This window comes from Salinirubellus salinus, from assembly GCF_025231485.1.
GTDB classification, from domain to species: domain Archaea; phylum Halobacteriota; class Halobacteria; order Halobacteriales; family Haloarculaceae; genus Salinirubellus; species Salinirubellus salinus.
Map to the genome: position 1 here is coordinate 2,365,888 of NZ_CP104003.1, position 226,689 is coordinate 2,592,576.

A 226,689-nucleotide genomic window follows, 5' to 3' on the forward strand; every position below is an offset into this window, starting at 1 on the left:
CGGGTACTCGACCGGGAAGGCGGTGAGGACGAACGGCGTCCACGCGCCGAGCTTGATGCAGCCGAAGAACGCGAGCGCGTGGAGCCACGGCACCCGGTCGGCGTACCCGAGCTTCCACGACGCGAGCGAGAGCGCGATGAACAGCGTCGCCAGCGGGGAGTCGGGGACGACGGGCCACGCGGCGACGGGCGTGATGGAGAACTGGAACGAGTAGAACCAGAAGCCGAAGGCGGTACCCGCGAGGTTGACGGCGACGACGAGCCACACCAGCCGGAGCCCGAGGTCCTCCAGCCAGCCGGGGAGGGGCGCGACGTACCACGGCAACCCCTCGCGCTCGGGGAGGGCGTCGGCGGGGAACCGCCGGTCGTAGAGCCGACGGAGGCGGTCCGTGGTTGACATAGGTGTCCGTGTGACTGGGAGTGTAATGCGGCTTGGGGTTCCGGCGTGGGAGGGACACGACCGAGGGTCGACGTGCGGCCGTCGAACCCCCCGCCGAAGACGGCAATCCGTGCGAACCAGTCCCCCGCAAAGACACGCGTTAAGTGGGTCCAATCCTACGATAGACGTATGAGCGACGAAGCGGCGACCGACCTCGAGGAACTCCGTCGTGGCACCGAACTCGTCAAGCGTGGGTTCGCCAAGATGCAGAAGGGCGGCGTCATCATGGACGTCGTGACGCGAGAGCAGGCCCGCGTCGCGGAGGACGCCGGCGCGGTGGCGGTCATGAGTCTCGAAGCGGTCCCGGCCGACATCCGCAAGCGCGGCGGCGTGGCCCGGATGGCCGACCCCGCGGCGCTCGAGGAGATCATCGACGAGGTCTCCATCCCGGTGATGGGGAAGGCCCGCATCGGCCACACCGTCGAGGCCCAGATCCTCGAGGCGACGGGCGCCGACATGGTCGACGAGAGCGAGGTGCTCACGCCTGCGGACAACGAGTACCACATCGACAAGCGCGACTTCACGGCGCCGTTCGTCTGCGGGGCGCGGAACCTGCAGGAGGCGCTGCGGCGCATCGAGGAGGGTGCCGCCATGATCCGCACGAAGGGCGAGGCCGGCACGGGCGACGTGAACCAGGCCGTCACCCACCAGCGCGCCATCAAGGGCGCCATCCGTCAGCTGACGGGGATGAACCACGAGGAGCGCGAGAAGTGGGCGCGCGAGCACGAGGCACCCGCGCACCTCGTCCACGAGACTGCCGAGATGGGCCGGCTCCCGGTCGTCAACTTCGCGGCTGGCGGTATCGCCACCCCCGCCGACGCCGCGCTGATGATGTACCACGGCTGTGATGGCATCTTCGTCGGGAGCGGCATCTTCGGCGCCGAGGACCCGCAGGCGATGGGCGAGGCCATCGTCGAGGCCGTCAACCACTGGGACGACCCCGAGACCCTCAAGGAGATCGCCAAGGGCATCGGCAAGGGCATGAAGGGCCAGTCCAACACCGGGATGGCCGAGGAGGACAAACTGCAGGGTCGCGGCGTCTGACCGACCGCGCCCCCGACCACACGACCGAACGTTCAGTATTGCTGACCCGTCACCGAGCCGTCGAGCGCGCCGGCAGCGAGACCCCGGCTCCGCGCGAATAAACTCCTTCTCGCTGACGCGCCGTGTCGCACGACTTAACCGGTTGTGGCCACGGGTAGCACGATAGACAGTGATGGAAGTCGTCAGAAGCGCTCTCCGGGGGGTGTTCTCGCCGTTTCGGTCGCGGCCCAGCGGGACGGTGGTGGGGCGAGTCGCGGGCCCGAACCCGGACCCCGTGGTGCTGGTCCACGGCTTCCTGGACTACTACGGGACCCCGTGGTGGGCGACGATGGAGGAGTTGCTGGTGGAGGCGGGGTGGCCCGAGGAGCGGGTCCACAGCGTGACCATCAGCAAGCTCCCCGGGACGACCATCGGCTCCCCGATGTCGTACGCGGCGAAGGTACAGGAGACGCTGGAGTCGGCCCACGACGCCCACGGCCAGCCCGTCGACGTCATCGGCCACTCGATGGGCGGGCTGAAGGCCCGCTGGTGTGTCGAGCAGGGCGACGGCGAGGAGTACGTCGACGACCTCGTCACGCTCGGGACGCCGCACCAGGGCACCTACGCGGCCTACTGGGCGCTCCTGACACCCGGTGGGCGCGACATGATCCCCGGAAGCTCGTTCGTCCGGACGCTGAACGAGGGGGGACTCGCACCGTCGGTCCGGTACACGTCGGTGTGGTCGAGCGCCGACTCGCTCGTCCTGCCCCAGTCGAACGCGAAGATTCCAGCCGAGATCGTGGACGAGGACACGGAGAACATCTACTGCGGGGCGAAGGCACACATCTCGATGGTCCACGACGCCGAGGTGCTGGGGATGTACGCCCACCGGCTGGACTGATCCTTGGACGGCCGGCCCGACCCGGTCAGGGCCAGAACCGCTGGAGCGAGCCGACGGTCGTCGGCGAGGCGAACGGGGTGGCGTCGTGGAGCGTCGGCCGGACGTTCGCCTTCCCGTCGAGGAACCGTTCGAGGTCGGCCCGGTCGGTGTGGTCGTAGTTCGTGATGGTCCACGGCGGCCACACCGACAGGTGCTCGAACCGCGTCCCGTTCCACCGGGCGTAGACGTCGGCGGCGCCGTCCTGGGCGACCAGCGCCACCACACCGTCCGTCGCTCGCATCGTCTCGAGGAGGTCGGTCAGGTCCGCCTCGCCACCCCCGACGTGCGCCTGGAACACGTTCCTGACGGCCCGGTGGTCCGAGTGTTCGAGCAGCGTCTCCCGGAGGTCCTCGTCGCTACTGCCGGTGCTCATCGACCGTGTGTACTGTTCACACAGTCTTAAACGGACGGGGTCGTCGAGGACCGCCGGAGAGCGACGCGACGGCCGTGCCCGACGGCGCGGGCGGCCACCGACTTCATGCCCTCCGGGGGCGACACGTCGCTATGGACAGACGACTGCTGGCGGTCGTCCTCGCGACGCTCGCGGTGCTGGCCGGGTGTACCACCGCCCTCCCGGAAGCCACGCCGGGCGAGCCGGACGGCGGTGACGGGGGCGGAGCCACCGTCGCCCCCGGTGCCGACCTCACCCCCACGGGCGGTGGGAGCGTCACGGTGACCGTCACCCGCGTGGTCGACGGCGACACGATGAAGGTCACCTTCGAGAACGGCACGGAGGACACGGTCCGCCTGCTCGGCGTCGACACCCCGGAGGTCCACTCCGAGAACTCGCCCGACGAGTTCGAGGGCGTCCCCGAGACCGACGAGGGGAGCGAGTGTCTCCGGCGCTACGGCGAGCGTGCCTCCTCGTTCGCCAAGGAGACGCTGGAAGGCGAGACGGTGACCCTCCAGTTCGACCCGGACTCCGACCGGCGGGGCTACTACGGCCGGCTGCTCGGCTACCTCGTCGTCGACGGCCAGAACTTCAACTACCGCCTCGTCGCCGAGGGCCACGCCCGCGTCTACGACTCCTCGTTCTCGCTGCGGGACGGGTTCGACGACGCCGAGGCGAGCGCCCGGGCCGCCGGGACGGGCCTCTGGTCGTGTGCCGAGGGCGGCACCGGTCCCACCGCCACGGCCAGCGCGACACCCGACGGCGGGAGCGTCGACGGCCGACTGGCCGTCGTGGCCATCAACGCCGACGCCGAGGGGAACGACAACGAGAACCTGAACGACGAGTACGTCACGCTCGAGAACCGCGGGACAGAGTCGCTCGACCTCTCGGGGTGGACGGTGACCGACGAGGCGGGCAAGACCTACACGTTCGGGGACGTCACGCTCGGCGCGGGCGAACGGGTCACGCTCCACTCCGGGAGCGGCGAGGACACCGCCACGGACGTCTACTGGGGCCAGTCGAGCGCCGTCTGGAACAACGGCGGCGACACGGTGACGGTCCGGGACGCCGACGGCGAGGTGGTCGCCGAGCGGTCGTACTGACCCCGACGCTCCGCCGGACACCCGGCTCGTCGCACACGCCTGCGCGTACGCGCAGGAACGTGAAGGGGAGAGTTTTTGACGGAAGGTTTCGTAACCCGTTTTATATGTTCAAGGCCATCGTGAGCGCCGACACGCTCGGGGCTGCCCTCGACTCCGTGAGCGTGCTGGTCGACGAGTGCAAGATCAACCTCAACGACGACGGCCTCGCCATCCGGGCCGTCGACCCGGCCAACGTCGGGATGGTCGACCTCACGCTCGACGAGTCCGCCTTCGAGTCCTACGAGACGGACGGGGGCGTCATCGGCGTCAACCTCGCCCGCCTCGAGGAGTTCGTCGGGATGGCCGACGCCGGCCAGCTCGTCCAGCTCGAGCTCGACGAGGAGACCCGCAAGCTCCACATCCAGATCGAGGGGCTGGAGGGTACCCTCGCGCTCATCGACCCCGAGTCCATCCGCAAGGAGCCGGACATCCCGGACCTCGACCTCCCGGCGACCATCGTCGTCGAGGGCAAGGACATCGACCGCGCGGTCAAGGCCGCCGACATGGTCTCCGACCACATCGCGCTCGGCGTCGACGAGACCGAGGAGACGTTCTACGTCGAGGCCGAGGGTGACACCGACGACGTCCACCTGACGCTCGGCCGTGACGAACTCATCGACCTCGTGGCCGGCGAGGCACGCTCGCTGTTCTCGCTCGACTACCTGAAGGACATGAACAAGGCCATCCCGAAGGACGCCGAGGTCGAGATCGAACTCGGGCAGGAGTTCCCGGTGAAGATGCACTTCGACATCGCCGAGGCGCAGGGGCAGGTCACGTACATGCTCGCGCCGCGCATCCAGAGCGACTGAGACGGTCGTTCACCGGACCGCTCACGAACCGCACACACCACCCCGGCCTTCTTCGACCGCCGATACCCGACAGCCCTGCTCAGGTCTCGGCCGGCACCCGCGCGCCGAGGAACTCGTCGAGCAGTTCCACGAGGCGCTCGGGCTGGTCCTCCGGGACCAGCGCGTAGGCGTCCGGGACCCGCTCGAGTCGGGCGTCGGGGAACGCGGCGACCAGTCGCTCGGCGTCCGCGAGCGGGAATATCGGGTCGTCGGTCCCCCAGACGACGAGGACGGGCCGGTCGAAGTCGGGGAACGACGCGGCCGCCTCGTTGGTGTACCGCGGGTCGACGCCGAGCAGCGCCGTCCGGAGGTCGCGTCGCACCCCCGGGTCACGGGTGAGCGCGTCGACGTAGTCCGCGAGGACGCGGTCCTCGACGGGGTGTTTCGTCAGCAGGCGGAAGGCGAGTCGCCGAACCGTCGCCGACCGGAGTGACCGGGCGAACAGGCCGACGACGCCCGGCACCCGTGCGCCGAGCGTGAACGGCTTGGCCGCCAGCGGCGGGAAGTTGTCGTAGGCGTCGCAGTTCACCAGCACCAGTCGGGCGACCCGTTCGGGGTGCCGGGTGAGGAACACCTGACAGAGCGCGCCGCCGGTGTCGTTGCCGACGAGCGTCACCCGGTCGACGTCGAGGGCGTCGAGGAACGCCGCGAGCAGGTCCGCCAGCCCCGAGGGTGTGAGGTCGGCGTGCGCGTCCATCGCCAGTCGGTGGCCGCCGAGCGGGAGCGTCGGGACGAGACAGCGGTGCGTCGCCGAGAGCGGGCCGGCCACGTTCCGCCACAGGTCGCCGTTCACGAACGCGCCGTGGACGAACAGGAGCGGGTCGCCCTCGCCGACGTCGTGGTACTCGAGCGTGCCCTGCGGGAGGTCGACCGTCCGTCGTTCCTCGTCCAGTCCCGTCTGTCGTGGCGACCGTGTCATGCGTTCGAGGAGGCGTCGTACGGGCCTCAAGGCTCCGACCGGGAAATTCCGGGGCGCCCGGAATCCACCCGAGACGGTCGGATTGATGTGCCGCCGACGGGAGGGGGAGGTATGGACGGGGCGGACCTCACGGAGTTGCTCCGGCTGCGACACGACGTCCTCCGGGCGCTCGTCGACCAGCCACGGCCGCGACACGAACTCGTGGACGCGCTCCCCGACTCGAAGTCGACGGTCTACAAGGGCCTCACACAGCTCGAGGAGGCCGGACTCGTCGATCGGACCGACGGGAGGTTCGCCCCGACGCTGTTCGGCGTGGTGGCGCTCGCGCGCTACGAGGCGCTGGTGGAGACGGCGGCCTACGGCGACCTGCTCGCCGACCTGCCGGGCGACGCGGTCGACCCGGCGGCGCTCGTGGGCGCGAGCGTCGTCCGGCCCGACGACTCCGACGCCGAGCGACACCTCGAGGCCGTCTGGGACCTGCTCGCGGGAGCCGACCGGGTCAGCGGTGTCGCACCGGTCGTCTCGCCGGGCTACGTCGACCGGTTCCGGGCGATACTGGACGCCGGGCTGGACGCCGACCTCGTGTTGCCGACGGCCGTCGTCGAGACGCTCCGTCGGGACCACGCGGCGGCGCTGGCGGCCGTCACCGAGCGCGCGACCCTCTACGAGACGGCCGACCCGGTCCCGTTCGGCGTCCTCGTCACCGACGGCTCGCCGGGACAGATGGCCATCGAACTCCGCGACGGACCGCTCATCACCGGACTCGTGACGAACGAGACGCCGGCCGCGGCGGCGTGGGCGCGGGCGACGGTCGACCGGTACCGCGAGGGCGCCACCCGGGTCACCCCCGACGGGTCGTGACCTCGCTCACGCCACCAGCACGCTCTCGCCGGCCCGCACCTTCTCTCCGCGCTCGACCACGACGTCCGCGAGCGACACCTCGGGTGGGAACAGCACGTCCGCCCGCGACCCGAACGAGATGTGGGCGAACCGCTGGCCGCGTTCCAGTTCCGCGCCACCGTCCACCCACGGATGGATGCGTCGTGCCACCGCGCCGGCGATCAGGGTCACCTCGAACGCGCCGCAGTCGAAGCGGACCCGCTCGTTCCGGTCGGACTCCTTCGTGAACGCCGGGAGGTGCTTTCCGGGTTCGTGGGTGACGGACTCGACCGTCGCGGGCGCGGGCATCCGGTTGACGTGGACGTCGGTGACGTTCATGAAGACGGCCACGCGCACCCGCGTCTCGCCGGCGTGTTCCTCCTCACGGACCACGCTCACGCGACCGTCGGCGGGCGAGAGGTAGCCGTCCGTCGCCGTGGGCGTGCGCGAGGGGTCGCGGTTGAACCAGACGGCGACGCCGAACGCGACGGGCACGAGGAGGACGGCGGGCGGGAATAGGGGCGCGAGGAGGACCGGGACGAGCCCACAGACGAGTGCCAGTCGCAGGGTGCCGGGGGCGACTCGGAACCCGCTCATCCGTGGCGGTCGATGACCGCCTTCGCGGCCCGGGCCTTCTCCTTCCAGCCGTAGCCCTGTTCGTAGACGTGTTTCTTCGCGTCGACCAGTTCCTCGGGCGAGGCCTCCTCGAACCCGCCGCGGGCCCACGTCCCGGACTCGTACATCCACTCGACGACCTGTTCGCGCGTCTCCTGCCACGAGAGGCCGACCATCTCGTAGAACGCGACCAGCGCGAACACGCTGTTGTCGTGGGCACCCGGCACGCTGCCACGCTCGTAGATGGTCCTGAGCGGTTCGCTCGTCGGGCGCGAGACCTTCTCCTTGTACTCCTCGACGGTCAGCAGGTGGAGGAGTCCCTCGCGTTCCTCGACGCGGCGGTCGCCCTTCAGACGCCGGAGGACGGCCTGGTGGAGCGGCGACCAGTCCTCGAGGTCGTCGCTCAGGGCCGACTCACGGTACGGGCGGGTGGAGAGCGCACTCAGCACGTCCACGTACGCGCCCTCTACCTCGGGGCGGCGACGGCCGTCGTGCTCACAGGCGGCGTCGTGGACGTTGCTGGTGGTCCGACAGTCCGGACAGGGGTACGCGAACCGCGGCACGACTGGTCGGTTCAGGGGGCGCGAGTAAGAGACTGTCGGGTGCCCGGCGGCGGGAGACGTCGCCGAGGACCGCCAGCGAGACTGTCCCGTTAACCCCATCATAAGTGCCCGTGCCGTGGCTCTCCGCGCCGGATTCGGGAATCAACGACGGGGGGTCGTAGGATAATCCGACACTAACGAAGATGCTCGGGGGTCACGGTTTATCGCATGAAACTCGGAGTCATCGGGTACGGGAACGCTGGCGGCAAGATCGCCGACCGACTACTCCAGTTCGAGGAGCAGACCCACCGCAACCTGACCCGCGCGGTCATCGCCATCAACTCGGCGAAGGTCGACCTCGAGCGACTCGAGCACATCCCGCGGGAGAACCGGTTCCTCGTCGGACAGACCGACGAGCGGGTGAAGGGACACGGCGTCGGGGGCGACCCGGACCTCGGTGCGGAGATTACCCGGCAGGACCAGTACGAGATCGACCGGGCGCTGGACCGGGTGCCTGTCTACGACATCGGCGGATTCCTCATCATCGCGGGGCTCGGCGGCGGGACGGGGAGCGGCGGGGCCCCCGAGCTGGCCGAACACATCAGGGAGACCTACGAGGAGCCGGTGTACGGGCTCGGCATCCTGCCGGCCGAGGAGGAGGGTGGCCGCGCCGCGCTCAACGCCGCCCGGTCGCTGCAGGCGTTCACACAGGCGACCGACAACCTCGTGCTGTTCGACAACCACGCGTGGCGGGGAAGCGAGGACTCCGTCGTCGGCGGGTTCGACCGGACGAACACGGAGATCGTCAAGCGGGTGGTGACGCTGCTCTCGGCCGGCGAGATCGACGGCTCGCGCATCTCCGAGAACGCGATGGACTCGGGCGACATCCGCCGGACGATGGCGACGGGCGGGGTCAGCACCATCGCCTACGCCGAGACGGCCCTCGGCACCGAAGAGCGCGACGCGGGGTTGCTCGGCCGGTTCCGCGAGCAGAACTCGCGCGCGACGGCCAACGGGGCCGACGCCGGCACGCGCGTCAGCGGACTCATCCGGCAGGCGGTACAGTCGCGTCTCACCTGTCCGGCGGCCGTCGACTCCGCCGAGCGGTCGCTCATCGTCGTCTCCGGACCGCCGGAGGCGTTCTCCCGGAAGGGGCTGGAGAAGGGCCGCCAGTGGCTCGAGCGGGAGACCGACAGCGCAGAGGTGCTGGCCGGCGACGACCCGCGCGACGGTGCACGCACCCTCTCGGCGGTGGTGTTGCTCTCGAACGTGACCGACGTACCGCGTGTCAAGCAGCTCCAGCAACAGGCCATCATGGCCCAGCGCTCCATCAAGGAGCGCGAGACGACCCGCGCGGACGAGATCCAGGCGCTCATCACGGACGACGGGAACGAGCTCGAGCCGCTCTGAGCGCGGGCGGGGACCGGTCGCCGGCGATCGCCGGCCGAACCTTGAAATCCGGAGGCGGCACCACCCTTCGACACGTCTATGCAGGGGCCGCCACGAGGGACGTGCGTGACCGAGGAGTCCGGAGCGGCGGCCGAAGCCGACACCGAGCGCCCGCCGTGGCGCGACGTGTTCGGCCACGCCGAACCCTACGAGGAACAGGCCGAGGGTATCGCCACGGCCGTCGAGACGGCGAGCGAGAACGGCTTCCTCGCGCTCGAGGGCGCCTGCGGGACGGGCAAGACGATGCTCGCGCTCACCGCTGGCATCCACCTCGTCCGCGACCCGGACTCCCAGTACGAACGCGTCCTCGTCCTCACGAGCGTCAAACAGCAGTTGCGCCAGTTCGAACAGGACCTTCGACTGGTCAACGAGAACCTCCCCGAGGACTGGCGGCCGGTCTCGGGGCTCACGCTCGTCGGGAAGGCCGACGTCTGCCCGTACAACCGCGAGGGCGCGGGCGGTATCGACGGCGAGAACGTCTACGACCGGTGTGAGAGCCTGCGCGAGCGGACCCGTGGGCTGACCGAGGACACCAGCGCCGGGAGCCTCGCCCAGCACGGCCGCTCACAGCAGGTCGGACTCGCCGACTCGGGGGCCGAGGACGGCGGGGCCTCCTACCTCGAGTCGGCGGGCGGGATGTCGCCGTACGCCCCCGAGATGCCCGAGTACGGCACCGACACGGGCAGCGTGGAGTTCTGCCCGTTCTACGCGCAGTACCTGGACGACCTGCCGGAGGAAGGCAATCCGGTCGAGGCCGTCCCGTTCGACCACACCGAGGCCGGCCTCATCACGACCGAGGACCTCGTCCGTCACTCGGTCGAACACGGGACCTGTCCGCACTCGGTGATGGGGGCGCTCCTCCCGAGCGTGGAGGTCGTCGTCGGGAACTACTACCACGCGTTCGATCCCACGACCACCGAGTCGTTCACCGGCCCCTTGCTGGACGACTCGACGTTCCTCGTCTGCGACGAGGCGCACATGCTCGAGCCCCGCGTGCGCGAACTCGTCAGCGACGGGGTGAGCGACACGGCGCTGCGCGACGCCGAGGCCGAGATCGCGCAGGTCGTCCAGCCGCTCACGATGAGCGCCGAGGGCCGGGCGACCGGACCGGTCGAGACCATCCGCGGCGAACTGCAGGACTCCGGGGTCACGGTCGAGGACTGCCAGCGGGTGCGGACGTTCCTCCGCGACCTGCGCGAGTACCTCGACGACCGGGTGACCGACCACCTCGACCGGGAGCACCGCGGCTGGCAGGACTCGATGGCCGACCTGCCGGACGTGGAGCTACCGCTGCGCGACCCCGAGGAACCGGCCGTGGACGACCTGACCGAGTGGGCGAGCGAGACGGGCTACACCGACTCGGACTGGGCGCTCGCGGCGTCGGTGGGCGCCGTCGTCGGGCACGTCCTGAACACCGTCGACGAGGCCAGCGAGGAGGACGACGGAGAGAAGCGCCGGACGGCCCCCGCCGTGGGGCGGGCGCTGGCGGCGTGGGCCGAGGCCGACCACACCGACCACTTCCGCGAGATTCGACTGGAGCGGACGTGGAACGACGTGGCCCCGCGAGACTCGTGGCGCCGAGCCTACAACGGCCGGTTCGAACTCCACTGCTGCGTCCCCGGCGACCGCATCGGCGAGCGCCTCGCCGAGTTCGGCGGCGGCGTGTTGATGTCAGCGACGCTGGCGCCGCTCGACGTGTTCCGCTCGGTCTCCGGGCTCGACCACCTCGCCGACGCCGGTCGGCCCGTCACCGAGCGGGTGTACGAGATGAACTTCCCGCCGGAGAACCGCGCCTCGTTCGCGGTGAAGGCGCCGAAGTTCACCTACGCCAACCGGGGCGCGCCGGACGAGGAGACGCCCACGCGGGTGGCCCACGCCCGCGCCATCCGGCAGGTCGCCTCGGTCGAGGGGAACGTCCTCGTCGGGATGCCCTCCTACGCCGAGGCCGAGTGGGCGGCCGGCGTCCTCCGCGGGCACGTCGACAAGGAGGTACTGCTCGACGAGTCCTCCTCGGACGCCGCGACGGGCGCGATGCGCGACGAGTTCTTCGAGGGACCGGGGAAGGTGCTCGTCACGTCGCTCCGCGGGACGCTCACCGAAGGGGTCGACTACCGGGGCGACCGCCTCACGGCGGCCGTCGTCTCCGGCGTCCCCATCGTCAACACCGCCTCGCCGCGGACGAAGGCGGTACGGACCGCCTACGACCGCCGGTTCGGGGAGGGCTTCCGCGACGCGTTGCTCGTGCCGGCAGTCCGAAAGGCGCGACAGGCCATCGGCCGCGTCATCCGCGGACCGGACGAGCGCGGCGTCCGGGTCCTGCTGGACGAGCGCTACGCCAGTGACGACTGGGACTCGGTGCGTGACCTGCTCGGGCCGGACCGCGAGGAGTTCCAGCCCGTGGGGCCGGACATGCTCGACTTCGCGCTGGAGCGGTTCGACGGCTAGCGAACGTCCAGCGACGGGTCGCAGGCCACGTCGAACCCGACCGAGCTATCCTCGTCGTTCCGCCAGAGCGAGAGCGTGACGTTTCGCGCCCGCCGCGGGACGGCGAACGGGACGACGCCGCTCGCCGACTCGCCGGGGTCGAGCGTCAGTTCCTCGGCGCCGAACGCCGCCTCGAGTCCCGTCAGCGTCCACCCGGTGTACCAAGCCGACTGGCCCGCCCGGACCAGCACCGCCAGCCCCTCCGTGGGGCGGAAGCTGACGCTCGAGGAGGCCCCACCGGGGAGCGAGTAGACCAGCCGATAGATGGCGTAGGCCTCGCCCTCGCCCGGGGTGTAGGTGAGAAACCCCGAGCCAATTCCGGGCTGGAGGCGGGCGTGCCACCGGAGCGAGAGCCGCGGGCTGACACTCCCGGTACCGGCCGGGTCGACGCGGAGCGGAATCGGTTCGACGTCACCCTTCGTCTCCCGGCTCACACACCCCTGTGGCGTGGGGGTAGGACTCGGCGTCGGCGTCTCCGAGGGAGTCGGCGATTCGGTCGGCGTCGGTGAGTCCGTCGGGGTGGGTGAGTCCGTCGGCGTCGGTGTCGCCGCCGGTGTCGCCGTCGGCGTCGACTCGTCGTCGAAGAGCGAGGAACACCCGGCCAGGCCCGCCGCTCCGGCGAGGCCCGCCGCGCGCAGGAACGACCGTCTGTCGGGCATCGTCGATTTGTCGATACAGCGGCAGATAAATCCGCGGACCTATCCGATATTCGAACAGTCACGAGCGGGGGGACACGGGGGCAGACGCACTGCTGTGTGACCAGCGTCAGACGCTCGTCAGACTGCCGATTCCACACGTGATGGCGGTCTATCCCCCCGCCGTAGTGTGGTTCTCTCGACCGGCGCTTACCCCCGTGTTTCGTGTGGAACGGGCGCACGCCACGCGACCCACGTCGGCGGGTCGCGCCGGAGACAGGTTTTTGTCACGTGGGCTAGAATCGAAACCGTGTCGAGACGCGCACGGCAGCGACAGTACGTCCTGGCGGCGGCGCTGGTCGCCGTAGCCGCCGTGGCCGCCTTCGTCCTCGCGGAGGTGGTGGGGACGGTGTTCTTCGCCGTCACCGTCGCGTACGTGCTGGTGCCGGTGCGTCACCGACTGGTCGACCAGGGGGTCCCCCGGCAGTGGGCGGCGGCGGCCGTCGCGAGCGGCGCGTTCGGCCTCGTCCTCGCCGTCATCGCCCCGCTTGGCTGGGTCCTCTACCGACGGCGGCGTGAGCTCATCGACCTCATCGGCTCCATCCCCCAGTCCATCGTCGTCCCGCTGGGGGAGTTCACGTACACGCTCGATACGAGCGTCGTCCTCCAGTTCCTCCAGTCGTCGATCCGGGGCGTGGCCGTCGGCGTCGCCGCCGCCGCTCCCGTCATCGCGCTCGAGCTGTTCCTCTTCGCCATCCTGCTGTACGCCCTGTTGCTCCGGCCGGGCGCGGCCGGCAGAGCGGTCCTCGGGGTGGTCCCGAGTGCGTACCACGACGTGCCGGTGGCGCTGAACCGCCGGGTCCGCGAGACGCTCTACGGCATCTACGTCCTGCAGGCGGCCACCGCCGCCGGGACGTTCGTCATCGCGTTCGCGGTGTTCGCGGCGCTCGGGTACAGCGCCTCGTTCACCCTCGCGGTGGTCGCCGGCTTCCTCCAGTTCGTCCCCGTCGTCGGGCCGGGGCTCCTCGTCGGGGTGCTTGCGGTCGTCGACCTCGTCGGCGGGATGCCGACTCGCGCGGTGCTCGTGGCCGTGCTGGGTGCCGTGTTCGTCAGTCTCGCGCCGGACGCCATCATCCGTCCCCGACTCGCCTCGCGGGCCGCCCACCTCCCCACGAGCCTCTACTTCATCGGGTTCACCGGCGGCCTCCTGACCGTCGGGGCCATCGGCTTCATCGCCGGGCCCCTCGTCGTCGCGTTGCTCGTCGAGGTGGTCGAACTGCTCTCGGACGCCGGGCCGGAGCAACGGACGCTGGAGGAGACGGGGCTACGCCGTGGGACGCCCACGGACGACGAGGGCGGCGAGGACGACGAGGCAGGGCCGAACGAGGAGCGCCACGAGGACGCCGGGGCCTGACCGCGGTCAGACTGTCTCCAGTTCGCCGCCCTCGGCCTCCCACTCGGTGAGTGACCCCTCGTAGAACGCGAGGTCGGTGAACCCGAGGTGTCGCAGGACGACGTAGGTGTGGCTGATACGACGGGCGGTGTTGCAGTAGAGCACGACCCGTCGCTCCGGGTCGATATCGCGCTCGCGGAGGATCGCGCGTATCTCCTCGACGGGCCGCAGGCCACGTGAGTCCTGGTCGACCAGTTCGAGCCAGTCCAGTCGTACCGCGCCGGGGATGTGGCCCTCCTCGTACTCCCACTGCTCGCGCGTGTCGACGACGACGGTGTCCGGGTCCGAGAGCGCCGCCTCGACGGTGTCCATCTCCACGAGCGGCCCGCCAGGGTCGTACGCGGCGTGGTACTCGCTCGGGTCGACCGTCGGTGCCTCGCGGCTCACCTCTCCCTCGCGTTGCCACGCGCTGAAGTCGCCGTCCAGCAGGTGGAGTCGCTCGCGGGGGTGACCGTAGAGTTCCGCCGTGACGAGGAACCGCGCGGCGAACACCCCGTGGGTGTCGTCGTAGGCGACGAGGTGGTCGTCGTTCTCGATGCCCGCGGCCGAGAGGAGGTCCCCGAACACCTCGGCACCGGGGAGCATCCCCGCCTCGCCCCCGTCGGCCGACCGGAACGAGTCGAACGGGACGTTCACCGCGCCCGGCAGGTGCCCGATGCCGTCGTACTCCCACGCCTCGCGGACGTCGACCAGCCGGACGTCGGCGTCGCCGAGTCGCTCGGTCACCCACGCCGGGGCGACCACGATGTCGCTCATACACGCACTCGGAGGGCAGGGGTCACAAGCCCCTCGGCGGCGGCGGTTCCGGTCCCGACTCGGAGATACCAGCATACGTTGCCGATACGTGTGCGAGGCGGTTCCAGTGTCCCGCGCCGCCCCGACACGGACGCCCGCGCCGAGCGCCCGTCGGTGGACGCCCCCGGCGTGCCGTTACCGGCAACATTTACTGCATCTGCGCACAGGTGGCCGATACGTCCGGCAGGCGAGTAGATAACCGAGTGTGGCCTATACTAGCGGTCGCACCATGACCGACTACGCCAACGACGTCCTCGTCTCCGCCGACTGGGTCGAGGACCACCTCGAGGAGTTCCAGCGCGACGACCCCGCCCACCGACTGGTGGAGGTGGACGTCGACACCGAGGCCTACGAGGAGTCCCACGCGCCCGGAGCCGTCGGGTTCAACTGGGAGACCCAGTTGCAGGACCAGACGACCCGCGACGTCCTCACGAAGGAGGAGTTCGAGGACCTCATGGGGAGCCACGGCATCACCGAGGACTCCACCGTCGTCCTCTACGGTGACAACGCCAACTGGTTCGCCGCCTACACCTACTGGCAGTTCAAGTACTGGGGCCACGACGACGTGCGCCTGATGGACGGCGGCCGCGACTACTGGCTGGAGAACGACTACCCGACGACGGACGAGGTACCCGAGTTCTCCGCGCAGACCTACACCGCGAGCGGCCCCCGCGAGTCCATCCGCGCGTACCGCGACGACGTCGAGAACGCCATCGAGCGTGGCATCCCACTCGTCGACGTCCGCTCGCCCGAGGAGTTCTCCGGTGAGATCCTCGCCCCGCCGGGACTGCAGGAGACCGCCCAGCGCGGCGGTCACATCCCCGGCGCGAAGAACATCTCGTGGGCGGCCGTGACGAAGGACGACGGGACGTTCAAGTCCTTCGACGAGCTGCGAGACCTCTACGCCGAACACGGCATCACGGGCGAGGGGACCACCGTCGCCTACTGCCGTATCGGTGAGCGCTCCTCCGTCGCCTGGTTCGCACTCCACGAACTGCTGGGGTACGAGGACGCCATCAACTACGACGGCTCGTGGACCGAGTGGGGCAACCTCGTCGGCGCCCCCATCGAGAAGGGCAACTAGGTCGTCCACCCACCCGACCACTCTCCTCCCCGACCCAGCCAGCGACGCCTAGTGCCCGACCTCCTCCTCCGGCGGCTCCAGCATCCCCAGACTGAGCGCCAGCCACCCCACGCTCGCCACCATCATCGCGCTCCCGACCCCGAGGACGAGGTTCACGCCACCCTGCAACACGCCCAGCAGCATCACCACCATCCCGACGACGAGGAGTACCACCACGCCCGTGTACGCTGCAGTCTCGCTGACCATGGCTCGCCCTCGACGCCCACCCACCTAAGCGTGTCCCACAGTGACACACCACGTCCGGAGTCCCGCCACCTACAAGCCGCCAGCCGTGGAACTCCGGGGTATGAACGCAGACGAGTTCGTCGACGAGGTTCGCGAGGCGAACCGCACCGCCCTGTCCCGGCTCGGCTCCTCGAAGAGCCTGTACGCCGACACCATGGGCGAGATGGACACCGACACCGTCCTCACGGCCGCCGCCGACGCCGAGTTCCACGCCGCCGAGACGTACGCCGCGTGGGCCGACGACGAGGACGACACCGAGGTCGCGGAGGCGTTCGCGGCCACCGCCGACGAGGAGCAGGACCACTACGAGACGGTCGTCTCGAAACTCGGCGCGCACGACCCGAGCGACGAGCTCCCGGCCATCCAGACCTACCTCCGGCACCGCGAGGGGACCGTCGCCCGCCTCGGCGCGTTCGTCGGGCGCACGCTCGCCGCGGAGAAGTCGAAGGAGCAACTCACGGGCTTCTTCGTCGGCCAGGCCGACCCGCAGACCGCGGGGACGTTCCGCGAGATGGGTGGTGACCTCGACACGCAACTGGCGCGAGCGACCTCGCTACTGGCCGACCGCTGTGATACCGAGGACGAGTGGGACGTGGCGCTGGCCGCCGCGAGCGAGGCGATCCAGGCGGCCTACGAGGAGTACACGGAGCGACTGGAGGGGATGGGGGTGAACCCCAAGCCCGTCTGCTGAACCTTTTTCTCGTCGGGTGCGCCTTCGGCGCACCGCTCCTCGAAAAACGTTCACGAAAAAGGCGCGCCTCGCTGCGCTCGGCGCGGGTGGGTGTGCTTGTGGTTCAGCCCCGCTACCGCACCACCTCCGCTCCCCACCGCACCGCCTCAGCACCGCGACTGCACAGTAGGCCTTTTCGGGTTCCACGGCGTTCTGACTCCCATGAGCGACTTCGACAAGGAAGCGGAGCGGGAGAAACTGCGCGAGAAGTTCGCCAAGGACGAGCAGAAACGCGAGCGCACCTCGCGGATGAGCGAACTCCTCCTCAAGGGCGCGACGATGACGAACAAACACCACGACTGCGGGTCGCCCATCTTCCGCTGGGAGGGCGAGGAGTTCTGCCCCACCTGTCAGGGCACCCCCGACGGTGAAGGGGTCGCCCAGGTCGAGGGAGAGCAGGACGCAGCGGCGGCCGAGGCCGCCGACGTCGAGGTGGAGACGCCCGCCGAGCGCCCGAGCGAGGAGGCGCCGTCCCCGGAGACTGCCAACGGGACACCGGAGACGGCCGACCGGACGCCAGCGCGAGCGCCCGACACGGCACCCGAGACGGCCGCGGACGCACAGGCACCGACACCGGAGCCGACTCGCACGCCCACGCCCACGGGTGCGGCGAGCACGGCCGGGCAGGGCGGTGAGCTCGACGAGGCACGCGCGTCGCTCACCCGGACGCTCACGTCGCTGGCGCAGCAGGCGGAGGCGACGAGCGACCTCTCGAAACGGCGGGATCTGCTGGCGGCCGTCGAAGACGCGGCCGAGGCGCTCGAAGCGACCAAGCGCGCCGACCGCTGACCGGTCGGGTCAGCCGTCGTAGTCGCTCCCGACCACGTCCCGTATCCGACCGGCCGTCACCTTCCCGACCCCCTCGACGTCGAGCAACGCGTCCTCGTCGGCGGTCATCACCGCCTCCACGCTCCCGAAGTGTTCGAGCAGCGCGCGGGCCGTCACGGGCCCGACCTCGGCGATCGAGCCGACGACGTACTCCTGCTGTTCCGTGCGGGTCCGTTTCCCCTTCTCGCCGTGGACGCTCACCTGCCGGTCGTCGTCCTCCTGTTCGCGCCGGGCGATGGTGTAGAGCAGTTCGGCGGTGTCCTGCTCGTCGCTCGTGCGGAGGACGCTCGCACCGAAGTCCACCGCGAGCGAGGAGAGCGCCCCGCGGATGGCGTTCGGGTGGACGTTCCGCCGGCCGTAGAGGTCCTCGCCCTCCAGAACCACGACCGGCCGGGCGTAGTGGCGGGCCGCGTCGCCCACCTGCTCGAACATCGAGCGGTCACCCCCCGTCAGCGTGTCGAGGAAGTCCTCGACGGACTTTCGCTCGACGGCGACCCGGTCCGAGAGGACGTAGTCGCCGACCGCGAGCGTCTCCAGTCGCGTGCGGACCCCCTCCTTGCGCGAGAGGTCACGCGCGATGCTGGAGTCGAGTTCGCGCTGGTCGACGACGATCTCGACGCCGTCGAACGCCTCGTCCTCGCCAGCGGTGGCGACGACCGCGTCATCGGTCGCGTCGTCGTCGTCGGTCGCGTCGTCGCCGGTACCCGGTTCGGTCTCGGCCTCGCTCGCGTCCGGTTCGTCGGCCCCGTCCCCCTCGTCGACCTCGTCGCCGCCGCCCGCGAACGCGGAGATCCCGGCCTGTCCGTCGTCCCCGCTCGAACTGCCCGACCCGCCGGTAGCGGCCGTCGACGCGGTCGATTCGGTCGCCGCTGGCTCCGGGTCGGGGTCGCCTGTCGTGTCCGTCTTCGAGACGTCGGCCTCGGCCGCCGTGAACGTCGCCAGCGCCGCCTGCGTCTCGGTGAGTTCCGACTCGATGTCCCCCTCCATCGACTTGAGCTTCCGCAACTCCTGGGCCATCCGCTTCTCCTCGTTGCGCGACATCCAGTAGTACGCCTCGTCGCGCGTGTCGTTCGCGATGAGGACGACGACCTTCCCCTCGGTCTGCCGGCCGGTCCGGCCCTTCCGCTGGATGGAGCGGATGCCCTTCGGGACGGGTTCGTAGAACAGCACGAGGTCCACCTCCGGGACGTCGAGGCCCTCCTCGGCGACGCTGGTGGAGACGAGCACCTCGAACTCGCCGTTCCGGAACTCGTCGAGCGTCGCCTTCTGCTGGGTCTGGGTCATCCCGTCTGATCCCTCCCGGTCACCCTGACCGACGAACTTCCGGACGTCGAACGACTCGCTCAGGAACTCGACGAGCGTCTCGGCGGTGTCGCGCGACTCGGTGAACGCGATGACGCGGTCCCCACCCTCGATGCCGAGCGTCTCGGCCAGCAGGATGCGGGTCTTGCGGAACTTCGGGTGGATGTCGTCGTACCGCTCGGCGCGCGAGCGGGCCTGCTTCACGCCGAGTTCGCTCACGAACCGCTGGGAGGCCTTCGAGGCACCGGAGGACCGCGCGGCGTTCTCCTGTCGCTCGAAGTACCGGCGGAGGCTCTCGACCGACTGGGTCTCGGCGTAGGTGACGGCGGTCCGTATCTTCCGGAGTTCGGCGAGGATGCTCATCGCCTTGTAGCCCGCCGAGTCGTCGTCGTTCATCAGCTGGCGGGCCTTGGCCTGGAGTTTCCGGAGGTCGCCCTCCGAGAGCGACGGGTCCGTCTTCCGCGTGAGTCCCAGCTCCCGCAGCGTCTCCAGACGCTCGGCCATCACGTCGGTCAGCCGGTCGCGGATGTCGAGTATCTCCTCGGGCAGGTCGAGGTGCTCCCACTCGACGGTCGTCTCGTAGGTGTGCTGGGCCACGTCGGCGTCGTCCTCGGTCATCACCGCCACGTCGCGCAGGCCGAGGTTCTGACACACCTGCAGGATCTCCTCCTTGTCGCCGCCGGGCGAGGCGCTCATCCCCGTCACCAGCGGCGTCTCGGCGTCGGCGTGGTACCGCTCGGCGATGTAGTTGTACGCGTAGTCGCCGGTCGCGCGGTGACACTCGTCGAACGTGCAGTGGGTCACCTCGGCCAGCGAGACGCGGTTGCCGATGAGGTCGTTCTCGACGACCTGCGGGGTGGCGACGACGACCCGAGCCTCCTCCCAGACCGCGGCCCGGTCGTCCGGCCTGACCTCGCCCGTGAACACCACGATCTCGTCGTCGGGCACCTCGAGCGCCTCGCGGTAGAACGCGGCGTGCTGTTCGACCAGCGGTTTCGTCGGCGCCAGCAGGAGCGACTTCCCGCCGTACTCCGCGAGGCGGTGGGCCGTGACGAGCAGCGAGACGGCCGTCTTCCCGAGGCCCGTGGGCAGACAGACCAGCGTGTGGTCGGCCATCGCCGTCTCCGCGAGTTCCACCTGGTAGCGACGGTTCTCCAGCAGGCCCGGCACGACGAGTGGCCGGTCGAGGAACTGGTCGCTGTCGGTGGCCGCCATCTTGGCCCGAACTATCGCCCCACCGCTCAATAACCTTCGTACAGCGAGGTGAAAGTGGAGTGCGTGGCCGAGCAGCGAGGGACCGCAGGTCCCTCGTGCGAGCGGGCGCGAAGCGCCCGTGAGCGAATCGAGGCCACGGTGTGGCGAGCGGGAGCGAACGATCCACGAGTGGGGAACGGCGCGACCCGCGGGTTCAGGTCCGGTCCGGGTCCGTGGGGAGCGTCCCGAACTCCGCGGGCACCCACCGCTGGTCCTCGATGGGCGGGCGCTCGTAGTCGCCCCGTTCGGGCCGGGACGGCAACTCGATCGGCTCCGGGGTGCGGTCCTCGTAGTCGAACTGCGAGAGCAGGTGACTGATGCAGTTGAGCCGCGCGTGGCGCTTCACGTCCGCGTCGACGACGTACCACGGCGCGAACTCGGTGTCAGTCGCCTCGAACATCCGGTCTTTCGCCCGCGAGTAGGCCTCCCACTGGGTACGGGCCTCGAGGTCCATCGGGCTCAGTTTCCACCGCCGCCTCGGATCCTCGTTGCGCCGCTCGAACCGGCGTTCCTGCTCGGCGTCGCTGATGGAGAACCAGTACTTCAGGAGCACCATCCCGCTGTCCACGAGCAGTCGCTCGAACGTGGGACACGAGTCGAGGAACCGCTCGTACTCCTCGTCCGTACAGAATCCCATCACCCGCTCGACGCCGGCGCGATTGTACCACGAGCGGTCGAACAGCGCCATCTCACCCGCGGTGGGGAGGTGTTCGACGTACCGCTGGAAGTACCACTGGCCCTGCTCGCGCTCCGTGGGCTTGTCCAGTGCCACCACCCGGACGATGCGAGGGTTCAGCCGCTTCGTGATGCGCTTGATGACCCCGCCCTTCCCGGCGGCATCGCGGCCCTCGAACACCACGCAGACGGGGATGCCCTCGTCACGCAGCCAGTGCTGGAGTTTCACCAGCTCCGTCCGCAGGCGCTTCAGCTCCTTCTTGTACGGCTTCTTCTTCAGCACCCCGTCCTCGTCGTACCGGTCGTCGTCGGCGAGCGGGTGGCGTGTCTCGTCGGCCCCGTCCTCGGTCATACCACGGAAGAGGCGCGAGGGAGGATAAGCGGTCGGGCGGCGGACGCCGGGTGCTCAGTCGTGGATCCGGACGGTCGCACCGGCGTCGATGGCCACGTCCGCCACGTCGGCGAGCGTCCGCAGCGTCTCGTACCCACCCGCCAGCCGTCGCTCGGCGGGCGTGAACCACTGCTGGGCGTCGGCCGCCCACCGCTCCAGCAGGGGGTCGACGGCGCGCTCCGCCCGGAGCACCTCGGCGTGCGCTCGGCAGTCGGTCCGGAGCGCCCGGAGCGTCGACTGGTCGAGCCGTGCCTCGACACGCGCCGGGGGGTCACGCTCCGGTAGCCGGAGCACCTCGCGCAGCGAGTCGACCCGCCGATCCACCGTCGCCAGTTCGGCCGCCAGTCCGTCCAGTCGCCCCGCGGTCACCGTGGTCCGCCGGGGGGCGCGCCGCTCGCCACGGACGGCCCGGACCGTCTCGTAGTCGTCCGGCGCGAACGCGACCACGCGGTGCACGGCCGGTCGTCGGCCGGCGTCGACTTGGGCGTGGCGGCGCGAGGCGGTCCCCGGACGGCCCCACGGGGTGGGACTTATCCCGACTACCGTCCTTTGCTCGCGCATGACCGTCTACGAGACCGACGTCCCCGGCGTCGGCAAGAAGTTCGAACTCGACGTCGAGGACGACGCCCGGGCCGTCGTCCTCCTCCACCACGACGGCCGGGTCGAGGTGTTCCGCCGCTCGAACCCGGACGCCGACTCGGAGAAGGTGTTCGACCTGACGCGGGGCGAGGCCAACCGCCTCGGCTCCATCCTCGAGGGGGCCTACTTCGAGGCCGTCTCCACCGACGAACTCCAGGTCCCGCTCGGCGACGCGTTCATCGAGTGGGTCGACATCGACGAGGACTCGCAGGTCGCCGGCCAGACGCTCGTCGAGTCCGACCTCCGGAACGTCACCGGCGTCTCCGTCATCGCCGTCCAGCGCGGCGAGGAGACCATCCCCAACCCGGACCCCGAGTTCCAGGTGGAGGCCGGTGACATCCTCGTCACGCTCGGTAACCGCGAGCAGCAAGCCGACTTCGCCGCCCGCTGCCGGTAGATGGCGGCCGCCGGACTCCTGCTCGACGCCGGGGTCGTCCTCGCCGCCGTCGCCGTCGGCGGCGCCATCGCGACCCGTCTCGACCAGTCGGTCATCCCCGCCTACATCGTCGGCGGGGTCCTGCTCGGCCCGAACGGGCCCGTGCCGAGTCTCCGCCTCGTCGGCTCCGCGGAGTTCATCGACCTGCTGCAGGGGCTCGGCGTCATCCTCCTGCTGTTCTTCATCGGCCTGCACTTCTCGCCCTCGACGCTCGTCGAGCGCCGCGAAGCCGTCTTCCGCGCCGGCGGACTGGACCTGCTGAACGGCCTCGTCGGCCTCGCGTTCGGCTTCCTGCTCGGGTTCACCGCACTCGAGTCGCTGCTGCTCGCCGGCGTCGTCTACATATCCTCCTCCGCGATAATCACCAAGTCGCTCATCGAACTCGGCTGGATCGCCGACCCCGAGGCCGAGTCCATCCTCGGCCTGCTCGTCTTCGAGGACATCGTCATCGCCGTCTACCTCGCCATCGTCGCCGCGCTCGCGCTGGGCGGGACCGGCGGCGTCGGCGGGGGCGGCGCGCTCACCGCCGTCGGCGTCAGCCTCGTCGTCGTCGCCCTCCTCGCCCTCCTCGCGTTCCGCGGGACTCCCGTGGTCGAGCGCGTGCTCGACACCCGCTCCGACGAACAGTTCCTCGTGCGCATCCTCGCGGTCGCGACGCTCGTCGGCGGCGGCGCGCTCTACCTCGGCGTGAGCGAGGCCGTCGCCGCGTTCTTCCTCGGGGCCGCCGTCGGCGGCACCACTCACGCCGACCGTGTCGAGCGCGTCATCACCTCCGAGCGTGACCTCTACGCCGCCGTCTTCTTCTTCGCCATCGGCCTTGCGACCGACCTCTCGACGCTCCTCCCCCTGCTCGTCCCGGTGCTCGCGCTCGCGGTGGTCTCGGGCGCCGGCAAACTCGTCACGGGCTACCTCGGCGGCCGGGCCTACGGTCTGAGCGAGCGGCGCTCGGCCCGCGTCGCGGTGGCGATGGTCGCCCGCGGGGAGTTCTCGCTCGTCATCGCCGCCATCGCCGTGCAGGCGAACCTCGACCCGCGGCTCTCGGCGCTCGCGGTCGGCTACGTCCTCGTGATGAGCGTGGCCGGGACGGTGCTGATGAGCCAGTCGGCGCGGGTGGAGGACCTCGCCGAGCGGTTCCTCGCTGGTCGGACGCTCGCGGAGGGACCAGCCGGCCCGGAGACCTCCTGAGGGCCCGACACCTGCGTCACTCGCTCGCTTCCCCCACGCTCGCCGTGAACCCCACCGCCCGCAGTCGCTCGGCCAGCGGCAGGCCGATACCCGACGCGGGCGTCAGCACCCCACCGGAGAGCGGCGAGTCGACCTCGTCTCGCAGGAGACACATCGCGGACTCGCCGAGCATCCGGGCGGTGCCGCCGTAGCCGGGGTCGCGGTCGGTGCCGAACTCGGCCTCGACGGTGAACGGCCCGTCCGTGGCCGTCCCCCGTCCGAGCACGCGGACGGTGAAGTGCCCGTTCTCGATCTGTCGCTCCGAGGGACCCTCGCCGGGCGCGGGGAACACGAACCGGCGCAGCGTCGAGCGGACCGGGGCGACGGACATCGCGGCCGAGAACAGCCCGAGACCACCGGCGACGGCCGACGAGGTGGCCGCACCGACCAGCGAGCGGCCGGTCGGGACGACCTCCGAACACTGGAACTCGCGGCCGTAGGGGTAGCCCAGCAGCGCGTTGCTGCGCCGGACCACGCGCTCGTTCACCGGCGCCATCGGGGAGGGAGCCGTCCACTCCCCGGTCAGGCGGTCCTTCCGCGCGAGGCGTTGCTGGCCGCGGTCGACGCCGTCGCGCTCGCCGGGCGGCGCCAGCGAGTACGGGTTCCGGAGCGTCTCGCGAGCCACCGGGTCCTTCGAGGCGGCCTCGAACAGTTCGGCGAAGCTCGCCAGCGTGCCGCCGCTGACCCCGCCGCTCGCGCTCTCGAGGTAGATACGGACCTGCTCGCACGGCGCCCCGAACGTCTCCGTCGCGTAGGACTGGACGAGCAGGGTGCCGATGTCCGCGGGCACGGAGTCGAACCCACAGCTGTGGACGATGCGCGTCTCGGCGTCGACCGCCGCGTCGTGGTAGCGGTCGACCGTCTCCCGGACCCAGTTCACCTCGCCGGTCAGGTCGCAGTAGTCAGTCCCGGTCTCGATGCACGCCTCGACCAGCGGCGTCCCGTAGGTCGTGTACGGCCCGACGGTGGTGGCGACGACGTGCGTGTCGCGGGCGATGGCGCGCAGGCTCTCGGGGTCGGTGGCGTCGCCGAGCACCGTGGGGACCGCGTCCCACGCGGTGCCCGCGCAGAGGTCGGCCTCGACGGCGGCGAGACGGTCGGCGTCGCGGCCGCCGATGGCCAGCGAGAGCTCGTCCGGCGGGTACTGTTCGGCGAGGTACTCGGCGAGGAGACGGCCGGCGACGCCGGTCGCCCCCCACACCACGATGTCGTACGGACGGTCGCTGTCGGACACGGGTACGGCCGGTGGTACGCGACCCGGCGGCTAAAGCCTCTTGATGGGGCTGGCGCCGGGCGGGAGTGAGCGGCGGCGAGTCGTGCCAGCGCGTCACACCACCGCCAGCACGACTGTCATCGCCGTGGCCGCCGCCGGCGGGATGGTGAGGTTGTCGTCCACCACGTAGCCCGCCACGACCGGCTTCACGCCGTCGGCGAGCGTCGCCGCCGCCCCGCCGGCCGCCGCGGCGAGCCACGAGGGGACGAACGGCACCGCCAGCAGCGTACAGGTCCCGAACATCACCAGCAGGACGTACGTCCGTTTCACCGACTGGAGTTCGTCCGACCCGAGCAGGCCGCTCACCGGGTCGCCGATGGCCAGCATCAGCATCGAGGCGGCGGCGACCCCCTCCGTGACGCCGAGCCCGGCCGAGACGGCGAGGGCGACGAGCGTCATGCTCACCGTGTAGAGCGCGTAGCCGGCGAGGTTCTCCTGCTCGTACTCGCGGGTCAGGCGGTCGTAGACCCACGACTCCAGTCCCCCGAGCAGGCGACCGGCCTCAAGCGCCATCGCCACCACGAGGCCGAACACCCAGAGCCCCTGCACCGCTCGCCAGTCGTAGATACCCACGGCCCACCCCAGCGGGACGAGCGCGCCGAGCGAGTGGACGAGTCGGCGCTGGACCTCCGGGGGGACCGAGACCATCGGGTTACTCGCCGAGCGTCTTCGTCCCCGCGCGGAGCGCGGTCAGTTCGGCCGGGAGGTCGGCCACGTCGACGCGAGCCTGCTCGGTCGAGTCGCGTTCACGGACGGTGACGGTGTCGTCCTCCAGCGTCTCGTAGTCGACGGTGACGCAGTAGGGCGTGCCCACCTCGTCCTGTCGGCGGTAGCGCCGGCCGATGTTGCCCGACTCGTCGTACTGGACCGAGAAGCCGGCGTCGCGGAGGGTCTCGGCGATCTCCTCGGCCGTCTCGTCCATGCCGTCCTTGCCCATCAGCGGGAACACGCCGACGGTCGTGGGCGCGACCTCCGCGGGCAGGTCGAGGTAGGCGCGCTCCTCGCCGTCCACCTCGTCGGTCGAGTAGGCGTGCGTCAGCACCGTGTAGACGATGCGGCCGATACCGAACGACGGCTCGACGACGTGCGGCGTGACGTGCTCGCCCGACTCCGTGACCGTCTCGACCGAGAAGTTCGCCACCTCGCTGGCGACCTCGTAGGACTCGCCGTCGACCTCGACCGTGACCGAGTCGCCGTCGAAGGCGTCGGGGTCGGTCGCCGCGAGGTCGTGCAGGGCGTCGGCGATGTCTGCGGCGGCACCGCCGTACTCGGGGCCGAGCGTCGCCATGTCCAGGTCGACCGTGGCGCGCTCGACGGTCCGGGGCTCGTCGTACTGCTTGAACACGGTGAAGTCGTCGTCCGCGTACTCGCCGTGTTTCGAGAGGTCGTAGTCCGACCGGTAGGCGAACCCCGTTATCTCGACCCAGTTGCCGCCGACCTCCGCCTCGGCGTCCCAGCAGTCCGCGGCGTAGTGCGCCAGCTCGCCGCCGAGGTGCTGGCGGAAGCGGAACCGGTCCATGTCAACGCCGACGCGCTCGTACCAGCCCTGCGAGACGCCGAGGTAGTAGGCCACCCACGGGTCAACGGTGCCCGAGTCGACGGCCTCCTGCACGGTCATCTCGACGTACTCCTCGTCCTCGGCCTCCTGCTCGGCCGCCGGGTAGAGCGTCAACTCCACGTCCGCGACCTTCGAGATGTCCGGCTCGTCCGCCTCCGGGTCGACGAAGTGCTCCAGCTCCGCTTGCGTGAACTCGCGCACCCGGACCAGCGCCCGCCGCGGGGCGATCTCGTTGCGCCACGCCGTGCCGATCTGGCCCACCGCGAACGGGAGCTGGCCGCGGGCGTACTCCTTCAGCCGCGGGAACTCGACGAAGATGCCCTGTGCCGTCTCGGGCCGGAGGTAGCCCTGCTTGCCCGTGCCGGGGCCGATGGTCGTCTCGAACATGAGGTTGAAGTCCTCGACCGGCACCCCGGCGAGCGACTCGCCACAGGAGGGGCAGACGAGGTCGTACTCCTCGAACAGCGCCTCGACGTCCGCGATGGGCATCGCCTCGGCGTCGGCGACGTCCGTGCTATCCTCGACGATGTGGTCGGCCCGATGGGACGTCTCACACTCGGGACACACGATGATCATGTCGTCGAAGCCGTCGAGGTGGCCCGACGCCTCGAAGACGGCCTCGGGCATCACGTCGGGGGCGGCGATCTCGGTGTGGCCCTCTCGCGTGAGGAACCGGTCGCGCCACGCGTCCTCGATGGCCCGCTTCAGCGCCGCGCCCTGCGGCCCGTAGGTGTAGAAGCCGGCGACGCCGCCGTACGCCTCCACCGCGGGGAAGAAGAACCCGCGACGCTTGGCGAGTTCGGCGACCGTCTCCAGTTCGTTCTCACGCATCGACGAGCGCCTCCAGCAGGTCCATGTCGACGACGACGCCGACGAGGTCGCCCGCCTCGAGGACGGGGATCTGCTCGATGCCGTGTGAGATCATGAGCTGAGCCGCCTCGCGGGCGGTCCGCTTGGCCGAGACGGTGACGAGGTCCTCGGTCATGAACTCGCGGACGGGTTCGCTCGGTATCTCGACGTTCCGCGTCGGCGTGTAGCGCGACCCGACAGCCTTGATGCCCTCCCACATCCACTCGTCGTCCTGGTCGGCGAAGGAGTCGCCCGTCTCCGCCTCACCCTCGACGACGCGGGCCACGTCGATGATGTCCACCTCGGTGAGCATCCCGCACGGTTCGCCCTCCTCGTCGAGGACGACGCCGTAGGGGACCTGTGCGTAGGAGAGTTCGCGGCCAGCGACGGGGAGCGGCGTCTCGACGTACACGGAGTTGACGGCGGCCGTCCGCACCTCGCCGACCACCGTGTCCCCGTCGGTCAGGCCGTCGGCGATGGCCCGGACCACGTCGGTGATGGTGACGATGCCCACGAGTCGGCTGTCGACCACCGGGACGCGGCGAGCGCCCGTCTCGCGCATCAGCGCGGCCAGTTCCGAGATATCGTCGTCCGCCTCGACGCTCGGGACGGCCTCGACGAGCATCGCGAGCTGGTCCTCGTCGGGCTGGTCGATGAGCGACTCGCGCGAGACCAGCCCACGGAACTCCTCGCCGTCGTCGGTCTGTTTGACCACCGGGACGGAGGAGAACGACCGCTCCTGGAGGTATGCGAGCACGTCCTCGCGGGTACCGGGGAGCTCGACAGTCACGAGCGACTCCCGGGGAGTCATAGCGTCTGCGACGTTCATAGACAGGGTGGCGCGCCGGCGCTACTAAGAGGTTTCACATCCGCGCGGCGCCCTCACACGCGTCGACGCCGCTCGACGGTCACTCCTCGGTCGACTCGTCGTCGAAGTCCTCCGGGAGCCGCTGGTCCTCGACTTCCTCGGGGTCGACGTCGTCCAGTCGGGCGTTCTGCATCGGTGGGTTCTCCCCGGCCATCTGCGCGACGGTCCATCGGTCGAACTCCTCGACCCCCTCGACGGCGGCCTTCTCCATCTCCTCGGAGACCTGCTGCAGGCGCTGCTCCCCGTCCGGGAAGAACGGCTCCCACTGCTCGTGGCGGAAGCTCCCGAGGTGGGTCTTGTCGAGCAACTGGACGTGCGTGTACATCTCCCCCTGCTTCATCGCGGTGGCGATGAGCGGGTTCGCGTGCATCAGCTCGTAGTTGCCGGCCAGCAGGATGGCCCGGTCCGTCTCCCGGTCGTAGAAGACGGTCACCTGGAAGACGGTCCCGGCCACCTCGTTGCGGAACACCTCGTACTCGTCGAACCCACCGGGGCGGAACGCGCTCGTGAAGTCCTCCTCGTAGTTGTTCGGGATGACGTAGGTGAGCCCGAAGCGGCCCTCCGGTTCCACGCGGGGGCTCTCGGGGGCGGTGTGGCCGGCGCCGACGTAGGTGGCGTCCCAGCCGTCCGCTTCCAGCTCCTCGGCCATCGCCTTCATCTCCTCGATGGTCGCCTCCCAGGCGTCCTTGTACGCCTGTGCGTTCTGACTCATCCGCTCGGCGTAGTCGAGTTCGTCTTCGGTGTGCGTGGGCATTCTTGGCGGCCGTAGCGGCCCCACACGGAAAGCCCTTTTCAGGTTCTCCGGGGCTCAGGCCCCGACGACCACGCCGAACACCGTCTCCATCACGAACGAGATGGCGAGCATCAGGGCACCCGCAAGCAACACCCGGACGCCGGTCGGGAACCGCTCGCTGGGCGCCAGCGCGAAACCGCCGAGCAGCCGGTCGACGAGCGCCTGGAACGGCGTCGACTCCGCCGACCGACTCACGTACGGTTCGTCGCGCCACGCTGGCGTCGGCCGCGAGAGCACGCCGCCGATTCCGAGCGCGAGGAAGCCGACGACGAACAGGAGGTACTTCACGCCCAGCCAGCGCCCGCCCAGCGCGAAACTGATGGCGGCGCTGACGGCGACGACGACTGTCGTCAGGACGAGCGCGCGGGCCAGCGCGTCGAGCAGTCGGCGGGCGAACGAGGCGCTGTCGGCGCCCCCGCCGTCGACGCCCTGACCGACGCTCATCTCAGTCGTCGGCGCTCGCGGCGCCGGCACTCGACCCGCCCTCGGTCCGACCCAGCACGCGGTCGAACACGGGCTCTGGTTCCTCGTACTCCGCCAGGTGACGGTGACAGAAGCTCGTCCGTCCCGACTCGCTGACGGGGTTGTGCGCGGGCTTCTCGCCGTCACACACGCTGGAGAACTCGGCGGCGAGTACCTCCAGCGCACGCTCCTCGTCGCCGTCCATCGCCGCCTCGACGGCCTCGGTGACCGTCGGCCGGACCGACTCGGGGAGGGTCTCCAGCATCTCGAGACCGCTCCGGTCGTCCGGCGTCCCGTCCGTCGTCGGCGTGGCCGGGTTCCCCTCGCCGAAGATCTCGACGAGGATGTCCTCGTAGCCGGCGAACCGCGTCTCCAGACCGAGCAGTTCGCGCGTCGTCTCGGTCAGGGTCTTGTCCGCGCGCTGGCGCTCGCGGAGGATGCCGCGCAGCACCTCGATACCCTCCCAGACGTCGTCGTCGAGCGTCTCGTACTCGTCGGGGCGTATCTTCACCGGACAGCGCGTGGCGAACGGGCAGCCCTCGGGCGGGAACCGCGGCGACGGGGGCGTCCCGCGCAGGGTCACCCGCTCGCGGTCCGCCGTCGGGTCCGTCGACGGGATGGCCGACAGCAGCGAGTACGTGTACGGGTTCTTCGGCTGCTCGAACAACTCCTCGGTGTCGCCGATCTCCATGATGTGTCCGAGGTACATCACCGCGACCCGGTCACAGATGTGCCGAACGACCGAGAGGTCGTGGGCGATGAACAGGTACGTCAGCCCGAACTCGTCCTGCAGGTCCTCGAGCAGGTTGAGGATCTTCGCCTGCACGGAGACGTCGAGCGCCGAGACCGGTTCGTCGAGGACGACGAACTCCGGTTCCAGCGCGAGCGCCCGCGCGATACCGATGCGCTGGCGCTGGCCCCCGCTGAACTGGTGGGGGTACCGGAAGTAGTGCTCCTCCTGCAGGCCGACCGTGCGCAGGAGGTTCCGGACGTGTTCACGCCGGATGCGGCTCTTGGACTTCACGACGTCCACGTCGACGGTCAACTCGGTCCCGTCGTCGTCCACGGTGACACGGACGTCGTCGGGCGAGAGGGGGACGTTCTCCCGGACCTGCACGTCGGTGCCCGTCGAGTCGACGGTGACGGTCAGGTCCACGTCACGGCCCTCCGCACCCTCGGGCGCCTCGACGCCGTCGCCCGTCACGGTCGCGGGCTTGTTCGCCTCGACCGTCACCGCGAGGTTGGGCCAGTCGTGGACGTCGAGCGGCTCCCGGACGATCTCGCCGACCGTCATCCGGTCGTTGAGCGAGGACTCCGGGTCCTGGAACACGATCTGTGCGTTCCGCCGCCAGTTCTTGAGGTCCGTGCCGGCGAGCTTCGTGATGTCCTCGCCGTCGAACAGCACCTCGCCGTCCGTGGCGTTCTCGAGCTGGACGAGCGTCCGTCCGAGCGTGGTCTTCCCACAGCCGGACTCGCCGACGAGCCCCAGCGTCTCGCCACGCTTGATCTCGAAGTCGACGCCGTCGACGGCCTTGACCGGGGTGCCGGCCACGGCGCTGGCGCCGTCCTCCTCGGTGTCGAGCCGCGCGGGGTTGAGCGTCGGCGTCGCCCCCTGTCCCCAGAGGTCGAACACCATCACCGCCACGTAGAACGTGGCGAGCGCGCCCGGCACGATCGCCAACAGCAGCGAGAAGAAGTTCCCCAGCACCGGGACGAGCAACAGCGGGACGAGGATGGGCGTCAACACGAGGTTCACGAGGTACGCGAGGATGGCGCCGAGCACGCCGCCGAAGATGGCGACGAGCACCGCGGCACCCCACTTGCGGGCGTACTCGCCCTCGGTGACCGTGCTCGTGACGGTGCCCAGCGCGAAGCCGGCAGCGACCCGGCCGGTGTAGGCGGCGTTGGCGATGGCCGCCGGGGCGAGGTAGCCGAGCAGGAGCGTCAGCACCGCCCCGCCGGCGGTCAGCGCCGTGGCGGTCGACCCGCCGACCACGTCGGCGACGCCGAGCGCGCTCGCCGCCCCGACACCGAGCACCGCGAACGGTACCGCGAGGTAGGCGGCGGCGACGACCAGTCCCTTCGCGCCGTCGGCGAACAGCCGCCGCACGTCCTTCAGCGGCGGCAGCGGATCGCCGACGACGGTGGCCCGCGTCACGCGGGTGTAGTAGCCGAAGGCGGCGATGCCGGGCACCAGCAACAGCAGGCCCAGCCCCGCCCCGGCAGCCGTCGGGAGGTCCACGGCCCCCACGGCCAGCAGGACGCCGAAGACCGGCGCGAGCTGGAGCAGCGTCCCCGGCAGGCTCACGTCGGCCGGGATCTCGGGGAGACCGATGTCGCCACCACCGTAGTAGGTCCGCAACTGGTTCACGTCGACGAGGGCGGAGCCGGCAGCGCCGGGCGTGGCGCCGGCCGCCATCCCCCCGTCGGACGCGAGTTCCGACGAAGCCTCGCTGCGGTCGGTCCCGTCAGTCATCGGAACTCACCTCCTCTGCCGCGAGGTCGCGGTGGTACGCCACCGCCTCCTCCTCGCTCCGGTCCTCGGGGTAGAGGAGGCACGAGGCGGTGTGGTCGGCCTCGCGGTCGGAGACGTCCACCGACTGCGGGTGGATGGCCTCGCAGGCCTCGAACGCCTCCGGACAGCGCGGCGCGAACCGACAGTACGTCGGGGGTTCGTTCGGCGTCGGCACGTCGCCCTCGATGGTGGCGAGGCGGTCGGCACCGACGTTCTCGCCCGGGATCGAGGCGAGCAACCCCTGCGTGTACGGGTGTTTCGGGTTGGCGAACAGGTCCTCGACGGGCGCGCTCTCGACGACCTCGCCCGCGTACATCACGTTGACGCGGTCGGCGATCTCGGCGATGACGCCCATGTCGTGGGTGATGAACATGATAGAGAGGTCTCGCTCCTCCTGCAACTCGTCGAGCAACTCGAGGATCTGGGCCTGTATGGTGACGTCCAGTGCCGTCGTCGGCTCGTCGCAGATGAGCAGTTCCGGCTGACAGGCCAGCGCCATCGCGATGACCGCACGCTGGCGCATCCCACCGGAGAACTGGTGGGGGTACTCGTCGATACGACGCCGCGCGTCCGGAATCTGCACGGCTTCGAGGAGGCGGATGGCCTCGTCCGTCGCGGGCTTACCACGGAGGTTCTGGTGGAGGCGCAGCGCCTCCTTGATCTGGTTCCCGACCGTGTAGACCGGGTTCAGCGACGTGAGCGGGTCCTGGAAGATCATCGCGATACCCGAGCCCCGGAATCCACGGAGCGCCGGCTCCGGCGCGCGGGTGGTGTCCACGTAGCCCACGTCGCCGTCGCGGACGACGAAGTCCGTCTCGTCGGTCACACCGAGACGGTCGGTGAGCCGTCGCTTCACGAGGTCACGCACGTCCAGCCCGTCGAGCAGGTCCGTCGCGTCCACGTCGCGGGCGGCCAACCCACGGTGGTCCGGGTCCCCGGTGATGCGGGCTGGCGAGACCCCCCGCGAGAGGAGTTCGCCGACCAGCGAGCCGAGATCCTCCTGCTCGCGGAGTTTCGCCACGTCGACGACACGACGCGGGTAGTCGTCGGCGAGACGTTCGACCGTCGTCGGGTCGGAGAAGCGGACGCTACCGCCGACGACCCGACCGGGGGTGTCGACCAGCCCCATGATGGAGCGTGCGGTGACCGACTTGCCCGAGCCGGACTCGCCGACGATACCGACCGTCTCGCCGTCGCCGATCTCGAAACTGATGCCGTCCACGGCCCGGATGGTCTCCCGGTCCGTGAAGAACGACGTCTGCAGGTTGTCGACCGCGAGGACGGGTTCCTCGCCACCGGCCGACCCGGGGCGCTGGGTCTGCTGACTCATCACCCACCACCCCCTGCGGCCGCAGCCTCCGCAGCGCCACCTTCGCCACCTTCGGACTGCGGGTCGATGGCGTCGCGGATGCCGTCACCCATCGCGTTGAACGCCGTGACGACGAACACGATGAGCAGGCCCGGGATCAGCGCGATGTGCCCGGAGTTGGTCGTGACGTACGAGCGGCCGCCGGCGACGGCCCGCCCCCACTCGGGGGTGGGTGGCGTGATGCCGATGCCGAGGAACGACAGCGCCGCCGTCGTGATGATGACGCCGCCGATGGTCAGCGAGCCGTAGATGAGCAGGTAGCCGAGGATGTACGGCAGCATGTGCTTGCGCATCGTCTGGGTCGAGCGCTGCCCGTACGAGCGGGCGGCGTCCACCCACTCCTGCTCGGACACCTGGAAGGCGGGCCCACGCACGGCGCGCCAGAGCCCCGGGAAGTAGACGAACCCGAGGATGACCGCGATGAGGAAACCGCCGTCGTATATGGTGGTCAACCAGTGGTCGGCGAAGACCACGGACAGCAGTATCAGCAACAGGATGGCCGGGATGGTCTGGATGGTGTCGGAGACCATCACCACCGAGAGGTCGATGAGTCCCTTGTAGTACGCCGTCAGCAGGCCGAACAGCGCGGCGAGGAAGCTACTGATGGCGATGGCGATGAGGCCGACGAACAGCGATATCCGGGCCCCGTAGGCCATGAACGTGAACAGGTCCTGGCCGGGCGTCTGCATCGTCCCGAACGGGTGGTACCGGCCGAACTGGTCGTAACTGAACGGCTTGGTGTACTGGTCGGGACCGGTGGAGGCCGCGGCGAGGTTCGCGTTCGCCGGCAGCACCTCCTCTACCTGCCCCGTCTCCTCGTCGAAGTACTTGATGGAGTTGTCGGGGTTGTACGCGCCGGTGACGTTCTGCTCGAACGTCGTCGGCGAGACGGCCGGCGCGAAGATAGCCAGCGTCAGGAACAGGATGACGATGACCATCCCGAACTGACCCCAGCGGTGCGAGCGCAGGCGCCGGACCACGTCGTCACGCGGCGTCCAGTCGGCATAGCGGTAGTGCTCGACGAACGTCCGGTAGCCGTACCAGAGCCAGTAGAGGAAGACGAACACGTAGGCGACGATGAGCCCGGTTCGGAGCGCCCACGCCGCCGCGGGCGAGAGGCCCGTCTCGAAGCCGAGGTTCGTCGGGAAGGTGCCGTCCCACGGCGCCGAGGCGCCGGGACCGGTCTGCCAGCCCTGGTTCGGGATGGTCTCGCGAGAGAGCAGGTTCGGGAGCGAGCGGGCGAACTCGATTATCGGGTCGAGCGCCGTCTCGGCCGCGAACTGGCCGACGATGCCGCCGCCGGCCGCCGCCGCGCCGCCGCTGCCCGCCGCCTCGGCCGCGCTGCTCTGTCCGAGGAACGTCAGGACACCGCGGACGACGGCCCCGACGATGGACTCGGTGGTCACGCTGAGGAACGTCAGCAGCGACCCGAACTGGACCGCGAGCAACAGCGCGAACACGACGCCCCACAGCAACGCCGGGCGAGGGTTGCGCCGGATACGCGCGGCGAGCGGTGCGTTCTCCGTGTCGGAGTCTGGTGTAGTGGTACTCATTCGTATCCGATCCGGGGGTCGATGACCGTGTACAGGAAGTCCTGCAGGATGTTGATGCTCAAGGTGATCAGGATGAAGATGAAGATGAGCGACCCGGCGACCGGGAGGTCACCCTGCAGCACCGAGGTCAGGAACAGCTCACCCATGCCGTTGATGCCGAACACCCGTTCGACGATGACCGAGCCACCGAGGAGGAGGAACGCCTCCGCGGTGATGATGGGGACGAGCGGGATGAGCGCGTTCCGGAAGACGTGCTTCCAGACGATGCTACGGGGGCCCAGTCCCTTCGCGCGGGCCGTCTCGACGTAGTTCGAGTTGATGGTCTCGAGGACGGCCGTCCGGCCGATACGCATCTCGTTACCCATCGACGCCGACCCGAGGACCAGCGCGGCGGGCAGTATCTGCTTGATGGCCGCACCGAGTTCCGCCGGGTCACCGAGGTTCTCGAGCGGCGGCGCCGTCGTCACCTTGGTCTCGAATATCCAGGTCGACCAGTCGAACGCGAACCCGAGGTACTCCTGTGTCAGCGTCTCCGAGTTCACCAGCAGCGCGACGATGATGATGCCGAGCCAGAAGTTCGGCATCGCCCGCCAGACGATACCGCCGAACGAGGCGGTGTAGTCCGAGAGCGTGTTCGGGTGCAGCCCCGCGTAGAAGCCGAGCGGGATGCCGATGAAGATGGCCACCAGCACCGACCAGAAGCCGAGCCAGATGGTCACGGGCGCACGGGTGGCGATGAGTTCGGCAACCGGCGTCCCGCGCGAGATGTTGTACGACTGGCCCAGTTCGAACCGGAACAGGCCGGTCATGAAGTCGATGTACTGCTGCCAGAGCGGGACCCGGCAGGCCTGAAACGCGGCCTCCGGCTGTCCCGGTTCGACACAGTTCGCTTCGATGATGCCGATACTCTCCGCGACGGCGATGCGGAACGACGGGTCCGGGTTGAGGCCGACGACGGCCGACACCGGGTCGATCGGTCCGGCACGGATGATGAGGAACGTGAGCGAGGTCGAGAACAGCAACACCGGGATGGCCAGTATCACCCGACGGGCGAAGTACCGCCAGCGGCTCACGGCTGCTCACCTCCGTCTGTGCGCGAAATCATACTGAGGGGTACTCGTTTGGTTCCGTTTTCCGGCAATTATCTCTTTCGCTATCCGAAGGGCCGATTCGGCCCCGTAGCGGTCGCTAGCCACCGGTCCGCGAAAGAACAGGTCTGTGTGTGGACCCTTACTCGCTGTCGGTCTCCAGCCCCTGATCGACGCCCCAGTTGGTGTACGTGAGCACACCGGTCTGGCCGGTGACCGTGTTCGGGGGGTAGATCAGCTGGAGGAAGTTGTCCGCCGCGGGCCAGTCGGCGATCCACCCGAGGGTGTACGCCTGCAGGTTGCCCTGGCGACCACGGTCGAGGAGCGTCCCGAACTGGGCCTCCTCGATCTGCATGTCGATGTACGCCTCGCTGAGCGACCCCTGCAGGATCTGGGCGATCTCGCTCCAGACCGTGCTCTGGTAGTGGGTGAACGTCATCTCGAAGCGGTTGTCGTCGGAGAAGCCGGCCTCCTCCATGACCTGCACGGCAGAGGCGATGTCCTGCTCACCGGGCGAGTAGGGGTAGGCGTCCTGGACGTGCTGGTCGTACGCGTTGCCACCGCCCGGGTAGACGAGCGGCGGGGTCAGGTGGTACGCGGGCGACTGGCGGTTCTTGAACACCTGCGACGCGAGCTGCTCCTGGTTCGTCACGTAGGCGACGGCCTGCCGGACCGGCTTGGGCACCTCCTGCGTGTTGAACCCGAAGTAGAACGTGCTGACCTCCGGCACCTTGAGGTACTGGGCGGTCATGTCGTTGTCGAGCGGGCCGTACTCGCCGACGGTGCGGCCGGACTCGTCCTTCGAGGCGTTCTGGACGTTGTCCTGGGAGTACTTCGCGGTGGGGATGCCGAAGATGTCGGCGTTCTGATTCATCGCGTACTGGAACGCCGCCTCGTCGTCCTCGATGACCTGCCAGTGGACGGCCTCGAGCTTGGCCGGCTCACCGTAGTAGTCGTCGTTGCGGACGATGTCGACGGACGTGCCCTTCTCCCAGTTGTCGAAGACGAACGGGCCGGCACCGACCGGGTTGGTCTCGAGGAACTCCCGGTAGGAGTCGGTGAGGTTGCCCTCGTCGTCCTGCTCGTCGCTCGGCGAGTCGCCGGCGATGCCCTTCGGGTAGACCGCGAAGGACGAGTACGCCAGCATCTGGAGCGTCGCGTGGAACGCCTGGTTCAGCTGGATGCGGAACGTCTGCTCGTCGTCGGCGAAGACGGCGAGGCCCTCCTCTGCGTAGTCGCCGTCGCCGCCCTCCTGGACGACGCCGAGCGAGTCGAGGATGAAGTACGAACGGACCGAGTTCGGGGAGTACGCGAGGCGCTCGAACGCGTAGACGAAGTCCTCGGCGGTGACCGGGTCGCCGTTGTGGAACGTCGCGTCCTGGAGCGTGAACGTGTACTCGGTGAAGTCGTCGTTCGTCTCGTACTCCGCGGCCAGCAGCGGCTCGGTCGTCGTCTCGCCGTTCGGGTAGTTGAACAGCGCGTCGAAGACGTTCTGGACGACGGTCCCGGAGGCGGTGTCACCGGACTTGACCGGGTCGTAGCCACCGGAGCCGTTCGTGCCCGTCAGAATCTGCTCGAGGGTGCGACCGTTCGGGTTGTCGCCCTTGTCGAAGTCGACCTTCTTCTGGCGCGAGGTCCCCATCGCACCGAACTTCGGCGCATCGACGTAGTCGTACGCGAAGCGCTCGGTGGCGCCGTGGAACGCGTTGACGAGGACGACGTCCTCCCAGTTCGCCTCCTCGATGGCGACGTAGGCTTCGTTGCGGGCCTGTGCGGCCTCGTCGGTCGGGCCGAGGTTCGACTGGACCGTCTCGTAGGCCGCCTTGGCGTCCTGCCACGCCGAGGACTCGGCCATCGGCGCTTCGGTCGGCGTGCCGTCGCCGTCGCCACCGCCTTCCGTCGGGGTGCTGTCGGTGCCGGAACAGCCAGCGAGGCCGACTGCACCCGCCGTACCGCCCGTCGCCACGAGGAAGCGGCGGCGGGACATGTTGTTATCGTTAGTCATTCCAAAGGAGTCGTTTTTATTGCTCGTGGTTAAATTTACCGTTACCGCTCCACCACGAGGGGAGCGTACTGTTTCCCGGCCGAACGTAGTGGGAATGTGCCATACGCTGCCGTCCCGTTACAACTTTCGACACAAGTACCTGCCGTACGGTGAAATCCGATTTTTACTGTCAGTCGCTGGCACGCGACCACGTGCGCGCGAGCAGCCCGCTATCGGGCGATTCCGCCGCCCCCTCACCGGGGTGCGAGAGTGTGATACGGTGTCAATCCACCATACTTATATACTCCGTGGCAACTACTCGCATATATGTCGACTGAACCGGCCACTACCGGCGGGGATATGTACGACTGCGAGGTGATGGCCTCCGAGGACGGCGAGGAGTTCGTCATCGCGGAGATATGTCGGGACGACGCGTGGCTCTCGGCACGGAGCGAGGGCGCGCTCCCGCTCGACGAGTGGCGGTAGCCGACCCCGTGACCGGTCGGTCCGGTCAGTCCGACTGGGCGGGCCGGCGGTTCCCGCCGAACTTCTCCAGCAACCGTTCGTAGAACGCCCCGTCACCGTCGGGGTCGGTCGCCAGTTTCTCCACGATGAGCTCCGGCGTCGACCGGGCGAGGTGGTCCTTCCGGGGCGAACGGTTCACCACGAGTTCTCCCGCCTCCAGTCCGACCGCCTCGATGCCGTCGACGGTCACGTCGATACTGCAGGCGTCGCGGATCTCGCCCGCGAGGTGCGAGACGAACACCGCCGTCGAGTCCGACTCCGCGAGCGACTCCAGGATACCTGCGATGATGACCGCGCTCGCGCCCGGTTCGGTTATCGACTCCAGCTCGTCGACGAGGACGAGTCGCCGGGCGTCGCCGGTCGCCAGCCCACCGAACTCCCGGAGCGTCGACTCGAACGCGCCCGCGTCGAGTGTTCCCTGTGACTTGGCCTGGTAGTGGACCGACTCGAACCGCTCCGTGCGGGCGGCCTCGGCCGGGACGGGCAGGCCCATGTGCGCGAGGACGACGACGAGCGCGACGAGGTCGAGGGTGGAGGTCTTGCCTCCCGAGTTCACGCCCGACAGGAGCGCCACCCCGCCAACGCCGTAGTCGACCGGGTCCACGTCCGCGAACGCCACGTCCAGCAACGGCGAGCGACCGCCCTCGATCTCGAACCCCTCGTCGCCGAACTCGGGCATCGTGCACTCGAAGTCGCGGGCGAACCGCGAGACGGCCAGTTCCACGTCGAGTTCGAGCGCCGCGTCCACGAGGTCCGCCGCGGGGTCCCGCAGGTCGGCCAGCGACTCGGCGAGTTCCCGTTTCAGGCGCGCGGCCCGCCGGTCACGCTCGGCGGTGAGCTGCTCGCGCAGCCGGGAGACCACCCGGTCGTCCGCCTCGACGGGGAACGTCGGCTCGTCGCCGAACGCCTGTCGCACCAGCGACTCGTGGTCGGGCACGCCCAGCGCGTCGACGAGGTGCTCGCGGGCCGCCTCGACGGCCGCGGCGAACTCGTCGCTCAGTTCCCGGCGGAGCAGGGAGTCGACGCCCGCGCCCTGCTCCACCAGCGAGAGCAGGTCCGCCCCTTCGATAGTCACGTCGCGCTCCTCGATGGCCTCGCGGAGGCGGTCGTTCGCGACGCTCTCGGCCACCGACACCGCGGCGTCGAGGTCGTCGACCGCCCGTTCGAGTGCGTCCAGCTCGTCGTCGCCGGCGACGGTCCCGTCGCCCTCCAGCCCCGCCAGCGCCGCCTCCAGCGCGTCGAGGTCACAGTCGGTGTCGAGGTCGGCCGCCCGCGCGACGGCCGCGGCCGCTCGCAGTCGGTCGCGGTTGCGCGCGAAGAAGTCCAGTGCTCGCTCGGGCACCACCGAGAGCGGGTCCGCCAGCGCCTCGGGTTCGACGCGCACGTCGCCCTCCACCTCCACGCCGAGGAACCGCTCATCCAGCGCGACGACGGTCGAGTACCCCCGTGCCAGCTCGGCGAGGCCGCGGGCGTCCTCCACGAGTTCGACGGAGAGTTCGGGGACGGCGTTCCGGGCACGGGAGTACGTCTCGGCGTCACCCGTCGCGAGACAGCGGTCGCGGACCCGCACGTCGCGGGCGGGTTCGAGCGGTTCGACCCCCTCGAGCGCCTCCAGCACGGCGGGGTCGGGGTCGCGCTCGGCCGCGGCCTCGGCGAACGTCCGGACCTCCTCGATGCGCGACTCGCTGGCCGAGGGATAGAGCGTCTCGAGGCGTCTCGCGGCGTAGTCGGTGACCGCACGCTCCTGCAGCAGCGAGAGGGCCGACCGGTAGATCTCCCGGGAGCGGTCGGTCCCGAGGAAGGTGCCATCGTCGCCGTGGCGGGCCCGGATTGCAGCCCGAGCGATACGGGCCGCCCGGCCCTCGCTGATGCCCGGTGCGCGGGCGATGGTCGCCACGTCGCCGGCGTCGAGGGCCGCTTCCGGGTCGTCCAGCTCGCGGAGGCGGTCGGCGGTCTTCGACCCGACGCCGGGGATGGCCTCGAGGTCCATTTGTCCGGGATAGCGCCGGCGGAGTGGTTAACTCCACCGCCTCCGGGTGTGTGCGGCTTCGGATAGTTCTGGTGCGCCTGCCGTGGGCGGCGACGAGCGGGAAGGGGGTGCCTCGTGGCGACGAGCGGGAGCGCGAATCGCGGTACAACGTAAACCGCACCGCCCAGCACAGCCCTCGTACCTCCCCAACCGGCTCGCTTCGCTCGCCCCTCGCGCGGAGCCATTCGCGGGCGCTCCCTTCGGTCGCGCACCGCTCACCGCACGCGCCGGGATGTTCGCTCAGGCGAGCGAAGCACCCGGCCTGCGCGGCGTGAGCGAACGTACTGTGAGCGCCGCCGCGCACAGGGGAAGGGCTGGGCACGCCGTGTCCGAGCGAAGCGAGGACCGGCCGCTTCGCGGAGCGGTCGCTGTGCGGCGCGGTTCACCATGTACCGTGCTAGTCCACATGCCCGTCTCCACAAAACCCACCACACGCCCGTCTCCACAAAAATTCACTACCCACTCGACCCGAAGCACACCCGCCTTCCGGTCGGCTTTTCACCACCCACCACGACCCACACGCAATGACCGACGCCACGCTGGACGAGAAGATTGCGGCCGTCCGCGAGGACCTCGCCGGCTTCGACGGCGTCCTCGTCGCGTTCTCCGGCGGCGTGGACTCCGCCGTGGTCGCGGCGCTCGCCCACGACGCGCTCGGGGACGACGCCGTCGCCTGCACGGCCCGCAGCGAGACGCTCCCCGCAGCGGAACTCGAGGACGCCACCCGCGTCGCCGAGGAGATCGGCATCCGCCACGAGACGACCACGTTCTCCGAACTCGACGACCCGAACTTCGTCCTCAACGACGGCGACCGGTGCTACCACTGCCGGACGATGCGGCTCGGGAAGATGTTCGAGACGGCCCGCGAACTGGGCATCTCGACGGTCTGTGACGGCACGAACGCGTCCGACCCCGGCGAGGGCCACCGGCCCGGCCTCCGCGCCGTCGCGGAGATGGACGCCTACTCCCCCCTGCTCGAACACGACGTCACCAAGCCCGAGGTCCGCGCGATCGCCGAGCGCTACGACCTCTCCGTGGCCGACAAGCCCTCGATGGCCTGTCTCTCCTCGCGCATCCCGACCGGCCTCGAGGTGACCGAGGAACGCCTCTCGCGCGTGGAGCGGGCCGAGACCCTCCTCCGCGAGTGGGGGTTCGAGCAGTTCCGCGTGCGCGACCACGACGGTCTCGCCCGCATCGAGGTCGGCACCGAGGAACTGGAACGCGCGCTGGACCCGGCGTTCGCCGAGGCCGCGGAACACCACCTGAGCGATATCGGCTTCGAGCACGTCACGCTCGACCTGGGCGGCTACGAGACGGGGAGCGTCTCGCCGGCCGGCGAGGACGAGGAGGTGGAAGCGGACGTCGAGGCCATCCTCGACGCCGACTACCCGAGCGTCGACGACTGAGCGCGGCGGGCTGCCGGCCTCAGAGGTTCGCCGGCCGCAGCAGGTCGTCGCCCCCGTCGCCGTCCAGTTCGACCGGAAGCCGGGGGGCGCCGTCGCGCAGTTGCGGTCGAATCCAGCCGTGCGTGTTCACGACGCCCGCCTCGACCGGCCGGCCGTCGGTGTCGACCACCGCGATACCGTCGCTCCGGAGTCGCGAGACGGTGACCCGTGAGCCGTACTCGCGGATGTCGCCGTAGGCGATGAACCGGCCGTCCTCGCCGGCGGCGGTCAGGCCGACGGCGCCGAGCGCCCCGATGACGCCGTCGCCGGTGCCGCCGTACTCGTCGAGGAACACGCCGGCGTCCTCGGCCACCGCGTGGGCCTCGTGCTTCTCGACCACGTCCGTCTGAGCGCGGTGGCCGAACGCCGTCACCGTCGCGGGCACGTCGGCCTCGGGCGCGACGCAGAGACCGGGGTCGGCCACGTCGGCCATCACGTCCGCGAGGTAGGCGCCCGCGTCCGCGACGACGGCCTCGCGGGGGTCGTCACGGTCGTCGTCGACCTCGAACACGAGGCAGGCGGCGCTGTTGTGGGTCGTGTAGGGGACCCGGTCGTCGACGAGGAACTGCTGGCGGACGCTCCCGACCCACGAGAGGTCGTGGGCGGCCGCCAGTTCCGCGCCGAGGTCGCGGCTGACCCACCCGGTGCCGTGGTCGCTGTCGACCGAGTCCGTGTCGTCGATTCCGACGAGGAGTCGCATCGGCGACCCTGCGGGGCGAACGACTTTAGTCGTTGTGAGCCTCGCGATATATCCATGGAGAGACAACGCTCGCGACGGCGGGTGCTGCAGGGACTCGGTGCACTCGGGGTCGGGGGGCTGACCGGCCTCGCGGGCTGCACCTCGGGGACGGGCGACGACGGGACCCCGACGGGGACACCCCCAGACGGTGACGGGGTGTCGACGGCGACGACCACGGACTCGCCGACGGGGACGCCGGCCCCGCGGACGGTGACCGACGCTGTGGGCCGTAGCGTGACGGTGCCCGCCGAGGTGGAGCGAGTGGTGGCCCTCGGCTCCGGCGGGTTGCGCTTCGTCGTCTACGCCGGCGGTGTCGACCGGGTGGTCGGCGCCGAGCAGCTGGAGACGACGAACGCCGACCGGCCGTTCCGCCCCTACACGCTGGCGAACCGGCAGTTGACCGACCTCCCGACGGTCGGGACCCGCAAGAGCCCGGACCTCGAACGGGTCCTCCAGCGCGACCCGGACGTGGTCGTCTACGGCTACGCGAGCGAGAGCGACGCCGACACGGTGCAGGAACAGCTCGGCGTCCCCGTCGTCGTCACCCGACCGGGCGGGCTGACGCCGGACCTGCGCGACGGCTTCTTCGGCACGCTCGACCTCCTCGGGACGGTCCTCGGCACCACCGAGCGGACCGAGTCGCTGAAGGGCTACGTCGAGGAGACGCTCGCGGACCTCGAATCGCGCGCGTCCGGCGTCGACCCGAAGCCACAGGGCTACGTCGGCTACCTCGGCCGCGGCAAACACGGCCTCACCTTCACCCAACCCAGCTACGTCCCGTTCGCGTTCGGCGGTGTCGCCAACGTCGCCGAGGGAGCCTCCGGGACCGACGACGGCGGCGGCGGTGGCGGTGGCGGTGGTGGCGGTGGTGGCGGAGGAGGCAGTGGTGGCGGTGGTGGCGGAGGAGGCGGTGGTGGCGGCGGCGGTGGCGGCGGGGGACGCAAGGGCGCCACCCGCATCACCATCGACCCCGAGACGCTCATCCAGTGGGACCCCGAGGTGCTGTTCGTCGACCTCGGGACCGAGACCTACGAGGCGCTCGACGCCCCCGAGTACCAGGACGTCACGGCCATCGCGAACGACGAGGTGTACGCCGTCCTCCCGACGCGGGACTACGGGACGAACTTCGGCACCGTCGTCGCCGACGCCTACGCCGTCGGCGCGGCCGCCAACCCCGACGCCTACGAGGTGGACCCGGTGGCGAAGGCGAACGAGGTGTACGAGACGTTCGTCGGCGAGGGCGTCTACGAGGGTGTGGCCGACGCCTACGGCGAGGGCTTCGGCCCGATGAGGTAACCGGGCAGTGTCCGACGCCGACACACCCGGCACGACGGCCGGGGGGTCGCTCGCGGAGAGCGGCGACACCGAGGGGGCCACGGCCCGGAACCCCGTCACCGCCTACGAGGAGCGCGTCCACCGGAAGCTCCTCGTCGTCGGAGGCCTCCTCGCCGTCCTCCTGAGCCTGTCGGCGTACGCACTCCTGACCGGTCCCATCGAGGTGCCGCTCCGGTCGCTCCCCGGCATCCTGCTCGGCGGGCAGGGTGGCACCCCCGCGCGAGTGGTCTGGAACATTCGCCTACCGCGCATCGCGGCGGCCGTCGGCGCCGGGTTCGGCCTCGCCGTCGCCGGGACCGTCCTCCAGAGCCTCCTGCGGAACCCGCTGGCCTCACCCTACACGCTGGGCATTTCGCAGGCCGCGGCGTTCGGCGCGGCCGTCGCCATCGTCGTCTTCGGTGCCGGCTCCTCGACGACGAGTTCCGCGCTCGACTGGGTGCCGTACCTCGTCACGGCGACGGCGTTCGCCGCGGCGATGTGCTCGACGGCGGCCATCCTCCTCGTCGCGCGGTTCCGCCCGGCCACCCCCGAGACGCTCGTGCTGACCGGCATCGCGCTCGGGGCGTTCTTCGCCGCCGGCACCTCCGCGCTGGAGTACTTCGCCACGAACGTCCAGCTCGCGGCGCTGGTGGCGTGGAAGTTCGGCACCGTCTCCGGCGCGACGTGGGACGCCAACCTCGTCCTCTGGGTGACGGCGGCCGTCGCCGGCCTCTACTTCGTCCGGCGCGCGTGGGCCTACGAGGTGCTGGACGCGGGCGACGACACGGCCCGGTCGCTCGGTGTCGACGTGACCCGCGTCCGCATCACGGGGATGATCGTCGCCTCGTTCCTGACGAGCGTCGTCGTCTCGCTGTTCGGTGTCATCGGGTTCGTCGGCCTCGTCGTCCCGCACATCGTCCGACGCATCGTCGGCGGTGACGAGCGGTTCCTCGTCGTTGCCGCCAGCGTCGCCGGGGGCGCCCTGCTCGTCGCCTCGGACCTCGTCGCTCGCACCGTCATCGCACCGGTCGTCCTCCCCGTGGGTATCGTCACCGCCTTCGTCGGCGTGCCGCTGTTCCTCTACCTCATCGTCAACGGGAGGGAGTACTGGTGATCGAACTCGACGCGGTCACGGCGGGCTACGACGACCCGGTCGTCTCCGACGTCTCGTTCGACGTGGAGCGGGGCGAACTGGTCGCGCTGCTCGGCCCGAACGGCGTCGGGAAGTCCACGCTGTTGCGGACCGTCCTCGGCCTCCGTGACCCGCTCTCGGGGACGGTCACGCTCGACGGCGAGGACGTGGCGACGCTGGAGCGGACCGACGTGGCCCGACGGCTGGGCTACGTCCCACAGTCCGAATCGGGAGGGCTCCCCTCGACGGTGTTCGAGACGGTGCTCACGGGGCGGAAACCGCACACCTCGTGGCGGCCCACCGCGGAGGACCGCGAGGTGGTCGGCGAGGTGCTGACGGAGGTCGGTATCGACGACCTCGCGATGCGACCCCTGACGGACCTCTCGGGGGGGCAGCGCCAGCAGGTCAGACTGGCACGGGCACTCGCCCAGCAGCCGGCGGCGCTCGTCCTCGACGAACCGACGAGCAGTCTGGACCTGCGCCACCAGTTCGACGTGCTGGACCACGTCGCCCGCCTCGCCGACGAGGGGCTCGCGGTGCTGTTCGCGCTCCACGACCTCGAACTGGCGACGCGATACGCCGACCGCCTCGTCTTCCTCGCGGACGGGGAGGTGGCGGCCGTCGGCGGTCCCGAGGTGGTCACCTCGGATCTGGTCGCCGAGGTGTACGACATCCGCGCCCGCGTCGTCGACGTGGAGGGCCACCGGGTCGTCCTGCCGGACCCCTGACCCCGAGCCTGCCACCGGGTCGCCGTCGCCCGCCGGCTACTCCTCCGCGGCCCGCCCGTCCGCGTTCCCGAACGCCCCGTCGATAGCGTCGCCCTCGTCCCACTCGGTGACGTTCTCGCGGACCACGCGGGTCGTCCCGTCGTGGTGAAACTCGTTGACCCCGCAGTTCGACTGGGAGTGCTCGAGGAGCGCCGTCTCGACGTCGAGGGTCTTCACGTGTCCCAGCAGGAGATAGATGGGCCCACCGTGCGTGACGACCAGCACCGTCCCGTCGCCGCCGTCGAGGACCTCGCGCCACCCGTCGACCACCCGGTCGCGCATCTGGAGTATCGACTCGCCGCCCTCCGGTACCTCGCTCGCGGCACGGACCGCCGCCTCGCCCAGCGCGAACTCCGGGAACCGCTCGTGGATGTCGCCGTAGGAGAGTCCCTGGTAGACGCCGAGGTCACGCTCGCGCCACGCGCTGTCGAACTCGACGGGAGCGTCGACGTGCTCGCCGACGTGCTCGGCGGTCTGGCGGGTCCGTAGGAGGTCAGAGGCGACCACGCGGTCGAACGCGTACTCGCGGGCGAGGTAGCGGCCCACACGGTCGGCCTGCTGGCGACCCGTCTCGTTCAGCGGCACCGGGGCGTGCCCCTGCATCCGCCCGTTCAGGTTCCAGTCCGTCTCCCCGTGTCGGACCACGACGACTCGCATTCGCTCGGCGCTAGGGTGGGCCGACGTATCACCGTTCCCCTCGCATCCGGTCCTCGGTGCTCGGGTCCGGGTCTTCGGTGTCGCCCCCGTCCGCGGCCACCCCGTCCGGGCGGAGGTTCGTCCGCACCACCTCGGTCCCGTCCCCGTCCACCCGGAGTTCCGCCACCGAGCCGTTCGAGGCCCACCCCTCGCCGAGCGTCGAGAGGAAGTCCCGGTCCTCGACGTGCGCCAGCAGGGCGAAGATGGGCCCGCCGTGGCTCACGACGAGCGTCGTCCCCTCGTCGTGGCGGCCGGTCAGCGCGTCCCACCCGGCCAGCACCCGCTCGCGCATCTCGAGGAACGACTCGCCGCCGGGCGGGGTGGCGCGGGCGCCGTGGATACCCGAGTGGAGCAGCGAGTACTCCGGGTGGCCGCCGTAGGCCTCCTCGACGGTGAGTCCCTGTAACTGCCCCATCGAGCGCTCGCGCCACGCCCGGTCGAACGTCGGGTCGTGGTCCCAGCCGGCCGCGTGGAGCGCGTGGACCGTCGTCTCCCTCGTCCGCCGGAGGTCCGAGGCGAACACGCGGTCCACGTCGTACTCGGCGGCGAGCAGTCGCCCGGCGGCCGCCGCCTGCTCGACCCCACGGTCGGTCAGCGGCGTCGGCGCCCACCCCTGAACGCGGTTCTCGGTGTTCCACGTCGACTCGCCGTGGCGCAACAGCAACACGGTGTGCACGGCTGGACTACGGGCGATGGCGACAAAGCGTCAGCGTTCGCGGGGGGCGGTGGCGAACCGGCGGCGGTCGTGGTGCCGTCCAGTGTCAGCGAGCGTGGGCGGCCGTGGTGCCGCCGACCGTCACCGCCCGAACAGCGCCTCGCGCCCCCGTTTGGTCCACTTGTCGAGGAACAGCGTCCCCTCGAACAGGGCGATCATCGTCGCCGCGACGAGGATGGGCGCCATCCCGGTCGGGTCGGGCGCGAACAGGAACGCGATGCCGACGAACGCCCCCCAGAAGTAGAGGCGCCGGTCCGCCATCCACCGCCGGGAGACGATGCCCATCATCAGCGCCAGCGCCACGAACAGGGGGATCTGGAAGATGAGCGCGAACCAGCCGAGCATCAGGACCATCAGGTCGAACGTCTCGGTCAGGCCGAACGCGATCTCCGCGGCGTTCTCCGTGTAACCGAGGAAGTACGTGAACAGGAACGGGAGGACGAGGAAGTACGCGAACAGCACGCCGACGGTGGCGAGCACGAGGCTCGTCGGGACGCTCGCGAGGTAGTAGCGGCGCTCCTTCGGGTAGAGCCCGGGGCGCATGAACAGGTACGTCTCGTAGACGAAGACGGGGAGGCCGACGACGAAGCCGGCGAGCGTCGCCACCTTCAGCCGGGCGAGGATGAGCGCCAGCGGAGCGTACACCCGCGGTTGGGGCACGTCGCCGACCACCGGCCCGGAGTTGAGGATTGAGTACCAGAGGAAGTTGATGATCTCCGCGCCGAACGGGAAGACGATGCCGCTGACGATGGCCATCACGACGAGGACGACGCCCAGTCGGCGGACCATCTCCTCGATGTGGTCGGCCAGCGGCATCTCCTGGTCGCTGGCCGGGCCGTCGTGGACGAACTCCTCGTCCGCACCGGGCGTCTCGAACTCCGACCCGGCAGTGCCCGTGCCGTCGGCGTAGCCGCCGTCGGACTTGGCCTCGCCCGGCGACTCCGGCTCCGAGTGCGAGTCCGGCTGCTCCGCCTCCGGGTCGACCGGACTCTCGTACTCGGGGGGCTCGAGTTCGACGTCGTCGAACTCCTCGTCGGCGTCGGCCGGGTCGTCGGCGTCGGACTCGTCGGGCAGGTCGTCCGTCGCGTCGGCGTCCGCTCCCTCGTCGCTCCGGTGGTCGCCGACGGCGTGCGGCCAGCCCTGTCCACCCGTCGGGTCCCACGCCGCCTCCAGTTCCTCGATGTCCTCCTCGGAGAGGTTCTGGCCGAACCCCTCCTCGTAGTCGTCTTCCTCGGGGTCGTAGCCGGCCGTGTCGGGCGCCGAGTCGGTCGCCGACGCCTCGTCGGCTCCGTCGGACGCCGCCGCCGGCGCGTCTTCCCCGTCGGTGCCGTCGGTGGCACCGTCGCTCCCGTCGGACGTGTCCGGGGCTGGCGGCTCGTCCGACGACTCCTCAGCCATTGGGTACGATTGGGTTCCTATCGCTTGTAAGCCTTTTCTGTCGGTTCCCGCGCGAGCGTGTGACGTGAAAGATTGATAGTCGGGAGTTCGCTACAGAGGGGTGTGTCTAGTGCGCTCGACGAGGACGTGGTGCGGACGGTAGACAACGGCCGTGAGACGCTCGGTGCGATGATCGGTGCCGCGCAGAGCCACCTCCGCAAGGTGTTCATCGTCTTCGTCGTCGGCCTGATCGGGACCATCTACGCCCTGCAGGAGTTCATCTGGGCGCAGATGAAGGCCGACCTGAACGCCAACCCCGACATCCAGATCGTCGCGGTCACGCCGTTCGACGTCATCCTGCTCCAGGTCAAGATCGGCCTGGTCGTCGGGGCACTCCTCTCGCTCCCCCTGCTCGTCTACTACGCTCGCCAGCCCCTCCGCGAACGGGGGCTCTGGGTCCCCGACCGGCTCGACGTCTCCGTCGGGGGCTACGTCGCCCTCGCGCTCGTGAGTCTCGGCCTCCTCGTCGGCGGCATCGCCTACGCCTACTTCCTGTTCTTCCCGCTGATGCTCGACTTCCTCGCCTCGAACGCCACGAGTGCCGGCTTCGAGCCGACCTACAGCATCGTGATGTGGGCGCAGTTCATCTTCCTGCTCTCGGTCTCGTTCGGCCTCGCCGCCCAGTTGCCGCTCGTCATGTCCGGACTCTCGTACACGGACGTCGTCCCCTACGAGACGTTCCGCGACAAGTGGCGCTACGCCGTCATCGGCATCTTCGCCTTCGGCGCGCTGTTCTCCCCGCCGGACCCGTTCACGCAGATCATGTGGGCCGTCCCGCTGCTGTTCCTCTACGGCCTCTCGCTGGGGCTGGCCCGCATCGTCACCACCGCCCGCGTCTCCAGCGAGGCCATCGGCGTGCGGACGCTGGCACGCCGACGCTGGAACCTCCTCGTCGGCGCGTTCGTGGTCGTCGCCGGTGGCACCTACCTGCTCGGACAGGCGCTCTACGCCGGCCGCTTCGACGCCACGCTCCAGCAGTTGCCCGCCCCCATCCGTCCCGGCCTGTTCGCCCGTGACCTCCTGTTCGGCCTCCCGGTCGACGGCGTCCTCGCCGTCGTGGGCGTCCTCCTCGGCCTGCTCACCGCCGGTGCCGTCGTCGTCGTCCTCCTGTTCACCGAACTCGAGGAACTCCCGTCGCCCGAGGAACGACGCCGCGGGCGGGCCCGCGCGGCCCCCGCCAGCACCGGGACGCCCGCCGCACTCGACGTGGGGGCACTCGACGTCCACGGCGTCCGGGCCGCGCCCATCGAACCGTTCGTCGAGATGACCGAGGACGAGGCGCTGGCGCTCGCCCGCGAGGCGATGGACGACGACGACCCGGACAAGGCCGAGGCCCTCCTCGACCGGTTCGACGAGGCACAGGCGATGGTCGAGGCCAACCCGGAGGCCAACGGTGCGACGGCGGCGGCCGCCAATCGCGTCGGCGAGGACGGCGAACTCGAGGACTCGGAGGCCGCCAAACCGGCGACCCCGAACCCCACAGCCGAGGACCCGGCCGACGTCGAGATCGTCGGGCTGACCGCCAGCGGCGTCCGGAACGCCCCCGACGAGGTGTTCGCCGAGATGACCGAGGACGAGGCCGTCGACCACGCCCAGCAGGCGATGGAAGCGGGCAACGCCGAGAAGGCCGAGGCCATCTTCGAGCGGTTCGACGCCGTGCAAGAGCGCATCCGCGCCGAGGGTCCGACCGGGACGTGGGGCGAGTCCGCCGAGGGGTACGGCGCGGTCCTCCGCCTCGGCGCCTCGCGGGTCGACTGGCGCGGCCGGTTCGGCGCCGTCTGGAACCTGCTGGCCGTGCTGGCCGTCCTCGTCGGCGGCGGGGTCTACCTCGGCGTCTCGCAGGGCGCGGTGACGCTCCCGCCCGCGCTGGCCGATATCGCCGGCCCGACGGTGCTCGGGGCGGCGCTCGGCGTCCTCGCGGGGGTGCTCGTCGCCGGCCTCGTCGCCGGCGGCCTCGCGGCGCTCTGGGCCTACCGCGCCGCGACCGACGCCACCGCTGTCGACTTCGCCGTACTCACCGTCGAGGAGGTCCGTGACGCCCCGTTCGCCGCGTTCTTCGGGACGCTGGAGGGCGACGTGGACCGCGAGGCCGAGGCGCTGATCCGACGCGGGGAGTCGGAGAAGGCCCAGGCCCTGTTCGACCGGTACGAGGAGGTCGAGTCCGAGCGCGAGAACACCGAGACCCGTCGGCGCGCCTCCCGTGGCGCCAACGATGGCGGCGTCTTCTCCCGCACCGGCGCCGGGATGGCGAGCGCGTTCACCGACGACGACGTGGACGACGACGACATCGGCGGCTACTACTACGACCTCGCGTTCATCTTCGACTCCATCACGTCGAAGACGTTCTGGCTGGTCGGCTGGTTCATGGCCGTCCTCGCCCTGACGTTCGTCACGCTCTACCAGGGCGGTATCGGCGTGCTGAAGAACCAGTTCTACGCGCGCCTGCCCGCGAGCGTCCAGCCCGACAGCGTCCAGCTGGTCACGCTCCACCCGGTCGAGGCGCTCATCTTCGAGATCAAGGTCTCGACCATCATCGCCGCCGTCGCCACCCTGCCGCTCCTGCTCTACTACGTCTGGCCGGCGCTGAAGGAACGCGGGTTCGCCAGCGGCGACCGGAACGTGCTGGTGACGTGGGCGGGGACGCTGTTCGGCGGCCTCCTCGTCGGGAGCGTCGTCGGGTTCCTGTTCGTCGCCCCGACCATCATCTCGTGGCTCGCGGCCGACGTGGTCCAGAACGAGATGCTCATCCGCTACCGTATCAACAACTTCGGCTGGCTGGTGTTCTTCACCACCGTCGGGGTCGGGTTGATGCTGGACATCCCGCTGTCGATGTGGCTGTTCCACCGCGGCGGGCTGGTCCCCTACCGCTCGATGAAGGCACGCTGGCGCGAGGTGACCATCGCCGTCCTCGCGGTGGCGGCGCTCGCCTCCCCGAAGGGCATCTTCACGATGTTCCTGCTCGGCGTGCCCATCATGGCGTGCTACGGGCTCGGGCTGGCGATACTCCGGCTCTACGTCGCCGTCAGCGGCGACGAGGGACGCCCGCCGCTCCTCAGCGGGCAGGAGGCGGACTGAGCGACGACCGAGCGAGGAGGTACCACGGCCCACCCCGCTCGGCGCGCGTGCGAGTCGGGGCAGTGATAAGTAATCGCCACGGAACCCTCCGGTATGCCCAAGATAAGCGTCGAGATACCGCAGGAGTTGCTCGACGACCTCGACGACCACGTCGGAGACGACGGGAAGTTCGTCAACCGGAGTGACGCCATCCGGGCGTCCATCCGGAAGACGCTGGACCTGCTCGACGAGATCGACGAGCGCCACGGTCGACTGGCCGAGGAGGACGACGACGCGTGAGCGCCCAGCAGGACATCCCGTTCGGGGCGACGGTGCTCACGGCGGTGTTCGTCACCGCGCTCGTCACCGCCCAGCTCACGGCGGCGAAGGTGCTCGCGTTCCCCTCACCCGTCTCGCTCCCGTTCTCCGGGGCGACGCTCGTGCTCCCCGGCGCGGCGCTGGCGTACGCGCTCACGTTCTTCGCCTCGGACTGCTACGCCGAACTCTACGGCCGGTGGGCCGCGACCCGCCTCGTCAACACGGCGTTCGTGATGAACTTCGTCGTGCTCGGGCTGGTGTTCACGACCATCGCGGCGCCCGCCGCCCGGTCGAGCATCGACCCCGCCGCGTTCGAGCAGGTGCTCGGCGCCTCTACGAACATCGTCGCCGGCTCGCTCGTCGCCTACCTCGTCAGTCAGAACTGGGACGTGTTCGTCTTCCACGCGCTCCGGGACGCCACGGACGGGGAGTACCTCTGGCTCCGCAACGTCGGGTCGACGGCCACGAGCCAGTTGCTAGACACGGTCATCTTCGTCGGCATCGCGTTCTACCTCCTGCCGAACGTCGCGGGCATCGGCCCGCAGCTCCCGACGAGCGTGGTGCTGGGGCTGATGGTCGGCCAGTACGTTCTGAAACTCGGCATCGCCGTCCTCGACACCCCGTTCGTCTACCTCGTCGTTCGAGCGGTCCGGGGGAGCGAAGCCGGCCACGAGAGCCCGATTCTGGGGTAGTCTCTTCAGACGACCAATCCAGACAAGCTGAGGAAGGTCACAATAGCAATCAGGATGAGAATCCACGAGACAGCCACGAGCTTCCGAATTCGGTTATTCCGTCTCCCAGTGTCTTCCAGCTTGGTGGCATACATATCTACTACTTCTTCGTCCGAGAACTGGCCGTCACGGATGTCGCGAACGTCTTGACCATCGCTCCCGAGCCACCAACTGATAGAAAGATATCCGTAGACACCAACACCTAGTCCGGCAGTCAGTAGCACCAGCGACGCCACCATAGCGTTACCCCCTCCCGCGTAGGCCGGGAGACGGCTTGCACCCACAAGGAGGGTTCCGAGCAGCAGCGTCGTTTTGATAGCGTCCACACAGTCGTTAGAGAGGCTCTCCGAGTGCGAAACCATCAGACTGAGAGTCCGCCTCCCCTCCTCCAGAGAGCGTTCCACGCGGTGGTCGCGTTTGCTCATTGAATCCTCATTTAGAAGGAATAGTAATGGGCCTGACGGGTACAGTGAGTTGGTCGTACTCAGTCCACCCGCTCCGCGAACCCGAACCGCGGTTTCACGTCCACCACCGTCACCTGCACCTCCTCACCCGTCTCCGTGCCGGGGACGAACAACGTGAACCCCTCCACCTTCGCGATGCCGTCGCCCTCGCTGCCCACGTCCTCGATGGTGACCGCCAGTTCGTCGCCGGTCCGGACCGGCGCCGTGAGGTGGTTCTTCGCCACGAGGAACAGCTCCGAGGAGGAGTCTCGTGAGGCCTCGGGGTGGATCGCCCGGACGTACTCGAACTCCGCCTCCATGTCCGTCCGAAGTCGGCCCGTGTCGGGACCCTCGAACACCTTCACCGCGAGGTCACCGCCACCCTCGAGGACCTCCAGCGCCGTCTCGAACGCCTGCCGGGCGAGGTACACGGAGCGAGCGTGGTCGACGCTGTACTCGCCGGTCATGTTCGGCGCCATGTCCGAGAGCACCACGTCGGCCTTCCCGACCCGCTCGACGACCTCGGCGCGCGTGTCCTCGTCGGTCATGTCGCCGCGGATGGTCTCCACGCCGTCGATGTCGTCGATGCGCTGGAGGTCCACGCCGAGGACGCTTCCGGAGTCGCCGACGAGCTCCGTCGCCACCTGGAGCCACCCGCCGGGGGCGGCCCCGAGGTCGACGACGGTGTCACCGGGCTGGACGATGCCGGTCTCCTCGTGGAGTTGTTTGAGCTTGTAGGCGGCGCGAGAGCGGTAGCCCTCCTGTTTCGCGCGGTTGTAGTAATCGTCCTTGCGAGTCATTCGTTGGGAGCAGTTGTCTGTGTGGCCTGATACGCCCTTCGGGACGGGCGGGGCCGTGCCGCGCCTCGGCACGGAGATAGATTTAACAGACGGCGTCCGGTCGGTCTGCATACATGTCGACCAGTACCATCCGTGGGACCGTCAGCGGGCTGGGGTATCGGGCGAATCCGGCGTTCGCCGCCGGGGCGGTGGGCGTCGCCGTCGTCGCGGTGGTGTACGCGCTCACGACGGCGACCGTCCAGCACCACACCTACGTCCACGTGATGACGGGCGTGCTCTGGACGGGCACCGACCTGTTCATGGGCGCGGTGCTCGGGCCGGTCATCGGTGGCCTCGACGAGGAGCAGAGCGCGGCCGTCTTCCAGCGACTCACGCCGAAGACGGCGTTCCTGCTCCCGTCGCTGGCGTTCGTCACCATCGCCACGGGAATCACGCTCGCCCAGCGACTGGGGCTGTTCCCGAACTCGGAGGCGTGGCTCGCGCTGTTCACCGCCGTCAACCTGATTCCCGTGTTCCTGCTGCTGGGCTGGCGGCTGGATGCGTGGCGCGACCGGCGCTGGCAGGCCGCCTTCGCCGTCGTCACCGTCGGGTCGCTCGCGTGGGTCGGGCTGACCGTCGGGGACCTCCAGCCGACGAACGAACTCGTCTTGCTCGCACTCGGTCTCGTCACCGTCCTGTCGGTGCAGGGCTTCGGCTTCCTGCTCCCCGGTGAACTCCGGATGTTCCGGCAGATGGTCTCCGAGGACCCGGACACGAGCGTCATCAACGCTATCGGTCACCAGAACGCCAAACTCGGCGGCGTGCAGGGGCTGTTCCAGCTCGCGCTGATACTCGTGATGGTCTACCTCCGGTACGGCGGCGTCTGAACGTCCTGGCGGGCGCGACGGGCTCAGGTCGTGGCCCGACGGGAGCGCGAGAGTCGGCGGCTGTGCGGGCCAACACGGTTAACCGCGCTGGCGGCGAGGGGTCGCCAGTGCGACCACCAGCCGTATGACCCAGACAGCGTCGATGGGCGTGTTGCTCGACCACGCTCAGGACATCGTCGTCCTCCTGGACGAGACGGGGACCTTCACGTACGCGAACGCGGCCGTCGACCGGAACCTCGGCTGGGACCCGGAGACGCTCGTCGGCGAGAGTGCCTTCGACTACGTCCACCGCGAGGACTTCGACGACGTGGCCGAGACGTTCCGGCGGACCATCGAGAGCGACTCGTTCGCCGAGCGGACGGTCGAACACCGGTTCCGGGCCGCCGACGGCTCCTGGGTCTGGCTCGAGAGCCGGATGTCGAACCTGACCGACGAGCAACTGGAGGGGTACGTGGTGAGTTCGCGCGACATCACGGACCGGGTGGTGGCCCAGCGCGAACGCCGGGAGACCGCGGCTCGCCTCCGAGAGATCGCGGCCACGACCGGCGACGTCCTCTGGATGTTCGACGGCGACTGGTCCGAACTCCTGTTCGTCAACCCCGCCTACGAGGCGATATACGGGGGGTGCATCGACGAGCTGGAGCGCGACCCGCAGTCGTTCCTCGACACCGTCCACCCCGACGACGTGTCTGCGGTCGAGCTGGCGATGAGACGACTCTCCACGGGCGAGGCCGTCGACGTGGAGTACCGGGTGGACCCGGAGACGGACTACGGGACGTGGGTCTGGGTGCAGGCGCAGCCCCTCGTCGTGGACGACGAGGTCGTCCACATCACCGGGTTCGCCCGCGACGTGACCGACCGCCGGCGTCGTGAGCGACAACTGCGCGTGATGGACAACCTCCTCCGACACAACCTCCGCAACGACCTGAACGTCATCCAGGCCCACGCCGACCTCGTCGGGAACGGGGAGGCCGACGTGACCGAGTCGGTGGCCGTCATCCGCCGGACCGCCGACGCCCTGCTGGCGAGCGCGGAGAAGCAGCGTGACCTCATCGCCTACCTCACCGGTGACGTGACCCCGGGGCGGGTCGACGTGGCGGAGATGGCAGCACGGGCCGCCAGCACCGTCCGCCAGCGGTTCCCGGCGGCGGCGATATCGGTGGCGACGCCGGACGCCGCCCCCGCCGTCGCGCTGGGCGAGGTGGAGTTCGCCCTGACCGAACTGCTCGAGAACGCGGTCCAGCACGCCGACGACTCGCCCGAGGTGACCGTCGAGGTCTCGGTGGACGCCGACGCACTCACCGTCACCGTCGCCGACCGCGCCAGCCCAATCCCCGAGTTCGAGTCGAGCGTCCTCGCGGGCGACCACGAGATGTCCGACATCTACCACAGCACTGGACTGGGGCTGTGGCTCGTCTACTGGGTGGTCGACCTCTCGGGCGGTCGTGTCGCGGTGGAGGAGCGGGCGAGCGGTGGGAATCGGGTCGTCGTCCACCTGCCGGCCGCCGGGGACTGAGAGAAGAGGGCAGGCGAGGCGCCGAGGCGCCGGGCGTTCAGCTCAGCTGCTCGAACTCGCCGAGCAGGTCGTCGTAGGCGTCGATGGCGGCCTCGACGGGGGCCGAGGAGGCCATGTCCACGCCGGCCCCACGCAGGAGTTCGAGCGGGTACGCACGGGACCCGGACCGGAGGAACTCGAGGTACGCCTCGGCGGCGGACTCGCCCTCGGCCTCGATGTTCTGGACGATGGCGTTCGCCGCCGAGATGCCGGTGGCGTACTGGTAGACGTAGAACGAGTAGTAGAAGTGTGGGATGCGCATCCACTCGCGGGCGATGCGCTCGTCCACGTCGGCCGGCGCGTAGAACTCCGCCTTCAGATCGCCGTACACCTCGTCACAGACGTCCGGGGTGATGGCCTCGCCGGCCTCGCTCAGTTCGTGGACCTGCTGTTCGAAGTCCGCGAACATCGTCTGTCGGAACAGCGTCGAACGGAACCGCTCGAGGTACTCGTCGAGGACGTGCCGGCGAAGGGTCTCGTCCTCGACCGTCTCGAGCAGGTGGTTCGTCAGGAGCGCCTCGTTGACCGTGGAGGCCACCTCGGCGGTGAAGATCTCGTAGCCGGAGTAGACGTAGGGCTGGTGCTCGCTGGTCAGCTCCGAGTGCATCGAGTGGCCGAGTTCGTGGGCCAGCGTGTAGAGCGAGGTCACGTCGTCCTGGTAGTTCATCAGGATGAACGGCTGTGAGTCGTAGGTCCCGGAGGAGTAGGCGCCCGAGCGCTTGTTCTCCGTCTCGTAGACGTCGACCCAGCGCGACTCCAGCCCCTCGGCCATCCGGGACTGGTAGGCCTCGCCGAGCGGTTCGACGGCCTCGACGACCCACGCTTTGGCCTGCTCGTACTCGATGTCGGGGGCCTTCGAGTCCGTGAGCGGGGCGTAGAGGTCCCACATCTTCAGTTCGTCCACGCCGAGGCGGTCACGCTTCAGGTCGGCGTGGCGGTGGAGCACCGAGAGGTGCTCGTGGACCGCCTCGACGAGGTTGTCGTACACCTCCGTCGGGACGTTCGGGCCGTCGAGACTCGCCTCGCGGGCGGTGTCGTAGTTCCGCGCGCGAGCCATCTTCACGTCCTTGCGCACGGAGTTCTTGAACGCGGTACCGATGGCGTTCCGGTAGTCGGCCCACTCGTCGTAGAACGCCTCGTAGGCCCGCTGGCGGTAGTCCCGGTCCCCGTGTTTCTGGATGACGGTGAAGTTCGAGAGCGTGATGCGCTTCTCCTCGCCCGCCGGCGTCTCGATGGCGGGGAACGTCATGTCCGCGTTCGTCAGCATGTTGTAGACGTCACCGCCGGCACCGGTCACCTCCGAGAGGTCGGCGAGGAGTTCCTCCACCTCGGGCGAGCGGGTGTGCGGTTTCATCCGCAGCACGTCGTCGAAGTAGTGCTCGTACCGCTCCAGTTCGGGTTCCTCGTCGACGAACGCGTGGAGGGCAGAGCGGGTCGACTGCTGGAGTTCGGGCTCGACGAACGAGGCCGCGGAGGAGGCCTGCGAGCCGAGCGACTGGGCGCGGGCCGAGAGCGCCTGGTACTGCTGGTTCGCGGTGTCCTCGTCGCTGCGCATCCGGGCGTAGGCCGAGACGTTCGACACCTCGCGCATGAGCTCCTCGCGGAGTTCGAGCAGTTCCAGCAGGGTGTCGGCCGACTCGGTGACACGGCCCTCGTAGGCGCGCAGGTCGTCCAGTCGGTCCTCGACGCGCTCGTAGGCGTCCTCCCACGCCTCGTCGTCCGCGTACATCGACTCGAGGTCCCACTTGTACTCCTCGTCCAGTTCGCTCCGGTCGGGAACCGTACTCATGCACCCGGATTCGGGGTCACGGCGTGTAAACACATCGGGAGGACCCCGGACCCAGCCGCGCTACCCGACCGCTCTTTGTCCACGCGCCCCTCGGCCCGCCATGGACGACACCGCCGAGCGACTCCTCGGGTTGGCATTCACCGACGCCTACCCGGCGTCGTTCCTCGCGGCCCTGACAGACGTGGAGAACCGGATGGGCGGGCACCCCGGCGAGCGACGGGCGGCTGGCATCGTCGCCGACGCCCTCGACCAGTCCGTCGGCGGCGCCCGCGAGGAACCGTTCGACATCCGTCGGTGGACCCGCGGGGCGACCGACCTGGCCGCCGGTCCCGCCACCGGCCGGACGCGACAGTTCGACGCCGTCGCGCTCCCGTACTCGCCGCCTGCGGACCTCCGGGCGCCGCTGGTCGACGCGGGCTACGGCACGCCCGCCGAACTCGACGACGTCGACGTCAGCGGCGGTATCGTGCTGGCCGAGCAGGGTGGCGAGGGTGACCGGCACGCCCACCGGATGGAGAAGTTCGGGCACGCCGCCGCCGCGGGCGCCGAGGCGTTCGTCCTCGTCAACGACACCGAGGGGAGCCTCCCGGTCACCGGCACCCTCCGGTTCGGCGACGAGGCGGCCATCCCCGGCATCGGCGTCTCGTACGAGACGGGCGAGCGACTCCGGCGCTACGCCGCGGACGGCGGCGAGGCGACGCTCCGCGTCGACGCCCGGACCGAGGACGGCACCGCGCGGAACGTCGTGGCGACGAATCCGGGGGCCGGCGAACGCGAGGGGACCGTCCTCGTCGTCGCGCACTACGACGCACACGACGTGGGCGAGGGAGCGCTCGACAACGGCTGTGGCGCCACCATCCTCGTCGAGACGGCCCGCCTGCTCGCTGACGTCGACCTCCCGAGCGACGTGACGTTCGCCGCCGTCTCCTGCGAGGAGACGGGGCTACTGGGGAGTCACGCGCTCGCCGACGAACTCGACGTCGGGGACCTGCGAGCGGTCGTCAACGTCGACGGCGCCGGCCGGGCACGCAACCTGAAGGCGTACACGCACGGCTCCGAGGCGGTCGAGTCGCTGGCACGCGACGTGGGCGTGGCCGCCGACCACCCCGTCGCCATCGAGACCCGACCGCACCCCTACAGCGACCACTGGCCGTTCCTCCGTGCGGGCGTGCCGAGCCTCCAGTTGCACAGCCGGCCGGCCGACGACCACCAGCAGTGGGGACCGCGCGGCAAGCCCGTGGTCCACACCCGCGCCGACACCTTCGACAAGGTGGAGGTCCGCGACGTGCGCGAGCACGCCGGCCTCACGGCGTTGCTGGTCCGCGAACTGGCCCGGCGCGAGCGCCCGCCGCGGCTCGACACGGCGGTCCTCGCCGAGCAGTTGCGCGAAGCCGACGCCGAACACGGGATGCGCGCGGCCGGCGTCTGGCCCGAGGGCTGGTAGTCACTCGACGTCGAGCGCGTCGCCGACGGTGCCGAACGTCCGGGCACGCGTCGCGGCGTCGACCCGCCGCTCCTCGAACACCTCGCGGGCGCTCGCGGCCGCCTCGCCGTCGACGACGAACGAGCAGTCGGGGTAGGTCACGTCGAGGAGCACCAGCCCCGCTGGAGGGGCCGGCGGGACGCCGTCCGCACCGGAGAGCGGGTCGGGCGCGAGCACGCGGTCGACGAACGAGACCGGGCGCTCGCCGCGGGCGACGAGTGCCACGAGCGAGACGACCCGGCGCACCAGTTGCCGGGCGAACCCCTGCGCCCGCAGGTCGAACGTGAGGAACGCGCCGTCGCGCTCGACCGAGACGGCGAGGTCACGGACCGTCCCCTCGGCGTCGAGTGTGAGGTCGTGGAAGTCGTGGCGACCGGAGAGTCCGTCGCAGGCCGCGCGAGCGCGGGCGTCGTCGACCGCGTCGGCGGGGGCGTAGAGGTGGTAGCGGTACACTCGCTCGGTCGCGTCGTAGCGCGCGCTGAACCCCTCGTCCACGTCGGCGTGTGCCCACGCCCGTATCGACGCCGGGAGCCGACTGTTCAGCGCACGCGGCGTGAGCCACTCGGGCGCCGCGAGCGCGACGGTCTGGGCGAGCGCCGAGACCCCACGGTCCGTGCGTCCGGCGGCGGCGTACCCCTCGGGTTTCCCCTCCGCGACGCCGAGGTCCGCGAGCGCGCCGAACAACTCGTCCTCGACGGTCTGACCGTGTGGCTGGCGCTGGAAACCGCGGTAGCAGGTGCCGTCGTAGGCGAGGCGGTAGGCGCGCACGACTCTGGGGACGGCGGGGAGGGCTTAGTCGTTGACGCCACCGAGGTCGGCCCCACAGCCGGGGCAGACGAACCGCTCGTCGTCGAGCCGGGCGTCCCGGTCGTGGTCGCAGTCGGGACAGGCGTCGGGGACCGGCGGCAGGCGGTCGAACGGGAACCGGAGGTCGTCGCTCCCCGGTGGGGCCCCGATGGCGAGCAGGGTCGCGGGGCGGTCGCTCGCGTTCCGCCCGCGCTGGAGGTCGCCGGGCGTGAATCGGACCGCCTCGCCGGCCGCGACGGTCAGGTCGACCGTCTCCTCGTCGCCGAGCGGTCGGGCCTCGAAGGTGACCGCGCCGTCCAGCACGACGAACACCTCCTCCTGGTCGCCGTGGCCGTGGAGCGTGTCTGCCAGCGCCTCGCCCGGCCCGAGCGTGTAGCGGTTGAGCGCGACGTCGGTCGCCCCGAGCGCCGCCCCGACCTCGCGGCGCGGTGCCGCGTCCGGGAGGTCGACGGCGTCGACATCGTCGACACGGACTCGGTTCACGACTGGCGTCGGCCGCCCGAGGGGAAAAGTGCTGTCGGGGGGCGTCAGGCCGAGGCGTCCGACCCACCGCCCGCTCCGTCGCCGCTACCGCCACCGAACCCACCGTCCGCGTCACTCACGTTCCGCGCCCACGGCGCGTATCTGGTCTCGGGCGCCAGCCCCCGCGTGGCCCCGGAGCTGTCCGAGTCGGCGTAGTGCCCACTCACCAGCACTCCGTCGTAGGTGACGAGCAGCGTGTAGCGGTCGGTCACGTCGTCGGTGAGGTTCACCGTCGCGTTGTAGCGGGTCTCGAGGTAGCAGTCGGGCGTGCCCGAGCCCCCCCGGCGCTCGACGTCGAGGACGTACCGGTGCTCGCCGATGCGCTCGAAGTCGGCAGAGAGGTCGGTGGCGTTCGACCGGACCGGGACGGTCGTGTTCACCGAGAGCTTTCGCCCGCCTGCGACCGGGCGGGAGACGGTCGAACTGTTCGACGTGCGAGCGTCGCCACAGCGGGTGTCGAACGTCTGGAACGAGCCGAGTTCGGTCGCCCCGAACGCGGGGTCGGTGGGTCCGAGGCCGGTCAGCGCGCTACAGCCGCTCGTCACGAGGAGGGCGACGAGGGCGACTGCCGCGAGGCGGCGCTTCGGTGGGACCATACCGGGGCTACCGGAGCCGCCCCGAAGTAGTCACCGGAGGCCCAAACGGGCGTTTTACCCCTCGTAGTCCTCGTACGTCGGGCGGCCCTCGCTCGGCGGGAACGAGTCGAGCGGCGCCTGTGTCTGGTCGCCCGTCCCCATGTCCTTCAGCGTGACCACGTCGTCCGCGAGATCGCGCTCGCCGACGATGACCACCGTCTCGGCCTCGATGCTGTCGGCGTAGCCCATCTGCGAGCCGAACCCGCGGCCCGAGAGGTCCGTCTCGACGACGTGCCCGAGCGCGCGCAGGTCGCCGGCGACGTCGGCGGCGACGTCGAGCACCTCGTCCGAGTCGCCGGCCGTGAGGACGTAGTAGTCCGTGCTGATGGCCTCCTCGGGGAAGACGTCGGCCACCTCCAGCAGTTCGGGCAGTGTGGAGTTCATCACGCCGACGGCGAACCCGACGGCCGGGGTCGGCTGCCCACCGAACTGTTCGATGAGGTCGTCGTAGCGCCCACCGCCGAAGATAGACCGGGAGACCCGACCCTTCGCGTCGAAACACTCGAAGACGACGCCGGTGTAGTAGTCGAGGCCGCGAGCGGTCTCCAGCGAGACGGTGCAGACCTCGCGGGCGCCGAGGCGCTCGGTCTCCGCGAGGACGTCCCGGAGGTTCTCGACGGCGTCCTCGACGCGCTCGGTGCCCGCGAACTCGACCAGTTCGTCGAGGTCACCGCGGGTGAGGAGTCGGTCGAACTCCTCGGCCTCCGCACGGGAGAGGCCGGCCTCGGTCAGCAGGCCGTAGTACTCCTCGGTCTCGATCTTCGCGGACTTGTCGACCGCGCGGATGGCGGCCTCGGTGTCGACCGCGTCGTCCATCGACTCGAACAGGCCGCCGAGGATGTCGCGGTGTGAGACCCGGAACTCGAACTCCTCGGCCGGGAGGCCGAGTTCGCGCATCATGTCCGCGGCGACGGCGATTATCTCGGCGTCGGCCCGCGGGTCGTCGGTCCCGAAGGTGTCGACGTTCGTCTGGTAGAACTCGCGGAACCGGCCCTGCTGGACCTGTTCGTAGCGCCAGAACGGGCGGGTGGAGACCCACTTGATGGGCTTGCTGAGCGCCTGCTGGCGGGCGACGACCATCCGCGCTACCGTCGGCGTGAGTTCGGGCGTGAGCGTCACCATCCGGCCACCCTTGTCCTCGAAGGCGTACAGTTCCTCGACGATCTCGTCGCCGGACTTGTCGGTCCACATCTCCGCGCGTTCGAGCCGTGGCGTGCCGATCTCGCGGAAGCCGTAGCGACGCGTCACCGCCTCCACGCTGTCGATGACCGCGCGGTGGGCGGCCATCTCCTCGGGGTAGAAGTCACGGAACCCCTTCAGACCCTGGTACATACCCGGCCTTCTCGGTGGGTGGTCTGTAACCTTACGGTCCCGTGTCGCCCCGTCACGCGACGGCTGGCTGGGGACGGAGAACCGCTCCGGGGGGCCGTCGAAACCGGGGGAACCCAAAGACACTTCTAACCACACGGCCCTACGTCGGATGACCAGATGTCGCGCAGCCCCTCGCTCCCGGACCGGCCCACGCTCGACCTGGACTCGGATATGAGTCCCGACGAGCGGTTGGCCGCACTCCGCGACCACTACTCGGCTATCCTCGACGTCCACGACGAACTGTCCGACCAGCTCGACGCCGCCCGCGAGCGTCGCCGCGGCCTCCGCGAGGAGGTCGACCAGCTCCAGCGCGAGAACGACGCGCTCAAGACCTCCTCCCTGTATCTCGCGACGGTCGAGGAGGTCGGTGACGGCGAGGTCGTCCTGAAACAGCACGGCAACAACCAGGAGGTGCTCACCGACGTGGGCGGCCCGCTCGGTGACTCGCTCGAGGCGGGCGACCGCGTGGCCATCAACGACTCCTTCGCCGTCCAGACGGTCCTCGACTCCGAGAAGGACGCCCGCGCGCAGGCGATGGAGGTCGTCGAGTCCCCGTCGGTCGACTACGCCGACATCGGTGGCCTCGAGGAGCAGACCCGCGAGGTCCGCGAGGCCGTGGAGGCCCCCCTGCTCGACCCCGAGCAGTTCGAGACGGTCGGCATCTCCCCGCCGACGGGTGTCCTCCTCCACGGCCCGCCGGGCACCGGCAAGACGATGCTGGCCAAGGCCGTCGCCAACCAGACCGACGCCACCTTCATCAAGATGGCCGGCTCCGAACTCGTCCAGAAGTTCATCGGCGAGGGCGCCCGCCTCGTCCGCGACCTGTTCGAACTCGCCGCCGAGCGCGAACCGGCCATCATCTTCATCGACGAGATCGACGCCATCGCCTCGAAACGCACCGAGTCCAAGACCAGCGGCGACGCCGAGGTCCAGCGGACGATGATGCAACTCCTCAGCGAGATGGACGGCTTCGACCAGCGCGGCGACATCAGTATCATCGCCGCGACCAACCGTTTCGACATGCTCGACCGCGCCATCCTCCGGCCGGGCCGGTTCGACCGCCTCATCGAGGTGCCCGAACCCAACGCCGAGGGTCGCCACGAGATCCTCAAGATCCACACCGGCCGGATGAACCTCGCGGACAGCGTGGACCTGGAGGCGCTCGCCGAGGACACCGAGGGGTTCACCGGCGCCGAGCTGGAGTCGCTGGCGACCGAGGCCGGGATGTTCGCCATCCGCGACGAGCGGACCGAGATCCGACGCGAGGACTTCGACGAGGCGATGGCGAAGATATCGAGCGAGGAGTCGGCAGGCACTCCTATTGCCTTCTACTGAACGTTTTTCGGCTCGGGTCGGCTTCGCCGACCGCTCGCGCAAAAACGTTCACGAAAAAGGCGCTGCTCGCTTCGCTCGGAGCGGGTGAGTGTGCTGGACCGCGACCGCACGGCACCGCAGTCCATTCAAGGGCGGTGTGTTCACCGATTTGATACGGGTCGGTTGCTGAATAGAGAGGGTGTATGCAGCACTCGTGGCTCCTCTAGCTTGCCCACCGACACGTGGTCAGTACCAGAGGTCGTCGGCGTGGAGTCGTCCGGAGCGCAACCCGTCAGGGCCGCCCCCGAACCGCGCCTGAAACAAGACGTTCGAGACCGACGGCTCATCAGCCCACGCCCGCGTGCAGTGGAGGCTGTGTTCGAACTCCTCGACGACCGTCTCCTCGGGCACCTCGAAGACGCTTGAAACGGCATCGACCAGTTCAGTGAACACACCCTCACGACCGAGGGCATCGACCAACGCTGTCGCTTCTTCGGGGGCATCGACGGCGGTGACCGGGACGAGCTCGCTGGGCACGGCCTTCTTGCTGACTGAGATTTTGACCTCGATCTCGAATCCTTCGGCCTCGGTCTGCGAGACGTTGAGGAAGATGACCCGTTCGTCCTCACAACTCGGCTCCACCTCGTACCGCTCATCGCTTCGGACGGCAGCGATGGCGGCAGCAACCTCGGAACGCTGGCCGGACATATATTCGTATAACTACGCGTGTAACCGCCCCGATATTAATGTTTGACTCGGAACTTCCTCCCCGCCCGATTCGTGCCCTCTATTCAGCAGTGCCCTCACGAGCTATTCGGCTTCTGTTAGCAACGTCGTGCGAGATACCAAGGGTGAGTTGGTCAGCGGAATTTCGGTGGTCGTCTGCCAACACAATGATTATGTTACACTACTCAGAGTATAATCATGGAAGACAGTGTCAAGGCCGTAGAGGTAGAGTGCGTCTGTGGCAAACAGACGGTACTGCGCACGCTCGACCCCGCTCAGTCGACCGTGAGGTGTGATTGCGGAGGTGTCTACGCGCTCACGGTGACTGAGTTGCGTCCTTCGACAGAGAGTAACTCTCGGTCGGAATTGGCGTGATGGACCCCTGTTTCGCTTCTTGTACTCCCCCGACAAGCGTCCTGCATCCAACACGGCCTTGACGAACGACCGGGCATCTGTCAGTATCGACGTGACCGATACAGAGGGTGTATTGAGCACGCGTCCATTGTCGTTTCACGGGCTCCCTGTAAAATCCGCCTCCCGCCCGATTGGTCGAGCCAGGTGTGGGCCAGGACGGAGTCTGCGCACTCGCGGCAGGGCCAGCGGCCACACCCGAACAGTGCGTCACCAATGCAGAACCACACTCCACCGACCAAAATACGCTCCTGATGGAGCCGAGTGTCTTAGTCGAGGAACTGTTCTAGCGCTTCCCGGTACGCATCGGGACGGTCCTGCATCACCCAGTGGTAGGCACTGTCGAGATACTCCGTCTCCACGTTCGGGAGGTCGCCGGCCAGTCTGTTGGCCCACTCAGTGGAGATGAGGACATCATCACCACCCCATAGCAACAGCGTCGGGACGTCGATGTGGGGAATCGAGTGGGCGACTTCAAGTGTGTGGTTGGTGTTTGTCGAGATGGCGTTTCGCGCGAGCGCTTGTGGTTCACGGTCACGGTCGAGGAAGGGCGCTTTCATCCCCGCGACGAACTCTGCGTTATCTTCACCGACCGTTCCCTCGCCGAAGGCGAATTGGAGCTTCGCGTCGACATCCTCGTCCGTCCGTTCACGTGCCTCGTCGGGTTGGCCCAGTCCGTGGATGAACGGGACGGGCCAGTTGTCGTAGCAAGCAACATTGGAGAGTACGAGCCTCTCGACGCGCTCGGGACTGTGGGCCGCCAGCCGAAGCGCAGCCCCACCGCCGATGTCGTGGGCGACGATCTGTACTGAGTCGTGACCGAGTTCGTCGAGGAACCCCTCAAGGAGTTCTTCTTGGAGACGCAGTGACCGGTCGTATCCCCCCTCACCTACGTGTTCGGTGTATCCATAGCCAGCAAGGTCGGGAATTACTGCGTGATCGGCGGCTGTGTATACCTCTCTAAACAAATATCCCCAGGTCGGAATCCCGTGGATGAACAGGGTTACTGAGTCACCAGTTCCCTCCTCGCGATAGGCAATCTCAAACTCGTGAAAGGTGGTCTCGACGTGGACCGAATCCTGCTCTGCCACCCAATCTGTGTGGGTCATACGACCCACGGTGGTTTGGGAGAGGGGATAGTACTACTTTTGCCAAATGGCAACGTATCCTGACTTCACCAATAAATAGACTCAGAACGATGGAATGCTCGGGAGTAGCCGAAGTATTTAGATTGCCGAATGGCAAATTTTCCGTATGCGCCAGGTACGTTTTGCGCTACAATACGAGCACAGTCACGATCCGCTCATGGACGCGTTCATCGAGTACCCCGGTCTCTATGCATCATCACTCGACATCTCGGTCTCTACTGCAGGGCTGTGGCGTATCGACCGGATAGCGGGACCCAGTGATGGGCTCGACGCCGTCGAGAACGTGTTTCTCGACCCGGAGATCTGTAACGAGTGTGAGCCCGCACAAACGGATTGTGGTAAATCGTACGAGTACGAGGTCATCGAACGAAGCAGTAACCGATGTACGCTGTATACGAGAGCACGGGGAGAGGGATCCTGTCACTCAGTTCCATATCTCGCAATCAAGTACTGTGGCAACGGACTCTTCTTCAGCTCCAAGCGCCGGGGAGGAACGAACGAATGGACGGTACTGCTTCCAGACGGAGCGAATGTTGGCTCGTTGTACGATGCGTTGGACTCCGAATTGTGTGGCTCGCCCCGTATCCATCTCCAGCAAGTAGACGAACCCAGTCACTGGAAAGACGCACTGGTTACGAGAGCCGACCTGCCATACGAGCAACGATTAGCCCTTGAGGCCGCAATCGACGCTGGCTATTACCAGACCCCCAAGGGCATCACTCTCGACGAGTTGAGCGAACGACTGTCATTGCCCCGTTCTACTCTCCGGTATCGCCTTCGGCGTGCGGAAGAGTTCGTAATGACGCAGTTTGAGCGATTTGACTCTCTGCCGACCTCCTCTCGAGCCAGCCGTTCCGACATCCAGTGAGGTAGGGCCACCCAGAGCAGTTTCACGGGCCTCGTCGAAAGAGGGCACCGACCGAACCAGCAGGTAGTTACAGCTAACCAATAGCTATCGAGCACCACTACTGATTCGCGCTTTCTGACGAACACTCCATTCGGGTCGTTCGTGCCCACGACTGATGAGCCACTCGCGCTCTCCATTCAGCGACGCCTTCAACAACTACTCAGACTCTGTCAGTACTGACGTGACCGATACAGAGGGTGTATGCAGCAGTCACTGGCGAATCTTCATGAGGTGCCATGCCGAAGGTAGGTATTGGTGTCACAGATGGCCCGAGAGAGGCTACGATCAACCGGAGTGAAGCGAACCCACTCCTCCCGGAGGACGGCGGGATGACCGTCGAAACAGTCACTCCCGACGAATTAGAGGCCGCCGAGAGCACACCCGGAGTCGTTCGAGAAACAGTGTTCGAAACTGCAAACAACGTCATGGTTCGGTCACGCGTCGCCCCCGGAACGACGACGGGCTGGCATCATCACGGCGACCGTCACGTGTACGGGTACGTCATCGAAGGCTCCGGAGCGGTCGAATACGGATCGAGCGGGGGAGAGACCGCCGAAACCAGTACAGGAGAGTTCTTTTACATTTCTCCAGGAACGGTTCACCGGGACATCAACCCGACCAGCGAGGAGACCGTCGTGCTTGTGAACTTCGTCGGAACCGGGCCAGCAGTCGTGAACGTCGACGGCCCCGGAGCCGAGTAGCGAGTCGCCGCGGATGGTATGTCCCGGCGATGAGATCCAGCCGGTGAAGACTACGTGACCGAGATGCGCTCTCTACTCAGCACGCCCTCGCCAAATCCTTCGTAGTCTGGCACTCCAGCAGCGCCCCGTCACACCATCTCGAGGAAGTTCTCGACGACGTCGTGCCCCCGCCCCGTCAGCACGCTCTCTGGGTGGAACTGCACGCACTCGATGGGGTGCTCGCGGTGGCGCACGCCCATCACGATGGACTCACCCGAGTCCTCCGTGGTCGCCGAGACCTCGAAGCAGTCCGGGACCTCGGTGGCGACCAGCGAGTGGTAGCGCCCAGCCGTGAACCCCTGTTCGAGTCCCTGGAAGACGCCCATCCCGTCGTGGTCGACAGGGAACGCCTTCCCGTGGACCGGCCGCGGGGCGCGGCCGACGGTCCCGCCGTACTCGTAGACGGCCGCTTCGAGGCCGAGACAGACCCCGAGCGTCGGGACCTCGGGCGAGAGCTCGCGCAAGACGGCCATCGTCACGCCCACGTCCCGGTCGTTCTTCGGGTGGCCCGGCCCCGGCGAGACCACGATGGCGTCGGGGTCGTACGCCCGCACGTCGTCGAGCGAGGCGGTGTTGCGCAGGACCTCCGTCTCGGCACCGTGCTCCGAGACGTACTCCACGAGGTTGTAGGTGAACGAGTCGAAGTTGTCGACGAACAGCACGCGTTTCGTGTCCGTGTCGGCGACGCTCATCGGGACACCTCCGGGCCGGCGGCGGGGTCCTCGGCGGCCGTCGGGTCGGTCGTCTCGATTCGTTCGAGCGCCGCCAGCACCCCACCCATCTTCTGTTCGGTCTCCTCGTACTCGCTGGCCGGGTCGGAGTCGGCGACGATGCCGGCACCGGCCTGGACGGTGACGCGCTGGTCGCCGGCGGTGTCTCGTTCGTCCTCCACCGTCGCGGTCCGGATGACGATGGCGAAGTCCGCGTCTCCGGTCCACGAGTAGTAGCCCACACCGCCGCCGTACAGGCCACGCGGGGTCAGTTCGAGGTCGTCGATGATCTCCATCGCCCGTATCTTCGGCGCACCCGAGAGGGTACCGGCCGGGAACGCCGCCCGGGTCGCGTCGAACGCGTCCGCGTCGGCCGCGAGTCGACCCGTCACGGTGGACTCGATGTGCTGGACGTGGCTGTACTTCAGGACGTTCATGAACTCGTCGACGCGCACGCTGCCCGGTTCCGAGACGCGGCGCACGTCGTTCCGTGCGAGGTCCACCAGCATCGTGTGCTCTGCCCGCTCCTTCCCGTCGGCGAGCATCTCGCCCGCGAGACGGCGGTCCTCGACTGGTGAGGAGCCACGCGGACAGGTGCCGGCGATGGGGTTGGCGACCACCTCGCGCCCACGCACGGAGACGAGCGTCTCGGGCGAGGCGCCGACGACGGTCAGGTCGCCGTGGCCGAGCAGGTACATGTACGGCGACGGGTTGACCTCGCGGAGCGCGCGGTAGAACCCGAGCGGGTCCACCTCGCCGCGCAGTTCGCGGGTCCGGGAGATGACCCCCTGGTAGATGTCGCCGTCGAGGACGTGCTCTTTCGCCCGTCGGACGGCGTCCTCGTACTCCTCGCGGGGGCCGGCCGTCTCGGCAGTGCGGACGAACCCACCGGTCTCGGGGTCGGTGGCGTCGGCGAGCAGCGCCTCGACGCGCTCGGCCTCGGCCACGAGGTCGTCGTACAGGGCGTCGGCGTCCTCGCGGCCGTGGACGACGGGCGTGAACACGAGCGAGACGGTGTCTGCCTCGTCGTCGAACGCGAGCGTCTTTGTCGAGAGGACGAACTGCGCGTCCGGGAACCGCGAGTCCGGGCGCTCCATCCCGACCTCCGAGAGCCAGAGGTCGTAGACGGCGTCGTACGCGAGGAAGCCGACGAGACCACCGTCGAGCGTCTGCCGGTCGCCCGCGGGGAAGTTCCGTCGCGGCAGGTCCGGCAGCGCCGCCCGGAGCGCGTCGAGACAGTCGCCCTCGGCGTCGAACGCACCGTCGAACAGGCCGGTGTACCGGTCGTCGAACACCTCGACGCCCGACTCGGGACCGACTGTGAGGACCGCGGCCGGGTCGTACCCCACGAACGAGAACCGGGCGTGCCGGTCCGCGCCGCCGGGCGTGAACGCCCCGTCGGGGTCCGAGGAGGCCACCTTCTCGGCCGACTCGAGGAGGAAGTCGTAGTCGCCCGACTCGGAGCCACGCCCCCCACTCGTGCGGCCGGTGAGTGCTGCGTACGCCGCGAGCGGTTCGACGTCCACGTCGAGTTCGGCGGCGACGCGGACGACGGCCGGGCCGTCGGCCGCGTACTCGCGGACCGCCTCGCGGGGGGTGTCGAGCGGCGCGCTCACAGCGCCACCTCGGCCCCACGCCGCGTGTTCCGGACGAACGCCCGGACCCTGTCGTGGTCCTTCACGCCGCCGCTCGCCTCGGTGCCGGAGGCCACGTCGACGCCGTACGGGCCGACCGTCTCGACCGCTTCCCCGACGTTCTCGGGCGTCAGCCCGCCGGCCAGGACGACGGGCGTCTCGAGCGAGTCGACGAGTTCGCGGGTCCGCGCCCAGTCGTGTGTCTCGCCGGTGCCGCCGGCCCCGGACTCGTCGACGCTGTCGACCAGCAGGCCGTCGGCACACCCCTCGTAGGCGGGGGCGCGGTCGGCGTCGGTGGCGACCACGAGCGTCCGGACGTGGCTCCGCAGCTCGACGGCCGTCTCCGGGTCGACGCCGTGGACCTGCACCGCGTCGACGCCGACGCGTTCGGCCAGCGCGACGGTGTCGCTCGCCCTCTCCGGCATCGTCACGAGGACACTGGTGAGGAACGGCGGCGCGGCGGCGGCGAGGCTGGCGGCCCGCTCGGGACTCACCTCCCGCGGGGTGTCCACCGAGACACCCGATATCAGTCCGACGGCGTCCGCACCCGCGTCGGCGACCGCCCGAAGGTCGGCCTCGCGGGTGACCCCACACACCTTGACACGAGTCATGCGCCCGCCCGCAACTGCTCGAGTTTCTCGCTGGCCGCGCCCGACGCGATGGCCTCGCGGGCGGCCTCGACGCCGGCCTCGAGCGAGTCGGCTCCGCCGGCGGCGTAGATGGCCGCCCCGGCGTTCGCGAGGACGACGTCGCGTTTCGCCCCCGTCACGTCGCCCGAGACGATACCGCGCAGGTCCGCGGCGTTCTCCTCGGGCGTGCCGCCGGCGATGGCCTCGACCGGCGCGGCGTCGAGGCCGAGGTCGGCGGGCGTGAGCGTGTACTCCGAGATCGTCTCACCTTCGACCTCGGCGACGGCGGTCTCGCCGTGGAGAGCGATCTCGTCCATCCCGGAGCCGTGGACGACGAGCGCGTGGTCCACGTCCATCCGGGCCAGCGCCCGTGCGAGGACGGGGACGAGGTCGGGGTCGTAGACGCCCACGACCTGTGCGCCCGCCCCGGCCGGGTTCGTCAGCGGTCCGAGCACGTTGAACACCGTCCGCATCCCGAGTTCCCGGCGCGGGCCGATGACGGCCTTCATCGCCGGGTGGAACACCGGCGCGAGCATGAAGCCGATGCCGTCGCGCTCGATGGCCCGCTCGACGGCGGGCGGTTCGGCCTCCACGTTCACGCCGGCGACCTCGAGCACGTCCGCACTCCCCGACGACGAGGAGACGGAGTAGTTGCCGTGTTTCGCCACCGGGACGCCCGCCCCGCTGACGACGATGGCCGACGTGGTAGAGACGTTGATCGTATCGTAGTCGTCGCCGCCGGTGCCGCAGGTGTCGACCAGCGGTGTCCGGTCGGGCGCGATGGTCCGGGCGGCCCCACGCATCCCTTCGGCGAGCCCGGCGATCTCGGCCTCGGTCTCCCCCTTCGCGCGTAGTCCCGTCAACAGCGCGCCGATCTGTGCCTCCGTCGCCTCCTCGAAGACGAAGGTGGCTGCCTCGCGGGCCTCCGCCTGCGAGAGGTCGCCCCCCTCCGTCACACGTCCGATGTACTCCTGTATCATAGGCACTGATGTACGATGTTGTCTTGTGATGTGCAAAGACGTACACTCACTTGAACGTATCGCACGGGTGGTGTCGCTGTGCGAGGTGGTGAACGGGCGAAGGGAGAGGAGAGCAGGAGGGAGCAGACGGAGCCGGACTCAGGCACCGAGCAGCGCGTCGACGAGTTCACCGGGGTTCGTCGGGTCGGGGAGGCCGCCGATGATCTCGTCCGTCGGGGCGCCCGAGGCGGCGTCGCCGACGGCCTCGGACGCGCTGTCGATGTTGCGGGCCACGGCACCGGTGCCGTCCTCGTCGTCGACGTAGACGGGCGGGAGGTCGTCGGTCGCACCCATGTCTCCGGTCACGACGAACTCACACTTCTCGCCGTCGCAGACGACCTCGCCCCCGGTCGGGATGGACGTCGACCCGTTCTGCATCGTGACCATCACGCCCGAGCTACCCTCGAGCGAGCTCGTGTTGCGCGACCAGACGTTGCTCGTGTCGACGACGTACTCGCGCTCGCCGGTGTCGATGGTCACCTCGTCGCTGTAGACGACCTGCTCCTCGTCGAAGCCGTAGCCGTAGAACCGGTTGGCCGACGGCCCGTTCTCGAAGCCAGCCTCGTCCTCACCGACGGTGTAGCCCCCGTTCGGCCCGAGCGTGTCGACGTACGTCCGCCGCTCCTGGTAGGGGTCGCTCGGCGGGTTCTCCGGGTCGACCGGCGGGTTGTTCGGGTTGAACAGGACGCAGTAGTTCGGGCTCGGGAGCGAGTCCGGAGCGGCCTCCGGTAGGTCCGGGACCTGCTCGGGGGGGCTCGGGACCCCGGGCACCGCCTCGCCGACGGGTGCCTCACACGGGACGCCGCCGCTCCCACCCGTCGGGACGGCCGGGACGCCGGGATCGAGGAGTCCGACCGGGCTAGCCTGACACTCCGTGCCGTCACAGACGAGGTCCCCACCGAGACCGCTCCCGAACAGGTAGACGACCGTGCTCGCACGGCCGCCCTCGGAGAGGTTCCGGTCGGCCACCGCGGAACTCTCGAGGCCGAGGTAGTCGTCGGTCCGACCGTCCGAGACCGTGAGGTCCTCCGTCGCGACCACCTTCTCCTCGGAGAGCAGGAACGCCCAGAACAACTGCCCGTCCTGACCCTGCTCGGTCTCGAGGTCGTACTCGTCGACCCACACCACCTTCTCGCCGCTCGCCTCGGCGGCGAAGTTCCGCCGGTCGAACTCCAGCGCCCGCGGCGGGTCCGTCGGGTCGACCGACGGGTCGTCCGGGTCGTAAGCCTCACACCCGTCCGGCGGAGCCCCGAGCACGATGCCGCCGACCGCCTCGGGGGTCAGCAGGCTCGTCGGCACACCGGGGAGCGCCGGTGGCTGGAAGGGGAGGTCACTGGGACCGGGAACGGCCTCGAGCGGCACGTCGTCGCCACGGACGGGGAACGCACAGTCGACGGTACTCTCCGAACCGACCGGTGCGTCCTGTGGCCCCACCGGCACCGACTCGAAGGGGACCGGCCCGAGGACCTCCTCGGTGCCGGCCGGCAGGTCCTCGTCGTCGAACTCCCGCGAGAGGTCGTCCGTCGGCGCCTGCTCCAGCACCGGCCCCAGCGTCTCCAGCACCGGCACCGCACCGGTGTCCATCGGGTCACCCTCGTCGTCGGGGGACGGGAAGACGGGGAGGTCACCTTCACCGGGCAGGTCGCCCTCACCGGGGAGGTCATCTTCACCGGGCAGGTCGCCCTCGCCGGAGAGGTCCTCCGTCGGGAGGTCGTCTTCCGAGATCTCCGTGCCGGGTGCGTCGGCGGACGGGAGTCCATCATCGCCGCCCTCGGGGACCAGGTTCGAATCACAGTCGTCGGTGGGGTCGGGGTCGCTCGTGCTCACGTCACAGTCGAGCGAGAGCGACCCGCCGAGGTCACCACCGTCGTTCAGGCTCGTCTCGCTGCTCGTCGAGATGTCGACGCCGTCTTCGCCGGCGCTCACCGAGACGTCGGTGTCGGTACCGTTCTCCTCGTCGCCGACGGTGATTCCGGTGCCGTCGTCACCACCGATATCGATGCCGTCCTCGTCGATGGTGATCCCATCGTCGTCGTCCGCCGCGTGGACGGGCGCGACGAAGGTACTCGTCAGGACCACGACCGCGAGAAGCGCCGTCAGGACCTGTCTGGTGCTACGCTTTGCTCCCATCACTGGAGCGTACATCCTGCTTCGGGTGTATCAGGATTCTGTGCGCTATGTCCTGTAGTTTATACGAGCACACGAGGTCCGGGGGTCGCTCGCGTACCGGTGCCCTGTCGACTGTGGGGGGTCAGAGCCGCCACACGTCGGGCAGTCGTGGTCTCCCGCGACCGATGGGGAGTCGACTCACCTCGTGCGCGCGTGTGTGACGAGTGTGATGGAGTGTAGTGGTGAGGTGGAAGTTCGACATGCGAGGGAGGGAACGGCCAGCGAGAACCGGGGGCGAGGTCGAGCGACCGTCGCGCTACGCGGGGGTCAGCGTCCGAGACCGGGGAGTCCCGGCACCTCGGGTGCGGGGGCGTCCGCCGGCGGCAGCGTGAGGGTCTCCTCCTGTCCGTTTGCCGTGACGGTGACGGTCAGCCCGCCGGTGTCACCCTCCACGTCCGCACCCAGGTCCAGCGTCTCGCCGAGCGTCGCGGGGACCGTCGGCGGGGTGGGGGCCTACTCCGGTGGCAGCGTGACGCGACGCTCCTCGCCGGCAGCGGCGACGGTCACGGTGACGCCGCTCGTGTCACCCTCCACCGAGACGTCGACGGCCTGGTCGGCCTGCGTCACGGGCGGGGTCGGGGCGTCCTCGGGCGGGAGCGTGATGCTCTCCTCCCGGTCGTTCGCCGAGACGGTGACCGTGACACCGTCCTCGGAGCCCTCCACGACGACGTCCACGTCGACGGACTCCCAAGCGGCCTGCGCGGTCGGCAGCGCCGGCAGATCACTCGGCGGCACGGTGATCGTCTCCCTCCGGTCGTTCGCGACGAGCGTCACCGTGACGCCCTCGTCGGATCCCGCCACGACGACGTCCACGTCGACGTCTTCGGACGTCGAGGGCTGGGCCGCGGCGGGTGTGATGGCGGTACTGGCGAGGACTGCCAGCGCGAGGAGCGCGAGCAGTACGGTTCGTGTGTCGAGTGTCTGCATACGACAACCGGGACGAGCCCGGACTCTCGCTTGTTTCATTCCCCGATTTTGACCGGTATTTTATATCGCCCGAGCGGTCCGGGCGAGGCGGGCAGTATCCGCTCGAGCGGGTGAGGCGTGGCGCTCCGTCAGCCGCAACGAGAACGGGGACGAGGTCGAGAGGCGCCCGGTCAGAGGTTGATGATGTCGCTGATGGGGACGGGAATCTCGCCGATGTCGATAGTCGGTTCGTCGCTTATCGGCGGGTCCTGGATGGTGTCGGCGATCTCCTCGGGACCGAGCGGGGGCTGGAGCAGCCCCTCGGGGCTGGCCTCACACTCTAGTTCGCCCTCCTGCAGGCGGTCGGGGTCGAGGCTCTTCTCGCTGACCGGGTCGGCACACCGGTGACGTTCGGCTGGACCGGCAGCTGACCCGGACCGGGAACGGCCTCGAGCGGCACGTCGTCGCCACGGACGGGGAACGCACAGTCGACGGTACTCTCCGACCCGACCGGGAGGTCCCTGGGGTCGGCCAGGAGACTCTCGAAGGGGACCGGCCCGAGGACCTCCTCGGTGCCGACCGGCAGGGCACTGTCGTCGCCGAGGTCGATATCCTCGTCCCCGACGCTCACGCCGTCGGGCTCCAGACTCACGCCCCCGTCACCGCCGAGCGTCACGCCGCCGTCGTCCACCGAGACAGGCGAGTCGCCGTCACCGAAATCTGTCCTTCCGTCGTCACCCAGGGTCGCACCGACCGGCCCCGCGACGAGCGAGGTCACCAGCACGAGCGTGAGACACGTCACCGCCGCCCGCGACAACTGTGCGCCGAACATGTGACCGAAGATACTCAGGTTAACTCTTCGGCCTCACTCAGGGAATCGACGGCTAATTTTGTACTCCAGAGGTCGTTCCCCGGGATAGGACGGCCACCACACGTCTCTCACCGGGAGTTTTTGTGAGCGTGTGATGAGAGGCGCCCACATCCCGCATTCGGCCGCCCGTTCCGAAACGTTCAAACGTCTCTCCGCGGTACAATCGTATCGTCAGGGTTCGTGGTCTAGACTGGTTATGACACCTCCTTGACATGGAGGAGGCCGGCGGTTCAAATCCGCCCGAACCCACTCACTCACCCGTTCTCAGGTGCCCAGCCTGGCGTCTATACGCCGCTCGTTCCGACGGCACAGACGGAGCGGCAGGTCACCCCGGTGACACACCGGCGCTGGTGGTATCGCCCGACCCGACCGGCCCACTCCGTCACGTTCCTCGCCGTGGTCCTCGGTGGCAGGGAGTCGTCGACCCGTAGCAACGCCGAACGCCTCGGCCGGACCCGCCGGAGCACTCCGTGGACGGGTACTATCAGTTCCGAGGGACGCTCTCGTGGAGGCTGAAAACACGTTAAACGCTTGCCACACCTCCGTGCGTGTCGAACCCATGAGTACAGATACCTCGGCCGGAACGAACGTCGGTGGCCTGCAGCCGGTCACACGGGACCAGGCGAACGTGCTCGTCGGCGCTGGGGTCGTCATCGCGATCGTGGGACTGCTCGCGCTCGTCTTCCCCCTGGTCTCGGGAGTGACCATCTCGATCATCGTCGGCGCAGCGCTGGTCGTCGGCGGACTCGGCCACGTGGCGAGCGCGTTCACGGTCACTGGCTGGCGCTCGCGAGCCGGCCAGCTCCTGCTCGCGCTCGTCTACGCGGTCTTCGGGATACTCGCGCTGGCGAACCCCGTCCTCACGCTGACGACGCTCACCATCCTGCTCGTCGCCTACTTCCTGCTGGAGGGTGTCGTCCTCCTCGCGCTGGGGTTGATCAACCGGGGCGAGCGGAACTGGGTGTTGACCGTCGTGAGCGGTGCGTTCTCGCTGCTCGTCGCCCTCCTGGTCTGGCTCGGCCTCCCCAGCAGCGCGGCGTGGGCCATCGGCGTCCTGTTCGGCGCGAACCTGCTGGTGACGGGCGGGACGATGGTCGTCATCGGCCGTGGCTACTGGAAGGCGGCGCCGACCGAGACGGGGCCGGCGACCGGGTCGGAGACCGGCGGCGCCTGAGCGACGGGCGAACGGCGACCCGACGCCAGCAGGCCCGCCTCGGCGAGATGTTTTTGTCCACCGTCGGCCATCCTCCGGTATGGCCTACGTCGTCCAGATCACCGAGTCCGCCATCGAGACGAATCCGCGGGTGGCCGAGTACCGCGAGTCGGTTGGTGAGCGGGTCCGGTTCGACTCCGCCGCGGACGCGGAGGCGCTCGTCGAGAAGTTCAACACGGAGGGCGAGGGGGCGGTCCGTCTCCGGCACGTCCACGAGGAGCACCCGCTGGAGGAGCAGGACGTGGTCGACGGCTACGTGGAGCCGGCCTGAGCGGCCGGTCGAAGAGACCTCGGACGGGAACCCGCCCACGAGGTGGGCGACGCCTCGCGTTGGTTCCCGGTCTCCGGGCGACGAACCAACCTTGATAACCACAGGCGGCGAACCACCGACGGGATTGTTATGGATATCGCCGATATCGCAGTTCGTGACTCTGTCGAGGTAGACGCCGACACCCGTCTGGCGAAGGTCCGCTCGCTGTTCGAGCGCGAGAACCCGAAGGGCATCCTCGTGCTCGACGATGGGGCGTACGCGGGCGTCATCACCGAGCGCCAGCTGCTCTCCTCGCACGTCGAGGACGACACGAAGGCCAGCGTGATGATGAAGAACGCACCGCGGGTGGAGCGAACCGCCGACGTCCGCGAGGTGGCGCGGGTGCTCGTCGAGGGGGGCGTGAAGGTCGCCCCCGTCTTCGAGGCGAACAAGCTCTGGGGCATCGTCACGCAGGACGCCATCCTCGAGGCCGTCCTCGAGAACCTGGACGTGCTCAGCGTCGACCAGATCGCGACCGACGAGGTCGTCACCCTCCGCGAGGACGACCGGGTCGGCCGCGCCATCAACCTCCTACGCGAGAACGGCATCTCCCGCCTGCCCGTCCTCGACGAGGACGGGCTGCTCTCGGGGATGCTCACCACCCACGACATCGTGGAGTTCGCCGTCCGCAACGAGGGGCGCACCACCACCGGGGACCGTGCGGGCGACTCCGAGCGGATGCTCGACATTCCCGTCTACGACATCATGAACAGCCCCGTCCAGACCATCGCGGCCAGCGCGACGGTCCGCGATGCCGTCGAGCGGATGCTGGAGAGCGACTACGCCGGCCTCGTCGTCGAGGACGAAGACGAGGAGATCGCGGGCATCCTCACCAAGACCGACGTGCTCCGCGCGCTCACGTACACCGAGGAGGAGCACATGGACGTCCAGATAACGAACATCGAGCTGCTGGACACGCTCGGGCGCGAGGAGGTGGTCACGAGCATCGAGGAGACCACCGACAAGTACGGCGAGATGCAGGTCCAGCACGCCCACGTCCGGTTCAACGAGCACAAGGAGAAGCTCCGCGGTACCCCGCTGGTCTACTGTCAGATCCGTCTCCGGACCAGCGTCGGACAGGTCGCCGGCACCGGCGAGGGCTACGGCGCCGAGTCGGCGTTCCGCGTCGCGCTCGACAAGCTCGAGCGCAACGTCATCGAGCTGAAGGGTGTGCAGGCCGACGAGGAGTACGAGGGACAGCTCCTGCGGAAGCTCGGCGAACTGTAGCCTGTCGGGTCGGATCCCAGCTGCACCCTTGCGTCTCTCAGACCGGGTCCTCGACGCCGACGACGCCGTCGTCCGAGAGTTCGAAGCGCGCCGTACCGCCCGCCGGGAGCGAGCGGTGTTTCTCCAGCGTCGCCCGGCGATTGCCACCGCGGAACCGCTCCAGTCGGACGACGGCGGCCGACCAGTGGGTCAGGGTGTGGCCCCCGAGCGGTCGCACGCGCTCGGAGTCGCTGTCGGGGTCCGAGAACACCTGGTTCGTGATGACCACCGCGAGGTCGTGCTGGCGGGCCAGCGAGAGCAGGTGGGTCACCTGCCGAGTGACCGACCGGAGGGCGCTCCCGCCGTCGTCGCCGTCACGTTCGAGCCGGTAGAACCCGGTGGCGCTGTCCAGCACGACCAGGTCGACGCTCGGGGCGAACTCCGCGGCGTCGCGGACGGCTTCCTCCTGTTCGGCGAAATCGAGCGCGTCGGTGATGATGATGCGCGAGGCGACGTCGTCGACGGTCAGGTCGTCACCGCGCGCGGTCCGGGCCCGGGCGAGCTGCTCGAGCCGGTCGACCGAGAGCCCCTCCGTGTCGACGACGAGCGCGGTGCCGCCGCTGGCGGCCACCTCGACGGCCGCGGCGACGGCGAGGTTCGTCTTGCCCGCCGCCGGCGGGCCGTACACCTGCGTGACGGCGCCGCGCTCGAAGCCACCCCCCAGCAGGTCGTCGACGGTCGAACAGCCCGTCGGTACGGGTTCGCTCACGCCCGGAAGTTCGCCGTGCCGGTATAAAAACGCCCGCACAGCGCGGTCCGGTTCCGACCGGTCGTCGTCCCGGCCGGCGGCGGGCTTAAGCCCCATCCCGCGAACGCCGAGGTAGTGATCGTCGTCGCCACCGCCGACTTCGAGGTGTACCACGACGCCGTGGGCGAGTTGCGCGACCGCGGGGTCACGTTCACCACCGTCGAACCCGGGGACCCACTCCCCGAACGGACCACCGTGGTCGTCCTCGGCCCGGCCGACGAGGCGCCCGAGACGGGCGTGCCGGTGGTCCGCGCCACGCCCGACGAACCACGCCACGCCGTCGAGGAGGCGCTCGCACTCCTGCGGGGTGACGGTGGCCGGACCGTCGTCGGTATCGACCCCGGCGAGCGACCCGGCATCGCCGTCCTCTCCGGTGACACCGTCGTCGCCGCGTTCCGCGTCCCGCTGGCAGACACCGTCGAGACGGTCCGCGAGGAACTGGACGGGGCCGTCGACCCGGTCGTGCGCGTTGGCGACGGCGCGCGCCTCTACGGCGCCCGTATCGTCGACGCCCTCGACGACGTGCGGGTCGAACTGGTCGACGAGACCGGGTCCACGCCCTACCTCGGGCAGGGTGCCCGTGGGACCGGCGTCGGGGACATCCTCGCCGCGGTCAACATCGCACGGCTGGAGGGCGACCCCGTCGACTCGCGGGACGTGGAACCGACCGAGGGGGAGATACAGGTCGTCAAGAACCGGTCGCGCGAACGGTCGGCGGAGAACCGCGAACTCGACGCCGCGCTGGCCCGTCGGGTGGCGCTCGGGGAGCTGTCGCTGGAGGAGGCGATGGTGGAACACCGGGAGGAGTAGCGAGCGATATCGTCCGAACTGACGGGGCGAGAAGCCGTTTTGTCCACCGGCGTCGTACCGGCCGGCATGTCGAGCACCGAGCGACCCGGCGTGAGCGAGACGACGGTTCCCGACGGTGTCCACGGCGACACCGACTGGGTCGACAGGGTGGCCTACCCGTTCGAGTCGCGCTGCGTGGCGCTCCCGCAGGGCGCGGTCCACTACGTCGACGAGGGGTCGGGGGCGGTTCGCGAGGAGGACACGGACGGCCCGACGCTCGTCTTCTTCCACGGGAACCCGACGTGGTCGTTCTGCTACCGCCACCTGATCCGCGGGCTCCGTGACGAGTACCGCTGCGTGGCGATGGACTACCTCGGCTTCGGCCTCTCGGAGCACCCCGAGGGGTTCTCCTACCGGCCGTCGGCACACGCCGACGTGTTCGAGACGTTCGTCGAGGAGCTCGGGCTGACGGACGTCGTCCTCGTCGTCCAGGACTGGGGCGGCCCCATCGGGCTCTCGTACGCGGCCGATCACCCGGAGAACGTCGCCGGCCTCGTCGTCGTGAACACATGGGCGTGGCCCGTCGACGAGGAGTGGTGGTACCGCACCTTCTCGTGGGGGGCCGGCGGGCCGCTCGGGCGGGTGCTCTGCGAGCGGTTCAACGCCTTCGTCGAGGTGGTGATGCCCGCCGCGTACGGCGACCGCTCGAAACTGACGCCGGCCATCCACGAGCAGTATCGACGGGCGCTCCCGGCCGGGAAGCGCGAGGGGACGTGGGTGTTCCCCCGCGCCATCGTCGAGGAGACGCCGTGGCTGGAGGGGCTCTGGGACCGCATCGAGGGGCTGGAGGACCACCCGGCGCTCCTCCTGTGGGGGCTGGAGGACCCGGCGTTCGGCGCACAGCTCCCGGTCTGGGAGACGTTCTTCCGGGACGCGGAGACGCGCACGTTCCCCGACGCGGGTCACTACCTGCAGGAGGAGGTGGGCGAGGACCTCGTGGAGCCGATACGGGTGTTCGTGGCTGGCCCGTGCTCCCGGGGAGTCGACAGCGGAGGGACCTAGTCCCGCAGTTCGGTCGGCAGGACGAACCGACCCTCCTCGCGGGGGAACGCGAGCACGTCGGTGACCGCGTCGACCGGGAGCGGCCCGTAGAGGTGCGGGAAGGCCCGCCCGTCGCCCTCCTCGTACCGGACGTCCCCGAGGCACGTCCGGTCGACGACCACCAGCAGCGGCTCCGCGTCCCCGGCGTGGTTGTACTGGGCGACGGCGAGCACGGCGTCGGCCGGCGAGAGGTGGACGAATCCCTGCGCGTCGAGCGACGGCGGCCGGTACTCCCCGTTCGTCCGGCGGGCCTCCCAGTCCTCCGCGTCGACGACGTGGAGCAGTGACTCCTCGAGCGCCCCGCCCTCGCGGGCCGCCGCCTCTGCGCGCCGCCTGACCTCGCGGACCGCCAGTCCCGTCTCCTGCGCCACCTCGAGTGCGTCGTCGTGTTCGGCGCTCACGTCGTACACCTCACCGTCGGCGTCGCTCGCCACCTTCACCGTCACCTCGTACCCCTCGCCCTCGACCTCCAGTTCGACCGTCTCGTAGCGTCGCTCGGCGACCCAGCGGTGGCGCGCGCCCGAGTCACGTACCCCGAGCGTCCCCGTCTCCTCCGCGAGTCGGCGGGCGACGCGTTCGACGTCCTCGGGCCGGACGATGACCTTCACGAGGTGGCCCGGTCGGGACTTCTTCATCGTCGCCGGGAGCACCGAGACGTCCCGGGCACCGGCGGCCGTCAGGGTCTCCTGCAGGGCCCCGAGTGTCTCGGGCGTCGCGTCGTCGAGGTTCGTCTCCAGCACCCGGATGTCCTCCGTCGTGAGCGACCCCTCGCTCTCGCCGACGGTGGCTCGTAGCACGTTGGGGCGGTCCGGGAACTCCCACCCGCCGGCGCCGTAGCCGGCCCGCTCCACCCGAAGCGGAGGGAGCGTCTCGACGCCCTCGGCGAAGTGCGCGAGGATGGCCGCCCCCGTCGGGGTGAGGAGTTCGGCCTCGACGGGGCCGCCCTGCAGGTCCCACGAGGCGCGAGCGGCGACGTTGACGACGGCGGGCGCGGGGATCGGGTAGGTCCCGTGGCTCATCGCCACCTCGCCGTCGCCGGCCGAGACCGGCGTGGTGACGACGCGGTCGAGTCCGAGGTCCTCGAACAGGAGCGCCGCCCCGACCACGTCCGCGATGGCGTCGTCGGCACCCACCTCGTGGAAGTGGGTCGCCTCGAGGTCGGTGCCGTGGACCTCGCTCTCGGCCTCGCCGAGGATGCGGAAGACGGCCGTCGCGTCGGCCTCGACGGACTCGGGGAGGTCCATCGCCTCGACGATGTCGAGGACCTCGCGGTACGAACGGTGCGGGCCGTGACCCTCGGCGTGGTCCGGGTGATGGTCGTGGTCGTCGTGCGAGTGGTCGTGTGAGTGGTCGTGTGAGTGGTCGTGCGAGTGTCCCTCCTCACCCTCCAGCAGCACGTCCACGGTGGTCGCGAGGATGCCGTTCTTCTCTGTCTCGCCGATCGCGTAGCGGACCGAGAGCGTCTCGCTCTCCTCCACGGGCGCGAGGGCGTCGGGGTCGGCGCCGGCCGCGAGCAGGGCGGCCAGTATCATGTCTCCGGCGGCACCCATCCGGCCGTCGAACGCGAGCGTCTTCATGCCCAGAGGGCGGCGGGGCGGGGAGAAAACGGTTCGGCTCGCCGCCGGCGGTCGCACCCCGGCGAGGGCCGGCACCCGTTCGACCACCGACCGTCGCGGCGTGCCGTCTCGGGTCGAGCGTGCTCGGGGCCCCCGGAGTGCTGGCCCGTCGACACGTGCGGCGGGGGTGGAGACGGCCGAAGAAGCGCTGGAGACGGTCGAAACCGCCACCCGCCGTCCCCGTGTCACGATGTCGCACAGTTGTCACTCGTCCGACGCACGGCGTCCGTGTGAACGGAAGACATATCCCCACCGCGGGCCGTCTTTCGATACATCCACACACCATGAACGAGGTTCAACTGGAGGTGGCGAAGGCGTACCCGAACGACTCGGGACGCGGCATCGCCCGCCTCGATCCGGACACGCTGTTACACCTGAAGTTGAGTCCGGGTGACATCATCGAGATCGAAGGTGCGGACCGGACCGCCGCGAAGGTGTGGCGGGCCGACCGGCAGGACTGGAACACCGACACGGTCCGCATCGACGGGTTCACCCGACAGAACGCCGACGTCGGCATCGGCGAGCGCGTCACCATCCGCAAGGCCGAGGCGACGAAGGCCGAGAAACTCGTCCTCGCGCCGCCCGAGGAGGCGAGCGTCCAGTTCGGCTCCGACGCGGCCGGCATGGTCAAGCGCCAGATACTGAAACGGCCGGTCGTCGAGCGCGACATCGTCCCCGTGATGTCCTCGACGAACCACCCGTTCATGCGCTCGCCGGGACAGGCCATCCCGCTCATCGCCGTCGAGACCGAGCCCGAGGGGGTCGTCCTCGTGACCGAGGACACAGAGGTGGAACTCCGCGAGGAGCCCATCTCCGGCTTCGAGAAGACCGGCGGTGGCATCACGTACGAGGACATCGGCGGCCTGCAGAACGAGATCCAGCGGGTCCGGGAGATGGTCGAACTCCCGATGAAGCACCCGCAGATCTTCAAGAAACTCGGCATCGAGCCGCCACAGGGGGTCCTCCTGCACGGCCCGCCCGGCACCGGGAAGACCCTGCTGGCGAAGGCCGTCGCCAACGAGACGTCCGCGAGTTTCTTCTCCATCGCGGGCCCGGAGATCATCTCCAAGTACTACGGCGAATCGGAGCAACAGCTCCGCGAGATATTCGAGGACGCCAGCGAGGAGTCACCCGCCATCATCTTCATCGACGAACTGGACTCCATCGCCCCGAAGCGCGAGGACGTGACCGGGGAGGTCGAACGCCGCGTCGTCGCCCAGCTCCTGACGATGATGGACGGGCTGGAGTCGCGTGGACAGGTCATCGTCATCGCCGCGACGAACCGGGTCGACAGCGTCGACCCCGCCCTGCGCCGGCCGGGCCGGTTCGACCGCGAGATCGAGATCGGCGTCCCGGACGAGGTGGGTCGCAACGAGATCCTCCAGATCCACACGCGCGGGATGCCGCTCAGCGACGACGTCTCGCTCGAACACCTCGCCGACGAGACCCACGGCTTCGTCGGCGCCGACATCGAGAGCCTGACCAAGGAGGCCGCGATGAAGGCGCTCCGGCGCTACCTCCCGGAGATAGACCTGGACGAGGAGGACATCCCGCCGAGCCTCATCGACCGGATGATCATCAAGCGCGAGGACTTCCGCGGCGCACTCTCGGAGGTCAGCCCCAGCGCCATGCGCGAGGTGCTCGTCGAGCTCCCGAAGATCAGCTGGGACGACGTCGGCGGCCTCGACGACGCGAAGGGACAGGTCAAGGAGTCGGTCGAGTGGCCGATGAACTCCCCCGAGAAGTTCGAGCGGATGGGCGTCACCCCGCCGTCGGGCGTGTTGCTGTACGGCCCGCCCGGCACGGGCAAGACGCTGATGGCCAAAGCGGTCGCCAACGAGACGAACGCGAACTTCATCTCGGTGCGTGGCCCGCAGCTGCTCTCGAAGTGGGTGGGTGAGTCCGAGAAGGCCATCCGCCAGACCTTCCGCAAGGCACGACAGGTGGCCCCGACGGTCATCTTCTTCGACGAGCTCGACTCGCTCGCGCCCGGCCGCGGCGGCGACATGGGCTCGAACGTCTCCGAGCGCGTCGTCAACCAGCTCCTCACGGAACTGGACGGCCTCGAGGAGATGGAGGACGTGATGGTCATCGGCGCCACGAACCGGCCGGACATGATCGACCCCGCCCTCATCCGCTCGGGGCGGTTCGACCGGCTGGTCTACATCGGCGAACCGGAACTGGAGGGCCGCGAGCAGATCCTCCGCATCCACACGCAGAACTCACCGCTCGCCCCGGACGTGAGCCTGCGTGAACTCGCGGAGATCACCGGCGGCTACGTCGGTTCGGACCTCGAGTCCATCGCCCGCGAGGCCGCCATCGAGGCGCTCCGCGAGTCCGACGACGCCGAGGAGGTCGAGATGCGTCACTTCCGCAAGGCGCTCGAGTCCGTGCGGCCGACCATCACCGACGACATCCGCGACTACTACGAGAACATCGAGGACGAGTTCCGTGGCGGCGCACCGGAACAGCGGAGTCGGAGCAGCGGACGGATCGGGTTCCAGTAGCCGACCAAACGTTTTCGCTCGGGTTCGCTCGCTCTACTCGCGAGAAACTTTGGAGTCAAAAACGGCGCGCACTCCGTTCGTCCCGGGGGGGTGTGCCCGTCCGTACCGCCGCCGCACAGCCTCCACGACAGTACCGCACCGCGACCGCACCGCCTCGTTCCGCTCAGACCGCCACGATGTGTGATCTCAGTTCCTCGACCATCTCGTCGTCCAGGTCGAGGTCCGGGTGTTCCTTCGCCGCGTGTTGCTCCGCCTGTGCCAGTATCTCGTCGTCGCTGATGCCCTCGATGGTGGCGTCACAGCCGTCCACGATACACTCGAGTCTTCTCGTCATCTGCCCGACGCTAGTGGAGCGTCGGAGGAGTTAAGTCCGTCGGATGGTAACATGTGTCGAGATATTCGGGGATGGCGGAGCGTCGCGCGAGAGACGTGTAATATTTCCGAATATTATGGCGGTGCCGGAACGTCCGACGACGAAATCACCCAACGGGAGACGGACAGGTCGGTCTGTAGAGGTAGTCGGTTTTTGATTACGTCGGCGGAACGTGTCGGTAGCGAACGACACCCCGCGCCGGTGCGAGCGACCCCCCGTCCGGCACGCCCTCACACCATGGACGACACCCACCCGACTGGCGACCGGCCCTCGGTGACGGAGCTCACGTTCACCACGACCGACGACAGCTACCCGCTGGTCGCCCTCACGACGCAGCTCGACGCCACCGTCACCATCCTCGACTGGACCCAGTCGACGACCGGCACGTGCCCGACGTCGTGGTTCGTCTGCGTCTCGTCTGCAGACCCGGACTCGGCCCTCGAGGTGCTCCGGGGCGGCGAGCGCACGGAGTCCGTGGCGCTCCTCGACCACCGCGCCGACGAGTCGCTCGTCGAGATGACGGTCACCGACTCCGTCGCCCGGACGGTCGGCGACGCGGGGGCACTCCTCTGGCGCGTCGGGGCGGCCGACGGTGAGGGGACTGCCACCGTCCTCGTCCCACCGGTCGCCGACGCCGAGACGGTGGCCGAGCACGTCCACCGGGAGCACCCCTCGCTCGACCTCACCTCCATCGTGACCCACCCGGTCACCCGGACGTTCCTCACCCGCCGGAGCTTCCAGCACTCCCTCGAGGACGAGCTGACCGAGCGCCAGTGGGAGGCGCTCCGGCTCGCCTACGAGGGGGGCTACTTCGAGCGGCCGCGAGAGGCGACACAGAGCGGCGTCGCGACCGAGATGGGCATCAGCCAGGAGACCGTGAGCCAGCACCTCCGGGCGGCCCAGCGCCGACTCCTCCAGGTGGTCTTCGACGAGGGCCTGCTCCACGGCAGCGACAGCGAGACGGCGGAGTGAGCGGCCGGACCCCTACGTAGTGGCCAGACCGTTATGACCGCCGGTGGTGAGATAGGCACGCGCGACGTGGCTCCCGACGACCGGCCGGCCGTGGTGTCCCCACGTCCTCGTGGCGTGGGGCCGGGTGGCACCCACGGCGACGGACCGGCCGTCGGGCCGGGCGGCCACCGAAGCGCGCCACCGCTGGCGCTCGCCGGCGGCGACCAGCCCCCCCTCGACGTCGACACTCGCCCAGCGCCGGCAGCGGGCGCCCGACGCCCACCAGTATCTAGAGGCCCACAACTTATATTCACCGGGTGATTAGATGGTACGAACCCCCGCTGTCCCTCGGCTGTCCCCTGTCGTGTCCCGCCCCGACGCGTGGAGACGCGGCCGGCACCCCACGGCTGCTCACCCCTCGTACCCATGAGCGACACGGAGCCCCTCGCCACGAAACTCGTGTTCACTCTCGAAGACGACGCGTACCCGCTGGTCAGGCTCTCGGCGGCCATCGAGGGCGAAGTGACGGTCGCCGCGCGCATCCCGGCGACCGGACGCGAGAGCCCGACACGCGAGTTCCTCTGTACCGACACGGAGGTGTCCGAGACGGCCGTGGCGTCGCTCCACGAGTCGGACCGGGTCCTCGACGCGGCGGCCCGTGGCCACGACCGGGAGACGTGCGTCGTCGAGGTACACGTGACCGACGCCGTCTCCCGGACGGTGTCCGAGGCGGGAGGAATCGTCGGGACGGCCAGCGCCGAAGCGGGACGGGCGGCGTTCGACGTCTTCGTCCCGCCCGGCGGAGACCCGCGGGCGACGGCTGGTGCCGTGGTCGACGCGCACCCGTCGCTCGCGCTCGGCGCCGTCAGGCACGACCCGTCGAGCACACCCCTGCGCACCGGTCCGCAGCTCCAGCAGCGGCTCCGTGACCGGGCGACGGCCCGGCAGTGGGAGGTGCTCCGACTCGCCTACGAGCGAGGCTACTTCGAGCGGCCGCGTGGTGCCACGCAGGGTGACGTGGCGCAGGCCCTCGGTATCAGTCAGAAGACGGTCAGTCAGCACCTCAGGGCAGCCCAGCGGCACCTCCTCACCGGCCTCTTCGACGACGGACTGCTCCGTGGCACGTGTACCAAGCCCGACGACTGAGTCGGACCGGTAATCACCGGCATATATTTCATTATCTTTCAGACCGTATCGAACCACGCATGGTCGACAGTCCCTGCTCCGAGGGCGTTCGCCTCCCGGCCCCCCCACAGCCCCGGTGGGGTGCCGCCCCCAGCGACACGCCGCGAGTCACGGCCCGCCGGCACCGTCAGCCGGGTGTACCGTCGACGGCCGGGAGTCGGGGGGTGACCGGCGGGTGATCGACGGCCACTACGAGGTGGCGGACTCCCCCAGCGTGGTCACGTCCTCGGGCCAGCGACCGCGGTACACCGTCCTCCACGTCGAGGACGACCAGGCGTTCGCCTCGGTGACCGCCGCCCACCTGCGGCGCCACGGGCTGGCCGTCCACACCGCGTCGGACGCGGAGAGTGCGCTCGACCACCTCGAGGGGGCGCCTCCGGTCCCCGTCGACTGCGTCCTCAGCGACCACGACCTCCCGGGGCTCGACGGACTCCAGTTCCTCGACCGGCTGCGCGAGCGGTCAGTTCGCCTCCCGTTCGTCCTGTTCACGGGGGACGAGCAACTCGAACGGGCGGCACTGGAGGCCGGCGTGGACGACTTCCTCGCCAAGACGGTCGACCCGGAACAGTTCGGGACGGTCGCCACCACCGTCCGCGAACTCGTCGGGGAGTGAACGGGGACCGACTCAGAACTCGCCGAGTCGCGACTGCCCCCCACCGCCATCGTCCGCGTCTAGCCCGGCGAGCGCGACGGCTTCGTCCAGCGCCGCCGCGAACGTCTCCTTCTGGCCCGGGTCGTACAGCGTCGCCGCCGGGTGGACCGAGACGAGGACGCGCCGCGAGCGCCCCCCGACGCGGGCGTCGTGGACGGTGCCGGCCTCCTTCGTCACCGCGAGAGACCGCCCGAGCAGGTGCTCGCCGGGCACCTTCCCCAGCGTCACGATCAGTTCCGGGTCGACGAGTTCCACCTCCCGGTCGAGGTACTCACGGCAGTTCTCCCGCTCCTCGACGTGCGGGTCCCGGTTCTCCGGCGGCCGACAGCGCACGCAGTTCGTGATGCGCACGTCCTGCCGGGCGAGTCCACGGTCGCGGAGCGCCGCGGTCAGCACGTCGCCCGACCGGCCGACGAACGGTTCACCCTCGCGGTCCTCCTGCTCGCCCGGTGCCTCGCCGACGAACAGCAGGGCGGCGTCCGCGTCGCCCACACCGTTCACGATACGGCTCCGCGAGGCACAGAGTTCCGGACAGCGCTCGCAGGCGGTCACCTCGAGGCCGTCCATCGTCCCGTCGACTGCATCGGTCATACTCGACGTTCACGCGAGAGCGATATGAAAGGGGTGTTCGGCCGGCTGCCGCCGTGGGCGCTCAGTCCCGCTCTCCCCACTGCTCTTCCTCGTCCATCAGTGGGTGGTACGGCATCCCGCCCGGAGGGTCCCACTCGGTGACGATGGAGAGGAACCGGGCGAGGATGAACCCCGTCAGCCCCCAGACGACGCAGCCGTCGACGCGGAAGAACGGGAGCCCGACGGTCCGACCATCGGGGTTGGTCCGCTCCTCCACCGAGTAGTTCGACGGGTCTGTCAGCCCACGGACGGGCAGGGCGACCACCTCGACCACCTCGTACTCGTCGGGGTGGTAGGTCCGGTCGGCGACGCGGGCGACGAACGGCCGGACGACGTGGCCGTACGGGCCGGGCACGTCGTCCAGTCGCGCCAGTACCTCGGCCTCCTCGGGGCGCAGGCCGACCTCCTCGTTGGCCTCGCGGAGCGCCGTCGCCTCGAGGTCGGTGTCGAAGGGCTCGTAGCCGCCGCCGGGGAACGCCATCTCGCCGGCGTGGGCCTCGAGGTCGGCCGAGCGCTCGGTGAACAGGACGTGCGGCTCCGAGCGCTCGAGGACGGGGACGAGGACGGCCGCCCAGTCGCCGTCCTCGCGTTCGATGTCGAGCGGCCGGTGGTCGGCGAGTCGAGCGAGGTCCAGTTGCACGGTCGGTGTGAGGGGTGTGGGCTTGTATCGGTTTCGAGTGCGAGGAATCGAGCGAGCGAAGCGAGCGAGATTCCTCGAAGTGGCGAGCGGGAGGAAGCGAACGGAGTGAGCGACGACACGCGAGCAGCGGTCACGACGACCGAGAGCGAGCGATTCGAATCCGCTCAGCCGGCGACGCCGGCGAGGACGCCGCCGGTCCGGACGAAGAAGTAGACGACGAACAGGCCGGCGAGCACCCACTGCCCGGCGGACACCTCGTCGGCCCGGCCCATCGCGGCCTTCACGACGGGGTACGAGACGATGCCGGCGGCGATACCGTACGCGATGGAGAACGTGAACGGCATGATGAAGATGGTGAGCGCGGCCGGGATGGCGTACGCGAGGTCGTCCCACGCGATCTCGGCCACGTTCGAGAGCATGATGATGCCGACGACGACCAGCACGAGGTGGGAGGCGTACGTCGGGACCGCCGCGGCCAGCGGGACGACGGCGAGCGACGCGAGGAACAGCAGCCCCACGACGAGCGCCGTCATGCCGGTTCGGCCACCCTCCTCGACGCCGGTCGCGGACTCGATGTACGTCGTGACCGTCGAGGTTCCGAGCATCCCGCCCACGGTGGTGCCGACGGCGTCGGCCATCAGCGGCTTGTCCATGTCGGGGAGGTTGCCGTCCTCGTCGAGGAAGCCGGCGGCCTGCGAGACGCCCGTCAGGGTCCCCGCGGTGTCGAAGAAGTCGACGAAGAAGAACGTGAACACGATGAGCGCGAAACTGAACGGTTCGACCCGGGAGAGGCCGTCGACGAAGGCGCCCGCGAGCGGCGTGACGTCGTAGCTCGACGCCTCGTAGACGATGGGGGCGTCGGGCGCGAGGACGACGCTCGCCTTCAGCGAGGCGCCGGACTGCTGGGCCGCCTCGACGGCCGCCTGTCCCGAGTAGCCGAGTGCGCTCGCCGCGTAGCCCGCGATGGACGTCAGGATGACGCCGATGACGATGGCCCCCCGCACCCCGCGGGCGTAGAGCGCCAGCGTGACGAACAGGCCGACGACCGACAGCACCGCGATGGGGTCGGCGGTGAGGACGGGACTGAACGCGACGAACGTCGCCGGGTCGCCGGCGACGACCCGCATCTCTATCAGCCCGATGATGGCGAGGAACAGCCCGATACCGGCTCCGACGGCGAGTTTGACCGGTTCGGGGAACAGCCTGATGATGGCCTCGCGGGCCCCGACGGCGGTCAGCGCGATGAAGACGATACCCTCGACGACGACGGCGGCGAGCGCCGTCTGCCACGGGATGCCCAGCCCGAGGACGACCGTGAACGCGAAGAAGGCGTTGAGGCCGAGTCCCGGTGCCTGTCCGAACGGTCGGTTCGCGTACAGCGCCATCACGAGCGTGGCGACGGCCGCCGAGATGAGCGTGACGACGGCGATCATCTGGAAGATGCGGTTCGGCCCGATACCCTCGATGGTGATGGCGTTCGCGAGGATGGCCGGGTTGACGACGACGATGTAGCTCATCGTCAGGAACGTCGTGAGGCCGGCCAGCATCTCGGTCCGGAGGTCGGTGCCGTGTTCGTCGAAGCCGAAGTAGTCGGCGACTGTCTCACTGATCCCCATGTTGCACGTCTGAGCACAGCGGACAGCTACGGTTTAAATATTTACTTCTTCTACCGGAGACAGAATTCACGTTCGTGGATAGAATCAGACCGAGGCGAGCGCACCGACGGGGGCGTCGACCCGGTCGCGGACCCGGTCAAGGCCCTCCTCGCCCGCGGCGAAGAGCGCGAACACGCCGCAGACGGAGGTGCCCGCCTGCCCCGCGACGTCGAGGAGGAGTTCCTGCGTCTCGCCCGAGCGGATGAGGTCGTCGACGACGAGGACCCGGTCCCCGGCCTCAAGTGCGCTCGCCGGGAGGTAGTAGGCCAGTTCGATGCCGGAGTCGAGGCGCGCTCGGGCCTCGAAGAACTCCTCGACGGCGGTCTCGCGGGTCTTCTTCGCGTAGGCGACGCGCGCGCCGAACTGTCCCGCCATCTCGGTGGCGAGCGTGATGCCGTCCGTCGCGGCCGTCAGGACCACCTCCGGCGGTTCGAACCCGAGGGTCTCACGGGCGACGGGCGGGACGAGCCCGAGCAGCGACGGGTCCGACACGACGGCCGTGTTGTCGACGTACCCCTCGCTGTCGGTCCGGATGCGGCGTTCGAGCTCCGACACGAGGAGGTCACGCCCGACACCGTCGACCACCGCCCGCGCCCGGTCGGCGCCGGGGAGCACGTGGCCGTTGACGTACCGGTTCAGGTCGTTCGCGGCGAGACCCGTCTCGGCCGCGAGCTCGTCGTAGGTCCGGGTCCGTTTCAGCGTCCGTAGCACCGCGACGGCGCGCAACTGGAGGGCGGCCTTCTCCGATCTGTTCATATCGGCGACACGTCCTGCACGCAAATGGCTATTCCGATGCTCGGTCAGAGAGAAACAACCACGAACGTGGATAGGACCGGCTCAGGCGTCCGGGTCGACGTCCGCGTCCGCCAGCAGGTCCGAGGCGGTGACGAGCGACTGGAGTTCCACGTCGGCCGCCGCGAGGTTCTCGCGGGCACCCTCCTCGCGGTCCACGACGACGAGGACGCGGTTCACGACGGCACCGGCCTCGCGGAGTGCCTCGACGGCCGAGAGTGCGGAGCCGCCGGTGGTGGCGATGTCCTCGAGGACGACGACCTCCTCGCCCTCGTCGAACCGCCCCTCGATGCGGTTGCCGGTGCCGTACTCCTTGGCCGACTTGCGGACGATGACGTACTCGTTGCCGCCGACCATGCTCGTCGCGGCGACGAGCGGCACCGCACCGAGCGCGACGCCCGCGAGTTTCGCGTCACCTACGCGCTCGGCGAACGCCTCCGCGATGGCCCGCAGACACGTCGGGTCCGTCTCGAACAGGTACTTGTCGACGTAGTACTGGGAGGTGCCCCCCGAGGAGAGTTCGAACTCGCCGAACTGCACGGCGTCCGCGTCGCGGAGCGCGGCCACGAGCGCCGCCGTCCCGTCGTCGGTGTCGGTCATGGCTCGGGGTGAGTCACGCCGGGTCGTAAGTGGTACGATGCGCCGTCGTTCGGCGCCTCGACCGACGCCGACGGGTCAGGCGCCCAGCGCGACGACGTACCCCGACTCCGTGCCGACGTACGCCCGGAGCCCGTCGATGGCCGGGCGACTCGGGTGGGTCGCGAAGGTGTGTGCCCACCGCTCGGTACCGTCGGGCGCGAGACCGCGGAGCGTCGACCGGTCCCCGCCGGTCCGCCCGCGGACGACCACGCCCGCGTCACTCGGGAGGGCGCTCCAGACGTGGCCGGCGACGGACTCGCGCCAGCGGGCCTCGCCGGTCGCCGCGTCGACGGCGTGGAGTTCCCCGCCGGCCGGGAGGTAGACCGTCCCGTCGTGGACGCGAGGGGCCTCGCGCGCCGCGCTGGCCGCCGTGTAGCGCCAGCGCTCCGTCCCGTCGGCCGGGTCGAGCGCGAACAGCGAGCCGTCGTACTCGGTGACGTAGACGGTCCCGTCCGCTTCGACGGCCCCGGTGGCGACGAAGCGGTCGACGTCCGCGGCGTACGCCCACCGCTCCTCGCCGGTCCGGGCGTCCACCGCGACCAGCGGGTAATCGCCGTCCTCGGTCTCGGTCTGCCGGTCGAGGTAGAGTGTGTCGCCGTACACCGCGAGCCGACCGGGGGTGCCGAGGTCGGTCGCCCAGCGCTCGGCGCCGTCGGCGGTGTCGAACGCGACCAGCCGCTGGTCGCCGTAGTCGACGTAGAGCGTCCCGTCGTGGACCGTCCCGTCGAGAGCGTCGCCGGCGTCGCGCGACCAGCGGTCGTCCCCGTCCGGGCCGACGGCGAACAGCGACTCCCCCGAGACGCCGATGGCGTCGTCGTGGGTGCCGACGAAGACGGTGCCGTCGGCGTGCCCGAGTATCGAGAGGAACCGGGAGCGCGACCCGGTCGTCCAGACCCGGTCGCCGTCGTCGACCCGGACGACGCGGGTGTCGACGCCGGTGTAGCCGTTCGACCACCCCGTGACGACGTGGGGGGCGCCGTCGACGACCACCGGTGCGGACTGCATCGCAGCCGGCGACTCGTAGCGCCAGCGCTCGCTCCCGTTGCCCGGGTCGAGCGCGAACAGCGACTGGCTCTCGTCCGGGCCGACGGGGTCGTCGCGAGGGGGCGTCCCCCGGGCGTTGGTGCCGCCCGCGGCGTAGAGCGTCCCGTCGGCGACGGTCGGCGGGTGCCGGGCCGGTCCGCCGAGCGGGACGGCCCAGCGGACCGCCGCGCCGCTCGGGGCGTCGCCGGGGGGAGTGCCGGTCGGCGACCCCGGTGGGTCGGTCGGTGCGTCGCTCGGCGGGGCCGTGGGGGTGGGCGACCCGCTCCCGGAGCGGTCGGTACAGCCAGCGAGCGCGGCGAGGCCGGTCGCACCCGCCGCACCGAGCGCGTGGAGGAGGGCACGTCGGTCCATACCCGTCGCTGGCGGCGAGACGGGCATAAGCCTCCTGTAGGCACAAGTCGGCGTTTGACTACGCCGGGACCAGCACCTGCACGACGAGGAAGAGGACGACGACTCCCAGCACGTCACAGGTGTTCGTGACGACCGGGATGACGACGTCGTCGGGGTCCAGCCCGAAGCGGTAGGCGAGGTACGTGGCGAGGACGGTGACGACGACCGCGAGGACGGCCAGCACCGCCCCGGACGTGACCGACACCGCCAGCACCGTCCCGAACGCGAGCCGTGTCTCACCCGCGAGCGCGGTCAGCGCCCACGCGCCGCCGCCGACGAACGGGAAGACGGTGAGCGCCATCGCCACCGTCGCCAGCGCGTTCCCCGCGAGGTGCTCGTCGTCGGGCGCGAAGGAGAGCGTCCCGAGGTGGAACGCCGTCGAGAGCCGTGCCGCGAGGACACTCCCGAGGTTCCCCGCGGTCCCGATGGTGACGGGGACGAGGACGAGCAGGGAGGGGTACCGCAGCAGCGTCGCCTCGAACGAGCCGAGGACGAGGCCGCTCCCGATCTCGACGAGCGTCAGGGCGAGCAGGACGGGAAGGGTCGCCCGCGTGATGGCTCGGACGGTCCACTCCGTCGGCATCTAGCCGCCACCCCCGAGTCCGAGGACGATGCGAACGGCGAGGACGAGGAACGCGAGGCCGAACACGTCGCCCGCGGTGGTGACGATGGGGCCGACGAGGGTGTCCGGGTCGCGCCCGCGGCGGTAGCCCGCGAACACGAGGACGACGACGACCGTCGAGAGCGTCACGCCCGAGAACAGGCCGGCGACGAGGGCGACGCCGAGCAGCGTCGGGTAGGGGGCGGGGTCGCGAGCGAGGAGCGTGAGCACGAGGAACGCGACGGTGGCGGCGAACGCCGAGGCGAGCAGGCCGTTGCCGATGGCGGCCGCGACGGCCCCGCGGAGGCGCTCGTCGCCCCACTCGACACGGGGTTCGACCAGCCCCTGGTGGAGGCCGGTGGCGATGCGCGCGCCGAGCGAGCCGTAGACGTTCCCCCGCGTCGCCAGCAGCGCGGGGATGAGGACGAGCAGTCCGGGGACCGCGCGGAGTTCGCCACGCATCCCCCCGAGGACGAGGCCCGCGAGGAGGCCGCCGAACACGCTCGCCGCGAGGGCCGGCAACCCCTCGCGGTAGGCACGGACGGCGGCGTCGCGGACCGACATGGGGTGACGTGGAGGGGGAGGTGGGAAAAAGGGGGCGGTGCGGGCGACACGACCGTCGACGGCGCCGACGGCGATTCCGGGCGCGAGCGCGCCGACGCGCTCACGACCCGCGTATCAGGGCGACGTTGCCCAGGACGTCCCCCACGACGCGTTCCGTGACGGTCCCGAAGGGTATCCGGGACCCCTCGGGTCGTCCCGAGAGCCCGACACAGACGGTGTCGTACTCGCCGGTCGCCTCGACGACCGCCTGCCCGACGTCGTCGGCCACGACGACCTGTGTGTCGTACTCGTCGGGGTCGAGTCCCGCCGCCTCGGCAGCGTCGGTCACGACCGCCCGACCCCGCGTCTCGGCGTCCGAGTCGCTCCCCGCACCGGAGGACTGGACGTTCAGCAGGGTCGGCACGGTCCCGTCGACGGCCGCGAACTCGACCGCCTGGTGTGCGACGACCGGTCCGTTCGGTCCCGGCGCGACGAGGGCCACCGGCGTCCCGACGGTCTCGTCTCTGAGGTCGACGAGCGAGACGTCACAGCGGGCCTCCCGGACCACCGTGTCGACCGCCGAGCCGAAGACGTGCCCGTCGTGCTCGAGCGTCCCGTCCCAGCCGAGGATGACCTCGTCGGCCGCCTCCTCCTCGAGCACCTCGAGGAGGGCCTCGCCGACGTCCGGGGCGACCACCGCCCTGGTCCGGAGGGTGACGTTCATCCCGGCCGCGATGTCGTGGGCGTTCTCGAGGAGGTCTCGCTGGTGGTCCGCACGGTCCGCCTCGAGGTTCTGGAGCGGCGACGGGTGAGCGACCGGTGTGACGTTGACCGCGACGAGTTCGGGCGTCCCCCGGTCGGCGTTGGCGGTCGCGCTCGCCGCCGCGAGCCGGAGCAGCCCGTGCTGTGTCGCCGGGTTCGCCACCGGGACGACCACGCGGAACGGCTCGGTCGGTTCCCCGCGGATCGCCTCACGCAGGAGCCCCTCGCTCACGACGCGCCCCCGGGTGTAGGCGGCGTACCAGAGGACCCCGAAGCCGACGATGGCCGACCCGATGACGACGACGACGGTCGCCATCTGCGAGACGACCACGAGCGACAGCACCACGCCGAGGATCGGGACGGCCGGGTAGAGGGGTCGTGGGAGCGCGAACGATGGGTCGTAGCCGTCCGGGTCGGCTCGCCGGAAGACGACGAGCGAGACGTGGACGAGCGAGTACGCGACGAGGAAACTGAAGCTCGCTGCCTCCGCGAGTAATGCGATGATTGTCTCCACCTCGAGCCCGACGAGGATGAGCAGTGCCGTCACGCCGCCGGTGGCCGCGATGGCACGGTGGGGCGTGTAGTACCGGGGGTGGCTCACGTTGAACCAGTCGGTGACGACCCCGTCTCGCCCCATGGCGTAGATGACCCGCGAGGCGGCGAGGATGGAGGAGTTCGAACTCGAGATGGCGGCGATGATGGCGGCGAAGACGATGGCGACGACGCCCGCCGGGCCGAGGTAGACGATGGCCACGTCCGAGACGGGGATGGGGGAGTCGCCGAGCGACTCGAAGGGGATGACCCCCGTGCTGACGAGCATGACGAGGACGTAGAGGATGGTCACCAACACCACCGAGAGGATCATCGAGAGCGGGATGATCCGGCTGGGGTTCTTGATCTCGCCCGCGACGGTGGCGATGATCTCGAAGCCGAGGAAGGAGATGAAGACGATGCCGGTCGTGGCGACGATACCGCCGGCGCCGAAGGGGGCGAACGGCTCGAGGTTCCCCGTATCGATGAAGAAGAGACCGACGGCGACGAAGACGAGGATGATGGCCGTCTCGGTCCCGATGGTGACGTTCTGGAAGGCGCTCGACTCCTCGGTCCCGTAGTAGTTGACCCCGAGGAGCAGAACCAGCCCCACGAGTCCGAGCCCGACGACGAAGCCCCGCCCGTCGAGGAACGGGATGGGCTCGACGAGGTACTGGCCGAAGCCGATCATGTAGAAGGCGCTCGCGAACATCAGCCCGGTCCACATCCCCCAGCCGACGACGGCCCCGAAGAGCCCGCCGAGCGCGCGGTTGACGTAGTGGTAGCTCCCACCCGCGATGGGCATCCCGGTCGCGAGTTCGGAGAGCGAGAGCGCCGCGAGCAGCGCGACGAAGCCGGCGATGGCGTAGGAGATGGCGCTCGCGGGACCGGCGCTCTCGGCGGCGATGCCCGGGAGGATGAATATCCCCGCGCCGATCATGGTCCCGCCACCGAGGGTCATCGCCTCGACGAAGCCGAGCGTTCGCTCGAGTTCGCCCCCGTCGGCGCTCATCCGTCCGTCCCCCCGTGCTCGATCCGGTGGGTCATTCGACGTCCCTCACGATGAGCGCCGGGCCGTCGAGGGCATCGACGATGCCCGAGAGCACGTCCCCGATGATGCGCTCCCGGAGCGACGGGTCGGTCTCGCCGAGGACGACGAGGTCGTACTCCCGGCCCAGTTCGACGATGTCCGTCTGCGGGTCACCCCCCTCTCCGAGCCGCCAGTCGATCCGGTCGCGGTCGACCCCGTACTCGACCAGTCGGTCGACGGCACCCATCAGGAGGAGTTCTCCCTGACTCGGGTCGGTGTCCTCCGGAACGGAGTTGAACAGGGTGGCTGTCTCGTCGCCCGCCAACAGCAGGTCGGCGACGACCCCGAGGATACGGTCGAGGTTCACGTCCCCCCGGAGCGGAACGAGGATGCGGTCGACGGTCGTCGCACGGCCGGCCGTCAGCACCGCGTTGCAATCGTACTCGTCGGCGATCCGGTCGATGGTGGCCTCGCGGTCGTGAGTGAACACGAGCACCTCGTCGTGAGTGGCGTGCCCCGCGGCGACCGCGTCCAGCCGCTCGGCGGCCGTGGAGCCGTGCTGGTCCCTGACCAGTGCCGGTTCGGCCTGGTCCGGGACCGGGAAGTACCCGAGGAGTACCACCTCGACGGCGCCGAGGTGGTCGAGGACGTCGAGCGGGGGGAGCTCGGCCTCCGAGACGTCGACCGGGACGAGGATGGTCAGGTCACCGAGACGGGTCATGTTGGCACACATCTGCCCCGACCGGGTATAATGGTTCCCGGAGGGAGGGGGCCACGACACCGGGGGGGAGTGGTCGGTGCAGTGGTGGCTCGGGCCGTCGGACGCCGGAGTCGACGGTCGTGCGCTCTAGTCCGGCCGGACCTGCCGCCCGCGAGTCACCCTGTCGTCGACCTCGAGGACATCGTGGCGGCGGTCGCGGACCGGGGAGGCTATCGGCGAGCCCGGCGAACGTCGGCCGGACAGACGAGGGTCACCTCGGCTTCGCGACGGTCACGACGGGAACCGGTGCGGAGCGGACGGTCTTCTCGGCGACGCTCCCGAGCAGGATGCGGTCCGTCCCACGTCTCCCCGTCGTCCCCATCCCGACGGCGTGGACGTCGTTCGCCTCGATACAGTCGAGGATCACGCTCGCTGGGCGTCCGTGTTCGACGTGCTGGACGACGTCCGTGACCCCGTGCGTCTCGGCGGCCGAGACGACGCTCTCGACGGCCTCGGTCGCGGCCTGCTCGCTCTCCTTCCCGGCTATCGTCGAGCGGATGTCCGGCCCCAGCGCGGAGTCGTCCACGACCGAGAGGACGTGGACGGTGGCGTCGAGTGCCGCCGCGAACTCGAGGACGTGGTCGGCGGCGTGTGTCGCGGCGGCGCTGCCGTCGGTCGGGACGAGCACGTTCTCGTAGGGGAAGGTGAGCGTCTCGTCTGGCTGCATCCTGACCGAGAGGACGGGCACAGAGGAGAGCCGGACGACCTTCTCGGAGACGCTCCCGGCGAGATACCGGGAGAGGCCTTCGCGCCCGTGGGTCGGCATCACGATCAGGTCCTGGTCGTACGCCTCGGCGTACTCGACGATGGTGGGGGCGGGATTGCCCTGGAGGACGTCGGTCCGGTGCGAGACGCCAAGCGTCTCCAGCGTCTTGGCGGCTTCCTCGACGATGTCCCGTCCCTCGCGTTCGAGGACGTCGACGGTCTGTCCGTCGACGACCGTGACGCTGTCCCGGTTCGTGTCCGCCACGTAGAGCACCCGGATGGTCGCGTCGGCCCAGTGGGCGAGCTCGGCGGCGTGGTGGAGCACTGCGGCGGCGCCGTCGCTGCCGTCGAACGGGAGGAGTACGTTGTCGTACATGGAGCGAGTACGCGAGACTAGGTCACCCACGCGTCTAATGGTTTTCACCGGCGACCGCCCGGTCACCGGCGGTCACTCGGAATCGTCCTTCTCGACCGACGAGCCCTCCTCGATGGTGCGGTCGACCTCTCGGTCGACGGTCACCCGCACCTTCTGGATGCGGGTGTCCTCCACCTGTTCGGCCCGCAGCGTCACGTTCTCGTACTCGAACGTCTCGCCCTGCTCGACGAGGCGGCCGGCACGGTTGAAGATGAAACCGGCGATGGTCTCGAACTCCTCGCCCTCCGGGAGGTCAATGCCGAGGGCCTCGTTGACCTCGTCGATGTTGACCTCCCCACGGGCCAGCACCTCCGTGTCGTCGACGAAATCCAGCGGGTGTTCCTCCCCGCCCACCAGTATCTCGCCGACGATCTCCTCGAGGACGTCCTCCATCGTGATGAGACCCTCCGTGGCGCCGAACTCGTCGATGACGATCACCATGTGGAGCCGATTCTCGCGCATCTCCGAGAGGAGTTCGTCGACGTTCTTCGACTCGGGGACGTGGAGTGGCGGCGTGACCACGTCGCGCACCCGGAGGTCGGTCGCACCGTCGTAGTCCACCCCCTCCAGATTCCGGATGTCGAACACGCCGATCACGTCGTCCAGCGACCCCTCGTAGGCCGGCAGCCGGGCGTGGCCCGACTGGATACACTGCTCGACCGCCTCCTGCACGGTCGCGTCCCCGGAGACGGCCGCCATGTCGAGCCGTGGCGTCATCACCTCCTTGGCGGAGGCGTCGGTGAACCGCAGGGCGCGCTGGAGCATCTGACGTTCCTCCTCGTCGAGGACGCCCTCGCGCTCCCCCGTCTTGATGATGTTCCGGATCTCGTCACGGGTGACGTACGTCGACTCGATGGACGGGTTCCCGCCGGTGACCCGGTTCACGAGGCCCGTCAGATAGTAGAACAGGGTGATGAGCGGCCACAGTACCTTCTCGACCACTTTCAGCCCCCGGGCGACACGCCGGGCGTGCACCTCGGTGTTCTCGACGGCGTAGGACTTCGGCGCGCTCTCGCCGAATATCAGCACCATCGACGTGATGCCGAGCGACGAGACGACGACGGCCGTGCCAGCGTCGAAGTAGAAGCCGACGATGGTCGTCGAGACGGAGGACATCGTGATGTTGACCATGTTGTTCCCCACGAGGATGGTCACGAGCAGGCGGTGGGGGTCTTCCTTGAGCGACTTGACCGCCCGTGCGCCGCGCAACCCCTGCTCGACCATCGCGTCGATCTGGTGCGCCGGCAGAGAGAACATCGCGATCTCCGACGACGAGAAGAATCCAGACCCCACGAGGAGCAGCAAGATCAGCACGACGCCGATAGCGGTGACTGTCGTCTGCCCCAGTTCGACACCGACGATGGGCACGGTGTACTGTAGGAGACCGGCCGTAGATGCTGCTGTGAGCGGGGATGGCCACATAGTACCACCCAGCACCCGAACGGAAAAGTAACTCCTGATAGCGGGGTCCCGAGTTCACGAACCGGGGTCACACGAACGTGTATCGCGTAACTGCTTGGACGTCTGGCTGACCGATCTTGGCTGACCGGCTCGTGCCCGCGACACGGCACGGCCGCGACGAACTAGCACCGCCATCGTGGGACGGACGGGTCGACCGAGGGCGTCACCCGAACGGGCCGCCACCGCCACCCATGCCGCCCATCCCGCCACCGCCGCCGCCCTGCTGTTGCATCTGCTTCATCATCCGCTGCATGTCCGAGTCGCCCATCCCCTGGAACTGCTTCATCATCCGGGACATCATCTTGTGCTGTTCCAGCAGTTCACGGACTGTCTCCTCCGGTTTCCCGGAGCCACGCGAGATACGCTCGATGCGCGTCTTCCCGATGGATCGCGGGTTCTCCAGCTCCTCCTCGCTCATCGAGTCCATGATGACCTTGAACGACTGCATCCGCTCCTGCGTGACGTCCATCGCGTCGTCCGGCAGCTGGTCCATCAGGCCGCCGCCGAGGCCGGGGATCATATCGAGCACCTGGCTCAGCGGCCCCATCTTGTTCATCGCGTCCATCTGCCGGCGCATGTCCTTCAGGGTGAACTCACCCTTCATCATGTCCTCGGGGTCCCAGTCCTCGTCCTCGGCCTCCTGCTCGGACATGGCCCGCTCGACGCGCTCGGCGAGCTGTTTCAGGTCACCCATCCCGAGCAGTCGGGAGATGAAGCCGTTGGGCTCGAACCGCTCGATGTCCGCGACCTCCTCACCGGTCCCGAGGAACGCGATGGTGGAGTCGGTCTGGTCGACCGCGGCGAGCGCCCCACCACCCTTCGCGGTACCGTCCAGTTTGGTGATGACGACGCCGTCGATGCCGACCGCGTCACCGAACGCCTTCGCCTGGTCCTTCGCGCCCTGCCCGATGGCGGCGTCCAGCACCAGCAGATTGCGGTCCGGGGCGACCAGTTCCTCGATGGACTTCAGCTCCTCGATGAGCGTCTCGTTCAGCCCCGAGCGACCCGAGGTGTCCACGATGCGGATGTCGGCGTCCGCGGTCTCCTCGAGCCCCTTGCGGGCGATCTCGACGGGGTCCTCCTCGTCCGGGTCGCCGTAGAAGTCGACCTCGGCCCGCTCACACATCTGCTTGGCCTGGTCGTACGCACCCGGCCGGAACGTGTCGGTCTGGATGACCGCCGGACGGAGGCCCTTCTTCGAGAACCACCACGCCATCTTCGCCGCCGTCGTGGTCTTACCGGACCCCTGCAGCCCGGCGAGCAGGATGGTCTGCGACTCGAGGGGGAGGTCCGTGGACTCGCCGACGAGCGCGACGAGTTCCTCGTAGACGATGCGGAGGACGTGGTCGCGCGCGGAGGTGCCGCCCGGCGGCTCCTCGTTCAGCGCCCGCTCCTCGATGGACGAGGAGAGCTCCTGCACCAGTGCGATGTCGACGTCGGCCTGGATGAGCGAACGCTGGATCTCCTTGACGATCTCCGCGACGTCCTCCTCACTGAGGCGTGACTTCCCCCGGAGTTTGTCGAGGGAACCGCGAAGAGAACTCCCGAGATTGTCGAGTACCATTTGCTCGGGCTACGCGGTGGGGACGGTAAACGCTTTTCCGTCGACTTCAGTGGCGCCCCACCTACCCGAACCGTGGAAAGTGCCGTTCGTTTTGTAGAAACACACCCGTGGCTCGTAGAGTTCCCCGTGAGATATTTAGCCGTAATAAGTAAACAGGTTGAACAGTGACGATTGACGACGTTCCGGGGGTCACTTTCGCGCTCGCGGTGGGGATGGGGGCAATCCATATGGCCTCGCCAGCTATCACGCCTCTGTCTTACACCGCCCTCGCGCCGTGGATGCACGCGGGGGTCGACCACTTGTTGAACAACCTCCTCGTGTTCACTCTACTCGGTGCGTGGGTCGAGAGGCGTTTGGGTTGGGCCAAGTTTCTCTTCGTCAGCATGGTGATGGCGTATCTTGCTCTCTACCTTCCAATCGTGTTCGGATACGGTGAGCTATCGAGAGGAGCAAGCGGTCTGACGATGGCTCTGACGGGGTATGCAATTCTGGCCTTGCTCGTCACTTTTACCGAGCAGCTCGAAACCTTGGATGTCGGGACAGGAGAGGGGCTCTTCTCTTTTGGAATTTTGCTCGTCTTAGTGTACTTGACGGTAGATGCGTGGCAGACTGTCCAGCGATTCGTGGGAGTCGAACCGCGACCCGACGGTGTGGCTGTGTCAGCACACTTGACTGGGCTCGTTCTAGGAATGGTGTGGTTCGGCTGGCGGATGGTTCGGTACGGCCTGACCGACGCCTGAGGGTCATAAGCACCCGAACTACACCCTGTATTTGTCAGGGTTGCAGACATAGTCCAGCTACTAGGTCTCTATAATCACGACGAGATTGGCCAGAACATCCAGCGAGGCGGGAACCGCCGACACCTTTCAATACCCCCACACGCTATCCCCATCAATGTCCGAAGACCCGTTCGGTGCCATCCGCGAGTTCGAGCACGACGGCACCACACACAAGATGGCGGACCTCACGGCCCTCGAGGACGCTGGGCTCTGTGAGCTGGACCGCCTCCCCGTCAGCATCCGCGTCCTCCTCGAGGCCGTCCTCCGGAACGTGGACGGCGACATCATCACCGAGGAGGACGTGCGCAACGTCGCCTCGTGGGAACCGGACGTGCCGGACGTCGAACTGCCGTTCAAGCCCTCGCGCGTGGTCCTGCAGGACCTCACCGGGGTCCCCGCCGTGGTCGACCTCGCGGCGCTCCGCTCGGCAGTCGACCGGAAGGGCAAGGACCCGAGCCTCGTCGAACCGGAGGTCCCGATCGACCTCGTCATCGACCACTCCGTACAGGTCGACTACTTCGGGAGCGAGGACGCCTACGAGAAGAACGTCGAGATGGAGTACGAGCGCAACGGCGAGCGCTACCGCGCGCTCAAGTGGGCCCAGCAGGCGTTCGAGAGGTTCAGCGTCGTCCCGCCGGGGACCGGCATCGTCCACCAGGTGAACCTCGAACACCTCGGGCGCGTGGTCCACGAGCGCGAGCACGACGACGGGAGCTGGCTCTACCCCGACACCCTCGTCGGGACGGACAGCCACACGCCGATGATCGGCGGCATCGGCGTCGTCGGCTGGGGCGTCGGCGGCATCGAGGCCGAGGCCGCGATGCTCGGTCAGCCCATCACGATGAAGCTCCCCGAGGTCGTCGGCGTGCGACTGGAGGGTGAACTCCCCGAAGGGGCGACCGCGACGGACCTCGTGCTGCACGTCACCGAGAAGCTCCGACAGGTCGGCGTCGTCGACCGGTTCGTCGAGTTCTACGGGCCGGGCGTGGCGAACCTCACGGTTCCGGACCGGGCGACGCTGGCGAACATGGCGCCCGAGCAGGGCTCGACCATCAGCGCGTTCCCGGTCGACGAGGCGACGCTGGACTACCTCGAACTCACGGGTCGCGAGTCCGAGCACGTCGAACTCGTCCGCGAGTATCTCGACGCGCAGGGGCTGTTCGGCGAGCAGGAGCCCGAGTACACCGAGACGGTCGAGATGGACCTCTCGACGGTCGAACCGAGTCTCGCCGGGCCGAAGCGCCCGCAGGACCGGGTCCGGATGGGCAACATGAAGACCCACTTCCGGCAGCTGGTCCACGGCGAACTCGAACACCTGCTGGACGACGTGGACGAGGAGGCGCTCACCCGCTGGCTGGGCGAGAGCGACCCGCAGTACGAACTGGAGACGCCGGACCTCGCCGAGCTCGACGTGGGCGAGCTGAACAAGCGCGTGACCGTGACGATGGAGGACGGCACGACCACGGAGATCGGCCACGGGAGCGTCGTCGTCTCGGCCATCACCTCCTGTACGAACACCTCGAACCCCTCGGTGATGCTCGCGGCCGCGATGGTCGCCAAGGAGGCCGTCGAACGCGGGCTGGAGGTCCCGCCGTACGTCAAGACCAGCCTCGCGCCCGGCTCCCGCGTCGTCACGGAGTACCTCGAGGAGTCCGGGCTACTGCCCTACCTCGAAGAGTTGGGCTACGACGTGGTCGGCTACGGCTGTACGACCTGCATCGGCAACGCCGGCCCGCTGCCCGGCCCAATCGAGGAGGCCATCGACGAACACGGTCTCTGGACGACGAGCGTGCTCTCGGGCAACCGGAACTTCGAGGCGCGCATCCACCCGAAGGTTCGGGCGAACTACCTCGCCTCGCCGCCGCTCGTGGTGGCCTACGGGCTGGCCGGCCGGATGGACATCGACCTCGAACACGACCCGCTGGGCCACGACGAGGACGGCGAGCCGGTCTACCTCGCCGACCTCTGGCCCGACAGCGACGACGTCGCCCGTGCCATCCACGACAACGTCTCGCCGGAGATGTTCCGGGAGAAGTACGCCTCCGTCTTCGAGGGCGACGAGCGCTGGGCCGCGCTGGACGCCCCCACTGGCGACGTCTACGACTGGGACGAGGAGTCCACCTACATCCGCGAACCGCCGTTCTTCAAGGACTTCCCGGAGGAGGAACCCGGCGTCTCGGACGTCGAGGACGCGCGCTGTCTCATGACGCTCGGTGACACCGTCACCACCGACCACATCAGCCCCGCCGGGCCGTTCTCCTCGGATCTGCCCGCCGGCCAGTGGCTGATGGAGCAGGGCGTCGAACCCCACGAGTTCAACACCTACGGCTCGCGCCGCGGCAACCACGAGGTGATGATGCGTGGCACCTTCGCCAACGTCCGCATCGAGAACCAGATGCTCGAGGGCGTGGAGGGTGGCTACACCGTCCACCACCCGACGGGCGAGGAGACCACCGTGTTCGAGGCGAGCGAGCGCTACCGCGACGCGGACACCCCGCTCGTCGTCATGGCGGGCGTGGAGTTCGGGACCGGCTCCTCGCGCGACTGGGCGGCGAAGGGCACCGACCTGCTCGGCATCCGCGCCACCATCGCCGAGAGCTACGAGCGCATCTACCGCGACAACCTCGTCGGGATGGGCGTCCTGCCCCTCCAGTTCGCCGAGGGTGACGGCTGGGAGTCGCTCGGCCTCGACGGCACCGAGACGTTCAGCATCGAGGGGCTGGACGACGGCCTCTCGGTGATGGAGGAACTGTCGGTGACGGCCGAGAAGGACGACGGGAGCACGGTCGAGTTCCCCGTCACCGCACAGGTCGGCACGCCCGCCGCGGTGCGCTACGTGGAGAACGGCGGCATCCTCCACCTCGTGCTCCGGCGGCTGCTCCAGCAGCACTGAGCGGTTCGGCCCCTACGTCTCTGTCAGCCGCTCGGCCAGCGGGTCGAGGTGGCCGTGGCCGACGACAGCGACCACGTCACCCGCCCCCCGGAGCGCCGCGAGCCGCTCGGCCATGTGCGCCTCGCGGGTCTCGTCGCGGAATCGGACCGCACGCGGCGGCGTGAGCACGGCCAGCACGGAGTGCGTGCGTTCGATGTGCTCGCGCTCGTCGGCCGCCTGCCGTGCCGGGTCGTCCGGGACGTCGCCGTAGGGCACGGGCGTGTCCACCTCGACACGGAGCGAGGTGAGCGTGGCGAGCGTGGCGGCCGCACGGCAGGCGAGCGCGGTCCGGCCGACGGCGACGACGCCGCGGGCCACCTGCCGGACCGTACCGAGCGAGGCGCGCTCCCCGAGCATCGTCCGTGCGAGCCTCCCGAGGAACCCGAGCGACGGGCCGTCGATACCCACGACGCGGTCGGTGCCCGCGGCCTGTACGGCGGCACTCATCTCCCCACCGAACACGGGCGGCGAACGCTCGTCGGCGGCGTACTGCTCGTACAGCGGCACCGCGAGCGGCGGCACCTCGAGAGCGAGGACGTCCGGGTCGGCGTCGGCGACGACCTGCGCGGCCCGGTAGACGCTCGCGGGGTGGTCGTGGACGACGCCGACGAGCGTCACCGTCCCGTCGGTGCTGGCGAGTCGGCGGACGTGCTCGCCCGTCGCGCGGGGGTCCAGCGGGTGTTCGTCCGTGCGGTCTCCGTCCGTCATCGGGTGGGGGCGGGAGTGGGGGTGGGTCGCGGCGCAGACACTGCTCGGCTACACCGAGTGAGGGACGGAACGAGACGCTAGCGTCGGAGTCAGAAACTGACCGTCGCGTGGCCGAGCGCACGGCGGCCGTGGGTGTCGACACCGGCGTCGAAAATGGTGTGTCGCAGGCGGTGCCACGGGACACCGGGCCGGCGTCAGTACTTCAGTCGTATCTCGTCGTCCGTTATCGAGTCGACCTGGTGTTGCTCGATGGCGTAGTCGTCCGCGTCCATCGCGTCCCAGCCGAGCCGGGACATGATCTTCTCGGCGATGTTCGGGTCGGAGTCGATGTACGCCTTGCCGGCCGTCTCGTCCACGTTCGTGACCATCCCGACCGTCTCGCCGTCCTTGTTCACGACACGTTTGCCCTGTTCGTCTGCTGTTATCTTCATGGGATCACCGCACCCGTGCGTGGCCGCTCTGCGGCTTCGTTACTCGGCGTGTAGTCCCTCCACGACCGGTGACGGTGCCGGTAGCGAGACGTTACTCGGACCACAGTGGCGACGCCCAGCCGGCCGTGGGGGGTGGACGGCCCCCCGCCGCGGTCCGGCCGACGGCGGCCCCTTCCGCCACCCGTAGGTTGAGGGTTCCGAGGGCCGGTCCTCGGGTATGCCAGACTCGGCGGCCGACGCGACGACGGTAGCGGCCAAGGACTTCCGCGACGTCGTCCAGGTGAGCGACCCGCGGCTCTCGCCCGACGGGAGCGAGGTGGCGTTCGTCAGGACCGTGCCCGAGGACGACGAGTCGTACACGGCGACGGTGTACGTGGTTCCTACCGACGGCGAAGGTGGGCCACGCCGGTTCACCGCGACCGAGGGCACCGACGCGCACCCGCGCTACTCACCGGGCGGCGAACTGCTCGCGTTCACGAGCGCCCGCGGCGAGGCCGAGATACCCCAGCTGTGGCTCGTCCCGACCGACGGCGGCGAGGCCGAGCAGGTGACGAACGTCCCGGGTGGCGTCGACGCCTTCGAGTGGTCGCCCGACGGCGAGCGCATCCTGTTCACCCAGTCGGTCACCGCCGATGAACGTGAGGCAGGGGCCGACCTCCACACCGACGAGGAGTACGAGCGGGAGGACCCGGACCCCCGCGTGGTAGACCGGCTGGTCTACCGGCAGTTCCAGCAGTACGCCGACGGGAGACGGAGCCACGTGTATCTGTACGACGTCGAGTTCGGCGAGGGCACCGACCACGCTGGCGACGCCGTCGAGCGCATCACCGAGGGTGACGCGGACTTCGTCTCGCCGACGTGGGGAGCCCCCGACACCGTCTACTACGCCGTCCAGCGCGTGCCCGAGCCCGACGACAGCCGCCGGTTCGAGGTGGACTCGTTCGACGTCGAGACGTACGCCCGCGAGACGCTGTTCGAGGTGACCGACTACCTCCCCACCCTCGCGGCCACCGCCGACGGCCGGGTCGCGTTCACCCGCCGGGAGGAGGACCGCGCCTCGATGCGACAGGCCGACGTGGGGTGCTACGCCGACGGCGAGACGCGCCTGCTGACCGAGCAGTTCGACCGGACCGTCGCGGCGCTCGTCCCGCCCGGCCTGACGTGGGTCGACGACGACTCGGCGGTCAGGTTCGTCGCCTCGAACGAGGGGAGCGTCGGCGTCTGGGCGGCCAGCACCGACGGCGAGGTCGCGCCCGTCGTGGACCACGGCACCACCTCCTCGTTCCACGCCACCGACCACGGCACTGCGTTCGCCCGCAGCGAACCCGACCACCCCGGCGACGTGTTCTTCCTCCCGGCCGGTGCGGACGAGCCGCGCCGACTCACCGAGGTGAACGCCGACTACCTCGCCGAGCGCGACATCGGCCAACTGGATGAGGTCCGGTTCGAGAGCGGTGCGGCCCACGACGCCCAGCGGACCACCACCGACGGCGACCCCGTCGACGACGAGGTGCAGGGGTGGGTCGTGACGCCGCCGGGGTACGACCCCGACGGAGACCGCGAGTACCCCCTGCTCGTGCAGGTCCACGGCGGCCCGCACGTCATGTACACCCCGAGCATCGCGTTCCACGAGTTCCGGACGCTCGCCGCGGCGGGCTACGTCGTCTTCTGGTGCAACCCGCGTGGCTCGACGGGCTACGGCGAGGCGTTCGCGGAGGCCATCGAACGCGACTGGGGGAAGGTCACCATGGCGGACGTGGAGGCCGGCGTCGAGCACGTCACCGAGGCGTACGCCGTCGACCCCGACGAGCAGTTCCTCACCGGCGGGTCGTTCGGCGGCTTCATAACCGGGTGGCTGGTCGGGCACACGGACCGCTATCGCGCCGCGGTCGCCCAGCGTGGGGTCTACGACCTCTCGTCGTTCTACGGGTCGACGGACGCATTCTCACTCGTGGAGGGTGACTTCGACACGACACCCTGGGAGTCCCCGGCGTTCCTCTGGGAGCAGTCGCCGGTGGCCCACGTCGCGGACATCGACACCCCGACGCTCGTGATGCACGCCGAGGAGGACTACCGGGTGCCCGTCAACAACGGCGAGATGTTCTACCTGTTCCTCCGCAAGCAAGGCGTGGACACCCGTCTCGTGCGCTACCCGCGGGAGGGCCACGAACTCTCGCGCTCCGGCGAGCCAGCGCACGTCGTCGACCGCATCGAGCGCATCCGCCGGTGGATGGACGGCTACAGCGAGTACACGGACGTGCCGCGGGCGCTCGACCGGGGAGACGACGAGGGGCTGGAGGTGGGGGGAGAGGGGGATGACGAAGCCGACCAGTCGGGAGACGTGGCGGAAGACGGAAGGGCGTGAACCGACGACGGACGACCGGAGACGGCGAGTGCGGGCACTCGACCCGAAACGAGGGTGCGCGTGGCGGACGGCCGACGCTACGAGCCAGTAGCAGCGCGTGGGGTCGGGCGTGGGTCTCGACGAGGCGACGAACGCGGAACCCGACGGTCCGTTCTCGACGAGCGGCGGAGTGGGGGGTCGGAGCTACTCCGGGGCCACCGGGTCACCCCGGGCCTCCGCTCCGTCGAGGTGTGCATCCCCCCCGTCGGTCCACCCGAGTCTGCCCGCGGCCGTCCGCCGACGTTCGGTCGCGGGATAGAACTCGCCGACCTTCCCCAGGCCGGTCGGTGGCATGTTGTTGTACACCGTCTCGTACTCCCCCTCTCGGACCAGGTACGTCTCGTGCCAGATACCGACCGCGTCGGTCTGCTCCATGAGCCGGTTCGTCCACCCGACGGCGGAGGCGTGTTGCCCGTCCGCGTCGAGTGCGTACGCCCGCAGGTCCTCGAACGACCGCCAGTACTGGACGACCTCGTGGTTCCGGATACCGAGCTTCACGTCGTACCCGAGCAGTCCACGCCCCGGGTCGTCCTCGAGTTCGTCGAGCATCTCCGGCATCGCTCCGAGCATGGGGAGCCACCGATGGACCTTCCAGAGCGTGTTGATCCGCATCCCGATCCGGAACACGACGAACCCCTCGTCCACCTCGGCTGTCACCTTCTCGGTCTTGATTGCGGTCATACGAACCCCTCAGCGTCGGGGGCTCGACCGTCGCTGTGCACCGCGATACATCGGTCTGTCGTCCGGAACTGGTTCCAGTTCCATCACGGCTATCGATTCGGCCCGTTGGATGATTAGAGTATCCGGTAGGCTATTCGCACGCTGTGGGAGCCTCCCACGGCGTGGGCGCGGCGGCGGTAGCGGCGTTCGTCTCGATGGGGATGCCGGCCGAGGCCGGAACGGTCTGGAACAGGCCAGAACAGGCCTGAGCGGTCGCCCTGCGCCACCGACACAACACCTATTGGTCGAGAACCCACGACATACTGTGTCATGGACTCACCCCTGGACGGCATCGCGTTCCTCGTCCGTTCGGAGAACCGGGTCTGTGTCCTTCGGACGGTCGCGGCGGAGACAGCCACGCGCCGGGAGCTCCGTGACGGACTGTCGATGTCCCGGACGACGCTCGGGCGGGTGCTCAACGAGTTCGAGGAGCGTGGCTGGATCAGGCGGACGGGGGACGGGTACACGACGACGCCGGCCGCCGACGCCATCCTGACGAAGTTCGTCCCACTGCTCGAGACGATGGAAGGAATCTACAACCTGGGCGAGGCCATCGAGTGGCTCCCCCCACCGGCTCGCGCGGTCGAACTCCGTCACTTCCGGGACGCGACCGTCACGACCTCGACCCCGGACAACCCGGCAGCGCCGTTCGACCGCGGCCTCGAGGCGATACGCGACGCCGACAGGTACCGTGGGCTCACCTCGACGGCCATCCCGAGTTACGTCCAGGCGCTCAGAGAGTGTCTCCGGGGGGGACTGGACTTCGAGGGTATCATCGAGGCGAGTTTCGTGGCGACACTCCGCGACGAACCGCAGCGAGTGGACCCGTGGTACGACTTCGCCGAACGGGAGACCGCGTGGCTGTACGACGGTCGCGTCCCCATCAACATGCACCTCCTCGACGACGTCGTGCTGGTCTGGCTCGGTACGCACGACGGAGACGAACTCGAGGTGTACGGACTGCTGGAGAGCGGGAACCCGGCCGTCTTGGAGTGGGCCGAGTCGCTCTACGAAGAGTACCGGGCCGAGTCGGAGCTGCTAGACACGGCGACGTTTTCGGGGACGTGACCGAGTGACAGCTCTCACCCGCCCGCTCGACCTACTCGTCCTCGGTCAGGCGGGAGACGATGACCTCGGGGTCGAACCGCTCCAGGTCGTCGTACGCCTGCCCGACACCGAGGAAGAGGATGGGCTTCCCGGTGACGTGCGCGATCGACACCGCAGCCCCACCCTGCGAGTCCGCGTCGGCCTTCGTCAGCACGACGCCATCTATCTCGGCGGCGTCGTTGAACTGCTTGGCGCGCTGGGTCGCGTCCTGCCCGGCGACGGCCTCGTCGACGAACAGCGTCATGTCGGGGTCGACGACGCGGTCGATCTTCTCCAGTTGCGCCATCAGGTCCTTGGCGGTGTGGAGGCGACCGGCCGTGTCGCCCAGCACGATGTCCACGTCGTTCGCGTTCGCGTACTCCACGGCGTCGTAGAGGACGGCTGCGGGGTCACCACCCTGCTGGTGGCTGATGAGCTTCGTGCCGAGCGCGTCGGCGTGCTCCTGGATCTGCTCGTTCGCGCCGGCGCGGTAGGTGTCACCGTTGGCCATCACCACGGAGTAGCCCTGGTCCTCGAACCGGCGGGCGAGTTTGGCGATGGTGGTGGTCTTGCCGACGCCGTTGACCCCCGTGAACACGAGGGTGACGGGCTTCTCGGCCTCGGCGATGCGCTGTTCGAAGTCGAACTGGCCGACGGAGATGACCTCCTTCAGCGCCTCGCCGATGGCCTCCTGGATGACGATGGCGCCAGACTTCACCTGTGCGCGCTCCTGACCGACCAGTTGCTCGCGTAGGCGCTCGGTTATCTCCGCCGCGACGCTCATCTCCACGTCGCCCTGCAGGAGCGCGAACTCGAGCTGCTCGAGCGGCTCCTCCAGCTCCTCGGCGGTGATGAGGGTCTTGCCGGTGGCGAACCGCCGGGCACGGGAGGCCAGCCCGCCGCGGTCCGGCTCCTCCGGTTCCGCGTCGGCGGCGGTCCCCGAGTCGGCGTCCCGCGACGGGGCCGTCTCCGCCGTCGTGGAGCGCGACTCCGACTCCGACTCCGACTCGGCAACCGGTTCCGCGTCCGCCTCGGTCTCGGCTGTCTCGGTCGCCGCGTCGGCTTCCTCCGGCTCCGCTTCCGCTTCTGCCTCGGCGGCCTCCTCCTCGACGTCGTCGCGGAACCGGCCCAGCTTCTCCTTCAGTCCGTCGAACATGGCGGCTTACTCGTCGTCGTCGCCCTGCTGTTGCTGCATCTGCTGTTGCATCTGCTGCATCTGCTGCTGTTGCATCTGCTGGGCCTGCTGTTCGAGCTGCTCGGACTCGGCGTCGACCTCGTCGATCTCCTCGCGCAGCTCGTCGATCTCGTCGTCTATCTGCTCTTTCTTCGCCTCGAGCGTCTCGATGGCACCGTCCTGCTCCTGCTCGGCGGCGTAGCCGCCACCCAGCGAGACGACGATCTCGTCGATGTCCTGGACCTCGGCACGGACGTAGGCGCCGCCACCGAGCGGCACCTGTACCGTCGAGCCGGTCTCCAGCGTCTCGATGGCCTCGATGGCCTCGTCCATCGCGGACTGCTCGTCCTGCAGGTCCTGGATCTCGCCCTCGATGGCCTCCTTCTCCTGTTCGAGCGCCTCGAGCTGCTGCTGGAGCTCCTGCATCGCGCCGCCGCCACCACCACCGAGGCTCACGACGCGCTCACCTCGCCGAGCTCCACCTGGGTCCGCTTGAGAGCGTGCTGGCTCCCGAGGTTGGCGTAGACGCGTTCACGGGCGACGTCCTCGTTGGGCGCGTCGACCGACACCTCGAACTCCTGCCACCCGTCGCGGGCCTGGTACCGACCGCTGACCGTGAATGCACTCATCGTACACGAAACGGGCGCTCGGGCGGGAAGTATCCTCCGGTACGGTGTGGTGTGGACGCCGGCCCAGAAGAGAGAGAACGAACCTCAGTCGATGTAGCCCAGCGCGTCCTCGATGCGACCCAGTTCCGGACCGGTGGTCTGCTGGCCGGCGACGTAGCCGGCCCCGTTCGCCACGAGGCCGGAGCCGACGAGCGGGCCGCCGTAGTTGATGGTCCCGATGTCGGCGGGCACGCCGAGCAGGTCCTCGAGGAAGTCCAGCTCCTCGTCGGTCGATTTCGGGTGACAGAGGACGCCGCGGTCGGTGGCGACGGCGGCCGTCCCCACGGTGCGGACGCCGGCGAGGTCACCGCGCTCGACGGGCACCGCGAGCGCGTCCTCGACGGCCTGGACGGCCGTCCGGGAGAGGTCGGGGTGGACGTAGGCGCCGGTGTCGTTGGCGAGGACGACGTTGCCGGCGGCGTTGATGCGGCCGGGGAGTTCGCGGACCGGGAGGTCCGTGGTCTCGGCGATACGCTCGCGTTCGGTGTCCTCGACGCGGCTACTCACGAGCAGGCCGTTCTCGTTGCCGGTGGCGAGGGCACCCACCGTCGCGGAGCCACCGACTGTCGTACGGACGGCGGGGACCTCGAGCTCCGACTCGAAGTCGGAGAGTAGCGACTCCTCGACGTCGGGGCGAACGAGCAGACAGTCGTCCGTCGCGCGGGCGAAGACGCCGACGTAGGACGAACCGTTGAGGGCCGCGCGGAGCACGCCGTGTCAGGCCGCCTCGGCCTCGACGACCACGTCGCCCTCCTCCTCGAATCGGGCGGCGCGGACGCGGAGCTTCGACGGCGGCTTGCTGCGACCCCGCTCCCAGACCTTCTCGTTGATGGAGGGGTCCAGACGGACGGCCTCCTCGTCGACGGCGAAGTTCTTGGCGAGGTGCTGGCGGACGATGGCCATCGCGCGGTCCGCTCGCTTCTGGGACGCTTCGGCCTTGGCCTTGCGGAGGGGGACCGTGACGACCCGCTCCTCGAAGTCGCTGGCGCTCATTCGTCCGTGTCGTTACGCCGCCAGTTCCGGCGCTTGGGGTTCTGCATCGTGTCCCGGTCGGTCTTCAGGATGACCCACGCCGGCACCCGCGAGTTCTGTCGTTCGAGTTTGGCCAGCCGCTTCTTCTTGGCCTTCGACTTCTTACCCATAGTGGGCTCTCCTACCTCCGCGCCGTTTAAATTCTTGTTCCTTTGGGTGGGGAAGGCGGTGCGCCCGTGGCGCACCGAGGCGGAACGGCACGAACTGAGTGAGTGCGGAGCGTGCGCGAGTGTCAGGTGGGCGAACACTCTTTCGAACTTAGCGTAGACTCAAGAGACCGGACAGTCTCGTAGCCGATGTGAACGACACCCCGATCCCCGCCCTCGTCCTCGCGTCCGTCGACATCGGCGTCGGGTGGTTCCTCTACGTCCACCTCGGACCGGTGGGCTACCCGCTGCTGGTGGTCGGCCTGCTGGTCCTGTTCGTGGCCGCGCTGCGGACACTCCGGGACAGTTCCCCCGACGCCGTCGGCCGGCCGAACCGACCCGACCGGAGCTAGACGAGCACCAGCGGCACCATCACGACGACGCCCGCCACCACCCCACCGGCGAGTTCACGGTAGCCGTGCCCCGGCAGCCCCGCGCCGATGTCCAGCGCCTCCGGGATGAACTCCGTGAGCACCAGATACACCATCGCGCCCGCGGCGAACCCGAACCCAACCGGCAGGAACTCACGGGCCACCCGGACGAACGCGAAGGCCAGCACCGCCCCGATGGGTTGTGGCAGCGAGGAGAACACCGCCCACCAGACCATCTTCGCCCGCGAGACCCCCATCGACTGCAACGGGATAGAGATGGCCAGCCCCTCCGGAACGTTGTGGATGGAGATGGCGACGGTCATGAACACCGCGAGCAGGGGGACCGCGAACCCGAGGATGGGGACGCCGCCCTCGAGGTTCAGTTCGGCGAACGACACCCCCACCGCCACGCCCTCGGGGAACGAGTGGACCGTCAGCACGCCCAGCACGAGCAGGAGTTTGCGGAAGTCCGCCTCCTCGTACTGTCGAGGGTTCACCTCGTACCCCTCGATGACGTCGTGGGCGACGACGACCAGCAGCACCCCGGCGAGCAGGCCAACGACGAGCGGCGTCGCCAGCGCCGCCGACCGAGGCAATCCCAGCGCCAGCACCGACCCCCACGGGTCGGCCTCGGCCAGTCCCTCCAGCACGAGGCCGAACAGCGACGCCGAGACCATGATGCCCGAGGCGAGGCCCCAGAGGACGACGTTGACCCGGTCGCTCACGTCGTCGACGAAGAAGAACGGGATGGCCCCCAGACCCGTCGCCAGCGCCGTTATCAGACCGGCGACGAAGACGAAGACGAGGCTCCCCAGCGCGTCCATACCGGAATCTGGACACGGACGGGGATAAACCTATCACTTTCCAGATAGGTTTTGGCGGCCCTAAACCCCTGTCGGCAGGCCGAACCGTTCGACCGTCGAGTAGCGCGGCCCGCCGTCGGTGAGCGTGCTCTCGGTCAACTCCACCGCGTCGACGTGGAACGTGCCCACGTCCGGGTCGTCGGCCTCGACCACCTCGCGCACCGCGTCCTTCGACCGGGCGTCTCCCATGCGGGCCAGCGTGGCGTGGGGCGTGAACGAGTGGTCCTCCGGCTCGAACCCGAGCGCCACCGTCTCGCGTTCGATCGCCTCGTGCAGACGGGTCAGCTGTTCGGTCCCCGACCGGAACCCCGTCCAGACGACGCTGATGTAGCCGAGCGACGGGAACACGCCGTAGCCGCCCACCTCGGCGTCGAACGGCGCCACGTCGGCCGATTCGACCGCTCGCCCGATGGCGTCGGTCAGGTCGTCGAGCGCGGACTCGTCCACCTCCCCGAGGAACTTCAGGGTGACGTGGGCCTGTGTCGGGTCGGTCAACTTCAGCCCCGGCAGGTCCAGCGGGTCCTGTGCGGCCGCGACCTCCTCGGCGAGGGCGTGGAGCGGGACGCTCACGAACAGTCGCATACCACGGGTGGGTGGCGGGTGGGGAAGAGGCTGGCGCCGAGGGTTGAAGTCGGATGGCGGGGCCAGACCCTCCGTGTAACCGAGACGGGGGGCACGCCCGGGGCGGGAGTCCGACACAGCGTGTCACCGAGCGGCGCGGGTGTCGGCTGTCCGCCACACCGACGCGGAGCGGTCGTCGCTCACGGGTCACTTCGTTCCCCGTTCGCACGAGGGCCCTCGTTCGCCACGAGACCACGACGTAGCCCTTAACCGCGCGCCCCGCCAAGCGCGGGTATGACCGACGAGGAACGCGAACCGCCAGAAGCGGGCTCTCACACGTTCTCGGAGGGCCAGGGGTTCGACGACCCGTACGAGGGGTTCGACCTCGACCCGCCGGAACTCTCCGTCGACCCCGGCAAGGTCGACCCGGTGGACTCGCGTGTCGTGAGCGACCAGCTCGACCGGCGCCAGCTCGCCACCGAGGACGTGGACGCCGAAGAGCTGCTGGACGTGGGGCTCTCGTACATGCAGATCAACCGCCACGAGCAGGCCGCCGAGACGTTCGAGCGGGTCGCTCGCTACGCCGAGGACGAACGGCTCTCCCAGGAGGCGTGGGTGAACAAGGGGGCCGCCCACGGCCAGCTGGAGGAGTGGGACGCCGCCATCGGTGCCTACCAGGAAGCGCTCCACATCGACGACAGCTCCGACCACGCCGCCAGCGCCGAGACGAACCTCGCCTACGCGATGTGGGAGTCCGGCCGCACGGAGCAGGCGCTCGAACACGCCGAGCGCGCCGTCGAGATCGACCCGCGGTTCCCGCAGGCGTGGTACAACCGCGGGTTCTTCCTGCTCGAACGTGGCCTCGCGGAGGACGCCGTCAACGCGTTCGACAACGCGATGCGACTCGGCTTCCGCAACGCGGAGATCCTGGAGGAGAAGGCCCGCGCACTGGAGGAACTCGGCGAGGACGAACAGGCCGAGGAGGTCGCCGCGGAGGCCGAGGAGATGCGCCAGCGGGCCGAAGAGGAGTTCGTCCGCCAGCAGCGGTGACGCCGATGCTCCTCACCGAACGCGACACCCCCGAGGGCCTGCTCGTCAGCGTCTGTGACCCCGACGTGGTCGGCGAGACGTTCGAGGACGGGAAGGTGTCGCTCACCGTCGACGCCGGCTTCTACGAGGCGGACGCCACCGAGGCCGACGCCGACGCCGTCGCCGACAGTCTCGCCCGTGCGACGACGGCGAACATCGTCGGCGAGGAGAGCGTCGCCGTCGCCGTCGAGCGCGGGTTCGTCGACGAGACGAACGTGCTGGACCTCGACGGCACCCTCCACGCCCAGTACCTCCGGCTGTAGTGCCTGCCGCGGCGGCGCCACTTGAGCGCCCGTCTCTCGCTGGCCGAACGTACTTGTACGGGGGCGTCTCGTCCCCACCATGCAGATCACCGGCGTCAACCAGTACCACCTCGACGGACAGGTGGACGGCGCGTTCTACCCGACGTGGATCCCGGGCTACCCGCAGGGGACGCACGAACTCGAACTGTTCGAGATCGAGACCGACGAGGGCATCACCGGCTACGCCGCCTCCCCGAGTTTCGCGGGCGGGCTGGACTACGAGTCGCCGCTCTCGCTGTTCCTGCTGGGCGAGGACCCCCACGATGTCGAGGGGATCCTCCGGAAACTGGAGACCGTCGACCTCGTCGGCCCGCGGCCGTGGCACGTCGAGATGGCGCTGTGGGACATCATCGGCAAGGACGCGGGAAAACCGGTCCACGAACTGCTCGGCGGGTCGCGGAAGGCGGTCCCGTGCTACGCCTCCACCGGCGAGTACCAGCTCGCCGACGAGCGCATCCCGTACATCGAGGAGCGCGTCGACGACGGCTTCGAGGCGGTGAAACTCCGGGTCACCGAGGTCGAACACATCGAGATGGTGAGGGAGGTCCGCGAGGCGTTCCCCGACCTCACGCTGATGGTGGACGCGAACAAGGGGTGGGCCGTCCGCGTGATGGAGGAGGAGACGACGTGGTCGTTCGCCGACGCGGTCGAGTTCTGCCGCGGGCTGGAGGAGGTGGGGAACGTCGCGTGGCTCGAGGAGCCACTCCCCCGCCACGATTACGACGGCTACGCGCGCCTCCGACGGAAGGTCGACGTCCCCATCGCCGGTGGGGAGTTCAACAACGGCGCGTACCACTACCGCGAGTTCGCCGAACGCGACGCGCTCGACGTCTACCAGCCCGACGCGGCGCTCGCCACCGGCATCAAGCAGGCGACCGAGGTCGCCGCGCTCGCCCGCCAGCACGGCGCGGAGTTCGTCCCGCACACGTGGACGAACGCGCTCGGCTTCGCCGCGAACCTCCACGTCGTCACGGCCGTCGACTCCCCGTGGGTCGAGTACCCGATGGAGCCGCCGTGGACGCCCGAGGTGTGGGGGTTCATGCTCGAGGACCCGGACGTGTTCGCCCACGAGGACGGGAGGCTGGCGGCGCCGGAGCAGCCGGGGCTGGGCGTGGAGATAGACGAGTCGGTGTTCGAGGACGCGGAGTAGGCGCGCCCACCAGCAAATAGCGGCCCGACCGACCCACTTTTGCCCGGGCCACGCCTGCCGCCGACAATGGCAGACCTCTCGCTCCCCGCCAATCCCGAGGCTCCCGACGTGGCCGACGACGGCGTCTGGCTCACCTGCATCGAGTGCGGTCACGACCACGCGCCGTTCGACGAGATAATCTACACCTGCACGGAGTGCGGCGGCCTGCTGGAGGCGCGCTACGACTCCTATCCCACCTTCGACCAGTTCGAGGGGCGGACGAGCGTCTGGCGCTACAGCGCCGCCCTGCCGTTCGAGGAGGGTGTCACGCTCCCCGAGGGCGGCACCCCGCTCCACCGCGTCCCGCGCCTCGAGGAGGAGGTCGGGGTCCGCAACCTCCGCATCAAGCACGAGGGGATGAACCCCACCGGGTCGTTCAAGGACCGCGGGATGACCGTCGGCGTCCGCGTGGCACAGGAACTGGGCGTCGACCGCCTCGCGTGTGCCTCGACCGGGAACACGTCCGCCGCGCTCGCGGCCTACGGCGGGCGTGCCGGACTGGAGACGCTCGTCCTGCTGCCGGCCGGGAAGGTCGCGGCCGGGAAGATCGCGCAGGCAGCGCTCCACGGCGCCCGTATCCTCGAGGTGGACGGCAACTTCGACGCCTGTCTCGACCGCGTGCAGGACCTCGCGGACCGTGGGGAGGCGTACCTCCTGAACTCGCTCAACCCGTTCCGGCTGGAGGGCCAGAAGACCATCGGCCTCGAGATACTGGAGGAGTTCCGCGACGACGAGGGGCGGTTCCCGGACCGCATCGTCCTCCCGGTCGGCAACGCGGGCAACACCGCCGCGCTCTACAAGTGCTTCCGCGAGCTGGTCGCCGGCGGTGACCTCGCGCCCGGCGACGTGCCGAAGTTGACGGGCGTGCAGGCGGAGGGCGCCGCACCGATGGTCGAGGCCATCCGCGAGGGCCGCGAGGAGACCCGCCGCTGGGAGGAGGTCGAGACCATCGCCACCGCCATCCGCATCGGGAACCCCGTCAACGCGCCGAAGGCCCTGCCGGGCATCCGCGAGACGGGCGGCACCGCCGTCGCCGTGAGCGACGACGAGATAACCGACGCCCAGCGCTCGCTCGCGGCCGAGGGGGTCGGCGTCGAACCCGCCTCAGCCGCCAGCGTCGCCGGACTGCGGAAGCTCCGCGAGTCCGGCGAGGTCGACGCCGGCGAGGACGTGGTCTGTCTCACCACCGGCCACCTGCTGAAGGACCCCGACGCGGCCGCCGCGGCTGGGAGCGACCCACAGCCGGTCCCGAACGACACCGACGCCATCCTCCGGCACCTCGCCGGGCAGTCCGTGGGCGGGGGCCTGCTCGGGAAGGTCCGGTCGCTGTTCTGAGCCGGACGAGCGCGGTTCCACCCGAAACGGAGGCGTGCGCACGTCACACGGTCGTCTGACGTAGTTATTTGAGCTTTCGTCTCTCTCACAGGAACATGTCATCGAGTGACTCGGCCACCCCCTTCGTCCGGACCACCGGGCTGGAGAATGGGACGGTACCCACGCGGCGCGAGGAAGTCCTCGACAGCGAGGTGCGACGGCTCCGCGGCAAGGTCGCGGCCCTGCAGGACGAACTCGCGGCGCGCGACGAGCGCATCGAGGCGCTGGAAGCCGAACTCGCCACGAAGCGCGACGAACTCGAGAGCGCCCAGCAGTGGGCCCACTTCCTCGACCGGGAACTGACCGAACACCGCGAGACGGTCGACCGGCTGGAGTCGCGCGTCGACGCGCTCGAATCGGACGGGAGCGGGGAACCGAGCGGCCTACTCGGCCGTCTCCGCGCGCTGTTCTAGGTCGACGACCGCCGTCTCACCGTCGGCAACTGCGACCTCGCGCTCTCCGAACGACCCCTTCAGCACCAGCGTCGCGTCCCCGTCCGTCTCGGCCCGGAGGTAGAGCGGTTCCGTGGGGTCGACGCCGGGGCGCTCGACCCACAGCGTCGCCCGGTCGACGCCGGAGAGGCGCACGCCGAGTGCGTTCGCGGGCGGGTGGTGGGCGTCCTCGTCCGGCACCTCCCACCGTATCCCCCGCTTCGTGTGCGGGAGTGGGGTCGCCCCCGTCGAGGTGTAGGACTTGCGCTCTGGCTCGGCGTACCCCCTCGCGTAGCAGGTGGCGTCGACCAGCCCGGAGTCACGACCCTCGCGCACCTCGATGTCCCGCACCCAGTAGGCGCCGTCGTGCCGGAGGTTCAGGTCCGGGTGGTCGTGGTCCAACACCCGTCGGTAGGTCACCCGGGCGGGTGACTCGGGGACCCGCCCCTTCGAGAGGTAGCGGCCGCCGCGCGACCAGTTGTCCCGCAACACGAGCAGGAGGTGGGTGCCGGTGAACAGCTCGAGCTGGTGGCGGTAGCCGTGCGAGCGCAGCCGCTCGGCGTAGTTCGTCGGCGCGAGCAGCGGCACCAGCGGGTCGACGATGCCGTTCCAGAGCAGCATCGGGACGTGTCGGAGGTTCTCCGTGATTCGCAGGGCGTTCTCGGGTTCCTCGCTGAAGATACCCAGCAGTTCGCCCCGGTCACCACCGCCGAACAGTCTGCGGGTGACGAGGCCGGGCGCCCGCAGGAGGTTGTTCGTCGGCCCCTCGACGGGGTCCTCCGTCGGTGGCCCCACGACGGCGAACCCACGGCCGAACAGGTCCGGGTACTTCGCCGCCAGCACGAGCGTGCCGTACCCGCCCATGGAGTAGCCCGAGAGCGTCACGCGCGAGCGGTCGATGGGGTAGCGTCGCTCCACGTCGCGCCACGCCTCGAACACGTCGAGTTCGGCCTCGCGCTGGAACCACCCGACCGGCCCGCGGGTCTGTGGGACGAGCACTGCCGCCCCGTACTCCTCGCCCAGCTGCGTGACGTAGTTCGGCGTGTAGATACCGTACTGGTTGTACGAGCACCCGAGCGAGTGACAGAGCAGGACCATCGGGAGGTCCGCCTCGGCGTTCGGGTCGTACGCCGACGGGACGTAGAGCGCGTAGGGCTGGATGCGGCCGCCGAGGAAGTTCTCGTCGGGGTCACGGCCCTCGCCGAACTCGTAGCGCGACGGGTAGAGACAGTTGAGGTAGCCCGTCCGGGGCACGCCCGAGCGGTCCGTCTCGTCCGACTCGAGGACCGCGAAGTCCACGTCCGCGTGGAGTTCGGAGACGTTCCGGTTGGTCAGCGCGCGGGCCTGCCTGTGTTCGCGCCACGCCCCGTAGCCGAGGTCGCGGGGGCCGCCCGAGCGCACCACGTCCAGCAGTTCCCGGCCGAGGTCGAGCGCGTCGTGCAGCGGCGCGCCGAACGGCTCCTCGAACCGGAACCCAACGTTGAACACCGGCGGCGGGGACTGGCGCTCCAGCCGGCCGCCCGGTGTCTCGTCGTCGGGCTCGACGGCCACCTGTCGGAATCCATCTGCCTCGGCGTCCCACAGCCCGGTGAGACAGTAGTGGCGCCACGTCTCACCGGCGGGGGCGAGCGGCACCTCCACCTCCAGCTGGTTCCGCTCGAGGTCCACCGAGACCCGGTCGTCGGCGAGTGGCTCACCGTCGAGTTCAGCGCCCTCGCCCCACGTCACGAGGACGTGGTCGGCCGGCGCGCCCAACTCGCCGAGGCCGTACCCCCAGTCCGTGCGGTGGTCCGGCCCGGGGTCGCCAGCGGTGGTGTCGATGCCGATGGCCACGGCCGCGGCGTCCGACTCGAGCATCGTGTTCAGCGTGACCCGGTAGGCCACCCCGTCCTCGGTCGGGCGGGCGCGGAACTCCAGCAGGTCCGCCGCGTTGTAGCCGTACCGCTCCGGGTCGTTCGGGTAGTAGAGGTCGCCGCTCGGGATGGCGAACAGGCCGCCGAGGCGTTCGCCGTGGTCCGGGGGCCCGTCGACCATCGTCCGGAGGTCGGCGCCGTGGTCGTCGTAGACGTAGTCCTGGTAGAGGTACTCTCCCTCCACGTAGGCCTCGCCCCCGCAGACGAGCAGTGGGTCGGCCTCCCACCCCGGCCCGTTCTCCAGTTGCGGTGGCGTGGGGCGCTCGCCGTACAGAGCCTCGGGGCCGGGGCGTGGCGCGTCCGGCGTCGACCGCTCGCCGTCCGGCCGGCCGTCGCGCTCCGTGGTCATGTGCGCGGCGTGGGGTCGAGGGTGCAAAAACGGTTCACATCCGTCCTGCGGCCGCTCGAGAGGGGCCGGGGATAGCCGGGGAGGGGAGCGTGGCGGAACGGGGCGGTGCGGTACGGTCGGGCTAGCACACCCACTGGCGGAGTGAGCGAAGCGAACGGAGCCAGCGCGCGAGGAGCGACCAACGGGAGTGGCGAGCGTTTTCCCCACGTTTTTGCCCGAGCGCGGCGCTCGCAGAGCGCCGCGCGAAGTGCAGAAAGTGGTGGTTAGTCGGTGAGCGTGATGTACCGCGTCGCGATGACCCGCGGGTCCGCCTCCAGTTTCTCGCGGGCCTCCTCGGGGACCTCCTGGTCGACGTTGTAGACGGTCATCGCCTCGCCGCCGAACGTCTCACGGGCGTTGTACATCCCCGCGATGTTGATGTCGTACTCGCCCATCACGGTACCGATGAGGCCGATGACGCCGGGTTCGTCCGTGTTGCGCGAGACGACCATCCGGCCGCCGGGGATGGCGTCGACGCGGAAGCCGTCGATGCGGACGATGCGGGGGTCCTCGCCGGCGAAGAGGGTGCCACAGACGCTCATCTCGCTGTCGCCGTTGCGCACCGTGACCGTGACGAGGCTCTGGAAGTCCTCGCTGGTCGAGCGCTTCGTCTCGCTCACGTCGATTCCCCGCTCCTCGGCGATCTGCGGGGCGTTGACGGCGTTGACCTGCCACTCCAGCGGCTTGAACACGCCCTTCAGGGCGCTGGCCGTGACGAGGTCGACCTCCTCCTCCGCGATGTCGCCGGCGTAGACGATCTCGATCTCGTTGACGTGGCCGTCGAACAGCTGGACGGCGATGCGGCCGGCCGTCTCCGCGATGTCGATGTACGGCTTGACGCGGGGGAACGCCTTCTGGTCCATCGAGGGGGCGTTCAGCGCGTTGACGACCGGCTCCTCGGCGAACGCCGCCAGTATCTGGTCGGCGATACTGGTCGCGACGTTCTCCTGTGCGGCCTCCGTGCTGGCGCCGAGGTGTGGCGTGACGACGACGTCCTCGACGTCGAGGAGCGGCGAGTCGTCGGGGAGCGGTTCCTCGGCGAACACGTCGAGCGCGGCACCGGCGAGGACGCCGTCCTCGACGGCCGCGGCGAGGGCCGGCTCGTCCACGACGCCACCACGGGCGCAGTTGATGAGGTAGCCGCCCTCGAGCTGAGCGAGCTCCTCCTCGCCGATGAGCCCCTCCGTCTCCGGCGTGAGCGGCGTGTGGACGGTGAGGAAGTCGGCCCGCTCGAGCACCTCGTCGAGGTCGGCGAGTTCGGCACCGAGCTGCTCGGCACGCTCCTCACCGATGTACGGGTCGAACGCGACGAGGTCCATCCCGAGGTTGCCGAGACGCTTGGCCACCTCCTGACCGACGCGGCCGAGGCCGACGATGCCGAGCGTCTTGTTGTTCACCTCGGTGCCGAGGTACTCGCCCTTGGCCCACTCGCCGGCCTTCAGCCGGGCGTGGGCCTGCGGGATGGAGCGGGCGATGGCGAACGTCATCGCGACGGTGTGTTCGGCGGCAGCGCGGACGTTGCCGTCGGGGGCGTTGGCGACAATGACGCCGTGGTCGGTGGCGGCGTCGATGTCGATGTTGTCGACGCCGATGCCGGCCCGGCCGACGATGACCAGTTCGGGGGCGGCCTCGAACAGGTCGCGGTCGACCTGCGTGCCCGAGCGCACGACCAGCGCGCTCGCGTCCGAGACGGCCTCGTGGAGCGCGTCGCCCTCGACTTCGTACGCCGTTTCGACGTCGTGGCCGGCCTCCCGGAGCCGTTCGATGCCGGCGTCCGCGATGGGGTCCGTGACGAGTACCTTCATGTCCAATCGGTCCGGGCCACGGGGGTTAACGCTTCCTTTCTCGGCGGGGCTTGACATCCCGTGAGGGACGTTCACAGGGGTAAACGGGCCGGATTCGAGGTGGCCGGCCCGACGGGCGGACGCGTGCTCAGGGCGCTGGTGGCCCCTCCGGTCCCCAGGCGTCCACGTCGCCGTAGAAGTTCAGCATCGCGAACTTCAGTTTCCCCGGCCGCACGTCGATGAGCTCCGTGCGCTCCTCCTCCGGGAACGTCCCGTTGACGCTGTACTGGCCGAGGTCCGCCGCCTCGCTCGTCGTGTAGCGCTCGTCGACGAGGACGCGCGCCCCGAAGTCCTCGGGCGACCGGACCACCCGGCCGAGCGCCTGCCGGGTCTTGCGGACGGTGGGGATCTCGACGGCGTACTCCCAGCCGGGGTCCTCGTGGCCGTTCCCGCCGTCGCCGAACGCCCCCCGGTACGCGCGCTGGACGGCCTCCATCCGGTCGTCGAGGTGCGGGTACGGCACGCCCACCACGCAGACGGTACGGGCGTCGTCCCCGTCGTAACTCACCCCCTCGGTGAGGGTCCCCCACAGGGAGGTGAACAGCACCGCGTGGTCGTCTTCGACGAACCGCTGGCGGAGTTCCTCGGCACGCACGCCAGGGCGGTCGAGGTAGGGCGTGGCGTCCGTCTCGACCCGGTGGTAGTACCGTTCGGCCTCGGCGTACGACGGGAAGAACGCGAGCGTGTTGCCCGGCGTCATCCGTATGGAGTCGGTCAGCACCTGCGTCACTGTCTCCTGGACGCCGGGGTCGTCGCGGTTCCGGGCGTAGAGCGCCGGCACGTCGACGGCGTAGGTCCGCCGGCGTTCCTTCGGGAACGGGTCGCCGTAGGCCATCGTCACCGGGTCCGGCACCCCGAGGACGTCCTCGACGACGTCGAACGGTCGGAGCGTCGCCGACATCAGCACCGTCGCGTGCAGCTCGCCGAACAGGGGTGCCGTCACCTCGCGCGGGAGACACGCGTACAGTTCCGCGCGCCCGCGGAGGCCGCCCGTCTCGTCGCGCCGGACGCTGACGACGGGGTACTGGCCGGCCTTCTTCCCGTCGCGCATCCACGACTCGACGAACGAGGCGGCCTGGAGGACGCGACACTCCTTCCGGGTCGCCGTCTCGCCGTCCTTGTACGCCTGCTCGTAGCGCTTGTCGAGCGTCGCACCGAGTTCGAGCGCCGTCTCCAGGTCCCGATCGTAGCCGTCGCCCGTGTAGCGCTGGAGGAAGTCGACGGTCAGCGCGTCCCGGCCCTCCTCGCGGTCGACGGTGAGGTCCTCCCAGTCGTCGCCGACGGACTCGCGTTCGAACTCCGTCATCCCGTCCTCGTAGGTGGCGACGAGCGCGTCGCGGAACGCCCGGACGACGTTCTCGGCCGCCTCGGCGCGGTAGTCCTCCACGTCCTCGAGTTCCGAGAGCGCGCCGTCGAGCGTCACCTCCGCGAGCGACTTCGAGGCCTTCTCGCGCGCCGTCTCCTCGACGTTGTGTGCCTCGTCGAACACCGCGATCACGTCCTCGGGGTCCCGACCGAGCCACCGGAAGAACTGCTCGCGGACGAACGGGTCGAGCAGGTGGTGGTAGTTCGCCACCACGAGGTCCACGCCGTCCATCCCCTCTTTCAGCAGTTCGTAGCCGCAGAACCCCTCGCGCTCGGCCCACTCGTACACGTCGTCGGGCGTGCGGACGTCCTCGTAGAGCCACTCGTAGAACGCGTCCGTGTCGCCGACGAGGTTCCGGTAGAACCGGTCACAGACGTTCCGGTCCTCTTGGATGGTCTCCAGCTCCTGCTGGACCGATTCGAGTTCGGACATCACCGCGCCCCGGGCCTCGGCGGCCTCCTCGTTGCCGGACTGCGAGGCGTCGAGCAGTTCGGCCTCCCTCGCTTCGAGCGAGCGGAGGTCCTCCTCCTTCTCGACCACCTCACGGGTCGTGTCCCGGAGCGCCTGACACTCCTCGTAGCCAACGTCGATGTGGCACATCGACGCCTTCCCGCGGAAGACGACGGCCCGGATCGGCTCCGTACGGGTGATGGCCCGCGCGTCGGTGACGAACTGGCGCATCTGCTGGTGGACGTTCGTGACGATGACCACCGTCTTGTCCGCCTCGCGGGCGTAATCGAGCGCGGGGACGAGCGAGGCGAGCGTCTTGCCCGTCCCGCAGGCCCCCTCGAACAGGACGTTGCGCTCCTCGTCCAGCGCCTCGCGGATGCGGCCCATCGCCTCGTGCTGGTGCTCGTACGGCTCCTCGTACGGGAAGAAGCGCAGGTACTCGGGCGTGGTGGACCGCGACACGGCGACGGATTACTCCCGTTCCGATAAAAGGGTTCGCCGGGCAGGGTGGAACTGGAGCCGCGAGGAACCGAGCGCCAGCGAGGTTCCTCGGAGTCGCGAGCGGTGACCGCAGGGAACCGCCTGTCGCACGGGCGAGCGTTGAAGTACGAGGACGGGACCAGACCCTTCGTGACCTGAACCGGGTGCGTGCCGGTCTGGGCGGGAGTTCGGTGTGCCGGCACGTACGAGCGCCACGCACCGCCTGCTCGCCCAGCCTACAGCTCGGGTTCGATGTAGACCCGCTTCACCTGCGGCGCTCGGTCCATCACCGCCTGCTCGATGGCGCTGATGCGGTCGTCGATGCTCTCGGTGTCCATGGCGGAGTCGAAGCTCACGTCGGCGGCCAGCAACGCCTTCTCGGGGCCGAAGTAGACGGTGCTGAACTGGTCGACGTGGACCACGCCGTCGCTGTTCCGGATGAGCTCACGGAGTGGCCGTTCGTCCTCCTTCGGGAGCGACTCGCCCATCAGCAGGCGCTTGTTCTCCCACGCGAGCGCCAGCGCGAACCCCATCAGCATCAGCCCGATGAGGAGCGATCCGACCGCGTCGTACAGCGGGTTCCCGGTGACCCGCGAGAGGTAGACGGCGAACAGCGCGATGCCCGCGCCGGCCATCGCGATGGTGTCCTCGGTGAGCGCCGTCAGCGTCGTCACGTCGCTGGTCTTGCGGAACGCCTCGCGCAACGTCGTCCAGCCGTGCGTCTCCATCTGCCGGCTCATCTCCTGGTACGCCTTGTAGAGGGCGTACGCCTCGAACAGGATGGCACCGATCAGGACGACGTAGTTGACCCAGACGCCGGGGAACTCGAAGCCCAGGAGCGTCGCCGTGTTCGTGCTGACGGGGTGCGGGTCGACGATGGCCTGGTAGCCGTGCTTGGCCGACTCCCAGCCCGCGATGCCGAACAGGAGGACGGCGACGAGGAAGGCGTAGAAGAACTGCGCCTTCCCGTAGCCGAACGGGTGTCGCCGGTCGGCCTCTCGGCCGCTGTAGCGGATGCCGATGAGGAGGAACACCTGGTTCCCCGTGTCGGAGACGGAGTGGTACGTCTCGGAGAGCATGGAGGGACTCCCGGTGATGAGCCAGCCGACGAACTTCAGCACCGCGATGGCGCCGTTGGCGAACAGGGCGGCGAGGACGACGGATCTACTGCCTGCCATCGTCCGTGGGTCCCACGGCCGGCGCAAAGAACTACCGACTAAGTCGACCCGGGGCCGACGCTCGGTATGCTCGTCGTCCTCTCAGACACCCACGGCCGCGACGACCCCCGCCTCGAGGGGCGGACCCGCGAGGCCGTCGACGCGGCCGACATCGTCGTCCACGCCGGCGACTTCTGCACCGAGCCCGTCCTCGACGCGTTCGAAGCCCGCTGTGACCTGCGGGCCGTCCACGGCAACAACGACACGCCCGGCGTCCGCGAGCGGATACCCGCAGAGCGGGTCGTCGAGTGGGCAGGACTCGGGGTCGCCGTCGCGCACGGCCACGACCACACGGACGTGGCACTCACGATGTTCGCCCGGCAGTCGGCAGCAGACCTCGTCGTCGTCGGCCACTCCCACCGCCCCGGTTTCGAGGCCGGTGGGGCGTCGGGTATCCCGCGCCTGAATCCGGGGAGTCACGCCGACCCGCGGCGCTACCGACCGGCACACGCCGAACTCCGGCGGGACGGAGAGGGCTACGCGGGGCGTATCGTCCAGCCGGACGGCACGCTCGTGGAGTCGTTTCGGCTGTGAGTGTCGGGGGGAGAGCCGTCGCCGCGCTGCGGTCGAGCGTGGGGGAGGGCCGGCGTCAGCGGGGAACCAACCTGCCGGGGGCACTCGAGCGTGGGGGCGGACACATCAAGTACCTGACCAACACTCAAACGGCTCTTTTAGTTACCCGCTGAAACCCGATTCGGTCGGTGTCACCGGGTCATCGCGAGGCCCAGCGCCAGCACGAACAGGCCCCCGAGGAAGAACAGGAGGCCCGGCGGGACCGCGGGGGCGAACGGGTCGGAACCGCCGCCCGAGGCGGCCACCGTCTCGGTGACGGTACGGGCCACCTCCGTCGGCATCGCCGTCGGTTCGGCCGTCGGGGCGGCCGTCGCCACCTCGGTCGAGGTCTGGACCGCCGTCGGCGTCCCCGCGGGGGTCGGGGTCGCAGAGGCCGCCGGCGTTGGTTCCGGTGTCGACATGATGCTCACCCCGTCCGTCGAGGTGGCGGTCGACGACGCGCTGGCGGTCGGTTCCGGCGTCACCGTCGTGGTGTCGGCTATCGCCTCCGCCTCCGTGGTCGGCGTCCCCGTCTCGGTACCTGCGGCGGGGCCGCCCGCACCGCTGCCGGCGTCACCACCGTCGGCCGCCCCGGCACCACCCATCGAGGCGAACCGGGGGAGCACCCCCTCGCCGAACGCCTCCTGGACGAGGAGGGCGCCGAACGCCAGCGCGCCGACCCCGCCGACGAACCGCGAGAGCGCCGCACGCAGGCCCGAGGACTGTTCCTCACGTCCGGCGAAGATGACGAGGGGCTGGTCGGCAGGTGCGTAGAGGTCCATCTCGCGGCCCTTCTCCGAGTAGGCGGTGCCGACCACCTCGACGGCGCCGGCCTCCTCGAGTCGCTCGAGGTGGTACTGGACGTTCTGGAGGCTCGTGTCGACGCCGTCTGCGACGCGGGAGGGCGGGGCGGGGTCCTCGTGGAGGCGTGCGAGGATGCGGCGGGCCGTCTCCGAGGAGAGCGCCGAGAGCAACGCGTCGGCGTCGTCGCTGTCGACACCGACGACGCGCGGGCCGGCGTCCGTCGAGACGTCCGGTTCGGAGGGCAACAGTCCCATCTATCGGGAATAATTACCCGACCGGTATCAGTTTTGTCACGTGGCGTGAGCCGCTCACGTATCGACGGACCGGCCCGAAACCCCTTTGCGCCCGAGGCGCCAGGTGCAGACCAACAGATGCTCCCGCAAGTCGACCCCGTCCTCGTCGGGATCGTCGCGATCCTGCTGCTCATCGTCTTCTTCGTCTTCCTCTTCATCCGCCGGACCGTCACCGGGTTCACCGAGGGGATGCGCGAGGGACGCCAGCGGTAGTCGCACGCTCAGAGCGACCGCGCACCAGCCTCGCCGACCGTCGCCGCCCAGACCGGGAGTGCCGGTAGGACCGTCAGCACCGGTCCCGAATCGAACGTCCGGAACAGCGACGCCGCCTCCTCGACCGTCCGTTCTGAGAAGGCTGCCGACCGGAGGTCAGCCCGCGTGAGTCGCGGTCGGTAGGGTACGTCGTCGACGTACAGGTCCACGAGGTCACGCGCGCGAGCGACAGCCTCGTCGAAGGCGCTCGAATCGAAGCGGGGCGACAGTGCCGCCCACGCCGGGTCGAGGTAGCCCGGCCACTGCGCGAGACAGCGGTAGACGCTCGGGAGCGTGTCGTCGAACCCGTGGAACGCCCGGATGGCGTCGGCCGTCTCGGCCAGCGAGTCGGGCACCTCGTCGACCATCGTCGGCTCTGCCCCACGGTCACGGTCCAGCCACTCGGGGAAGGGGGCCGTCGCGTCGTACTCGACGGCGGCGTCGGCCGAGTTGGCAGGGGAGAGCGCGCCCCCACCGAGCGCCCGGTCGACGGCCTCGAACAGTACCGCCAGCCGCGGAGCCACCACGTCGAACGTCGCCAGCTGTCCCCGGAGTTCGCGGTACTCGGCGGGCTCGAGGCCGGTATCGGGCCGGCGGAACGTCGGTATCGGGTCGTCAGCCTCGAGTGCCGAGAGCACGGCGTCCCGGTACTCGACACTCAGGCGGGCGAACGCGCGGGTCTCGAACAGCGGTTTCACCTGCCCCCAGAGGTAGCGGGTGAACGCGGGGGCGTTCGCCGTCAGCGTCCGGAAGATCCAGTTGACGAAGGGCGCGCGGAACGTCCGGCGCACGTCCTCGTAGAGCCCGCGTTCGGCCCCCGTCGCCTCCAGTTCGTAGCGCTGACGGTCGGTGTCCATACCGGGGACCTCGCGGGGCGCGGGACAAGTACCTCCGGGGCGTGTGCGGGGCCACCCGGCCCACCCGGAGCTATTTGACGGAGCGCCGGGACCGCTGTGCAATGGCACGACGTGCGACACGCTGGCGCTGGCTCCTCTGGGGGCTCCTCGCGAGCGGGTTCCTCCTGGTCAACTTCCACCGGACCTCGACCGCGGTCATCTCGGGGCCGCTGGCGAGTACGTTCGACACCACGGGCACGGAACTCGGGTTCCTCCACGCCTCCTTCTTCTACATCTACGCGGCGCTCCAGTTACCGGCCGGTCTCCTCGTCGACCGCTACGGCTCCCGGAACGTCGCCGTGGGCGGGCTGATAGTCATGTCCACGGGCGCGCTCGGGTTCGCGTTCTCGCCTACGTTCGCCGTCGCGTTCGCGACCCGCGGGCTCGTCGGCCTCGGTGGGGCCGTCCTGTACACCGCCACGCTCCGGTTCCTCGCCAACTGGTACCGCCCGGACGAGTTCGCCACGATGACGGGGTGGACCATCGCCGCGGCGGGGCTCGGGGGCGTGCTGGCGACCACCCCGCTCGCCATCGCCATCGACGCCACCGACTGGCGGGTGTCGCTCGGGGCCGCCGCCCTCGCCGGGTTCGCACTGATGGTCGCCGTCTTCCTGTTCGTGCGCGACCGGCCGAGCGACGGTGGGTTCGACCCCATCGAGGGGGTCAACCCGCCAGAGGGGATGCCGGACGCCGCGACGGTCCTCGCCAACACCCGCGCCATCCTCGCCGAACGCGAGACGTGGCTGATGGGTGCCCTGCTCTTCTTCACCCTCGGCTCGAACTTCACCGTCCTCGGCCTCTGGGGCGTGCCGTACCTCGTCGACCTGTACGGTATCGGCGTGGGGACGGCCTCGGGCTACGTCCTCCTCGGGAACCTCGGCCTCCTCACCGGGTCGCCGGTCCTCGGCACGCTCTCCGACCACTTCGGCAGTCGGACGCCGTTCATCGTCGCCAGCACCGTCGTGTTCGTCCTCGCGTACGGGGTCGTCTTCCTCACCGTCCAGCCGCCGCTGGCCGTCTTCGGCGTCGCCCTGTTCGTCGCGCAGTTCGTCGGGGGCGGCACCCTCCTCTCGTACACGGTGGCGAAGGAGCGCCACGCCGCCAGCGCCAGCGCCACCGTCACCGGTGTAGTCAACGGGATGGGCTGGTTCGGCGCGGCCATCTTCCCCGCGGCGATGGGGGCCGCCCTCGACGCCTACTGGACCGGCGAACTGGTCGACGGCGCGCGCTCGTACACCGCCGCAGGCTACCGGGTCGCGTTCGGGCTCGTCGTCGCCGCCGGCCTCGTCGCGCTGGTCTGTGCCGTCTGGTTGCACCTGCGGGTCCACCGGGAGGAGGCGCGGCCGACGGGGGCGGCGCCGGCGGACGACTGACCGGTCCGCGTCGTGACAACCGCGGACGGCTGACCGGTCCGCCGTCCCGTGTCACGCCACGCGCTCGCGGAACGCGTCGCGGTCGACCACCCGGAAGTCGGTCTCCACGGTCCCGACCGTGTCGCCGTCGGCCTCACGCGTCACCCCACCCTCCAACGAGAGGCGCGACCCCTCCACCGCGACCACCTCCGTCTCGGCGACGAGGCTGACCCCCTCGGGGACGGCGAGGCGGTGCGAGACGGACGCGTACTCACCGGCACACCCCATCCCCTCGGGGAGCAGGCCACGGAGCGACCGGCGGCCGGTGAACTCCACCCACGCGAGCAGGGCTGGGGTACCGAACACCCGGACCGACTCCTCGGGGCCGGCGTCCGCGGCGGCCGACTGGAGCGGCGGGTCGTCCTGCGGGCCGAAGCAGTTGGTCGTGTGTGAGCGCTCGACGACGAACTCGCGGCGTCCGGTGGTCCCGACGAGCGAGGTGTAGTCCATACCGCCGGGAGTCGGGCGGCGGGCTTAAAGTTCGGCGAGCGTCTCGCCGAGCGCCGCGACGTACCCCTCGTACTCGTAGCCGAGTCGCGGAATCCAGACCTCCTGATAGGAAGGGTGGACCAGCGGGACGACCGGCGGGACGAGGCCGTCGACGTGGACGGCTTCGAGGACGCTGTCGAGGAACCCGTCGAGCGAGCGCCCGCCGACCGCGAACAGCGACTGCGTGGCGTGCTTGCCGGTGGCGAGGACGCAGTCGGGAGTGACGGTCTCGACCTCGCCGACGAGGTAGGGCCGGCAGTTCGCGCGTTCCTCGGCCGTCGGTTCGCGGTTCGAGCCCTCGCCGTCGCAGGGGAAGCACTTCACCGCGTTCGTGTAGTAGGCGTCGCCTTCGTACCCCACGTCCCTGACCAGCGACCGGACCTTCCGGCCGGAGTTCGCGGCGGTGTAGGCCATCCCGGAGTGGTTGCCACCCCGCCATCGCTCGCGGTCCGGGGCGCCGGCACCGGGGGCCTCACCGACGACGACGAGGGCGGCGTCCGTGGGACCGACCCCCCACGAGATGCGGGTCCGACAGTCGACGAGGGCGGGACAGCGCCGGCAGTCGGTCGCGAGTGGATTCGCCTCGCTCGGGTCGGGAGGGATGGGGTCCGGGGCGGCCATCGACGGGTCGTCTCGGTCGGCACCAATCGGCGTGTCGATTCTCGTATGCCTATGAGTATAATCACCCCTAGATTGGAGACACCCACATAAGGACAACGTTTAGGTGTGCGAACGACCACCAAACGGACGAGATATGCGCGAACAGGAACGTGCGCTGGTCGAGTCGGAACCGTCGCTGCCGACCGCCAAGGGCCGATACGGGGGATTCAGTCTGGAGAACGGGGAGTACGTGATCTTCGACCGCCGCTCTCCGGAGACGTGGGTGCAGTCGAACCACACTGTCGAGGTCCGACAGTAGCGCGGACCCGGAGCCCCACCCGACACGGCCTGCTGTCCGACCGATTCCCCTTTAGTGGCGGCGGTACACTCCCCTCCCATGAGTGAAGACGCCGGCGAGGACGGCCCCGGATTCGAACGGTTCGGGGAGGTCCCCGACCAGTACGACCCGGCCGAGGTGGAGGCCCGGGTGTTCGACTACTGGGACGAGACCGACGCCTACGAGAAGGCGAAGGCGCACCGCGCCGACGGCGAGGACTACTTCTTCGTCGACGGCCCGCCGTACACCTCCGGGGCGGCCCACATGGGCACGACGTGGAACAAGTCGCTGAAGGACGCCTACATCCGCTACCTCCGCCAGCGCGGCTACGACGTGACCGACCGGCCGGGCTACGACATGCACGGCCTCCCCATCGAGACGAAGGTGGAGGAGCGCCTCGACTTCGAGAACAAGAAGGACATCGAGGCGTTCGGGATGGAGAACTTCATCGAGGAGTGCAAGACCTTCGCCGAGGACCAGCTGGAGGGCCTGCAGGACGACTTCAGGTCCTTCGGCGTCTGGATGGACTGGGAGAACCCCTACAAGACCATCTCGCCGGAGTACATGGAGGCGGCGTGGTGGGGGTTCCAGCGCGCCCACGAGCGCGGGCTCGTCACGCAGGGCAAACGCTCCATCACCCAGTGTCCCCGGTGTGAGACCGCCATCGCCAAGAACGAGGTCGAGTACCACACCGCCGAGGCACCCTCCATCTACGTGAAGTTCCCCCTCCGAGAGCGCGAGGGGAGCCTCGTCATCTGGACCACCACCCCGTGGACCATCCCCGCCAACACGTTCGTCGCCGTCGACGAGGACGTGACCTACGCCGCCGTCCGCGTGGAGGACGACGCCACCGAGGGCGACGCCGAGGCGGGCGAACTGCTCTACCTCGCGCTGGACGTCGTGGACGACGTGATGGAGCGGGCCGGCGTCGAGCACTTCCAGGTCGTCGACGAGTTCAAGGGCTCGGACCTCGTCGGCTGGGCGTACGACCACCCGCTGGCCGAGGAGGTCCCGGACCACGCGCAGGCCGAGGGCTCCGGCGAGGTCTACCACGCAGACTACGTCGAGGTCGACCGGACCGGGATGGTCCACTCCGCGCCGGGCCACGGTGAGGAGGACTTCGCCCGCGGGCAGGAACTCGGACTCGAGGTGTTCTGTCCGGTCGGGTCGGACGGCGTCTACGGCGAGGAGGCCGGGACGTACGCGGGCCAGTTCGTCCGCGACGCCAACGACGACATCGTCGCGGACCTCACGGAGAAGGGCCTGATGCTCCGCTCGGAGGACGGCCACGTCATCGACGAGGGGCAGTGCTGGCGCTGTGACACGGACATCGTCCGCATCGTCACCGACCAGTGGTTCATCACCGTCTCGGACATCAAGGACGAACTGCTCGCCAACATCGAGGACAGCGAGTGGTACCCGCAGGAGGCACGGGACAACCGCTTCCGGAAGTTCGTCGAGAACTCGCCGGACTGGAACGTCTCGCGCCAGCGCTACTGGGGCATCCCGCTCCCCATCTGGACCCCGGAGGACTGGGCGGGCGACATGGACGAGGTGCTCGTGTTCGGCACCCGTGAGGAACTCGCCGACGCCGTCGACCAGGACGTCGACCCCGCCGAGCTGGACCTCCACCGCCCGACCGTCGACGACCTGACCGTCACGCGCGATGGGACCACCTACGAGCGCGTGCCGGACGTGTTCGACGTCTGGCTGGACTCCTCGGTCGCCTCGTGGGGGACGCTCGACTACCCGGAGGACGACTCGCGATTCGACGACCTCTGGCCCGCCGACCTCATCATGGAGGCCCACGACCAGACCCGCGGCTGGTTCTGGTCGCAGCTCGGGATGGGCACCGCCGCGCTCGGCGAGGTGCCGTACGAGCAGGTCCTGATGCACGGCTGGGCGCTGGCCGAGGACGGCCGCAAGATGTCGAAGTCGCTGGGCAACATCGTCGCCCCGCAGGAGGCCATCGACCGCCACGGCGCCGACCCGATGCGCCTGTTCCTCCTCAGCCAGAACCCACAGGGCGACGACATGCGCTTCTCGTGGGACGAGATGTCGAACATGCAGCGGGACCTGAACATCCTCTGGAACGTGTTCCGGTTCCCGCTGCCGTACATGCGCATCGACGGATTCTCTCCAGAGGAGACGACCGTCGAGGACGCCGCCCTCGAAGTCGTCGACGAGTGGGTGCTCTCCCGGCTCCAGACCGTCGAGACCGAGATGGCCGAGCACTGGGAGGCGTTCCGGCAGGACCGGGCGCTCGAGGTGCTCCTCGAGTTCGTCGTCGAGGACGTCTCGCGGTTCTACATCCAGGTCGTCCGCGAGCGGATGTGGGAGGAGGAGGACTCGCCCTCGAAGAACGCGGCGTACGCCACGTTCTACCGCGTGCTGACGGAGGTGACGGCGCTGCTCGCGCCGTACGCCCCGTTCGTCGCCGAGACGGTGTACGGCACCCTGACCGGGGAGGCCGGCCACGACACCGTCCACATGTGCGACTGGCCCGAACCCGACGCCGACCTCCGGAACGAGGAGCTGGAGGGCGACATCGAGGTGCTCCGTGGCGTCGAGGAGGCGGGGGCGAACGCCCGCCAGCAGGCCGAGCGCAAGCTCCGGTGGCCCGTCCAGCGGGTCGTCGTCGCCGCGGACGACGACGAGGCCGCCGCCGCCGTGGACCGCCAGCGGGCGCTCCTGCGTGACCGGCTGAACGCCCGCGAGATCGAACTGGTCGAGCCGGGCGAGGAGTGGGGCGAACTCGCCTACTCGGCCCGCGCCGACATGTCGGTGCTCGGCCCCGCCTTCGGCGGCGAGGCCGGCGAGGTGATGAACGCGCTCAACGAGGCGAGCGTCACCGAGCAGTCGCTGGCGGCGCTCGAGGCCGCCGTCGCGGACGCGCTCGGCCGCGAGGTCGAGTTGACCGAGGAGATGGTCTCGTTCGTCACCGAGACGCCGGCGGGCGTCGAGGGGACCACCTTCCGGGTCGACGGCGACGACCGGGGCGTCGTCTACGTCGACACCGCGCTGACCGAGGACATCGAGGCCGAGGGGTACGCCCGCGAGGTCATCCGCCGCGTGCAGGAGATGCGCAAGGACCTCGACCTCGACCTCGAAGCCGAGGTGCGCGTCGAACTCGACGTGGCCGACGACCGCGTGGCCGACCTCGTCGCTCGACACGAGGACCTCGTCGCGAGCGAGGTCAGGGCGCGCGAGTTCGGCCCAGTCGGCGACGGCGCGCTCACCGAGACGTGGGACGTCGAGGGCGTGGAGATGACCATCGGCGTCGAGCCGCTGGCGGCAGAGCCGGCGTCGGACTGACGGGGCTCGCCGTCGTGGCAACCGGCGAGGACTGACGAAACCCCCCTCGTTCAGGCCGCCGGAAGCCGAATCTCGAACACCGCACCGCGCTCCTCGTTGTCCTCAACGTGGATCGACCCGCCGTAGCCGGAGACCAGCGTGTCGACGAGGTAGAGCCCGAGGCCGTGGTTGCCCGGACCCGTCGGTTCGAACACCGACGCCTTACGGGCGTCGGAGATGCCCGGTCCGTCGTCGGCGACGCGGACGACCACCCACTCGCCGTCGCCTTCGGCCGTCACCGCGACCTGCGGGACGTCTCGGTCGCTGTGCTCGACGGCGTTCGTGAGCACGTTCTCGAAGACGTACCGGACCAGTGGGTCGGCCCGCACGACGAGCCCCTCGGGGACCTCGACCCAGACCGCGACGGGGGCGTTCGCGTACTCGAGTGAATCCACCTCGTCGAGCAACACCGGCCGGAGGTCGACCGGCCGGCGGTCGGTCTCGCCGGCGGTGGACTGGACCAGCACCCGGACGTTCTCGACGAGGGCGACCACGGCCTCGTGCTGGGTTTCGATGGTGTCGAGTTCGGCGTCGGCGTCGGTCTTCTCACGGACGATGGAGGCGTAGCCCTGCGCGATGTGGACGCTGTTGAGCACGTTGTGCCGGAGGAGGTTGTTCAGGAACTGGAGGCGCTCGCGTTCGCGTTCGGCGAGTTCGGCCTCCACCTGCGCGCGCTCGGCCTCGCGGGCGGCCTCCACGCTCCGGAACTCGTTGACGCCGGCGACCAGCCCACCCGTCGAGCCGACACCGCCGAGGAACTGGACCAGCGGGAGCGCCTCGGTGAGCGACCCGCTCTGTCCGAGCAGCGCGAAGGCGACGATGGCGACGAGTCCACCCGTCCCGGCGAGCGTCCAGACGAACAGTCGAGGGTAGAAGGAGGCGCTGTAGTCGAGGCGGCGCACTCCCGCCCAGAGCACGAGGGTGGCGAGCGCCGGGAGCGTCGCGAGGACGAACTCGAGCGGCGTGCGGCCGTTCGTGAGGAAGTCGAAGACACCGAGCCCGACGAAGAGGACCCCGAGGCCGACGATGCCGACCTCGGCCGCAGCACCCGTCAGTCTCGGGACGCGGCCGGTCGACGCTCTCACCCCCGACGGTTGCACGGGGTAGTACGGTGTCGCTGGGGTACCTAAGCGTTTCGTCGGCGTGAGAAGGTCGCTGAAGACCCCCCGTTCATTCCACGGGCACGCGAAGCGAGAGGTAGATGCGGCCCACCACGTTCCTCGGCGCCTGTCTCGTGCTCGTGGCCGGGGCCCCACCGGTGTCGCCACGCCGGGCGCCGACTGGTGTCGTGAGTCAGAGGAACTCGGCAAGCGTCGGCGCGACGCTCACCGCGCTCACCTCGCGCTCGACGGTGTCCGTCCCCCAGACGCCGTCGACGCCCGCCCGTGCCAGTCGGGTCCGTGCGCTCCCGGCGAGGACGGGGTGGACGCAGGTGACGAACGTGTGTGCCGGGTCGTCCAGTTGCGCGATGGCCTCGCTCATCGTCCCACCGGTGGCGACGATGTCGTCGACGAGGACCACGTCACGGCCGGCGACGTCCGTCTCCGCTGGGGCCATCGACACCTCGCCGGTGTCGCGGTCGCGGTGCTTCTCGAAGTGGTCGGTCGTGCCGGTGCCGTAGGCCTCGCGGACGCTCTCGGCGAGGTCCGTGGCGGAGGCGTCGGGCGCGAGGAACAGCGGGTCGGCGAGGTCGGCGGGGAGCGGCTCGGCGAGGCGGGGGGCCGCGTCGACGACGGTGCACTCGACGTCGAAGAAGTCGGCGACGGCCGCCTCGTGTGGGTTGACGAGGACGACGCGGTCGGTGCCCGTCGAGACGGCCCGGGCGACCGCCCGTGCGGAGACCGGTTCCCCCTCGCGGAAGGCCTCGTCCTGCCGGCCGTAGCCCATGTACGGGAGGACGGTGACCACCTCGTCAGCCTGCTCGCCGGCGACGTCCTGCAACTGGAGGAGTTCGACGTGTGCCTCGTCGCTCGTGGTGGCGGCCACGACGACGACCCGGTCGGCCTCGAACGGCGCCCGGGCCATCCCCTCGCCGTCCGCGAACCGCTGGTACTCGACCGGCGCGAGGGGTTCGTCCAGTTCGCGGGCGAGCGCGGCCGCGAGCGACTGGGAGGCGGACCCCGGGAGTATCATGTTCCGGCGTGGGCGTCGCCGGGTTACAAAGCTTCGCCTTTGGCCCGCGTGGCCGAGCGAAGCGGGGCCACGGAGACGCGAGCGGGAGCGAGTGCGTGGTCGACCGACGGGGGACCACGCGGCGAACGACGACCAGCGGGAGTCATGAGCGTACCGAGCGACACGCGAGCCGTGCGACCGACGCCGAGAGTGCCGCCGCTCGGGGGGGCGAGCGGAACGTGAGAACGAGCGACCTTACGCCGAGGCTCCCGCGCCGTACGTCTCCTCCAGGTACGCGACGATGTCGTCGGACTCGGGCATCCCCTCGACGTCGTGCTCGGGGTCGACGAGGACGGGCACGCCGGTCTGGCCGCTGACCTCCTTCACCTCCGTCCGCTCGGCGTGCGAGCGAGGGACCATGATGGAGTCGTACTCGAGGCCGAGTTCGTCGAGTTTCGCGGTGACCTTCGCGCAGTACGGGCAGCCCTCCAGTTCGTAGAGTGTGAGGTTCGCCATTCGAGCCGGTGTAGGGCGGGGTGGCTCAAGAGACCAGCGGTGTCTGTAGAGCGGCCGCACAGACGAGTCGGCGGCGGAGCGGGCTACGCTCGGACGGGTCGTGGCGAGCGGAGGAGTGCTCGTGCTGGCGCGACTGAACCCGCCCAGCACCGCCGTTCAGGTCCCGCCGCCCGCGCCCCGCACCCGCTCCACGGCTGCGACGAACCCGCGGGCGATACGCCGGCGGTTGTAGACGAGTTCACCCGCGCCCCACCCGAGCGTGACGAGGACGGCGAGGAACACACCCGCGAGCGCCCACGAGGACATCCAGACCGGGCGCAGGAACGGCGTGACGTGCTTGTAGCGCGCGGAGAACTCGCTGGCCGGCCCCTCGAACGCCGTGTTCGCGGCGCTGGCGTTCAGCCAGTCCGAGAACGTCTCCTGACTGGCCGGGCCGACGCCGGCACCGCCCGAGACGCGGTAGGTGCCGGTGGCGTTCAGGTCGGCCATCGTCGGGCCGTTCGAGCCGGACGGGCCGCGCTCGGCGTCGTAGGGACCCCACGAGGCGTAGAACTCCCAGACGACGGTGCCGTCGGGGGCGACCTCGACGACACGGTGGTTCAGCGAGTCCGTGACCAGCGTGTTGCCGTTCTGCAGGCGGTCGGCGTCACGCGGCCAGTTGAACCCCGTGACGGCCCACGTCTCCGTCCAGTTGCCGTCGCGGCGCTCGTACTCCACGACCCGGTCGTTCTCCGAGTCAGCGACGAGGATGGTGGGGTCGCCGTCCTCGCTCCGGAGCCAGTCGGGGTTGTGCTGTTCGTACAGCGTGTCGTGGTCGTCGTCGGTGCCGAGGCGGTAGTCGATGGAGTCCGTCGACCGGTTGAGCAGTATCACCTGGTCGAAGTTCCGGGGCGAGACGAGGTACTCGCCGTCGCCGACCTTGTCCACGTCGTTGACGTGCGTCCAGTCGGCCGAGAAGCCGCCGTCCGTCGTGTTGGGGTAGTGCTGGTTGAACACCCACTCCCAGACGACGGTGTCGTTCGACCGGTCGTACACCAGCACGCGGTCGTTCGAGACCCCGTCCTCGTTGTTCCGCATGTTGGCGATGAGCAGCTGGTCGCCGTTGATCAGGTCCGCGTCGTGCGTGTCGTGGAGGTCGGGGAACCGCTCGGTCCAGACGGCCTCGTCGGTCTCGGGGTCGAGTTCGAAGACGACGGTCCCGTCCGGGTTCGTGGAGGTGACCAGCAGGTTCCCGTTCTCCAGCGGGTCGACGTCGTAGAACCAGTTGGCGTCGTGTTCCTCGCCGCCGGTTATCACGCGACCGTTCGCGTCACCGTCGGCCGCGACGAGGCGAGCGGGCTTCTTCGGGTTGCCGACGCCCTTGAAGTGGAAGCCCTGGACGCCGACGTAGGTGGTGTCGTTCGCGGGCGACTCGACCGTGCCGGGGCCGAGTCCGGTCTTCTCGTGGGTGACGGCTGAGACGCCGGTGGGGACGAGGAGAGCGACGACGACGAGCGCGAGGACCCCGCGAGCGAGCCACGGGCGGGACCATTCCATGCCGTGACACGCGGTTTCGGGGTAGGAACGTCTTGTGGTTCCCAGCGAGACCGTCCGCACGTCCGGCAGGTCCGCCACGGGTCGCCCCGCGCCCCTCGCAAACGGGTGGATTGATACCCGCCCGCGGACTAGCCTCGGTAACGAATGGACGCACCGCTCTGGACCGAGCGACACGCCCCCGCCCTCTCGGACCTCCCCCAGCCGAAGGTGCGCGAGACGCTCGACCGGGCCACCGACGAACCCGTCAACCTCGTCCTCCACGGGCCACGCGGGAGCGGCAAGACGGCCGCCGTGAAGGCGCTCGCCCGCGAGGTCCACACCGACCCGGAGAACGACCTCACGGTCATCAACGTCGCGGACTTCTTCGGCCGGACGAAGACGGAGATCAAGAACGACCCGCGGTTCGAGCACTTCCTCGTCGGCCGCTCCCGGATGAGCAAGCGCGACATGATCAACTACGTCCTGAAGGAGTCGGCGTCCTACGCGCCCGTCTCGGGGACGTACAAGACGGTCCTGCTCGACAACGCCGAGTCCATCCGCGAGGACTTCCAGCAGGCGCTCCGCCGCGTGATGGAGCAGTACGCGCGGAACACACAGTTCGTCATCACGACGCGCCAGCCCTCCAAACTGATACCGCCCATCGAGTCGCGGTGTCTCCCGGTGCCGGTCCGCGCGCCCACCGAGGCCGAGATCGTCGAGGTACTCGAACACATCGTCGAGGCCGAGGGCGTCGCGTACGAGGCCGGTGGGCTGGAGTACGTCGCGGCGGCCGCCGACGGCGACCTGCGCTCGGCCATCCTGAGCGCCCAGACCACGGCCGAGCAGGCCGGCGAGGTGACGATGGACGCGGCGTTCGAGACGCTCGGCGAGGTCGGCTACGAGGAGACAGTCGACGGGATGCTCGAAGCGGCCGAACGGGGCGACTTCAAAGAGGCCCGCAAGACGCTCGACTCCCTCCTGAACGACGAGGGGCTCGACGGCGAGGAGGTGCTCGCGGAGTTGCTCGTCGCCGGCCGCGACCGCCACGAGGGCGACGAGGCCGCGCTCGCCCACCTCCACCGGCAGGCCGCGGACGTCGACATGCGGTTGCAGGAGGGGGTCTCCGCGCGCACCCAGATAGCACGGTTGCTGGCGGAACTGGGTGTCTGAGTCGGTCAGTCCGGGAGCAGGTCGGGGACCTCGGCGAGCGTCGCGGTCCGGTCCCACTCGCCGGTCGTGCCACCGGGAGCGTCGGTAATCTGTACGACGGGGACCCCGGCGTCCCACGCCGCCTCGCACTCCCGGTCGGCGTCGGCGCAGGCGGCCCAGAACCGCCCGTCGCCGGCCCAGTCGTACACGGTCTCCCACGCGCGTGGGTGCGGGAGTTCGTACCCAGTCGTCGCCGAGACGAACGTCTGCGAGAACGGGAGCCCGAGGTCGCCGAGCACCTCGGGGAGGTCCGGTGGGCCGTTGCCGAGCAGGAGCGGTGTCCACCCCCGCTCCCGAACCGCCGTCAGGGTCGCCGCGGCGTCCGGGTGGACCCGCCACCGGTCGGTGTCGCGGTAGGCCCCGCGGACCCGTTCGGCGAGCGCGTCGGCCCGCCGGCGGGGGACGCCGGCGCCGGCGAACGCGGCGGCAAAGACCGGTTCGTGCTGGCCCCACCAGCGGTCGCCCGGCCAGTCGGCGTGCATCTCGCCGGGACGCTCCCACGGGAATCCGGAGAGGTGGGGCTCGAGGTCGGCGGCGTCGGCGGGCACGTCCGCCGCGTGGCGCGAGAGGGTGTCGGCGAGGACGCCGGGCCACCCACCCTCGCGAGCGGCGAGGACGTCCGGAGAGAGTACGAGGTAGCGGTTCCGACTCCGTGTCACGGCCGGGGCGAGGCGGGCCGCCGAGAAAGGGTCACCGGTCGCGTGGCTTCGAGATGTTCACCATCTCGACGCCACACGTCGAGCAACAGCACGCGCCGCGGGCCTCGACGCGCTCGGCACACCGTGGGCACTCGTAGGTCCACACCTCCCGGTCGATGTCGGTCGCCGGGTCGGGAACTCGCATGCGTACGTGTAACACAAGAATACGTTTCAACCTGATGTCCGTTCCCAGACCACTGGAACGGGCGGCCGCCGGCAGCCACGACGCCGGCCACGACGACGGTCAGTACGGCGCGCCGTCGTGGAGCAGGTGGAGGTAGCGCACGAGCGATCCGTGGACCCGGCGCTCGATGACCGTCTCGACGGTCCAGCCGGCCTCGCGAGCCAGCGCGGCCCACGACCGGTCGGCGACCACGACGGCACGAGGCGCCACGTCGCGGGCGGCCGCGAGCGCCCCGCCGACGAGCGGTTCGAGGTCGCCGACCACCTTCGACTGGCGGCCGTAGGGGGCGTCGAACACGACGCCGTCGGCCACGTCGTCTCTCACGGGAGGGCGGGTGGCGTCGCCGCGGACCGTCTCGTACTCGCCGGTCCCCTCGCCGTCGAGGTAGGCCGCGAGGTTCTGCTTCGCGCCGCGGACCATCTTCCACTGTGCGTCGAGGCCGAGGACGTCCGCGCCGACGAGGCCCGCCTCGAGGAGGAGGCCACCCGTGCCACACATCGGGTCGACGATGCGGGCCCCCTCGCGGGCGCCGGCGCAGTTCACGAGCGCCCGAGCGAGCATCGGGTCCATGCTCCCCGGCTGGAAGAACGGCCGGTCGGTCGGCTTGCGCTCGGTGAAGTCCCGTGCCGAGCGGCGTTCGACCCAGCCGAGCGCGCAGACGTCGTCGGAGAACAGCGCCCGGAGTTCGTGGTCGGGGGCGTCGAGGTCGACCTCGTAGCCGCGGTCCGAGAGGACGCCGCCGAGCGCGCGTTCGGCGTCGCGAGTCGAGACGCCCGCGAGCGCCTGTACGTCACGGGCGCGGACCCGGACGGTGCCCTCGCGGTCTCGCGGGGCACCACCGGCCCCGCTCGGACGTTCCGAGGGCACACCTCGTTCGCCCTCGCGGTCGAACTTGGGGGCCGACTCGAGCAACGTCACCGCGGCCTCGACGGTGGGGTCGCAGGTGCCGACGAGCGCCGAGGCCGTGCGGGTGAACGCGAGTCGCTCCACCCGGTCGGTCAGGGCGCCCGCCGTCGCCAGTCCGGGCGCGAGCGCCTCGACGCCGGTGCAGGCGCTGGCGGCCTCGTAGCGCGCGAGTTCGTCGTCACCCTGTCCGGCGAGTTCGAGGACGTACACGGCCGGTGTCGTGGGGGGAGGGGAATCAGGGTGTCGGTAGCGTGGTCGAACGGAGTGAGAGCACGGGGAGCGGGGAGCGAAGCGACCCGCGAACAGCGAAGGCGCGAACGGAGTGAGACCACGGAAATCGGAGAGCGAAACGACCCACAGAGTCCCCGCACGAGGCGTCTACCCCCATTTGAACGGACGAACGGCGTTCGCGTGGACCCTTCGCAGAATCGACCTGTCAGCGGCCACCCCTCACCTTTATAAAGGTTAAATACGTGATTTAAGTCGAAGCATGAGCGACCCCAAGGAAACCATCAACATCGAGAACGTCGTCGCCTCGACAGGTATCGGGCAGGAGCTCGACCTGCAGAGCGTGGCGATGGACCTCGAAGGCGCGGACTACGACCCCGAGCAGTTCCCCGGCCTCGTCTACCGCACGCAGAACCCCAAGAGCGCGGCGCTGATCTTCCGCTCCGGTAAGATTGTCTGTACGGGCGCGAAGTCAACGGACGACGTCCACGAGAGCCTCCGCATCGTCTTCGACAAGCTCCGTGACCTCCAGATCGAGGTCGACGAGGACCCCGAGATCGTCGTCCAGAACATCGTCACCTCGGCCGACCTCGGCCGCAATCTCAACCTCAACGCCATCGCCATCGGGCTGGGCCTGGAGAACATCGAGTACGAGCCCGAGCAGTTCCCCGGGCTGGTCTACCGCCTCGACGACCCGGACGTGGTCGCCCTGCTGTTCGGCTCGGGCAAGCTCGTCATCACCGGCGGCAAACAGCCCGTCGACGCGGAACACGCGGTCGACAAGATCGTCTCGCGACTCGAGGAGCTCGGCCTGCTCGACGGCTGAGCCGGCGGAACCCCTCGGAATCTCCCGAATCGGCACGTACAAACCCGGTCCCCGAGTAGTTCGGGGCGTGATGCTCCAGTCGGCGTCCGCCTTCGTGGTCCCGCTCCAGACGGACGTGACGGGCGGTGGACTGCTCGCGCTCGTCGTCACCTTCCTGCTGACGACGCTGTTCTACGCCGTCACGCTCCACCTCGCGGCCACGTTCTTCATCGGCGACGTACCCTCCCAGCGAGCCGTCTACGCTGCCGTCCCCCCGGCCATCGTCTCCATCCTCCTCCAGCAGTACGGGCAGACCGACGCCGGAATCGGGCTCGACCCCTCGTTGCTCGTGGGGCTGGTCGTCGTCGCCACGTTGCTCGCGGACCTCATCGCCATCAGTTTCGTCTACCGGCTGAAGTTCCGCTCGGCCGCGCCGCTGGTGCTGTTGCACTTCGGCATCGCGGCGGTACTGGGTATCGCCATCGGGAACATCCTCGGGGTGCTGTGAGGCGAGCGCCCGACGGACGGCCCTCGCTCACTCCACCAGCCGCTCGATCTCCGTCACGAGGATGTCCTCCGCCCCGACCCGCTTCAGCTCCGAGATGACCTCGAACACCTCGCGTTCGTCGACGACGACGTGGACCGCCTGGGCGTCCTGCCCGTCGATGTCCATCACCGTCGGGCCGCCCATCCCCGGGATGACCTCCTCCACGTCCGCGAGGCGCCCGTCGGGAACGTTCATCATCAGGTAGCGCTTGCCGTCCGCGGCGACGACGCTGCCGAGCGCGGTGGCGACCTGCTGGACCTTCGGGTCGCCGGCCGTCTCCTCGCGGGCGAACAGGTGGACCGAGGACTGGAGCACCTCGGCCACGATCTCGAGCCGGTTCATCCGCAGCGTGGTGCCGGTCGAGGTGATGTCGACGATGGCGTCGGCGATGTCGACGTGCGGGGTGAGTTCGGTCGCGCCGGAGACCTCGGCGATGTCGGCCTCCACGCCCTCGTCCGCGAGGAACTGGCGCGTGATGCGCGGGAACTCGGTGGCGACGGTGCCGCCGTCGAGGTCCGCGACCGTCTCGATGTCGCTCTCCTCCGGCGCGGCGAGGACGAGTCGGCACTGGCCGAAGCCGAGGTCCAGCATCGACTCGAGGTCCGTCCCGCTCTCGCGTACCTGGTCGAGCCCGGTGATGCCGCAGGCCGCGGCACCGTCGGCCACGTACTCCGGGATGTCCGCGGCGCGGGCGAACAGCACCGTCACGTCCGGGTCGACGGTGTCGGCGTAGAGCTTCCGGTCGGCCCCGTCGACGACGTGCAGGCCGGCGCGTTCGAGCAACCGCATCGCTGGGTCGTGCAGGCGGCCCTTGTTGGGGACGGCGATTCGCATGCTTGTCTGGTGGTGTTCGGCCGTGGGGATGGCTCTTTCGTCCCGAGGGGGGCGTGGCGTCGTGTGTGGTCGTCGGGGAGCTGTCCGAGTCCTGTCGGGTAGAGAGCGACGGACGTGCGAGTCGCGGCACAGGTGAACCGCACCGCCGTCAGCCGGGCACCGCTGTCGCAGCGTCACGGCACGCCACCCCTCCCCCGCGTCGGACACGCTCGCTGTCGCGAGCGGTCCGCCGTGGCCGTCTCGCTCGCCCGGTTGCCACCGAACGTCCCCTCGTCAGTCGGACCGACCCGGAACCACGACACCTAACAGCCGACCCCCCGACTCCCCGGCCATGACCACGCTCGAACTCAGCGGCGGGCACGTCCTCCGCCCCGACCTCACGGTCGAGCGGGCGGACGTGCTCGTCGACCAGTCGGCCGGCGAGGTGCTCGAAGTGGGTGCCCTCGCGGGGACCGGCGACGAGATGCTCGACTGTTCCGGGTCGCTCGTGATGCCCGGCCTCGTCAACGCCCACGGACACGGCGCGATGACGCTCCTGCGTGGCTACGCGGACGACAAGCCACTCGAGGCGTGGCTGGAGGAGGACATCTGGCCCGCCGAGGCCGAGCTCGAGGCCGGCGACGTGGGCGCAGGGACCCGGCTCGCCGCCGTCGAGATGCTGCGAAGCGGGACGACCGCCTTCGTCGACATGTACTTCCAGGTCGACGAGGTGGTGGACGCGGTGACCGAGGCCGGCCTCCGCGCTCGGGTCGGTCACGGCGTCGTCACGGTCGGGAAGGACGACGAGGCGGCCCGCGCGGACTTCGAGGAGTCGCTCGCCGTGGCGGAGCGACACGACGGGGCGGCCGACGGCCGCGTCCGGACCGCGGTGATGCCCCACGCCCCGCACACGGTCGGGACGGAGTTCTTCGAGGCGTTCGTCCCCCGCGTCCACGAGGCGGGCATCCCCCTGCACTTCCACCTGAACGAGACGCCGGCGTACCTCGACCCCATCGAGGCCGAGTACGGCGAACGGCCGACCGTCTACGCCGACGACCTCGGACTGCTCGGCGAGGACAGCTGGGTCGCCCACGGCGTCCACGTCGACGACTCGGAGATCGAACTGCTCGCCGAGACGGGCACGAGCGTCGTCCACTGCCCCGCCTCGAACATGAAGCTCGCCAGCGGGATGGCTCCGGTACAGGAGCTGCTCGACGCCGGCGTCATGGTGGGGCTGGGCACCGACGGCGCCGCCTCGAACAACGACCTCGACCTGTTCGACGAGATGCGCGACGCCGCGATGGTTGGGAAACTCGCCGCCGAGGACGCGAGTGCGGTCGCCGCGCCGGACGTCGTGCGGATGGCGACCGAGGGCTCGGCCGCGGCCGCGGGCCTCCCCGTCGGCCGCGTCGAGGCGGGTGGCGTCGCCGACTTCGCCGTCGTCGACTTCGAGCAGCCACACCTCACCCCGACCCACGACTTCGTGAGCCACCTCGTGTACGCCGCCCGCGGCAGCGACGTGCGCCACACGATATGCGACGGCGCGGTGCTGGTCCGTGACGGGACGGTGACGACGCTGGACGAGGACGCGGTCCGGGAGTCGGCGAGCGAGCACGCGACCGCGCTGGTCGACCGCGCTAACTGACGGTGTAGGTGGCAGTCGTGGTCTGTCCGGCGGCGTCGAGGACGGTGAGTCGAACCACGTCACCGTTGTCGAGCGAGGGCGAGGAGAACGTCGGTTCGTTCGAGACCAAGGTGAAGTCGCTGCCGTCGTCGACTTCCCAGCGGTACTGGTAGTCCTCGCCGTCCTCGTAGAGTCTGACGTTCCGTATCTGCGTGTCCGCGTTCGCGTCGGCATCGTCGTCGTTGACGAAGACGATTCGGTCGATCCGATCACTACTCCCGGCCGAGAACGCACCGAGCTGCGAGGCCTGAACCCGATACGTCCGCCAGCCGTCACCCGGCGAATACGACTGTCCGTTCACGTCCTGGACCGCCGTCCCCCAGTTCTGGGAGCCCCAGGCTCGGAGGCTCCGAGCCGGACTCACGCTGTTATCCTTCTCGAGCGAGAGCCCCTGTATCTCGCCCTCGGCGGCGTCGGAGCGGAACTCGAAGGCAACGACGGTGTCGCCGGTGACGTAGTAGTCGTACGCACGGTCCTGCCACCGGTTTCCATCCAGGCGAATGCCGTCGCCGCCGTCGGTGAACGCCACGGATCCGGTCTTGTCCTGCGATCCGGCGAAGCCGTCGACCGTGGCGTCCGAGAGTGCCACCGTCGGCGCTCCCTTCGTACCTCCGGTCACGGTCGGGTCGAACGTGTACGTGCCCCCGCTCTCGCTCACCGAGAGCGAGACGCCGAACGCGTCCTCGATGACCCGCTCGGCGTTGACGATGACGCCGTTCGTCGGCTCGTGGATCAGTCTGATGGAGAGGTCTCCATCGCCAAAACCGTGATTCACCGTCAGGCTGTCGCCCGCCCCGAACATGCCGCTCGTCACCGACGACAGCGGGACACGGTTCGTCTCCTCGCCCTGCCCGAACACGAGGGTCAGCTCCTCGGTGTCGATGACTTCACCGCTCTCGTGGGTGAGCGTGACCGTACTGCCGGACGCCTCCACGTCGATCCGCGCACCGGGTGGTGTGTCCGTGAGCGACCCACCCAGTGACCCGAAGTTCAGGAACACCGTCGCCGAGAGCACGAGTGTGATGCCCACGGCGAACAACACCCCCAGCGACTCCGACTGTCCCCGTGACCCTCGCATGGGTGTCGTTCCGAAGAAGCTCATAAGTACCTGTATATTCACACGAGCGTCGATAGGAGCGGCGGTGGTGGGCCGCAATCGGCGACGCCAGGCAGTCGGGGGACCGGTCTGGCGTTAAACCACGAGACCGGAGTGTGAACAATTTACGCCGTTCTAAGCCCGTAATATCCAGACACGGACGGCGTGTGAACGGACTGAACGAGAGACCCCGTTTATTCTCGACGACGAGAGTGTCTCGGATACAGATGGCACGGAACAGCAAACTGTTCGCGGTCACGATGGCGTCGCTGCTGGTGTTCGTGGCGTTCACGCCGGGGGCACTGGCGGCGTCGGCCGCAAACGCGGCCGCGAACACGTCGGTCGACGTCTCGACGGAGGCGGCGACGGACGTGACGGTGGACAGCGCGACCCTGAACGGTAACGTGACGGAACTGAACGGCTCCGAGAACGCCAGCCTGGCGTTCCAGTACTGGGCGGCCGACGACTCGGTGAACAAGACGACCGTCGAGGCCGGCAACCTCTCCAGCGAGGGTGCGTTCTCCGCCGACGTGGGCGACCTCTCGCCGGACACGACGTACGTGTACGTGGCGACGGCCGGCGCCGGCAACGCAGCGGCCGTCGGCGCCGAGCAGGAGTTCACGACGCTCGAGACGCTCGACGTGAGCGTCGAGACCGACGGTGCGGTGAACGTCACCGCGACGAACGCCACGTTCGAGGGTGACCTCACCGACGTCCAGGGCGCCGAGAACGCCAGCGTCTCGTTCCGGATGTACGAGGAGGGTCAGCGCAACACGACGAACGTCCTGACCCTCGGCGAGCAGTCCGAGGGGAACTTCTCCGCGGACGTGAGCGAGCTCTCACCGAACACGGCCTACGTGGTCGTCGCGCAGGCCGAGGCCGAGCGTGGGAACGAGTCGGAGGACGCGACCGGCGAGTCGGTGAACTTCACCACCGACGACGCGACCCAGCCGCTGGGCGTCGAGACGGCGAACGCGAGCGACGTGACGAACACGTCGGCGTCGCTGAACGGCGACCTCACGGGGCTGAACGGCTCGGACAACGCGAGCGTCTCGTTCACCTACTGGGTGTCCGGTGACGCGGCGAACACGACGACGACCACCGCGGTCGAACTCGATGCGCCCGGGAGCTTCAGCGCGGCCGTCGACGGCCTCGCGGGCAACACGACGTACGTCTACGCCGCCACGGCCGAGACCGGCGACGAGAGCGTCGCCGGCGAGAACGTGACGTTCACCACCGAGGCCGACGTGCTGCCGCTGGGCGTCGAGACGGACGACGCGACCGAGGTGGCGAACGCCTCGGCGACGCTGAACGGCGACCTCACGGGCCTCAACGGCTCTGACAGCGCCGCCGTCGCCTTCGAGTACTGGGCCGTGAACGGCAGCGAGAGCGCGACCACCGTCGACGCCGGCAACCTGAGCGACGCCGGCACGTTCGACGCGGGCGTCTCCGGCCTCCAGAACAACACGACGTACGTCTACGTCGCCACGGCCGAGGTCGGCAACGCCGCCGTCACTGGCGAGGAGGAGACGTTCACCACCGGTGCCGCCGAGGAGGAGGGCTTCGTCCCGCCGAACGGACCGTTCGGCCAGCAGGTCGTCGCGTTCGTCGACTACCTGCGCAACTCCGAGGACGCCGAGGAGCGTAACCTCGGCCAGTCCATCTCGGACTGGGTCACCGCGAACAACCCCGGTGCCGACAACCGTCCGGACCACGCCGGCCCGCCGGCGGACAAGGGCCCCAGCGCGGACAAGGAACGTGGCCCGCCGGAGGACAAGGAGCGCGGCCCGCCGGAGGACAAGGAACGTGGCCCGCCGGCGGACAGGGGTCCGGACGAGGACGACGATGACGCGGCGCCCGAGGACGACGAGGAAGAGGCCGACGACAGCGACGACGACGAGGAAGACGACGACAGCGACGACGACGAGGAAGACGACAAGGGCGGCCCGCCGGAGCACGCGGGTCCGAAGTAGGCCTCCTGTCGCCACACGACCCCCGTTCCCCTCTCGCACCACCCACGAACCACTCCCATTCACACACGCTCTCTACCCGCCCAGCGGCGGCGCTCTCGGCGCGTCCCGGTAGGTTCTTCCGCCCCCTGTCCTACCTGCCGGTATGAGCTACGCACCCATCTCCGAACAGCTGGACGACCCGGAGACGGCCCGCGAGTCGGGCCGGAAGAAGATGGACTGGGCGAAAGAGCACATGCCCATCCTCGAGTCCCTGCGCGAGGGGTTCGTCGCGGACCAGCCGTTCGCCGGCGAGGTCGTCGGGATGGCGATGCACGTGGAGGCGAAGACGGCCATCCTCGCCGAGACGCTCGCGGAGGGTGGCGCGGAGGTCGCCATCACCGGCTGTAACCCACTGTCGACCCACGACGACGTGAGCGCCGCGCTCGACGCCCACGAGAACGTCACCTCCTACGCCCGCCGCGGGGTCGACGACGAGGAGTACTACGAGGCCATCGAGGCCGTCATCGCGCACGAACCGACCATCACCGTCGACGACGGGATGGACATGGTCGCGGCCATCCACGAGGACTACCCCGAACTGATCGACACCATCGTCGGCGGCTGCGAGGAGACGACCACTGGCGTCCACCGCCTCCGCGCGATGGACGACGACGGCGAACTCCGCTACCCCGTCTTCGCGGTGAACGACACCCCGATGAAGCGCCTGTTCGACAACGTCCACGGCACCGGCGAGTCGGTGCTCGCCAACCTCGCCATGACGACGAACCTCTCGTTCGCGGGCAAGACCATCGTCGTCGCCGGCTACGGCGACTGCGGCCGCGGCCTCGCGAAGAAGGCCGCCGGGCAGAACGCCCACGTCGTCGTGACCGAGGTCGAACCCCGCCGCGCGCTCGAGGCCCACATGGAGGGTTACGAGGTCCTCCCGATGCGCGAGGCCGCCGCCGAGGCCGACGTGATCGTCACGACGACCGGGAACCGCGACGTGGTCACGGAGGAGCACTTCGAGGTCATGAAGGACGGCGTCCTGCTGGCGAACGCGGGGCACTTCGACGTCGAGGTCAACCTCGACCAGCTGTCGGACCTCGCCACCAGCGTCACCGACGTGCGCGACGGCGTCCGGGAGTACCAGATGGCCGACGGCCGCCGCCTGAACGTGCTCGCGGAGGGCCGACTCGTCAATCTCGCCGGCCCCATCTCCCTCGGTCATCCGGTCGAGGTGATGGACCAGAGCTTCGGCGTGCAGGCCGTCTGTGTGCGCGAACTCGTGGAGGCGGGCGACGAGTACGAGGCCGGCGTCCACGACGTGCCCGACCGCCTCGACATCGAGGTCGCGGAAGTCAAACTCGAAGCCGAGGGCGTCGAGATCGACGACCTCAGCGACGCGCAGGCCGAGTACATGGGCTCGTGGGAGCACGGGACCTGAGCGGCCGGTAGTTTTTCTCCGACGGCGGCCCGATTCCCGGCTATGTCCACGCCCTCCACCGCCCGTCAGGGCCACGTCGCCGCTCTCCAGTGGGGTCTCGTGCAGGCCGCGCTGGTCGCCGTCGGCGGCGGCCTGCTCTCGGGGTACTACGACCTGACGACCGAGTCCATCTTCGTGCCCGGATGGGTCCTCTCGGCACAGGCCGCCCCGCTCGTCGCCTTCGTCGTCGGCGCGTACGGCGGCTACACGTGGGTGAGCGGCGGGTACGCGAGTACGACCCGTGAGGCCCACCGCACCCGTGTTCGGTTCGTCGCCGCGCTCGTCGGGCTGTGGGCCGCCCACCTCCCCGTCGAACTGGGCCTGCTGGTGGCCGTGGATTCGGCGCTCCTGCGGGCGTTCGGCCCGCCTGCGTTCACGCTCCTCTTGTTCGTCGCCGCGTATCTGCTGGCCTATCGTGTCGACCCGGCGGTGTTCAGACGGGTGCAAGAGCGACTCGCGCCGACGGGCCGGCGAGCAGAATCACAGTAGTGCGAGCAGTCGGTCGACCGTCTCGTCCGCGACCGCTCGCCAGTCTCCGGGGCGCTCCCCGCCACGCTTCGGCGGCACGAGGTCGAACTCGACCGGGTGGTAGGTGAGATACTCGAACGAGTCGGCGGCGACACGCCCCACGAACTCGGCGTTCTCGCGCTTCGAGGAGACGCCGCCGGAAGCGAGGTCGTAGTAGCCCGTGAACACCTGGAACGCCGAGACCCGTTCGAAGTCGAGTCGACCCTCCGAGAGGTGACGGAACAGTTTCGCGGTGTTGTCCGCGGGGTCGGCCCGCCGCCACTCTAGTTCCAGGAGGACGAGTTGGTCCGGTGACTCGCCGCCCACGTCGACGGGCGTGCCGGCGACCCGGTACTCCGTCTCCCAGTCGAACTCGGGGCGTCGCTCGGCGAGGCGCGAGCGGAGATGTGTGTTCACGTCGTCGGCGAACTCGCCCACGAGCTCGTCACGCGTGGCGTGTCCTCTTGGGTGTGGCGGTGGTTTTGGGGAGAGAGTGCTGACCAACAGCCGCGAACCGCGTGAGAGACGATAGCCAGAACGGCCAGCAACCGCGCGAATCGCGGTACATGGTAAACCGCACAGCCCAGCAACAACCCTCGTGCCTCCCCAACCGATTCCTTCGCTCCCGTTGGCCGCTCAGTCATCCCTCGCGTGGGGTCGTTCGCGAACCTCGCTGTCGCTCGGCACCGCTCACCGCACGCGCCGAGGACTTCGCCCGACCGAGCGAACGACACGGCCTGCCCGGGCGCGCTCGTACCAGCGAGCGTGGGCGCGCTCGGCGCAGCACCCACTACACGCTCGACTCCACAGACACCACACCGACCCACGCCAACGACCCACACGGCCGAGTAAGGCACTTCTTATGGGACGCCCCCGTCAGCACGCAGTATGAGCGAGTACGACCCCCACGCGGTCGAGGAACGCTGGCGTGACCGCTGGCAGGAGGAGGGCACCTACGAGGCCGACCCGGACGAGGCGGGCGAACCCACGTTCGTCACCGTCCCGTACCCGTACCCGAGCGGCGGGATGCACATCGGCCACGCCCGCACGTACACCGTGCCGGACGTGTACGCGCGCTACCGGCGGCTGCAGGGCGACAACGTCCTCTTTCCCATCGCGTGGCACGTCACGGGCACCCCCATCATCGGGGCCGTCGAACGCCTGAAGAAGGGCGAGGAGAAACAGCTCTCCGTGCTGCGGGACACGTACAACGTCCCCGAGGACACCCTGCAGGACCTGGAGACGCCGATGGGGTTCGCCCGCTACTTCATCGAGGAACACTACAAGAAGGGGATGCGCTCGCTGGGCCTCTCCATCGACTGGCGACGCGAGTTCACCACCAACGACGAGCGCTACCAGCGGTTCATCACGTGGCAGTACGAGACCCTGCGCGACCGCGGCCTGCTGGAGAAGGGGCTCCACCCGGTGAAGTACTGCACCAACGAGCAACAGCCGGTCACCACCCACGACATCCTCGAGGGCGAGGAGGCCGAGTTCCAGGAGTACACGCTGGTCAAGTTCACCGTCACGCTGCCCGACGGCGACACCGCCGTCGCGCCGATGGCGACGCTGCGCCCGGAGACGGTCCGCGGCGTGACGAACGCCTTCGTCAAGCCGAGCGGGTCGTACGTCAAGGCGAGTGTCGACGGCGAGACGTGGGTCGTCAGCGAGACGGCCGCTGAGAAACTGCGCCTGCAGGAGCGGACCGTTGAGGTCCTCGACACCTTCGAGGGCGAGGAACTGGTCGGCGTCGAGGCGACGAACCCCATCACCGAGGACGAGGTCGTCGTCCTCCCGGCCTCCTTCGTCGACCCGGAGAACGCCACGGGTGTCGTGATGTCCGTGCCGGCGCACTCCCCGGACGACTACGTCGCGCTGCAGGAGGTCAAGGACGACGCCGACTCGCTGGCCGAGTACGGCATCGACCCCGACGCGGTCCGGGCCCTCGAGCCCATCCCCATCCTGACCATCGAGGGGTACGGCGAGATCCCCGCGAAGGACGCGGTCGAGCAGGCCGGCGTCACCTCGCAGGACGACCCGGCGCTGGAGGCGGCCACGCAGGAACTCTACAACCGCGAGTTCCACCAAGGTGAGCTGATAGACGCGTACGGCGAGTACGCCGGCCGCGTCGTCGAGGACGTCCGCGAGGCGTTCCGCGACCACTACCGCCGCACGGGGCAGTTCGGTCAGTTCTACGAGTTCACCGAGGAGGTCGTCTGCCGGTGTGGCGGGGCCGTCGAGGTGGCCAAGCAGGACACCTGGTTCCTGCGGTACAACGACGAGGACTGGAAGGCCGAGACCAAACGCGCCATCGACCGGCTGACGGCCATCCCGGAGAACACGCGCGAGCAGTACACCCACACCGTCGACTGGCTGAACGAGTGGCCCTGCATCCGCAACTACGGGCTGGGCACCCGGCTGCCGTGGGACCAGGACTTCGTCATCGAGCCGCTGTCGGACTCGACCATCTACATGGCGTACTACACCATCGCCCACCGGCTGGACGACGTCCCGCCCGAGGGGATGACCCGTGAGTTCTTCGACACGCTGTTCTACGGTGCGGACGCGGTCGACGACCCGGACGAACACGCCCTGGACCTGCGCGAGGAGTGGGACCACTGGTACCCCGTCGACGTCCGGGTGAGCGCGAACGACCTCATCTCGAACCACCTGACGTTCTTCCTGTACCACCACGCGGAGCTGTTCGACGAGGACAACTGGCCCGAGGGCATCACCATCATGGGGATGGGCCTGCTGGAGGGGCAGAAGATGTCCTCCTCGAAAGGGCACGTGGTCCTGCCGGGCGAGGCCGTCTCGGAGTACGGCGCCGACACCGCCCGGTTCTTCCTGCTGAACTCCGCCGAGCCGTGGCAGGACTTCGACTGGCGGGCCGACCAGGTCGAGACGGTCCACGACCAGTTGCGGCGGTTCTGGGACCGGGCGGCGCGCATCATCGAGAGCGAGGCCCCCGAGGACCCCGACCTCCGGCCCATCGACGAGTGGCTGCTCTCCAGACTGCAGACGACCGTCCGCGAGGCGACCGAGGCGCTCGACGGCTTCGAGACGCGAACCGCCTCGCAGGCCGCGTTCTACGCCTTCGAGGAGTCGCTGCGCTGGTACCGCCGACGCACCGACCTCGACCGGCCGGGCGCGCGCTACACCCAGCGCGAGGTACTGCGGACGCGCCTCGAACTGCTGGCCCCGTTCGTCCCGTTCATGGCGAACGAACTCCACGAGCGGCTGACCGGCGAGCCCGCCGAGGAGTGGCCCGAGGTCGACGAGTCGCTGGAGTCCGCCGCAGTGGAGGCCCGCGAGACGCTCGTCCGGGACCTGACCGACGACGTGAACGACATCGTGGACGTGGTCGGGAGCGACCCGGAGGTCATCCGCGTCTACGCCGCCGCCGACTGGAAGCGCGACGTGCTGGAACAGGTCGTCGAGACCGGCCCCGACGTGGGTGCGGTGATGGGCGAGGTGATGTCCGACCCCGACCTGCGCGAGAAGGGGAACGCCGTGAACCAGCTGGTGCAGGACCTCGTCGAGGTGGTCCGCGAGCGCGACGCCGACACGCTGGCGGACCTGCGCGCGCTGGACGAGGTCGAGGTGTACGAGGACGCCGCCGCGTTCCTCGAACGCGAGTTCGGTGCGGACGTAGAGGTCTACGCCGAGGACGACCCGGATGCGGTGGACCCGGAGGGGAAGGCGGGCAACGCCCAGCCGCTGCGGCCGGCCATCCACCTCGAGTAGTCGCGTCGCGCCCCGTTCAGCCGACGAAGCCGTCCGCTTCTATCGCCTCGGCCAGCGCGTCGGGCAGGAAGTCGTCGTCGGGCCCGACGGTGGGTTCGAGGAAGCCACGGTCCGTGTGGAGGGGGTCGTCTGCCAGTCGGCTCTCCTCGGGGAGCCGACCCAGCACGTTGTGCAACAGTTCGTGGGTGAACAGGACGGTGTCGACCGAGCCCGGTTCGTACACCACGAGTTCGCCGGGCGCCTCGGCGCGCGCTTCGTACTCGCCGTCCCGGAACTCCGAGGTGAGTACGACGAGGTGGTACTCACCCGGCCGACTCCCCATGTACGCCTCGGTGTAGAACTGGCCGACGGCGTTCGAGAGGTACTCGTCGCGGTCGTAGTCCCAGACGACCCGCTTGTCGACCGACTGGCGCCGGAGGTGGATGTCGATACCCGTCGAGCCGTCCGGGTTCTCGACGGGCATCCCGGCCCACTGCTCCCGGACGGTGTCGGCCTTCGCGTCGTCGAGACGCGCCCCGCCCGCGGCCCGTATCACCTCGACGTAGAGGTCCATCCGGAGCGGGTCGGCGCCCGGCAGCGGCGCACCGTCGGCCGACTCGCCGGCCACCTCCCACCCGTCGAGCAGTCGGTCGCCGTCCGTGTCCGGGTCGGCCGGGTCGGTGCCGAGTTCGGCCTCCCGGGCGTCGTCCAGCCCGTCGTCGTCCGTGTCCGCCAGCGTCGGGTCGCTCGGCCCGTCGGCCTCCTGCCCGTCGGAAAGCCCGTCGCCGTCCGTGTCGGACTCGGCCGGGTTACTCCCGAGGTCCGCCTCCCGGGCGTCGTCCAGCCCGTCGCCGTCCGTGTCCGCCTGCGTCGGGTCGCTCGGTCCGTCGGCCTCCTGGCCGTCGGGGAGCCCGTCGCCGTCCGTGTCGGCCTCGGTCGGGTCCGTCGGCCCCCCCACCTCGTCGCGGTCGTCCAGCCCGTCGCCGTCCGTGTCGGCCTCGGTCGGGTCCGTCGGCAGGTCGAGCACCTCTGCCCGGTCGTCCAGCCCGTCACCGTCCGAGTCCGCCTCGGCCGGGTCGGTCCCGTACACCTGGACCTCCGTTCCGTCCTCGAAGCCATCGTCGTCCGTGTCGACCGCGAGTGGGTCCGAGCCGAGGTCGACCTCCCGGCCGTCTGCCAGCCCGTCGTCGTCCGTGTCGACCACGAGCGGGTCGGTGCCGCGTTCGGCCTCCTCGCCGTCCGACAGCCCGTCGTCGTCCGTGTCGACCACGAGCGGGTCGGTGCCGCGTTCGGCCTCCTCGCCGTCCGACAGCCCGTCGTCGTCCGTGTCGGCCACCGTCGAATCCGTCGGCCCATCGGCCTCCTCGGCGTCGTCGAGCCCGTCACCGTCTGTGTCCGAGTCGGTCGGGTCGGTACCGAGGTCGACCTCTCGGCTGTCCGACAGTCCGTCACCGTCCGTGTCGGCCACTGTCGGGTCGGACGAACCCTCGGCCTCCGCGCCGTCCGACAGTCCGTCACCGTCCGTGTCCGGGTCGGTCGGGTCGGTGCCGAGCTCGGCCTCCCGGCCGTCAGAGAGTCCGTCACCGTCCGAGTTCTCCGCGGCCGGGTCGGCCCCCGCGTCGAGTTCCGCACCGTCACGGAGGCCGTCGCCGTCCGTGTCGGCCACGAGCGGCGAGCTCGCCCCTGCGAGTTCCGTCCCGTCGGTCAGACCGTCCCCGTCGCTGTCGGGCGAGAGCGGGTCCGTCCCGAGTCGCAGCTCGTCGGCCGCGGTGACCGAGTCGCCGTCGACGGAGTAGACGTCCGTCGTCGCCACCGCGCCGACCCCGACACCGCTCGTGAGGAGGAGTGCAACCACCCCGACCACCAGTCGCATAGCCGTCACGAACGGTCACGCGAGGCTAACAGTTTCGGTCGGGGAAACGTCCGTGTCGAGGCGGACTGGAGGCGGGCGCGGGGGGAGACAGGAGTGCCTCAGCCCGCGAAGCCGTCCTCCTCGAGTTGCTCGGCGATCGAGTCGGGCAGGTGGGGGTCGGCGCCGGTCGGCGTGAGGAACCCCTCGCTGGCGTGGTACGGGTCGTCCTCGAGTGCCAGCGGGGAGTCCAGTCGGCCCAGCACGTTGTGGAGGAGTTCGTGGGTGAGGACGTCCGGGCGGAGCCCGGGCCACGGCGCGTAGACGGTCACCCGGCCGGGCGCCTGGCCGAAGGCCGCCGAGCTGCCGAACTCGTACTCCGTCGTGGCCACGGCGAGGTGGTACTCGCCCGTCCGGTTGCCGAGGTACCGCTCGTCGTAGTAGTCTCGTGCGTCCCGGTCGGCGTCGCCGTCGACGTGGACCACCTCGCCGTCGACGGTCTGTCGACTGACGTGGATGTCGATCCCCGTGGACCCGTCGGGGTTCTGGACCGGCATCTCCGCCCAGTAGCGGACGAGCGTCTCCTCCTCGCGCTCGGTGAGCCGGTCACCCTCCACCGGCCGCAGGAGTTCGACGTAGAGGTCCATCCGGAGCGGGTCGGCGTCCGGTAGCGGCGCACCGTCGGCCGACTCGCCGGCCACCTCCCACCCGTCGAGCAGTCGGTCGCCGTCCGTGTCCGGGTCGGTCGGGTCGGTGCCGAGCGCCACCTCCTCGCCGTCGGCCAGCCCGTCGTCGTCGGTGTCGGCCAGCAGCGGGTCCGTCCCCCCGTCACTCTCGTCCGGGTCCGAGAGGCCGTCGTCGTCGGTGTCGGCCAGCAGGGGGGCCATCCCGACCGCGAGTTCCGTGTCGTCGTCGAGCGAGTCGCCGTCCGAGTCGACCGCGAGCGGGTCCGTCCCGAAGGCGGCCTCCCGCGAGTCGAGGAGGGTATCACCGTCGGTGTCGTCGGCGAGGGGGTCCGTGCCGTCGGTGGCCTCCTGCCCGTCGGTGAGGCCGTCGCCGTCCGTGTCCGCCACGGTCGGGTCGGTGCCGGCGTCCAGTTCGGCCGGGTCGTCGAGCCCGTCGTCGTCGGTGTCGACGAGCGTCGGGTCCGTCGGCCCGTCGAGTTCGACCGGGTCGGCGAGACCGTCGCCGTCCGTGTCTGCCCGTGTCGGGTCGGTGTCGAAGGTCCGCTCGTGTCGGTCGAGGAGACCGTCGCCGTCCGAGTCCTGCCCGAGCGGGTCGAGTTCGAGCGGTGAGGGGGCGGCGAGCCCGCCACCTGCACCGACCGCACCGGCACTCACACCACTGACGAGGACGAGAACGACAGCCAGCACCGCCGGCCAGTTCATGTGCCTCCTACCCCCGACGACTTAGAAACCGTACGCTCGATATCGTGTGGCGAGTGGTCGGCGAACGAGACACACCCGACGCCGTGAACGACGCCGCGAGGGGCCAGACGAAACCCTCAAGCGCGCGACGGGGGAACCGGGGACCGAATGCGCGTCATCGGCACCGTCGGCCTGCCCGGCAGCGGGAAGGGTGAGTTCGCCAACGTCGCCCGCGAGATGGGGCTCCCGGTCGTCACGATGGGCGACGTGGTCCGGGCGGAGACCCGTGCCCGTGGGCTGGACCCCGCCGACCACCACGGCGAGGTGGCACAGGCGATGCGCGAGGAGGACGGGCCGCTCGCCATCGCCGAGCGCTCGCTCCCGATGATACGCGAGCGACTCGAGGACCACGACACCGTCGTCGTCGACGGCCTCCGCTCGGGCGACGAGGCCCGCCGCTTCGAGGAGGCGTTCGGCGACGACTTCCTCCTCGTGGCCATCACCGCGCCCGACGAGGTGCGCGCCGAGCGACTGGACCTCCGGGCGCGGGACAACACCGAGGCCGAGAGCATCGCCGACCGCGACGAGCGCGAACTCGGCTTCGGCATGGGCGAGGCCATCGACCGGGCCGCGCTCTCCATCCCGAACGGCGACTCGCTGGCGGCGTTCCAGGCACGAGCGCGGGCGGTCATCGCCGACGGCGTCGAGGCGGCCGACCGCATCGAGGAGATCGTGCGGAACGAGGTGCAGACGGACGGGGGGAGCATCCTCTACAGCGTCGACGTCGAGATCGTCGTCCCCATCAAGGACACCGAGGTGAAGGCCCGCGTCCGCGACGCCGTCGAGGCCCTCTTCCCCGAGGCCGAGTTCGAGGAGGGCCACGGCGAGTTGCGGGGCGAGGCCCACTCGCTCGAACACTTCTCCGAGTTGCTCCACGACCAGCAGATCCTCGACACGGCGCGGGGGCAGTTCTTCGCCGACCAGTCCGGCGATACCTTCTCGTTCGACCTGAAGAAGCAGGCCGCGTTCCGCGGCGTGGTGAACTTCGCCGTCGGGAGTCCGGGCGAACTCGGCGAGATACACGTGCGCGTGAAGGTGCGCGACCCGAGCGTGGAGGCGTACGTCGACCACGTGGCTCCGCCCACGGAGGATGGCAGGCCGGTCACGGAGTAGTGGAGGGACCGTGTTCTGTGGAGGGCGCCGGGGGCGGGAGTGTTCGGTCACTCGAGCGGGGGGCCAGCGCGGTACAATTGGACCGCACAGCCCAGCAGTAGCGCCGGTCGCGCTGTCGCGCGACACGGCAGCCCGGCCCTCCCCCGTTGCGGCGCGATGAAACGCGCCGCAGGCCACGTGGTTCACTCGGTCGAGCGAGAGACACGGCCGGTGAGGACTGCGAGCAGAGCGAGCGGGTCTGAACACGGGGAAGGGCAGGGCTGTCGTGCCGACCCGAACGGGTCGGCCGGCCGCTCGGCTGTGCGTTCCAGTTGAACCGCGATTCGCACTCACGCTGGTCGCCACAGAACCGGAAACACGCACTCCCCGACCACCTCACTCGTCCAGTCCGCTGACGAACACGGCCACCCACTCCGAGCGGTCACGCCGCCGCGTCACCCGCATCCCCTCCACCCACTTCACCCACTGGAACCCCCGGCGCTCCGGCGCGACCAGCCGGAGCGGGAAGCCGTGGCCGTGGCTGAGTCGCTCGTCGTCGACGTGCGTCGCGAGCGTCGCGTCCCGCGCTTCCTCGATGGGGAGCGACCAGCGGTAGCCCGTCACCGAGCGGAACTGGACCCACGCCGCGTCGTCACTCGCACCCGCCTCGTCCAGCAGGTCGCCCACCGAGAGGCCCTGCCAGTCGTGCTCGGAGAACCACCCGGAGGTGCAGTCGAGCAGGACGCGGTCCTCGTGGGCCGGGTCCACGTCGGCGTAGGAGAGCGAGCGCGGCGTCTCGACGGCCCCGCCAACGTCGAGCGTCCACTCGTCCGCGTCGACCGGGTCGGGGTCGTCGGCCACCCACGACGTGATGGGGAAGGCGTTGCCCGCGTCCGACCCGTCCTCGCGCGACCCGGTGAAGCGCCGCTCGGCGCCCGCGGTGTCGAGGACGCGGTTGGCGGACTGCTGGAGGCGCCACGCGGCCGCCGCGCCGACGAGGACGGTGCCGTACTGGAGCGCCGTCCGCCGGCCCTCGAGGTCCGAACGGGCGGGTGGGCGGTAGCGCCGCGAGAGGTGGTACAGCAGCAGGGGGACGACCACGAGGCCGAGGCCGATGTGGAGGTTGAGGAGGCCCCACGGCCCGAGGTCCAGCGACCCACCGAACACCCACCAGACGCCGGTGCCGAGCGCGCCGAGCGTGGCCGTGGCGAGGAGGACCGAGAGCGCGGTGGTGGCGGTCCACGCCCGGCCGGTGACGCGGTAGCGGACCCGCCGGAGCTTGTAGAACAGGAACGCCGTGATGGCGAGGCCGGCGAGGCCGTGGACGACGAACAGCCAGCCGCGGTCGGCCGACCCGGAGACGAGGCTCACGAGGCCCGTCACCAGCACGAGGACGACGAGCGCGAACAGCGACCAGTCGACGAGTCGCGGCCGTGGCTCCAATCGGCGAACCAGCGCCGCGACCCGTCGCCCGAGCGACGCCCCGGAACCGTCGGTCACGGTCGAACTACGGGCGCGGGCGGCATATCTCTCCGGGTCGAGGGTGTCCCGGGGCGCGGGCGAGTGGGGTGGAGTTACGGCGCTGCGCGTCGTGCCCTCCGACGATGCTCGTCTCCCTCTCCGTCCGGGACGTGATGACCCGCGACGTGCTGACGGTCACGCCAGACACGGCCGTTGTGAACGTGGCCGAGCGACTCGCCGCCACCGACGCCGGGTCGCTCGTGGTCTGTGCCGAGTCCGAACCCATCGGCATCGTCACCCGGTCCGACCTCGTCGAGGTGCTCGCGGCCCGCGAGGACCCCGGCCGCACCCTCGTCGTCGACGTGATGAGCGTCGACCTCGTCACGGTCGGCCCGGACGAACCCATCGAGAACGCGGCCGAGCTGCTCGACGAACACGGTATCGGCCACCTCCCGGTCGTCGAGACGGACGACGAAGACGACGAGGGGAACGGCCACATCGTCGGCGTCGTCTCGACGACGGACCTCTCGCACTACCTCCCGTACCTCGGTCGCACCCGGCACGCGCTGGAGCGGCTCCGACGGACCCCCGGCGGCCCGGATACCGCCTACGGCGACCGGGACTGGCACTTCGAACACGAGGGAGTGGAGGACGGACTCACCGTCGACGACCGCATCCACTTCAGGAAACGGCTCTCCGAGGGGGACGTCGCGGCGTTCGCCGACGCAACCGGCGACACCAACCGCGTCCACCTGGACGAGGCGTTCGCCGAGCAGACTCGCTTCGCCGGCCGCATCGCCCACGGCATCCTCACCGCGGGGCTCGTCTCGGCGGCGCTCGCGCGACTGCCCGGCCTGACCATCTACCTCTCGCAGGAACTCTCCTTCCTCGGGCCGGTCCGCATCGGCGAGACGGTCACCGCTGTCTGCCAGGTGCTCGAGGACCTCGGCGGCGGGAAGTTCCGCCTCTCGACGACCGTCTACGACGAGGACGGGGACGCGGTCATCGACGGGGAGGCGGTGGTGCTGGTGGACGAACTGCCAGCGGACGTGGATGCGGAGGCGGACGTGGAGGTGGAGGTGGAGGCGGCCGACGAGCGCGAGGACGAGAACTGAGTCGTCACTCGGTGTCCGTCTCGGGCGACGGCATCGCGGCGTTCTCCGCGTCGGTACAGTTGCGCAGGCGCGCCAGCGAGGTCGGGTCGAACGTGTAGGGCGCCGCCATCGGGGCGATGCGCTGTTCCGCCGTGTCGGCCGGGGTCGCGGCCCAGCGGTCCTCACCGCCGCGGGCGGTGATGTCTGTGGTGGTCGGTGTACGGTCGGTCTGGGGTTGCGGATTGGTGCTCATTGGGTTCGTGTTGGGGGGCGGTCGTCGCGCGAGTCGTCGCTGGTGGGTCGAGAAGAGGGGTCAGTGTACGCGTACAGCGACGGGCATGTACCTCTCACTACAGACCCATCTATCATAAACGTTCATGTTCCACACCACTGTTGCCGCCGGGAGCGTGGGCGGCCGTCTCAGACCGGCAGCGGCGCGTGCAGCACGATGGCGACCGCGAGCGCGATCCAGAGCACCTTCGCCGCCGTGTTCACGAGGATGACCTTGCTGCCGAACTCCGCGCCCCAGATGCCGTACTGGAACGGGATGGAGCGCTTGAACGTCGAGACGGCGAACGAGACGATGCCGCCGAGGAGCATCGTCGCCACCGCGGTCCGGGCGGTGAACACCCCGTCCTCCACCAGCGGTGCGATGACCAGCGCCCCGTTCGTCGTGTCGAGCGCGAAGACGGCGATGACCGGCACGGCCGCCGACGGCAGGCCCGTCAGGTCGGCCAGCGGGTCGCCGGCCGCGGTGATTGCCGTCAGGTCGTAGTAGGTCGTCAGCACGGAGACGAGGGCGTAGACCACGAGCAGGCGCGGGACGATGTCGCGGGTCTTCGAGAACCCCGTGCGCGCCGCGGCCTCGAGTTTCCCGCGCGTGGTGGGCGGCGTGTCCGCGCCGGGGACGGGGTGGTCGCCCGCTCCCGAGCCGTCCGTCACGGCCTCGCCGGAGACACTCTCACGGTCCGCGCGCGAGAGCAGGAGTGCCCCCGCCGCGATACCGGTCAGCGTGATGGCGAGGGCCACGAACGCGCGTGACCCGACGTAGAGCAGGCCGACCTGCAGGCCGAGGATCGGGATCAGCACCGGCGCGTAGAAGGTGAAGATGTGCTGGACGAAGCCGAAGAACGTGTTCACCGTCACGGCGACGAGCGTGGCTCGGTCCGAGAGCGCGCCGGACTCGCGGAACTCCGCGAGCATCCCGTAGCCGGCCGTGGTGGACGCGGTGGTGGTGAGGATGGCGGTCCCCACCTCGTCCGGCAGATTGGCGGGCCGGGTCAGGTACTTCGAGAGGCCGGCGACGTAGCGCACGAGACCGAACTGGACCAGCAGGTCCGCGAGGGACACCCCGACGGCGATGAGGACCGTGATGCGCGCCACCCGTGGGAGGACGGTCCCGACGAGGAGGTCGAACACGCCCGCGAGCGTCGGGTCGGCCATCTGGCCGTGTTTGGCGCCCGTCCGACAAGTGGGTGTCTGTTCCGGCGCGTCCCCGACCCGGCGTGGCGCGTGCTACCTCGGACTGAAGGCGGGTTCTGCGAGCAGTTATCCCGGCTAGCGGCCACCAGCCCCCATGGACGCGACACACGGGACCACCGACGCCGCGGCGTTCGAGGGAGACACGGGCGCCGAGCCACGCACGCCGACCGGCCCGGCCACCCTCCTGCGACTGGAGGGGGTCGCCGCGTTCGCGGCCGCGACGGCCGCCTACTACCTGCTCGGCGGGCCACTCTGGCTCTACCTCCTGCTCGCGCTCGCGCCCGACCTCTCGATGCTCGGCTACGTCGCCGGCCCGCGGGTCGGGAGCGCGGCGTACAACGCCGCACACACCTACGTCGCGCCGCTGGCGCTCGGCGCACTCGCGCTCTGGGTGGGGACCGACCTCCTCGTCCTCGCCGCCCTCGTCTGGGCCGCCCACGTCGGTGTCGACCGGGCGGTCGGTTACGGCCTGAAGTACCCGACCGGCTTCGGCGACACCCACCTCGGGCGGGTCTGACCCCCGTCACCGCCACCCGAACGCCCATCCCCGTCGCACGCCTACCGGGGGCATGGACCGGAACGCGGTGCGGGCGGCCTGGGACCGGGTGAGCGAGACGTACGCGGCCAACCGGAACCCCGACGGGAACGACGCGGCCCTGATCGACGAACTGCTGGCTGACCTGCCTGCCGACGCCCGCGTCCTCGACGTGGGCTGTGGCGACGGGATGCGGACGCTGGCGAACCTCCCGCCCGACGCCGTCGGCCTCGACCTCTCGCGTCGCGGGCTGGAACTCGCGAGCGGGAACGTCCCCAACCCGCTCGTGCAGGGCGACATGGTGCAGTTGCCGTTCGCGGACGACTCGTTCGACGGCATCACGGCCTACCACGCCGTCTTCCACGTCGAGCGCGCCACGCACCCCGCCGTCTACCGGGAGTTCGCCCGCGTCCTGAAGCCGGGCGGGCGGGTGCTCACGACGGTCGGACAGGGTGCCTACCAGAGCACCCGGAAGGACTGGCTCCGCTCGGGTGAGTCGATGTTCTTCTCGACGCCCGGCCGGGACCGGACCGCCGCACAGCTCGAGGAGGCGGGGTTCGACGTGGTCGAAGCGCGCTCCGTCGACGACCCACTCGGCAGTAGCGCGCTGTTCTTCGTCGCGGAGAAGCGCTGACGGCAGGGTGCGGCTCAGCCGTTCACGTCCGTCTCGCTGAACGCCTCGTCGACGGCCCCGTCCAGACCGTCCGCGACGGCGACCTCGTCGAGTGCCGGTTCCTCCACCACGTCGTGTGACGGCGACTCTGCCTGCTCCTCGGTCACCGACTCCTCGCCGGTCACCTCGACGAACAGGTCCGAGAGCCGTCGCTCGCTGTCGGTGGACATCGCGCCTGGACTTGGGCCCGGACGGCAAAAAGTGATACGCTCCTAACAGCAGTACATGAACGGGTAGACCAGCGCCACCCGGTCGCCCTCGGACAGTTCCGTGTCGAAGCCACCGAGGTGCTCGTTGAACTTCCCATTGACCAGCACCCGCGCGTAGGGGCGCGTCTGCTCGCCCTCGGGGTTCTTCCGCCACGTGCCGGGGAGGCTCTCGGGGCGTCGCACCCACCCGCGGGGGGTGGCATCGGCCTCCGTCTCGGCGACGAGCATCTCGGCGAGGCCGGGATGTTCCTCGAAGAACGCCTCGAGGAACTCGCGGAGCGTCGTCCCCTCGAAGGTGAACTCGAAGCGGTGCTCGCCCTCCAGTGCCCGGCGGACGTGGCCCGTCGCCTTCACGTCCACCGTCGTGTTCGTCCGCGTCTCGGGGTCCGTCGCCTGCGTGCTCATGCGTGGACCGAGGGCGGCCGGACGGTTGGGCCTACCCCCGAACGTGTTCGGGTGGTCGGCGCCGGAGTTACGTGCCTCGGCGTCTCACGTCACCTCGTGCCACGCGCCCGTCTCACCGTCACGCTGCCGGACGTCGTCTGGGTCGGCCGCCTCTCGCGGGCCTACCCCGAGACGACGTTCCGCGTGCTCTCGGCGTTCACCACCGGCGAGGGCGGCGTCGGCGTCCTCGAGGTCGAGGGGGACGAGGCCGACCCGCGGGTCGTCGTCGAGGCCATCGAGGAGCAGGCCGACGTGACGGAGGTGACCCTGCTCCACGCCGAGGCCGGCCGGGCGCTCGTCCAGTTCGGTACCACCCAGCCGCAGCTGTTGCAGGCCGTGCAGGCCGCCGGCGCCCCCGTCGACCTCCCGGTCTGCATCGTCGACGGGGCCGCCGAACTGACCGTGACGGCGGCTCACGACCGGCTGGCGGCGCTGGGCGAGCGACTCGACGCCTTCGGCCTCGCGTACCAGCTGGAGTCGCTGGACGGCGACCTGCACCGGACGGACCCGCTGACCGACGGCCAGCGCGACCTCCTCGCGACGGCGCTGGCGGCCGGCTACTACGACACGCCACGGAGCACGACGCTGACGGAGGTGGCCGGGGAGGTCGAGCGGGCGAAATCGACGGTCAGCGAGACGCTCCACCGCGCGGAGTCGGCGCTGGTGCGGTCGTACTTCGACTGAGCCACGCTCAGCGCTCGAACTTCAGCGCCGCGGCCTCCAGCCGCCCGAGTCGCACCGGTAGGCGCTCGTCCGGCGTCCACGGGACGAGGTCCTCGCGCGTCGTGAGCACGACGACCGACCGCCACGAGCCACGGTCGAGCGAGCGGAAGGTGCCCTCGTAGAGCCGTCGGAGGCCACCCCCGTCCATCCGGTGGCCGTACGGCGGGTCGAACACGACGCGGTCGGCGTCGACGGGGGTCTCGGTGGCGTCGGCCACGCGGGCGTCCACGCCGAGGCCGGCGGCCCGTGCGTTCGTCCGGGTCGCCGCCGCGCACTCGGGGTCGGTGTCGAGGGCGCACGTCCGCCCCACGATGGCGCGCTCGCGGTGGTCGGCCCGGACGCGGTCGAGGAGACCGTCGGGGAGGAACGTGAGGTCGGCGAGCGCGTACGCACGGGTCGGGTCGACCGGTCGGCCGCGAGCGGCGAGCGCCGCCTCGACCGGGATCGTACCGGAGCCAGCCATCGGGTCGCAGAGCGTCTCGTGCGGGCGGTGGCCGGCGAACCGGACCAGCGCGGCGGCCGTCGTCGGCCTGACGGTCGCTCCGTGGTCGGCGGTCCGCCACGGCCGGTCGTGGAGGCTCGGCCCCGTGGCGTCGACGGCGAGCGTGAAGCGGTCCTCGCGGACCCACGCCCGCAGGGTCACGTCCGGGTCGTCGAGGTCCACCGGGAGCCGGTGGCCCGTCGCGTCGCGGTAGCCGTCGACGACGGCCTGCCCGACGGCGCTCGCCACGTCCGGACTGCCGAACGGGTGCTCGCCGTGCCGACTCGACCGGACGGCGAACGCCTGTCCGTCCCGGAGGTACCGGGTCCACTCGACGCCCGTGGCCGCCCGCTCGACGTCGGCGAGCGTGTCCACCGTCCCGTCGTGGAGCACCACGTTCGTCCGGTTGAGCGTCCGCGCGTACAGGTTCAGGCGGGCCAGTCCCGCCGGGTCCGTCTCGAAGCGGAGACGACCCCGGGCGGACCGCTCGCCGTCGCTCCCGACGAGGGCGGCCACCTCGTCGGCGGCGACGGGTTCGAGCCCGGGCGTGGTGGTGGCGAGGACGCGCACAGCACCCGTCGGTTGCGCCCGGGCAAGTAGGTGGCGTGTGGGACCGCCGACGCCCCGTTCCCGGTCGTGCCGTCTCCGGAGCGCTCGGTAGCGACCCGTACGCACCCGGAACGGCACGTCCCTCGGTCCCGGACGTTCCGGTGGAGGTAGCACGCAGGCGCCGTGCGCGGTATCTCCACCCGAAGAGAGGGGGAGAGACCGAGAACCGGCGGTAGCGGGCGTTAGGAACCGACTAAGCCGTCGACGGAGTGGCGCGAGATTCCTCGCTACTTCGTCCGGAACGCCCGGTCGCCCGCGTCACCCAGCCCGGGGACGATGTAGCCGTCGTCGTCGAGTCGCTCGTCGATGGCGACGGTCAACAGGTCGGCCTCGGGCACCTCCTCGTGCACGTGGACGAGGCCCGGTGGGGCGCTCACCGCGGAGAGACAGAGCAGTCGCTCGGGCGTGCCGTTCGAGAGCACCTCCTGCAGCACCGACACCATCGTCGACCCGGTGGCGAGCATCGGGTCCGCGACGATGACCGTCTCCTCGGGGCCGATGTCCGGTAGTTTCACGTAGTCGATGGAGATGGGGAACTCGCCGTCCTCGTCCATCCCGGCGCTCTCGTCGCGCGAGGCGGAGATGACCCCCTGTTTCGCGCGGGGGAACGCCTTGACCAGTCCCTCGACGAACGGCGTCGCCGCGCGGAGGACGTTGACGACGACGACGCGGTCGATGCCCTTCACCCGCTCGCCGGTCGTATCGGCGAGCGGGGTCGTGATGGAGACGAACTCCGTGTCCATCATACCGTCGATGATCTCGTAGCCGCAGATGCGCCCCAGTTTCACCAGTCCCTTGCGGAACTCCACCTGTTCGGTGTCGACCGAGCGCAGGTCCGAGAGCGTGTGTTTCGCGAGCGCGTGGGTGATGACGTGCGCGTCACCACGGTCCTCGATGGGCATACAGGGAGTGGTTCGGCTACCGGTATAAAACGGGGCGCTAGACGGTGACATCGGTGCCGTGTCCGGAGGTGTGGACGGGGTCGTCGAGCGGACGGAGGCGTCTCTCGAAGCGAGCGAACCGGCGAGTCGCGCGTCCGCGTCCCGACGCCACACCGGACGACACCGGCGGCGGTCACCTTTTGTTCCCGAGAACCGTACTGTCTCGCGGATGTCGTCCTGCGTCGTCTGCGGCGCCGAGACCACCGTCACGGCCGCCTGCCCCCACTGCGCCGAGCCCGTCTGTGCCGAGCATCGGCCACCCGTGGCCCACGACTGCGCGGGCGTCGACGCCGAACGCACGGGCGGGTGGGTCGTGGACCTCGACGGCCCCCAACCCGACCGGTCGACGCCGGCCGACGACTCGTGGCGCGACCTGCTCCGGCCCTCCCGCGGCGGGCTGTGGCTCGCCGCGGGGACGCTGTTCGTCGTCGCGGCGGCCGTCCTCCTCGTGGGTGTCGGGGTCCCCGGCCTCGGCGGGGAGATCGTCGCGAGCGCGGGCGCCTCGAACGCGACGGCCGTCGAGCAGGCCATCGTCGCCGAGGTGAACGACGCGCGGGCGAGTCGTGACCTGCGGGAACTCGAGGCGAACGCCACGCTCGCGACGGTGGCCGAGGCGCACTCGCTCGACATGCGCGAGCGTGACTTCGTCGGCCACGAGAACCCCGACGGCGAGGGACTCGGGGCGCGGTACGCCGCCGCCGGCCTCTCGTGTCCCGGTGGGGAGAACATCTACTACGCGCCGAACGGGGCGCTCGCGGTGTCGCCGGGCGCGCTCGCCGACCACGTCGTCCGGTCGTGGCTGAACAGCGAGGGCCACCGCGAGACGCTGTTGCGCGAGCGGTTCGACCGGCAGGGCATCGCCGTCGTCTTCGGCGACGACGGGGCGGTCTGGGTGACACAGACGTTCTGCTGAGTCGGACCGTACGGCGCGACGACGGGGCGGGTTTTTCACTCGGCCGCCCGAACTGGGAGGTGTGAACGGAGACGGCACGCGGACCGACGGCGACGCTGGCCACACTCGCCGGGCGGTGCTGGCGGCGCTCGGGGGCGCGAGCGTCGCCCTCGCCGGCTGTGCGACCACCGCCGACCCCGCCGAGGACGGCGAGACCGGGGGCGCCGGCGACCCCGCGGGCGACGTCCAGCAGTCGGCAGTGTCGCCTTTCACCGGCGTCTACCGCGACATCGTCGACAGCGTCGTCGTCGTCCGCGGGTACGACGAGAACGGTCGGGTGGGACAGGGGTCGGGGTTCCTCGCGTTCGACGGCGTCGTCGTGACGAACCAGCACGTCGTCGCCGGGACCGAGGAACTCGTCGTCGGATTCACCGACGGGACGACGACCGACGGCGAACTGCTCGGGGCGGACGTCTACTCCGACCTCGCGGCCATCGAGCTGGCCGACCGCCCCGACGCCGGCGGCGGCCCGCTCCCGTTCGTCGAGGCCGAACCCCCGGTCGGGACCGAGGTACTCGCGGTGGGCGCTCCGTTCGGACTCGGGGAGTCCGCGTCCGCCGGTATCGTCTCGGGCGTCGACCGGCCGCTCCCCTCACAGACCGGGTTCTCCGTGGCCGACACGGTCCAGACGGACGCGGCGGTCAACCCCGGCAACTCCGGGGGTCCGCTCGTCACCACGGACGGCGAGGTGGTGGGCGTCATCTCGGCGGGCGGCGGCGAGAACATCGCGTTCGGCATCAGTGCCGCGCTCGTCCAGCGCGTGGTGCCGGCGCTCGTCGAGGACGGCGAGTACGACCACTCCTACATGGGCATCGGTCTGACCGAGGTGACCCCGCCGCTGGTGCGGGCCAACGGCTTCGACCGCTCGACCGGCGTCTACGTCGACGCGGTGCTGGAGGGTGGGCCCTCCGACGGCACCCTCCGGGGGAGCACCGGTCGGGGCGAGGCGCTCGGGGTCCGGGTGCCGACCGGCGGTGACCTGATAATCGGGCTGGACGGCCGGACGGTCCGGTCGCTGGGCGACCTCTCGACGCACCTCGCGTTGCGCACCTCGCCGGGCGACGTCCTCTCCGTCAGCCTCGTCCGCGACGGGGAGCGCCGCGACCTCTCGATGACGCTCGGCGAGCGGCCGCCGCCGACCGGGTGAGCCGATGCCCGGGGCACCCGAACGGGCCGGACCGTTCGACTGCGAGTGTGGCGCCTGCGTGTCCCGTGAGGCCGCCAGTCGGACCGAGACGTACGGTGGGCTGGACCCGACGAAGTGGCAGACGCTCTGCTGTCCCGAGTGTGGCCGGCGGCTGAAGACCGTCTTCGTCGGCGGCGAGGGCTGAGTCGCTCCCGTGACGGACGGTCTCGAGTTCGGGAGTCGTGAGATTCACCTAGTCTGAGCGACAAGTTCAAATACTCCCGCGTCCTCTGTTCGTGTTGCCCTGCGAGGACGCAGGGGGACATCGGACGCCGAGCGAGCGACTCACGTCACTCGCGAGGGAGAGGTCACAACCGAAGACCCGGTAACACGGGCACGAGGTCACGGCCTCGAAGGAGAACCGAACCGTCCCAGCGCCCGACCACCGCGGCGGTCGGGGACGAAGGCCGAGTACCGGACCACCCGTGAGGGGAGTTCGCGAAAGGGAGCCGAACGGACATGTGGGTGCAAACCCCACTGGAATCGGCGGGGCTGACGCGTATACGCGTCGAACCGTCGAACAGGGCCGTGCAAGTCGGCCGGAAGTCCCAGTACGCACCCGGGCCGTGCGGGACGGGGAAAACGTCACCCGTCCGACCCCAAACTGCCGTCCTCGTGGGATTCTGCAGTCGATTCCACCCCGAGCGGCGACGCCGCCGGGGGTGCCTTCTTGTGACCACCGAACGACGTGTCGGTATGGACCCGACGTTCGACATCGGCGGCGACACTGTGAACCGACTGGGGTTCGGCGCGATGCGGCTCTGCGGCCCGAACATCCTCGGTTCACCCGAGGACGAGGCCGAGGCCAGGCGCGTCCTCCGCCGGGCGGTTGAACTCGGCGTCGACTTCGTCGACACCGCGGACTCCTACGGACCGGGAGTCTCCGAGCGGCTCATCGGCGAGGAACTGGACCTCACCGGCGACGACTCGGACGTGTTCGTGGCCACGAAGGCCGGCCTCCTGCGGAACGCGAGCGGCGAGTGGCTCCGACACGGCGACCCGGACTACGTCCGGAACCAGGTGCTCGTGAGCCGCGACCGTCTCGGCGTCGACACCATCGACCTCTACCAGTACCACGCGCCCGACGAGGACGTCCCGTTCGAGGACGCGGTGACGACGTTCGCCGAGCTCAAGGACGAGGGGTTCGTCCGGCACGTCGGGCTCTCGAACGTCACCGTCGAGCAACTGGAGACGGCCCGGGAGATCGTCGACGTCGCCACCGTCCAGAACCAGTACAACGTCGGCAACCGGGCCGACGAGGCCGTCCTCGAGGCCTGCGAGGAGCACGACGTGGGGTTCGTCCCGTACTTCCCCGTCGGCGCGGGGAACCTCGACGACGTGGCCGGCGTGCGCGAGGTGGCCGAGCGCCACGACACCACCGTCTACCAGGTGGCGCTGGCGTGGTTGCTCCACCACTCGCCCGTGACGCTCCCCATCCCGGGCACCTCCTCCGTCGCCCACCTGGAGGAGAACGTGGCCGCCGCCGACCTCGAACTGACCGACGAGGACCTCGCGCTGCTGGACTGAACGGTCGGCGGTCGGCGGGTGCCCGAGAAACGGTTATCCCGGCCGGCGTCCTCCGACCGTCCGATGCGAGAGACGTTCCGGGAGGGCCGACTCACGACTCGCGCGCTCCGGCGCGGGGTCCGGACACACCCCGGTGAGACGTACGCCGGCGGTGGCGACCCGGCGTTGCTCGACCTCGTCACCGAGCCGTTCGACGGCGTCGCCGACACGCGCGAGCGACTGCTGGCGCTGGAGCGGGCGCTCCGCGAGCGCGAGGACGGCCGGGCGGCGTTCCTGACCGTCTACGCCCGCGTGACGAGTGCCGTCGAGGCGGGCGTCGACGACGGTCGGTTCGCCGACCCCCACTGGGTCGCCCGCTACCTCGTCGCGTTCGCCGACCACTACCGGCGGGCGTTCGACGCGTTCGAGCGCGGTGACCTGCGGCGGGTGCCCGACCCGTGGCAACTGGCGTTCGACCGGGCGTGCTCGCCCGACACGCTCGTCCTGCAGGACGTCCTCCTCGGTGTCAACGCGCACGTCAACTACGACCTCGCGCTGGCGCTGCACGACGTCGGTATCGACCCGGAGCGGCCGCGAAAGCGGGCCGACCACCGGGCCATCAACGAGACGCTGGCGTCGCTCGTCGACGAGGAGCAGGAGCTGCTCGCGGCCCGCTACGCCCCCGGTATCGCCGACATCGACGCCTCGCTCGGACGGCTGGACGAGGCGCTCTCGATGTTCACGCTGCGACAGGGCCGGCGCCACGCGTGGCGTGGGGCGGTGGCGCTCTCGCTCGGGCGGCGGGTCGAACGGCCGGTGAAGTGGACGCTGAACGCCGTCTCGCTCGGGACGGCGAGCGCCGTCCTCGCGCCGACGTGGGACGAGCGGGTCGCCGCCCGACTCCGGGCGGCCGAACGCGGTGCCTGACGAGTCAGGCCGGCACCAGCAGCCGCCACTTGCCCGATTCCTTCCAGACGAACCGGTCGGGGAGCGCGTCGAACAGCTCCTCGACGCCCGCGTACTCCACGGAGGCGAACGTCGCCAGCACGTTCAGGTTCCCCCCGTGTGGGTTCGCGAGGAACGCCTCCACCGCGTCGCGTTCGTGTCGTTCGAGGCCAGCCAGCAGCCCCACCGTGGCGGCCGTCCCCATCCGCGTCATCTCCAACCCCTTCGTCACTAGCTGGAACATACCACACCAGACGGCTATCCCCGACTAAATAGTTGTGTCGCGTTCGCGCACGAGACGCCACCAGCTCCGGGACGTCGACCGTGAGTTTTCCCGACTGCGAGCCCTATCCCGGCGCGATGACGGACGACAGCACACCCGAAGACGCGGAGACGAAGACGAGCGAGCCAGCCGACGAGTCGCCGGAGCGGACGCTCATCCGCTCCGGTCGCGACTTCGAACAGGAGTACCGGGTGAGCGCCGCCGAGGCCGGCGAGTTCCTCGTGAAACTCGGCGAGCAGCTGCAGGCGGGCGACGAACTCACCCTCCGGACCGACGAGTGGGAACTGCCGTTCCGGTTCGGCGAACCCGTGGAACTGGAGGTGGACTACGAGGGCGTCGGCGAACCGGAGCTGGAGATCGAGGTGGAGATTCCCGGTCGGAGCGACGAAGAGGCGCCCGACGTGGTCTGAGCGCGGTCAGTCCTCGTCCTCGCCGGTGTACCACCACGCCCACGCGATCAGAACGGCCTGTAGCGGTAGCCGCGCCCAGAGCGCCGCGTCGGGGGCCTCGCGCAGGAACTCGGGCGCCCCCGAGAGGTCCGGGTCGCCGACGGCCATGTAGACGTTCGCGGGGAAGACGGCCAGCAGGGTCACCACCAGCCCCCACGCCGAGACCCGACGGGTCCGCTCGAACAGCACACCGAGCCCGAAGCCCGCCTCCATCACGCCCGTGAGGTAGACGAGCGTGCGCTTCGCCGGGAGCTGTGGTGGGACGACGCGTTCGTAGGCGTCCGGCACGACGAAGTGGAGGACGCCGGCGACGACGTAGGTGAGTCCCATCGCGTACCGGAGCGGGGAACGGAGGCGTGCGAGCGGACCGGGGGAGTCTCCCATCGAGCGGGGAGTCGCCCGGTGGCGCAAAGAGCGTTGTCCCGGCCATCGCCGGCGGCTCGTCGGGAGCCCGGACGAGCCGCGTGCGGGACCGGCCGAGACCGGCGCGACGCGACGTGAGCACGGACACTTCCGGTCGTACGGTGTCGAACGACACTGGCGAAACAACGGTAGCCGGGGCCGCAGAACCGCTTTACGGTGGTAAGCAGACTATCGCGTTATTAAAACACTATGGCATACATTTATGACGCTCCGATAGTCAGTACGGGTGACAATGGTTGACAACCAGCAAGACGTGGTGCCGGACGACATCGACGACGAGTGGTCGCTGAGCAGACGGCGGGCACTGGCTACGGCAGCGGCACTCGGTGTGTCCGGGCTCGCGGGCTGTACTGGCGGCAACGACGACGGTGGTGGCGGCGGCGATAACGACGGTGACGGTGGCGGTGACGACGGTGGCGGTGGCGGTGACGACGGTGACGGCGACGGCGGTGACACGGAGGCGCCCGGTGGTGAGTTCCTCTTCCTCACGGACTACAACAACGAGGCGTGGCAGGCGAAGTGGGAGGACAACCTCGTCCCCGCGTTCGAGGACCAGTCGAACTACGAGGTACGGATGGAGTACTCGGGGTTCTCCGGCAGTCAGGAGAACCGGCTGGCGAACCTCGTCCAGTCGGGTGACCCGCCCGCACTCCAGTCCTCGACGTTCGAGCAGGTCGGTGACCTGTGGGCCTCGGGCCAGCTCTCGAACGTCGGCGACGTGGTGGCGGCCGCCGAGGAGACCAGCGGCGAACTCATCGGCCGGCCGTACCACGAGGGCGAGGACTACTGGGAGTTCCCCCACGGCGCGTACGTCGGGACGTTCATGTACCGGACCGACGTGTACGACGAACTCGGGCTAGAGGTCCCCACCTCGTTCCAGGGGGTCCTCGAGAACGCCCGCATCATCGACGAGTCCGACCTCGACATCCGGGGGTACGGGCTGGCCGGCTCGAAGGTGGGGAAGGCCCACGACGAGTTCCAGACCTACCTCGCGAACATGGGGGTGAGCGAACTCCGGTTCGTGAACCCGGACGCGGAGAACCTCGCCGAGGCGGAGGTCGAGGTCTGGTTCCCGGAGGAGGAGATCGTCACGTTGCTGGAGTTCCAGAAGGAGCTCTCGCAGTACTCCCCGGACCCGACCGGCATCGGCTGGGGGAGCTCCATCCGGAACTACATCGGCGGGCAGTTCGCCCAGCAGTACCACCTGAACTCCTGGCCGGCGGGCGCCGCGGCCGGCGCCGGCGTCGACGCCATCGCGGAGAACACCGCCGTCGCGCCGATGCCGCTCTGGGAGGAGGGTGGCATCACCAAGGAGGACTCGATGCTGTCGAACCCGACGATGGACGGCCACCACCTGTTCGAGGAGGCCACCGCCCGCGAGGGCGGCCGCAGGTTCCTCGAGTTCCTCTACGCCGACGACCAGGAGCGTGGCGCCCGGATGTACGAGACCGAGCCGACCCGGTTCCTGCCCGCCTACGGCGACATCATCACCTCGGAGACGTTCGAGAGCTACCAGCTGTTCCAGGACTACCCGAACCTGCTCGAGAACCTCCAGCAGGTCTCGAACGAGATCCTGCCGGAGTACTACGGGAACAGCGACATGCCGGGCGTGCTCGCCAACAGCCCCATCGGCGTCTACTACTACCGGTTCTTCCACCAGGCGGAGATGGTGAACCAGGTCGTCACGGACACCGCGACGCCGCAGGAGGCCTACGAGTTCGGACTGAACCGCGCGGAGGAGATCGTCGCCGAGGCACGCGATCAGATGCGATGAACGCGATGAGCCGGGAACCAGTGACACGGAGGTGGTGCCGTGGCTAGCGAGACGCTGGAGGGCGGCGAGACGCCGGGGCTGTCGCTGGATCGCCTGCCCGTCTCCTCGGAGACACTGCTGGGTATCGCGACCATCCTCCCGGTCATCCTGCTGTACCTCGTCATCTCCATCATCCCGGTCGGGTTCGCGGTGTGGGCCTCGTTCCACGAGATACCGCTGTTGAACCCGCAGTGGACGTGGGTCGGCCTCGGGAACTACGCCGAGGTGCTCGGGAGCCTGCCGGCGTTCGTCGACGCGCTCTCGACCGAGGGGCTGAGCGCACTCTCGCAGGGCGGGTTCTGGGAGTCGCTCGTCCGCGGCGTGCTGTTCATGGTCGGGAGCACGCTCGTCCAGCTCGTCGTCGGGCTGTGGATGGCGCTGACGCTCAACCGCATCGCGCACGGCCAGCGCATCATCACCGCGGTGGTGTTCACGTCGTACCTCATCCCGACCATCGTCGTGACGCTGCTCGCGCTGTTCATGTTCGACACGTTCTACGGCGTCTTCCACGTCATCGGCTCCGAGTGGCTGAGCATCTGGGGGCCCAACGACTTCGCGCTGGGACAGAAGGACCTCGCGATGCCGCTGGTCGTCCTCATCGGGTCGTGGAAGTTCTCCGTGTTCATCACCATCTTCACCCTCGCACAGCTCCGTTCCATCCCGGAGCGGTTCTACGAGGCGGCGAAGGTGTGTGGCGCGAACAAGTGGGAGATGTTCCGCGACGTGACCCTGCCCCGGATACAGGGTGTCATCCTCGTCGCCGTCCTGTTGCGGTCGATCTTCATGTTCAACAAGTTCGACCTCATCTGGACGCTGACGCAGGGCGGTCCCGGCTACGCGACGACGACGCTACCCGTGCTCGCCTACCGTGAGGCGTTCGAGGCGAGCAACTACGGCGTCTCGAACGCGATGGCCGTGGTCATGTTCCTGTTCCTCGCGCTGGGCGGGATCACCTACTTCAAGATGTTCAACCCGGGCGACGAGGTGGAGACGTGAGCACCGACACCGACCACGACGACATCCGCGGCGTGTTCGGCGTCGACTTCCGGACCGCCGACAGACTGTATCAGGGCACGCTGGTCGCCAGCGCGGCGATGTTCTTCGTCCTGATCATGTTCCCCATCTACTGGATGCTCCAGAGTTCGCTGAAGACCCGCGAGGCACGCCGTGCCGTCTCGTGGGTCCCCAGCGCGGAGACGTTCACGCTGGAGCACTACGACGTGTTGCTGGGGACGGACGTCGGCCTCTACCTGTTCAACAGCGCGGTGGTGACACTCGGGACCATCATCTGCGTGGTCGCGGTGTCGCTCGTCGCGGGGTACGGCCTCGCCCGCCTGAACTTCGGGCACAAGGAGAACTTCGCCCGCTTCCTCCTGTTCGGGTACATGTTCAGTCCCATCGTGCTGGGGCTGCCGCTGTACCTCATCTGGAAGGAGATCGGGCTGCTGAACACGCGCGTCGGGCTCATCATCGCGCTGACGGCCATCTCGATGCCGTTCTCGGTGTGGCTGATGTGGAAGTACATCCAGACCATCCCCGAGGCGATGGAGGAGTCGGCGTGGGTCGCCGGCGCCTCGCGCTGGGAGTCGTTCCGGGACATCATCGTCCCGCAGACCCAGCCGGCCATCATCGCGGCGGCGCTGTTCGCGTTCGCGCTGGCGTGGAACGACTTCACGTTCGCGCAGATCCTCCTGCCGCGCAACGAGGCGACGACGTTCGCGCCGGGCATCTTCCGGCTCATCAACCAGGGGTACGGTGCCCCGTGGGGCGACGCACTCGCCGCGTCCATGCTGACGACGGTACCGCCCCTGCTGTTCGCGTATTTCCTGCAGAGTTACCTGCTGAAAGGCTTCCAGATTCGCTCACTATGACAGTCCAGCTAGACGACGTAACGCGGGTGTTCGGCGACGGCGGCGAGCAGGTCGTCGCCGTCGACGGTATCGACCTGACCATCGAGGACGGCGAGTTCGTCACGCTCGTCGGTCCCTCCGGCTGTGGGAAGACGACGACGCTCCGGTGTGTGTCCGGACTCGACACCCCCACCGGCGGGACCATCACCTTCGGCGACCGGGACGTGACGGACCTCCCGCCACAGCAGCGCGACATCGCCCTACTGTTCCAGGACATCGCGCTCTACCCGCACATGAGCGTGCGGGACAACATGGCCTACGGGCTGAAGATCGCGGGGGAGCCGAAGTCCAGGCGCTACGAGAAGGTGCAGGACGCCGCCGAGTTGCTCCAGATAACCGACCAGCTGGACAAGAGTCCCGCGAGCCTCTCGGGCGGCCAGCAACAGCGCGTGGCGCTGGGCCGTTCGCTGGTGCGTGACCCGACGGTGTTCCTCTTCGACGAGCCGATGAGCGACCTCGACGCGAAGTTGAAGCGCGAACTCCGGCCGGTCGTGGAGCAGGTGACCGAACAGATCGGCTGTCCGGTGCTGTACGTCACCCACGACCAGGAGGAGGCGATGACGCTCTCGGACCGCGTCGCGGTGATGAACGACGGGAACCTGGAGCAGGTCGGCAAGCCGAAGGCGGTGTACGACGACCCGGCGACGGAGTTCGTCGCGAGCTTCATCGGCCAGCCGACGACCCAGCTGTTCGACGCCGAGGTGGCTGCGGGCGAGACCGACGACGAGTACGTCGTCACGGTCGGCGAGCACGCGTACACCATCGAGCGGCCGAGCGGCGAACTCGACGAGCACGTCGGCGACCCCATCCGCCTCGGCGTACGGCCCCAGTACATCGAGGTGGTCGACGCGGACAGCGGTATCCCGGCGACCCACCTGCTCGACGAGCCACTCGGGGACGCCACCCACAGTTTCTTCGAGACCGAGTTCGGCGAGGTGACCGTCGTCACCCACGCCGACTTCGAGGGCGAGAAGGCCGACTACGGCCTCGACGTCGACCCGGAGCAGGTGATGCTGTTCGACCCGGGGACCGGCCGGCAGGTCGGCTCCTCGACCGCCGTTCGGCGGAAGAAGTACGGCGGCTAGCGGTCGCGGTCACCGGATCCTGACGACGACGGTCCGGGCGACCCGGTCGCCCACCCGTCTCCCACGACTCGAGAGGAGCGCACTGGCGAGACCGACCACGAGCGGGGGTACCCCGAGGTAGTCGACGTAGCGCAGGAGGTTCCGGGTCGCCGCTGCGAGCGCCGGGCACGGCTCACCGTCGTCGGTGACCGTGACGAGACCGCGCCACACCTTCCCCGGCGTGCGGGCGTAGCGCCACTCGAAGGCGAACGAGTAGGTGACCACGAGGGGCCCGAGGGCGAGCAGGGTGACGGGCAGGAACAGCGGCGACTCCCCGAACAGCCCCGCGGTGAGCGTGTCGAGGGCGAACACGAGCGGCGCCTCGACGACGAACAGACAGACGAGCAGGTCGAACAGCGCCGCGAGCCCCCGGTCCCAGAGAACGCCGCGCTCGCCGGCGGTGTCGAGGGCCGGCGCCGGCGGTTCGCTGGTCGGGTAGAGCGACAGCACCCGACTCGACCACGCCTCCGTCGTGTCCGCCATTGCTCCCGAGACACCCGCGCCGGTAATGAGACTGTCCCAAAACGTTACGAGGGGCGGGACGGTGGTGTGAGTATGTCCAACAGTGCCACACCCTCCTCGGCCGCGGCCGATCGGAACCCGGTCACGCGACTCGTCGCGCTCCGGTGGAAACACGCGCTCGTCACGTTCGTCGTCGGGACCACGACGTACGCGCTGTACGAGGTGGGTGGCTGGACCGTCGACACGGCTCTGTTCGGAATCGTGACGCTGGCCATCGTCGCCTACAGCGCGGCGACGTACCGGAGCGACGTGCGCTGAGTCGGACAGCAAGCGTCGGGGACAGCCCGATATTCAGTCGAGTGCGGAAGCTCTTCGAACGAGAATCGTGTGGCAGCAGGATGCCGCCTCCCCGATTTGAACGGGGGACAGCCCGATCTTCAGTCGAGTGCTCTCCCAGGCTGAGCTAAGGCGGCGCAGCCTCAACGAGGCCGGTGACTCAAAAAAGGATTCCGGTTCGAATCGCGCGGGGGCGCGTCCCCACCTGTTCTCCTGGCCACACGCGAGTCACCACTAATCGGTTCTTAATTCCCGGTATTGCCCGAGTAACGAAGCCGCCTTCCGGACAGTGTCGTTTGTATGAACAGTCTATCGTACTGGGTCGACGAAGACCGGGGTCGGGACGGGGGGGAGTCGTGACGGGGTCACGGACTGCGGCGGTACTCGGACTGATGAAGGCGAACGCGACGAGACTCTACGTCGCGCTGTTCGTCCTGTTCGCCGGCGTGTTACCGCTCGTGTTCTTCCGGATGCCGCTGCACTTCGACGAGGCACTGTTCCTCGTCATCGGCGACCAGTGGGCCAACGGCATCCTGCCGTTCACCGGCATCGCGGACCACAAGCCGCCGGGGATCTACTTCCTCGCGTACCTCGCGGAGTACGTCACGGAGTACCCGCACTTCCTGATGCGCATCGTCACGTTCCTCACCGTCGCGGTGACGGGCGTGCTCGTCTACCTCGTCGGTCGGAAGATCGCCACTCGCACGGTCGGGATGGTCGCGAGCCTCCTCTACCTGCTGGCGACGTACATGCCCCACTTCGACGGGTACTTCTTCATCACCGAGCCGTACTCGAACCTCACCATCGCCCTCGCGGCGCTGCTGTTGCTCTCCGACCGACGGTCGTACGATGCCGTCGCAGGCGCCTCCCTCGCGGTGGGCGTGCTGTTCAACCAGACCGTCTTCCTGTTCGGGCTGGCGTTCATCGTCTTCCGCGCGCTCCTGGTGCGTGACCCGGCCAACCGGACCCGCGAGTACCTCGTCGGGACGGCCGAGCGGTTCCTCACCATCGGCGCGGGGTTCCTCGTCCCCATCGGCGTGACCGCGGCGTACTTCTGGGTGAACGGCCTGCTCTACGAGCTGTTCTACTACTCGTTCTACCTGCCGGCCACGTCGTACAGCCCGCCGTTCCACCTCTACGGCCACATCGTCGCGGCCGTGAGCCTCGCGCCCATCTGGCTGCTGGCCGTCGCGGTCATCGCCCAGGAGGGCTACCGGGTCCTGAAGGGGACCGTCGAGCGACACGGGAGCGCCGACGTCCTGTTCGTCGCCTGCTGGGCGCTGTTCATCGGCTACCCCGGTGCGACGAGCTTCGTGGGCGACCACAAGCTCCTGTTCAGTTTCCCCGCAGTCGGACTGCTGGCCGCCATCGGGCTCCAGCGCGCCTACGCGGCGTTCGCCACGCCCGACGGCTCGCTCTCGCTGACCTCGGCACCCCGGCGCGGGACCCCCGGCTCCGGCTCCATCTCCCTCCTGGCGGTGGTGCTGGCCGGGTTCGTGCTGCTGAGCGCGGTGAGCGCCGGCTTCAACGTCTACTACGCCAACAACCGCCTCGCCCACGACATCGACGGCGAGAAGGCGAAGGTCGACGAGGTCGCCGCGTACGTCCACGACGGCGCCGTGTTCACCTACCCGTCCCCGCAGTCGATGCTCTACTACCACAACGACAGCATCACCCCCGTGGCCACGTTCGCCACCGTCTACGACGAGGCGACACGGAAGGAGATGGTCGCCGACGTGGACGAACAACAGGCGCCGTACCTCGTGGTCCGGAACAACCACGTCGCCCCCGACGGCCACATCTACGGCGACAAGGACCTCTACTTCAGGGAGCAGAAGGCCATCCTCGTCGCGTACCTGAACGAGAACTACGAGCCGTTCGAGACGACCGAGACGTGGACCATCTACCGGCGGACCGGCTGAACGCGGCTGACCGCTGGGCTACTGCGGTGCGACGGTGATCTGCCGACCCCGGTCGATGGCGTCCTCCAGTTCCTCGGCGATGGCCGACCCGCGCGAGACCTGGATCTCGCCGCCGCGGGAGACCGTCGCGGTGAACAGGTACTCGCCGCCGGCCCGGACCTCGACGGTCTCGCCGGAGTGGCCCTCGAACGGGACGATGACGTGTCGCGAGGTTATCTCGGGCGTGACGATCTGGCCCGACGGGGCGCTGCCACCGGACCCGCCGGCGGAGCCACCGCCCCCGCCACCCGCACGCCGGCCGGGGTGCTCGTCGAACGTCCGCACGTCGATGTCGATGCCGAGTCGGTCCTCGATGTCGGTGATGCGGCCGCCACCTTTCCCGATGACGTAGGAGATGTCACCCTCCTCGACGTAGACGACGGCGGTGTTCCCCCCTTTCAGTTCCACGTCGACCTTGCCGCGGGCGACGGACTTGATCTCGCGCTCGATCTCGTTCTTCGCGAGGCGGTCGACGCCCGAGTCGGCCGGTCCGCCCTCGTCGTCGTGCAGCGGCACGGTGACGACCTGCCGGTTGAACGTGTATATCTCGTAGGCGGGTTCGCCGGTCTCGAACTCCGAGATGACGACGACCGGGCGCGCGAGGTCCTCCTGCATCAGCCCGTGGGGGACCTTCACCTCGGTCGTGACGTCGTAGACGGTGTGGACCTGGCCGGCCTCGATGTAGACGACGGTGTCGACGACCTGCGGGATCATCCCGAGTTCGACCCGGCCGACGAGTCGCTGGAGGGCGTCGATGGCGCGGGTCGCGTGGACGACGCCGATCATCCCGACGCCGGCGAGGCGCATGTCGGCGAACGTTCGGAAGTCGCTGGTCTTGCGGACCTCGTCGTAGATGGTGTAGTCCGGCCGGACCATCAGCAGGGAGTCGGCGGTGTTCTCCATCGACCCGCCGAGTTCCGTGTACTGGGTGATGTTCGGGCCGACCTGCAGGTCGCGCGGTTTCTCCATCGTCTTGACCGCGTAGTCGGAGTCCGCGAGGAACTCGGCGATGGCCTGCGCGAACGTGGACTTCCCGGCGCCGGGCGCGCCGGAGATGAGGACGCCGCGCTGCTGTTCGGCCACCCGGTCGCGGAGTTCGTCGGCCATCTGGTAGTCGTCGAGGTCCGTCTTGACGATGGGCCGGACGGCCGTTATCTCGATGCCGTCCGAGAAGGGGGGCCGAGCGATGGCGATGCGCATGTCGCGGAACTGGATGATGCGCATCCCCGGCTGGTCGAGTTCGACGAACCCGTCGGGGGAGCGCCGGGTGGACTCCTCGATGTCGTGGGCCCACTCCTTCATCTCGGCCTCCGTGGCGGGTTCCTCGCGGATGGTCTCGTAGTGCATATCGCCGATGTCCCCCCGCTTCGCCATCGGGCCGACGCCGGTCTTCAGGTGGAGGCTCATCGTCGTCTCGTCGAGGAACGATTCGATGGCGAGTTCGCCGACCTCGCTCACCTCGGCCTCCACGTACTCGACGGCGATACCCTTCGCACGGGCCACCTCGGCCTGCACGGCGTCGCTGGTGAGGAGGGTGGCGTCGTACTCGGCGGCCACGTCACGGATGACGGCGTCGATGTCACCCTCGTGGGCAGCGCCGATCTCGTCGCTCGTCGGGCGTCGCCCGACGTACTCGACGGTCAGGTCGCCGGCGTCGTGGCGGTCGGCGAGCCGTCGCAGCTCCGAGAGGCCGTCCCAGCCGCTCTCGCGGCCCTCGTTGGCCTGTGACTCCAGCTCACTCACGACCGCCTCGGGGACGTAGACGGTCTCGATGGGGTCCCCGTCGCCCCGCTCGTGTCGTTCGGACACGCGGCCGTCGACGACCGCGCTCGTGTCCGGGACGATATCCATACCTGCGATTGGGTGGCCCGCCCTTTAAAGGGCGTGATGGGGCGAGAGGACGGAACTCCACCGGCCTCGCTACCGGAGCCGACGGCAGGCTTATACGCGCTCGGCGGGAGGTTCGGCCGATGGACGAGACGGCCGAGGGGACGCTCACGGCGCGCTGTCGGGAGGCGTTCGGGGACGAACTCAGACTCGCGTTCTGGTACTCGACGACCGGGGGGAAGATAGACTGGGGCGTGCTCCACTTCCGCGAGGACGTCCGCGAGGCGTGGGGCGACGCCGACGAGGCACGGACGAAGGCCGCGCAGGTCATCAACGACATGAGCCTCGACCGGCCGGGTGACGCCCACTACGAGCGGGTCCACTCCGCCGGCGACCTGCTCTGTACCACCCGCGTGTTCGAGGAGGCCATCGCCATGCACGTCGGCGCCGGGGACCACGGTCTCATCGTCAGCTACGACCCCATGGCCGAGGTCGACCAGTACGGCTTCGTCACGGACGCCCACGAACTGCTCACCGGGGCCGACCGGGCGGCCCAGCCGTGACCCGCCGAAGCGACCGGTCGGAGCGCTCGGACGCGACGCGCGAGGAGCTGGCCGACCTGACGACGGCCCTCGTCTCGGTCCCGAGCCACGAGGACGAGACGGCCGCCGGCGACGCCATCGAGTCGTGGCTCCGCGAGGAGACCGACGCCCGCGTCGAACGTGACGACGTGGGCAACGTCCTCGCCCGCACGGGGGCGGGAGACCGCTCGCTCGCGCTCGTCGGCCACCACGACGTGGTCCCCCCGGACGAGTCGCAGGTGACCGACGACGGCGGCTACGTCGTCGAGGAACGCGACGGCCGTATCTACGGCCGTGGTGCTGCGGACATGAAGGGCGCCGTTGCGGCCGCGATGCTGGCCCTGCGCGACGCCACGCCGCCAGAGGGGACGGAACTCGTCTTCGCCTCCTTCGTCGGCGAGGAGGTCGGCGGCGTCGGCGCTCGCCACGCCATCGACGAGGGGTTCGCCCCCGACCACGCCATCGTCGCCGAGGGGTCGACGAACTACTCCGCGCCGGGCGTCACCGACGTGGTCGTCGCGCACAAGGGGCGGCGGGCCTCGACGCTCGTCGCCCACGGGAGCGCCGCCCACGCCTCGGAGCCGGAAGCCGGCGTCAACGCCGTCTACCGGGCCTGCGACGCCGTCGACCTCGTCCGTGACCTCGCACCACCCGAAGCGGAGGTGTTCGGCGAGCGCGTGGCGGGGAGCCTCGTCGTCACCGAGATCGACGGCGGGAGCGCGTGGAACGTCGTCCCCGAGCGCTGCGAGGTGACCATCGACGAGCGGACGGTCCCCGGCGACCGGGCCGACATCGGGTCGGTCGAGGCGGCCGTCGAGGGCGTCGAGTGGGTCGTCGAGCAGGACCTCCCGCCGATGGCGTGTTCGGACGAGGCGTTCGCCGACCGCGTGCTGGACGTGGCCCGCGAGGTGCAGACCGACGCCGACGCGACCCCGCAGCACGTCCTCAAGCCGCACGCGACCGACGCGGGGTGGCTGGCGGGGGCGGGGACCGCCTGCGTCGTCTGCGGCGCCTCCGAACCCGGCGAGGCACACACGAAGACGGAGTCGGTGTCGCTCGACGTGCTGGAGCGGTGTTACCGCGTCTACCGCGGCGTCGCGGACGGCCCGTAGACGACAGCGGTTCGCTGACCCTCCCGAAGACATACACCACGCCACCGACAGCCCTCGGCCATGGCAGACGAGTCGCCCCGCACGCGACGCGCCCTCCTCCGTTCCGTGGCCGCCGTGAGCGCCGGTGTCGGGCTCGCCGGGTGTAGCGAGTCCGACGGGACGCCGACCCCCGACCTCGGCACCCCGGCGCCCGTGCCCGGCACGCCGACCGACGACCCGGTGACCCCGACCGACAGCCCCGGCGCCGGCGACCTGCTGGGGCCGTGGCCGACCGCCCGTGGCGGTCCGCGGAACCACGGTCGCACGGTCGAACTCGGCCCCGAGGTCGACCCCACGGCCCACTGGCGTGCGACGGTCGACCTCGGGACGGCGCTCCGGGTCGCGGTGGGGCCCGACGGGCCCGTCGTCGCCCGCGAGGACGGCCTCGTCCGGGCCTACGACACCGAGGGGCGCGTCAGGTGGGAGCGTCGCCACGACGGGGGATTCGTCGCCGCCCCGGTCGTCGCCGACGACGGGACGGTGGTCCTGCCCGGCTTCGAGGGCGACGTGGTCGCCCGGAACCCGGACGGAAGCGAGCGCTGGCGGGTCGGGACGCCCGAGAGCCTGTTCACGCCCAACCTCAACGACGCGACGCCGCTCCGCGTCGCCGGCGACACGGTCGTCCTCGCCCACCCACACGGCCGGGTGTACGCGCGCTCGCTCGACGACGGCACCGAGCGGTGGACCGCGGAGACGGTCCGGCGGCCACACCGCCCGCAGGTGGCCGACGGCGCCCTCGTCCTGACGGGGAGCCAGCGCGACCCCGAGACGCCCGTGACCGTCGCGCTGTCGCTGGCCGACGGGAGCGAACGCTGGCGCCGCGAGGAGCGCGACACGCCGAAGGTCGGCGCCGGGGTCCACGACGGGGCCGTCGTCGTCGGTGACATCTCGGGCGGTGTCGTGGCCCGAGAGGCGGCCGACGGGAGCGAACGCTGGCGTGTCACCCTCCCCGACGAGCCGTGGGTGAGCACGATACCACGGCGTTTCGCCGGGCGCGTCTGGGTCGGTACCCTCCGGGCGGGCCTGTTCGCCACGGACGGCGAGACCGTCGAGCGGTTCGACGTCGACGTCGGGCCGACCCCGGCGGTCGGCGACGCACTCTACGTCGCTACCGACGCGGACGGCGTCGCGGGACGCTACCGGAGCGAGGTGGCCGCCCTCGACGGCGACGGCGCCGAGCGCTGGCGCCGGACGGTCCGCGGCCCGCCCGTGGGGCACCTCCGCGCCCGCGACGGCCGCGTCTGGGTCGGGACCGGGACGGGCGTGGTGGCCTCGTTCGGGACGGGTGGTGACCGGGCGTGGCGGGCGTTCGCCCGGCGGGACACGCTCCCCGAACCCGTCGTCGGTCCCCGCGGCGTCTACTGCGGCGAGCACGCCTCGTACGTCGAGGGCTACACGCTCCAGGACGGCGCCAGCCACCGCTGGGGGCTTGGGTTCGAGGGGAACGCACCCGCATCACCCGCCGTCACCGACCGGGGGGTGCTGGCCGGGAGCCGACGCGGCGAGGCGGCGCTGATGCCACGCCTCCCCGAGGCGGTGGCCGACCCGCCGGACGGCCGCCTCACCGTCACCCCCACGCCGGGGCCGGACACCACCCCGACCGCACACGTCGACCGGTTCCCGCCGGACCCGCGCTGGCGGCGCGACCTCGACGGCCCAGTCGGCTCCGTCGGCTACGGCTACCGCCGGGCCTTCGTCGGCGTCGGGACGCGCGTCGTCTCGCTCTCCCCGAGCGGCGAGACGCTGTGGCGGACCGACCTCGGTGAACCGGTCCGGGCCGTGCCCGCCGTCGACACGAGTATCTACGCGAGCACGACTGGTGGTGGACTGGTGTCGTTGAACCGCGGCCGTGGGAGCGAGCGCTGGTCGACCAGGGTGGGTGAGCGAGCGACCGCACCGGTCCTCGTCGAGCGTGGCGGGTCGGTGCTGGTCGGCACCGACCGGGGGCTCGTTTCGGTGGACAGCGGAGGGACCGTCCAGTGGCGTGTCGGGAACGGACGGGTCCACGGTGCCCCCGCGCTCGGCGGGAACGCCGTCTTCGTCGACGCTGGCGGGGTGGTTCGTTCCGTCTCGCGCACCGGCGAGGTGAACTGGCGGGCCGACCTCGGCACACCGGTCCGCGGCGCCCCCGCGCTCGGCCCCGAGCGGGTGTACGTCGGCGCCCGCGACGGCGTCCTCTACGCCCTCTCGAAGCGGGACGGGTCGACCGACTGGACCTACGACGTGGGCGAGTGGGTCGACGGGTCGCCCGTCCTCGCCCACGGCGCCGTGTTCGTCGTCGACGCGGCCGGTGGCCTGACCTGCGTCGTCGGCGAGTGACCACACGGCACCGCCGGTATCGCCACAATTCTTACCGCTCGCGTCACAGACACCGGTATGGCGACGGAACAGGGGCAACTCCCCGACGCGTACGACGAGGTCCTCGAGCAGTTCGCCCGGGTGACGTACCTGAGCGACGGCGGTAGCTACCTCAACTGGGACCAGGAGGTGATGATGCCCGACGACGGGACGCCCGCGCGGGCCAAGCAGCTCTCGACCATCTCCGGGGTCCACCACGACCTGCTGACCGACGACGTGGTCGCCGACGGCCTCGACGAACTGGACGAGTCGGAGCTCCCCCAGCCGCAGGCCGCCGAGGTCCGGGAGGTCCGCCGGCAGTACGACCGCGCCGCGAAGGTCCCGCGTGACCTCGTCGAGCGCATCTCCGAGGAGACCTCGAACGCCCTGCCCGTCTGGAAGGAGGCGAAGGCCGAGTCCGACTGGAGCACGTTCGCGCCGAAGGTCGAGACCCTGCTCGACCTCAAGCGCGAGTACGCCGAGCACATCGACCCGGACGCCGACCCGTACGCGGTGCTGTTCGCCGACTACGAGCCGTACCTCGACCTCTCGGTCGCCGAGGACGTGCTGACGACGCTGCGTGACGAACTCGTCCCGCTGATAGACGACATCAAGGCGAGCGACACCGAACTCGCGGACCCCTTCGACGGCGCGTACAGCGACGACACGCAGATGGCGCTCTGCCGGTCGCTGCTCGACACGCTCGGCTACGACTGGGACCGCGGCCGCATCGACGTGGCACCGCACCCGTTCTCGCTCGGCACGCAGTTCGACGCCCGCGTGACGACACGGTTCGACGAGGAGGACCCGGTGGGTGCCATCGGCTCGACCATCCACGAGTTCGGGCACGCCACCTACACGCTCGGGCTGCCGCAGGAGCACTACGGCTCCCCCCTCGGCCAGCACCGCGGCCTGACCGTCCACGAGTCGCAGTCCCGGCTGATGGAGAACCACGTCGGCCGCTCGCGGGCGTTCTGGGACCTCGTCACCGACGACGTGAACGACCACCTCGGCACCGAGGTCACGCCGCAGGCGGGGTACGAGGCGGCGAACCAGATCTACCCGGAGAACCGCATCCGCGTGGAGGCCGACGAACTCACCTACCACATGCACATCGTCCTCCGGTTCGAGATCGAGCGTGACCTGCTAGCGGGTGACCTCGACGTCGAGGAGGTCCCCGCCGTCTGGAACGAGAAGATGGAGGAGTACCTCGGTGTCACGCCCGACGACGACGCCGAGGGCTGCCTGCAGGACATCCACTGGTCGCACGGCTCGTTCGGCTACTTCTCGACGTACTCGCTCGGGAGCGTCCTCGCGGCACAGCTGTTCGCCGCCGCCGAGGACGACATCGCCGACCTCGACGGGAAGATACGGAACGGCGAGTTCGGCCCGCTCCACGACTGGCTGACCGAGAACGTCCACGCGCACGGCCAGCGCTACGAGACGAACGACCTCGTGAGGGAGGCGACGGGCAGCGGCTTCTCCGCCGACCCGTTCGTCGAGTACGCGACCGCGAAGTTCGGCGACCTCTACGATCTGTAGCTCCCGTCCCCGGCCCGTGCTTTGATTGTCGCCCCACGCCGTCGTGAACCATGGCGACAGCCGACACGGACGACCCCTACGCCGCCCTCCGCGACCACGTCGAGCGCATCACCTACCTCCGGGACGCGACCGGTCTGCTCAACTGGGACCAGCAGGTCACGATGCCCGAGGGTGGGTCCCCCGCCCGGGCGAAGCAGCTCTCGACGCTCTCGGGGACCACCCACGACCTGCTCACCGAGGACCGGGTGGGCGAGCTCCTCGACGCCTGCGAGGCGGCCGACCTCACCGACGAACAGCGGGCGGTGTGCCGCGAGATTCGGCGGGAGCACGAGCGGGCGACGAGCGTCCCCTCCGACCTCGTCTCGCGGCACGCCGAAGCGTCGAGCGAGGCCCAGCAGGTCTGGCAGGACGCGAAGGCTGACGCCGACTTCGAGGCGTTCGCGCCCACGCTCGACCGACTGCGGGAGTTGCGCGTCGAGCGAGCCGAACACATCGACCCCAGGGCCGACACCTACCCCACGCTGTACGAGGACAACATGCCGACCCTCCCGCTGGAGACGGTCGAGCGGGTGTTCGACACCCTGCGGGAGGAACTGCCGCCGCTGGTGGCCGCGCTCCGCGAGTCCGGCACCGAACTCGCCCGCCCGTTCGAGGGCCAGACCTTCCCCGAGGCCGAGCAGGCGGCCCTGAACGAGGCCGTGGCCGACTTCCTCGGCTACGACTGGGACCGTGGGCGGCTGGACGCCTCGCCACATCCGTTCACCTCGGGCACGCAGTTCGACGCGCGCATCACCACCCGGTACAAGCCCGAGGACCCGCTGGACGCGCTGACCGCGACCATCCACGAGTTCGGCCACGCGACCTACCAGCTCGGGCTGCCACGGGACGAGTACGGCGTCCCGCTCGGGAGCGCCCGGTTCGAGGTCCACGAGTCCCAGTCGCGGTTCTGGGAGAACCACGTCGGCCGCACCCGGGCGTTCTGGGAGGCGTTCCTGCCCACGTTCCAGGAGCACCTCTCGGGTGTCGAGGACCTCACCGTCGAGACGGCCTACGAGGCGGCCAACCGCATCTACCCGGAGAACCGCATCCGCGTGGAGGCCGACGAACTCACCTACCACATGCACATCCTCCTGCGTCACGACGTGGAGCGCGAGTACCTCGACGGTGACCTCTCCGTCGACGAGGTGCCGGCCCGCTGGAACGAACTGATGGACGAGTACCTCGGCGTGACCCCGGACGACGACGCCGAGGGCTGCCTGCAGGACATCCACTGGACGACGCGGTTCGGCGGGTTCCCGAGCTACACGGTGGGGTCGGTGCTGGCGGCACAGCTCACGGCCGCGATGCGCGAGGACCTCGACGTGGAGGGCTGCATCAGCGACCGCGAGTTCGACCGCCTGCGCGAGTGGATGACCGACAACGTCCACCGCCACGGCCAGCGCTACGAGGCCGACGAACTGGTGGCGGTGGCGACGGGCGAACGGCTCACGGCGGACTACTTCCTCGAGTACGCGCGGGAGAAGTTCGGCGACCTGTACGACCTCTAGAGACGTTCACGACGGTCGATACGTCACCCGTGCGTAACTTTCTCATGCTGCCGGGTACCACAGGCTTATGACAACCGCTGTCATAGGCCATCGTGTATGGCGACCGCGAATCAAGACATCTTCGACGAGTTCCTCTCCGAGCGTGGCCACGAGACCGAATCGGCTGGCTGGGAGCGAGACTATAACAAGAAGCGCTGTCCTGAGTGCATGGGGCTCCACGGCCTCGACGCGGTGGCCTGCACCGTCTGCGGCTGGGAACCGTAGTCGGTCGTCACTCATCGGTTTCTCACACTCTCAGCCGAGCGTGACCAGCGCCGCGCCCACCACCACGAGCGCTGCGCCCACGACGACGCCCGGCGTCACCCGCTCCACGTCCCGGAGGAGCACCGCCGCGAACAGCGCCGTGAACAGCGGCGCCGTCGCGACGAGGGGGTCCACGATGGCGACCCGACCGGCCGGGTGCGCGAGCGCCGCGAACATCGCCAGCAACGCGACGGCCGTCAGCACCCCGCTCGCCGTGAAGTACGCGTAGGTCCGCCGAGGTGCCGAGAGGAGTTCCCGGCGGTCGGCGTCGCTCACCGTCGCCGCGTACGCGAGCAGGGCCACCAGCGCGGCCGTCTCGTTCAGCGCGACTGCCTCGAGCGCCGTCGTCTCGGTGAGTTCCAGCCCGTAGCGCCGGGCGACGTTCCCCGCCGCGAAGAAGACGGCGGCGACCACCGGGTACGCGAGGTGCCTGCGCTCCCAGCCGCCGATGTCGCCGCCCCGCGAGAGCGAGAGGGCCGCGAGGCCGCCGACGAGGACGACGATGCCGGCGACGGTGCCGAGCGAGACGGCCTCGTCGAGGAGCGACACCGCGAGGAGGGTGGCGAACAGCGGCCGCGACGCGATGGCCGCGGAGTTGATGGAGGCCCCGACGCGACGGACGCCGGCGAAGACGGCGAGCCGGCCGAGCGCGGTCCCGACGAAGCCGGCCCCGAGGAAGATACCCGCCGCGAGCGGCGTGATGGCGGCGAACGGGGCCGAACCCGTGAACAGGGCGAGTCCGGCGAGCGCCAGCCAGTAGAGCGCCGAGTCGACGAGGACGACGACGAGGGACGCCTGCAGCGTCCCGCCCCCGTCGTCCATCCCCCGTTTGTCGAGGATGGGACCGAACCCCCAGAGGACGGCGGTGAGGAGACAGAGCGCGTAGACGACCGGTGGCGCCGAGAGCGGCGGGAGGGTCTGGAGCGGGAAGCCAGCGAGGTCGACGGGCGTCACGGCTGGCGGTTCACCCGGTCGGCGGAAAGCACTCACGGTCCGGGTCGTGGGCCGTCGGCGGTTGCCACGACGTCGACCGACAGGCCCGTCGGCGGTTGCCACGACGCCGACCGGTGAGTCCCGGCTGAGCACCCGTTGTGGGTCCCCTCGAGGGGCGAGCGGCATCGAACAGCGTTATGAGGGACCGGCCCTTGCACAGGACAATGACCGACCCGGAAGTCACCCGCCTGTTCGGTGGTCCCGGCAGCGGGAAGACGACCGCCCTCCTCGACCGCGTGGACGACCTGCTGGACGATGGCGTCGACGTGCGGGACATCCTCGTCGTCTCGTACACCCGTGCGGCCGCACAGGAGATCCGCGAGCGACTCGCCGAGCGACTCGACCGCTCGCCCAAGTCGTTGAAGGGCAACGTCTGTACGATGCACGCGAAGGCGTACGAACTGCTGAACCTCTCGCGTGGCGACGTCGTCGGCGAGAAACACAAGGAGGAGTTCTGCGACGACTACGGCATCGAGTTCGAGGACGAGTACGAGGGCTCGCGCCGCCGCTCCTCGCGCTCGACGACCATCGGCAACAAGATCATCGCCACCAGTCAGTGGCTCCAGCGGACCCGCCGCGACGTGGCCGACTGGTACGACGTCCCCTTCCAGTGGAACGAGGAGGAGGTCCGCCTGCCGCCGGACATCGACCCGAACGCCCAGACCGGCAACAAGTACACGCCGACGTGGCCGAGCGACGACGACCGCATCGACGTCCCCGAGGTCATCCGTGCGTGGCGGGCCTACAAGGGCGAGCAGGGGGTCGTCGGCTTCGCCGACATGCTCGAACGGGTCCAGCAGCGCTCGCTCCTGCCGAACGTGAACCACCTCGTCATCGACGAGTTCCAGGACATCACCACGCTCCAGTACGCCGTCTACGAGGAGTGGCGCCCGCACATGGACACGGTGTTCATCGCCGGCGACGACGACCAGGTCGTCTACGCGTGGCAGGGCGCCGACCCCAACCTCCTGCTGGACGAGCGGGTCGACATCGACGAGGTGCTGCCGAACTCCTACCGCCTCCCCTCGCGCATCCTGAACGTCGTCAACCGGGAGATACGGCACATCGAGAAGCGACAGGAGAAGGACCTCAAGCCCCGGAAGGAGGGCGGGCGGGTGGAGGCCGTCCGGAGCCCGTCGATGCTCGAACTCGTCCGGAACATCCGCGCCACGGTCGAGGAAGACGAGGACGCGAGCGTGATGGTCCTGTTCCGTGCGCGGTACCAGATGTTCCAGTTCGTCGACGAGTTCGTCTCCCAGGGGATCCCGTTCGTCTCGCTGACGGACACGCGGCTCTGGACCGACCGCCTGCAGGGGTACATCAGGGCCATCGAGAAACTCGACGAGGAACAGCCGGTGACGGGACTGGAGGCCCGCCGGCTGGCCGAGATGCTCGCCGAGTCCGCGTTCGGCACGAACGAGCGCGACGACCTGTTCGACGCGCTGGACGACCTGAAGGAGGAGACGGGCATCGACGACCTCGAGGAACTCGAACTGAGCCACGACGAGGTGCGGGAGTACGCGCCGTTCGCCCCGTCGCCGGCCAGCGCCGCGGACATGCTCAGCCGCGTCTCGAACTTCCAGGAGCGCTCGGTGAAGGCGTACTTCAAGGGCGAGTACCGGGGGATGGACCCCAACCGGGTGCGGGTGGGCACCATCCACTCGGCGAAGGGTCGCGAGGCCGACCACGTGTTCGTCGCCACCGACCTGACCGAGAAGGTGGTCGAGCAGATGGCCGCCACCCACCCCGACCCGGAGAACGTCGCCGGCGTCACCGAGTTCACGAAGAACGCCGACCCCGTCCCCACGCTGACCGACAACGAGCGACGCGTCTTCTACGTCGGGATGTCCCGTGCCCGCGAGCGGCTCGTCCTGCTCGAGGACCTCGTCGACGGGGCGCCCACGCTCCCCATCGACGTGTTGCTGTACAACGAACTCACCGACAAGACGCTCCAGGAGATGGTCGAGGAGTGTCAGGAGCCGATGGACGTCGAGGCGGAGGCGAAGGCGCCCGGCGCCGACGACTGAGCCCGCGCTCCCCTACTCCTCGTCGGTCTCGGCCTCCGGGTCCTTGGCCACCGTCCCGACCACCTTCCCCGCCAGCATCCCCGGCAGGTCGCCGGGCGACGCCACGTACTCGTTGATGAGCACCATCAGCGCCGCGATAGCGAGGAAGCCGGCGCCGACGGTCGTGTTCCCGTCGCCGAGGAACTGCAGGCCCAGCAGGGCGACGGGGAGGGCGAACGCCAGCGTGATGGCGAGGCCGAACAGGCCCGTGATACTGCTCACGCGACGGCGTTGGCCGCCACGAGCGAAAAGCCGTGCGGTGTCCGCCTCGTTCCAGAACTGGGAACGGTAACGCTCTTGAAACCGACGGACGTAGCCGGCGTATGTTCACCGGCATCGTCGAGGAGACGGGCGAGGTCGTGCGTCGCGAGGAGACCGAGGGCGGGTTGCGCCTGCGAGTGCAAGCGTCGTTCGCGGACGAACTCGAGGTCGGGCAGTCCGTGGCGGTGTCGGGGGCCTGCCTCACGGTCGAGGACTTCGACAGCGAGACGTTCGAGCTGTTCCTCTCCCGCGAGACCGTCGAGAAGACGTATCTGGGGGAGGTGGCGGTCGGTGACGTCGTCAACCTCGAGCGGGCGCTGCCGGCCGACGGTCGGTTCGACGGCCACTTCGTGCAGGGGCACGTCGACGGCACGGCCGAGGTGGTCGACGTGGAGCAGGTGGGGGACGTCCCCGCGAGCGAAGCGAGCGGGGGCTCGTCGTACGAGCGAAGCGAGTACGACGGTGACTGGACGTTCACCTTCTCGCTGCCCGAGTCGATGGGCCGCTACGTCGTCCCGAAGGGCTCCATCTGCGTGGACGGCATCTCGCTCACCGTCGCCGACCTCCGGGACGGGGAGTTCGACGTGGCCATCATCCCGGAGACCTACCGGCTGACGAACCTCGCGGCGAAGGCGGCTGGCGACCCGGTCCACCTCGAGGTCGACGTGGTGGCGAAGTACGTCGAGTCGCTGACCGAGGGGTACCGCTGAGCGGGCAGGCCAAACGGTTAGGGACCCTCCACGAGTAGAGCAGGGTATGGAACGCGACCCGGTCGAAGCCCGGGCCGACGACGGACTCGACCTCTACGACGTCTCGACGTGGGAGCCACGCACCACCATCGACCGCCTCTCGGTCGGCATCTACAACGGGGCGCTGACACTCGGTCGGGTCGTGTTCGTGCTGGTGGCGCTCCTCATCATCCTCGCCCAGTTCGTACTGGGTGGCATCGGCGCGCTGTTCTCCACGCAGCCCGGTGCCGTCGCACTCGTCGCACTCTCGGTGGTGCCGGCGCTGGCCCTGTTCGCGTACGTCTACAGCGCGGACGTGACCAGTTCCGAACCGCTGGAACTCGTCGTCGGCACGTTCGTGCTCGGTATCCTGTTCGCCGGCTTCGCCGCCGTCGTGAACACCACGCTGGGCGGGCTACAGGGGGTCCCCATCGTCGGCCTGTTCCTCTTCTTCTTCCTCGTCGTCGGGCCCGTCGAGGAGACGGTCAAGTTACTCGCGGTCCGCCTGCTCCCCTACCGCCACGAGAGCTTCGACGCCGTCATCGACGGTGCGGTGTACGGGGCCGCCGCCGGGCTCGGGTTCGCCACCATCGAGAACGCGCTCTACATCTCCCGTGGCCTCACCATGAGCGGGCAGGTGGTCGGCGGGGGCGGCGTCGGCGAACTCATCGGGATGGGCGCTGGCATCACGGCGCTCCGGGCGCTCGCCGGGCCGGGCCACGTCATCTACTCCGCGTTCGCTGGCTACTACCTCGGGCTCGCGAAGTTCAACCCCGACCGCTCCGGCCCCATCGTCGTGAAGGGACTGCTCATCGCCTCGCTCATCCACGCCACGTACAACTCGCTGGTGAGCATCGTCCCCGGTGTCGCCAACGCCCTGTTCGGCGTCGCCCCCATCGTGGCGTTCTTCGGGTTCGTCGTCGTCTTCGACGGCGTGTTCGGCTACATCCTCTACCGGAAACTGAAGCGGTACGCGGCGGCCTACCACGCCAGCCGTGGCGACGAGATCGACGAGGCCACCTTCTCGCCCGAGGTGGCCGAGTTCGACGGCTGAACGGGAAGAGGGGGCTTTTTCGACGCGCCCGACGGACGGGCGGTATGGAGTTCGACATCGTCGGGAGCGAGGCCATCCGCGAGGGCCGGGCGACCGACGCCTACTTCCTCCGGACGGAGGAGGCACTCGACCACGCCGGCCGGAACCCGCACGTCGTCTGCGACGTGACCGCAGACCAGTTCGGGACCGGTGACTGGGAGGTGCTCGCCGGCCTGAAGGACGCCGTGGCGCTGTTCGAGGGGCTCGACATCGACGTCCACGCGCTCCCCGAGGGGACGCTGTTCGACGGCGGACCCGTGATGCGAATCGAGGGGTCGTACCGCGAGTTCGCCCGCTACGAGACCTCCCTGCTGGGGTTCCTCTCCGGCGCCTCCGCGCAGGCCACCGCCGCACTCGAGGCGGTCACGGCCGCCGGCGACGAGGCCAGCGTCCTCAGTTTCGGCGCCCGGCACGTCCACCCGGCGGCGACGGCCGCGCTGGAGCGCTCCGCGCTCGTCGGCGGCGTGAGTGGCTTCTCACACGTCGCCGCCGGCGAGGTCATCGACCGCGAACCTGGCGGGACGATGCCCCACGCGCTGGTCATCTCCTTCGGGAACGGTCACCAGGAGGACGCGTGGCAGGCGTTCGACGAGGCCGTCGCACCCGAGGTGCCGCGGGTCGCGCTCGTCGACACCTACACCGACGAGGTCGACGAGGCCATCCGGGCCGCGGAGGCCATCGACCTCGACAGCGTCCGGCTGGACACCACCGGGTCGCGGCGCGGCGACTTCCGCCACATCGCCCGCGAGGTCCGCTGGGAGCTCGACGTGCGAGGACACGAGGACGTGGGCATCTTCGTCTCGGGGGGACTGGGGCCGAGCGAGATCCGTCAGCTCCGGGACGTGGTCGAGGGGTTCGGCGTCGGCTCGTACATCTCGAACGCGGACCCCGTGGACTTCTCGCTGGACATCGTCGAGGTCGAGAGCGAACCCGCCGCCAAGCGAGGGAAGCTCTCGGGGACGAAGCAGGTGTACCGGACGCCCGACGGCGGGCACGCCGTGGCGCTCGAGGGGACCGCGGTCGAGGGCGAACCCCTGCTGGAACCGGTCGTCGAGGACGGCGAGGTCGTGGGGACGTTCGACCTCGAGGCGGCCACGGAGCGGTGTGCCGCGGACGCCGCGCGGGTCGGGTTCGGCGACGGGGAGTGAACGGACCGAGGTGGGGGCTCGACGCCGTTCTCGGCGGGTAGGAACGACCGGCGGTGGATATCCACCTGTATCGCCTGTCGAGAGACATGAGCCCCGAGACCGGCATCGAGGGTGGAACGGTCGTCACCGACGTGCGCGAGTCGTCGGTGACGGGACACTGGCGAGTGTTCGGCGTCTTCGTCGTCGGGACGCTCGCGTTCTCGTGGGGGCTGTGGACCCTGTTACTGTTCGCGGTGGTCCCGTCGTCGGCGACGGTGCCGCTCATCATGCTCGGCGGGTTCGGCCCGTTCGTCGGCGCCCTGCTCGCCCTGCGGCTGACGGGGCGCAGCGTCCGGACGTGGCTCCGCTCGAACCTCCACTACCGTATCCCCGTGCGCTGGTACGTCCTCGCCGTGCTCCTGCCGCCGCTGCTCATCGTCGTCTCGAGCGTCGTCTACGTCACCGCCTTCGGTGGGACCTACGCGCTCGACGAACTCGTCCCCGTGTGGACGTTCGGTCTCGGCCTCGTACTGACGTTCTTCCTCGGTGGCGGGCAGGAGGAACTCGGGTGGCGTGGGTTCGCCCAGCCAGCCCTCCAGGACGGCGTCTCCGCGCTCGGCGCCAGCCTGCTCGTCGGCGTCGTCTGGTTCGTCTGGCACGTCCCCCTGTTCTTCGTACCGGGGAGTTCGCAGGCCGGCGTGCCGATGCTCCCGTACGCGGCCGGCGTGCTCGCCACCGCGGTGGTGCTGGGCTGGCTCTACAACGCCACCGGGAGCCTGCTGGTCCCGTGGCTCTACCACGCCAGCGTCAACCCCGCCGCCACGTACTTCCTCGCCGGCGTCGAGGTGCTGCGGACCCCCGCCGGCTACGGTACCTACGCCGTGCTGGTCGGGCTCGTGGCCGTCGCCCTCGTCGTCCACTACGGGTCGACCGACCTCGCGGCCCGCGCCCGGGTCCGGCTCGCCGACCTGACCTGACCGGTCGGTAGCTTCCGGCTCCGATAGCCTGAAACGAGCGTCACCCGACCGTCGAGTATGGATCTCGGCCGGCTCCGCGCGGTCTGGGAGCGAGTGTTCTCGCTCGCGTGGCCGGTCATGGCCGAGCAGACGTTCCGCACCGCGATGCGGACGACGGACGTGCTCGTCACCGCGCTGTTCTCGCCGGCCGCCGTCGTCGCCATCGGCCTCGCGGACCTCTACGCCCGCTTCCCCCTCCGCATCGGCCTCGGGCTGGGCGGCGGCGCCATCGCGCTCTCCTCGCAGGACACCGGGGCCGGGAGCGTCGGGAGCCGCGACGAGGCGGTCACGCAGGCCATCCTCGTCGGCTTCCTGCTCGGCCTGCCGTTCGTCGTCGTCGGCCTCCTGTTCGGCGAGACGGCCATCGAGCTGTTCGGCGCGAGCGACGAGGTGGTCGGGCTCGGTGCGACGTACCTCGCCGTCGTCTTCGCCACCGCCCCGTTCCGGCACGTCGCGCTCGTCGCCGCCCGCTCGCTCCAGGGCACCGGCGACACCCGCACCCCGATGTACGTCAACGTGTTCGCCAACTCGCTGAACATCTCCGGGAGCGTCGTCCTCGGTCTCGGCCTGTTCGGCGCGCCGCGGCTGGAGATTCTCGGTGTCGGGCTCGCCACCGCGACGGCGAACGTCGTCACCGCCACGCTGCTCTGTGCGGCCATCGCCGGGTCGTGGAGCGAGGCGTCGTTCGTCCGACCCCGACGGCTCGTCCTCGTCCGACAGCTCCTGCAGGTGAGCGCCCCACGCGTCGCCGAGGGGTTCGCCTCCGAGCTCGCCGAGTTCCCGTTCAACGCCCTCCTGCTCGGGTTCCCGAACGGGGAGGCGGTGAACGCGGGCTTCCAGATCGGCCGGCGGCTCTACCAGCAGGTCACCGGCCCGCTCTCGCGGGGGTACAACGTCGCCGCGAGCGTCCTCGTGGGGCAGTCGCTCGGCGAGGGCGACCCCGCCGACGCCCGCTACGACGGCCGTGCGGTGGCGGCGCTCGGCGTCCTCACCGTCGGCACCATCGGCCTCCTCCTCGCGCTGGCCGCACCGTGGGGGGTCCGGCTGTTCGCCAGCGACCCCGCCACGGTCCGGTACGCGACCGACTTCGCCCGCGTCTACGGGCTGGCCGGCGGCGTCCTCGTCGCGTTCTCTGCGCTCTCGGGGGGCTTGCAGGGCGCGAGCGAGACGCGCATCCCGTTCGCCGCGCGGACGACCGGGATGTTCGGGTTCTTCCTCGGCCTCTCGTGGCTGCTGGGCGAGACGCTAGGCTTCGGTCCGACCGGGGCGTACGTCGGCGTCGTCGCCGCCTACGCGTGGATGGCGCTCGTCGTCACGTGGGGGTTCGAGCGCTCGGACTGGGCGGGCCGGGCGGCCGAGCTGATGGCCGAGCGTGGGAGTGCGAGCTAGCCACGCGAGCGAAACACGTAATCCGGCGACCGGACTAGTACGGGTGGCAGAGGGAGCCCGGCCTCCGCTACACGCGTAGTGAGGAAAGTCCCCCCACCGTCCGGGCGGGCGACTGGGCGCAAGCCCAGAGCGGGAGACCGCTGGCTCTGGAACAGAAACGAGACCCCTCGGCGCGAGCGATGAGACCTGCGAACCGAACCGCGAGGTGAGGAAGCTAACCGGTCGAGCGTCGACCGCCGAGAACGGATGGAACGGCGAATCCTCGCCGGTGCAAGCCCGCCGCGCTATGGTAGCCCGGACGCTGCGGCGGGTGCTCAGCCGAATGCCGGGCCGAACAGAAGGGGGCTTACTCCCCTCCAGCCACCATCTTTTCGAGCAGCGGGTGCGCCTGCGGCGCACCGCTCGCTCGAAAACATGGGTCAAGAAGGCCGCGAGCGCTCCGCGCTCGCGGGTTCCGACGGTGGCCCCACCGCGACCGCACCGCCGCCTCCGCGACCGTTCCGCCACCGCAGCCGCCTCCGCGACCGCAGGATTCGACCGGGCCACAAGGGTGATACCCCGCACGCGCGAATCCGCCGTAGATGCGCCGTCTCGCGCCAGTCGTGTTGTGTGCCACTCTCGTGGTACTCGCCGGCTGTTCGACCGGCCTCCCCGGCGGGCCGACGGGACTCGCCGGAACGCCCGGCGACGACACCGACCCGGTGTCCACCCCCACGCCGCGACCGACGCTCGCGCCGGGAGAGAGTCCGTTCCCCGACCGCCCGCTCGTGGTCAGCGTCTCGAACGAGGTGAACCAGTCACGCGACTTCGAGCCGCTCGTGGCCGAGACACTCGCGTACTGGGAGGCGAACGCGGAGCAGTACGCCGGCTACGAGGTCGACTACCGGCTCGACCCGGACGCCACGGACCCGGACTTCTCGGTCCGGTTCGTCGCGGGGATCGACGAGTGTGGCTCCGAGCGAGGCCACCCGGCCGGCTGTGCCCCGGTCGTCGAGAAACGCGGTCAGTTCGACCCGCCCCACGACGTCCGCATCCAGGGTGGGTTCTCCGACGCCTCGACGCTGGCGGTGCTGAAACACGAGTTCGGCCACACGCTCGGCCTGCGTCACGACGACGCCCCGGCCGAGGTGATGCGAGCCGAGTCCGTCCTGACGACGCTCCCACGGACCGACGCCGTGAACGAGTCCTACGCGTGGAACGGGTCGGAGCTCTCGGTGTACGTCGACCTCGGTGCCACCCCCCAGCGCGACCGCGACGAGTTGAACCGACAGGTCGACGAGACGCTCGCGTACTTCGAGCGCGGAGCCGGGGAGACGGTCGCGGACGACGTCTCGTTCGTCCGCACGCAGAACCGGACCGCCGCCGACGTCGTGATACAGGTCGGTGGTGAGACCCCCTGCGAGCGCGACCGTGGCTCCTGTCGGTACGTCGGTGGCCTGGACCCGGACGGCGACGGCCGACTGGAGACGTTCGAGCGGCTAGAGGTGTACGTGCTGGGGCTGGAACCCGAGGCAGTCGGGTGGCACGTCGGCCGGCACGTGGGCTACGGACTGTCGCTGAACACCGAGGACGAGTACCCCGAACCGCTGCAGACGGACGCCTCGTTCGGTGAGCGCCGGTCCGACTGGTGGGAGTCGGGATAGGGGGTCGATTTCGAGGGTGGTTCCGGAGTGGTCCGTGACAGCGAGCAAAGTAGCGAGTCGCGGTGCATCTGAGACCGCAATCGCGACCGCTCCGTAGCGCGGCCGGTCGTGCCTGGCGGCACGACACGGCACACCTGCCCTCCCCCGTCCCCCGACCACGCTCACGTTCGTTCGCGGGTCGGGCAAGCCACGCCCGACTACCCCCCGAACCCGTCTTCCCACCTGAAGACCCCGTCCCGCTGGACCACCTCGCCGTCCACCTCGATACGGGCGTCCTCGCTCACGTCGGTGATCATGTCGACGTGGACGGCCGAGTCGTTCGCCTCGTCCTCGTGGCCCGGCGGGAAGTTCGAGTCGTAGGCCCGACCGACCGCGAGGTGGACGGTGTCGCCCATCTTCTCGTCGAACAGGATGTTGTCGGTGAAGCGGTCGATGCCGCGGTTCATCCCGATGCCGAGCTCGCCCAGCCGGCGGGCGCCCTCGTCGGTGTCGAGCACGTCCGAGAGGGCGTCCTCGCCCTGGTCGGCGCTGAACTCGACGACCTCGCCGTCCTCGAACGTGAGGTGGACGTCCCGGACCCGCCGGGAGTTGATGGTCATCGGGACGTCGAAGTAGACCGTCCCCTCGGTGGCGTCGGGGGCCGTGAACACCTCGCCGGAGGGGAGGTTGTGCGAGTCGTAGTCCACGCTCGCGGCGGAGTTGACGGCGACCCGGTCCTCGATGGACATCGTGAGGTCGGTGTCCTCCTTGACGAGGCGGACCTCGCTGCCGGCGTCGAGGATGTCCTTCATGTTCGCCATCTCGTCGGCCAGCGTCTCCCAGTCACGGAGGACGGCGTCGTAGACGAAGTCGCAGTAGGCCTCGTAGGACATGCTCGCCTGCTGGGCCGCGGCACGGGTGGGGTGGAGCGTGCTGACCCACCTCGTGTCGAGTCGGGCCTCCCGGATCTTCCGCTTGGCCTTCCCGGCCGTCTGCAGGGTCTCGCCGGGGACGTCGGCCATCGCGGTGGTGTTGCGCGACCCCGACAGCGAGAGGACGCTGTCGGCCCCCTCGTACAGTGCGAGTTCGTACTCCGGGTCGGACTCGAACTCGTCGTCGTGAGCGTTCAGGTAGGCTCGCGAGACCTCCCCGGAGCTGTACGTCGTGACGAGGTTCGCGCCCCGTTCGCCGAGTTTCTCGGCGACGGCGACCGCGAGGTCGTGGGCGCCCTCGTCGACCGAGAGGACGACGTCGTCGCCCGCCTCGATGCGTGCGCTCCAGTCGACCAGTACCTCGGCGTGCTCGTGTACGCGTGGGTCCATGGTGGGTCGTTGGCTGGTGAGGTGGGAAGGTCTGTCGGGTCCACCCGTCGTTCGTGATCGGGTTCTGTTAGGTGGAATCATCGGGAGCCGGTGCGTGAAGCCAGCGGTCGAGGGAGGTCCGTGAAGCGAACGAGGAGACCAGCGCGGTACGAAGGGAACCGCACAGCACGGCAGGAGGGCCGGTCCGTTCGGAGCGGCCGGCCACTGAGCGGTGCTGGGCGGTTCAGTCGTACCGTGCTAGGCACCTCGCCCGACGGCACAGACACGACCGAGAGACACTCACCCCAGCCGGATCGGGTCGTCGCTCGGGCAGAACGACACCTCGACGCGGTCGCCGACCTCGAACCCGTGGTCCGGACAGACCACCTTCACGCCCGGCGAGTCGTGCGCGACGAACAGCGAGAGCCCCGTCACCCGCTCGCCGTTCGCGAGCACGTCGAACCCGTCCCACGTGACCGTCCGGTCGGTCGCGGTGCCGACCTCGTAGCCGAGCAGCGACACGGGACCGTCCCGCCCGTCGTGGAGGCCGCCGCCGGTGTAGTGCGCGAGACCGCCGTCCAGCACGCCGGCACCGTCGGCGGCGACGCCGGTCCACCCCGTGCCCGCCGCTGGCGTGTCCAGCAGCACGTACGTCTCGCCCACCTCGGCGACCCGGCCGACGCCGTCCCACGCGACCGGGTCGGGACGGACCGCGAGGGGCAGTTCGAGTCGCAGCGACCCCCCTGCCCGGAGGAGGTGCTGGTCGTGGCGGCGGAACCCGAGGTGGAGGTGGTTGTCGACCCACGGGGCGAAGAAGCCCGAGCGGACCATCCGCCCGAGCGAGTCGCCCGGCTCGACCCGGTCGCCCGGCTCGACCACGGGGTCGACGTGGAGGACGCGGGCGACGAGGTCGCCGCAGTCGAGGAGGAGGACGTGGTCCTCGGCCTCGGCGTACTCCTTCGCGGGGACCCGGCGTGTGGTGGTCTCGAGCACCGTTCCGGCGACGGGCGAGGGAGCGTCCTCGTCGGCGCGGTCCGGGTCGCGGTAGAGGTCCACCGCACAGCCCGTGTCGTGGGCGGGGTACGGGGAGTTGTAGAGCGAGTACCGGACGAACGGGTCGAAGACGGCCGGGTCGAGCACGACCCGGTCGGCTGCTGGCATCACTCCGACTCCGGGCCGCGGGGCTAAAGCCGCGTCGGGACGGAGCGAGGGTATGCGCGTGATCCGGGGCCGGGCGGCGAGCGTCGAGGCGGACCGTGCGGTCACCCGGGCGCTCGCCGACGACGTCCGCGAGACCGGGGAGGCCGTCGTCCGGGTCTGGACGCCCCACCGGCAGGTGGCGTTCGGCCGGCGAGACGCCCGCGCCGAGGGGTACGAGCGAGCGAAGCGGGCCGCCGAGGCGCGCGGCTTCCCACCCTACGAGCGCTCCGTCGGGGGCAGAGCGGTCGCCTACACCGGCCACACGCTGGCGTTCGTCCGCGTCGAACCCGTCGCCGACCTCCGGAAGGGGACCGACGAGCGCTACGACCGCATCGTCCGGGAGTTACGGGGGGCGTTCGCCCAGCTGGGGGTCGACGCCTACGAGGGCGAACCGACCGACGCGTTCTGTCCCGGCGCCCACTCGCTGTCGGTCGAGGGGGCCGGGAAGGTCGTGGGTGTCGCCCAGCGGGTGGCGAAGGGGGCCGCACAGGTGGCCGGCATCGCCGTCGTCCGCGACCACGCCGAGGTCGCCGAGGTCCTCGAGTCGGTGTACGAGGCGCTGGACGTGCCGTTCGACGCGTCGACGGTCGGGAGCGTCGCGGCGGCGGGTGGTCCCCCGGACTCGGAGACGGTCGGACGGGCGGTGGAGTCGGCGCTCGTCGGGGACCGCGAGTCGAGCGTCGAGGAGCTGCGTTAGGCCGGCGTGTCCGTCTCGTACCGACCGGGGACGAGCAGCGTCGTCCAGTAGACCGACCCGTCGTAGCGCACGAGGTAGGTCCCCGAGTCGCCGGTGTCGGGCGTATCCTCGCCCGGACCGCGGACCTGGCCGCGGCCGTCGAACCGGTCGGCCAGCGAGGTGAACGCGGGCGACGGTGTCTCGTCCGGACCGACGACGTACCCGGCGGCACCGTCGCTGGCCGTCGCCTCGACCGCCCGCTCGACCAGGTCACGCTCCGCCGTCGAGAGCCCGGAGAGCGTCCACGCGTATCGGTCGCGGAGTTCGGCACCCACCTCGCTCGCCGGCCGGGACCCGGCGACCGAGTAGCCGAACCGCTTCAGCGTCCGGTCGTAGCCGTCCTCGACGACCCACTCGGCCTCGCTGTCGTGGGTCGGCCACTCGATGATAGCGACGTCCGTCTCGGGGACGAGTATCGACTCGGCCACCTCCGCGTCGGTGTAGCGGATGGTCGTCCCGACGCCGACCGGCTCGCCGTCGGCGAACCCCTCGCGCTCGAGCACGCGGCGGTCGACCGCCGGGAGGTCGGAGAAGGCCACGGTCCGGCCGTCTCGTTCGTCACCGTCCACGATGTCGACGAGGACGGAGAAGACGGTGGCCGGGGTCTCCTCGACCACCTCGCGGTCGAGGCGGTAGACGGTCCCGTCGTAGACGATGGGTCGGCCGGCGGGGAGCAGCGGGTCGACACGCTCGGTCGTCGCCTCGCCGTCGGTGACGACCCGGTCCATCAGCGTGGCGCGGTCGGTACCGGCATCGACCTCGCCCTGTTCGAACGAGTAGTGGACACGAGCGGCGACGTCGGCGTCCGAGACGGGAGCCATCTCGAGACGAGCGGTTGGGGCCTCCGCGGCGAGGTCCGACCGGCCGAGGCCGGCACAGCCGGCGAGTGCGGGCAGGAGTGCAGTACCACCTGCGAGGAGGGCACGGCGGCGCATGCGATACCGTGGACGGTGGAGCGAGGAAAAGTCTCGGGAGGGTCAAACGCACGTTTCGGGAGGCATAAACGGCCCGCCACCGACCCACGAGCAATGCTCGTCACCAACGCCGTCCTCCCGGACGGCACCGAAGCGGCCGTCCGCGTCGACGGCGAGACCATCGCCGACGTGGGCGACCTCTCGCCGGCCGACGGCGAGGACGTCCTCGACGCCGCCGGCAAGCGCCTGGTCCCGGGGATGATAGACGTCCACGTCCACTTCCGCGAACCCGGCTACTCCTACAAGGAGACGTGGACCTCCGGGTCGCGCAGCGCCGCCGCCGGTGGGGTCACCACCGTCGTCGACCAGCCGAACACCGACCCCGCGACGACGACGGGCGAGGCGTTCGACCTGAAGACGGAGTTCACCACCCCCTCCTGCGTCGACTGGGGCATCAACGGCGGCGTCACCGCCGACTGGGACCCAGACTCGCTGTTCGAGCGGCTCCTGTTCGCGCTGGGGGAGGTGTTCCTCGCCGACTCCACCGGCGACATGGGCATCGAGGCCGACCTGTTCGAGGACGCGCTGGCCCGGGCCACCGACGAGGGGGTCACCGTCACCGTCCACGCCGAGGACGCCGACCGGTTCGACGAGTCCGCGCTCGACCGCGCTGACGACGACCACGACGCGTGGAGCGCCTACCGCACCGCCGAGGCCGAGATCGCCGCCGTCGAGCGGGCCTGCGAGGTGGCCGACGAGGCCGGCGCGCGTATCCACGTCGCGCACACCTCCACGCCCGAAGCGGTCGACGTCGCCGCCGACGCCGGGATGACCACGGAGGTCACCCCCCACCACCTGTTCCTCTCGCGTGACGACTACGACCGCCTCGGTACCTACGGCCGGATGAACCCGCCGTTGCGGAGCGAGGCGCGCCGCGAGGCGCTGTTCGAGCGGCTCGTCGACGGGACCGTCGACGTGGTCGCCACGGACCACGCCCCGCACACCCGACAGGAGAAGGACGCGAGCATCTGGGACGCCCCCTCGGGCGTGCCGGGTGTGGAGACGGCGCTCCCGCTCTTGCTCGCGGCCGCGGCGGACGCCGCGAACGACCTGACCTACGAGCGGGTCCGGGACGTGACCGCCGCGAACCCGGCCGAGCGGTTCGACCTCTCGCGGAAGGGGCGCATCGAACCCGGTCGCGACGCGGACCTCGTCCTCGTCGACCCGGACTCGACGACACCCATCCACGGCCCGCGGCTCCACTCGAAGTGCGGGTGGTCACCGTTCGAGACGTTCGAGGGTGTCTTCCCGGAGTGGACGATGCTCCGCGGCGAGATGGTCTACATCGACGGGGAGTTCCGCGAGGGCGTCGGGCAGAACGTCAGAGAGTGAGAGCGCGGTCTCAGGCGTCCGTCTCGCCGGTGAGCGCGCCGATGCCGAGGACGATCTCGTCGCGAACGACATAGACCGCACCGCCCAGCGCGACGACCCACAGGTCGTCGGCGAGACCGCTCGTGAACACGAGGTAGACACCGCCGAGCGCGAGCAGTCCCGCGACCAACTGGACCCCGAGATGGAGGACCCGCTGGGACTGCACGTCACCGACGCAGTCTTCACACAGGATACGCGCTGTCCCCTCTCGGTCGAGGACCCTGACGTTGAGCAGCGAGTCGTGCGGGCGATACCAGACGGAGAACAGCAGTGCCAGCCCGAGGACGTACCCGGAGTTGACCAGCCCCGCCTTCAGGAAGAGGCTCCGGCCGAAGAGAGCCCGCGACCCGATCAGCACCGCGTTCGGGAAGACGACGTTGAGGAGGAGGAACGGCCCGACGAGGACCGCGACGGCGAGTGCGAGTCTGAGGCCGGCGCCGGAGGTGTACGTCGCGAGGCGCGAGTCGCGTCGCTCTGACTGACAGGCGGTACAGAGCGGACTGCCACAGACCCCACAGACGCCCGTCGCGTCGTCACCGTCGTTGACACAGCGGAGGCTCACTGGCTCCCACCCCGGTTGAACGCCCCTTCGAGCGTGCCGATGAGCCGTGAGTTCAGGTCCGAGGATGCCGAGCGTGCGACCACCTCGGCGGTCGCCCGGCCGTTCTCACCGAGCGCCCCCTGGTCGGCACGGACCAGTCGGTCCTCGGAGTCACCGAACGCGGACACCTCCGACCGCTCGGACTGCGGCGTGAACACCCCCTCGACGGTTATCTCCGCGTGGACGACCCCCTCGTCGCCGTACTCGCGCTTGATGGCGAGTTCGCCACGGTTCTCGTCCTCGACCCGGAACAGCGCGTCCCGGTCGGCGGCGAGTTCGGCGTCGCCGACCGCCTTCTGTCGACGAATCTGGATCCCCTCTTGCCGGCAGATGGAGACGAGTTCCTCGTAGAGGTCGGTCGGCGTCGTCGACACCGTGATGCTGGAGCGGGTGGTCTTGGTCGCCTCGCCGCTCAGCGCCCGCGTGTCGATGTGGATGTCGTACGAGAGTTCGACCACGTGGTCCACGTCGACCCGGCCGGTATCGACGAACTGGTCGCCAGCCACGTCGTACGCACCCTCGATTCGGGTCCCGCTCAGCGTCCGGTTGCGGACCCTCCCCTCGAGGGTGGCGGTGACCTCACCGATGTCGAGTAGTTCCGTTATCGGCCCGAGGACGACGTACTGGGCGGTCTCACCCGGAGAAGCCGTCCGGTCGCGCCACTCGACGCGCTTGTTCTCCGGGTCGTACGTGGCGTCGCGCTTCGGATCGAAGTCGATCTGCGGGAACGTCCGGGACATATCGATCTTGAGCGTCGACAGTTCGAGACGGCCGCCGTCTCGAACGTCCCGGTGTTCGATCTCGATGAGCAGCGCCGCCAACCCCTCCAGTTCCTGCCGGCGCCGGAGGTTGTCGCTCGCGTCGCCCGACCCGTCGTCGTCGCGAACCAGCTCGACCGCGTCCCGGTACAAGCGGGCGCGGACGACGATTGGGAGGCGGTCACGCGGGTACGAGGCGATGTCGTACTCGTGGGTGAACACGGTCGCGTCGTTGTCGGCGAGTACCCGCTGAGCCTCGGCCGCGTCCCAGTCCACGTCGAACTCGACGGTGCCGTTCTCCGGGACGCCGTCGACCTCGATGCGGTCGGTCCAACTCTCGTCGGCCGGCAGCTGGTTCGACACCCCGAGGTACATCCCCGTCCCCGGATACTCGTCGCGACCGAAGACATTTCCCCCATCCGCGTCGGCGAGACTCCGGGCCGCGTCGAGGACGTGCCGGGGCCGGCGTTCGCGGTCTCTGACGGCCCGCTTGTCCGGCTTCGCGACGACGTCGAGACTCCCACTCACGTCGAACTCACTTCGGTACTCCTCCTCGGTAATCTCGAGGTCCGAAGCGACCCGTTCCTCCACCCGTAGTTCCGAGACTGTTCGATGAACTTCCTGTTCGGACATCCTTCCCGTCGATAGGACATATCGCTCTGTAATGAATTTGGGGGAGGACGAGAGTCGCCAAATTTGCCGGTTTCCGACCCGTCAGTGTCCCAGATTTTATCGAGCCGGCGTCGAGTGTCGGGACATGGACGGGAATACGACGGGGGACGGTGGGGCGTCACCGCCGGACCCGGAGCGCTGGGCGCAGGTGACCACAGAACTGGAGGGCATCGCCGAGGCGTACCGTTCGAGCGGCTGGGACGCCGTGACGGCAGTCCCGGAGTCGGTCGCCACCCGGCGTCCAGAGGCCGACCCGGAGGGGAGGGGTGGGTTCGACCTCCTCCTCCGGGACGACGCCTTCGAGTCGCTGGCCGAGTTCGTCGCCGGTCGGTCGTTCGACGCCTACGAGGTGTTCCGCGGTGACGGCGAGGGTGCCACCTACCTCGTGGTCGCCGTCGAGGCCGACGAGAGCGCGCGAGCGGTGCTCTACCCCGCGTACTTCACGGACGAGAGCGTCGTCGACCTGCACGAGACGGCCGACGCCGGGCCGCTCTACACCCACCTCCGGAGCCCGGAGAGCGACGAGCGGGTGACGTTCACGCACGAGGCGCCGGCCCCCTTCTTCCCCGAGTGGGGGGAGGGAGCGGAGTAGCGACCGGACGGGGACGGGCACGGCGACCACCCCAGCGGAGTCCACCAGCGTACGCCGAGCGGAGTCCGCACGAGCGAAGCGAGTGCGGGTCGTGCCGGAGCTTGCTCCGGCTGAGCGAGGCGGCAGGAACGAGGAGCGTTCTTCCCCACGTTCTTGCCTGAGCGCAGCGCTCGCAGAGCGCCGCGCGAAGTGCGAGAGGTGGTGGTTCAGGTAGCGTACTCCCGCGTCACGTCCACCAGCGCCTTCCGGTAGTCACTCGGGTCGGGGTCGTCCGCCAGCGAGCGGAAGGCGTGTTTGAACCGGTCGAAGCGGACGCCAGGGGCGTCGCTCGCGGCCGCGCGAGCGAGGTCGTAGAGCCGGTGGTCCTCGCCCACGAGTTCGTGGCGTTCGCAGAGGGCCAGCGCGAACGCCGCGTTGACCACGGTTATCTCCGGGTCGGCGGCGGGCGTGAGACGGCGCGACCCCGAGGTGGTGCTCCCGTTGGGGGCCTCACCGGGACGGTCGGCCAGCGCCGTGGCGAGCGAGGACTCGAGGAAGGAGACGAGTTTGTCCGCCGGCGCCACGTCGAGCGTGATGTCGTCGGCGTAGATGTCCTTCATGTGGTTGGCGATCTGGTAGCAGTGGGCGAGTTTCCGGCGCTCGACCGAGCGGCCCGTCAGCGCGAGGAACAGCGCCTCCTCGGTCGACTGGGTGTGTGAAGGGTGGGCCTGTTCGTAGCGGAGCATGTGCGAGTACTCGTGGAGGGCGAGTTCGCGGGCCATCGCGCCGCGGGCGGCCTGTTCGGACATGATCAGCACGTGGTGGCTGTCGTCGTAGTGGCCCGTCAGCGTCCGTTCGTCGGGGTCCTCGCGGACCTCCACCTCGACGGGCCACGCGAGGTCGTGTTCCGTCTCGAAGAGGTCGCGGGCACTCAGGAACGGTTCGGCCGGCCCACGCCCCATCACGCGAACGTCCATGTCGGTCGTTACCACGGGGCGCCGCGGTATGGCTCTTACGTCGTCGGTCGGTGCTGCCCGGAGCGGGGAGGCGAGGGGACGCCCCGCGGGACTTACAGGGGGTGACCGCCTACGCCGCCCCGTGTACCGTTCGTGGGCTGGGCTCGCGGCGTCGGGGCTGCTCGCCGGGGTGGCGGCCGTCGCCCTGTTCGCCGGGTTCGGGACGCCGTGGCTGCTGGCCGTGGCGGTGCTGAGCGGCGTGGGGTCGTACCTCGCCTACCGCTACGCCGCCGACCGGATGGTCCAGTCCGTGTACGCGGGCGTGGGCGACCCCGACGTGACCGACAGCGGGGCGGCGGCGGTCGACGGGCAGGTGGGGACCGCCGAGGCCGTCGACAGCACGACGGCCGCGTCCTCGCCCGGCGACGGGGAGTACGACGAGTGGACGTGGGCGGACGTGGCGGCCGACGACCCGTTCTGGAGCGACGACGAGGACGACTGGGAGGACCCGTGGGAGGCCAACACGACGGACCCGAGCGAGGCGTCGACCGGCGACTGGCGGAAGCGCCGTGGCACCGGCGACGGGAGCGACCGAGGTCGGTGGTGGGAGGAGCGCGACGACCCGCAGGGTCGTCGAGACGGAGGCGGCGGAGCCGCCGGAGTGAGCGGTGGCGACTGGGAGCACGGTCGCTGGTGGGAGGGGATGGGAGAGGAGGGTGCGGCGGGCGACGCCGAGGAGGGACCGGGCGACCCCGAGACGGCCGCCGACCGGACCGCGGCGGCCTACGCGGTGCTCGGGCTCGAACCGGGCGCCGGCCCGGAGGCGGTGCGGGCGGCCTACCGCGAGCGGGTGAAGGAGGCCCACCCGGACACGCCGGGCGGCGGCGTCGAGGAGTTCATCCGGGTCAGGGAGGCCTACGAGTACCTCCGCGAGCGGTTGAGCGGGACCGAGCGCCACGCCGAGTGAGCGCGAGCGACCCCTCCGACACCCACCCCACGGCAACGTAGCACACGGTAGAGAGACGCGCGATACCGCACGAACGCGGGTGAATCACTATCCTTTTACCGCTCCTGCCGAAAGCCACCTGCATAATGGGCCGACGCAAGAAAATCGTACAGGAGTGCGAGAAACTGATGGACAAGCCGGAGCAGATCCGGAACATCGCCATCGCCGCACACGTCGACCACGGCAAGACGACACTCACCGACAACCTGCTCGCTGGCGCGGGCATGATCGCCGACGAGGGCGAGGCCACGCGCCTGATGATGGACACCGAGGAGGACGAACAGGAACGTGGGATCACCATCGACGCGGCGAACGTCTCGATGACCCACGAGCACGAGGAGACCAACCACCTCATCAACCTCATCGACACGCCCGGCCACGTCGACTTCGGTGGCGACGTGACCCGCGCGATGCGTGCGGTCGACGGGGCGCTCGTCGTCGTGGACGCCGTCGAGGGCGCGATGCCGCAGACGGAGACCGTCGTCCGCCAGTCGCTCCGCGAGGGCGTCAAGCCCGCGCTGTTCATCAACAAGGTCGACCGCCTCATCTCGGAACTGCAGGAAGGCCCGCAGGAGATGCAGGAGCGTCTCCAGAAGGTCATCGCCGACGTCAACGACCTCATCCGCGGCATGACCGAGGACATGGACGTCGACTGGACCGTCAGCGTCGAGGACGGCACGGTCGCGTTCGGGTCGGCCCTCTACAAGTGGGGCGTCTCCGCCCCCTCGATGGTCGAGACGGGTATCGGCTTCCCGGAGATCATCGAGATGGAGCGCAACGACCAGCGGCTGGAGCTCCACCAGCAGACGCCGCTCTCGGACGTCGTGCTCGACATGGTCGCCGAGCACTTCCCGAACCCCGTCGAGGCCCAGCCCCGACGTATCCCCGCCGTCTGGCGGGGCGACCCGGACTCCGACCTCGCACTCCAGATGCGTGACGTCGACGACGACGGCGAGGTCGTCTTCATGGTGACGGACATCTCCATGGACCCGCACGCCGGCGAGATCGCCACCGGGCGACTGTTCTCCGGTACCATCAAGAAGGGCCAGGAGCTCTACGTCTCCGGGACCGCCGGCAAGAACCGCGTCCAGTCGGTTGGTATCTTCATGGGTGGCGAGCGCGAGGAACTCGACCGGGGCGTCCCGGCCGGGAACATCGCCGCTGTCACCGGCCTGCGTGACGCCATCGCCGGCTCGACCGTCTCCTCCGTCGAGATGACCCCGTTCGAGTCCATCGAGCACATCTCGGAGCCGGTCATCACGAAGTCCGTCGAGGCGAAGTCGATGGACGACCTCCCGAAGCTCATCGAGACGCTCCGTCAGGTCTCGAAGGAGGACCCGACCATCCGCATCGAGATCAACGAGGACACCGGCGAGCACCTCATCTCCGGGCAGGGTGAACTCCACCTGGAGGTCATCACCCAGCGTATCGAGCGCAACCAGGGTATCCCGGTCACGACCGGTGAGCCCATCGTCGTCTACCGCGAGGCCCCGACGGCCCAGAGCCGCGAGGTCGAGGGCATCTCCCCGAACCGGCACAACCGCTTCTACATGAGCGTCGAGCCGCTCGACCAGGAGATCGTCGACCTCATCAAGCTCGGCGACGCCTCGATGGACATGCCGGAGCTGGAGCGCCGCGAAGCGCTCATGGAGGCCGGCATGGACAAGGACACCGCCCAGAACGTCGAGCACATGTTCGGCACGAACATCCTCATCGACGACACGAAGGGTATCCAGCACCTCAACGAGACGATGGAGCTCGTCATCGAGGGGCTGGAGGAGGCCCTCGAGGACGGCCCGCTGGCCGGCGAGCCGGTCCAGGGTGCCCTGCTCCGCCTCCACGACGCCCGCCTCCACGAGGACGCCATCCACCGCGGTCCGGCGCAGGTCATCCCGGCGACCCGCAACGCCGTCCACCGCGCCCTGATGGACGCCGAGGTCCGTCTGCTCGAACCCATCCAGAACGTCCGCATCGACGTTCCGAACGAGTACATGGGCAGCGCGTCCGGCGAGATCCAGGGTCGCCGTGGCCGCGTCGACGACATGTACCAGGAGGGCGACCTGATGGTCGTCGAGGGCATCGCGCCCGTCTCCGAGATGATCGGGTTCTCCTCGGACATCCGTAGCGCCACGGAGGGCCGTGCCTCGTGGAACACGGAGAACTCCGGGTTCCGCGTGCTGGCCGACAACCTCCAGCCGGAGGTCATCGCCGAGATCCGCGAGCGCAAGGGGATGAAGGCAGAGCTGCCGCAGGCCGTCGACTACTTCTAGACCACTTTTCACTCGTCGGGTGCCCGCTGCGCGGGCACCTCTCCTCGTAAAAACGTGGGGGAAAAGTGCGCTTCTCGCGCCTTCGGCGCTCGAAGCGGGTGGGTACACTAGCCATCTACCGCACCGCGACCGCACAGCACCGCGAACGTACAGGCCCTATAGTCGCAACCATAGCAGCGCTACCGCGCCGAGCAACGCCACGACGACGGCGAAGCCGATGGCGATAGCCGCGGGGACGAGTCCGCTCCCCGGCGGGTCGAAACTGGGTACCGTAGTCGTCGATGGCGCGTCGGTTGGGGTGACTGTCGGACTCGGCGGGGGTGTCGGAACCGAGGTCGGGGACTGGGTGGTTCCAAGTGGTGTTCGGGTCGTGATCACCGTCCCGTCGGGGAAACGTGTCGGCGTCATCGTGGTCGGGCTGGCCGTCGGGGGGCCCGAGTTGCCGGACGGGAGGTCGCCGTCGACGTCGGTGTCGGCGGAGCGGACTCGACGACCAGCGTCGCCACGTCCGTCTCGGTCCCGTTCACGGACATGGTGAGGTCGTACTCGCCAGTCGGCAGTGTGCCGTTGTCGGGAGGACGAGTGACGTCCGCCTCGACGAGCGATAGCTCCCCGCCGACCGCGAATCCGTCGGTGCTGACGTTCCCGGTGTCGAACAGCAGGGTGCCACGGACGTCGCCGGAACCGTTCGGTGCGACGGTGACGTTCGACCGGAAGTCGGTCGCGTTCGAGCGGATGGCGACCCGGAGCGTTTCGGCGTCAGAACAGCGGTCGACCACGAGACCAATCTCGGCGAGGCCACCGGGACGGACCGATGTCACCGAGTCGGCGAACGCGTCTTTCGACTCGCCGCTCTCGAAGACGGTGATGGACGCGTTCGCGGTGGCCTCGCCGTCTCCGAGCGTGAACCGGTACTCGCCGGAGAGACACTCGAACCGAGCCGGAAACGTGACGTTCAGGGCCCCGTCGTCAGGAACGAACACGCGGACTCCATCCGTGGTCTGCTCGCCGTCGAACAGCTCTGCGACCGTCGAGTCGTTCAGGTCCGGTGAGGTGACCGTGACGTTCGTCCCAGTCCGACCAGCGACCGAGAGCGGCACGTTCCGAGAGCCCTCGTCCAGTGTGATTGCGTCGGACTCGAACGTCGCGGTGAACTCGGGCTGAGCGGTGGCCGTCGGTCCGAGACAGACGAGGAGGGCCAGCGCGAGGAGGGCGGGGGCAGGACGCACGCCGAGGACGTGTCTGTCGAACGACAATTGCCTTCCCCCCACCGCGACGGTACCCTTTAGCCCCACCCCACCGACCCGCCGTCCATGGAACACGCACGCATCGAGGACATCGACTCGTGGATGGGGCCGGCGACGGGCAAGCGCTCGCTGACGAAGGCGCTCGGAGCGACGGACGTGGCGCTCAACCACTACGTCCTCGAACCGGGCGAGTCGTTCGCGTTCGGCTACCACGAACACGAGGGACAGGAGGAGATATTCTACGTGATGACGGGTGAGGCGACGTTCGAGACCGAGGACGGAGACGTCTCCGTCGGCGCCGGCGAGGCCGTCCGGTTCGGACCCGGCGAGTTCCAGCAGGGGTGGAACCGCGGCGACGAGCAGGTGGTCGCGCTGGCCATCGGCGCCCCGCAGGAGTCCGGCGAGACGACCATCCTCCGGGAGTGCGAGGCGTGTGGCGAGCGGACCGGACAGGAGATACAACCGACCGACGCGAAGGACGCGCTGGTGACACTGTGTCTCGAGTGCGGAGCGGAGACCGGTCGGTTCTCGTAGGGCGAAAGCCCCACCCGTCGGGACGACGTAGTCCGGGTATGAGCGACGACGACCCCGCGACGTTCGTCTACGACGACGACTGCGGCTTCTGCACGTGGTGGGCGGAGTTCTTCGAGCGGCGTAGCGACCTCGACGTCGTGGGGTTCTCGGCGACGACCGAGGCGGAGCGCGAGCGCCTCCCGGCCGACTGGGAGGAGTGTGCTCACCTCCTCACCCCCGGCCGGGTCTACTCCTGCGGCGAGGCCATCGAGGCCGCGCTGGAGCGGACCGGGCTCCTGCCGGGCGGCGCCCGGACGTTCCTGAACCAGTTCGCGGACTACGGCCGCCTGCGGGAGCGACTCTACCGTGAGGCCGCCGACCGACGTGACCTGTGGGGGCGGTTCGTCTCCAGCGAGCCGCCGGCCCGGCGCTCGGGCGGGTCCGGCGAGTGACCCGGACGAGAGTCAAACGGCTGCCGTAGCCTCCAGAAAGCCCTTTCCGAGCCACTCACTCGTCCCGAGCATGGAACGCAGGCGACTCCTCCAGCGTCTCGCCGGCCTCGGCGTGGCCGCCGCAGTCGGTCTCGCCGGCTGTACACGGGGCGAGCAGCCGGGCGGCACGGGGACGCCGACGGACACGCGGACACCGACCGACGGACCGACCGAGACCCGTCCGCCCCGCACCCCGACCGCCCCCGAGCGCTACACCCGGCGTGGGCGGGGTGACGGGGGTGCTGTCGTCGCCAGCGAGGCGTTCGACGCGACAGTCGCCTTCCACGCCGCGGGCGACACGGTCCGGGCCATCGAGAGGGACGGGGAGGGACGCTGGACCGCCGAGGGTGCCCCCGAGGATGACGTCGAAGGAGCCACCATCGTCGGCACGGACAGCCTCGTGGTCGCGTGGACTGGCGAGACGCGGGCGTACGACCCCACCGACGGGAGCGAACGCTGGCGGGCGGCCCGTGGCTGTGTCGGGCCACCGGCCGTCGTCGACGACAGGGTCGTCCTCGTCGACCAGCAGGGGCGAGTCGTCGGGCGGGCGCTCTCACGCGACGACGAGCGGTGGACCGGGGCCCTCGGGGGGACACCGACTGGCCTCGTGGGCGTGGGCGGGAGCGTCGCTGTCGCCACCCGTGGCCCGGGCGACTCGGCACTGGTCCGGACGCTCGACCCCGGTGACGGGAGCGAGCGCTGGCAGGTCCACCCCGGCTACGAGGTGACGACCCCGCCGGTCGCCGTCGACGGGAGGGCAGTGGTGGGAGTACTCAACTCGGGTCACGAACTCGGTGACGCGACGGCGACGGCGTCGCCCACCGACGGGGCGGCGAGTGGTGCGGTCGTCGGCTGTGCCGACGGGACCGAGGCGTGGACGACTGGTGTCCAGGGCCGGGTGAACAGGCTCCTCGCCGGTGGTTCCGACCGGGTGTTCGCAGCCCACGAGGCGTTCGTCTTCGAGAGACTGGAGCGGCGGCCCCACCTCTCGCTGCTCGGCCCGGACGGGACCGAGTGGACCCGGCGCCCGGCCCCGGCGAGCATCGGGCCGGTGGTGACGCAGGGGGCCGTCGCGCTGTCTGGGCGGAGTCCCGGCAGTGGCGATGCGCCTGGCGACCCCGTGACGCTCACCCGCGACCAGGTGACCGGGGACACCATCTGGCGCCAGTCGAGGGGTGCAGACGCCGTCGCGGCGGCCGGCGACGTGTTCGTCGTGGCCGACGGCCCGCGGGTCCGTGCGCTCGACGCCCCGAGCGGCCGAGAGCGCTGGACGGCCTGAGCGGGGCCGTCACGGGACCCAACCGCTCCGGAGCGGTACGGAGTGGAAAGGCCACCGTTTCGGGTGGAACAGAGAGAACGTTCAAGTACGGTGACGGAACCAGCCCCCGCCGTGACGTAGTCGTCGCGGCGGCCGGCCAGCGCGGGAGCGCGGCCCACCGGTCGTCACTCGGGGGTGTGGGCCGTCTGTCAGCCACCTATCGAGGGCCACCAGCCACTGGTCAGTCCGAGACGAGGACGTCGACGACGCTCGGGCCGTCCGTCGCGAGCGCACGGTCGAGCGCCGGCGCGAGGTCGGCGTTCCGCTCGACGAGTTCGGCGCTGGCGCCGTGTGCCCGCGCGGAGCCGGCGACGTCCACCGGCGGGTCGAAGTCGGTCCCGAGGAACGCGTAGTCGGACTCCTCGCCCCCCTCGAGCGCCAGCATGTTGTCCTTCAGGATGCGGTAGTTGCGGTTGTCCGAGACGACCACCGTGAGGTCGAGGTCGTACCGCGCGGCCGTGTAGACGGCGTGCGGGTAGTAGAGGTACGAGCCGTCGCCGACGAAGCCGACGACGGAGCGCGGGTCCTCGCGCATCGACGCCGCGAGCGCGGCCCCGACGCTCGCGGGGAGGCCGTAGCCGAGACCGCCACCCTTGTTCGAGAGGAACTGGCGGGGCGAGAGCGGCCAGCGCCGGAGGAGCGCGTACTTCGAGGTGACGCCCTCGTCGACGAGGAAGGCGTCGGGGGCGGCCGCCCGGAGCGCGTCGGCGAGTTCGCCCTTCGTGGGTCGGTCGTCCGCCGACCCCGTGGCCGTCTCGACCCGGGCCGCAGCCCGCCGCTCGTGGGTGCGGTCGAGTCGACGCTCGCGGCGCGAGTCGGGAACACGGTCTGCGACGAGGTCGGCCAGCTCGCCGAGGTTCGCCGCGAGGTCGCCGTACACCACCGCGTCGACGGGCTCGTTCTTCCCGAGTTGCCACGGGTCGACGCCCACGTGGACGCAGGTCGTCTCGGGGTCGAGCAGCGGTCGCTCCCGCCGCGTCAGCGTGGTGTTCGTCGAGCAGCCGACGAACACGAGCGTGTCCGCGTCGAGGGTCTCGCGGGCAGGCCCCTCGCTCGACGGGACGAACGAGACCCACTGGTCGTGGTCGCCGGGGAAGCTCATCTCGGCGGAGAGGATCTCGCCGTGGACTCGCGCCCCGGACGCCTCCGCGAGGTCGACGGCCGCCTCGATAGCGTCGAGGCCGGCTCGTGCGACGTGGTCGCCGACGACGATAGCGAGGTCGTCGGCGTCGGCGATGTAGTCTGCGGCGTGGACGACCTGTTCTGGCGCGGCCCGGCCCGGTTTCGGAATGGGGCCGAGCCGCTCCGGGCCGCGCTCGGCGGGGGCCTGCATCACGTCCAGCGGCAGCGCGAGGAACACCGGCCCGGTCGGGGGCGTGAGCGCCACCCGGAACGCCCGCCGGAGCATCGTCGGGAGCGCCCGGACGTCGAGCACCTCGTCGCTCCACTTCGTGAACGGGGCGGCCATCTCGACGAGGTCGCCCGACAGGATTGGCTCCTCGTGGCGGAAGTCACGGCTGTGGTTGCCCGCGGTGACGACAAGCGGCGCACCGGCGACCATCGCACCGTAGAGGTTCCCCAGCCCGTGGGCGAGCCCCGGCGCGACGTGGAGGTTGGCGACGCCGACCGGGTTGACGGAGGGGTCGTCGTGGGCGTGGTAGCGGCGGGTGCTGGCGTAGCCCGCCGCCGCCCCGACCGCCACGTCCTCGTGGAGGCCGAGCACGTACTCGACGTCGCTGTCCTCGAGCGCGTGCATCACGGGGAGTTCGGTCGTCCCGGGGTTGCCGAAGACGTGCTGTACGCCGTAGCGTTCGAGGGCGTCGACGAACACGTCGGCGCCGGTGTCGCTGTCGGTCATGGTTGGGTATCGTGGGTGAGTGGGAAAAGTCCGGACCGCGAGGCCCGAAAGCCGATCACTCCTGCGAGGGGGTCACGACGGCCGGCAGGCGGTCGAGCTGGGTCAGCCCCAGCCCCGCGAGCGCGAGCGTCGCGGCGCCGACCTGGACGGCGGTCATCGGGGCGTACAGGGCCACGAGCGAGAGCCCGAGGTACGCCGACCGGTGGGGGAGGCCGAGGTCGTGGCGCCCGTCGTAGCCGGTGGTCGCCGCGACGAGCGCGACGACGCCGACGAAGACGATGCCCGCGTGGAGCAGCGTCTCCGGGAACGACCAGAAGATGAGACTCCGGTTCGAGATGAACGCGAACGGGATGAAGAAGCCCGGCGCGCCGATACGCAGGGCCTGCATCCCGGTCTGCAGGAAGTCCGCGTCCGAGATGCGTGCTCCGACGGCGACCGCCACCGCGACCGGTGGCGTGATGGCCGAGAGCATCGCGAAGTAGAACACGAACAGGTGCGCGGTTATCTCGGGCACGCCGACCTGGATGATACCCGGCGCGACGAGGATGACCACGAGGATGTACGCGGCGGGCGTCGGCATCCCCAGTCCGAACAGGATGCTGAGGACCATCGCCATCAGGAGGACGGCGATGAGGACCCCACCCGCCAGCCCCACCATCCGGATGGAGATTTTCTGTGCCAACCCGGTCTGCGTGAGCATGCTGATGATGACACCCATCGCGGCCAGCACGCCGACGAGCGGGGCCATGTCGACCGCGCCGTCGCGGAACCCACGGAGCGTCTGGGCGGTCGTGTCGACCAGCGTCCGGACCGACGGGCCGTCGACCGCGAGGTTGCGGACGTACATCGTCCCGACCATCGTGAGCGCGGTGTAGAGCCCGGCACTCAGCGGGGTGAGCCGGAGGATCACGAGCGTGTAGACCAGCACCACCAGCGGGACGGCGAAGTGCGCGCCCCCGCGGAGGATGCTCCGGTCGAACTCGCCGGTCTTCTCGGTCGTCCAGCCGAACTTGAGGACGACGAACTGCACGGCGATACCGACGCTGAAGTAGAACAGCAGCGCCGGGAGCAGGCCGGCCTGGATGATGCGCACGTAGGGCACCTGCAGGATGTCGGCCATGATGAACGCGGCGACGCCCATCACCGGGGGCATCATCTGCCCGCCGGAGGAGGCGACGCTCTCGATGGCGGCGGCGAAGTCCTCGCGGACGCCCTGCCGCTTCATCATCGGGATGGTGAAACTGCCGGTCGTCGCGGTGTTGGCGGCGGCGCTCCCGGTGATGGAACCCATCGCCATGCTGGAGATGACCGACACCTGGACGACGCCGGAGCGGAGCTTGTTGCCGAGCTCCGTCCCCACGTCGAGGATGTAGTCGAGCGCCCCGAACGTCTTGGCCATCCCGGCGAACATGATGAAGATGGCCACCCACGTCGTCCCGACCCCGAGGATGAAGCCGTAGGTGCCGCTGAGACCGATGGCGCCGAAGCGGGCCACGTCCTGCCACGACATCCCGGTGTGGCCGAGGAAGCCGGGGAGCCACGGGCCGGCCATCGCGTAGGCGACGGCGGCGATCACGACGGAGGTGATGGCGAAGCCGTAGGCGCGTCTGGTCGCGTCCGAGACGAGGAGGACGATGAGCGCGCCGACGACGAAGTCGACCTCGGAGTAGCCGAGGACGGGGGCGTCGAACTGGAGTCGCTGGAAGTTCAGTTCGACGTAGGTGGCGACCCCCACCGCGAGGACCGCCGAGAGCAGCGTCACGTAGCCGTCGTACGGCCCGACGACCGACTGGATGCGGCCCGTGATGGAGCCGTCGTACTCGATGTCGCGGTCGCGGTAGGCCTCGATATCCTCCGTGCCGAAGACGTGTTTCTTCGTCTCGTAGAGGTAGAACAGGGCCACACCGGCGCCGAGGAAGACGTTCGAGTGTCGGACCCGGACGAACGGGCGGTCGAAGGCGTAGAACAGCATGTACGCGGTCAACGCGATGCCGATGACGGTGATGAGACTCGTCAGGGCGCGCTCCCGGGTGACGGTGGGGGTGTCCATCGGAGCGGGTTACTCCTCGCCGCGGGTGAACTCGTCCGACCAGAGTCCCTGCTCCTCGTAGAAGTCGGCGGCCGCCGGGTGGAACGGAACGCCGTCGTAGGCGTTCTTCACCCAGAACTCGCCGTCAGCGAGGTTGTTCAGGAGGCCGTGGTACTCGCCGAGCCCCTCGCGCTGTTCCCACATCGTCGAGAGGAGGTTGTAGACGGCGTCGTAGCTGAAGTCGTTCCGGACGACGAAGTTGTACGCGAGCGACGGCAACACGACCGGGTCGGGCGTGTAGGCGTAGTTCTCGAGGTCGCCGGTGTCGACCTCGGTGAGGAGGAGCCCCGGGTCCTCCTCCATCTTCGCGACCGTCTCGTCGGACCAGCCGAGCATCCGGAGGTCCGTCGTCCCCTTCATCTCCTGGAGCCAGCCGGGTTCGATGGAGAAGTTGACCAGCGTCGAGACGCCGACGTCGAGGCGGCCCTCGCTCATCGCGCTGCCCTGGCTCCCGTAGTCGATGCTGACGCGGTTGTAGTCCGCGCCGGAGTAACCGAGTGCGGTCTCGAGCATCTCCGCGGTCCCGGCCCCACGCGGGGCGGGCGAGACGCGACTCCCGGACTCGATGTCGCCCGCCGTCTCCCAGCCGTCGTTGGCGGTCGCGAAGAACCAGCCGAGGTCGTACAGGTGGAACACCTGGTTCGGCGTGAACGAGAGGTTCCCGAACGGCTCCTCGCCGGCGTTGATCTTCGCGGCGGTCCAGTTCTGGATGTACGCGATCTGGATCTCCTCGCGGTCGAGGCGGCCGATGTTGGCGTTCGTCCCCTCGCTGGGACGGGCGTCGAGGCGGACCTCCTCGCTGTTCTCGTTGACGACCGCCGCGATACCCTGACTCATCGCGTAGGCGGCCGTCGTCTCCGTCGAGGTGGTCATGACCATGTCCGTCGGGCCGGAGCCACCGTCGCTGCTGCCAGAGTCGGCGTCGCCGCCGCCGCTCCCCCCATCGTCACCGCTCCCGTCGCCGCTCCCGTCGCCGTTCCCCCCACCCATACAGCCGGCGAGGGCCGTGACACCGGCCGCGCCAGCGGTTCCCTTCAGGAAGGTTCTGCGGTCCACGTCGCCACTACTATTTAAATAATGCCGTGTCATACTGATTCGGAGTTTCGGACATACGCATTAATACCTTATGATAGATGCGGAATTTTGCTGAACATTGTAACTTGTTCTCACTCATGATTTAACAGAGTACGGAAATCCGCCGGATATGCTGAGCAGGCTCCACCCGGATTGACAAGGCTCTTTTACTTGTTGTCCATCTCGTCCCGTACCGAATGACCAATCTCGTTGCCGAGGTCGCCGCGGCCGTGGACGAGTACCCCACGGAGACCGCCATCGCCTACGACGGTACTGTCACCTCCTACGAGGAGTTCTGGGACCGAGCCGGCCGGTTCGCGGCCGCCCTCGACGAACGCGGCCTCGGGCCGGACGACCGCGTCGCCATCTACCTGCCGAACCTCCCGCAGTTCGTGACGGCGTTCTACGGGACGCTCCGCGCCGGCGGCATCGTCGTCCCGATGAACCCGCAGTACAAGGCCCGCGAGATAACGCACCTCCTCTCGGACTCGGGGACGAAGGCCGTCGTCACCCTCGCCGAGAACGCGGGCGCCGTCGAGTCGGTCGTTCCCGAGACGGACGTCGAACACGTCGTCAGCGTCGGCGAGGACGTCGAGTCGGCGACCGAGTTCGAAGCCTTCCTCGCGGACGAGACGCTCGACGTGGTCGACCGGGCCGACGACGACGTCGCCTGCCAGCCCTACACCTCGGGGACCACCGGGAAACCGAAGGGCGTCCTCCTGAGCCACCACAACCTCGCGTGGACCGGCCGGACCAACGCCGAGCTGGTCGAGGGCGGCCTCACCACCGACGATGGCCTCGTCGGCACGCTCCCGCTGTTCCACATCTACGGGATGTCCGTCGTGATGAACGCCGCACTCGTCAACGGCGCGGCCTACTACCCCGTCACCGAGTGGGATGCCACCGAGGTGATGACGAGCATCGAGGAGCACCGCCTCACCGTGATGTACGGCGTCCCGGCGATGTTCAACGACATGATCAACCAGCCGGACGCCACCGACTACGACCTGAGCTCGCTCCGGTTCATCAACTCCGGCGGCGACTCGCTCCCCATCGAGGTACTGGAGACGTTCGAGGAGCTGTTCGACGCCGAACTCTACGAGGGGTACGGCCTCACCGAGACCAGCCCCACGACCCACGCGAACAAGCCCGGTGCCCGCCGCAAGGGCAGCATCGGCAAGCCCCTCCCCGGCGTCGACTCGAAGGTCGTCGGCCCGAACTTCGAGCCGATGCCCCGCGTCGAGGAAGGGCCCGTCGACGAGGACGTCGACCTCGACGCGGTCGTCGGCGAGATCGTCGTCGCCGGCCCGAACGTGATGCAGGGCTACTACGGACTCCCCGAGGCCAACGCGGCCGCGTTCACCGACGAGGACGGCACCCGCTGGTTCCACACCGGCGACCTCGGCTACTGGGACGAGGACGACTTCTTCTACGTCGTCGACCGCGACAAGCACATGATCGTCACGGGGGGCTACAACGTCTACCCCCGCGAGATAGAGGAACTCCTCTACGAGCACCCAGACGTCGCGGAGGCCGCCGTCGTGGGTATCCCGGACGAACGCCGTAACGAGACGGTCAAGGCGTTCGTCGTCCCCGTCCCCGACGCCGACCTCTCGGGCGAGACCATCAAGGAGTACTGTCTCGACCGCCTCGCGGCCTACAAGCACCCCCGCGAGGTCGCCATCGTGGACGAACTCCCGCGGACGACGACCGGGAAGGTGCAGAAGTACGAGCTGGAGAACGAGTAGGTGGCGCGTCTCTCGTCGTCGTCGCTGATTCGGGGAGTTTCGGAGCGGAGGGAGAGCGTTCGGTCCGGTCTCGTCTGTGTACTCGCGGACCCACGGTTCCGCGCTCGGGTCGAGAGTTCGCTGCGCTCGCGTTCCCGCGAAACCTAGTTTC

General features: G+C 69.8%; 211 protein-coding genes, 2 tRNA genes, 1 other RNA gene and 4 pseudogenes (1 of these 218 only partly in view). 101 read left to right on the forward strand and 117 right to left on the reverse strand.

Annotated elements, in window-relative coordinates; translation table 11 throughout:
• Window positions 1-399, reverse strand: partial view of a DUF1405 domain-containing protein gene (locus tag N0B31_RS12700; protein ID WP_260592002.1) — the 5' portion only. It extends 393 nt beyond the left edge of the window; only the first 399 of its 792 coding nucleotides appear in the window; it begins with the start codon at window positions 397-399; its stop codon lies beyond the left edge, outside the window.
• A 168-nt stretch (window positions 400-567) separates the two neighbouring features.
• Between N0B31_RS12700 and pdxS the strand changes: the two genes are divergently transcribed.
• Window positions 568-1,482 carry a pyridoxal 5'-phosphate synthase lyase subunit PdxS gene (pdxS, locus tag N0B31_RS12705; RefSeq protein WP_260592003.1) on the forward strand — a complete coding sequence of 305 codons (915 nt, stop codon included), beginning with the start codon at window positions 568-570 and terminating at the stop codon, window positions 1,480-1,482.
• 241 nt (window positions 1,483-1,723) lie between these two features.
• Window positions 1,724-2,362, forward strand: a complete 639-nt coding sequence (locus N0B31_RS12710; RefSeq protein WP_260592004.1) for an esterase/lipase family protein — start codon at window positions 1,724-1,726, stop codon at window positions 2,360-2,362.
• Between the two features lie 25 nt (window positions 2,363-2,387).
• On the opposite strand, the gene N0B31_RS12715 is transcribed toward N0B31_RS12710, so the two are convergent.
• A complete protein-coding gene (locus N0B31_RS12715; RefSeq protein WP_260592005.1) occupies window positions 2,388-2,774 on the reverse strand; it encodes a hypothetical protein in 387 nt (128 codons plus the stop codon).
• 131 nt (window positions 2,775-2,905) lie between these two features.
• Between N0B31_RS12715 and N0B31_RS12720 the strand changes: the two genes are divergently transcribed.
• Together N0B31_RS12720 and N0B31_RS12725 are read left to right on the forward strand one after the other, a co-directional pair.
• Window positions 2,906-3,895: a lamin tail domain-containing protein gene (locus N0B31_RS12720; RefSeq protein WP_260592006.1), complete on the forward strand. Its 990-nt coding sequence runs from the start codon at window positions 2,906-2,908 to the stop codon at window positions 3,893-3,895.
• Window positions 3,896-3,999: 104 nt separating this feature from the next.
• Window positions 4,000-4,743 (forward strand): DNA polymerase sliding clamp, encoded by a 744-nt coding sequence (locus N0B31_RS12725; RefSeq protein WP_260592007.1) that lies wholly within the window; start codon window positions 4,000-4,002, stop codon window positions 4,741-4,743.
• A gap of 79 nt (window positions 4,744-4,822) precedes the next feature.
• Here the strand turns inward: N0B31_RS12725 and N0B31_RS12730 are convergent, their stop codons facing one another.
• Window positions 4,823-5,701 (reverse strand): alpha/beta fold hydrolase, encoded by an 879-nt coding sequence (locus N0B31_RS12730; protein ID WP_260592008.1) that lies wholly within the window; start codon window positions 5,699-5,701, stop codon window positions 4,823-4,825.
• A gap of 111 nt (window positions 5,702-5,812) precedes the next feature.
• On the opposite strand from N0B31_RS12730, the gene N0B31_RS12735 reads away from it, so the two are divergent.
• Window positions 5,813-6,562, forward strand: a complete 750-nt coding sequence (locus N0B31_RS12735) for a helix-turn-helix transcriptional regulator (protein ID WP_260592009.1) — start codon at window positions 5,813-5,815, stop codon at window positions 6,560-6,562.
• Between the two features lie 6 nt (window positions 6,563-6,568).
• On the opposite strand, the gene N0B31_RS12740 is transcribed toward N0B31_RS12735, so the two are convergent.
• Both N0B31_RS12740 and N0B31_RS12745 read right to left on the reverse strand, forming a co-directional pair.
• The gene (locus N0B31_RS12740) at window positions 6,569-7,177 is read right to left on the reverse strand and encodes a protein sorting system archaetidylserine decarboxylase (RefSeq protein ID WP_260592010.1); all 609 of its coding nucleotides are present in this window, start codon (window positions 7,175-7,177) and stop codon (window positions 6,569-6,571) included.
• Window positions 7,174-7,758, reverse strand: a complete 585-nt coding sequence (locus N0B31_RS12745; RefSeq protein ID WP_260592011.1) for a DUF7474 family protein — start codon at window positions 7,756-7,758, stop codon at window positions 7,174-7,176. Before N0B31_RS12745 ends, N0B31_RS12740 begins: the two co-directional genes overlap by 4 nt.
• A 207-nt stretch (window positions 7,759-7,965) precedes the next feature.
• Here N0B31_RS12745 and N0B31_RS12750 point away from each other — a divergent pair, with 207 nt between their 5' ends.
• Window positions 7,966-9,147 (forward strand): tubulin/FtsZ family protein, encoded by a 1,182-nt coding sequence (locus N0B31_RS12750; RefSeq protein WP_260592012.1) that lies wholly within the window; start codon window positions 7,966-7,968, stop codon window positions 9,145-9,147.
• Between the two features lie 105 nt (window positions 9,148-9,252).
• On the forward strand, window positions 9,253-11,631 hold the full coding sequence (locus N0B31_RS12755) for an ATP-dependent DNA helicase (protein ID WP_260592013.1): 2,379 nt from the start codon (window positions 9,253-9,255) through the stop codon (window positions 11,629-11,631).
• Here N0B31_RS12755 and N0B31_RS12760 read toward each other — a convergent pair.
• The gene (locus tag N0B31_RS12760; protein ID WP_260592014.1) at window positions 11,628-12,329 is read right to left on the reverse strand and encodes a twin-arginine translocation signal domain-containing protein; all 702 of its coding nucleotides are present in this window, start codon (window positions 12,327-12,329) and stop codon (window positions 11,628-11,630) included. The genes N0B31_RS12755 and N0B31_RS12760 overlap by 4 nt on opposite strands.
• A gap of 286 nt (window positions 12,330-12,615) precedes the next feature.
• On the opposite strand from N0B31_RS12760, the gene N0B31_RS12765 reads away from it, so the two are divergent.
• Window positions 12,616-13,719: an AI-2E family transporter gene (locus N0B31_RS12765; RefSeq protein WP_260592015.1), complete on the forward strand. Its 1,104-nt coding sequence runs from the start codon at window positions 12,616-12,618 to the stop codon at window positions 13,717-13,719.
• Between the two features lie 6 nt (window positions 13,720-13,725).
• On the opposite strand, the gene N0B31_RS12770 is transcribed toward N0B31_RS12765, so the two are convergent.
• The gene (locus N0B31_RS12770; protein ID WP_260592016.1) at window positions 13,726-14,514 is read right to left on the reverse strand and encodes a sulfurtransferase; all 789 of its coding nucleotides are present in this window, start codon (window positions 14,512-14,514) and stop codon (window positions 13,726-13,728) included.
• Between the two features lie 268 nt (window positions 14,515-14,782).
• Between N0B31_RS12770 and N0B31_RS12775 the strand changes: the two genes are divergently transcribed.
• Window positions 14,783-15,637 carry a sulfurtransferase gene (locus tag N0B31_RS12775; RefSeq protein WP_260592017.1) on the forward strand — a complete coding sequence of 285 codons (855 nt, stop codon included), beginning with the start codon at window positions 14,783-14,785 and terminating at the stop codon, window positions 15,635-15,637.
• Between the two features lie 48 nt (window positions 15,638-15,685).
• On the opposite strand, the gene N0B31_RS12780 is transcribed toward N0B31_RS12775, so the two are convergent.
• Window positions 15,686-15,883, reverse strand: a complete 198-nt coding sequence (locus tag N0B31_RS12780) for a hypothetical protein (RefSeq protein ID WP_260592018.1) — start codon at window positions 15,881-15,883, stop codon at window positions 15,686-15,688.
• Between the two features lie 100 nt (window positions 15,884-15,983).
• Between N0B31_RS12780 and N0B31_RS12785 the strand changes: the two genes are divergently transcribed.
• Both N0B31_RS12785 and N0B31_RS12790 read left to right on the forward strand, forming a co-directional pair.
• The gene (locus tag N0B31_RS12785; protein WP_260592019.1) at window positions 15,984-16,613 is read left to right on the forward strand and encodes a rubrerythrin family protein; all 630 of its coding nucleotides are present in this window, start codon (window positions 15,984-15,986) and stop codon (window positions 16,611-16,613) included.
• Window positions 16,614-16,814: 201 nt separating this feature from the next.
• Complete coding sequence (locus tag N0B31_RS12790) at window positions 16,815-17,441, forward strand: Sjogren's syndrome/scleroderma autoantigen 1 family protein (RefSeq protein ID WP_260592020.1); 627 nt, start codon at window positions 16,815-16,817, stop codon at window positions 17,439-17,441.
• A gap of 9 nt (window positions 17,442-17,450) precedes the next feature.
• Here N0B31_RS12790 and N0B31_RS12795 read toward each other — a convergent pair whose 3' ends face one another.
• From N0B31_RS12795 to N0B31_RS12805, 3 genes are all read right to left on the reverse strand, one after another.
• Window positions 17,451-19,997, reverse strand: a complete 2,547-nt coding sequence (locus N0B31_RS12795) for a DEAD/DEAH box helicase (protein ID WP_260592021.1) — start codon at window positions 19,995-19,997, stop codon at window positions 17,451-17,453.
• Between the two features lie 193 nt (window positions 19,998-20,190).
• Window positions 20,191-21,063 (reverse strand): polyphosphate kinase 2, encoded by an 873-nt coding sequence (gene ppk2, locus N0B31_RS12800; RefSeq protein WP_260592022.1) that lies wholly within the window; start codon window positions 21,061-21,063, stop codon window positions 20,191-20,193.
• A 54-nt stretch (window positions 21,064-21,117) separates the two neighbouring features.
• Entirely contained in the window at window positions 21,118-21,558 is a 441-nt protein-coding gene (locus tag N0B31_RS12805; protein WP_260592023.1) for a hypothetical protein, read from the reverse strand.
• A 103-nt stretch (window positions 21,559-21,661) separates the two neighbouring features.
• Between N0B31_RS12805 and N0B31_RS12810 the strand changes: the two genes are divergently transcribed.
• Together N0B31_RS12810 and N0B31_RS12815 are read left to right on the forward strand one after the other, a co-directional pair.
• On the forward strand, window positions 21,662-22,138 hold the full coding sequence (locus N0B31_RS12810) for a cation:proton antiporter regulatory subunit (RefSeq protein WP_260592024.1): 477 nt from the start codon (window positions 21,662-21,664) through the stop codon (window positions 22,136-22,138).
• Window positions 22,139-23,362, forward strand: coding sequence for a cation:proton antiporter (locus N0B31_RS12815; protein WP_260592025.1), 1,224 nt, complete (start codon window positions 22,139-22,141; stop codon window positions 23,360-23,362). It begins immediately after the preceding gene.
• Window positions 23,363-23,378: 16 nt separating this feature from the next.
• On the opposite strand, the gene N0B31_RS12820 is transcribed toward N0B31_RS12815, so the two are convergent.
• The 12 genes and pseudogenes from N0B31_RS12820 to N0B31_RS12870 form a co-directional block, all read right to left on the reverse strand.
• Window positions 23,379-24,635, reverse strand: coding sequence for a saccharopine dehydrogenase family protein (locus N0B31_RS12820; RefSeq protein ID WP_260592026.1), 1,257 nt, complete (start codon window positions 24,633-24,635; stop codon window positions 23,379-23,381).
• Between the two features lie 93 nt (window positions 24,636-24,728).
• Complete coding sequence (locus tag N0B31_RS12825; RefSeq protein WP_260592027.1) at window positions 24,729-25,322, reverse strand: dolichol kinase; 594 nt, start codon at window positions 25,320-25,322, stop codon at window positions 24,729-24,731.
• A 4-nt stretch (window positions 25,323-25,326) separates the two neighbouring features.
• Complete coding sequence (gene glyS, locus N0B31_RS12830) at window positions 25,327-27,063, reverse strand: glycine--tRNA ligase (RefSeq protein ID WP_260592028.1); 1,737 nt, start codon at window positions 27,061-27,063, stop codon at window positions 25,327-25,329.
• Window positions 27,056-27,910 carry a CBS domain-containing protein gene (locus tag N0B31_RS12835; RefSeq protein ID WP_260592029.1) on the reverse strand — a complete coding sequence of 285 codons (855 nt, stop codon included), beginning with the start codon at window positions 27,908-27,910 and terminating at the stop codon, window positions 27,056-27,058. Before N0B31_RS12835 ends, glyS begins: the two co-directional genes overlap by 8 nt.
• A gap of 79 nt (window positions 27,911-27,989) precedes the next feature.
• On the reverse strand, window positions 27,990-28,703 hold the full coding sequence (locus tag N0B31_RS12840; protein ID WP_260592030.1) for a DUF7529 family protein: 714 nt from the start codon (window positions 28,701-28,703) through the stop codon (window positions 27,990-27,992).
• A 54-nt stretch (window positions 28,704-28,757) separates the two neighbouring features.
• Window positions 28,758-29,186, reverse strand: a complete 429-nt coding sequence (locus N0B31_RS12845; RefSeq protein ID WP_260592031.1) for a DUF7555 family protein — start codon at window positions 29,184-29,186, stop codon at window positions 28,758-28,760.
• 1 nt (window position 29,187) lies between these two features.
• Window positions 29,188-30,774 (reverse strand): annotated as a pseudogene (locus N0B31_RS22605) (ABC transporter ATP-binding protein); the annotation flags it as partial.
• A gap of 204 nt (window positions 30,775-30,978) precedes the next feature.
• A pseudogene (locus N0B31_RS22610) lies at window positions 30,979-31,680 on the reverse strand (DUF4013 domain-containing protein); the annotation flags it as partial.
• Window positions 31,673-33,049 (reverse strand): ABC transporter ATP-binding protein, encoded by a 1,377-nt coding sequence (locus N0B31_RS12855; protein ID WP_260592033.1) that lies wholly within the window; start codon window positions 33,047-33,049, stop codon window positions 31,673-31,675. The pseudogene N0B31_RS22610 and the gene N0B31_RS12855, both read right to left, overlap by 8 nt.
• On the reverse strand, window positions 33,049-34,641 hold the full coding sequence (locus N0B31_RS12860) for an ABC transporter permease (protein ID WP_260592034.1): 1,593 nt from the start codon (window positions 34,639-34,641) through the stop codon (window positions 33,049-33,051). Before N0B31_RS12860 ends, N0B31_RS12855 begins: the two co-directional genes overlap by 1 nt.
• Window positions 34,638-35,714, reverse strand: a complete 1,077-nt coding sequence (locus N0B31_RS12865; protein ID WP_260592035.1) for an ABC transporter permease — start codon at window positions 35,712-35,714, stop codon at window positions 34,638-34,640. The genes N0B31_RS12860 and N0B31_RS12865 overlap by 4 nt, the downstream gene beginning before the upstream one ends.
• A gap of 157 nt (window positions 35,715-35,871) precedes the next feature.
• A complete protein-coding gene (locus tag N0B31_RS12870) occupies window positions 35,872-37,734 on the reverse strand; it encodes an ABC transporter substrate-binding protein (protein WP_260592036.1) in 1,863 nt (620 codons plus the stop codon).
• A gap of 306 nt (window positions 37,735-38,040) precedes the next feature.
• On the opposite strand from N0B31_RS12870, the gene N0B31_RS12875 reads away from it, so the two are divergent.
• A complete protein-coding gene (locus N0B31_RS12875) occupies window positions 38,041-38,199 on the forward strand; it encodes a DUF7556 family protein (protein WP_260592037.1) in 159 nt (52 codons plus the stop codon).
• Between the two features lie 25 nt (window positions 38,200-38,224).
• Here the strand turns inward: N0B31_RS12875 and N0B31_RS12880 are convergent, their stop codons facing one another.
• A complete protein-coding gene (locus tag N0B31_RS12880; protein WP_260592038.1) occupies window positions 38,225-40,228 on the reverse strand; it encodes a MutS-related protein in 2,004 nt (667 codons plus the stop codon).
• Window positions 40,229-40,791: 563 nt separating this feature from the next.
• Between N0B31_RS12880 and larE the strand changes: the two genes are divergently transcribed.
• Window positions 40,792-41,673, forward strand: coding sequence for an ATP-dependent sacrificial sulfur transferase LarE (larE, locus tag N0B31_RS12885; RefSeq protein ID WP_260592039.1), 882 nt, complete (start codon window positions 40,792-40,794; stop codon window positions 41,671-41,673).
• Between the two features lie 19 nt (window positions 41,674-41,692).
• On the opposite strand, the gene N0B31_RS12890 is transcribed toward larE, so the two are convergent.
• Window positions 41,693-42,412, reverse strand: a complete 720-nt coding sequence (locus N0B31_RS12890; protein ID WP_260592040.1) for a hypothetical protein — start codon at window positions 42,410-42,412, stop codon at window positions 41,693-41,695.
• Between the two features lie 54 nt (window positions 42,413-42,466).
• Between N0B31_RS12890 and N0B31_RS12895 the strand changes: the two genes are divergently transcribed.
• The 3 genes from N0B31_RS12895 to N0B31_RS12905 are packed head-to-tail and all read left to right on the forward strand — an operon-like array spanning window position 42,467 to window position 45,625.
• Complete coding sequence (locus N0B31_RS12895; protein WP_260592041.1) at window positions 42,467-43,747, forward strand: ABC transporter substrate-binding protein; 1,281 nt, start codon at window positions 42,467-42,469, stop codon at window positions 43,745-43,747.
• Between the two features lie 7 nt (window positions 43,748-43,754).
• Window positions 43,755-44,879 (forward strand): FecCD family ABC transporter permease, encoded by a 1,125-nt coding sequence (locus tag N0B31_RS12900; protein WP_260592042.1) that lies wholly within the window; start codon window positions 43,755-43,757, stop codon window positions 44,877-44,879.
• Entirely contained in the window at window positions 44,876-45,625 is a 750-nt protein-coding gene (locus tag N0B31_RS12905) for an ABC transporter ATP-binding protein (protein ID WP_260592043.1), read from the forward strand. The genes N0B31_RS12900 and N0B31_RS12905 overlap by 4 nt, the downstream gene beginning before the upstream one ends.
• A gap of 36 nt (window positions 45,626-45,661) precedes the next feature.
• On the opposite strand, the gene N0B31_RS12910 is transcribed toward N0B31_RS12905, so the two are convergent.
• The 3 genes from N0B31_RS12910 to N0B31_RS22615 form a co-directional block, all read right to left on the reverse strand.
• Window positions 45,662-46,321 (reverse strand): histidine phosphatase family protein, encoded by a 660-nt coding sequence (locus N0B31_RS12910; protein ID WP_260592044.1) that lies wholly within the window; start codon window positions 46,319-46,321, stop codon window positions 45,662-45,664.
• 28 nt (window positions 46,322-46,349) lie between these two features.
• Window positions 46,350-47,036, reverse strand: coding sequence for a histidine phosphatase family protein (locus tag N0B31_RS12915; RefSeq protein ID WP_260592045.1), 687 nt, complete (start codon window positions 47,034-47,036; stop codon window positions 46,350-46,352).
• Between the two features lie 120 nt (window positions 47,037-47,156).
• Window positions 47,157-48,473: a twin-arginine translocase subunit TatC gene (locus tag N0B31_RS22615; RefSeq protein ID WP_368389183.1), complete on the reverse strand. Its 1,317-nt coding sequence runs from the start codon at window positions 48,471-48,473 to the stop codon at window positions 47,157-47,159.
• A 102-nt stretch (window positions 48,474-48,575) separates the two neighbouring features.
• Between N0B31_RS22615 and N0B31_RS12925 the strand changes: the two genes are divergently transcribed.
• From N0B31_RS12925 to N0B31_RS12935, 3 genes are all read left to right on the forward strand, one after another.
• A complete protein-coding gene (locus N0B31_RS12925; RefSeq protein ID WP_260592046.1) occupies window positions 48,576-51,587 on the forward strand; it encodes a twin-arginine translocase subunit TatC in 3,012 nt (1,003 codons plus the stop codon).
• A gap of 93 nt (window positions 51,588-51,680) precedes the next feature.
• Window positions 51,681-51,866, forward strand: coding sequence for a ribbon-helix-helix protein, CopG family (locus tag N0B31_RS12930; protein WP_260592047.1), 186 nt, complete (start codon window positions 51,681-51,683; stop codon window positions 51,864-51,866).
• Window positions 51,863-52,576 carry a queuosine precursor transporter gene (locus N0B31_RS12935; RefSeq protein ID WP_260592048.1) on the forward strand — a complete coding sequence of 238 codons (714 nt, stop codon included), beginning with the start codon at window positions 51,863-51,865 and terminating at the stop codon, window positions 52,574-52,576. The genes N0B31_RS12930 and N0B31_RS12935 overlap by 4 nt, the downstream gene beginning before the upstream one ends.
• 5 nt (window positions 52,577-52,581) lie before the next feature.
• On the opposite strand, the gene N0B31_RS12940 is transcribed toward N0B31_RS12935, so the two are convergent.
• Window positions 52,582-53,040 carry a hypothetical protein gene (locus N0B31_RS12940; protein ID WP_260592049.1) on the reverse strand — a complete coding sequence of 153 codons (459 nt, stop codon included), beginning with the start codon at window positions 53,038-53,040 and terminating at the stop codon, window positions 52,582-52,584.
• A 59-nt stretch (window positions 53,041-53,099) separates the two neighbouring features.
• Window positions 53,100-53,858, reverse strand: coding sequence for a 23S rRNA (uridine(2552)-2'-O)-methyltransferase (locus N0B31_RS12945; protein ID WP_260592050.1), 759 nt, complete (start codon window positions 53,856-53,858; stop codon window positions 53,100-53,102).
• Window positions 53,859-54,007: 149 nt separating this feature from the next.
• On the opposite strand from N0B31_RS12945, the gene N0B31_RS12950 reads away from it, so the two are divergent.
• Together N0B31_RS12950 and N0B31_RS12955 are read left to right on the forward strand one after the other, a co-directional pair.
• On the forward strand, window positions 54,008-54,724 hold the full coding sequence (locus tag N0B31_RS12950) for a hypothetical protein (protein ID WP_368389242.1): 717 nt from the start codon (window positions 54,008-54,010) through the stop codon (window positions 54,722-54,724).
• 124 nt (window positions 54,725-54,848) lie between these two features.
• On the forward strand, window positions 54,849-56,240 hold the full coding sequence (locus N0B31_RS12955) for a PAS domain-containing sensor histidine kinase (protein ID WP_260592052.1): 1,392 nt from the start codon (window positions 54,849-54,851) through the stop codon (window positions 56,238-56,240).
• A 37-nt stretch (window positions 56,241-56,277) separates the two neighbouring features.
• Here the strand turns inward: N0B31_RS12955 and pepF are convergent, their stop codons facing one another.
• A complete protein-coding gene (gene pepF / locus N0B31_RS12960) occupies window positions 56,278-58,068 on the reverse strand; it encodes an oligoendopeptidase F (RefSeq protein WP_260592053.1) in 1,791 nt (596 codons plus the stop codon).
• 100 nt (window positions 58,069-58,168) lie between these two features.
• On the opposite strand from pepF, the gene N0B31_RS12965 reads away from it, so the two are divergent.
• Window positions 58,169-59,512 carry a M28 family metallopeptidase gene (locus N0B31_RS12965; protein WP_260592054.1) on the forward strand — a complete coding sequence of 448 codons (1,344 nt, stop codon included), beginning with the start codon at window positions 58,169-58,171 and terminating at the stop codon, window positions 59,510-59,512.
• Here N0B31_RS12965 and truA read toward each other — a convergent pair whose 3' ends face one another.
• From truA to hisS, 4 genes are read right to left on the reverse strand one after another with little or no spacing between them, the layout of a single operon-like run.
• On the reverse strand, window positions 59,513-60,319 hold the full coding sequence (gene truA / locus N0B31_RS12970) for a tRNA pseudouridine(38-40) synthase TruA (RefSeq protein ID WP_260592055.1): 807 nt from the start codon (window positions 60,317-60,319) through the stop codon (window positions 59,513-59,515).
• A 24-nt stretch (window positions 60,320-60,343) separates the two neighbouring features.
• Window positions 60,344-60,841 (reverse strand): cupin domain-containing protein, encoded by a 498-nt coding sequence (locus N0B31_RS12975; protein WP_260592056.1) that lies wholly within the window; start codon window positions 60,839-60,841, stop codon window positions 60,344-60,346.
• A 44-nt stretch (window positions 60,842-60,885) separates the two neighbouring features.
• Window positions 60,886-61,476, reverse strand: coding sequence for a hypothetical protein (locus N0B31_RS12980; protein WP_260592057.1), 591 nt, complete (start codon window positions 61,474-61,476; stop codon window positions 60,886-60,888).
• A 54-nt stretch (window positions 61,477-61,530) separates the two neighbouring features.
• The gene (gene hisS / locus N0B31_RS12985) at window positions 61,531-62,847 is read right to left on the reverse strand and encodes a histidine--tRNA ligase (protein WP_260592058.1); all 1,317 of its coding nucleotides are present in this window, start codon (window positions 62,845-62,847) and stop codon (window positions 61,531-61,533) included.
• A 156-nt stretch (window positions 62,848-63,003) separates the two neighbouring features.
• On the opposite strand from hisS, the gene pan2 reads away from it, so the two are divergent.
• A complete protein-coding gene (gene pan2 / locus N0B31_RS12990; protein ID WP_260592059.1) occupies window positions 63,004-64,221 on the forward strand; it encodes a proteasome-activating nucleotidase Pan2 in 1,218 nt (405 codons plus the stop codon).
• Window positions 64,222-64,446: 225 nt separating this feature from the next.
• Here pan2 and N0B31_RS12995 read toward each other — a convergent pair whose 3' ends face one another.
• Both N0B31_RS12995 and N0B31_RS13000 read right to left on the reverse strand, forming a co-directional pair.
• A complete protein-coding gene (locus N0B31_RS12995) occupies window positions 64,447-64,908 on the reverse strand; it encodes a hypothetical protein (protein ID WP_260592060.1) in 462 nt (153 codons plus the stop codon).
• Window positions 64,909-65,606: 698 nt separating this feature from the next.
• Entirely contained in the window at window positions 65,607-66,446 is an 840-nt protein-coding gene (locus N0B31_RS13000; RefSeq protein ID WP_260592061.1) for an alpha/beta fold hydrolase, read from the reverse strand.
• A gap of 145 nt (window positions 66,447-66,591) precedes the next feature.
• On the opposite strand from N0B31_RS13000, the gene N0B31_RS13005 reads away from it, so the two are divergent.
• Entirely contained in the window at window positions 66,592-67,353 is a 762-nt protein-coding gene (locus tag N0B31_RS13005; protein ID WP_260592062.1) for a helix-turn-helix domain-containing protein, read from the forward strand.
• A 275-nt stretch (window positions 67,354-67,628) separates the two neighbouring features.
• Window positions 67,629-68,093: a cupin domain-containing protein gene (locus N0B31_RS13010; protein ID WP_260592063.1), complete on the forward strand. Its 465-nt coding sequence runs from the start codon at window positions 67,629-67,631 to the stop codon at window positions 68,091-68,093.
• A gap of 128 nt (window positions 68,094-68,221) precedes the next feature.
• Here N0B31_RS13010 and trpG read toward each other — a convergent pair whose 3' ends face one another.
• From trpG to N0B31_RS13050, 8 genes are all read right to left on the reverse strand, one after another.
• Window positions 68,222-68,824: an anthranilate synthase component II gene (gene trpG, locus N0B31_RS13015; RefSeq protein ID WP_260592064.1), complete on the reverse strand. Its 603-nt coding sequence runs from the start codon at window positions 68,822-68,824 to the stop codon at window positions 68,222-68,224.
• On the reverse strand, window positions 68,821-70,458 hold the full coding sequence (gene trpE, locus N0B31_RS13020; RefSeq protein ID WP_260592065.1) for an anthranilate synthase component I: 1,638 nt from the start codon (window positions 70,456-70,458) through the stop codon (window positions 68,821-68,823). Before trpE ends, trpG begins: the two co-directional genes overlap by 4 nt.
• On the reverse strand, window positions 70,455-71,087 hold the full coding sequence (locus tag N0B31_RS13025) for a phosphoribosylanthranilate isomerase (protein WP_260592066.1): 633 nt from the start codon (window positions 71,085-71,087) through the stop codon (window positions 70,455-70,457). The genes trpE and N0B31_RS13025 overlap by 4 nt, the downstream gene beginning before the upstream one ends.
• Window positions 71,084-72,082: an anthranilate phosphoribosyltransferase gene (gene trpD / locus N0B31_RS13030; protein ID WP_260643983.1), complete on the reverse strand. Its 999-nt coding sequence runs from the start codon at window positions 72,080-72,082 to the stop codon at window positions 71,084-71,086. The genes N0B31_RS13025 and trpD overlap by 4 nt, the downstream gene beginning before the upstream one ends.
• Window positions 72,083-72,223: 141 nt before the next feature.
• Entirely contained in the window at window positions 72,224-74,254 is a 2,031-nt protein-coding gene (locus tag N0B31_RS13035; protein ID WP_260592067.1) for a hypothetical protein, read from the reverse strand.
• Between the two features lie 306 nt (window positions 74,255-74,560).
• Window positions 74,561-74,686, reverse strand: a complete 126-nt coding sequence (locus tag N0B31_RS13040) for a hypothetical protein (RefSeq protein ID WP_260592068.1) — start codon at window positions 74,684-74,686, stop codon at window positions 74,561-74,563.
• A gap of 60 nt (window positions 74,687-74,746) precedes the next feature.
• The gene (locus N0B31_RS13045) at window positions 74,747-75,220 is read right to left on the reverse strand and encodes a hypothetical protein (RefSeq protein WP_260592069.1); all 474 of its coding nucleotides are present in this window, start codon (window positions 75,218-75,220) and stop codon (window positions 74,747-74,749) included.
• A 319-nt stretch (window positions 75,221-75,539) separates the two neighbouring features.
• A complete protein-coding gene (locus N0B31_RS13050) occupies window positions 75,540-76,031 on the reverse strand; it encodes a hypothetical protein (protein WP_260592070.1) in 492 nt (163 codons plus the stop codon).
• 213 nt (window positions 76,032-76,244) lie between these two features.
• On the opposite strand from N0B31_RS13050, the gene N0B31_RS13055 reads away from it, so the two are divergent.
• From N0B31_RS13055 to N0B31_RS13070, 4 genes are all read left to right on the forward strand, one after another.
• Window positions 76,245-76,319: transfer RNA gene (locus N0B31_RS13055), tRNA-Val, on the forward strand.
• 310 nt (window positions 76,320-76,629) lie between these two features.
• The gene (locus N0B31_RS13060; RefSeq protein WP_260592071.1) at window positions 76,630-77,244 is read left to right on the forward strand and encodes an HdeD family acid-resistance protein; all 615 of its coding nucleotides are present in this window, start codon (window positions 76,630-76,632) and stop codon (window positions 77,242-77,244) included.
• Between the two features lie 79 nt (window positions 77,245-77,323).
• Window positions 77,324-77,554: a DUF8081 domain-containing protein gene (locus N0B31_RS13065; protein ID WP_260592072.1), complete on the forward strand. Its 231-nt coding sequence runs from the start codon at window positions 77,324-77,326 to the stop codon at window positions 77,552-77,554.
• A 129-nt stretch (window positions 77,555-77,683) separates the two neighbouring features.
• Window positions 77,684-78,820, forward strand: a complete 1,137-nt coding sequence (locus N0B31_RS13070; RefSeq protein WP_260592073.1) for a CBS domain-containing protein — start codon at window positions 77,684-77,686, stop codon at window positions 78,818-78,820.
• Between the two features lie 37 nt (window positions 78,821-78,857).
• Here N0B31_RS13070 and radB read toward each other — a convergent pair whose 3' ends face one another.
• Window positions 78,858-79,568, reverse strand: coding sequence for a DNA repair and recombination protein RadB (radB, locus tag N0B31_RS13075; RefSeq protein WP_260592074.1), 711 nt, complete (start codon window positions 79,566-79,568; stop codon window positions 78,858-78,860).
• A gap of 114 nt (window positions 79,569-79,682) precedes the next feature.
• Between radB and N0B31_RS13080 the strand changes: the two genes are divergently transcribed.
• Window positions 79,683-80,417, forward strand: a complete 735-nt coding sequence (locus N0B31_RS13080; protein WP_260592075.1) for a dihydrofolate reductase family protein — start codon at window positions 79,683-79,685, stop codon at window positions 80,415-80,417.
• Window positions 80,418-80,483: 66 nt separating this feature from the next.
• On the forward strand, window positions 80,484-81,458 hold the full coding sequence (locus N0B31_RS13085; RefSeq protein WP_260592076.1) for an alpha/beta fold hydrolase: 975 nt from the start codon (window positions 80,484-80,486) through the stop codon (window positions 81,456-81,458).
• Here the strand turns inward: N0B31_RS13085 and N0B31_RS13090 are convergent.
• Entirely contained in the window at window positions 81,455-81,781 is a 327-nt protein-coding gene (locus tag N0B31_RS13090; RefSeq protein WP_260643984.1) for a DUF952 domain-containing protein, read from the reverse strand. The genes N0B31_RS13085 and N0B31_RS13090 overlap by 4 nt on opposite strands.
• A 15-nt stretch (window positions 81,782-81,796) precedes the next feature.
• A pseudogene (gene larC, locus N0B31_RS13095) lies at window positions 81,797-83,074 on the reverse strand (nickel pincer cofactor biosynthesis protein LarC); the annotation flags it as partial.
• A gap of 323 nt (window positions 83,075-83,397) precedes the next feature.
• Between larC and N0B31_RS13100 the strand changes: the two are divergent.
• On the forward strand, window positions 83,398-85,620 hold the full coding sequence (locus N0B31_RS13100; protein ID WP_260592077.1) for a CDC48 family AAA ATPase: 2,223 nt from the start codon (window positions 83,398-83,400) through the stop codon (window positions 85,618-85,620).
• Window positions 85,621-85,783: 163 nt separating this feature from the next.
• On the opposite strand, the gene N0B31_RS13105 is transcribed toward N0B31_RS13100, so the two are convergent.
• The gene (locus N0B31_RS13105) at window positions 85,784-85,954 is read right to left on the reverse strand and encodes a DUF1059 domain-containing protein (protein WP_260592078.1); all 171 of its coding nucleotides are present in this window, start codon (window positions 85,952-85,954) and stop codon (window positions 85,784-85,786) included.
• Window positions 85,955-86,230: 276 nt separating this feature from the next.
• Between N0B31_RS13105 and N0B31_RS13110 the strand changes: the two genes are divergently transcribed.
• The 3 genes from N0B31_RS13110 (at window position 86,231) to N0B31_RS13120 (ending at window position 88,742) form a co-directional block, all read left to right on the forward strand.
• On the forward strand, window positions 86,231-86,965 hold the full coding sequence (locus N0B31_RS13110; RefSeq protein ID WP_260592079.1) for a helix-turn-helix domain-containing protein: 735 nt from the start codon (window positions 86,231-86,233) through the stop codon (window positions 86,963-86,965).
• A gap of 405 nt (window positions 86,966-87,370) precedes the next feature.
• Entirely contained in the window at window positions 87,371-88,090 is a 720-nt protein-coding gene (locus N0B31_RS13115; protein ID WP_260592080.1) for a helix-turn-helix domain-containing protein, read from the forward strand.
• A 214-nt stretch (window positions 88,091-88,304) separates the two neighbouring features.
• Entirely contained in the window at window positions 88,305-88,742 is a 438-nt protein-coding gene (locus N0B31_RS13120) for a response regulator (RefSeq protein WP_260592081.1), read from the forward strand.
• A 12-nt stretch (window positions 88,743-88,754) separates the two neighbouring features.
• Here the strand turns inward: N0B31_RS13120 and N0B31_RS13125 are convergent, their stop codons facing one another.
• The 13 genes from N0B31_RS13125 to N0B31_RS13185 form a co-directional block, all read right to left on the reverse strand.
• A complete protein-coding gene (locus N0B31_RS13125; RefSeq protein ID WP_368389184.1) occupies window positions 88,755-89,372 on the reverse strand; it encodes a uracil-DNA glycosylase in 618 nt (205 codons plus the stop codon).
• Window positions 89,373-89,433: 61 nt separating this feature from the next.
• The gene (locus N0B31_RS13130) at window positions 89,434-90,051 is read right to left on the reverse strand and encodes an NUDIX hydrolase (RefSeq protein WP_368389185.1); all 618 of its coding nucleotides are present in this window, start codon (window positions 90,049-90,051) and stop codon (window positions 89,434-89,436) included.
• Between the two features lie 164 nt (window positions 90,052-90,215).
• The gene (locus tag N0B31_RS13135; RefSeq protein ID WP_260592082.1) at window positions 90,216-91,667 is read right to left on the reverse strand and encodes an NCS2 family permease; all 1,452 of its coding nucleotides are present in this window, start codon (window positions 91,665-91,667) and stop codon (window positions 90,216-90,218) included.
• A gap of 84 nt (window positions 91,668-91,751) precedes the next feature.
• Window positions 91,752-92,462 carry a phosphoribosyltransferase family protein gene (locus tag N0B31_RS13140; protein WP_260592083.1) on the reverse strand — a complete coding sequence of 237 codons (711 nt, stop codon included), beginning with the start codon at window positions 92,460-92,462 and terminating at the stop codon, window positions 91,752-91,754.
• 81 nt (window positions 92,463-92,543) lie between these two features.
• On the reverse strand, window positions 92,544-93,098 hold the full coding sequence (pyrE, locus tag N0B31_RS13145) for an orotate phosphoribosyltransferase (RefSeq protein WP_260592084.1): 555 nt from the start codon (window positions 93,096-93,098) through the stop codon (window positions 92,544-92,546).
• A 75-nt stretch (window positions 93,099-93,173) separates the two neighbouring features.
• Complete coding sequence (locus tag N0B31_RS13150; RefSeq protein ID WP_260592085.1) at window positions 93,174-94,532, reverse strand: outer membrane protein assembly factor BamB family protein; 1,359 nt, start codon at window positions 94,530-94,532, stop codon at window positions 93,174-93,176.
• Window positions 94,533-94,590: 58 nt separating this feature from the next.
• Window positions 94,591-95,154 carry a magnesium transporter gene (locus N0B31_RS13155; protein ID WP_260592086.1) on the reverse strand — a complete coding sequence of 188 codons (564 nt, stop codon included), beginning with the start codon at window positions 95,152-95,154 and terminating at the stop codon, window positions 94,591-94,593.
• Window positions 95,155-95,736 carry a magnesium transporter gene (locus tag N0B31_RS13160; protein WP_260592087.1) on the reverse strand — a complete coding sequence of 194 codons (582 nt, stop codon included), beginning with the start codon at window positions 95,734-95,736 and terminating at the stop codon, window positions 95,155-95,157. It abuts the gene before it with no gap.
• 100 nt (window positions 95,737-95,836) lie between these two features.
• The gene (locus tag N0B31_RS13165) at window positions 95,837-98,020 is read right to left on the reverse strand and encodes an amino acid permease (RefSeq protein WP_260592088.1); all 2,184 of its coding nucleotides are present in this window, start codon (window positions 98,018-98,020) and stop codon (window positions 95,837-95,839) included.
• Between the two features lie 31 nt (window positions 98,021-98,051).
• Window positions 98,052-98,759, reverse strand: a complete 708-nt coding sequence (locus N0B31_RS13170) for a hypothetical protein (protein ID WP_260592089.1) — start codon at window positions 98,757-98,759, stop codon at window positions 98,052-98,054.
• A 250-nt stretch (window positions 98,760-99,009) separates the two neighbouring features.
• Window positions 99,010-99,879, reverse strand: a complete 870-nt coding sequence (locus N0B31_RS13175) for a universal stress protein (protein WP_260592090.1) — start codon at window positions 99,877-99,879, stop codon at window positions 99,010-99,012.
• Between the two features lie 72 nt (window positions 99,880-99,951).
• A complete protein-coding gene (locus N0B31_RS13180) occupies window positions 99,952-101,340 on the reverse strand; it encodes a hemolysin family protein (protein ID WP_260592091.1) in 1,389 nt (462 codons plus the stop codon).
• A 202-nt stretch (window positions 101,341-101,542) separates the two neighbouring features.
• The gene (locus N0B31_RS13185) at window positions 101,543-102,943 is read right to left on the reverse strand and encodes a signal recognition particle protein Srp54 (protein ID WP_260592092.1); all 1,401 of its coding nucleotides are present in this window, start codon (window positions 102,941-102,943) and stop codon (window positions 101,543-101,545) included.
• Between the two features lie 164 nt (window positions 102,944-103,107).
• Here N0B31_RS13185 and N0B31_RS13190 point away from each other — a divergent pair, with 164 nt between their 5' ends.
• Together N0B31_RS13190 and acnA are read left to right on the forward strand one after the other, a co-directional pair.
• A complete protein-coding gene (locus N0B31_RS13190) occupies window positions 103,108-103,683 on the forward strand; it encodes a rhomboid family intramembrane serine protease (protein WP_260592093.1) in 576 nt (191 codons plus the stop codon).
• A 154-nt stretch (window positions 103,684-103,837) separates the two neighbouring features.
• A complete protein-coding gene (acnA, locus tag N0B31_RS13195; protein WP_260592094.1) occupies window positions 103,838-106,615 on the forward strand; it encodes an aconitate hydratase AcnA in 2,778 nt (925 codons plus the stop codon).
• Window positions 106,616-106,627: 12 nt separating this feature from the next.
• Here acnA and N0B31_RS13200 read toward each other — a convergent pair whose 3' ends face one another.
• Window positions 106,628-107,362 (reverse strand): TraB/GumN family protein, encoded by a 735-nt coding sequence (locus N0B31_RS13200; RefSeq protein ID WP_260592095.1) that lies wholly within the window; start codon window positions 107,360-107,362, stop codon window positions 106,628-106,630.
• Window positions 107,363-107,556: 194 nt separating this feature from the next.
• The gene (locus tag N0B31_RS13205) at window positions 107,557-107,793 is read right to left on the reverse strand and encodes a DUF8593 domain-containing protein (RefSeq protein ID WP_260592096.1); all 237 of its coding nucleotides are present in this window, start codon (window positions 107,791-107,793) and stop codon (window positions 107,557-107,559) included.
• A 217-nt stretch (window positions 107,794-108,010) separates the two neighbouring features.
• On the opposite strand from N0B31_RS13205, the gene N0B31_RS13210 reads away from it, so the two are divergent.
• Window positions 108,011-110,158 carry a S9 family peptidase gene (locus N0B31_RS13210; protein WP_260592097.1) on the forward strand — a complete coding sequence of 716 codons (2,148 nt, stop codon included), beginning with the start codon at window positions 108,011-108,013 and terminating at the stop codon, window positions 110,156-110,158.
• Between the two features lie 183 nt (window positions 110,159-110,341).
• Here the strand turns inward: N0B31_RS13210 and N0B31_RS13215 are convergent, their stop codons facing one another.
• The gene (locus tag N0B31_RS13215; RefSeq protein ID WP_260592098.1) at window positions 110,342-110,878 is read right to left on the reverse strand and encodes a DUF4188 domain-containing protein; all 537 of its coding nucleotides are present in this window, start codon (window positions 110,876-110,878) and stop codon (window positions 110,342-110,344) included.
• Between the two features lie 309 nt (window positions 110,879-111,187).
• On the opposite strand from N0B31_RS13215, the gene N0B31_RS13220 reads away from it, so the two are divergent.
• Window positions 111,188-111,985 (forward strand): helix-turn-helix transcriptional regulator, encoded by a 798-nt coding sequence (locus N0B31_RS13220; protein ID WP_260592099.1) that lies wholly within the window; start codon window positions 111,188-111,190, stop codon window positions 111,983-111,985.
• A gap of 31 nt (window positions 111,986-112,016) precedes the next feature.
• Here N0B31_RS13220 and ftsY read toward each other — a convergent pair whose 3' ends face one another.
• The 6 genes from ftsY to N0B31_RS13250 form a co-directional block, all read right to left on the reverse strand.
• Window positions 112,017-113,159 (reverse strand): signal recognition particle-docking protein FtsY, encoded by a 1,143-nt coding sequence (gene ftsY / locus N0B31_RS13225; protein ID WP_260592100.1) that lies wholly within the window; start codon window positions 113,157-113,159, stop codon window positions 112,017-112,019.
• Window positions 113,160-113,165: 6 nt separating this feature from the next.
• Complete coding sequence (gene pfdA, locus N0B31_RS13230; protein WP_260643987.1) at window positions 113,166-113,603, reverse strand: prefoldin subunit alpha; 438 nt, start codon at window positions 113,601-113,603, stop codon at window positions 113,166-113,168.
• A 26-nt stretch (window positions 113,604-113,629) separates the two neighbouring features.
• Window positions 113,630-113,806, reverse strand: coding sequence for a 50S ribosomal protein L18Ae (gene rpl18a / locus N0B31_RS13235; protein WP_260592101.1), 177 nt, complete (start codon window positions 113,804-113,806; stop codon window positions 113,630-113,632).
• Window positions 113,807-113,890: 84 nt separating this feature from the next.
• Window positions 113,891-114,556 (reverse strand): translation initiation factor IF-6, encoded by a 666-nt coding sequence (locus N0B31_RS13240; protein ID WP_260592102.1) that lies wholly within the window; start codon window positions 114,554-114,556, stop codon window positions 113,891-113,893.
• Between the two features lie 6 nt (window positions 114,557-114,562).
• A complete protein-coding gene (locus tag N0B31_RS13245; RefSeq protein WP_260592103.1) occupies window positions 114,563-114,838 on the reverse strand; it encodes a 50S ribosomal protein L31e in 276 nt (91 codons plus the stop codon).
• The gene (locus N0B31_RS13250; RefSeq protein ID WP_260592104.1) at window positions 114,835-114,987 is read right to left on the reverse strand and encodes a 50S ribosomal protein L39e; all 153 of its coding nucleotides are present in this window, start codon (window positions 114,985-114,987) and stop codon (window positions 114,835-114,837) included. Before N0B31_RS13250 ends, N0B31_RS13245 begins: the two co-directional genes overlap by 4 nt.
• Before the next feature lie 188 nt (window positions 114,988-115,175).
• Here N0B31_RS13250 and N0B31_RS13255 point away from each other — a divergent pair, with 188 nt between their 5' ends.
• Window positions 115,176-115,376 carry a hypothetical protein gene (locus N0B31_RS13255; RefSeq protein ID WP_260592105.1) on the forward strand — a complete coding sequence of 67 codons (201 nt, stop codon included), beginning with the start codon at window positions 115,176-115,178 and terminating at the stop codon, window positions 115,374-115,376.
• On the opposite strand, the gene N0B31_RS13260 is transcribed toward N0B31_RS13255, so the two are convergent.
• Both N0B31_RS13260 and thpR read right to left on the reverse strand, forming a co-directional pair.
• Entirely contained in the window at window positions 115,373-116,218 is an 846-nt protein-coding gene (locus N0B31_RS13260; protein ID WP_260592106.1) for a ZIP family metal transporter, read from the reverse strand. The genes N0B31_RS13255 and N0B31_RS13260 overlap by 4 nt on opposite strands.
• Window positions 116,219-116,278: 60 nt before the next feature.
• A complete protein-coding gene (thpR, locus tag N0B31_RS13265) occupies window positions 116,279-116,839 on the reverse strand; it encodes an RNA 2',3'-cyclic phosphodiesterase (RefSeq protein WP_260592107.1) in 561 nt (186 codons plus the stop codon).
• A 273-nt stretch (window positions 116,840-117,112) separates the two neighbouring features.
• On the opposite strand from thpR, the gene N0B31_RS13270 reads away from it, so the two are divergent.
• The 5 genes from N0B31_RS13270 to N0B31_RS13290 all read left to right on the forward strand — a co-directional run bounded on the left by N0B31_RS13270 (window position 117,113) and on the right by N0B31_RS13290 (window position 121,185).
• Window positions 117,113-117,868, forward strand: a complete 756-nt coding sequence (locus N0B31_RS13270) for a tetratricopeptide repeat protein (RefSeq protein WP_260592108.1) — start codon at window positions 117,113-117,115, stop codon at window positions 117,866-117,868.
• Window positions 117,869-117,873: 5 nt separating this feature from the next.
• The gene (locus N0B31_RS13275; protein ID WP_260592109.1) at window positions 117,874-118,170 is read left to right on the forward strand and encodes a DUF424 domain-containing protein; all 297 of its coding nucleotides are present in this window, start codon (window positions 117,874-117,876) and stop codon (window positions 118,168-118,170) included.
• 79 nt (window positions 118,171-118,249) lie between these two features.
• Window positions 118,250-119,359, forward strand: coding sequence for a mandelate racemase/muconate lactonizing enzyme family protein (locus N0B31_RS13280; protein ID WP_260592110.1), 1,110 nt, complete (start codon window positions 118,250-118,252; stop codon window positions 119,357-119,359).
• 66 nt (window positions 119,360-119,425) lie between these two features.
• On the forward strand, window positions 119,426-120,733 hold the full coding sequence (gene thrC, locus N0B31_RS13285) for a threonine synthase (protein ID WP_260592111.1): 1,308 nt from the start codon (window positions 119,426-119,428) through the stop codon (window positions 120,731-120,733).
• Between the two features lie 95 nt (window positions 120,734-120,828).
• Entirely contained in the window at window positions 120,829-121,185 is a 357-nt protein-coding gene (locus N0B31_RS13290) for a hypothetical protein (protein ID WP_260592112.1), read from the forward strand.
• Here N0B31_RS13290 and N0B31_RS13295 read toward each other — a convergent pair.
• The 4 genes from N0B31_RS13295 to N0B31_RS13310 form a co-directional block, all read right to left on the reverse strand.
• Window positions 121,156-123,465 (reverse strand): prolyl oligopeptidase family serine peptidase, encoded by a 2,310-nt coding sequence (locus N0B31_RS13295; RefSeq protein WP_260592113.1) that lies wholly within the window; start codon window positions 123,463-123,465, stop codon window positions 121,156-121,158. The two genes, N0B31_RS13290 and N0B31_RS13295, sit on opposite strands and share 30 nt — an antisense overlap.
• A 263-nt stretch (window positions 123,466-123,728) precedes the next feature.
• A complete protein-coding gene (gene serA, locus N0B31_RS13300) occupies window positions 123,729-125,309 on the reverse strand; it encodes a phosphoglycerate dehydrogenase (RefSeq protein WP_260592114.1) in 1,581 nt (526 codons plus the stop codon).
• A gap of 127 nt (window positions 125,310-125,436) precedes the next feature.
• Window positions 125,437-127,626: an ATP-dependent DNA helicase gene (locus tag N0B31_RS13305; RefSeq protein ID WP_380627787.1), complete on the reverse strand. Its 2,190-nt coding sequence runs from the start codon at window positions 127,624-127,626 to the stop codon at window positions 125,437-125,439.
• 254 nt (window positions 127,627-127,880) lie between these two features.
• Entirely contained in the window at window positions 127,881-128,822 is a 942-nt protein-coding gene (locus tag N0B31_RS13310; RefSeq protein WP_260592115.1) for a cation diffusion facilitator family transporter, read from the reverse strand.
• 66 nt (window positions 128,823-128,888) lie between these two features.
• Between N0B31_RS13310 and N0B31_RS13315 the strand changes: the two genes are divergently transcribed.
• Window positions 128,889-129,395: a metallophosphoesterase gene (locus tag N0B31_RS13315; protein ID WP_260592116.1), complete on the forward strand. Its 507-nt coding sequence runs from the start codon at window positions 128,889-128,891 to the stop codon at window positions 129,393-129,395.
• A gap of 170 nt (window positions 129,396-129,565) precedes the next feature.
• Here N0B31_RS13315 and N0B31_RS13320 read toward each other — a convergent pair whose 3' ends face one another.
• Window positions 129,566-130,471, reverse strand: a complete 906-nt coding sequence (locus tag N0B31_RS13320) for an ArsR/SmtB family transcription factor (protein WP_260592117.1) — start codon at window positions 130,469-130,471, stop codon at window positions 129,566-129,568.
• Between the two features lie 117 nt (window positions 130,472-130,588).
• Here N0B31_RS13320 and N0B31_RS13325 point away from each other — a divergent pair, with 117 nt between their 5' ends.
• Window positions 130,589-130,723: a DUF7859 family protein gene (locus N0B31_RS13325; RefSeq protein WP_260592118.1), complete on the forward strand. Its 135-nt coding sequence runs from the start codon at window positions 130,589-130,591 to the stop codon at window positions 130,721-130,723.
• A gap of 8 nt (window positions 130,724-130,731) precedes the next feature.
• Here N0B31_RS13325 and N0B31_RS13330 read toward each other — a convergent pair whose 3' ends face one another.
• Window positions 130,732-131,619, reverse strand: a complete 888-nt coding sequence (locus N0B31_RS13330) for a halocarboxylic acid dehydrogenase DehI family protein (protein ID WP_260592119.1) — start codon at window positions 131,617-131,619, stop codon at window positions 130,732-130,734.
• A 101-nt stretch (window positions 131,620-131,720) separates the two neighbouring features.
• On the opposite strand from N0B31_RS13330, the gene N0B31_RS13335 reads away from it, so the two are divergent.
• Complete coding sequence (locus tag N0B31_RS13335; protein WP_260592120.1) at window positions 131,721-133,031, forward strand: MFS transporter; 1,311 nt, start codon at window positions 131,721-131,723, stop codon at window positions 133,029-133,031.
• A gap of 51 nt (window positions 133,032-133,082) precedes the next feature.
• Here N0B31_RS13335 and N0B31_RS13340 read toward each other — a convergent pair whose 3' ends face one another.
• Both N0B31_RS13340 and N0B31_RS13345 read right to left on the reverse strand, forming a co-directional pair.
• On the reverse strand, window positions 133,083-133,520 hold the full coding sequence (locus N0B31_RS13340; protein ID WP_260592121.1) for a thioesterase family protein: 438 nt from the start codon (window positions 133,518-133,520) through the stop codon (window positions 133,083-133,085).
• A gap of 24 nt (window positions 133,521-133,544) precedes the next feature.
• Window positions 133,545-134,180, reverse strand: coding sequence for a uracil-DNA glycosylase (locus N0B31_RS13345; protein ID WP_260592122.1), 636 nt, complete (start codon window positions 134,178-134,180; stop codon window positions 133,545-133,547).
• A gap of 133 nt (window positions 134,181-134,313) precedes the next feature.
• On the opposite strand from N0B31_RS13345, the gene N0B31_RS13350 reads away from it, so the two are divergent.
• Window positions 134,314-134,478: a hypothetical protein gene (locus N0B31_RS13350; RefSeq protein WP_260592123.1), complete on the forward strand. Its 165-nt coding sequence runs from the start codon at window positions 134,314-134,316 to the stop codon at window positions 134,476-134,478.
• A 78-nt stretch (window positions 134,479-134,556) separates the two neighbouring features.
• Complete coding sequence (gene ileS / locus N0B31_RS13355; RefSeq protein WP_260592124.1) at window positions 134,557-137,811, forward strand: isoleucine--tRNA ligase; 3,255 nt, start codon at window positions 134,557-134,559, stop codon at window positions 137,809-137,811.
• A 50-nt stretch (window positions 137,812-137,861) separates the two neighbouring features.
• Here ileS and N0B31_RS13360 read toward each other — a convergent pair whose 3' ends face one another.
• From N0B31_RS13360 to N0B31_RS13375, 4 genes are all read right to left on the reverse strand, one after another.
• The gene (locus N0B31_RS13360; RefSeq protein WP_260592125.1) at window positions 137,862-138,950 is read right to left on the reverse strand and encodes a sensor histidine kinase; all 1,089 of its coding nucleotides are present in this window, start codon (window positions 138,948-138,950) and stop codon (window positions 137,862-137,864) included.
• Window positions 138,951-139,143: 193 nt separating this feature from the next.
• Window positions 139,144-139,983, reverse strand: coding sequence for a ribose-phosphate diphosphokinase (gene prs / locus N0B31_RS13365; RefSeq protein ID WP_260592126.1), 840 nt, complete (start codon window positions 139,981-139,983; stop codon window positions 139,144-139,146).
• A 234-nt stretch (window positions 139,984-140,217) separates the two neighbouring features.
• Window positions 140,218-140,478 (reverse strand): glutathione S-transferase N-terminal domain-containing protein, encoded by a 261-nt coding sequence (locus tag N0B31_RS13370; protein WP_260592127.1) that lies wholly within the window; start codon window positions 140,476-140,478, stop codon window positions 140,218-140,220.
• A 156-nt stretch (window positions 140,479-140,634) separates the two neighbouring features.
• Window positions 140,635-142,014: an arylsulfotransferase family protein gene (locus N0B31_RS13375; protein WP_260592128.1), complete on the reverse strand. Its 1,380-nt coding sequence runs from the start codon at window positions 142,012-142,014 to the stop codon at window positions 140,635-140,637.
• A 144-nt stretch (window positions 142,015-142,158) separates the two neighbouring features.
• Between N0B31_RS13375 and N0B31_RS13380 the strand changes: the two genes are divergently transcribed.
• Window positions 142,159-143,163: an AAA family ATPase gene (locus tag N0B31_RS13380; RefSeq protein WP_260592129.1), complete on the forward strand. Its 1,005-nt coding sequence runs from the start codon at window positions 142,159-142,161 to the stop codon at window positions 143,161-143,163.
• Between the two features lie 5 nt (window positions 143,164-143,168).
• Here N0B31_RS13380 and N0B31_RS13385 read toward each other — a convergent pair whose 3' ends face one another.
• The 3 genes from N0B31_RS13385 to N0B31_RS13395 form a co-directional block, all read right to left on the reverse strand.
• Window positions 143,169-143,861, reverse strand: coding sequence for an HAD family hydrolase (locus tag N0B31_RS13385; RefSeq protein ID WP_260592130.1), 693 nt, complete (start codon window positions 143,859-143,861; stop codon window positions 143,169-143,171).
• Between the two features lie 31 nt (window positions 143,862-143,892).
• The gene (locus tag N0B31_RS13390; protein ID WP_260592131.1) at window positions 143,893-144,045 is read right to left on the reverse strand and encodes a hypothetical protein; all 153 of its coding nucleotides are present in this window, start codon (window positions 144,043-144,045) and stop codon (window positions 143,893-143,895) included.
• A gap of 99 nt (window positions 144,046-144,144) precedes the next feature.
• The gene (locus N0B31_RS13395; RefSeq protein WP_260592132.1) at window positions 144,145-145,200 is read right to left on the reverse strand and encodes a TIGR01177 family methyltransferase; all 1,056 of its coding nucleotides are present in this window, start codon (window positions 145,198-145,200) and stop codon (window positions 144,145-144,147) included.
• Window positions 145,201-145,480: 280 nt separating this feature from the next.
• Between N0B31_RS13395 and N0B31_RS13400 the strand changes: the two genes are divergently transcribed.
• A complete protein-coding gene (locus tag N0B31_RS13400; protein WP_260592133.1) occupies window positions 145,481-146,044 on the forward strand; it encodes a TATA-box-binding protein in 564 nt (187 codons plus the stop codon).
• Between the two features lie 70 nt (window positions 146,045-146,114).
• Complete coding sequence (locus tag N0B31_RS13405; protein ID WP_260643989.1) at window positions 146,115-146,531, forward strand: DUF7473 family protein; 417 nt, start codon at window positions 146,115-146,117, stop codon at window positions 146,529-146,531.
• A gap of 27 nt (window positions 146,532-146,558) precedes the next feature.
• Here N0B31_RS13405 and hisG read toward each other — a convergent pair whose 3' ends face one another.
• Entirely contained in the window at window positions 146,559-147,404 is an 846-nt protein-coding gene (gene hisG / locus N0B31_RS13410; protein ID WP_260592134.1) for an ATP phosphoribosyltransferase, read from the reverse strand.
• A gap of 331 nt (window positions 147,405-147,735) precedes the next feature.
• Between hisG and N0B31_RS13415 the strand changes: the two genes are divergently transcribed.
• Window positions 147,736-149,028, forward strand: coding sequence for an amidohydrolase (locus N0B31_RS13415; RefSeq protein ID WP_260592135.1), 1,293 nt, complete (start codon window positions 147,736-147,738; stop codon window positions 149,026-149,028).
• Here N0B31_RS13415 and N0B31_RS13420 read toward each other — a convergent pair.
• Window positions 149,021-150,145 carry a type IV pilin N-terminal domain-containing protein gene (locus tag N0B31_RS13420; RefSeq protein WP_260592136.1) on the reverse strand — a complete coding sequence of 375 codons (1,125 nt, stop codon included), beginning with the start codon at window positions 150,143-150,145 and terminating at the stop codon, window positions 149,021-149,023. The two genes, N0B31_RS13415 and N0B31_RS13420, sit on opposite strands and share 8 nt — an antisense overlap.
• 245 nt (window positions 150,146-150,390) lie before the next feature.
• Here N0B31_RS13420 and N0B31_RS13425 point away from each other — a divergent pair, with 245 nt between their 5' ends.
• The 3 genes from N0B31_RS13425 to N0B31_RS13435 all read left to right on the forward strand — a co-directional run bounded on the left by N0B31_RS13425 (window position 150,391) and on the right by N0B31_RS13435 (window position 154,087).
• Window positions 150,391-152,136: a hypothetical protein gene (locus tag N0B31_RS13425; protein WP_260592137.1), complete on the forward strand. Its 1,746-nt coding sequence runs from the start codon at window positions 150,391-150,393 to the stop codon at window positions 152,134-152,136.
• Between the two features lie 142 nt (window positions 152,137-152,278).
• Window positions 152,279-153,559 carry an adenosylhomocysteinase gene (locus N0B31_RS13430; protein ID WP_260592138.1) on the forward strand — a complete coding sequence of 427 codons (1,281 nt, stop codon included), beginning with the start codon at window positions 152,279-152,281 and terminating at the stop codon, window positions 153,557-153,559.
• A 42-nt stretch (window positions 153,560-153,601) separates the two neighbouring features.
• The gene (locus N0B31_RS13435; RefSeq protein WP_260592139.1) at window positions 153,602-154,087 is read left to right on the forward strand and encodes a hypothetical protein; all 486 of its coding nucleotides are present in this window, start codon (window positions 153,602-153,604) and stop codon (window positions 154,085-154,087) included.
• Here the strand turns inward: N0B31_RS13435 and N0B31_RS13440 are convergent.
• Window positions 154,079-154,543: a hypothetical protein gene (locus N0B31_RS13440; protein WP_260592140.1), complete on the reverse strand. Its 465-nt coding sequence runs from the start codon at window positions 154,541-154,543 to the stop codon at window positions 154,079-154,081. The genes N0B31_RS13435 and N0B31_RS13440 overlap by 9 nt on opposite strands.
• 450 nt (window positions 154,544-154,993) lie before the next feature.
• Here N0B31_RS13440 and leuS point away from each other — a divergent pair, with 450 nt between their 5' ends.
• Window positions 154,994-157,852, forward strand: a complete 2,859-nt coding sequence (gene leuS, locus N0B31_RS13445) for a leucine--tRNA ligase (protein ID WP_260592141.1) — start codon at window positions 154,994-154,996, stop codon at window positions 157,850-157,852.
• A 16-nt stretch (window positions 157,853-157,868) separates the two neighbouring features.
• Here leuS and N0B31_RS13450 read toward each other — a convergent pair whose 3' ends face one another.
• The gene (locus N0B31_RS13450; RefSeq protein ID WP_260592142.1) at window positions 157,869-159,704 is read right to left on the reverse strand and encodes a hypothetical protein; all 1,836 of its coding nucleotides are present in this window, start codon (window positions 159,702-159,704) and stop codon (window positions 157,869-157,871) included.
• 98 nt (window positions 159,705-159,802) lie between these two features.
• Window positions 159,803-161,068, reverse strand: coding sequence for a thrombospondin type 3 repeat-containing protein (locus tag N0B31_RS13455; RefSeq protein ID WP_260592143.1), 1,266 nt, complete (start codon window positions 161,066-161,068; stop codon window positions 159,803-159,805).
• 147 nt (window positions 161,069-161,215) lie between these two features.
• Between N0B31_RS13455 and N0B31_RS13460 the strand changes: the two are divergent.
• Window positions 161,216-161,767: pseudogene (locus tag N0B31_RS13460) on the forward strand (AAA family ATPase); the annotation flags it as partial.
• A gap of 24 nt (window positions 161,768-161,791) precedes the next feature.
• On the forward strand, window positions 161,792-162,220 hold the full coding sequence (locus tag N0B31_RS13465) for an RNA-binding domain-containing protein (RefSeq protein WP_380628469.1): 429 nt from the start codon (window positions 161,792-161,794) through the stop codon (window positions 162,218-162,220).
• Window positions 162,221-162,595: 375 nt separating this feature from the next.
• Here N0B31_RS13465 and N0B31_RS13470 read toward each other — a convergent pair whose 3' ends face one another.
• The gene (locus tag N0B31_RS13470) at window positions 162,596-163,699 is read right to left on the reverse strand and encodes a molybdopterin-dependent oxidoreductase (protein WP_380627810.1); all 1,104 of its coding nucleotides are present in this window, start codon (window positions 163,697-163,699) and stop codon (window positions 162,596-162,598) included.
• 104 nt (window positions 163,700-163,803) lie between these two features.
• On the opposite strand from N0B31_RS13470, the gene N0B31_RS13475 reads away from it, so the two are divergent.
• Window positions 163,804-164,775: a CBS domain-containing protein gene (locus tag N0B31_RS13475; RefSeq protein WP_260592144.1), complete on the forward strand. Its 972-nt coding sequence runs from the start codon at window positions 163,804-163,806 to the stop codon at window positions 164,773-164,775.
• 4 nt (window positions 164,776-164,779) lie between these two features.
• Here N0B31_RS13475 and N0B31_RS13480 read toward each other — a convergent pair whose 3' ends face one another.
• The gene (locus tag N0B31_RS13480) at window positions 164,780-165,007 is read right to left on the reverse strand and encodes a hypothetical protein (RefSeq protein ID WP_260592145.1); all 228 of its coding nucleotides are present in this window, start codon (window positions 165,005-165,007) and stop codon (window positions 164,780-164,782) included.
• A gap of 167 nt (window positions 165,008-165,174) precedes the next feature.
• Entirely contained in the window at window positions 165,175-166,197 is a 1,023-nt protein-coding gene (locus tag N0B31_RS13485; protein ID WP_260592146.1) for a nucleoside recognition protein, read from the reverse strand.
• 133 nt (window positions 166,198-166,330) lie between these two features.
• Here N0B31_RS13485 and N0B31_RS13490 point away from each other — a divergent pair, with 133 nt between their 5' ends.
• Both N0B31_RS13490 and N0B31_RS13495 read left to right on the forward strand, forming a co-directional pair.
• Entirely contained in the window at window positions 166,331-166,753 is a 423-nt protein-coding gene (locus N0B31_RS13490) for a DUF4260 family protein (RefSeq protein WP_260592147.1), read from the forward strand.
• Between the two features lie 52 nt (window positions 166,754-166,805).
• Window positions 166,806-167,405, forward strand: coding sequence for a class I SAM-dependent methyltransferase (locus N0B31_RS13495; RefSeq protein WP_260592148.1), 600 nt, complete (start codon window positions 166,806-166,808; stop codon window positions 167,403-167,405).
• A 14-nt stretch (window positions 167,406-167,419) separates the two neighbouring features.
• On the opposite strand, the gene N0B31_RS13500 is transcribed toward N0B31_RS13495, so the two are convergent.
• Window positions 167,420-167,614 (reverse strand): hypothetical protein, encoded by a 195-nt coding sequence (locus tag N0B31_RS13500; protein WP_260592149.1) that lies wholly within the window; start codon window positions 167,612-167,614, stop codon window positions 167,420-167,422.
• Between the two features lie 42 nt (window positions 167,615-167,656).
• The gene (locus N0B31_RS13505) at window positions 167,657-168,058 is read right to left on the reverse strand and encodes a MoaD/ThiS family protein (RefSeq protein ID WP_260592150.1); all 402 of its coding nucleotides are present in this window, start codon (window positions 168,056-168,058) and stop codon (window positions 167,657-167,659) included.
• 96 nt (window positions 168,059-168,154) lie between these two features.
• On the opposite strand from N0B31_RS13505, the gene N0B31_RS13510 reads away from it, so the two are divergent.
• A complete protein-coding gene (locus tag N0B31_RS13510; RefSeq protein ID WP_260592151.1) occupies window positions 168,155-168,781 on the forward strand; it encodes a helix-turn-helix domain-containing protein in 627 nt (208 codons plus the stop codon).
• A gap of 7 nt (window positions 168,782-168,788) precedes the next feature.
• On the opposite strand, the gene N0B31_RS13515 is transcribed toward N0B31_RS13510, so the two are convergent.
• Together N0B31_RS13515 and upp are read right to left on the reverse strand one after the other, a co-directional pair.
• On the reverse strand, window positions 168,789-169,871 hold the full coding sequence (locus N0B31_RS13515) for a THUMP domain-containing class I SAM-dependent RNA methyltransferase (protein ID WP_260592152.1): 1,083 nt from the start codon (window positions 169,869-169,871) through the stop codon (window positions 168,789-168,791).
• 266 nt (window positions 169,872-170,137) lie between these two features.
• Entirely contained in the window at window positions 170,138-170,812 is a 675-nt protein-coding gene (gene upp, locus N0B31_RS13520) for a uracil phosphoribosyltransferase (RefSeq protein ID WP_260592153.1), read from the reverse strand.
• 208 nt (window positions 170,813-171,020) lie between these two features.
• Here upp and N0B31_RS13525 point away from each other — a divergent pair, with 208 nt between their 5' ends.
• The 5 genes from N0B31_RS13525 (at window position 171,021) to N0B31_RS13545 (ending at window position 175,422) form a co-directional block, all read left to right on the forward strand.
• On the forward strand, window positions 171,021-171,764 hold the full coding sequence (locus tag N0B31_RS13525; protein WP_260592154.1) for a CAP domain-containing protein: 744 nt from the start codon (window positions 171,021-171,023) through the stop codon (window positions 171,762-171,764).
• A 61-nt stretch (window positions 171,765-171,825) separates the two neighbouring features.
• Window positions 171,826-172,950, forward strand: coding sequence for a S1C family serine protease (locus N0B31_RS13530; RefSeq protein WP_260592155.1), 1,125 nt, complete (start codon window positions 171,826-171,828; stop codon window positions 172,948-172,950).
• Between the two features lie 4 nt (window positions 172,951-172,954).
• On the forward strand, window positions 172,955-173,134 hold the full coding sequence (locus tag N0B31_RS13535) for a hypothetical protein (RefSeq protein WP_260592156.1): 180 nt from the start codon (window positions 172,955-172,957) through the stop codon (window positions 173,132-173,134).
• Window positions 173,135-173,685: 551 nt separating this feature from the next.
• Window positions 173,686-174,516, forward strand: coding sequence for an aldo/keto reductase (locus N0B31_RS13540; protein WP_260592157.1), 831 nt, complete (start codon window positions 173,686-173,688; stop codon window positions 174,514-174,516).
• Window positions 174,517-174,579: 63 nt separating this feature from the next.
• The gene (locus tag N0B31_RS13545) at window positions 174,580-175,422 is read left to right on the forward strand and encodes a DUF5995 family protein (RefSeq protein WP_260592158.1); all 843 of its coding nucleotides are present in this window, start codon (window positions 174,580-174,582) and stop codon (window positions 175,420-175,422) included.
• A 4-nt stretch (window positions 175,423-175,426) separates the two neighbouring features.
• Here the strand turns inward: N0B31_RS13545 and N0B31_RS13550 are convergent, their stop codons facing one another.
• The gene (locus tag N0B31_RS13550) at window positions 175,427-175,684 is read right to left on the reverse strand and encodes a hypothetical protein (protein WP_260592159.1); all 258 of its coding nucleotides are present in this window, start codon (window positions 175,682-175,684) and stop codon (window positions 175,427-175,429) included.
• Window positions 175,685-175,800: 116 nt separating this feature from the next.
• On the opposite strand from N0B31_RS13550, the gene N0B31_RS13555 reads away from it, so the two are divergent.
• Window positions 175,801-176,133, forward strand: coding sequence for an amphi-Trp domain-containing protein (locus tag N0B31_RS13555; RefSeq protein ID WP_260592160.1), 333 nt, complete (start codon window positions 175,801-175,803; stop codon window positions 176,131-176,133).
• A gap of 6 nt (window positions 176,134-176,139) precedes the next feature.
• On the opposite strand, the gene N0B31_RS13560 is transcribed toward N0B31_RS13555, so the two are convergent.
• Entirely contained in the window at window positions 176,140-176,556 is a 417-nt protein-coding gene (locus tag N0B31_RS13560; RefSeq protein ID WP_260592161.1) for a DoxX family protein, read from the reverse strand.
• A 271-nt stretch (window positions 176,557-176,827) separates the two neighbouring features.
• Between N0B31_RS13560 and N0B31_RS13565 the strand changes: the two genes are divergently transcribed.
• The 4 genes from N0B31_RS13565 to N0B31_RS13580 are packed head-to-tail and all read left to right on the forward strand — an operon-like array spanning window position 176,828 to window position 181,403.
• On the forward strand, window positions 176,828-178,369 hold the full coding sequence (locus N0B31_RS13565; RefSeq protein WP_260592162.1) for an ABC transporter substrate-binding protein: 1,542 nt from the start codon (window positions 176,828-176,830) through the stop codon (window positions 178,367-178,369).
• 39 nt (window positions 178,370-178,408) lie between these two features.
• Entirely contained in the window at window positions 178,409-179,404 is a 996-nt protein-coding gene (locus N0B31_RS13570) for a carbohydrate ABC transporter permease (protein WP_260592163.1), read from the forward strand.
• Entirely contained in the window at window positions 179,401-180,279 is an 879-nt protein-coding gene (locus N0B31_RS13575; protein WP_260592164.1) for a carbohydrate ABC transporter permease, read from the forward strand. Before N0B31_RS13570 ends, N0B31_RS13575 begins: the two co-directional genes overlap by 4 nt.
• Complete coding sequence (locus N0B31_RS13580) at window positions 180,276-181,403, forward strand: ABC transporter ATP-binding protein (RefSeq protein WP_260592165.1); 1,128 nt, start codon at window positions 180,276-180,278, stop codon at window positions 181,401-181,403. The genes N0B31_RS13575 and N0B31_RS13580 overlap by 4 nt, the downstream gene beginning before the upstream one ends.
• A gap of 9 nt (window positions 181,404-181,412) precedes the next feature.
• Here the strand turns inward: N0B31_RS13580 and N0B31_RS13585 are convergent, their stop codons facing one another.
• The gene (locus N0B31_RS13585; protein ID WP_260592166.1) at window positions 181,413-181,925 is read right to left on the reverse strand and encodes an RDD family protein; all 513 of its coding nucleotides are present in this window, start codon (window positions 181,923-181,925) and stop codon (window positions 181,413-181,415) included.
• A 72-nt stretch (window positions 181,926-181,997) separates the two neighbouring features.
• Between N0B31_RS13585 and N0B31_RS13590 the strand changes: the two genes are divergently transcribed.
• Window positions 181,998-182,222, forward strand: coding sequence for a hypothetical protein (locus N0B31_RS13590; protein WP_260592167.1), 225 nt, complete (start codon window positions 181,998-182,000; stop codon window positions 182,220-182,222).
• A gap of 81 nt (window positions 182,223-182,303) precedes the next feature.
• Here N0B31_RS13590 and N0B31_RS13595 read toward each other — a convergent pair.
• A tRNA-Phe gene (locus tag N0B31_RS13595) sits at window positions 182,304-182,377 on the reverse strand.
• 219 nt (window positions 182,378-182,596) lie between these two features.
• On the opposite strand from N0B31_RS13595, the gene N0B31_RS13600 reads away from it, so the two are divergent.
• The gene (locus N0B31_RS13600; RefSeq protein ID WP_260592168.1) at window positions 182,597-184,162 is read left to right on the forward strand and encodes an ArnT family glycosyltransferase; all 1,566 of its coding nucleotides are present in this window, start codon (window positions 182,597-182,599) and stop codon (window positions 184,160-184,162) included.
• Between the two features lie 18 nt (window positions 184,163-184,180).
• Here N0B31_RS13600 and N0B31_RS13605 read toward each other — a convergent pair whose 3' ends face one another.
• Entirely contained in the window at window positions 184,181-186,052 is a 1,872-nt protein-coding gene (locus tag N0B31_RS13605; RefSeq protein WP_260592169.1) for a PINc/VapC family ATPase, read from the reverse strand.
• A 119-nt stretch (window positions 186,053-186,171) separates the two neighbouring features.
• On the opposite strand from N0B31_RS13605, the gene N0B31_RS13610 reads away from it, so the two are divergent.
• The 6 genes from N0B31_RS13610 to N0B31_RS13635 all read left to right on the forward strand — a co-directional run bounded on the left by N0B31_RS13610 (window position 186,172) and on the right by N0B31_RS13635 (window position 193,450).
• Window positions 186,172-186,591 carry a DUF7522 family protein gene (locus tag N0B31_RS13610; RefSeq protein ID WP_260592170.1) on the forward strand — a complete coding sequence of 140 codons (420 nt, stop codon included), beginning with the start codon at window positions 186,172-186,174 and terminating at the stop codon, window positions 186,589-186,591.
• On the forward strand, window positions 186,588-187,721 hold the full coding sequence (locus N0B31_RS13615; RefSeq protein ID WP_260592171.1) for a M20 family metallopeptidase: 1,134 nt from the start codon (window positions 186,588-186,590) through the stop codon (window positions 187,719-187,721). The genes N0B31_RS13610 and N0B31_RS13615 overlap by 4 nt, the downstream gene beginning before the upstream one ends.
• 60 nt (window positions 187,722-187,781) lie before the next feature.
• Entirely contained in the window at window positions 187,782-190,079 is a 2,298-nt protein-coding gene (locus N0B31_RS13620) for an outer membrane protein assembly factor BamB family protein (protein ID WP_260592172.1), read from the forward strand.
• A gap of 57 nt (window positions 190,080-190,136) precedes the next feature.
• The gene (locus N0B31_RS13625) at window positions 190,137-191,639 is read left to right on the forward strand and encodes a carboxypeptidase M32 (protein WP_260592173.1); all 1,503 of its coding nucleotides are present in this window, start codon (window positions 190,137-190,139) and stop codon (window positions 191,637-191,639) included.
• A 50-nt stretch (window positions 191,640-191,689) separates the two neighbouring features.
• The gene (locus N0B31_RS13630; RefSeq protein ID WP_260592174.1) at window positions 191,690-193,186 is read left to right on the forward strand and encodes a carboxypeptidase M32; all 1,497 of its coding nucleotides are present in this window, start codon (window positions 191,690-191,692) and stop codon (window positions 193,184-193,186) included.
• A gap of 96 nt (window positions 193,187-193,282) precedes the next feature.
• Window positions 193,283-193,450 carry an HVO_0416 family zinc finger protein gene (locus tag N0B31_RS13635; RefSeq protein ID WP_260592175.1) on the forward strand — a complete coding sequence of 56 codons (168 nt, stop codon included), beginning with the start codon at window positions 193,283-193,285 and terminating at the stop codon, window positions 193,448-193,450.
• Between the two features lie 30 nt (window positions 193,451-193,480).
• Here the strand turns inward: N0B31_RS13635 and N0B31_RS13640 are convergent, their stop codons facing one another.
• On the reverse strand, window positions 193,481-194,443 hold the full coding sequence (locus N0B31_RS13640) for an EamA family transporter (RefSeq protein ID WP_260592176.1): 963 nt from the start codon (window positions 194,441-194,443) through the stop codon (window positions 193,481-193,483).
• A 203-nt stretch (window positions 194,444-194,646) separates the two neighbouring features.
• On the opposite strand from N0B31_RS13640, the gene N0B31_RS13645 reads away from it, so the two are divergent.
• Window positions 194,647-196,509, forward strand: a complete 1,863-nt coding sequence (locus tag N0B31_RS13645) for a UvrD-helicase domain-containing protein (protein WP_260592177.1) — start codon at window positions 194,647-194,649, stop codon at window positions 196,507-196,509.
• A gap of 12 nt (window positions 196,510-196,521) precedes the next feature.
• On the opposite strand, the gene N0B31_RS13650 is transcribed toward N0B31_RS13645, so the two are convergent.
• Window positions 196,522-196,770 (reverse strand): DUF7533 family protein, encoded by a 249-nt coding sequence (locus N0B31_RS13650; RefSeq protein ID WP_260592178.1) that lies wholly within the window; start codon window positions 196,768-196,770, stop codon window positions 196,522-196,524.
• A 101-nt stretch (window positions 196,771-196,871) separates the two neighbouring features.
• Between N0B31_RS13650 and N0B31_RS13655 the strand changes: the two genes are divergently transcribed.
• From N0B31_RS13655 to N0B31_RS13685, 7 genes are all read left to right on the forward strand, one after another.
• Window positions 196,872-197,519 (forward strand): riboflavin synthase, encoded by a 648-nt coding sequence (locus N0B31_RS13655; protein ID WP_260592179.1) that lies wholly within the window; start codon window positions 196,872-196,874, stop codon window positions 197,517-197,519.
• A 46-nt stretch (window positions 197,520-197,565) separates the two neighbouring features.
• Complete coding sequence (locus N0B31_RS13660; RefSeq protein ID WP_260592180.1) at window positions 197,566-198,591, forward strand: PrsW family intramembrane metalloprotease; 1,026 nt, start codon at window positions 197,566-197,568, stop codon at window positions 198,589-198,591.
• A 44-nt stretch (window positions 198,592-198,635) separates the two neighbouring features.
• Window positions 198,636-199,778 (forward strand): nicotinate phosphoribosyltransferase, encoded by a 1,143-nt coding sequence (locus N0B31_RS13665; RefSeq protein ID WP_260592181.1) that lies wholly within the window; start codon window positions 198,636-198,638, stop codon window positions 199,776-199,778.
• A gap of 86 nt (window positions 199,779-199,864) precedes the next feature.
• A complete protein-coding gene (locus N0B31_RS13670) occupies window positions 199,865-200,734 on the forward strand; it encodes a CPBP family intramembrane glutamic endopeptidase (protein WP_260592182.1) in 870 nt (289 codons plus the stop codon).
• A gap of 57 nt (window positions 200,735-200,791) precedes the next feature.
• Entirely contained in the window at window positions 200,792-202,162 is a 1,371-nt protein-coding gene (locus N0B31_RS13675) for an MATE family efflux transporter (protein ID WP_260592183.1), read from the forward strand.
• 45 nt (window positions 202,163-202,207) lie between these two features.
• Window positions 202,208-202,524: RNase P RNA component (gene rnpB, locus N0B31_RS13680), an RNA gene on the forward strand.
• A 219-nt stretch (window positions 202,525-202,743) separates the two neighbouring features.
• Complete coding sequence (locus tag N0B31_RS13685) at window positions 202,744-203,805, forward strand: zinc metalloprotease (protein ID WP_260592184.1); 1,062 nt, start codon at window positions 202,744-202,746, stop codon at window positions 203,803-203,805.
• Between the two features lie 197 nt (window positions 203,806-204,002).
• On the opposite strand, the gene N0B31_RS13690 is transcribed toward N0B31_RS13685, so the two are convergent.
• Window positions 204,003-205,106, reverse strand: coding sequence for an aminopeptidase (locus tag N0B31_RS13690; RefSeq protein WP_260592185.1), 1,104 nt, complete (start codon window positions 205,104-205,106; stop codon window positions 204,003-204,005).
• Between the two features lie 279 nt (window positions 205,107-205,385).
• Window positions 205,386-206,246, reverse strand: a complete 861-nt coding sequence (locus N0B31_RS13695; protein ID WP_260592186.1) for a DUF8155 domain-containing protein — start codon at window positions 206,244-206,246, stop codon at window positions 205,386-205,388.
• 52 nt (window positions 206,247-206,298) lie between these two features.
• Between N0B31_RS13695 and N0B31_RS13700 the strand changes: the two genes are divergently transcribed.
• Entirely contained in the window at window positions 206,299-206,982 is a 684-nt protein-coding gene (locus N0B31_RS13700; protein WP_260592187.1) for a lipoate--protein ligase family protein, read from the forward strand.
• Here N0B31_RS13700 and N0B31_RS13705 read toward each other — a convergent pair.
• Window positions 206,979-207,956: a hypothetical protein gene (locus tag N0B31_RS13705; protein WP_260592188.1), complete on the reverse strand. Its 978-nt coding sequence runs from the start codon at window positions 207,954-207,956 to the stop codon at window positions 206,979-206,981. The two genes, N0B31_RS13700 and N0B31_RS13705, sit on opposite strands and share 4 nt — an antisense overlap.
• A 93-nt stretch (window positions 207,957-208,049) precedes the next feature.
• Between N0B31_RS13705 and N0B31_RS13710 the strand changes: the two genes are divergently transcribed.
• Window positions 208,050-209,327: a dihydroorotase gene (locus tag N0B31_RS13710; RefSeq protein WP_260592189.1), complete on the forward strand. Its 1,278-nt coding sequence runs from the start codon at window positions 208,050-208,052 to the stop codon at window positions 209,325-209,327.
• A 10-nt stretch (window positions 209,328-209,337) separates the two neighbouring features.
• Here the strand turns inward: N0B31_RS13710 and N0B31_RS13715 are convergent, their stop codons facing one another.
• A complete protein-coding gene (locus N0B31_RS13715; protein WP_260592190.1) occupies window positions 209,338-209,928 on the reverse strand; it encodes a hypothetical protein in 591 nt (196 codons plus the stop codon).
• On the reverse strand, window positions 209,925-211,358 hold the full coding sequence (locus N0B31_RS13720; RefSeq protein ID WP_260592191.1) for a hypothetical protein: 1,434 nt from the start codon (window positions 211,356-211,358) through the stop codon (window positions 209,925-209,927). The genes N0B31_RS13715 and N0B31_RS13720 overlap by 4 nt, the downstream gene beginning before the upstream one ends.
• A 124-nt stretch (window positions 211,359-211,482) precedes the next feature.
• On the opposite strand from N0B31_RS13720, the gene N0B31_RS13725 reads away from it, so the two are divergent.
• Window positions 211,483-211,989: a DUF7529 family protein gene (locus N0B31_RS13725; protein WP_260592192.1), complete on the forward strand. Its 507-nt coding sequence runs from the start codon at window positions 211,483-211,485 to the stop codon at window positions 211,987-211,989.
• 206 nt (window positions 211,990-212,195) lie between these two features.
• Here N0B31_RS13725 and N0B31_RS13730 read toward each other — a convergent pair whose 3' ends face one another.
• Window positions 212,196-212,945 carry a DUF5781 family protein gene (locus tag N0B31_RS13730; protein WP_260592193.1) on the reverse strand — a complete coding sequence of 250 codons (750 nt, stop codon included), beginning with the start codon at window positions 212,943-212,945 and terminating at the stop codon, window positions 212,196-212,198.
• A 121-nt stretch (window positions 212,946-213,066) separates the two neighbouring features.
• Here N0B31_RS13730 and N0B31_RS13735 point away from each other — a divergent pair, with 121 nt between their 5' ends.
• Both N0B31_RS13735 and N0B31_RS13740 read left to right on the forward strand, forming a co-directional pair.
• A complete protein-coding gene (locus tag N0B31_RS13735) occupies window positions 213,067-213,891 on the forward strand; it encodes a J domain-containing protein (RefSeq protein ID WP_260592194.1) in 825 nt (274 codons plus the stop codon).
• A gap of 125 nt (window positions 213,892-214,016) precedes the next feature.
• Window positions 214,017-216,200: an elongation factor EF-2 gene (locus tag N0B31_RS13740; RefSeq protein ID WP_260592195.1), complete on the forward strand. Its 2,184-nt coding sequence runs from the start codon at window positions 214,017-214,019 to the stop codon at window positions 216,198-216,200.
• A gap of 404 nt (window positions 216,201-216,604) precedes the next feature.
• Here N0B31_RS13740 and N0B31_RS13745 read toward each other — a convergent pair whose 3' ends face one another.
• A complete protein-coding gene (locus tag N0B31_RS13745; RefSeq protein WP_260592196.1) occupies window positions 216,605-217,429 on the reverse strand; it encodes a hypothetical protein in 825 nt (274 codons plus the stop codon).
• 84 nt (window positions 217,430-217,513) lie between these two features.
• On the opposite strand from N0B31_RS13745, the gene N0B31_RS13750 reads away from it, so the two are divergent.
• The 3 genes from N0B31_RS13750 to N0B31_RS13760 all read left to right on the forward strand — a co-directional run bounded on the left by N0B31_RS13750 (window position 217,514) and on the right by N0B31_RS13760 (window position 219,730).
• Window positions 217,514-217,981, forward strand: a complete 468-nt coding sequence (locus N0B31_RS13750; protein ID WP_260592197.1) for a cupin domain-containing protein — start codon at window positions 217,514-217,516, stop codon at window positions 217,979-217,981.
• A 38-nt stretch (window positions 217,982-218,019) separates the two neighbouring features.
• On the forward strand, window positions 218,020-218,412 hold the full coding sequence (locus tag N0B31_RS13755) for a DCC1-like thiol-disulfide oxidoreductase family protein (RefSeq protein ID WP_260592198.1): 393 nt from the start codon (window positions 218,020-218,022) through the stop codon (window positions 218,410-218,412).
• A gap of 70 nt (window positions 218,413-218,482) precedes the next feature.
• Window positions 218,483-219,730 carry an outer membrane protein assembly factor BamB family protein gene (locus tag N0B31_RS13760; protein WP_260592199.1) on the forward strand — a complete coding sequence of 416 codons (1,248 nt, stop codon included), beginning with the start codon at window positions 218,483-218,485 and terminating at the stop codon, window positions 219,728-219,730.
• Between the two features lie 220 nt (window positions 219,731-219,950).
• Here the strand turns inward: N0B31_RS13760 and N0B31_RS13765 are convergent, their stop codons facing one another.
• The 3 genes from N0B31_RS13765 to N0B31_RS13775 are packed head-to-tail and all read right to left on the reverse strand — an operon-like array spanning window position 219,951 to window position 224,772.
• Window positions 219,951-221,627: a thiamine pyrophosphate-binding protein gene (locus N0B31_RS13765; RefSeq protein ID WP_260592200.1), complete on the reverse strand. Its 1,677-nt coding sequence runs from the start codon at window positions 221,625-221,627 to the stop codon at window positions 219,951-219,953.
• A gap of 55 nt (window positions 221,628-221,682) precedes the next feature.
• Entirely contained in the window at window positions 221,683-223,677 is a 1,995-nt protein-coding gene (locus tag N0B31_RS13770) for a TRAP transporter permease (RefSeq protein ID WP_260592201.1), read from the reverse strand.
• Window positions 223,678-223,686: 9 nt separating this feature from the next.
• Window positions 223,687-224,772 carry a substrate-binding domain-containing protein gene (locus tag N0B31_RS13775; RefSeq protein ID WP_260592202.1) on the reverse strand — a complete coding sequence of 362 codons (1,086 nt, stop codon included), beginning with the start codon at window positions 224,770-224,772 and terminating at the stop codon, window positions 223,687-223,689.
• A 215-nt stretch (window positions 224,773-224,987) separates the two neighbouring features.
• Here N0B31_RS13775 and N0B31_RS13780 point away from each other — a divergent pair, with 215 nt between their 5' ends.
• Window positions 224,988-226,538, forward strand: coding sequence for a long-chain-fatty-acid--CoA ligase (locus tag N0B31_RS13780; protein ID WP_260592203.1), 1,551 nt, complete (start codon window positions 224,988-224,990; stop codon window positions 226,536-226,538).
• Window positions 226,539-226,689 lie beyond the last annotated feature (151 nt).

Bases quoted from the DNA above. Each gene is read 5' to 3' on its own strand.
- pdxS (WP_260592003.1), top strand. From the start codon at position 568: ATGAGCGACGAAGCGGCGACCGACCTCGAGGAACTCCGTCGTGGCACC.
- N0B31_RS12715 (WP_260592005.1), bottom strand. From the start codon at position 2,774: ATGAGCACCGGCAGTAGCGACGAGGACCTCCGGGAGACGCTGCTCGAA.
- N0B31_RS12720 (WP_260592006.1), top strand. From the start codon at position 2,906: ATGGACAGACGACTGCTGGCGGTCGTCCTCGCGACGCTCGCGGTGCTG.
- N0B31_RS12725 (WP_260592007.1), top strand. From the start codon at position 4,000: ATGTTCAAGGCCATCGTGAGCGCCGACACGCTCGGGGCTGCCCTCGAC.
- N0B31_RS12730 (WP_260592008.1), bottom strand. From the start codon at position 5,701: ATGACACGGTCGCCACGACAGACGGGACTGGACGAGGAACGACGGACG.
- N0B31_RS12735 (WP_260592009.1), top strand. From the start codon at position 5,813: ATGGACGGGGCGGACCTCACGGAGTTGCTCCGGCTGCGACACGACGTC.
- N0B31_RS12740 (WP_260592010.1), bottom strand. From the start codon at position 7,177: ATGAGCGGGTTCCGAGTCGCCCCCGGCACCCTGCGACTGGCACTCGTC.
- N0B31_RS12750 (WP_260592012.1), top strand. From the start codon at position 7,966: ATGAAACTCGGAGTCATCGGGTACGGGAACGCTGGCGGCAAGATCGCC.
- N0B31_RS12760 (WP_260592014.1), bottom strand. From the start codon at position 12,329: ATGCCCGACAGACGGTCGTTCCTGCGCGCGGCGGGCCTCGCCGGAGCG.
- N0B31_RS12770 (WP_260592016.1), bottom strand. From the start codon at position 14,514: ATGAGCGACATCGTGGTCGCCCCGGCGTGGGTGACCGAGCGACTCGGC.
- N0B31_RS12775 (WP_260592017.1), top strand. From the start codon at position 14,783: ATGACCGACTACGCCAACGACGTCCTCGTCTCCGCCGACTGGGTCGAG.
- N0B31_RS12780 (WP_260592018.1), bottom strand. From the start codon at position 15,883: ATGGTCAGCGAGACTGCAGCGTACACGGGCGTGGTGGTACTCCTCGTC.
- N0B31_RS12785 (WP_260592019.1), top strand. From the start codon at position 15,984: ATGAACGCAGACGAGTTCGTCGACGAGGTTCGCGAGGCGAACCGCACC.
- N0B31_RS12790 (WP_260592020.1), top strand. From the start codon at position 16,815: ATGAGCGACTTCGACAAGGAAGCGGAGCGGGAGAAACTGCGCGAGAAG.
- N0B31_RS12795 (WP_260592021.1), bottom strand. From the start codon at position 19,997: ATGGCGGCCACCGACAGCGACCAGTTCCTCGACCGGCCACTCGTCGTG.
- ppk2 (WP_260592022.1), bottom strand. From the start codon at position 21,063: ATGACCGAGGACGGGGCCGACGAGACACGCCACCCGCTCGCCGACGAC.
- N0B31_RS12810 (WP_260592024.1), top strand. From the start codon at position 21,662: ATGACCGTCTACGAGACCGACGTCCCCGGCGTCGGCAAGAAGTTCGAA.
- N0B31_RS12815 (WP_260592025.1), top strand. From the start codon at position 22,139: ATGGCGGCCGCCGGACTCCTGCTCGACGCCGGGGTCGTCCTCGCCGCC.
- N0B31_RS12825 (WP_260592027.1), bottom strand. From the start codon at position 25,322: ATGGTCTCGGTCCCCCCGGAGGTCCAGCGCCGACTCGTCCACTCGCTC.
- glyS (WP_260592028.1), bottom strand. From the start codon at position 27,063: ATGCGTGAGAACGAACTGGAGACGGTCGCCGAACTCGCCAAGCGTCGC.
- N0B31_RS12835 (WP_260592029.1), bottom strand. From the start codon at position 27,910: ATGAACGTCGCAGACGCTATGACTCCCCGGGAGTCGCTCGTGACTGTC.
- N0B31_RS12840 (WP_260592030.1), bottom strand. From the start codon at position 28,703: ATGCCCACGCACACCGAAGACGAACTCGACTACGCCGAGCGGATGAGT.
- N0B31_RS12845 (WP_260592031.1), bottom strand. From the start codon at position 29,186: ATGAGCGTCGGTCAGGGCGTCGACGGCGGGGGCGCCGACAGCGCCTCG.
- N0B31_RS12855 (WP_260592033.1), bottom strand. From the start codon at position 33,049: ATGAGTCAGCAGACCCAGCGCCCCGGGTCGGCCGGTGGCGAGGAACCC.
- N0B31_RS12860 (WP_260592034.1), bottom strand. From the start codon at position 34,641: ATGAGTACCACTACACCAGACTCCGACACGGAGAACGCACCGCTCGCC.
- N0B31_RS12870 (WP_260592036.1), bottom strand. From the start codon at position 37,734: ATGACTAACGATAACAACATGTCCCGCCGCCGCTTCCTCGTGGCGACG.
- N0B31_RS12875 (WP_260592037.1), top strand. From the start codon at position 38,041: ATGTCGACTGAACCGGCCACTACCGGCGGGGATATGTACGACTGCGAG.
- N0B31_RS12880 (WP_260592038.1), bottom strand. From the start codon at position 40,228: ATGGACCTCGAGGCCATCCCCGGCGTCGGGTCGAAGACCGCCGACCGC.
- larE (WP_260592039.1), top strand. From the start codon at position 40,792: ATGACCGACGCCACGCTGGACGAGAAGATTGCGGCCGTCCGCGAGGAC.
- N0B31_RS12890 (WP_260592040.1), bottom strand. From the start codon at position 42,412: ATGCGACTCCTCGTCGGAATCGACGACACGGACTCGGTCGACAGCGAC.
- N0B31_RS12895 (WP_260592041.1), top strand. From the start codon at position 42,467: ATGGAGAGACAACGCTCGCGACGGCGGGTGCTGCAGGGACTCGGTGCA.
- N0B31_RS12910 (WP_260592044.1), bottom strand. From the start codon at position 46,321: ATGCGAGTCGTCGTGGTCCGACACGGGGAGACGGACTGGAACCTGAAC.
- N0B31_RS22615 (WP_368389183.1), bottom strand. From the start codon at position 48,473: ATGGCTGAGGAGTCGTCGGACGAGCCGCCAGCCCCGGACACGTCCGAC.
- N0B31_RS12930 (WP_260592047.1), top strand. From the start codon at position 51,681: ATGCCCAAGATAAGCGTCGAGATACCGCAGGAGTTGCTCGACGACCTC.
- N0B31_RS12940 (WP_260592049.1), bottom strand. From the start codon at position 53,040: ATGAGCAAACGCGACCACCGCGTGGAACGCTCTCTGGAGGAGGGGAGG.
- N0B31_RS12945 (WP_260592050.1), bottom strand. From the start codon at position 53,858: ATGACTCGCAAGGACGATTACTACAACCGCGCGAAACAGGAGGGCTAC.
- N0B31_RS12955 (WP_260592052.1), top strand. From the start codon at position 54,849: ATGACCCAGACAGCGTCGATGGGCGTGTTGCTCGACCACGCTCAGGAC.
- pepF (WP_260592053.1), bottom strand. From the start codon at position 58,068: ATGAGTACGGTTCCCGACCGGAGCGAACTGGACGAGGAGTACAAGTGG.
- N0B31_RS12965 (WP_260592054.1), top strand. From the start codon at position 58,169: ATGGACGACACCGCCGAGCGACTCCTCGGGTTGGCATTCACCGACGCC.
- N0B31_RS12980 (WP_260592057.1), bottom strand. From the start codon at position 61,476: ATGGTCCCACCGAAGCGCCGCCTCGCGGCAGTCGCCCTCGTCGCCCTC.
- hisS (WP_260592058.1), bottom strand. From the start codon at position 62,847: ATGTACCAGGGTCTGAAGGGGTTCCGTGACTTCTACCCCGAGGAGATG.
- pan2 (WP_260592059.1), top strand. From the start codon at position 63,004: ATGTCGCGCAGCCCCTCGCTCCCGGACCGGCCCACGCTCGACCTGGAC.
- N0B31_RS12995 (WP_260592060.1), bottom strand. From the start codon at position 64,908: ATGTCCGGCCAGCGTTCCGAGGTTGCTGCCGCCATCGCTGCCGTCCGA.
- N0B31_RS13000 (WP_260592061.1), bottom strand. From the start codon at position 66,446: ATGACCCACACAGATTGGGTGGCAGAGCAGGATTCGGTCCACGTCGAG.
- N0B31_RS13005 (WP_260592062.1), top strand. From the start codon at position 66,592: ATGCGCCAGGTACGTTTTGCGCTACAATACGAGCACAGTCACGATCCG.
- N0B31_RS13010 (WP_260592063.1), top strand. From the start codon at position 67,629: ATGCCGAAGGTAGGTATTGGTGTCACAGATGGCCCGAGAGAGGCTACG.
- trpG (WP_260592064.1), bottom strand. From the start codon at position 68,824: ATGAGCGTCGCCGACACGGACACGAAACGCGTGCTGTTCGTCGACAAC.
- N0B31_RS13025 (WP_260592066.1), bottom strand. From the start codon at position 71,087: ATGACTCGTGTCAAGGTGTGTGGGGTCACCCGCGAGGCCGACCTTCGG.
- N0B31_RS13035 (WP_260592067.1), bottom strand. From the start codon at position 74,254: ATGGGAGCAAAGCGTAGCACCAGACAGGTCCTGACGGCGCTTCTCGCG.
- N0B31_RS13045 (WP_260592069.1), bottom strand. From the start codon at position 75,220: ATGCAGACACTCGACACACGAACCGTACTGCTCGCGCTCCTCGCGCTG.
- N0B31_RS13050 (WP_260592070.1), bottom strand. From the start codon at position 76,031: ATGTTCGGCGCACAGTTGTCGCGGGCGGCGGTGACGTGTCTCACGCTC.
- N0B31_RS13060 (WP_260592071.1), top strand. From the start codon at position 76,630: ATGAGTACAGATACCTCGGCCGGAACGAACGTCGGTGGCCTGCAGCCG.
- N0B31_RS13065 (WP_260592072.1), top strand. From the start codon at position 77,324: ATGGCCTACGTCGTCCAGATCACCGAGTCCGCCATCGAGACGAATCCG.
- N0B31_RS13070 (WP_260592073.1), top strand. From the start codon at position 77,684: ATGGATATCGCCGATATCGCAGTTCGTGACTCTGTCGAGGTAGACGCC.
- N0B31_RS13085 (WP_260592076.1), top strand. From the start codon at position 80,484: ATGTCGAGCACCGAGCGACCCGGCGTGAGCGAGACGACGGTTCCCGAC.
- N0B31_RS13100 (WP_260592077.1), top strand. From the start codon at position 83,398: ATGAACGAGGTTCAACTGGAGGTGGCGAAGGCGTACCCGAACGACTCG.
- N0B31_RS13105 (WP_260592078.1), bottom strand. From the start codon at position 85,954: ATGACGAGAAGACTCGAGTGTATCGTGGACGGCTGTGACGCCACCATC.
- N0B31_RS13110 (WP_260592079.1), top strand. From the start codon at position 86,231: ATGGACGACACCCACCCGACTGGCGACCGGCCCTCGGTGACGGAGCTC.
- N0B31_RS13115 (WP_260592080.1), top strand. From the start codon at position 87,371: ATGAGCGACACGGAGCCCCTCGCCACGAAACTCGTGTTCACTCTCGAA.
- N0B31_RS13125 (WP_368389184.1), bottom strand. From the start codon at position 89,372: ATGACCGATGCAGTCGACGGGACGATGGACGGCCTCGAGGTGACCGCC.
- N0B31_RS13135 (WP_260592082.1), bottom strand. From the start codon at position 91,667: ATGGGGATCAGTGAGACAGTCGCCGACTACTTCGGCTTCGACGAACAC.
- N0B31_RS13140 (WP_260592083.1), bottom strand. From the start codon at position 92,462: ATGAACAGATCGGAGAAGGCCGCCCTCCAGTTGCGCGCCGTCGCGGTG.
- pyrE (WP_260592084.1), bottom strand. From the start codon at position 93,098: ATGACCGACACCGACGACGGGACGGCGGCGCTCGTGGCCGCGCTCCGC.
- N0B31_RS13150 (WP_260592085.1), bottom strand. From the start codon at position 94,532: ATGGACCGACGTGCCCTCCTCCACGCGCTCGGTGCGGCGGGTGCGACC.
- N0B31_RS13155 (WP_260592086.1), bottom strand. From the start codon at position 95,154: ATGCCGACGGAGTGGACCGTCCGAGCCATCACGCGGGCGACCCTTCCC.
- N0B31_RS13160 (WP_260592087.1), bottom strand. From the start codon at position 95,736: ATGTCGGTCCGCGACGCCGCCGTCCGTGCCTACCGCGAGGGGTTGCCG.
- N0B31_RS13165 (WP_260592088.1), bottom strand. From the start codon at position 98,020: ATGAGCGCCGACGGGGGCGAACTCGAGCGAACGCTCGGCTTCGTCGAG.
- N0B31_RS13170 (WP_260592089.1), bottom strand. From the start codon at position 98,759: ATGACCCGTCTCGGTGACCTGACCATCCTCGTCCCGGTCGACGTCTCG.
- N0B31_RS13175 (WP_260592090.1), bottom strand. From the start codon at position 99,879: ATGTACGACAACGTACTCCTCCCGTTCGACGGCAGCGACGGCGCCGCC.
- N0B31_RS13180 (WP_260592091.1), bottom strand. From the start codon at position 101,340: ATGTGGCCATCCCCGCTCACAGCAGCATCTACGGCCGGTCTCCTACAG.
- N0B31_RS13185 (WP_260592092.1), bottom strand. From the start codon at position 102,943: ATGGTACTCGACAATCTCGGGAGTTCTCTTCGCGGTTCCCTCGACAAA.
- acnA (WP_260592094.1), top strand. From the start codon at position 103,838: ATGTCCGAAGACCCGTTCGGTGCCATCCGCGAGTTCGAGCACGACGGC.
- N0B31_RS13200 (WP_260592095.1), bottom strand. From the start codon at position 107,362: ATGACGGACGGAGACCGCACGGACGAACACCCGCTGGACCCCCGCGCG.
- N0B31_RS13205 (WP_260592096.1), bottom strand. From the start codon at position 107,793: ATGAAGATAACAGCAGACGAACAGGGCAAACGTGTCGTGAACAAGGAC.
- N0B31_RS13210 (WP_260592097.1), top strand. From the start codon at position 108,011: ATGCCAGACTCGGCGGCCGACGCGACGACGGTAGCGGCCAAGGACTTC.
- N0B31_RS13215 (WP_260592098.1), bottom strand. From the start codon at position 110,878: ATGACCGCAATCAAGACCGAGAAGGTGACAGCCGAGGTGGACGAGGGG.
- N0B31_RS13220 (WP_260592099.1), top strand. From the start codon at position 111,188: ATGGACTCACCCCTGGACGGCATCGCGTTCCTCGTCCGTTCGGAGAAC.
- ftsY (WP_260592100.1), bottom strand. From the start codon at position 113,159: ATGTTCGACGGACTGAAGGAGAAGCTGGGCCGGTTCCGCGACGACGTC.
- pfdA (WP_260643987.1), bottom strand. From the start codon at position 113,603: ATGCAGGAGCTCCAGCAGCAGCTCGAGGCGCTCGAACAGGAGAAGGAG.
- rpl18a (WP_260592101.1), bottom strand. From the start codon at position 113,806: ATGAGTGCATTCACGGTCAGCGGTCGGTACCAGGCCCGCGACGGGTGG.
- N0B31_RS13245 (WP_260592103.1), bottom strand. From the start codon at position 114,838: ATGAGCGCCAGCGACTTCGAGGAGCGGGTCGTCACGGTCCCCCTCCGC.
- N0B31_RS13250 (WP_260592104.1), bottom strand. From the start codon at position 114,987: ATGGGTAAGAAGTCGAAGGCCAAGAAGAAGCGGCTGGCCAAACTCGAA.
- N0B31_RS13260 (WP_260592106.1), bottom strand. From the start codon at position 116,218: ATGGACGCGCTGGGGAGCCTCGTCTTCGTCTTCGTCGCCGGTCTGATA.
- thpR (WP_260592107.1), bottom strand. From the start codon at position 116,839: ATGCGACTGTTCGTGAGCGTCCCGCTCCACGCCCTCGCCGAGGAGGTC.
- N0B31_RS13270 (WP_260592108.1), top strand. From the start codon at position 117,113: ATGACCGACGAGGAACGCGAACCGCCAGAAGCGGGCTCTCACACGTTC.
- N0B31_RS13275 (WP_260592109.1), top strand. From the start codon at position 117,874: ATGCTCCTCACCGAACGCGACACCCCCGAGGGCCTGCTCGTCAGCGTC.
- N0B31_RS13280 (WP_260592110.1), top strand. From the start codon at position 118,250: ATGCAGATCACCGGCGTCAACCAGTACCACCTCGACGGACAGGTGGAC.
- thrC (WP_260592111.1), top strand. From the start codon at position 119,426: ATGGCAGACCTCTCGCTCCCCGCCAATCCCGAGGCTCCCGACGTGGCC.
- N0B31_RS13290 (WP_260592112.1), top strand. From the start codon at position 120,829: ATGTCATCGAGTGACTCGGCCACCCCCTTCGTCCGGACCACCGGGCTG.
- N0B31_RS13295 (WP_260592113.1), bottom strand. From the start codon at position 123,465: ATGACCACGGAGCGCGACGGCCGGCCGGACGGCGAGCGGTCGACGCCG.
- serA (WP_260592114.1), bottom strand. From the start codon at position 125,309: ATGAAGGTACTCGTCACGGACCCCATCGCGGACGCCGGCATCGAACGG.
- N0B31_RS13310 (WP_260592115.1), bottom strand. From the start codon at position 128,822: ATGGCAGGCAGTAGATCCGTCGTCCTCGCCGCCCTGTTCGCCAACGGC.
- N0B31_RS13315 (WP_260592116.1), top strand. From the start codon at position 128,889: ATGCTCGTCGTCCTCTCAGACACCCACGGCCGCGACGACCCCCGCCTC.
- N0B31_RS13320 (WP_260592117.1), bottom strand. From the start codon at position 130,471: ATGGGACTGTTGCCCTCCGAACCGGACGTCTCGACGGACGCCGGCCCG.
- N0B31_RS13325 (WP_260592118.1), top strand. From the start codon at position 130,589: ATGCTCCCGCAAGTCGACCCCGTCCTCGTCGGGATCGTCGCGATCCTG.
- N0B31_RS13330 (WP_260592119.1), bottom strand. From the start codon at position 131,619: ATGGACACCGACCGTCAGCGCTACGAACTGGAGGCGACGGGGGCCGAA.
- N0B31_RS13335 (WP_260592120.1), top strand. From the start codon at position 131,721: ATGGCACGACGTGCGACACGCTGGCGCTGGCTCCTCTGGGGGCTCCTC.
- N0B31_RS13340 (WP_260592121.1), bottom strand. From the start codon at position 133,520: ATGGACTACACCTCGCTCGTCGGGACCACCGGACGCCGCGAGTTCGTC.
- N0B31_RS13345 (WP_260592122.1), bottom strand. From the start codon at position 134,180: ATGGCCGCCCCGGACCCCATCCCTCCCGACCCGAGCGAGGCGAATCCA.
- N0B31_RS13350 (WP_260592123.1), top strand. From the start codon at position 134,314: ATGCGCGAACAGGAACGTGCGCTGGTCGAGTCGGAACCGTCGCTGCCG.
- ileS (WP_260592124.1), top strand. From the start codon at position 134,557: ATGAGTGAAGACGCCGGCGAGGACGGCCCCGGATTCGAACGGTTCGGG.
- prs (WP_260592126.1), bottom strand. From the start codon at position 139,983: ATGATACTCCCGGGGTCCGCCTCCCAGTCGCTCGCGGCCGCGCTCGCC.
- N0B31_RS13370 (WP_260592127.1), bottom strand. From the start codon at position 140,478: ATGGCGAACCTCACACTCTACGAACTGGAGGGCTGCCCGTACTGCGCG.
- N0B31_RS13375 (WP_260592128.1), bottom strand. From the start codon at position 142,014: ATGGAATGGTCCCGCCCGTGGCTCGCTCGCGGGGTCCTCGCGCTCGTC.
- N0B31_RS13380 (WP_260592129.1), top strand. From the start codon at position 142,159: ATGGACGCACCGCTCTGGACCGAGCGACACGCCCCCGCCCTCTCGGAC.
- N0B31_RS13390 (WP_260592131.1), bottom strand. From the start codon at position 144,045: ATGCGAGTTCCCGACCCGGCGACCGACATCGACCGGGAGGTGTGGACC.
- N0B31_RS13400 (WP_260592133.1), top strand. From the start codon at position 145,481: ATGAGCGACCCCAAGGAAACCATCAACATCGAGAACGTCGTCGCCTCG.
- N0B31_RS13405 (WP_260643989.1), top strand. From the start codon at position 146,115: ATGCTCCAGTCGGCGTCCGCCTTCGTGGTCCCGCTCCAGACGGACGTG.
- hisG (WP_260592134.1), bottom strand. From the start codon at position 147,404: ATGCGAATCGCCGTCCCCAACAAGGGCCGCCTGCACGACCCAGCGATG.
- N0B31_RS13415 (WP_260592135.1), top strand. From the start codon at position 147,736: ATGACCACGCTCGAACTCAGCGGCGGGCACGTCCTCCGCCCCGACCTC.
- N0B31_RS13420 (WP_260592136.1), bottom strand. From the start codon at position 150,145: ATGCGAGGGTCACGGGGACAGTCGGAGTCGCTGGGGGTGTTGTTCGCC.
- N0B31_RS13425 (WP_260592137.1), top strand. From the start codon at position 150,391: ATGGCACGGAACAGCAAACTGTTCGCGGTCACGATGGCGTCGCTGCTG.
- N0B31_RS13430 (WP_260592138.1), top strand. From the start codon at position 152,279: ATGAGCTACGCACCCATCTCCGAACAGCTGGACGACCCGGAGACGGCC.
- N0B31_RS13435 (WP_260592139.1), top strand. From the start codon at position 153,602: ATGTCCACGCCCTCCACCGCCCGTCAGGGCCACGTCGCCGCTCTCCAG.
- leuS (WP_260592141.1), top strand. From the start codon at position 154,994: ATGAGCGAGTACGACCCCCACGCGGTCGAGGAACGCTGGCGTGACCGC.
- N0B31_RS13450 (WP_260592142.1), bottom strand. From the start codon at position 159,704: ATGCGACTGGTGGTCGGGGTGGTTGCACTCCTCCTCACGAGCGGTGTC.
- N0B31_RS13455 (WP_260592143.1), bottom strand. From the start codon at position 161,068: ATGAACTGGCCGGCGGTGCTGGCTGTCGTTCTCGTCCTCGTCAGTGGT.
- N0B31_RS13475 (WP_260592144.1), top strand. From the start codon at position 163,804: ATGCTCGTCTCCCTCTCCGTCCGGGACGTGATGACCCGCGACGTGCTG.
- N0B31_RS13480 (WP_260592145.1), bottom strand. From the start codon at position 165,007: ATGAGCACCAATCCGCAACCCCAGACCGACCGTACACCGACCACCACA.
- N0B31_RS13485 (WP_260592146.1), bottom strand. From the start codon at position 166,197: ATGGCCGACCCGACGCTCGCGGGCGTGTTCGACCTCCTCGTCGGGACC.
- N0B31_RS13490 (WP_260592147.1), top strand. From the start codon at position 166,331: ATGGACGCGACACACGGGACCACCGACGCCGCGGCGTTCGAGGGAGAC.
- N0B31_RS13495 (WP_260592148.1), top strand. From the start codon at position 166,806: ATGGACCGGAACGCGGTGCGGGCGGCCTGGGACCGGGTGAGCGAGACG.
- N0B31_RS13500 (WP_260592149.1), bottom strand. From the start codon at position 167,614: ATGTCCACCGACAGCGAGCGACGGCTCTCGGACCTGTTCGTCGAGGTG.
- N0B31_RS13505 (WP_260592150.1), bottom strand. From the start codon at position 168,058: ATGAGCACGCAGGCGACGGACCCCGAGACGCGGACGAACACGACGGTG.
- upp (WP_260592153.1), bottom strand. From the start codon at position 170,812: ATGCCCATCGAGGACCGTGGTGACGCGCACGTCATCACCCACGCGCTC.
- N0B31_RS13525 (WP_260592154.1), top strand. From the start codon at position 171,021: ATGTCGTCCTGCGTCGTCTGCGGCGCCGAGACCACCGTCACGGCCGCC.
- N0B31_RS13535 (WP_260592156.1), top strand. From the start codon at position 172,955: ATGCCCGGGGCACCCGAACGGGCCGGACCGTTCGACTGCGAGTGTGGC.
- N0B31_RS13540 (WP_260592157.1), top strand. From the start codon at position 173,686: ATGGACCCGACGTTCGACATCGGCGGCGACACTGTGAACCGACTGGGG.
- N0B31_RS13545 (WP_260592158.1), top strand. From the start codon at position 174,580: ATGCGAGAGACGTTCCGGGAGGGCCGACTCACGACTCGCGCGCTCCGG.
- N0B31_RS13550 (WP_260592159.1), bottom strand. From the start codon at position 175,684: ATGTTCCAGCTAGTGACGAAGGGGTTGGAGATGACGCGGATGGGGACG.
- N0B31_RS13555 (WP_260592160.1), top strand. From the start codon at position 175,801: ATGACGGACGACAGCACACCCGAAGACGCGGAGACGAAGACGAGCGAG.
- N0B31_RS13560 (WP_260592161.1), bottom strand. From the start codon at position 176,556: ATGGGAGACTCCCCCGGTCCGCTCGCACGCCTCCGTTCCCCGCTCCGG.
- N0B31_RS13565 (WP_260592162.1), top strand. From the start codon at position 176,828: ATGGTTGACAACCAGCAAGACGTGGTGCCGGACGACATCGACGACGAG.
- N0B31_RS13580 (WP_260592165.1), top strand. From the start codon at position 180,276: ATGACAGTCCAGCTAGACGACGTAACGCGGGTGTTCGGCGACGGCGGC.
- N0B31_RS13585 (WP_260592166.1), bottom strand. From the start codon at position 181,925: ATGGCGGACACGACGGAGGCGTGGTCGAGTCGGGTGCTGTCGCTCTAC.
- N0B31_RS13590 (WP_260592167.1), top strand. From the start codon at position 181,998: ATGTCCAACAGTGCCACACCCTCCTCGGCCGCGGCCGATCGGAACCCG.
- N0B31_RS13605 (WP_260592169.1), bottom strand. From the start codon at position 186,052: ATGGATATCGTCCCGGACACGAGCGCGGTCGTCGACGGCCGCGTGTCC.
- N0B31_RS13610 (WP_260592170.1), top strand. From the start codon at position 186,172: ATGGACGAGACGGCCGAGGGGACGCTCACGGCGCGCTGTCGGGAGGCG.
- N0B31_RS13620 (WP_260592172.1), top strand. From the start codon at position 187,782: ATGGCAGACGAGTCGCCCCGCACGCGACGCGCCCTCCTCCGTTCCGTG.
- N0B31_RS13625 (WP_260592173.1), top strand. From the start codon at position 190,137: ATGGCGACGGAACAGGGGCAACTCCCCGACGCGTACGACGAGGTCCTC.
- N0B31_RS13630 (WP_260592174.1), top strand. From the start codon at position 191,690: ATGGCGACAGCCGACACGGACGACCCCTACGCCGCCCTCCGCGACCAC.
- N0B31_RS13635 (WP_260592175.1), top strand. From the start codon at position 193,283: ATGGCGACCGCGAATCAAGACATCTTCGACGAGTTCCTCTCCGAGCGT.
- N0B31_RS13645 (WP_260592177.1), top strand. From the start codon at position 194,647: ATGACCGACCCGGAAGTCACCCGCCTGTTCGGTGGTCCCGGCAGCGGG.
- N0B31_RS13655 (WP_260592179.1), top strand. From the start codon at position 196,872: ATGTTCACCGGCATCGTCGAGGAGACGGGCGAGGTCGTGCGTCGCGAG.
- N0B31_RS13660 (WP_260592180.1), top strand. From the start codon at position 197,566: ATGGAACGCGACCCGGTCGAAGCCCGGGCCGACGACGGACTCGACCTC.
- N0B31_RS13665 (WP_260592181.1), top strand. From the start codon at position 198,636: ATGGAGTTCGACATCGTCGGGAGCGAGGCCATCCGCGAGGGCCGGGCG.
- N0B31_RS13670 (WP_260592182.1), top strand. From the start codon at position 199,865: ATGAGCCCCGAGACCGGCATCGAGGGTGGAACGGTCGTCACCGACGTG.
- N0B31_RS13675 (WP_260592183.1), top strand. From the start codon at position 200,792: ATGGATCTCGGCCGGCTCCGCGCGGTCTGGGAGCGAGTGTTCTCGCTC.
- N0B31_RS13685 (WP_260592184.1), top strand. From the start codon at position 202,744: ATGCGCCGTCTCGCGCCAGTCGTGTTGTGTGCCACTCTCGTGGTACTC.
- N0B31_RS13690 (WP_260592185.1), bottom strand. From the start codon at position 205,106: ATGGACCCACGCGTACACGAGCACGCCGAGGTACTGGTCGACTGGAGC.
- N0B31_RS13695 (WP_260592186.1), bottom strand. From the start codon at position 206,246: ATGCCAGCAGCCGACCGGGTCGTGCTCGACCCGGCCGTCTTCGACCCG.
- N0B31_RS13700 (WP_260592187.1), top strand. From the start codon at position 206,299: ATGCGCGTGATCCGGGGCCGGGCGGCGAGCGTCGAGGCGGACCGTGCG.
- N0B31_RS13705 (WP_260592188.1), bottom strand. From the start codon at position 207,956: ATGCGCCGCCGTGCCCTCCTCGCAGGTGGTACTGCACTCCTGCCCGCA.
- N0B31_RS13710 (WP_260592189.1), top strand. From the start codon at position 208,050: ATGCTCGTCACCAACGCCGTCCTCCCGGACGGCACCGAAGCGGCCGTC.
- N0B31_RS13720 (WP_260592191.1), bottom strand. From the start codon at position 211,358: ATGTCCGAACAGGAAGTTCATCGAACAGTCTCGGAACTACGGGTGGAG.
- N0B31_RS13725 (WP_260592192.1), top strand. From the start codon at position 211,483: ATGGACGGGAATACGACGGGGGACGGTGGGGCGTCACCGCCGGACCCG.
- N0B31_RS13730 (WP_260592193.1), bottom strand. From the start codon at position 212,945: ATGGACGTTCGCGTGATGGGGCGTGGGCCGGCCGAACCGTTCCTGAGT.
- N0B31_RS13740 (WP_260592195.1), top strand. From the start codon at position 214,017: ATGGGCCGACGCAAGAAAATCGTACAGGAGTGCGAGAAACTGATGGAC.
- N0B31_RS13750 (WP_260592197.1), top strand. From the start codon at position 217,514: ATGGAACACGCACGCATCGAGGACATCGACTCGTGGATGGGGCCGGCG.
- N0B31_RS13755 (WP_260592198.1), top strand. From the start codon at position 218,020: ATGAGCGACGACGACCCCGCGACGTTCGTCTACGACGACGACTGCGGC.
- N0B31_RS13760 (WP_260592199.1), top strand. From the start codon at position 218,483: ATGGAACGCAGGCGACTCCTCCAGCGTCTCGCCGGCCTCGGCGTGGCC.
- N0B31_RS13765 (WP_260592200.1), bottom strand. From the start codon at position 221,627: ATGACCGACAGCGACACCGGCGCCGACGTGTTCGTCGACGCCCTCGAA.
- N0B31_RS13770 (WP_260592201.1), bottom strand. From the start codon at position 223,677: ATGGACACCCCCACCGTCACCCGGGAGCGCGCCCTGACGAGTCTCATC.
- N0B31_RS13780 (WP_260592203.1), top strand. From the start codon at position 224,988: ATGACCAATCTCGTTGCCGAGGTCGCCGCGGCCGTGGACGAGTACCCC.